General features: G+C 47.8%; 162 protein-coding genes and 4 pseudogenes. 85 read left to right on the forward strand and 81 right to left on the reverse strand.

Annotated elements, in window-relative coordinates; genetic code table 11:
* Positions 1–224 precede the first annotated feature (224 nt).
* The 15 genes from BZG76_RS10675 to tssB all read right to left on the reverse strand — a co-directional run bounded on the left by BZG76_RS10675 (position 225) and on the right by tssB (position 20,729).
* The gene (locus BZG76_RS10675) at positions 225–1,496 is read right to left on the reverse strand and encodes a type VI secretion system ImpA family N-terminal domain-containing protein (protein WP_077461332.1); all 1,272 of its coding nucleotides are present in this window, start codon (positions 1,494–1,496) and stop codon (positions 225–227) included.
* A gap of 48 nt (positions 1,497–1,544) precedes the next feature.
* Positions 1,545–5,045, reverse strand: a complete 3,501-nt coding sequence (tssM, locus tag BZG76_RS10680; protein ID WP_198532343.1) for a type VI secretion system membrane subunit TssM — start codon at positions 5,043–5,045, stop codon at positions 1,545–1,547.
* Between the two features lie 61 nt (positions 5,046–5,106).
* Positions 5,107–6,519 (reverse strand): type VI secretion system protein TssA, encoded by a 1,413-nt coding sequence (gene tssA, locus BZG76_RS10685; RefSeq protein ID WP_077461334.1) that lies wholly within the window; start codon positions 6,517–6,519, stop codon positions 5,107–5,109.
* 2 nt (positions 6,520–6,521) lie between these two features.
* Positions 6,522–7,196: a type VI secretion system-associated protein VasI gene (vasI, locus tag BZG76_RS10690; RefSeq protein ID WP_241824084.1), complete on the reverse strand. Its 675-nt coding sequence runs from the start codon at positions 7,194–7,196 to the stop codon at positions 6,522–6,524.
* On the reverse strand, positions 7,193–8,773 hold the full coding sequence (locus tag BZG76_RS10695; protein WP_077461335.1) for a sigma-54 interaction domain-containing protein: 1,581 nt from the start codon (positions 8,771–8,773) through the stop codon (positions 7,193–7,195). Before BZG76_RS10695 ends, vasI begins: the two co-directional genes overlap by 4 nt.
* A 2-nt stretch (positions 8,774–8,775) precedes the next feature.
* A complete protein-coding gene (tssH, locus tag BZG76_RS10700) occupies positions 8,776–11,421 on the reverse strand; it encodes a type VI secretion system ATPase TssH (RefSeq protein ID WP_077461336.1) in 2,646 nt (881 codons plus the stop codon).
* 38 nt (positions 11,422–11,459) lie between these two features.
* Entirely contained in the window at positions 11,460–12,227 is a 768-nt protein-coding gene (gene icmH, locus BZG76_RS10705) for a type IVB secretion system protein IcmH/DotU (protein ID WP_077461337.1), read from the reverse strand.
* A gap of 2 nt (positions 12,228–12,229) precedes the next feature.
* The gene (gene tssK, locus BZG76_RS10710; protein ID WP_077461338.1) at positions 12,230–13,564 is read right to left on the reverse strand and encodes a type VI secretion system baseplate subunit TssK; all 1,335 of its coding nucleotides are present in this window, start codon (positions 13,562–13,564) and stop codon (positions 12,230–12,232) included.
* Positions 13,565–13,569: 5 nt separating this feature from the next.
* Positions 13,570–14,046 carry a type VI secretion system lipoprotein TssJ gene (tssJ, locus tag BZG76_RS10715; RefSeq protein WP_077461339.1) on the reverse strand — a complete coding sequence of 159 codons (477 nt, stop codon included), beginning with the start codon at positions 14,044–14,046 and terminating at the stop codon, positions 13,570–13,572.
* Positions 14,047–14,048: 2 nt separating this feature from the next.
* Positions 14,049–15,521 carry a type VI secretion system-associated FHA domain protein TagH gene (gene tagH / locus BZG76_RS10720; protein ID WP_077461340.1) on the reverse strand — a complete coding sequence of 491 codons (1,473 nt, stop codon included), beginning with the start codon at positions 15,519–15,521 and terminating at the stop codon, positions 14,049–14,051.
* 2 nt (positions 15,522–15,523) lie between these two features.
* The gene (tssG, locus tag BZG76_RS10725) at positions 15,524–16,477 is read right to left on the reverse strand and encodes a type VI secretion system baseplate subunit TssG (protein WP_236719535.1); all 954 of its coding nucleotides are present in this window, start codon (positions 16,475–16,477) and stop codon (positions 15,524–15,526) included.
* 11 nt (positions 16,478–16,488) lie between these two features.
* The gene (gene tssF, locus BZG76_RS10730) at positions 16,489–18,258 is read right to left on the reverse strand and encodes a type VI secretion system baseplate subunit TssF (protein WP_077461342.1); all 1,770 of its coding nucleotides are present in this window, start codon (positions 18,256–18,258) and stop codon (positions 16,489–16,491) included.
* A 5-nt stretch (positions 18,259–18,263) separates the two neighbouring features.
* Entirely contained in the window at positions 18,264–18,701 is a 438-nt protein-coding gene (tssE, locus tag BZG76_RS10735; RefSeq protein WP_025740375.1) for a type VI secretion system baseplate subunit TssE, read from the reverse strand.
* A gap of 2 nt (positions 18,702–18,703) precedes the next feature.
* A complete protein-coding gene (gene tssC, locus BZG76_RS10740; protein ID WP_077461343.1) occupies positions 18,704–20,176 on the reverse strand; it encodes a type VI secretion system contractile sheath large subunit in 1,473 nt (490 codons plus the stop codon).
* A 43-nt stretch (positions 20,177–20,219) separates the two neighbouring features.
* Entirely contained in the window at positions 20,220–20,729 is a 510-nt protein-coding gene (gene tssB / locus BZG76_RS10745; protein WP_077461344.1) for a type VI secretion system contractile sheath small subunit, read from the reverse strand.
* Between the two features lie 793 nt (positions 20,730–21,522).
* Between tssB and BZG76_RS10750 the strand changes: the two genes are divergently transcribed.
* Positions 21,523–23,610 carry a methyl-accepting chemotaxis protein gene (locus tag BZG76_RS10750; RefSeq protein WP_077461345.1) on the forward strand — a complete coding sequence of 696 codons (2,088 nt, stop codon included), beginning with the start codon at positions 21,523–21,525 and terminating at the stop codon, positions 23,608–23,610.
* A gap of 102 nt (positions 23,611–23,712) precedes the next feature.
* On the opposite strand, the gene BZG76_RS10755 is transcribed toward BZG76_RS10750, so the two are convergent.
* Both BZG76_RS10755 and lamB read right to left on the reverse strand, forming a co-directional pair.
* Positions 23,713–24,540, reverse strand: a complete 828-nt coding sequence (locus BZG76_RS10755) for a MalM family protein (protein WP_077461346.1) — start codon at positions 24,538–24,540, stop codon at positions 23,713–23,715.
* A 64-nt stretch (positions 24,541–24,604) separates the two neighbouring features.
* The gene (gene lamB, locus BZG76_RS10760; RefSeq protein ID WP_077461347.1) at positions 24,605–25,780 is read right to left on the reverse strand and encodes a maltoporin LamB; all 1,176 of its coding nucleotides are present in this window, start codon (positions 25,778–25,780) and stop codon (positions 24,605–24,607) included.
* 364 nt (positions 25,781–26,144) lie between these two features.
* On the opposite strand from lamB, the gene glgX reads away from it, so the two are divergent.
* Positions 26,145–28,157 (forward strand): glycogen debranching protein GlgX, encoded by a 2,013-nt coding sequence (gene glgX / locus BZG76_RS10765; RefSeq protein ID WP_077461348.1) that lies wholly within the window; start codon positions 26,145–26,147, stop codon positions 28,155–28,157.
* 81 nt (positions 28,158–28,238) lie between these two features.
* Here glgX and malG read toward each other — a convergent pair whose 3' ends face one another.
* The 3 genes from malG to malE all read right to left on the reverse strand — a co-directional run bounded on the left by malG (position 28,239) and on the right by malE (position 31,961).
* On the reverse strand, positions 28,239–29,129 hold the full coding sequence (gene malG, locus BZG76_RS10770; protein WP_077461349.1) for a maltose ABC transporter permease MalG: 891 nt from the start codon (positions 29,127–29,129) through the stop codon (positions 28,239–28,241).
* Positions 29,130–29,140: 11 nt separating this feature from the next.
* Entirely contained in the window at positions 29,141–30,715 is a 1,575-nt protein-coding gene (malF, locus tag BZG76_RS10775) for a maltose ABC transporter permease MalF (protein ID WP_021023900.1), read from the reverse strand.
* A 64-nt stretch (positions 30,716–30,779) separates the two neighbouring features.
* The gene (gene malE, locus BZG76_RS10780) at positions 30,780–31,961 is read right to left on the reverse strand and encodes a maltose/maltodextrin ABC transporter substrate-binding protein MalE (RefSeq protein ID WP_021023899.1); all 1,182 of its coding nucleotides are present in this window, start codon (positions 31,959–31,961) and stop codon (positions 30,780–30,782) included.
* 500 nt (positions 31,962–32,461) lie between these two features.
* Here malE and malK point away from each other — a divergent pair, with 500 nt between their 5' ends.
* Positions 32,462–33,601 carry a maltose/maltodextrin ABC transporter ATP-binding protein MalK gene (gene malK / locus BZG76_RS10785; RefSeq protein WP_077461350.1) on the forward strand — a complete coding sequence of 380 codons (1,140 nt, stop codon included), beginning with the start codon at positions 32,462–32,464 and terminating at the stop codon, positions 33,599–33,601.
* Between the two features lie 186 nt (positions 33,602–33,787).
* Here the strand turns inward: malK and glgB are convergent, their stop codons facing one another.
* The 3 genes from glgB to BZG76_RS10800 form a co-directional block, all read right to left on the reverse strand.
* Positions 33,788–35,857: a 1,4-alpha-glucan branching protein GlgB gene (glgB, locus tag BZG76_RS10790; RefSeq protein ID WP_443216265.1), complete on the reverse strand. Its 2,070-nt coding sequence runs from the start codon at positions 35,855–35,857 to the stop codon at positions 33,788–33,790.
* The gene (malQ, locus tag BZG76_RS10795; protein ID WP_077461352.1) at positions 35,799–37,985 is read right to left on the reverse strand and encodes a 4-alpha-glucanotransferase; all 2,187 of its coding nucleotides are present in this window, start codon (positions 37,983–37,985) and stop codon (positions 35,799–35,801) included. Before malQ ends, glgB begins: the two co-directional genes overlap by 59 nt.
* Before the next feature lie 123 nt (positions 37,986–38,108).
* The gene (locus BZG76_RS10800; protein WP_077461353.1) at positions 38,109–40,559 is read right to left on the reverse strand and encodes a glycogen/starch/alpha-glucan phosphorylase; all 2,451 of its coding nucleotides are present in this window, start codon (positions 40,557–40,559) and stop codon (positions 38,109–38,111) included.
* A gap of 508 nt (positions 40,560–41,067) precedes the next feature.
* Between BZG76_RS10800 and malT the strand changes: the two genes are divergently transcribed.
* The 8 genes and pseudogenes from malT to BZG76_RS10835 all read left to right on the forward strand — a co-directional run bounded on the left by malT (position 41,068) and on the right by BZG76_RS10835 (position 49,004).
* Positions 41,068–43,776 carry an HTH-type transcriptional regulator MalT gene (gene malT / locus BZG76_RS10805; RefSeq protein ID WP_077461354.1) on the forward strand — a complete coding sequence of 903 codons (2,709 nt, stop codon included), beginning with the start codon at positions 41,068–41,070 and terminating at the stop codon, positions 43,774–43,776.
* 447 nt (positions 43,777–44,223) lie between these two features.
* Positions 44,224–45,327, forward strand: a pseudogene (locus tag BZG76_RS15565) (PAS domain S-box protein); the annotation flags it as partial.
* 408 nt (positions 45,328–45,735) lie between these two features.
* Positions 45,736–45,910 (forward strand): annotated as a pseudogene (locus tag BZG76_RS15675) (methyl-accepting chemotaxis protein); the annotation flags it as partial.
* A gap of 162 nt (positions 45,911–46,072) precedes the next feature.
* Entirely contained in the window at positions 46,073–47,002 is a 930-nt protein-coding gene (locus BZG76_RS10815) for a DUF368 domain-containing protein (protein WP_077461355.1), read from the forward strand.
* A 3-nt stretch (positions 47,003–47,005) separates the two neighbouring features.
* Positions 47,006–47,500, forward strand: coding sequence for a hypothetical protein (locus BZG76_RS10820; protein ID WP_077461356.1), 495 nt, complete (start codon positions 47,006–47,008; stop codon positions 47,498–47,500).
* Positions 47,500–48,087 carry an SCO family protein gene (locus tag BZG76_RS10825; protein WP_077461357.1) on the forward strand — a complete coding sequence of 196 codons (588 nt, stop codon included), beginning with the start codon at positions 47,500–47,502 and terminating at the stop codon, positions 48,085–48,087. Before BZG76_RS10820 ends, BZG76_RS10825 begins: the two co-directional genes overlap by 1 nt.
* A 2-nt stretch (positions 48,088–48,089) precedes the next feature.
* Positions 48,090–48,551, forward strand: coding sequence for a copper chaperone PCu(A)C (locus BZG76_RS10830; protein WP_077461358.1), 462 nt, complete (start codon positions 48,090–48,092; stop codon positions 48,549–48,551).
* Between the two features lie 207 nt (positions 48,552–48,758).
* On the forward strand, positions 48,759–49,004 hold the full coding sequence (locus tag BZG76_RS10835; RefSeq protein ID WP_021023886.1) for an Lpp/OprI family alanine-zipper lipoprotein: 246 nt from the start codon (positions 48,759–48,761) through the stop codon (positions 49,002–49,004).
* An 87-nt stretch (positions 49,005–49,091) separates the two neighbouring features.
* Here the strand turns inward: BZG76_RS10835 and BZG76_RS10840 are convergent, their stop codons facing one another.
* Positions 49,092–50,162, reverse strand: a complete 1,071-nt coding sequence (locus tag BZG76_RS10840) for a L,D-transpeptidase family protein (RefSeq protein ID WP_077461454.1) — start codon at positions 50,160–50,162, stop codon at positions 49,092–49,094.
* Positions 50,163–50,524: 362 nt separating this feature from the next.
* Here BZG76_RS10840 and BZG76_RS10845 point away from each other — a divergent pair, with 362 nt between their 5' ends.
* The gene (locus BZG76_RS10845) at positions 50,525–51,175 is read left to right on the forward strand and encodes a hypothetical protein (protein ID WP_077461359.1); all 651 of its coding nucleotides are present in this window, start codon (positions 50,525–50,527) and stop codon (positions 51,173–51,175) included.
* Here BZG76_RS10845 and BZG76_RS10850 read toward each other — a convergent pair.
* Positions 51,172–52,869 (reverse strand): SgrR family transcriptional regulator, encoded by a 1,698-nt coding sequence (locus BZG76_RS10850; protein WP_021022531.1) that lies wholly within the window; start codon positions 52,867–52,869, stop codon positions 51,172–51,174. The genes BZG76_RS10845 and BZG76_RS10850 overlap by 4 nt on opposite strands.
* A 209-nt stretch (positions 52,870–53,078) precedes the next feature.
* Here BZG76_RS10850 and BZG76_RS10855 point away from each other — a divergent pair, with 209 nt between their 5' ends.
* A complete protein-coding gene (locus BZG76_RS10855; RefSeq protein WP_077461360.1) occupies positions 53,079–53,594 on the forward strand; it encodes a hypothetical protein in 516 nt (171 codons plus the stop codon).
* 78 nt (positions 53,595–53,672) lie between these two features.
* Here BZG76_RS10855 and BZG76_RS10860 read toward each other — a convergent pair whose 3' ends face one another.
* Both BZG76_RS10860 and BZG76_RS10865 read right to left on the reverse strand, forming a co-directional pair.
* Positions 53,673–53,903, reverse strand: a complete 231-nt coding sequence (locus BZG76_RS10860) for a DUF3820 family protein (RefSeq protein ID WP_077461361.1) — start codon at positions 53,901–53,903, stop codon at positions 53,673–53,675.
* Positions 53,904–53,920: 17 nt separating this feature from the next.
* Positions 53,921–54,460 (reverse strand): NUDIX hydrolase, encoded by a 540-nt coding sequence (locus BZG76_RS10865; RefSeq protein ID WP_077461362.1) that lies wholly within the window; start codon positions 54,458–54,460, stop codon positions 53,921–53,923.
* Between the two features lie 124 nt (positions 54,461–54,584).
* Here BZG76_RS10865 and BZG76_RS10870 point away from each other — a divergent pair, with 124 nt between their 5' ends.
* The 3 genes from BZG76_RS10870 (at position 54,585) to BZG76_RS10880 (ending at position 56,911) form a co-directional block, all read left to right on the forward strand.
* On the forward strand, positions 54,585–55,796 hold the full coding sequence (locus BZG76_RS10870) for an HD-GYP domain-containing protein (RefSeq protein ID WP_241824085.1): 1,212 nt from the start codon (positions 54,585–54,587) through the stop codon (positions 55,794–55,796).
* A gap of 133 nt (positions 55,797–55,929) precedes the next feature.
* Positions 55,930–56,361: a DUF3010 family protein gene (locus BZG76_RS10875; protein WP_077461364.1), complete on the forward strand. Its 432-nt coding sequence runs from the start codon at positions 55,930–55,932 to the stop codon at positions 56,359–56,361.
* Between the two features lie 22 nt (positions 56,362–56,383).
* Positions 56,384–56,911, forward strand: coding sequence for a methylated-DNA--[protein]-cysteine S-methyltransferase (locus BZG76_RS10880; protein WP_077461365.1), 528 nt, complete (start codon positions 56,384–56,386; stop codon positions 56,909–56,911).
* On the opposite strand, the gene BZG76_RS10885 is transcribed toward BZG76_RS10880, so the two are convergent.
* Both BZG76_RS10885 and pdsO read right to left on the reverse strand, forming a co-directional pair.
* Positions 56,912–57,340, reverse strand: a complete 429-nt coding sequence (locus tag BZG76_RS10885) for a GNAT family N-acetyltransferase (protein ID WP_021022999.1) — start codon at positions 57,338–57,340, stop codon at positions 56,912–56,914. It lies immediately after the preceding gene.
* 94 nt (positions 57,341–57,434) lie between these two features.
* Positions 57,435–58,154 carry a sortase-associated OmpA-like protein PdsO gene (pdsO, locus tag BZG76_RS10890; RefSeq protein ID WP_158011339.1) on the reverse strand — a complete coding sequence of 240 codons (720 nt, stop codon included), beginning with the start codon at positions 58,152–58,154 and terminating at the stop codon, positions 57,435–57,437.
* A 211-nt stretch (positions 58,155–58,365) separates the two neighbouring features.
* Between pdsO and pdsR the strand changes: the two genes are divergently transcribed.
* The 4 genes from pdsR (at position 58,366) to BZG76_RS10910 (ending at position 62,370) form a co-directional block, all read left to right on the forward strand.
* Entirely contained in the window at positions 58,366–59,064 is a 699-nt protein-coding gene (gene pdsR, locus BZG76_RS10895; RefSeq protein WP_077461367.1) for a proteobacterial dedicated sortase system response regulator, read from the forward strand.
* Positions 59,064–61,286 carry a proteobacterial dedicated sortase system histidine kinase gene (gene pdsS, locus BZG76_RS10900; protein ID WP_077461368.1) on the forward strand — a complete coding sequence of 741 codons (2,223 nt, stop codon included), beginning with the start codon at positions 59,064–59,066 and terminating at the stop codon, positions 61,284–61,286. The genes pdsR and pdsS overlap by 1 nt, the downstream gene beginning before the upstream one ends.
* Before the next feature lie 113 nt (positions 61,287–61,399).
* Entirely contained in the window at positions 61,400–62,068 is a 669-nt protein-coding gene (locus tag BZG76_RS10905) for a glutathione S-transferase family protein (protein WP_021022995.1), read from the forward strand.
* 95 nt (positions 62,069–62,163) lie between these two features.
* A complete protein-coding gene (locus tag BZG76_RS10910) occupies positions 62,164–62,370 on the forward strand; it encodes a DUF1289 domain-containing protein (RefSeq protein WP_021023966.1) in 207 nt (68 codons plus the stop codon).
* Here the strand turns inward: BZG76_RS10910 and BZG76_RS10915 are convergent.
* Complete coding sequence (locus BZG76_RS10915; RefSeq protein ID WP_077461369.1) at positions 62,338–62,715, reverse strand: hypothetical protein; 378 nt, start codon at positions 62,713–62,715, stop codon at positions 62,338–62,340. The two genes, BZG76_RS10910 and BZG76_RS10915, sit on opposite strands and share 33 nt — an antisense overlap.
* Before the next feature lie 151 nt (positions 62,716–62,866).
* Between BZG76_RS10915 and BZG76_RS10920 the strand changes: the two genes are divergently transcribed.
* The 3 genes from BZG76_RS10920 to BZG76_RS10930 all read left to right on the forward strand — a co-directional run bounded on the left by BZG76_RS10920 (position 62,867) and on the right by BZG76_RS10930 (position 67,251).
* Complete coding sequence (locus BZG76_RS10920; RefSeq protein WP_021022993.1) at positions 62,867–63,109, forward strand: DUF3283 family protein; 243 nt, start codon at positions 62,867–62,869, stop codon at positions 63,107–63,109.
* Between the two features lie 467 nt (positions 63,110–63,576).
* Positions 63,577–65,487 carry a methyl-accepting chemotaxis protein gene (locus BZG76_RS10925; protein ID WP_077461370.1) on the forward strand — a complete coding sequence of 637 codons (1,911 nt, stop codon included), beginning with the start codon at positions 63,577–63,579 and terminating at the stop codon, positions 65,485–65,487.
* Positions 65,488–65,583: 96 nt separating this feature from the next.
* Positions 65,584–67,251, forward strand: coding sequence for a pyridoxal phosphate-dependent decarboxylase family protein (locus BZG76_RS10930; RefSeq protein WP_077461371.1), 1,668 nt, complete (start codon positions 65,584–65,586; stop codon positions 67,249–67,251).
* 9 nt (positions 67,252–67,260) lie between these two features.
* Here the strand turns inward: BZG76_RS10930 and BZG76_RS10935 are convergent, their stop codons facing one another.
* Complete coding sequence (locus BZG76_RS10935; protein ID WP_077461372.1) at positions 67,261–68,721, reverse strand: TrkH family potassium uptake protein; 1,461 nt, start codon at positions 68,719–68,721, stop codon at positions 67,261–67,263.
* A gap of 231 nt (positions 68,722–68,952) precedes the next feature.
* Positions 68,953–70,764: a DEAD/DEAH box helicase gene (locus tag BZG76_RS10940; protein WP_077461373.1), complete on the reverse strand. Its 1,812-nt coding sequence runs from the start codon at positions 70,762–70,764 to the stop codon at positions 68,953–68,955.
* Between the two features lie 360 nt (positions 70,765–71,124).
* On the opposite strand from BZG76_RS10940, the gene BZG76_RS10945 reads away from it, so the two are divergent.
* Both BZG76_RS10945 and BZG76_RS10950 read left to right on the forward strand, forming a co-directional pair.
* A complete protein-coding gene (locus BZG76_RS10945) occupies positions 71,125–73,104 on the forward strand; it encodes an exoribonuclease II (RefSeq protein WP_077461374.1) in 1,980 nt (659 codons plus the stop codon).
* A 184-nt stretch (positions 73,105–73,288) separates the two neighbouring features.
* The gene (locus BZG76_RS10950) at positions 73,289–74,518 is read left to right on the forward strand and encodes a GGDEF domain-containing protein (protein WP_077461375.1); all 1,230 of its coding nucleotides are present in this window, start codon (positions 73,289–73,291) and stop codon (positions 74,516–74,518) included.
* A 65-nt stretch (positions 74,519–74,583) separates the two neighbouring features.
* On the opposite strand, the gene BZG76_RS10955 is transcribed toward BZG76_RS10950, so the two are convergent.
* From BZG76_RS10955 to BZG76_RS10970, 4 genes are all read right to left on the reverse strand, one after another.
* Positions 74,584–75,336, reverse strand: a complete 753-nt coding sequence (locus BZG76_RS10955; protein WP_077461376.1) for an amino acid ABC transporter ATP-binding protein — start codon at positions 75,334–75,336, stop codon at positions 74,584–74,586.
* 27 nt (positions 75,337–75,363) lie between these two features.
* The gene (locus BZG76_RS10960; protein WP_077461377.1) at positions 75,364–76,455 is read right to left on the reverse strand and encodes an amino acid ABC transporter permease; all 1,092 of its coding nucleotides are present in this window, start codon (positions 76,453–76,455) and stop codon (positions 75,364–75,366) included.
* 10 nt (positions 76,456–76,465) lie between these two features.
* Positions 76,466–77,656 (reverse strand): amino acid ABC transporter permease, encoded by a 1,191-nt coding sequence (locus tag BZG76_RS10965; RefSeq protein ID WP_077461378.1) that lies wholly within the window; start codon positions 77,654–77,656, stop codon positions 76,466–76,468.
* Positions 77,657–77,741: 85 nt separating this feature from the next.
* Complete coding sequence (locus BZG76_RS10970) at positions 77,742–78,773, reverse strand: amino acid ABC transporter substrate-binding protein (RefSeq protein ID WP_077461379.1); 1,032 nt, start codon at positions 78,771–78,773, stop codon at positions 77,742–77,744.
* 452 nt (positions 78,774–79,225) lie between these two features.
* Here BZG76_RS10970 and BZG76_RS10975 point away from each other — a divergent pair, with 452 nt between their 5' ends.
* Positions 79,226–79,735 carry a C40 family peptidase gene (locus BZG76_RS10975; RefSeq protein WP_025744890.1) on the forward strand — a complete coding sequence of 170 codons (510 nt, stop codon included), beginning with the start codon at positions 79,226–79,228 and terminating at the stop codon, positions 79,733–79,735.
* On the opposite strand, the gene BZG76_RS10980 is transcribed toward BZG76_RS10975, so the two are convergent.
* Positions 79,726–80,322: a DNA-3-methyladenine glycosylase I gene (locus tag BZG76_RS10980; RefSeq protein ID WP_077461380.1), complete on the reverse strand. Its 597-nt coding sequence runs from the start codon at positions 80,320–80,322 to the stop codon at positions 79,726–79,728. The two genes, BZG76_RS10975 and BZG76_RS10980, sit on opposite strands and share 10 nt — an antisense overlap.
* 196 nt (positions 80,323–80,518) lie before the next feature.
* On the opposite strand from BZG76_RS10980, the gene folM reads away from it, so the two are divergent.
* The 12 genes from folM (at position 80,519) to BZG76_RS11040 (ending at position 89,056) form a co-directional block, all read left to right on the forward strand.
* Positions 80,519–81,217, forward strand: coding sequence for a dihydromonapterin reductase (gene folM, locus BZG76_RS10985; RefSeq protein ID WP_077461381.1), 699 nt, complete (start codon positions 80,519–80,521; stop codon positions 81,215–81,217).
* 22 nt (positions 81,218–81,239) lie between these two features.
* A complete protein-coding gene (gene folX, locus BZG76_RS10990; protein WP_021024263.1) occupies positions 81,240–81,605 on the forward strand; it encodes a dihydroneopterin triphosphate 2'-epimerase in 366 nt (121 codons plus the stop codon).
* A 112-nt stretch (positions 81,606–81,717) separates the two neighbouring features.
* Positions 81,718–82,257, forward strand: a complete 540-nt coding sequence (locus BZG76_RS10995; protein ID WP_077461382.1) for a cytochrome b — start codon at positions 81,718–81,720, stop codon at positions 82,255–82,257.
* Positions 82,254–82,823, forward strand: coding sequence for a YceI family protein (locus BZG76_RS11000; RefSeq protein ID WP_077461383.1), 570 nt, complete (start codon positions 82,254–82,256; stop codon positions 82,821–82,823). Before BZG76_RS10995 ends, BZG76_RS11000 begins: the two co-directional genes overlap by 4 nt.
* A gap of 131 nt (positions 82,824–82,954) precedes the next feature.
* Positions 82,955–83,638 carry an HAD family hydrolase gene (locus BZG76_RS11005; protein ID WP_077461384.1) on the forward strand — a complete coding sequence of 228 codons (684 nt, stop codon included), beginning with the start codon at positions 82,955–82,957 and terminating at the stop codon, positions 83,636–83,638.
* A gap of 154 nt (positions 83,639–83,792) precedes the next feature.
* On the forward strand, positions 83,793–84,695 hold the full coding sequence (locus BZG76_RS11010) for a metal ABC transporter substrate-binding protein (RefSeq protein WP_077461385.1): 903 nt from the start codon (positions 83,793–83,795) through the stop codon (positions 84,693–84,695).
* Positions 84,682–85,563, forward strand: a complete 882-nt coding sequence (locus tag BZG76_RS11015) for an ATP-binding cassette domain-containing protein (protein ID WP_077461386.1) — start codon at positions 84,682–84,684, stop codon at positions 85,561–85,563. The genes BZG76_RS11010 and BZG76_RS11015 overlap by 14 nt, the downstream gene beginning before the upstream one ends.
* Positions 85,560–86,405, forward strand: coding sequence for a metal ABC transporter permease (locus BZG76_RS11020; protein WP_077461387.1), 846 nt, complete (start codon positions 85,560–85,562; stop codon positions 86,403–86,405). Before BZG76_RS11015 ends, BZG76_RS11020 begins: the two co-directional genes overlap by 4 nt.
* Positions 86,402–87,283 carry a metal ABC transporter permease gene (locus BZG76_RS11025; protein ID WP_077461388.1) on the forward strand — a complete coding sequence of 294 codons (882 nt, stop codon included), beginning with the start codon at positions 86,402–86,404 and terminating at the stop codon, positions 87,281–87,283. Before BZG76_RS11020 ends, BZG76_RS11025 begins: the two co-directional genes overlap by 4 nt.
* A gap of 164 nt (positions 87,284–87,447) precedes the next feature.
* Positions 87,448–87,690, forward strand: a complete 243-nt coding sequence (locus BZG76_RS11030) for a type II toxin-antitoxin system ParD family antitoxin (protein WP_077461389.1) — start codon at positions 87,448–87,450, stop codon at positions 87,688–87,690.
* Between the two features lie 797 nt (positions 87,691–88,487).
* On the forward strand, positions 88,488–88,769 hold the full coding sequence (locus BZG76_RS11035; protein ID WP_021024253.1) for a type II toxin-antitoxin system Phd/YefM family antitoxin: 282 nt from the start codon (positions 88,488–88,490) through the stop codon (positions 88,767–88,769).
* Positions 88,766–89,056: a type II toxin-antitoxin system RelE/ParE family toxin gene (locus BZG76_RS11040; protein WP_077461390.1), complete on the forward strand. Its 291-nt coding sequence runs from the start codon at positions 88,766–88,768 to the stop codon at positions 89,054–89,056. Before BZG76_RS11035 ends, BZG76_RS11040 begins: the two co-directional genes overlap by 4 nt.
* Positions 89,057–89,196: 140 nt before the next feature.
* Here BZG76_RS11040 and BZG76_RS11045 read toward each other — a convergent pair whose 3' ends face one another.
* A complete protein-coding gene (locus BZG76_RS11045; protein WP_077461391.1) occupies positions 89,197–90,096 on the reverse strand; it encodes a LysR family transcriptional regulator in 900 nt (299 codons plus the stop codon).
* 129 nt (positions 90,097–90,225) lie between these two features.
* Here BZG76_RS11045 and BZG76_RS11050 point away from each other — a divergent pair, with 129 nt between their 5' ends.
* From BZG76_RS11050 to pcp, 4 genes are all read left to right on the forward strand, one after another.
* Entirely contained in the window at positions 90,226–90,654 is a 429-nt protein-coding gene (locus tag BZG76_RS11050; RefSeq protein ID WP_077461392.1) for a CidA/LrgA family protein, read from the forward strand.
* A 6-nt stretch (positions 90,655–90,660) separates the two neighbouring features.
* Entirely contained in the window at positions 90,661–91,371 is a 711-nt protein-coding gene (locus BZG76_RS11055) for an LrgB family protein (protein WP_028569767.1), read from the forward strand.
* 133 nt (positions 91,372–91,504) lie between these two features.
* The gene (gene msrB, locus BZG76_RS11060) at positions 91,505–92,644 is read left to right on the forward strand and encodes a peptide-methionine (R)-S-oxide reductase MsrB (RefSeq protein ID WP_077461393.1); all 1,140 of its coding nucleotides are present in this window, start codon (positions 91,505–91,507) and stop codon (positions 92,642–92,644) included.
* A gap of 87 nt (positions 92,645–92,731) precedes the next feature.
* Positions 92,732–93,376: a pyroglutamyl-peptidase I gene (gene pcp, locus BZG76_RS11065; RefSeq protein ID WP_077461394.1), complete on the forward strand. Its 645-nt coding sequence runs from the start codon at positions 92,732–92,734 to the stop codon at positions 93,374–93,376.
* 92 nt (positions 93,377–93,468) lie between these two features.
* Here pcp and BZG76_RS11070 read toward each other — a convergent pair whose 3' ends face one another.
* From BZG76_RS11070 to BZG76_RS11080, 3 genes are all read right to left on the reverse strand, one after another.
* A complete protein-coding gene (locus tag BZG76_RS11070; RefSeq protein WP_077461395.1) occupies positions 93,469–94,200 on the reverse strand; it encodes a glutamine amidotransferase-related protein in 732 nt (243 codons plus the stop codon).
* A gap of 65 nt (positions 94,201–94,265) precedes the next feature.
* Positions 94,266–95,009 (reverse strand): lipoate--protein ligase family protein, encoded by a 744-nt coding sequence (locus tag BZG76_RS11075; RefSeq protein ID WP_077461455.1) that lies wholly within the window; start codon positions 95,007–95,009, stop codon positions 94,266–94,268.
* 38 nt (positions 95,010–95,047) lie between these two features.
* A complete protein-coding gene (locus BZG76_RS11080) occupies positions 95,048–95,431 on the reverse strand; it encodes a cytochrome b562 (RefSeq protein ID WP_021024242.1) in 384 nt (127 codons plus the stop codon).
* A gap of 166 nt (positions 95,432–95,597) precedes the next feature.
* On the opposite strand from BZG76_RS11080, the gene BZG76_RS11085 reads away from it, so the two are divergent.
* Positions 95,598–96,365, forward strand: a complete 768-nt coding sequence (locus BZG76_RS11085; protein WP_077461396.1) for a siderophore-interacting protein — start codon at positions 95,598–95,600, stop codon at positions 96,363–96,365.
* 108 nt (positions 96,366–96,473) lie between these two features.
* Here the strand turns inward: BZG76_RS11085 and BZG76_RS11090 are convergent, their stop codons facing one another.
* The 4 genes from BZG76_RS11090 to ppiC all read right to left on the reverse strand — a co-directional run bounded on the left by BZG76_RS11090 (position 96,474) and on the right by ppiC (position 102,062).
* Positions 96,474–98,633 (reverse strand): S9 family peptidase, encoded by a 2,160-nt coding sequence (locus tag BZG76_RS11090; protein WP_077461397.1) that lies wholly within the window; start codon positions 98,631–98,633, stop codon positions 96,474–96,476.
* A gap of 254 nt (positions 98,634–98,887) precedes the next feature.
* Complete coding sequence (locus tag BZG76_RS11095) at positions 98,888–100,237, reverse strand: alpha-amylase family protein (RefSeq protein ID WP_077461398.1); 1,350 nt, start codon at positions 100,235–100,237, stop codon at positions 98,888–98,890.
* Between the two features lie 222 nt (positions 100,238–100,459).
* A complete protein-coding gene (locus BZG76_RS11100) occupies positions 100,460–101,623 on the reverse strand; it encodes a GGDEF domain-containing protein (protein ID WP_077461399.1) in 1,164 nt (387 codons plus the stop codon).
* 157 nt (positions 101,624–101,780) lie between these two features.
* Positions 101,781–102,062: a peptidylprolyl isomerase PpiC gene (gene ppiC, locus BZG76_RS11105; protein WP_021024501.1), complete on the reverse strand. Its 282-nt coding sequence runs from the start codon at positions 102,060–102,062 to the stop codon at positions 101,781–101,783.
* A gap of 588 nt (positions 102,063–102,650) precedes the next feature.
* Between ppiC and BZG76_RS11115 the strand changes: the two genes are divergently transcribed.
* From BZG76_RS11115 to BZG76_RS11130, 4 genes are read left to right on the forward strand one after another with little or no spacing between them, the layout of a single operon-like run.
* Positions 102,651–103,676, forward strand: a complete 1,026-nt coding sequence (locus BZG76_RS11115; RefSeq protein WP_198532339.1) for a TRAP transporter substrate-binding protein — start codon at positions 102,651–102,653, stop codon at positions 103,674–103,676.
* A 56-nt stretch (positions 103,677–103,732) separates the two neighbouring features.
* On the forward strand, positions 103,733–104,308 hold the full coding sequence (locus tag BZG76_RS11120; RefSeq protein ID WP_021024504.1) for a TRAP transporter small permease: 576 nt from the start codon (positions 103,733–103,735) through the stop codon (positions 104,306–104,308).
* A 16-nt stretch (positions 104,309–104,324) separates the two neighbouring features.
* Positions 104,325–105,608, forward strand: a complete 1,284-nt coding sequence (locus BZG76_RS11125; protein WP_077461401.1) for a TRAP transporter large permease — start codon at positions 104,325–104,327, stop codon at positions 105,606–105,608.
* 20 nt (positions 105,609–105,628) lie between these two features.
* On the forward strand, positions 105,629–106,069 hold the full coding sequence (locus BZG76_RS11130; protein WP_077461402.1) for a universal stress protein: 441 nt from the start codon (positions 105,629–105,631) through the stop codon (positions 106,067–106,069).
* 159 nt (positions 106,070–106,228) lie between these two features.
* Here BZG76_RS11130 and nhaD read toward each other — a convergent pair whose 3' ends face one another.
* A complete protein-coding gene (gene nhaD, locus BZG76_RS11135; protein ID WP_021024507.1) occupies positions 106,229–107,659 on the reverse strand; it encodes a sodium:proton antiporter NhaD in 1,431 nt (476 codons plus the stop codon).
* A 387-nt stretch (positions 107,660–108,046) separates the two neighbouring features.
* On the opposite strand from nhaD, the gene BZG76_RS11140 reads away from it, so the two are divergent.
* The 3 genes from BZG76_RS11140 to BZG76_RS11150 are packed head-to-tail and all read left to right on the forward strand — an operon-like array spanning position 108,047 to position 110,742.
* Positions 108,047–109,015, forward strand: a complete 969-nt coding sequence (locus BZG76_RS11140) for an ABC transporter substrate binding protein (RefSeq protein WP_077461403.1) — start codon at positions 108,047–108,049, stop codon at positions 109,013–109,015.
* A gap of 24 nt (positions 109,016–109,039) precedes the next feature.
* Entirely contained in the window at positions 109,040–109,951 is a 912-nt protein-coding gene (locus tag BZG76_RS11145) for an ABC transporter permease (RefSeq protein WP_077461404.1), read from the forward strand.
* Positions 109,948–110,742, forward strand: coding sequence for an ABC transporter ATP-binding protein (locus tag BZG76_RS11150; protein ID WP_077461405.1), 795 nt, complete (start codon positions 109,948–109,950; stop codon positions 110,740–110,742). Before BZG76_RS11145 ends, BZG76_RS11150 begins: the two co-directional genes overlap by 4 nt.
* Positions 110,743–110,870: 128 nt before the next feature.
* Here the strand turns inward: BZG76_RS11150 and viaA are convergent.
* The 3 genes and pseudogenes from viaA to BZG76_RS11165 all read right to left on the reverse strand — a co-directional run.
* Positions 110,871–112,256: pseudogene (gene viaA / locus BZG76_RS11155) on the reverse strand (ATPase RavA stimulator ViaA); the annotation flags it as partial.
* On the reverse strand, positions 112,243–113,910 hold the full coding sequence (locus tag BZG76_RS11160) for an ATPase RavA domain-containing protein (protein WP_077461407.1): 1,668 nt from the start codon (positions 113,908–113,910) through the stop codon (positions 112,243–112,245). The gene BZG76_RS11160 and the pseudogene viaA, both read right to left, overlap by 14 nt.
* Before the next feature lie 259 nt (positions 113,911–114,169).
* The gene (locus BZG76_RS11165; RefSeq protein WP_077461408.1) at positions 114,170–115,000 is read right to left on the reverse strand and encodes a sulfurtransferase; all 831 of its coding nucleotides are present in this window, start codon (positions 114,998–115,000) and stop codon (positions 114,170–114,172) included.
* Positions 115,001–115,138: 138 nt separating this feature from the next.
* Between BZG76_RS11165 and BZG76_RS11170 the strand changes: the two genes are divergently transcribed.
* Positions 115,139–116,122 carry a lipid A deacylase LpxR family protein gene (locus tag BZG76_RS11170; protein ID WP_077461409.1) on the forward strand — a complete coding sequence of 328 codons (984 nt, stop codon included), beginning with the start codon at positions 115,139–115,141 and terminating at the stop codon, positions 116,120–116,122.
* A 32-nt stretch (positions 116,123–116,154) separates the two neighbouring features.
* Here the strand turns inward: BZG76_RS11170 and BZG76_RS11175 are convergent, their stop codons facing one another.
* Positions 116,155–117,024: a DMT family transporter gene (locus BZG76_RS11175; protein WP_077461410.1), complete on the reverse strand. Its 870-nt coding sequence runs from the start codon at positions 117,022–117,024 to the stop codon at positions 116,155–116,157.
* A gap of 160 nt (positions 117,025–117,184) precedes the next feature.
* Here BZG76_RS11175 and BZG76_RS11180 point away from each other — a divergent pair, with 160 nt between their 5' ends.
* The 5 genes from BZG76_RS11180 to BZG76_RS11200 all read left to right on the forward strand — a co-directional run bounded on the left by BZG76_RS11180 (position 117,185) and on the right by BZG76_RS11200 (position 122,834).
* Positions 117,185–117,724, forward strand: coding sequence for an isochorismatase family protein (locus BZG76_RS11180; protein ID WP_077461456.1), 540 nt, complete (start codon positions 117,185–117,187; stop codon positions 117,722–117,724).
* A 167-nt stretch (positions 117,725–117,891) separates the two neighbouring features.
* Positions 117,892–118,887, forward strand: coding sequence for an ABC transporter substrate-binding protein (locus BZG76_RS11185; protein WP_025744836.1), 996 nt, complete (start codon positions 117,892–117,894; stop codon positions 118,885–118,887).
* Positions 118,888–118,951: 64 nt separating this feature from the next.
* Positions 118,952–119,848 (forward strand): ABC transporter permease, encoded by an 897-nt coding sequence (locus tag BZG76_RS11190; RefSeq protein WP_025744837.1) that lies wholly within the window; start codon positions 118,952–118,954, stop codon positions 119,846–119,848.
* On the forward strand, positions 119,841–121,076 hold the full coding sequence (locus BZG76_RS11195) for a quaternary amine ABC transporter ATP-binding protein (RefSeq protein WP_077461411.1): 1,236 nt from the start codon (positions 119,841–119,843) through the stop codon (positions 121,074–121,076). Before BZG76_RS11190 ends, BZG76_RS11195 begins: the two co-directional genes overlap by 8 nt.
* 159 nt (positions 121,077–121,235) lie before the next feature.
* Positions 121,236–122,834, forward strand: a complete 1,599-nt coding sequence (locus BZG76_RS11200) for a methyl-accepting chemotaxis protein (RefSeq protein ID WP_077461412.1) — start codon at positions 121,236–121,238, stop codon at positions 122,832–122,834.
* A 72-nt stretch (positions 122,835–122,906) separates the two neighbouring features.
* Here BZG76_RS11200 and metC read toward each other — a convergent pair whose 3' ends face one another.
* Positions 122,907–124,100, reverse strand: coding sequence for a cystathionine beta-lyase (gene metC, locus BZG76_RS11205; protein WP_077461413.1), 1,194 nt, complete (start codon positions 124,098–124,100; stop codon positions 122,907–122,909).
* Between the two features lie 280 nt (positions 124,101–124,380).
* Between metC and BZG76_RS15450 the strand changes: the two genes are divergently transcribed.
* Positions 124,381–124,554, forward strand: coding sequence for a hypothetical protein (locus BZG76_RS15450; protein ID WP_198532340.1), 174 nt, complete (start codon positions 124,381–124,383; stop codon positions 124,552–124,554).
* 333 nt (positions 124,555–124,887) lie between these two features.
* Here the strand turns inward: BZG76_RS15450 and BZG76_RS11210 are convergent, their stop codons facing one another.
* Together BZG76_RS11210 and BZG76_RS11215 are read right to left on the reverse strand one after the other, a co-directional pair.
* On the reverse strand, positions 124,888–125,379 hold the full coding sequence (locus BZG76_RS11210; protein ID WP_077461414.1) for an NfeD family protein: 492 nt from the start codon (positions 125,377–125,379) through the stop codon (positions 124,888–124,890).
* Between the two features lie 9 nt (positions 125,380–125,388).
* Positions 125,389–126,342, reverse strand: coding sequence for a slipin family protein (locus tag BZG76_RS11215; protein ID WP_021024036.1), 954 nt, complete (start codon positions 126,340–126,342; stop codon positions 125,389–125,391).
* A 584-nt stretch (positions 126,343–126,926) separates the two neighbouring features.
* Between BZG76_RS11215 and cspE the strand changes: the two genes are divergently transcribed.
* The 9 genes from cspE (at position 126,927) to BZG76_RS11260 (ending at position 135,741) form a co-directional block, all read left to right on the forward strand.
* Positions 126,927–127,133 carry a transcription antiterminator/RNA stability regulator CspE gene (gene cspE, locus BZG76_RS11220; protein ID WP_025744354.1) on the forward strand — a complete coding sequence of 69 codons (207 nt, stop codon included), beginning with the start codon at positions 126,927–126,929 and terminating at the stop codon, positions 127,131–127,133.
* 169 nt (positions 127,134–127,302) lie between these two features.
* A complete protein-coding gene (locus tag BZG76_RS11225; protein WP_077461415.1) occupies positions 127,303–128,304 on the forward strand; it encodes a bacteriohemerythrin in 1,002 nt (333 codons plus the stop codon).
* Positions 128,305–128,613: 309 nt separating this feature from the next.
* Positions 128,614–129,171 carry a diaminobutyrate acetyltransferase gene (gene ectA / locus BZG76_RS11230; RefSeq protein ID WP_077461416.1) on the forward strand — a complete coding sequence of 186 codons (558 nt, stop codon included), beginning with the start codon at positions 128,614–128,616 and terminating at the stop codon, positions 129,169–129,171.
* Between the two features lie 11 nt (positions 129,172–129,182).
* Entirely contained in the window at positions 129,183–130,460 is a 1,278-nt protein-coding gene (gene ectB / locus BZG76_RS11235; RefSeq protein ID WP_021024032.1) for a diaminobutyrate--2-oxoglutarate transaminase, read from the forward strand.
* A gap of 35 nt (positions 130,461–130,495) precedes the next feature.
* Positions 130,496–130,885 (forward strand): ectoine synthase, encoded by a 390-nt coding sequence (locus BZG76_RS11240; protein ID WP_021024031.1) that lies wholly within the window; start codon positions 130,496–130,498, stop codon positions 130,883–130,885.
* 76 nt (positions 130,886–130,961) lie between these two features.
* Positions 130,962–132,389, forward strand: coding sequence for an aspartate kinase (locus BZG76_RS11245; protein ID WP_021024030.1), 1,428 nt, complete (start codon positions 130,962–130,964; stop codon positions 132,387–132,389).
* A 182-nt stretch (positions 132,390–132,571) separates the two neighbouring features.
* The gene (locus tag BZG76_RS11250; RefSeq protein ID WP_021024029.1) at positions 132,572–133,207 is read left to right on the forward strand and encodes a LysE family translocator; all 636 of its coding nucleotides are present in this window, start codon (positions 132,572–132,574) and stop codon (positions 133,205–133,207) included.
* 118 nt (positions 133,208–133,325) lie between these two features.
* A complete protein-coding gene (locus BZG76_RS11255; RefSeq protein ID WP_021024028.1) occupies positions 133,326–134,855 on the forward strand; it encodes a bifunctional GNAT family N-acetyltransferase/carbon-nitrogen hydrolase family protein in 1,530 nt (509 codons plus the stop codon).
* 166 nt (positions 134,856–135,021) lie between these two features.
* Positions 135,022–135,741, forward strand: a complete 720-nt coding sequence (locus BZG76_RS11260; protein WP_021024027.1) for a YebC/PmpR family DNA-binding transcriptional regulator — start codon at positions 135,022–135,024, stop codon at positions 135,739–135,741.
* 45 nt (positions 135,742–135,786) lie between these two features.
* Here BZG76_RS11260 and BZG76_RS11265 read toward each other — a convergent pair whose 3' ends face one another.
* A complete protein-coding gene (locus tag BZG76_RS11265) occupies positions 135,787–136,377 on the reverse strand; it encodes a TetR/AcrR family transcriptional regulator (protein WP_158011340.1) in 591 nt (196 codons plus the stop codon).
* Positions 136,378–136,613: 236 nt separating this feature from the next.
* Here BZG76_RS11265 and BZG76_RS11270 point away from each other — a divergent pair, with 236 nt between their 5' ends.
* The 5 genes from BZG76_RS11270 (at position 136,614) to BZG76_RS11290 (ending at position 142,147) form a co-directional block, all read left to right on the forward strand.
* On the forward strand, positions 136,614–137,348 hold the full coding sequence (locus BZG76_RS11270) for a transporter substrate-binding domain-containing protein (protein ID WP_077461418.1): 735 nt from the start codon (positions 136,614–136,616) through the stop codon (positions 137,346–137,348).
* Positions 137,349–137,493: 145 nt separating this feature from the next.
* Positions 137,494–137,994 carry a hypothetical protein gene (locus tag BZG76_RS11275; protein WP_025744358.1) on the forward strand — a complete coding sequence of 167 codons (501 nt, stop codon included), beginning with the start codon at positions 137,494–137,496 and terminating at the stop codon, positions 137,992–137,994.
* A gap of 94 nt (positions 137,995–138,088) precedes the next feature.
* Positions 138,089–138,940: a lipase family protein gene (locus tag BZG76_RS11280; RefSeq protein ID WP_077461419.1), complete on the forward strand. Its 852-nt coding sequence runs from the start codon at positions 138,089–138,091 to the stop codon at positions 138,938–138,940.
* 193 nt (positions 138,941–139,133) lie between these two features.
* Complete coding sequence (locus BZG76_RS11285) at positions 139,134–141,005, forward strand: PhoX family protein (RefSeq protein WP_077461420.1); 1,872 nt, start codon at positions 139,134–139,136, stop codon at positions 141,003–141,005.
* Positions 141,006–141,238: 233 nt separating this feature from the next.
* A complete protein-coding gene (locus BZG76_RS11290) occupies positions 141,239–142,147 on the forward strand; it encodes a mechanosensitive ion channel family protein (RefSeq protein ID WP_025744772.1) in 909 nt (302 codons plus the stop codon).
* A gap of 101 nt (positions 142,148–142,248) precedes the next feature.
* Here BZG76_RS11290 and BZG76_RS11295 read toward each other — a convergent pair whose 3' ends face one another.
* Positions 142,249–143,589: a magnesium transporter gene (locus BZG76_RS11295; protein WP_077461421.1), complete on the reverse strand. Its 1,341-nt coding sequence runs from the start codon at positions 143,587–143,589 to the stop codon at positions 142,249–142,251.
* A 211-nt stretch (positions 143,590–143,800) separates the two neighbouring features.
* On the opposite strand from BZG76_RS11295, the gene BZG76_RS11300 reads away from it, so the two are divergent.
* The 4 genes from BZG76_RS11300 to msrB (BZG76_RS11315) all read left to right on the forward strand — a co-directional run bounded on the left by BZG76_RS11300 (position 143,801) and on the right by msrB (BZG76_RS11315) (position 146,766).
* Positions 143,801–144,241 (forward strand): ATP-dependent zinc protease family protein, encoded by a 441-nt coding sequence (locus BZG76_RS11300; RefSeq protein ID WP_198532344.1) that lies wholly within the window; start codon positions 143,801–143,803, stop codon positions 144,239–144,241.
* Positions 144,242–144,256: 15 nt separating this feature from the next.
* Positions 144,257–145,162 (forward strand): 30S ribosomal protein S6--L-glutamate ligase, encoded by a 906-nt coding sequence (rimK, locus tag BZG76_RS11305; RefSeq protein WP_025744775.1) that lies wholly within the window; start codon positions 144,257–144,259, stop codon positions 145,160–145,162.
* Positions 145,149–146,216 carry a succinylglutamate desuccinylase/aspartoacylase family protein gene (locus tag BZG76_RS11310; protein ID WP_077461422.1) on the forward strand — a complete coding sequence of 356 codons (1,068 nt, stop codon included), beginning with the start codon at positions 145,149–145,151 and terminating at the stop codon, positions 146,214–146,216. Before rimK ends, BZG76_RS11310 begins: the two co-directional genes overlap by 14 nt.
* 106 nt (positions 146,217–146,322) lie before the next feature.
* Positions 146,323–146,766 (forward strand): peptide-methionine (R)-S-oxide reductase MsrB, encoded by a 444-nt coding sequence (msrB, locus tag BZG76_RS11315; RefSeq protein WP_025744776.1) that lies wholly within the window; start codon positions 146,323–146,325, stop codon positions 146,764–146,766.
* 34 nt (positions 146,767–146,800) lie between these two features.
* On the opposite strand, the gene BZG76_RS11320 is transcribed toward msrB (BZG76_RS11315), so the two are convergent.
* The gene (locus tag BZG76_RS11320; protein WP_077461423.1) at positions 146,801–148,189 is read right to left on the reverse strand and encodes a class II fumarate hydratase; all 1,389 of its coding nucleotides are present in this window, start codon (positions 148,187–148,189) and stop codon (positions 146,801–146,803) included.
* Positions 148,190–148,345: 156 nt separating this feature from the next.
* Here BZG76_RS11320 and BZG76_RS11325 point away from each other — a divergent pair, with 156 nt between their 5' ends.
* Complete coding sequence (locus BZG76_RS11325; RefSeq protein ID WP_077461424.1) at positions 148,346–148,630, forward strand: hypothetical protein; 285 nt, start codon at positions 148,346–148,348, stop codon at positions 148,628–148,630.
* 62 nt (positions 148,631–148,692) lie between these two features.
* On the opposite strand, the gene BZG76_RS11330 is transcribed toward BZG76_RS11325, so the two are convergent.
* The 3 genes from BZG76_RS11330 to BZG76_RS11340 all read right to left on the reverse strand — a co-directional run bounded on the left by BZG76_RS11330 (position 148,693) and on the right by BZG76_RS11340 (position 151,271).
* The gene (locus tag BZG76_RS11330; RefSeq protein WP_077461425.1) at positions 148,693–149,160 is read right to left on the reverse strand and encodes an ASCH domain-containing protein; all 468 of its coding nucleotides are present in this window, start codon (positions 149,158–149,160) and stop codon (positions 148,693–148,695) included.
* A 225-nt stretch (positions 149,161–149,385) separates the two neighbouring features.
* Positions 149,386–150,633, reverse strand: a complete 1,248-nt coding sequence (locus tag BZG76_RS11335) for a cysteine desulfurase-like protein (RefSeq protein WP_077461426.1) — start codon at positions 150,631–150,633, stop codon at positions 149,386–149,388.
* Between the two features lie 2 nt (positions 150,634–150,635).
* A complete protein-coding gene (locus BZG76_RS11340; protein WP_021024275.1) occupies positions 150,636–151,271 on the reverse strand; it encodes a 2OG-Fe dioxygenase family protein in 636 nt (211 codons plus the stop codon).
* A 596-nt stretch (positions 151,272–151,867) separates the two neighbouring features.
* Here BZG76_RS11340 and acnA point away from each other — a divergent pair.
* Positions 151,868–154,612 carry an aconitate hydratase AcnA gene (gene acnA, locus BZG76_RS11345; RefSeq protein ID WP_241824086.1) on the forward strand — a complete coding sequence of 915 codons (2,745 nt, stop codon included), beginning with the start codon at positions 151,868–151,870 and terminating at the stop codon, positions 154,610–154,612.
* Positions 154,613–154,652: 40 nt separating this feature from the next.
* Here acnA and BZG76_RS11350 read toward each other — a convergent pair whose 3' ends face one another.
* The gene (locus BZG76_RS11350) at positions 154,653–155,696 is read right to left on the reverse strand and encodes a glycosyltransferase family 9 protein (RefSeq protein WP_077461427.1); all 1,044 of its coding nucleotides are present in this window, start codon (positions 155,694–155,696) and stop codon (positions 154,653–154,655) included.
* A gap of 96 nt (positions 155,697–155,792) precedes the next feature.
* On the opposite strand from BZG76_RS11350, the gene BZG76_RS11355 reads away from it, so the two are divergent.
* Together BZG76_RS11355 and BZG76_RS11360 are read left to right on the forward strand one after the other, a co-directional pair.
* Positions 155,793–156,194, forward strand: a complete 402-nt coding sequence (locus BZG76_RS11355) for a diacylglycerol kinase (protein WP_077461428.1) — start codon at positions 155,793–155,795, stop codon at positions 156,192–156,194.
* Between the two features lie 73 nt (positions 156,195–156,267).
* Positions 156,268–158,097: a DUF3413 domain-containing protein gene (locus BZG76_RS11360; protein WP_077461429.1), complete on the forward strand. Its 1,830-nt coding sequence runs from the start codon at positions 156,268–156,270 to the stop codon at positions 158,095–158,097.
* A 71-nt stretch (positions 158,098–158,168) separates the two neighbouring features.
* Here BZG76_RS11360 and BZG76_RS11365 read toward each other — a convergent pair whose 3' ends face one another.
* From BZG76_RS11365 to BZG76_RS11375, 3 genes are read right to left on the reverse strand one after another with little or no spacing between them, the layout of a single operon-like run.
* Positions 158,169–159,116, reverse strand: coding sequence for a biotin-dependent carboxyltransferase family protein (locus tag BZG76_RS11365; RefSeq protein ID WP_108743674.1), 948 nt, complete (start codon positions 159,114–159,116; stop codon positions 158,169–158,171).
* On the reverse strand, positions 159,104–159,799 hold the full coding sequence (pxpB, locus tag BZG76_RS11370; RefSeq protein ID WP_077461430.1) for a 5-oxoprolinase subunit PxpB: 696 nt from the start codon (positions 159,797–159,799) through the stop codon (positions 159,104–159,106). Before pxpB ends, BZG76_RS11365 begins: the two co-directional genes overlap by 13 nt.
* Positions 159,796–160,527 carry a 5-oxoprolinase subunit PxpA gene (locus BZG76_RS11375; RefSeq protein WP_077461431.1) on the reverse strand — a complete coding sequence of 244 codons (732 nt, stop codon included), beginning with the start codon at positions 160,525–160,527 and terminating at the stop codon, positions 159,796–159,798. Before BZG76_RS11375 ends, pxpB begins: the two co-directional genes overlap by 4 nt.
* 232 nt (positions 160,528–160,759) lie before the next feature.
* Here BZG76_RS11375 and BZG76_RS11380 point away from each other — a divergent pair, with 232 nt between their 5' ends.
* Complete coding sequence (locus BZG76_RS11380; RefSeq protein ID WP_077461432.1) at positions 160,760–162,430, forward strand: methyl-accepting chemotaxis protein; 1,671 nt, start codon at positions 160,760–160,762, stop codon at positions 162,428–162,430.
* Positions 162,431–162,505: 75 nt separating this feature from the next.
* Here BZG76_RS11380 and BZG76_RS11385 read toward each other — a convergent pair whose 3' ends face one another.
* Genes BZG76_RS11385 through BZG76_RS11395 form a run of 3 tightly spaced genes read right to left on the reverse strand, consistent with a single transcriptional unit; the run spans position 162,506 to position 164,663 of the window.
* A complete protein-coding gene (locus BZG76_RS11385) occupies positions 162,506–163,810 on the reverse strand; it encodes an MFS transporter (protein WP_077461433.1) in 1,305 nt (434 codons plus the stop codon).
* Between the two features lie 51 nt (positions 163,811–163,861).
* Positions 163,862–164,218, reverse strand: coding sequence for an NADH:ubiquinone oxidoreductase (locus tag BZG76_RS11390; RefSeq protein WP_077461434.1), 357 nt, complete (start codon positions 164,216–164,218; stop codon positions 163,862–163,864).
* A 58-nt stretch (positions 164,219–164,276) separates the two neighbouring features.
* Complete coding sequence (locus BZG76_RS11395; RefSeq protein ID WP_077461435.1) at positions 164,277–164,663, reverse strand: hypothetical protein; 387 nt, start codon at positions 164,661–164,663, stop codon at positions 164,277–164,279.
* 70 nt (positions 164,664–164,733) lie between these two features.
* Between BZG76_RS11395 and BZG76_RS11400 the strand changes: the two genes are divergently transcribed.
* The 3 genes from BZG76_RS11400 (at position 164,734) to BZG76_RS11410 (ending at position 168,351) form a co-directional block, all read left to right on the forward strand.
* Entirely contained in the window at positions 164,734–165,801 is a 1,068-nt protein-coding gene (locus tag BZG76_RS11400; RefSeq protein WP_077461436.1) for an ABC transporter substrate-binding protein, read from the forward strand.
* A complete protein-coding gene (locus tag BZG76_RS11405; RefSeq protein ID WP_077461437.1) occupies positions 165,802–167,637 on the forward strand; it encodes a GGDEF domain-containing protein in 1,836 nt (611 codons plus the stop codon). It abuts the gene before it with no gap.
* Positions 167,638–167,811: 174 nt separating this feature from the next.
* Positions 167,812–168,351 carry a histidine phosphatase family protein gene (locus tag BZG76_RS11410; RefSeq protein ID WP_021024289.1) on the forward strand — a complete coding sequence of 180 codons (540 nt, stop codon included), beginning with the start codon at positions 167,812–167,814 and terminating at the stop codon, positions 168,349–168,351.
* Positions 168,352–168,428: 77 nt separating this feature from the next.
* Here BZG76_RS11410 and BZG76_RS11415 read toward each other — a convergent pair whose 3' ends face one another.
* Positions 168,429–169,859 carry a 6-phospho-beta-glucosidase gene (locus BZG76_RS11415; protein ID WP_077461438.1) on the reverse strand — a complete coding sequence of 477 codons (1,431 nt, stop codon included), beginning with the start codon at positions 169,857–169,859 and terminating at the stop codon, positions 168,429–168,431.
* Between the two features lie 216 nt (positions 169,860–170,075).
* Between BZG76_RS11415 and BZG76_RS11420 the strand changes: the two genes are divergently transcribed.
* Positions 170,076–170,960, forward strand: coding sequence for an aspartoacylase (locus BZG76_RS11420; RefSeq protein ID WP_077461439.1), 885 nt, complete (start codon positions 170,076–170,078; stop codon positions 170,958–170,960).
* A 109-nt stretch (positions 170,961–171,069) separates the two neighbouring features.
* Here BZG76_RS11420 and BZG76_RS11425 read toward each other — a convergent pair whose 3' ends face one another.
* The 4 genes from BZG76_RS11425 to hcp-2 all read right to left on the reverse strand — a co-directional run bounded on the left by BZG76_RS11425 (position 171,070) and on the right by hcp-2 (position 175,072).
* On the reverse strand, positions 171,070–172,179 hold the full coding sequence (locus BZG76_RS11425; RefSeq protein WP_131825326.1) for a sel1 repeat family protein: 1,110 nt from the start codon (positions 172,177–172,179) through the stop codon (positions 171,070–171,072).
* Complete coding sequence (locus tag BZG76_RS11430; RefSeq protein ID WP_021024293.1) at positions 172,163–172,447, reverse strand: type VI secretion system PAAR protein; 285 nt, start codon at positions 172,445–172,447, stop codon at positions 172,163–172,165. Before BZG76_RS11430 ends, BZG76_RS11425 begins: the two co-directional genes overlap by 17 nt.
* A 35-nt stretch (positions 172,448–172,482) precedes the next feature.
* Positions 172,483–174,429 (reverse strand): type VI secretion system Vgr family protein, encoded by a 1,947-nt coding sequence (locus tag BZG76_RS11435; RefSeq protein ID WP_077461441.1) that lies wholly within the window; start codon positions 174,427–174,429, stop codon positions 172,483–172,485.
* Positions 174,430–174,553: 124 nt separating this feature from the next.
* On the reverse strand, positions 174,554–175,072 hold the full coding sequence (gene hcp-2, locus BZG76_RS11440) for a type VI secretion system effector Hcp-2 (protein ID WP_077461442.1): 519 nt from the start codon (positions 175,070–175,072) through the stop codon (positions 174,554–174,556).
* 371 nt (positions 175,073–175,443) lie between these two features.
* On the opposite strand from hcp-2, the pseudogene BZG76_RS11445 reads away from it, so the two are divergent.
* Positions 175,444–175,791: pseudogene (locus BZG76_RS11445) on the forward strand (transposase); the annotation flags it as partial.
* An 86-nt stretch (positions 175,792–175,877) separates the two neighbouring features.
* Here BZG76_RS11445 and BZG76_RS11450 read toward each other — a convergent pair.
* The 10 genes from BZG76_RS11450 to BZG76_RS11495 form a co-directional block, all read right to left on the reverse strand.
* The gene (locus tag BZG76_RS11450) at positions 175,878–176,921 is read right to left on the reverse strand and encodes a hypothetical protein (RefSeq protein WP_077461443.1); all 1,044 of its coding nucleotides are present in this window, start codon (positions 176,919–176,921) and stop codon (positions 175,878–175,880) included.
* Entirely contained in the window at positions 176,914–178,758 is a 1,845-nt protein-coding gene (locus BZG76_RS11455) for a hypothetical protein (RefSeq protein ID WP_198532342.1), read from the reverse strand. The genes BZG76_RS11450 and BZG76_RS11455 overlap by 8 nt, the downstream gene beginning before the upstream one ends.
* A 158-nt stretch (positions 178,759–178,916) precedes the next feature.
* Positions 178,917–179,099, reverse strand: coding sequence for a hypothetical protein (locus BZG76_RS11460; RefSeq protein ID WP_131825148.1), 183 nt, complete (start codon positions 179,097–179,099; stop codon positions 178,917–178,919).
* 214 nt (positions 179,100–179,313) lie between these two features.
* Positions 179,314–180,219, reverse strand: a complete 906-nt coding sequence (locus tag BZG76_RS11465) for a sel1 repeat family protein (RefSeq protein ID WP_131825328.1) — start codon at positions 180,217–180,219, stop codon at positions 179,314–179,316.
* Between the two features lie 62 nt (positions 180,220–180,281).
* Positions 180,282–180,608, reverse strand: coding sequence for a hypothetical protein (locus BZG76_RS11470; protein ID WP_077461447.1), 327 nt, complete (start codon positions 180,606–180,608; stop codon positions 180,282–180,284).
* A 172-nt stretch (positions 180,609–180,780) separates the two neighbouring features.
* Complete coding sequence (locus BZG76_RS11475; protein ID WP_131825329.1) at positions 180,781–181,689, reverse strand: hypothetical protein; 909 nt, start codon at positions 181,687–181,689, stop codon at positions 180,781–180,783.
* Positions 181,690–181,751: 62 nt separating this feature from the next.
* Positions 181,752–182,084, reverse strand: coding sequence for a hypothetical protein (locus tag BZG76_RS11480; RefSeq protein WP_077461449.1), 333 nt, complete (start codon positions 182,082–182,084; stop codon positions 181,752–181,754).
* On the reverse strand, positions 182,071–185,679 hold the full coding sequence (locus tag BZG76_RS11485; protein ID WP_158011341.1) for a LysM peptidoglycan-binding domain-containing protein: 3,609 nt from the start codon (positions 185,677–185,679) through the stop codon (positions 182,071–182,073). Before BZG76_RS11485 ends, BZG76_RS11480 begins: the two co-directional genes overlap by 14 nt.
* Position 185,680: 1 nt before the next feature.
* Positions 185,681–186,190, reverse strand: coding sequence for a DUF4123 domain-containing protein (locus BZG76_RS11490; protein WP_158009997.1), 510 nt, complete (start codon positions 186,188–186,190; stop codon positions 185,681–185,683).
* Positions 186,191–186,194: 4 nt separating this feature from the next.
* On the reverse strand, positions 186,195–187,045 hold an 851-nt coding region (locus tag BZG76_RS11495), incomplete at its 5' end, for a type VI secretion system Vgr family protein (RefSeq protein ID WP_241824087.1).

The following is a 187,045-nucleotide window of genomic DNA, read 5'->3' on the forward strand; positions in this document are numbered from 1 at the left end:
AATCGAATCGAGATATAACATGGCGTTGGCATAATCGCTCCTTTGTATGTCATGGAAGACACATCGCCACCGTGGCGGTGTGCCTGTTCGCTCTCTTATCCTGCGAAATGCATGCCAAGTTTTTTTACCATTATAAATCAGTATATTAGAATATTCCTGACCAATTTTTTGCACGTGCCAAGCAACTTCTTGCCAAGCCAAGCAAAAAGTTGCTCAGCATAAGGCTACCGGGTAGCTTGATGGACATTAATTTTTTCTTGAAGCTGGGCGACTTTCCAACTTAGGTGGTTTAAGCGTTCGGTAAGTACGGCTAGCTCGGCGTTGGCTTTATCGATATCACCCTGTTCCACAAGTGTTTCGACATAATCGGCTCGTCCATAAATAGGCGATAAGCTGATGGCGAAATCTTCCAAAGATCGAGTTTGCTTTTGCAACGCCCACCAGCGGTTTTGCTCTGCAAGTAGAGCCATATTCGCCATCTTGGTTCGAACCGCGCGAAACTTATCGATGTATTTAGCGGTATTTCCCAGTGCCTCTTTGCGCTCCATGTCATAACGCGTCAATAATTCACGAGTTTGTTTATTGTCGGCATAGAGTGTGGCCAGTGCATTAAGATGCGCCTTGGCCAGTACTTTGCTCGATTCAATCGACTGCTCCAATTCTTGAGTTGTCGATTGCGCGTATAACGGGACGAATTGTGATTCCCAGCGCGCTAAGGTGCTTGACTGATGCGTTTTTGCAAAAGCCGCCGTGGCGTCAGCATGATTTAAGCTCGGCGCCGGCGCATCGACTTGAAAGGGGGTTTGAAAGTAAGGGATATATGGGTAACCCAGCCATATGACCGCGGTTAAACAGGCCCCTACGACACCGGCCAATAGAGTGCGAATACGACTTACCCTGATACTAATGGTTAGGTTAACGTTTTCATCGCGTTGTTGCTGTTTTAGTGCACTATGAAATCGCGTTTCTATTCGGTCGATATGTTCAAACAACACATACGCGATCCCCTCATAGTCAACCACATACTTGGGTTGGTGCTGTTCGAGCACATGATATAGGGTGTCGCAGAGCTTTTCACAACGGTACAACTCGCGTAATGCTTGTTGGTCTGGCTTAATCTGGTTTAGCTCTCCTTGTACTCGAGCATTCACCCACTCCAGCGCCTCTTTTCGCGCCCGGGCACGCTTTTCAGAGACCGCGTCTTCGTTATTCAAACAAGCAAGGATCAATTCCAACCCGTTTGCCAATCCTGCTAGGCCGCCAATTTTTAATGCCGCGACGGTATAGTAGCCACTGAGCAGCAAATCAATACCTTGCTCACTGGCGAGTGCTTGACAGTTATCTTTTACAAATTGCCAATCGGTCCCCCCGGATAATGGCGAGTGTCGTTTATTGATTTGGGCTCTAATTGCTTGATAACGCTCGTCATCACGCAAGGGTTGAACATCTTGGATAACACGAAACGGCTGGTTATCAATCGAGAGTATAAAAGACATTTAGCATTCCTGATAAAGCAGGGGCGAGTATACTCACCCCATGATCAGTTAGTAGAGATTGCGTGAGAGCTTGAACGATTTGAACAAGCGCTGCGTGAATGGATTAGTGGCAGCCTGAGCATTAACACGGTAGATCATTCCACCGCCATCAACATTGAATTGATAGTCAACCGAGGTAGTACTAGCCGAGACCACTGCTCCTTGATCAAGGAGACGGAACAACGCCCATGGACCACGAATCACTACACTACGCGGTGACAGGTTGGTTTTCGTGGGCACCAATGTCAGTTTTGAGGTAGCCGAGTCACGAAGCGTGTTTGGCCAAATGAGCTCAATACTGTCTCTAGGCCCATGGCTGTAGGTCACATACTGGCCATCAACATTCAAAACACTGCGTCGTTTATTGCTGCTTAAACGCAAGGGCTCAACAGAGAAGCTCACATCCAAGATACCTTTACGATTAAAGAAAGCTTCTCGAATTTTTTGTGCTTTTTGGATCTGTGCTAACAAGTCTGGGCGAATTAACGAACCATTTGTCCCTTTATCCCCAACTGATATGTTTTCATCTATAAACATTTTCAGCTGACTATTGTAGAAATTATCCAGGGTTCCTTCCGGCGCAAAGAAGCTTTCAAAGTCGCTAAGTGATGCATCTTTACTGGCATTCGGATTAAACGGATATCGGTTCGCCAACTTTTGTTGATAAGGGCGATAGACATCTTGATACCAACGGACTTCAAGGTGTTTGATGGCCGCTTGTTTAACGACATGCCAGCTTTCATCGGCGAGTTTATCAACCATACCATCAAGCGGCTCAGGTAAACCGGTAGCAATCCGTTTAAGTGTATAAATGGGGTCGGTATTCACCAACTTAACACGTGCTTTGGTCGCATCCAGTGCCGCTGTACCTATGTCAGGCGCATCTTGGATAGATTTAAGGTAGCTTTTTAGCTCCTGTACCGACGCCAACACTTCACTCAGGTAGGCCGGTTTGTCATTCACCGCTTTAACAAGACGGTTCAAATCTGAAAATGGTGCCTGTATTTGTGACGCCACCTCATATTTTGGATTTTCTGAGATCGCTTCTTGRGCGTCTTCATCCAAACCGAGGCCTGATGCAAGCTGGGTATTGGTTTCGAGGGTGCGTAATAAACGCTGCAAGGGTCCTACGTGCCCAGTAAAATTATCCAGAACCGTTACGGCATCGTTAATATCACTGAAAAACTTCACATCAATTTCGTTCAGCGCTGTACGCCACGTATTTGTATAATCAGCAACATACAAATCACGTATTTTGTTTCTAAGTGCCTTTTTATCCGCGTCACTAAACTGCGCCGTTTCTGCTTCACCTAATACCCAGCTATCAATCAACGCCAAGTCAGAAACTGACTGGAGCTTCGGAACAAAGTAATCTTCAAAACCAGTTTTGGTCAGCATTTGCGGAATATGTAAGTTTTCGCTATCGACTTCTCGCTCATCAAAAACAACATCAAAGACAGGACCTACCGCGTTCCGCAGGTTCATTCCCGAGCCCAGAACGGTCTCTGCGTCTAACTTCAAGTTCCGATATACACGTTGGTCGGTCGGCATTGTCCGCAAATCGGCTTGAGCACGTGCAATGGTCATATCATAGGGCCGCATCACACGCTCTGCCACGTCGTCACCTTGACGACGTGCAGCCGTCAAATCCGTATGCCGCATGGCATAATCCAAATGGCCGAGTAAACGTTCTTGAATGACCTTTTGCCCGGCAAATTCTTGTTGCCATCGTTGACTAAAATAATCCATCACATAGTCATGATAGCGGCCGCTTTTATCCACCATCATCCGATAAACACGTAACGCCACCAGCTGCTCTTGATCTGTTGTTGCCTGATTAAGATCAACAACCGTATCCGCCATCAAAAGAGGCAAGAATCGACTTTTTAATAGGTTGAGGTACGTTTGTTCGACTTTAGGTCCAATCACATGACCCTGATATAGACCAAAGTCAGAGACATATTTAGGCTTTTCGCGGAAAAAGCCAAATTCCAGCGTCGCTTGACGGATCTGGTTGAGCGGTTTGAGCACCTCACGTTGCGATGCACCGGCTGCACTGTTTGAGAACTGGGTTTTATATTGATCAACTTTTGTCAATACCGCATCTGCATGTGCGACGTTGGCCAGATAATAGCGATGCCACGTCCCCACTAATAAGACAGTGGCGATAGAGCATGCCAGTACAGACATTCCCATCAGGCGCCGTTTATGTTTTGCCACGCGGAAGTTATCCGACGCGAGTCCCGCTTCGGGATAGATAATATTGCTAAATAGTTTTTGCGTGAAAAAAATCGTTGAATTCTTGGCCTTTTGAGCATGATTGACCGCATGTGACAATCCATAACGACGAGAGGCTGCATCATCGAATGCGTTCGTTGGTACCCCTTGCTGATAGACAGAGGTAAAATACGCGCCTCTAACCAGCGCCGAAGTAGAGAATTGGTCACTCGCCAGTGCTTCATTAAAAAAAGTAGCAAGAATATCTTTCAGCCCAGCGATCTGACGCGAGAAGCTATAAATCGCTTTACGATCCTCAAAATCAATCGGAGCGGCCAGTGCATGCGGAACTATCGCATTAATGCGATCAATAAATGCAGAATAGTCTTCATCAAACTCTTTAAGCCATGAGTCCAAGTCATCCACAGAGTTTAAAGAAAAAGTGAAACCAAGCACCTCATCGCGTTGCTGCTTAGAATAATGTTTAAAAAACGGTTCGAAGCCATACAACAAATCGAGTTTTGTTAGTGCAATATAAACAGGAAGCCGCGTCGATAGCGTCTCCATCAACTCCCGCAACCTGGCACGTAATAGGTTGGCATACGCCTTGCGTTCTGATGCCGTGGCCGTGGCAAGGTGTGACGCATCAAGGGTTAATACAATCCCATTCAGCGGACGGCGGCTACGGGTCTGCTCCAGCCACTGAACAAAGTGCGACCACAAACGACGCTCAAGCTCACCATCATTATTTTCGTCCTTATGTCCTTGTGTCAGCAACTCACCATCTGGGTCGATAACAACCGATTCGTCACCGATCCACCAGTCAAATGAGTATGGATTCTCACTCTTTTTGCCCGATGCGCGCATAACTGAAGAGAAAACAAAGTTCTGCCCCGAACGATTAATTAGGCTAGTTTTCCCCGCATTTTCAAGCCCGAGAACAAGATACCAAGGGAGTGCATAGAGATGATTCCGCTTGTTCAAGTTTTGCTTCATATTTGCAACAACCTGATTCAGCTCTTTCTCTTGGCGCTCTTCGTATATCTGAATGGGGTCTTCACGCAATCGTTCAGTGTGCGCTTGCTCTGCTTGGAAGCTTTGTAGCTTTCGCCATTGCCATACGCCCCAAATCGCTAAAGCGCCAAGCGTTATAAAACCACTACAAACAGCGCGTGCCATCACGGATGCTAATGGTTTTTTCTCGCCCATCGTCAACCAAGGGCCTGCCCACCAAATGGCGACATTAACAAGAATAAAAATCGCTGCTAATAAAATAGGAAAGGCTGCGACCATGCCAGGCTTAAGCTTTTTCGCTATTTTAAAAATGTTTTTCCACATGAATTTTCGCCCTTAATCACTCTGACGTTGTACTGCGTTCAAGTTGTTCCACCAAGCTGGGTTCCCAGTCGATGACGCTCATGGTTTTAATTTCTTGATTTAGCGTTTGATACTGCTCTTGAGCCATACTGTTAAGTTGATTCGCTCGCATGAGATCGGCCGATATCATTCGCCAATAGAAATGATCGCGTGGTTCTCGTGCCGCTTGTAGCCCATCGTTTAGCATGGAGAGTGCTACCGCAATACCTCCCTCTTTGGCCAACGACAGCGCTTCTTTTCTCTTTTCTTGCCAGTCACCGTTTACGGTCTTTCCACTTGCTTGTCCCGTACTGCCATGAGCTAGCCAATCTTTAACCGCATCAGACACAAACGGCTCTCCACCCTTGAACTTCAGCTCTGCCAGCCCAGGAAGCCGCTCTAGAAACTGACTGACTTCTGACTGAATCGCGTCACACCAACTTTGGTGACCCAATTTTTTAGCAATGGAGTAACTCATTAAGTGCCCTTCAAACCAGTAAGGTGCCATAGTGAGGCTTTGCTCAACTTGCCGCCATAATGCCAAATCGGGGTGCCGCATTTTATCTTGATAGTCTTTCACTCGATCTTGTTGCATCCCTCGCAATTGCGTCTCGCCGCCGGTTTTATGATCGGGTAAGGCGGTAATGCTGTACCAAACCGCGTAGCGACGAAGGCGGATCGCGAGTGCCATACCGTCATCTTGTTCCGCCAAAAAAGAGGCGACTTTTAGTAACGTTTGCTTGGTTGCTTTGTCGCTGGAGTGATCAACATCTAAGCCAGAGGATGTCACTGTTGTCGTTGCGGTTCGCGCCGAGGCTTGCGGTGTTTCTTTCGCGGTTTGGTTAGCACGCTGACGCTCTTCCGCCTTTCGCAGTTCGGCTCGCACATTCACGACGACACTACTGACGACGTCATTGGTCAGGCCTTTCTCTTCAACTGCCTTTTCCCATTCGGCGATCGCCTTCGTCAATGACTCACGATCTTGCGCATCAAACTGGCCAAAGTCCGTTTTATCTATCGCCATCGAAAATCGCTGTGCCATTTGACTAAAGAACTTTCGACGAGGCAGATTTCCACGCTTACCCGGTGCTGGGAAGCTGTCTTCCCAATACTGAGACATAAATGATGCCATCAACTCAAACGAGAGGATAAAGCGAGCCGGAGACGCTTGGTGATGTAGACACTGCAGCAGGTAAGTCAGCAATTTAATGTCTTTGCTCTTTTCTGCTAACAACTTAACAACGCTGTGCTCCACCTCGTCCCACTGAACATCAGCATGGGAGAGAGAGCCAACTTTCATCATCTGATCTTCAACGAAATCAAACAAAGGATCATCGACTAAACGCTCACCGACTGCGCTATTTCCCGGGATTGGCTGTGAAATGCTGCGTTTATATTCTTTCAGTTCCATATTTACCAACCACAACGAGAACGAAGAGCGCCCAGTGCATTACTTAATGGCTGGGTATCAAATGTCAGCCCATCAACGTACTGAGAATTAGAGCGAATGGTTAAGCTTTCATCCTGCGCTAATGTCTTCATTAGACGGATTGCAGGTAGACCACGAGAGGACGAGAGCACAACACCTGAGTCATCATTTCGCCAATACTGGGTCTGAGTATTTGGGAACGTTAGTTTGACCCGACCATCATCAATCGGCTCCGGTAGCATCAACTCCACTCGGCTTAAGTTATCGATACAGCTAAGCATCAATAACGGCTGTTCGCTGCCTCGAAAAGCGGTGTTAATGTTACTCGCCTGTAACGTAATCCATGCGCTACTTCCTCGTCCCTCACCCTTTTGATTCAATGACCATGTTTTTGGCGCACTGTCTTGTGCCGCTTGTGTTGCTCTACGCCACTGTAACGGCATTTCTAAGTGATTATCTGCAGGTTCAGACGATGAAACTTGGGTATTAAATACACGATCAAAACAGGCGAGACGATCTAATCGTGACGTCACCGCGCGGCATTGTTTGGCTTGCTCAACTTGCTTTTGAGCGGAAGCAGGTGCGCCAGTCACCGTGGACGGTGCCAAGATTGACACCAGCATGACCCCGGCTAGTGCACAATAGTTTGGGTTATTCATGGGGCTTTTATCTCTAGTTTTCGGCACTTATAGGTTAGGGTTCGACGAGGAATGCCCAAACTATCGGCAGCTTTACTTTTATCGCCATCAAATTGAGACAAGCGATCAGTGATGATCCGTTGCTCAAAGTCGTGCAACGCTTGTTTTAGATCGGCGATGGAAGCTGCATCAATATTTAACACGCTATCAGCCGTCGACGCGCCATTGGTATAGCCTATAGGCATCGACTGAACGTTTGAGGAGCCTGATACAGGTTGCCCGTTACTGATACGCCCACTAAAGGTCGCAATGCTGATAGATTCACGATCAGGCGTTTGAGCACATGCGTATTCAATAAGGTGTTTTAATTCTCGTACATTACCTGGAAAGCTATAACTCAGAAGCATATCGAGCGCGTCAGGCTGCAGCTCTCCTACACGGGTGCCGTGTTGATGATTGAACCTATCAAGAAAGTGATAACTCAGCTGACGCACATCTTCTTTGCGCTGAGCAAGCGATGGCACATGAATCGGATATTGGAGCAAACGATAGTATAGATCTTGACGGAAAGAGCCTGTTTTTACATTGTCCAGCAGGTGCACATGTGTCGCGGACACCAACCGAAAGTCAGATTGACGCTCTCGACTTCCTCCTACGGGGCGGAACGTCCCTAATTCAAGCACACGCAGTAATTTAGCTTGCAAACTCATCGGCATATCACCAATTTCATCAAGAAACAGTGTTCCGCCATTTGCTTGAGCAATCAGGCCCTCTTTATCTATGTTCGCACCTGAGAATGCACCCTTTTCATAACCAAATAGCTCACTTTCTAGCAAATGTTCAGGAATAGCAGCACAGTTGATCGGAATAAATGGCTGGTGTCGACGCGGTGATAAATCATGCACGGCACGCGCGACAAGTTCTTTACCACTTCCTGTCTCGCCTTGAACCAGTACAGATAATTGTGAGGAAGCCGCATTAGCAATTTGCTCACGCAGTCTTCTCATTAAAGTACTGTCTCCAATCAGGGTGGAGGATAGGCTCGCCGCCCTTTCTTGCTGCCGTGTTTGCTTTTCAATGTCAGTCAAAGAGGCTTTTAACGCACGACGATTGCTTTCCTCTCCTTCCATTTCATTGAGCAGTGACCATTGATGTTCAAACACATCCAACACCTGTAAAAACGACGCATCATTCCAAAGGCTAGATAGCGTTTGGTCATCGCCGATAAGACAAAGCAAGAGTTTTACATGTCTATCATGGCGAATTAACGGTCGAATAGAGACGGCTTCAAATAAGCCAAGATCGCCAATAGCCTTTGAAAAGGCTCGATTAGACTGCCAATAAACAATGTCTTCTGCCACTAAATGCTTAGTCGTCGCATTTTGCAACACGTGTGCAAATGGCGTGTCAAAGTCGGTGACAGACCAAGACTCCCCGCTGGAATGGCAGACAAGCTGCCTGCCATCACAACTCGGGACCAGCAGCATTCCTTTGCGCAGCTTGAGCTCGCTGACCAAAATCTGGATAAAGCGAGACTGCAAGTCAGTTGTTCGCCTTTCCCGAGCTAAGTCAGTAACATAAGCTAGCCAGTTATGCATTCTTATTCTACCTCACCCTTAAACTCGCCATTATCTGCCAGTAGACGAACGTGCGTGATCGCCGCTTTGTCGGCCAGCTTGTTTAATAATTCGAGTGAGACGGATGGCAATAACTGTCCTTCAATAATCGCCTCAAGCATACGAGCGCCATTTTCGCTCCGCGTCGCGCGCTTCAAAATCTCGTCAATTAGGCTGTCGTCAATATCAACGGTTGCGCCATAGCGCTGAGCAAAAGTCGCTTCCAGGTGCGCTAATTTGCCGCGTACGATCTCCGCCAACACGTCACGTTCTAGTGGGACATAAGGCACCACCTCCATCCGTGCCAGCAAGGCAGGTTTAAAGAATGCGGCAAGCTCAGGATATAACGCATCATCAATGTTGGCTTTGTCGTGTGCATAGTCAACAATCGTTTGATAGCCCAAGTTAGACGTCAGGAAAAAAACGGTGTTCTGACAGTCAATCATGCGCCCTTCACCGTCCGCTAGCTCCCCTTTGTCGAAAGCTTGATAGAAGATATTGAGAACTTCTGGATGGGCTTTTTCAACCTCGTCAAGAAGCACCACAGAATATGGCATCTTGCGGATTGCTTCGGTTAGTACGCCGCCTTCACCATACCCAACATAACCTGGGGGAGAACCAATAAGACGTGAGACCGTGTGTTTTTCTTGGTACTCAGACATGTTGATAGTGGTTAAAAATTGTTTACCACCATAGAGTTGCTGGGCTAATTGCACCACGGTTTCCGTTTTACCGACGCCGCTTGGCCCTACCAATAAAAATGCCCCTTTAGGTCGACCAGAACGCCGCAAATCAGCACGCGCAGTCAGTAAGTGCCGATGTATGCGTTCGATAGCAATGTCTTGCCCTTTAATCGCATTTCCCAGTAACGTTGTCAGGTTTGTGATTTTGTAGAGCTCGTCGCTGTTCATTTGATCGATAGGCACGCCTGTCCAATCAGAAATCACTTCTGCCACCTGCTCAGCATCAACGTGTGGATGCATCAACCGCTGATCATGAGGAATCGCGTTAAGCGCGTCATATTTCTCAGCTAACGTCTTGGCCTGTTCTGCGCGATCTTCTTCTGTGATAACCGGTTGCGCGTCATTGAATTCATCTGCTTGGTCATCGTCAGACGGTGAATACAGTAGCGCTGCTCGCAGTTCGATTATCTCTTCGACTAACGCGCGTTGTTCACTCCAACGCACCTGTAACGATTGTTTTTCAGCCTCGTCAGCTTGCTCTTGTGTCTCTAGTTCATCTAAACGAGCTTGATCAACGACTTGGCCAATATATTGGGCTCGCTTCAGCATCTCTATTTCTTGCTGGCGTTGATGACAGAGCGTCTCAAGTAACGCGAGACGTTTAGGGGGAGTCGTTAAGTTAATGGCAATCCGTGCACAGGCAGTGTCGAGTACATCGATCGCTTTATCAGGCAACTGACGCCCAGATAAATAGCGAGCAGACAGTTCCGCCGCCGCTTTTAAGGCATCATCGGCAATCAATACACCATGGGCTTTTTCATACACACTGCCAAGCCCTCGCATAATATCAACGGCTTGGTTTACGGAAGGCTCTTCAAGCTTCACCAACTGAAAACGACGCGTCAAAGCAGGATCTTTTTCGAAATACTTTTTGTATTCTTTCCAGGTGGTTGCGGCGATCGTGCTCAGCTCGCCACGCGCTAAGGCGGGTTTGAGCAAGTTGGCAGCATCACTGCCCCCTTCCTGGTTTCCTGAGCCAATGAGAGTATGAGCCTCATCAATAAACAGAATAATGGGGTTCGGCGCGTTCTTAATGCCATCAATGACACCTTTCAATCGCTTCTCAAACTCACCTTTGACGGAAGCACCCGCTTGAAGCAAACCAAGATCAAGGCAGAATAGCTCAACGTTTTGTAGGCGCTCTGGGACATTACCGGCCGCAATGCGCAAAGCTAACCCTTCCACCATGGCGCTTTTGCCTACTCCCGCATCACCGACAACAATTGGGTTGTTTTTACGACGGCGACAAAGAATATCAACCATTAAGTTGAGCTCTTCTTCGCGACAAAGCACTGGATCCAATTCACTATTTTTGGCTTGTGCGGTGATGTTGGAGCAATACTTATAAAGCGGTGACTCGCTGCCTTCCATTGATGGCGCTTTTGGCCCTTTTTTCTGGTCACTTTCCACGGCAGTTTCAGCAGAGTCCGCGACAATAGCGTCAAAATGCGTTTTCAAGCTCTCGCGATTAATGCCTGCTAATAACTTGGATGCCGAACGCGACAAGTAGCGGTCGGCGCGATTTAATACCGCAAAAAAGACGCTTCCCGAACGCAATTCTGATTGGTTTAGCTCTGTGGTTGATAGCAACCATGCTTCTTGCAGTACTTCAACCAACAGCGGCGAGAACGCTGGGTAGGTATCAAGCGTGTTATCTCGCTCGTAATTACCTGCGAGCGCTTGCTTAAGCGACTCAGTGTCGATATTTGCTTGCTTGGTAATGAGTCGAACGTCAGACAAAGGATTATCTAGCAAGACCTCTAGGAAGTGCTCAACTAAGACTTCAGGATGATGACGCTCAATACATAATGAGGCGGCTTGCTCTAGCGCTAATTTGCTTGGCGCATTCAATTTAGCGATGAGCGTGGACAATTCAATTCGAATCACAGGGACACCTAATTCTAATCAATATAATGTTGTTCGGGTCACAGCAACTGATTCAGTTGACTGAGTACATTTTCAGACTTTTCATGTAGAAAGTATGAATAGCCAGCGAAGATACCCGCCCACAAGACGAGAAATCCGACAAAAATAGACCAAAGCGGCACCTGGCGGCTGAGTGCATACCGAGTGTTAACAACATGGTTACTCCCCTCACTCAGTTGTTTGGGTTGCTTTTCATCATCTAATAGTTGGTCATGTAGCCTTTTAATGACTTTTTCTCGCTGCGCATACCCCCCATCAATCACTCGATATTTCCCTTCAAAGCCCAAGCACAAGCAGTGATAAATAAACACGAGTAATGGTCGATACCTCTCGGGCTCGTTTTCCAAACGACCTAGAACAGTAAATACTTTCTCACCTCCCCATGTTTCATTGTGGAAACGAGATAACATTGAATGCTCAGCCCAGCAGGTGTTAGCTCCCCATGGGGTACCCATGACCGCTTCATCAAGAAACGTACACAATATATAGCGATATGCCATCAGCATTGCATGTTCATAACCTTGCTCTGATAGCTCTATTTCGATCGCTTTTATTTCCTCGATCGTTTGGTGGTAGATTTGCTCAATATTCTCGCAACTGGATAATGAACGTACTCGCAACGCTAACCCGAATAGAGGGGTTGCCGCATCCACCAACGCATTAGCATTGTGGCCACGTAGTTGAAACCAGTAATCTTGGTCACTGTCTATTTTTTCAACGTTATCATGTAGGAGGTCTTTAAAGACACTTTCGTCAGTGGCTGCCATAATCAATCTCTTATTGCCCAGAATTGAATATCAAGATCATCAAATGCGGCGGCGACATGGAACGCAAAGCCACTAGAGTTCGTGAGCATCGACCACGCCGCACTCTCTTTGTCCAATTGGTAGTAGGTATAGCCGGCATGGTAAGGCAACTGGCGAGGCGCAACAGGTAGCGAAATCAGCGGAATACCAGGCAGTTGAAGTGAAATAAGCTCGCGAATTTTCTCAACCGAAGAGACTTTGGTTTGCTGAGTGAACAATCGCCGTAACTCATCCAATGGCATACGTGCTTTAACTGCAACGATAAACTCTGCCGACTCCATCAATTGCGGGTCTTGAACCGGCGCAACCATCAGGCCGTAGTTGCGCTTATCTAGCTGAATAGAGACGGCTCGAGGCTCCAGCACCACACTGAGGCTCTGGCGCAAATAGCGGATAACAGGCCAAAATGCATCACCCGGCATATCGTGGTTATAAGCTGGCATTGACGGTGCCAGACGGCTTTCATCCGTGAACGTTGCTAACTCACCACAAATTGACGACAAGCATTCATACAAACGTTCTGGGTGCAGACTGCCTAAAGAGGCAAGGTGCTTCATCTGCGGATACAGACGGTTCAACGAATGTAAAAGCATAAAATCAGAGACATCAGCCACACCGCCCTGAGAAGGAGAACTAATACGTTGAGCGATATTTTTTGCGCGCTCTTGCATCAAACCAGACATTTCATTGATAAAACGGTGCAAGGTCGCATTACCAGCAACATTGAAATGGCACGGAATAAAATTAGCATCAAGGACAACACTACCGTCAGGTCGCTTTTCTGAAATCCGCGCAATAGGAATAGAGGCATAGGCACTGCGATCCTCTTTTTCTAGCATCAATTGCAACTGAACCGGTGATACATCAAGCGTGGTTGTGTCACCTTGCACACTCTGTACATCTCGCACATCGATACGACGGCTTTCATAGCGCCCTGACCCTTTTTCATCAGGCCAGTTCACTTCCATAATCGATTCACTGCGTAACGGTATAGCAAGGTAAATCAACTGATTTGAAAGCGATCCGTCTTCGATTTCTAACGCTTCAGGCATTACGTCTTCTTGTGGGATACGAAACGCCGTTCCATCTGGCATGACACCGACTGCTCGCTCGATGGCAATACGTCCAAACGCTAGATATTCCGGATTTAGTGACAGCTCAGCAATGCCATATAAATATTTACTGACGGACGTTAACCGCTCTTCCAATAAATACTCACTGTAGCGCTGATGCTGCTGGAAATGCTGAGGCTTAATAAAGAGCCCTTCGCTCCATATCACGCGATTACGTGCAAACATTACCTTTATTCTACCTTTTCTAATTTCACGTCATAATCTTGAAATAGCATCAACAAATGATACTTGCGGCCTTTGTTCAGCACTTTGACAGCTTTTTTCCATTCCCCGAGATTAGGTTCGGCAAAATGTGCCATCACACCGATATAATTTGTGTCTTCGTCGATCTCAAACGCATTGACAAATTTGAATTGCCCTGGGGTCAGAACATAGTCGTAGTTATTAATAAAGTTACTACTCAATGCACCTTCATAGTCAGTACGCAATTGATCAAATCCCGCAGACATGAACATCGAATCATCTTCGAGTTCAAAGACTTGTACCTCGATAGGTGCTGGGTCTCCTGCTATATTCGGATTTACACCACTGTCACTGACTAAACTAAACGTCGCAGTCGTGGGTTGTTCTTCAGGCTTGTATTCATCTGAAGAACTACAGGCTGTCAATAGTATGATTGCGCAAAGCACACCTAACTTTTTAAGCATGATTAGCCCTCCTGTTGTTTTTCGCGAATACGTTTGTCATAGACCTGCTCAAATATTTCCCAAAAGAGTTTAGCGAAGCCTTGTTGACGGTTAGATGTAAGCTCTTTGTAATAATTACAATACATTTCCCACGCCCAAGCCGACTCACCATCTTCATGTGCGTCCGTATTGCGTCGACAATGTTGAAAACGACGTAACAGCACTTCCGGTGAAAACGCGTTTAATATTTGATCTAATGCTTCTGAAATCGCATCCTGCGTTGCTTCATTATGATCTCTTACATTTTTTAAGCTCTCAGCAATGGCTGCAGGCGCAGACAAATGAACTAAGCTTTTATCCGCGTCATACATAGTGCGAACCGTATCTTGGTAAGAAAGACCAAGACGTAACGGGTTGTCTTCAATAGGTTGAAGATTACGGTTCATCGTTCCAAATCGTCCTTCTGCAGCTTGTTCGTGCAGTGCTAGCAAGCCTTTTAAACACGCTTGTAACGATTGACCCATTTCTTGTGACAGGAAATGCATCCGTTGAACATCTTGTTCATTCGTTATACGAACACCAAGCCCTTCTAGCATTGGACCCGTTAATAAGTGTTGCCCGTGTTCACCATGGTTATTTGACGGCGTAGGCGATGATTCATTTTGCAAACTCTTGGCCACTTCTTGCTCGAGAAGTCCTAGCTCTTTTTCGTCCATTGGCTTCATCTCATTTTCTATCGGCTTGGAAGGAGTATGTGATGCCATATTCGCTGGCTGTGCATCCAATACTTGTTGATCTGACTTGTTACTGGTGGCCTGGTTTTTTTTCTGACCGAATCCAAAAATACGCTTCAATCGCACAGAGGCAGACATGACATCTTCGCTGTCGGCCTGAGGCGTAAACGAAGGTTGCTTTTCAACCAAGTTTTTCTTTGAAATCAGATGACCCGTTTCACTGATCTGCTCGGCTGGTTCACCATCCAATAACCAGTTTGATCCTTGGATATGTGTCGATGCCTCTAGCTCGGCCAAGGGATCAATAGGCGCTGATACATCTTCAAGCTCGGGCTCGTCATCGACTGGTTCATGACCATTCGCTAACAAATCTGTGTGGTTAGAATCAAAAAGCGTATCAATATGTCCAGCGTCAACCTCTTCGTTTTTTCCGGTTAACACGCGTATCTCATATGGGCCAATTTGCATTTCATCTTTATGTGCTAAACGTGCTAATTGCCCTTTACCAAGCGGCATATCGGTACCGTTAACAAAGGTCTGTCCACACTCATCACGCACACAAAAAGCACCATCCACCATTAAGATCTCACAATGCAAATCATGTACGCGTCCTAAACGATCTTTTAATCGCCAATGCACGGCGGGCGATGCGCCAATGGTGCCACCAGATTCCACAAAACGAATCTGTGCCGACAAACCAGATTCTAAGGTTTGCGCGTTTGCGACTACGAGTGTTATGCCGTTTTGATGTTGTGAGACCATCGTTATTGCCTTACCTGAATTAATACACGCTTATCTTGCAGCTCTTCGCCAAGGAAAGATGTCCATCCCAGCGCTATGTGTTGCCCCAGCTGAAGAGCAGGTGTTTCTTCATCTGTCATCGACAACTCCAAATCAAATGCCATCTGCTCACGCAGAATAAATTCAACTAACTTACACAAAGGCTGATACTCTTTACCGACCGGTAAAAAATCATTAAAACGCTCTCGTGTCAGATCTTTGATACAAATAACGAACTTTCCATTGCAATCAAAAACCGACTCTCCAATCACAGTGTCTTCACCAAGGCGACCATTCATACAGCCAAGAGACATCTGTTGCTCTTTCGCAATCTTTACCTTGCGCGTTACCCATTGGCGGATCTCTACATGTTCAAGATCAAAACAGTGCGCGATGATGCCAGCAACCACTGTCGGTGATCGGCTTCGCCCCGCTAACGTCCCGGCATAAGCCAACATTTTGCACCAGTTTATCGGGGTGTCCCCTCTTAACTGGGGATCACCCAGCCCAACAAGCGCGAATAACTGTGCCGAAAACTGATCTTCCGCACCTGGCTGAAACCTGACGTAATAGCGGTATTTGCGCCATATGCGATAGACCAATGCGATCAATCGGTTATTAAAAAAGTCCAAGAAGGGTCTTTTAATTCCTCCTGGCTCTTCATGTAGCAGTTGCTCTGTAATGAATGCCGGCAGTGGCGATTGTGAGCCCGCAAGTCCTAAAAAGTTCGTTAGCATCACTGTGTGATCATTCACTTGATCCAGCGATGCTATATCTGATGCAGCAAACCCAAGACTCGGATTTGCACTAAACACTAACTGGCACTCGCGTTCCCATTCTTCTTCCTCTGGGTTAAGCCCTTTATGCTTTTGCAAAAGCTCAACTAATTGGAAGAAGCTATACACTCGCGCATCTTTTACGAGATCAGCGGTACTCATTTCTGTTTCTTCTAAATGAGTGGTTGCTTCCCGACTCTCGTCTGCCATGTATAGCTCTCATTATTCGTTGTGTTGATGACGGTGAGCTCATGAAAAGAATTAATGCTCGCATACAACGAGAAAAAGTGGCTGAGTACCGTTCCAAATAAATATAAATCGCCTTCAGAACCAAACCCGTCTTGATTAAGATAAATCGTCGACTGTAAGCCACGGACAGGCATTCCTCTCAATAGCTTATCCATTGGCTTTGATTGAATGTCTTCAATCGCGTTTAGCCGCTTCTTACCTACTCGCTCTGCTTGACGATCGACAAGCGCACGGAAGTCATACGCTGTTAATACACAGCTAAGTGCATCTTTGGATAACAATGACAAATAATTGAGCGATAAATTAGAAATCAACATCCATAATAAACTGCCATCTAACACAGGACGAAGTGCTTGAGTTGGAATGGTGATATTCTCGAATTCTGCAAATGGTGGTGAGCTATCCGTTGGACACGATATATCACCGACGCCTAACTCCAAAGGTAACTGTCTATTCGTACAAGTCAGCTTAATCGAAACAGCTTCATCGACGTCCACGGATGTCGATTCGTCCCCTCGAATGAAAGAGATAAAAGAATCGAATCCATCACCACGAATACTGTCTTTGACACGCGCTCGGTAATAGAGTGTCTCGCGGTTACGCACGCGCTCAACTTCATGCTGGAAGCTTTCAAATGGCGTATAAGTCCGCTTTTGACCGCGAACAGGCTGGCCATCAATAATCTTGTCTTGTCGCCCAGTGACACTATCAATACTAAACACTTCATAGTGAGCCGGTTTATTACTCGACGGGATCACCTTGTACTCAGTGTTTTTTCCCGTTAAATCAATAGGGTCTGCATCATGATTGAATAAGTTAATAATGGGTGTACAGTAAAGCTGAAAACTTTCAGGTCTGACTCTGACATCCGATGGCAAGGTTTTAGAGAGATGCAGCTGCACCGTAAACTGTCCATATACATTACTCGGTATGGCTTTATCTAATCCCCCGATGTCAACAAAGTGAAACGCCTCTGGAAATGACAAATACTCCTGCAGCACACGATAACCATCATAAACATTTTGCGGATATGGCAATAAAGCATCGCCGGCGTTAAATCCAACAGATGAAAACGCATCACGTGGTAACGAAAATGCTGTTCCATCAACATGCACAGTTACCTTCTCTAGATGATGACTCAACCACAGATAGAGCATTTGCGCGCTATATTTGTCTCCGCCAATATAAAAGCGCAGTTTATTAATGTTGGCATCTCGTACCGACATATCACCACTGAGCGTCATCTGTAGCTGTATTATCGTCGCCTCGCGCGTATGTTCAGCATGAACGCTGGAGCAAGAAAGCGGGTAAAGATCAACGTCACGGCAAGTTTGAAAGCGACACTGAGTTTCCATGGCAGACTTACTATCAAGCTCAGTCCCTTTCACCACAGTTTGCTTTTCACTGAGACTTTCTTCTGGTTTGAATTGCGCAATACACATGCTAGGGACTGGCCGTAAATAATTGGGCCAAAGCATATTAATGATTGAGTGAGTTAACTCTGGAAAGTCATCATCCACTTTTTCGCGCAACTTGCCCGTTAAGAACGCAAATCCCTCTAGTAACCGCTCTACATCAGGATCGGTGTGTCGACCGTGTAAGAAGCGAGCCAGTTGGGGATGCAGTTCAGTAAAAGCTTTACCTTGCTCTTTCAAGAACGCGAGTTCTTCTCGAAAATACTTGTCTTTCGTCATGCGATTTACAACACCCGATATTGGCGGTTCTGGTCTAAAAACAAGCTAAGTTGAACTTTCTCGTGCAGCGCTTCACTGTTGACGGTAGCAACAATATTGAACCGCAACATTAACGGTGAATGCGGATCAAAGTCTGATGTCACCAGGATATTTGTTAGCCGCGGTTCATATCTCTCTAAACAGTCTTTGATCGCGAGTTTCACTCTGAGCGATAAGTCTAAGCTTTCGAGTGTCGCATCGTTGAAATCAATCAGACCGAGTTCAGGAGAGCTTTGCGCCCCGCCAATACGTGTATTCAGCACATTGGCAATATTGCGTTTGATCGATCTCACCACGTCTGGGCTACTCGGCCCCTGAGTGACAGATACAGGTTTAGCGCCGGCTTCAAGACGCTCCAAGAAGCCGACACCAAATGCACTGTCTTCTAGCGCAACGTATGCCATGATTACTGATCAAGCCTACCAACAAGAGACAGTTCAAAGTTCGCGCCCATATATTTGAAATGAGGACGAACGGCCAAAGACACCTGATACCAGCCAGGGTTACCCTCAACGTCAGTCACTTCAATCTTGGCAGCGCGAAGTGGTCGACGACTACGTACATCTGCTGGTGGGTTTTCTTGGTCAGCGACATATTGTTTGAGCCAAGTATTCAACTCTCGCTCCAGATCTTGACGCTCTTTCCAAGAACCAATTTGCTCTCGTTGCAGCACTTTGATGTAATGCGCCAAGCGATTAATAATCATCATGTAAGGTAGCTGTGTACCGAGCTTATAATTGGTTTCCGCTTCTTTACCTTCTTTGGTGTTTGGGAACACCTTCGGTTTTTGGATTGAGTTGGCAGAGAAGAAAGCAGCGTTGTCGCTACCTTTACGCATGGTCAAGCCAATAAATCCCTCTTCGGCAAGCTCAAATTCTTTGCGGTCAGTGATCAACACTTCCGTCGGGATTTTAGATTGTAGTGCGCCCATCGATTCATAAACATGAACCGGAAGGTCTTCTACTGCACCACCGCTTTGTGGCCCAATAATATTTGGACACCAACGATATTTAGCAAAGCTATCCGTTAGACGCGTTGCAAATGCAAATGCGGTGTTCCCCCAAAGGTAGTGTTCATGAGCTTGGCTAACGTTCTCGTGATACACGAAAGATTTGATCGGATTTTCGGTTGGATCGTACGGAACACGCAACAAGAAGCGCGGTGCAGTCAGACCCAAATAGCGTGCATCTTCAGATTCACGAATTGAGCGCCACTTTGTATATTTAGGGCTTTCAAAAATAGACTTGACATCTTTAATGTTTGGCAGCTCTTCGAACGACTCAATACCAAAAAATTCAGGTCCAACACTTGAGATGAATGGCGCATGGGCCATCGCACCTAGCGCACCCATGTATTGAAGCAACTTCATATCTGGCGTAGATGGGGTGAAGGCATAGTTACCAATAATGGCACCCGTTGGCTCACCACCGAATTGACCGTAACCTGATGAGTAGACGTGCTTATAGAGACCTGATTGCGTTGTTTCAGGCGCAAACTCAAAGTCATCTAGCAACTCATCTTTGGTCACATGCAAGATGTCAACTTTGTTGTTCTCGCGAAAATCCGTCCGATCGACAAATAATTTAAGTCCACGCCATGCCGATTCCATTTCTTGGAAAGACGTGTCGTGCAATATTTCGTCCATTTGAGCACTGATCTTTTTGTCAAGCTCAACAAGCATTTGATCAACAAGTGCTTTGTTAACAGGCTCTTGGGTTTGATCGTTGCCAACGAGGTTTTCGATGAAGGCGGCGACACCTTTCTTTGCGACATCATAGCCTTCTTCGCTAGGCTCAATACGCGTTTGCGCCATTATCTCGTCAAGTAAGCCACCTTCCTTGACTTCAGGAGACTCTACGACTGATTCACTTGTAGACATGTTTCTATTTCCTAAGGCTTAAGTTACTACTGGTTTGAATCAATTACTCTTTCGGAGCGTCATCATCGCTACTGACAATACTTAGCTCAGCAAGCAACTTCTCACGGGACTCTTCAGAGTTAAGCAGCTCCTGTAAGCGATCACGGAATGCTGGAATATTGCCAAGAGGACCTTTTAATGCAACCAAGGCTTCACGAAGCTCTATTAGTTTTTTGAGCTCGGGAACTTGAGCTGCAACAGAGTCAGGCGCAAAATCATTCATTGATTTAAAAGACAGCTCAACAGGCAGTTCAGCGTCTTTATCATCAGTAAGTTGATTTTTTACAGTGGTGGAAAGATGTAAATTACTTTCACGCATTACATCTTCAAAATTGTTTTTGTCGACTGACACTGTCGCACGCTCTTCAACCGGCGTATCTTCAGTGTGACCTTTAAAATCACCAACAACCAAGGTTTTAAGTGGCAGCTCTACTTCCGCTTGCTGGTCACCCGTTGCAGGTACGTACTTGATATTTATGCGCTCTTTTGGCGCAACGCTTCCTTCTTTGGACACTTTGAACCCTCGATACCTTCACCAAAATGGCAGCACAGCCAGGAATGATCCTGCCACGCTGGACTGCGTTAACATCTTACAAACATCAATGACCTGTTGTGCTGCAATCACTGACGGTGCGCCAGCATACATAACGAAAAATTAGACATTAATTAAAAATGCATAATTTTGGAGTAATGCCTCATTTTTATTTTTTATGATCAAAAACACACGCAACGCTGACACCTTGACATTGTCATGACAATTTATATGTAAACATCATGTTAGCGAGTAAAAACTCTAAAAAACAAATAAAAAGATGTTTTCTTTATTGCGTTTAAATCATTAAAAAAACCACATATAAATAATTAAAATATAGAATTATTTTTAATGATTGTGGATCAGTGAAAGCTTCGTACCGTTAGCACATGCGCTAACATGCAACCTCATCCATCTGCCTACGCCCTCCTCCGTTAGTAACAAAATTGTGAATAAGCGCAGTTTCGCTTGCTGTTTTAACCCAAGCAGTGTGATCGTCGCAACGTGACAACGTCGGTCAAGGCAATGTGATGTGCGCTGGATCGGCTTAAGCTGATCGTTCAAATTAGCTCTCTCCCCCTCCTGATCTCCTCCTTATTGCAAGCGTTACAAGCACAAGTAAGGAGGATGTGCCTGTTGTCTATTTGAGCAACACTAGACACTCTGATCGTCACCGTCGGCGCGCGTTATCTGTTGTGCCATTGCTCGCTAGCACGACGCCCATCGTCACGCCGCTCGACGACCTCCGAATTTTTTCTTTGTGCGGAAAGTGATTATGAAAAAATTGCGTCACCTCTCTATCAGCCAACGAATCAGCCTAACGGCCTCTGCAATCGTGTTAGTCGGTCTGGGTTTGGTCAGCACCATCTCTCTTTCAACTCTGAATACCAGTCAATCAGAAATGTCATCTCAGGTGACAGAGAATGTGAAGCGGGATCAGGTGATAAAAATGCAGAACCGGGCAACGGCACTCAGTGAAGAGATTCATGCCTACATCGCTTCTCCGCTCGATACGGTGCGAACCATTGCTCAGATATATACGTCAGAAGCGGAGAAGAATAAGTCATCAAGGATCCTCGATCGTGATGATATTCCTAGGATCATGTATTCGATTTTGAAACGTCAGCCTGAGTGGCACAACATCTATACCGAGTGGCAAAAAAACGTCTTAGGGGCCGATGCCTTTTATTATGGCGACCCGACCAGTGCAGCGGATGGACGCTATGTACCGTCTGTATCGGTGGATGAAAACGGAGAAATGCGTCTTCAAGCCGCTCAAAACTTTTCAGAATCCAACCCTTGGTATCAGTGCCCGGTGAACACACAAAAAGATTGTATTACTGATCCAAGAACGGCTCAGATTAATGGTAAGACGCAAACGGTGTTCGATGTGACAACTCCCGTTTTTCGCTTTGATAAAACGGTTGCTATGGTGGGAAGTACGCTCAAGACCTCGCAAATCCAATCACTCTTGGCCAAACGTGCCGATAATGACGGGGAACTATTTGTTATCAGTCAAGATGGTCGGATTGTGGCTAGTACCGATCAGCACGTTCAACATGGCGCTGCGGTCTCAGGACTTTCCTCTCCTGCTTACCAACCACTTTCTAACCTTCTAAGCCAGAACGCAACAAACCAGTTCAAGCAAACCGATTCGCACTTTTACGTCTCGCAACCCATTGAGTTTGGCAATATGACCAAGACCTGGTCGGTGATGATTGTGACCCCTATATCTGCTGCTATGGCACCGGTGACGCAACTCAATCAAATGATGACCGAGGCCGAGACGCATATCCAAAACACCATCTATCTGGTAAGTGGTATCGTGCTGATTTTGGCGTTTATCATCATTCAAGTCGTCATCAAACGCCAATTGGCGCCGTTAACCAGTGTTGATCACTCCATTCAGGCGATTGCGCAAGGCGGTGGGGATTTAACTCAGCGTTTATCCGTCACGGGTAAAACCGAGATTGATAGTATCAAACAGTCAGTCAATCAGATGCTGGATGCGCTACAGTCGATGGTTGGCCAAATTCAGCAAGCAGGTGGACGCTTATCGGATACCTCAACGACGGCTAACCATGCGATCACCGATGCGCATCAAGCGCTGTCTGAAAATACGGAGACCTTGCATCAAGCGGCGACGGCCATGGAACAACTAACAGCAACGTCCAAAGATGTGGCAACCAACTCTGAAGCCTCCAAAGAGAAAAATGCCGCGGTGGTGTCGTCACTGAATCAATGTATGGATAATGTGACCAACAACGTAGCGCGCAATCAAACAGCGAACAATGATCTACAAAAAGCCAACAGTTTTGTCAGCGAAGTCAAAGCCAGTGGTAGCGATATTGCCGCACTACTCGATGATATTCGTGGCATTTCGGATCAAACGAACTTATTGGCACTCAATGCCGCGATTGAGTCTGCACGCGCCGGTGAAGCAGGCCGAGGATTTGCAGTGGTGGCGGATGAGGTGCGTGCCTTAGCTCAGCACTCACAAAAGTCTGTCGATCAAATCGTATCGACGCTTGAAACATTCAACCAACTATTGACGGATATTGAAGCGGTTATCCAGCAAGGTGAGCGCGGTGCCGCAGAGGGTTATCAAGCGAGTGTCTCCGTTCAGCAGACCTTAAACGAGATTGTTGATTTGGTACACCAGCTCGGCGATATCAATTATCAAACCGCAGGGGCAGCCGAGGAGCAAAGTGCCGTTTCTCAGCAAGTGGCCGAAAATATCCAAGCCCTTTCACAACGTATAGAGCAAACCTTATCGCTCAGTGAGCAAGCACAAGGCGCAAACCATACGCTGAACCAAGAAGCCACCACCATCCGTCAGCTGGTCGAGACGTTCAAAGTCTAATCCGGCGCACTCTCTTGATCGCAAAAAGGGCACCATTTGCAGGTGCCCTTTTTATTTGCTGTCTAGAATCGCTATGTGATGAAACGTCACTGCAAAGCTCGATTACTGCCGATCTAACTGTGCTTTCATCGCTTCACGAAAGACTTGATCAGCGTCGGCAATACCCAATTGCTCAGCATCACGCAGCAATCCCATTGCTTTGTCGACATCGTTGTCTGCAATCGCGGTTCGAATAGCCTGATGATAAAAATTCACGCTTTCTTGTTGCGGACGTTCAGTGTTGGAGAGCACTGGCAGCACAGTAGACGGATCATCAGTACGTGCTCCCAAGGCGGTTGCCTCAATTGAAAGCTTCCCGGTTAAAGCGCGCGGAACTTGAATATCGCCTACCTCTGGAAAGTAATTCCCTCTTCCCTCTGCGTCTAGTTTCGCTGGATGACTGACCGCCACCGTTTCATTAAGTTTATCTTTATCAGTAAAAACAACCAAGTAGAGCGCACTGTCACCTATTTGTGGATGGACTTTAATATTACCTTGCAAACGGTTTCCATCAGCTAGACGGGGCTTTAGATAAACCAAACCTTGATCATCAAGCTCAGCACGAATATCGCCAGACTGATTAATCACTTTGGCACTTGGGACAAAAACACTATCGTTTATTTCTGTCTCGATATTGACATCCAATCCATTTTTTACCATGGGTAATTCAAAAATAACGCCAGGGCTATCAATGCTATGGATATCGAGCGTTTGTGTTTGCGCGGTCACCGCTAACTTGATCTCTTGATCCATTTCTAACGGCAGTTTTTTCGCTTGTTGAATCTGCGTCACTGCCTTTCCTTTAGGTGCAACCTGATATTGGTCATCAACGCTCGTCGAGCACCCATTAAGTAATAATAACCCAGAAATAAGTAACACTTTCTTATTCATATAAAACACCTAAAAAAATAGCCGACAATTGTCGGCTATGAAAAAAAGACAGTTTAAAAAAGGCTTACCACCAAGCTTCCAATTGCACACCAGTTACGAACTCTGAGTCACCTTTGTCACCAAACGTATCTCCCTCTTCATCCGTTATATACGTACCGTAGAAGCGAATCTCAGGACGCGACCAGAAGCTGTCACCCATTGCCCATGCTTGAGCTAAAGTAAACTTGTGGCCTCCTTGGTCTGCTCCTTGATTTTCGCCATCAAAGAAGCCGACCTCACCGATGGTGCGCATCGTATCGTTCCACTTATAAACAGGGCGCACGACTGCAGTGAACATATCAGAGTCACCCTCACCATCGGTCAAATCCGAGCCATTATGATAAGAAAGCTGATGTCCGAGTTCCATTGACGACCCAATATTCATCACACCCCAGTTGATAATACGATAGCCTTGCGCATCGTTTTTATCGTCTGAACCACGGTTGTACCACGCACCAGAGCCAAAACCAGCAATCTGATCACCGTATCCTGCAGAGCCATATTGCAGTATTGTTTGGTTGAAGCCGTTATCCATATTCTGATGCACAATACCGGTTAGCATAATGCCATCATCAGCTACTTCCGTTTGATCATCTTTTTCTGTCGCAAAGTTATAGGCAGTAGCGAGCTCAAGGCTAGCGTCTTCCCACAAGCCAATATTGGCTAAACGTGCATCAAAAATATAGCCTGAAGACTGATCATTTTCTCCATCTTGAACAAAAGCTAAGGAAAGTTTTTGGTCGCCCAATGAAATATTTTCGATACCACCACCGGTACCTGACGTATTCAAGAAATAGAAGTCAGTAATGTGGATGTCTTTACGTTGATAATAACGCTTACCCGCCCAGATAACGGCTTCAGGGTCAGATGCAATCACCCCTTTGGCTTGGACATTAAATTGCGCGACATTAATCTCGCTATCTTCCCAACCACTTTGACCTTTATCACTAGAGGCAATCATCGATTCCAGCTTCCATGATTGCTCTCCGGTTTGAAGCTCCTCTGAAAAGCCGAACTCGTAATAGTTGTCGTCTTCATTACCCAAACGACCAACTTTATTCTTTTCAAAAGCACTATCACCCGCGCCATTGCCACCGATAGCAGCACCAGCACGTGCATAGCCATTAAAGTCGACAGCGAATGCTGAGGTGGCAGTGACAGCAGTCGCGACAGCTGCGGCAATTAAACTTACTTTTCTCATACCTTACTCCATAATGGGCCTTTTTTACGTGTCTCTTCACACCGGCAGTGGATAGTGGAAAAAGACAAAGTGTCCAAGGCTTAGCTTTCTTCGTTATCCTGGAATTATCCTATCCCTGAGCGGTCATTTTGGCGTCATCCGGCCGTGCGATTTTAGGGGGAGGAGGAGAAAGGATGAGTGAGAGCCAATTATCTAAACTTGTCGAGCTGAGTCACTGAAAGAGGGCGTAATTGGTAATTATTTTTCGCTAAACAGGCCTACAAAACGTCGACATGATCACTATTAATAGATTTATTTTTAAAGGCATGAAACTTAATTACATACTGGGCAATCATCATAAATGTGACATCAGATTGAATTGTTTATGATTAAAAGCTCTAATGGCAGCGAGTCTAATTTAATGGTGTTATTTATGTCGATTTGTTTTCCTGCTCCTTATTCATTAGGGGCTCAGTTATACGGGTCAGGTTGTCGATTTACTTTGTACGCACCAGACCAGGACTGCGTGCATTTATTGTTGTGGCATCAAGGGCACCAACCTCAGCGGCTCGCCATGCGCGAATACAAGCGTGGTTATTGGACAAAAGATGTCGCTGATGTGGTTGCAGGACAAGATTACAGTTTTGAAATCTCACATAATGGCCAAACATGGTGCGTAGCCGATCCGTATGCGCAAGCGGTGACTGGCCCTTTAAGCTATCAGCCTCCTTATACATCATCGCAAAGTACATTACTGGCGCGCTGCCAAGTTGTGGATCATGCGCCATTTGATTGGCAAGGCGTGTCATCCCCTCAGCGTCCAATGTGCGACACTGTGATTTTTGAAACTCACGTTAAAGGGCTGACTCAGCAGCACCCGGATGTGGAGCCGACGGAAAAAGGGCGTTACTTGGGTTTAATCTCACCAGCGATGTTGGCGTTTTACCAACAACATCACATTAATTGCCTGCAACTGCTTCCTATCACCGCCTGCTTACCCGAGCCGCATTTACTCAGCCAGCAAAAAACCAATTATTGGGGCTACAACCCTTATGTTTGGATGGCCCCGGATCCGCGTTATGCCGAAAAGGACGCGGTTAATGAGTTGAAAACAGCAATACGCGAGCTACATCGTCACGATATTGAGGTGATTTTAGACGTGGTATTTAATCATACCGCGGAAGGTGGCGACGGTGGACCCATACTGCATTTTAAAGCGATCGACCAGGCAATGTATCTCCAGGATAACCAACAGCTGCGCAATTATACCGGTTGTGGCAATACCCTTGATTTACACCACCCTGCCTCGCTAAAACTGGTGCTCGACACCTTGCGTATGTGGGTCACCCACTATCACGTGGATGGGTTTCGATTCGATCTCGCCGCCACTATGGGGCGAGACGGCGAGGCTTTTCATCCACACAGTGCCTTTTTCCACGCTATTGCCCAAGACCCCATCCTTTCTACCGTCAAACTGATTGCTGAACCTTGGGATATTGGCCCCAATGGTTACCAGTTAGGCCAGTTCCCAGCAAATTGGGCCGAGTGTAACGATAAAATCCGCGATACCACCCGCAGTGTATGGCGTGGCGATCCAGGCAAGTTACAAGATTTTGCTACTCGCCTTATGGGATCGCGTGACTTTTTTAGTGCCAGCCACTGGCCCGATCATTTGCCGATTAACTATGTCACCTATCATGACGGTTTTACCCTGCAAGATATGGTCAGTTACGCCAAACGACATAACCACGCGAACGGTGAGAATAACCGAGATGGTCACGGTGACAACCGCTCTGCGAACTATGGCATCGAAGGATCGACAGACGATCCCACCATCATGGCTGTTAGGGAGCAGCAAAAGCGTAATATGATCGCGAGTATTTTGTTCTCATTGGGCACCCCGCATATTCTGACCGCGGATCTCATCAGTCACTCGCAACAAGGCAATAACAATGCTTACTGCCAAGATAACCCCACGAGTTGGCTAAACTGGCAAACGCAGGATCACGCTTGGTCAAATTGGTTTGCTACCATGATTGCGCGTCGCAATGCTATTGTGCCGCGCTTTATTGATGCATTGAGTGGCACACAGCGCCATTTAAATCAGATTGCGTGGCGACATTCGAATGGCGATCCGATTCAAGATCACCAATGGCCAAACCTGCAAGCGCTCAGCTGTCAGATCACGCTCGGCGCGCATCACTCTAACGCGGGTCAATCCATGCTTATAGCCATTAATAGCAGCGACACCGCACACACTCTGCGGCTACCCAACCATAATCCGTGGCTTATAGTCTGTGATACGGCGACCGATGAAACGACTGTCACTGCGCCAGAAGCATTCCAACGCTTGGCAGCAAAGAGCTTTTTAGTCTGTATTGACGGTGATTGGCTGTAGCACAATATCCTCGACAGTAAAAAGGCAGCTGTTATCAGCTGCCTTTTACGTGGTTCTTAACAATCAATGGTGGGTTGAGGGTTACCCTTTCACGCCACCTGCGGTCAAACCACCCACTAACCAACGTTGCGCTAGCAAGAAGACACCGGTAATCGGTACAGCTGACAGCACGGCTGCCGCCGCGAAGTCGCCCCACAGGTAATTTTGCGGATACAAGTACTGCTGCATCCCTACCGCCAAGGTATAAGAGTCGACATCCGATAACAGAATCGAAGCCACCGGTACCTCACCCACGGCCATAATAAATGCCAGAATAAAGACCACCGCCAAGATTGGTACTGAGAGCGGAAGTAGTACCAGCCTAAAGGCTTGCCATGGCGTGGCCCCATCCAAAGCCGCAGCCTCTTCGAGGGAGCCGTCAATGCTTTCAAAGTACCCTTTAATGGTCCAGACGTGCAACGCAATCCCGCCTAAATAGGCAAAGATCAAGCCGCCATGAGTGTTGAGCCCTAAAAATGGAATGTACTGACCTAACTTATCAAACAAGGCGTAGATAGCCACCAATGCCAGCACTGCCGGGAACATTTGGAAGATCATCATTGCATCGAGGATAGTCTGCTTACCTTTAAACCGCATACGGGCAAAGGCGTATGCCGAGGTGGTAGACAGCACTACAATAAATAACGAAGTAATGCCTGCAACCTTCACCGAGTTCCATAGCCACAATAGGACGGGGAATGGTGGAGGAGTGACTGTGCCATCCGGGTTAGTCACCGAGAAACCCAGTGCTAACTTCCAGTGCTCCAGTGACGGATTTTTCGGGATCAAACTCCCGGTAGCGAAATTACCCTCACGGAAGGAAATCGCAATAATCATTAACAGCGGGAATAAAATCAGCGCCAAAAATAAGCACAGGCCAATATGGGTTGCCCAGACGCGATATTTTAAGGATTTACCTTGTACCATTGCCATATTAAATATCCTTACTGCGTGTTTTTATGTGCCAAGCGCAGATTCACTAGAGCTAAAGCGCCAACTAAAATGAAAATCAGCGTCGCAATCGCACTCGCCAAACCAAAATCCTGACCGCCACTGCCTTCAAACGCAATTCGGTAGGTGTAACTGACCAGCAAGTCGGTATAACCGGCCGGTTCAGATGTACCAATTCGACTCGGTCCACCCTCTGTCAGCAACATAATCATCACAAAGTTATTGAAGTTAAACGCAAAGGCTGCAATCAGCAGAGGCGTGAGAGGCTTGATCATCATCGGCAATGTGATGCGGGTAAAGTTTTGGATGAAATTCGCACCGTCAATGGCTGATGCCTCATAGAGATCATCCGGAATGGCCTTAAGCAAGCCCATACAAAGAATCATCATATAAGGAAAGCCCAGCCAAGTATTGACCGTTACCACCATACTTCTGGCCATTACAGGGTCTGAGAACCAATTAGGACTGATCCCAAACAGAGCCTCTAATACCATATTTATTTCACCGAAGCTTTGATTATATAAACCGCGGAAAATCAAAATCGAAATGAACGCTGGCACCGCATAAGGCAGAATAAGGAGTAGACGATAAATAGACTTACCCTTCAACTCTTCCCACTGAACAAGGCTGGCAAGAATCAAACCAATAAATAGGGAAAAAGCGACAGATAATACCGAAAAGACAATCGTCCAAATAAAGATGCCAATAAAGGGCTCTTTAATTCCATCATCCGTCCATACGCGTTCGAAATTATCGGTACCAATTTGAACAACATATCCAGGTGAAACAGTATCGCCAACAAATTCGCCGGCATCGTTAACCGCTTGGTAATAACCGATCTCATCATTTGGCTTGAGTGTTTCACCGGTTTGGTTATTGATCAGTGTACGACCATCATCTTGCAGGCTGTAAAGCGGTTGAATGGCAGCAAACTTCCTTAAACCGCTCATCCGAATGATTTGATCATCGCTGCGTTTAAGTTCGAGAGCGCTGAGTGCGTCTCGATTTTGGATCACCGCTCGTAATGTCGCTTTTTCGCCCGAGATACTGTCGACTGGCGTTAACGCCAGTGTTTGGGCTGGAAGGGCTGCAAAGTCAAACGGTTTGGTGGCGTAGCGAGCCTCCGGCATCTCCACCACAAGACGCGCGCCTTTATCCGTTTGGTAAAGAGAAAACGGATAGCTATCACCACCTTGGAAGGTTCGCTCTAGCAATACCGACTGAGCGCGTTCGAAAGATAACTGGTTGGAGGCACTATAATTGGTAAGTGAAAGCCCCACGGTGTATACCAATGGGAAAATGATGAAAAGAATCATTCCCGCGATACCTGGATAAATGTATCGGTGGGCATATGTCTTTTTACTACCAAAAATGTACAGAGCTAACGCGGTTAACACCACGGTTAACAGGGCAAAAGCAGTTTCACCACGCGAATACATTAAAACGGTGGCATAACCGTTAATAATAGCCACAGAGGCCAACAGCGCCCATTTGATGAACGCTTTTGTGCTGCTGGGCAAAGAAGAGCCTGACGTTGTCATAGCTTGAGAACCTTGGACTGACTGCATAAGGAACGCTACTCACTTAATTCTGAAGTGTGCAGGGAGGACGCATCCCCCCTGCAGATAGAGCTTATTTAACCATCTGTTTTTCTGCGTCGTTAAGAGCAGCTTCAACGCTTTGACGGTCATCAACCACGTTGATAATTGCGTTTTTGGCTGCCGCCCAGAACGCGTTCATTTGCGGAATGTTTGGCATTACCTCGCCATGCTTAGCGTTTTCCATCGTTGCCGCAATGCGCGGATCTTTAGCAAGTTCAGCTTGATAAGCATTTAACGCCACCGCACCCAGAGGCTTATCCGCATTCACGGTTGATAGGCCTTCATTGGTCAGCAAATAGTTTTCAAGAAACTCGACGGCGAGTGCCTTGTTTGGCGACGCGGTGCTAATACCGGCACTTAACACGCCAACAAAGGGCTTAGAGGCTTCACCTTGGAAAGTTGGTAAGGTAGCCACACCATAATTAATGCCTGACTTCTCAACGTTCCCCCACGACCATGGGCCATTGATGGTCATCGCTGTGTCACCCTTGTTAAACGCAGCTTCAGAAACGGAATAATCCATATCAGAAGAAATCACGCCATCTTTGACCATCTGCTTCATGAAGTTCAGTGCATCGTGAACCCCTTTATTATTGATGCCCGCATCTTTGACATCATAACCCGTTGCGGTTTGTTTAAACGCATAGCCGCCATCAGCCGCCATTAGTGGCCAAGTAAAGTAGGGTTCTTTTAAGTTCCACATGATGGCCGATTTGCCTTGCTCTTTGAGCTTGGCATCTATCGCAACCACGTCTTGCCACGTTTCTGGCGGGTTAGGGACGAGATCTTTGTTGTAGATAAGAGACAGTGACTCCACGGCCACCGGATAACCGACGTATTTGCCTTTGTATTTGACCGCATCCCAAGCAAAATCGACCATGCCGTCTTTTAAACGATCCGACGGACGGATTTCTGTCAATAAGCCTGACTCGGCATAGCCACCGAAACGGTCATGCGCCCAAAAAACGATATCTGGGCCATCACCCGTTGATGCGGTTTGCGGGAACTTGTCTTGCAGGCCATCAGGGTGAACCACGGTTACAGGAATGCCCGTGTCTTGTTCAAAACGGTCACCCACTTCGGCAAGGCCGTTATAACCTTTGTCACCATTAATCCAAATGGTCAGCTGGCCTTCTTCGATATTCGCATTTGCACCAAATGAGCCAAGTGCAATCAGGGTACCGAGGGCAACAGCGCTAAGTGATTTATTCATCTTTCTATCCTTCTTCTACTGAGGTGTAGCACGATTCCATGGAGGATGAGCTGTGTTTCAGGCTCTATCATGGGTAATTCCTCTTCATTCCTCATCATCCTGGTCTCTACGCCCTACACCGCTGCGAGCGAATTCGTGATCCATATCGCTCGTCACTAATGATGCGGCTCACAAAAATAAACTGAACGTGATCAAGTTCAACTAATTAGCTCAGATTTTTGTGAAGTACGCCCTCAAATTATTTTAGGTAGGAGAAAATCCTCCTCCCCGCCTACTCCCCCTGTAATAATTGATGATAGGAGGATGCAGGGCTAGCGCAGATAAGACACACTGAGTCTCATCAAAAAAAGCATGAGTGGTATTTTTCCCTAGTGTGGTTAATTAATCATCAACGAACGTTAAACAAAAGCGGTAACGCTTATAACGACCCACATTGATAACATAACCACGTATCATGCAAATTGAGCCGAATTAATGAAAAGCGATTGAGGGCGAGCGACATGGCAAGTGTCACGTTTAAAAACGTTTGTAAAGCGTATGACAACGATGTAATGATTTCTAAAAACGTTGACCTAGAGATTAAAGATGGCGAATTTGTCGTCTTTGTCGGTCCTTCTGGTTGCGGTAAATCCACCTTATTGCGCTGCGTTGCCGGGTTGGAAGATATTACGTCGGGCGACCTTTACATTGATGATCAGCGAGTAAATGATATTGAGCCATCTAAGCGTGGCGTCGGCATGGTGTTCCAATCCTATGCCCTTTATCCCCACTTAAACCTCTACGATAATATGTCATTTGGTTTAAAGCTGGCAAAAGCCAATAAGGCTGAGGTAGATAAACGCGTGCATCAAGCGGCGGAGATTTTGCAACTTGGTCACTTATTAGATAGACAACCAAAATCCCTGTCGGGCGGCCAACGTCAGCGCGTCGCCATTGGCCGTACCCTGGTGTCTCAACCACAGGTTTTTCTACTTGATGAACCCTTATCGAATCTCGATGCGGGGTTACGGGTGCAGATGCGTGCACAAATCACCAAGTTACAACGTCAGCTTGGCTGTACCATGATTTATGTCACACACGATCAGATCGAAGCGATGACCATGGCCGATAAAATTGTGGTGCTAGATGAGGGCCGTGTCGCGCAAGTGGGCAAACCGCTTGAGCTATACCACTACCCACAAAATCGCTTTGTGGCCTCGTTTATTGGCTCACCAAAAATGAATTTCATGAGCGTATTCATCGCAGATGTTGAGCCGACTCGGGTCAAAGTGCAGCTAAGTGAGGGGGCTAGTTTCTGGATACCGGTCGATGGCAAAACCGTCACCCGCGGTGATCGTATGTCGCTAGGGATTCGCCCAGAGCATTTAATCGCCGCCAAAGACGGTGATGCCAAAATCGAAGGGGAAGCGACCATCGTTGAGAAGTTGGGTAACGAGACGCAAATTTATCTCAACCTAGAAAGTGCCGATGCGGATGTGATCTATCGCCAACTCGATACCGTTGAGATTGAGCCCGGCGAGAAGTATGCGATTGGTATTCCCGCTCACCGCTGTCACTTATTCCACAGCGACGGCCGCGCGTGCAAGCGTCTACACCGTGAAAACGGCGTGACCTTCATTGACGAAGAAGATGCGGCATAAAATGGCGCCTTAAAGATAATGATTAGGCCGCATACGCGGCCTTTTTTGATGGTTTCAACCTAGAACAAGGCGGTAAGCGGTACAGTAAACATAGCGTTGCGGTCTGCGCGAGGCGACAAATAAAAACGCACCAAGAATTAACTTGGTGCGTTCCTCGTTGGGTCGTCTAGCGTGGTTTGAAGTTGCTCACCCTTGCCAGCGATAAAAAACCGTGGCTAACGGTGGCAAATTGAGCGTCAGTGATTGGGGTTGCTCATGTGCTGATATTTTATCCGTACTCACTACTTGGTAAACCGGATAGCCACTGCCCCAAAATGCCTCATCATCGGAGTTTAATACCAGTTGGTAGTCGCCACTCATCGGTACACCTAGCTGAAGGCCATCACGTGGTACAGGCGTGAAATTACTCACCACCAGCACTCGCGAGCCATCGTCGCCCAAGCGCTCATGGGCCATGATACTGATATCTGCCGCATCTTTGACTCGCCATTCAAACCCTGTCGGATCACAATCGAGTCGATACAATGCTGGCGTCGACACATAAAGAGCATTGAGGGCTTTCACCAGAGCTTGAACACCTTGGTGGCGTTCATACTGCAACCAGTGCCACTCAAGTTGACTATCGTGATCCCACTCTGCTGTTTGACCAATTTCCGCCCCCATAAAATTCAGTTTTTTTCCGGGTTGACCATACATATAGCTCAAATAGGCGCGTAAATTAGCCGTTTGTTGCCACTCATCGCCAGGCATTTTGCCCATCAGAGAGCCTTTACCATAGACCACTTCGTCATGCGATAGCGGTAACACATAGTTCTCACTAAACGCATAAACCAATGGGAAGGTCAGCGTATCGTGATGATAGCGTCGATGCACAGGTTCTTCACGGATATAACTTAAGCTGTCATGCATCCAGCCCATATTCCATTTGAATCCGAACCCAAGCCCTCCCATATACGTGGGCGCAGACACGCCAGGAAATGTGGTGGACTCTTCGGCAATCGTCATCGCATTGGGAAAATAGTGATAAACCGACTCGTTCATCCATTTTAGTGTCGCGATCGCGTCGTAATTCTCGTTGCCACCGTCAGCGTTGGGGAGCCATTGGTCATGCTCACGCGAATAATCGAGATAGAGCATCGACGCGACGGCATCCACGCGTAGACCATCAATGTGAAATTGATCGAGCCAATACAGCGCATTATTCACCAGAAAGCGGCGCACATGATCTTTACCCATATCGTAGAGATGGCAGTGCCAATCATTATGCCAACCACGACGCGGATCAGGATCGTGATATAAAGGCGTGCCATCAAAGTACGCAAGCCCATGATCATCGGTGGGAAAATGCCCCGGCACCCAATCAAGGATCACGCCAATCCCTGCCTGATGGCATTGGTCGACAAAATACTTAAAATCATCCGGCGATCCGTAGCGGCTGGTCGGTGCAAAAAGCCCTATGGGTTGATATCCCCACGACCCATAAAAAGGGTGCTCACTGACCGGCATTAGCTCCACATGGGTATAGCCCATATCAACCAGATACGGCACTAAGCGCGCAGCAAGGTCGCGATAGCCCAGCATTTGGCCATTTTCATCATGTTGCCACGAGCCAAGATGTAACTCATAAAACGACAAGGCTTGTTGATGCTTTGCGGTTATGGGTCGTTGCTGCCACTGATGATCGTTCCATTGATAAACAGACTGATCATAAGTCAGTGACGCAAACGAGGGATAAGGCTCAGCGTACGCCCCGTAAGGATCGGCTTTATGGGGTAAACCCTGTCCATCAGGACCGGTTAAGGCGTATTTATAGCGTTGGTGTGTGCCAAGGTTGGCAATAAACCCGACCCAAAAGCCATCTTCAATGGGCGTCATCAAGGCGGTATCAGCGTGCCATTGGTTCCAATCGCCAATCACGCTGACCGATTGCGCATGAGGGGCAAAGACAATAAAACGCACGCCTTCAATAGGCTCACCCTTAACCGGCAAGGTCATAGGATGCGCACCCATGAGCTGATGCGCATAGCGAGGATTGTGCAAGGCCGCGAGATCGATGTCGTAGTGATCGGGGTGCGTATAGTATGGTGTCATCGAGGAAGAGGAATGTGACACAGAAGGCTCCTTATAGAAAAACGCTCCATCCCATGTGTGTTGGCTAGCACTAAGGATAGAGCGTGGTCGCGTGGTGATCAGGCGATCAAACGGATAGATGACTCGCGTGTAAGCGTACCCGCGAAAGATCCTTCGCCAGTTGATTTAACTCTTCGCGGCTAAACAACGTATCTAGGTTCACAGAGAGTTTACGTCGCCAGTTAGGATACTCATCAACCGTACCAGGGATATTAACTGGCTTGTCCATTTCTAACCAATCTTCAAGCTGCACACTCAACAGCGCAGATTGGCCGGCTGCGACATGCAATTGTAGTGCGCGACACAAATAGCCATCCATCGGCACATAACGCGCATCTGCCCCTACACCTTCCGGCAACATGCCATGCCAACGAACACTGTCTAAGATCCCTTGTTTCGCTTTTAAGCGATCATCAAACAACTGCTGAAGCTGTGCTTCGTCCGGATACAAGCCCAGCTCTTGACCCATTTTTAAGTCATCACAATGCCAAAATCCCCGAATGGTTGGCATATCATGAGTGGAAAGTGTTGCCATCGCTTGCTCGGTATAATGGGCCGGTGAAATAAATCCACCATCTTCCTCTGACGTTTCAAAGAAGAACACTTTATAAGAATGCACACCCGCATCGCTCAGCAACGCACCAATTTCGTCAGGCACCGTGCCTAAATCTTCACCAATCACACTGCATTGATGACGGTGTGATTCAAGTGCCAAAATAGCAAGCATGTCTTTTACTGGGTAATATAAATACGCGCCTTCGCTGGCGTTCTTGCCTTTCGGGATCCACCATAAACGCAACAGACCTAGCACATGGTCAATCCTTAATGCACCACAGTGACGCATATTGGCACGCAACAGTTCAATATACGCATGATAACCCGAAGCTTGCAGCGCTTGTGGATCAAACGGTGGTAAGCCCCAATTTTGTCCTCGCGGCCCCAACATATCGGGTGGCGCGCCAACACTGGCGTCAAGCACGAGTGGCGAGTTATCTGACCATGTTTCACTTCCCGCATCTGAAACACCCACCGCCAAGTCGCGATATAAACCGAGCGCCATGCCTTGTTCTTCGGCGATCGCTTGTGCCTCTTCGATTTGGATTTGAGCAATCCACTGTAAATACATATACAGCTGGATGTCATCATGGTGCTGTTCAATAAAAGCTTGCGTCGCCGCATTCTCATAACGACGGTACTTTTCTGGGAACACCGGCCAGCCCCACATATTCTCGTCGTCTGCGCGCAAGTGTTGATGCAATGCATCAAAGGTCGCTTGCTGTTTTAAGCTGTCACCACCTTGCTCAATAAAATCTAAGAAAGCGCGGCCACGATGCGTCTGTTGCAGCAACTCCCGCTGTTTAAACTCCTCAAACAGTAACGGCAATACCGCCATCTTCAATGCGGCAACTTCACTATAATCGACCCAATGGGTATCACGTACGGCCTGTAATCGACGTTGAAACGCGGCACTGCCGACCAGTTGCTGTGCTTTGGCGCTCAATGAAAACTCTCGCACCGCACTGACATCGATATACAAAAGATTAAGCCAGCGACGCGATGACGGGCTATAAGGACTCGCAGCTTCAGGATTGGCAGGGAAAAGCGCATGAATCGGGTTCAGACCAACAAAATCTGCCCCGCGTGACGCCAATTCACTGACCAACTGTTTGAGATCGCCAAAATCACCGATGCCCCAATTATGTGGAGTGCGTAAGGTGTAGAGCTGAATACTCGGCCCCCACATTTTTTTGTGCGCGTTCAGTTCAGGTTGTTTATAGCACTGAGAAGGCGCCATAATTAACGTCATCTGATAGGGAGATTTGCGGCGCTTTCGGTTTACAAAAAGACGGTGGTAGCCCCAAGGTAGAGCGCACGGTAAGCTAAAAACGAGCGGGCCACCCTCACTGCGTTCATCGCGAATAATTTGTGACTGAAGATAACCTTCAAAGCACTCGCCCTGTTCGGTTTCCAAACGCCAACTAAAATCACTGTCTCTGGCACTGGTGCCAAGGTAAAGCGCAATTTCAACCGGTTCGTTGTCTTGCACCACCTGTACGGGGGCAAGCACATCCGTTTTATGTTTTCTCTCCGCTGATGCCAACAACGCATCATCATGACGTGTGTCATAGCCAAGTGACGTTAATAAATCATGTAAGGTACTGTCTGGCACCGCCGCTTCTGTGCCCCAAGCACTGATATAACGGTCGGCAAGGTTCGCCATGTGTGCGACTGTCTTTAATGCAGATTCTTTCATCGCTTTCTCCGAGGGGTCTGCCCCCTTCTTTTATTGGGCAATATTGTTGTCATTATTATCAGGTGGCAAGGCGAATCCCTTGCCACCTATCAGGTTGTTAACCCGTTATATTGCAATTAGCAATTAGCGTTTGATCGCTTTTAGCTGCCAAATATTATTAACATAATCACGGATGGAACGGTCAGAGCTAAACTTACCAACCAGCGCGGTGTTAAGAATGGCTTTGCGTGCCCACTGCGACATGTCTCGATAATCACGATCAATGTCATTGTGTGCGCGGACATAATCAGCAAAGTCAGCCAAACATAAGTACGGGTCACCACTTGTCATCACGCTGTCAAAGACAGGGCGCAGCAAACCAGGCTGCCCTGGCGTGAAGGTTTCATCCAATAGGCTATCTAAAGCGGCTTTTAGAAGCGGTTGATTTTGGTACGCTGTTTCGGGTTGATAGCCTTTTTGGCGTAATTCGGTGACACCATCAACATCTAAGCCAAAGATATAGATATTATCGTCACCCACTTCTTCACGGATCTCGACGTTAGCGCCATCCATGGTCCCAATGGTCAAGGCACCGTTAAGGGCCATTTTCATATTACCCGTGCCCGACGCTTCTTTACCGGCCATTGAGATTTGCTCTGACACATCGGCGGCTGGAATGATAATTTCTGCCATGCTTACGCGGTAGTCTGGAATAAACACCACTTTAAGCTTATCGCCAACGCGTGGATCGTTATTGATCGTTTCGGCCACCTTGTTGATAGCGAAAATGATCGATTTTGCCAGTTCATAACCTGGGGCTGCTTTAGCGGCAAAAAAGACCACTCGTGGCGCCATGTCAAAGTTTGGCTCGTTCAGCAAGCGCTGATAGAGCGAAATTACATGCAATAGATTTAAGTGCTGACGCTTATATTCGTGTAGACGCTTGATCTGAACATCGAAAATCGCATCGGTGTTAAGCGTGATATCGAGGTTGGATTTTACCCAGTCAGCAAGGCGCTGTTTATTGCGCTTCTTGACCGCCATGAAGGTTTTCTGAAAATCAGCGTCGTCAGCATATTGTGCAACCTGCTCGAGTTGCTCAAGCTGTGCTGGCCACTGCTCGCCAATTTTTTCACTGATCAAGTTTGATAAATCAGGATTACAGAATTTCAACCAACGACGCGGTGTAATGCCGTTTGTCACATTTTGAATGCGACCTGGATAAAGCGCATCAAACTCAGGGAATAAATCACGTTTAACCAACTGTGAGTGCAAGGCCGCGACACCGTTGACAGCATAAGAGCCAATCACACACAGATTCGCCATGCGCACCATGCGCTCACCTTGATCATCGATCACGGATAACACTTGCTGTTTGCGCACATCACCAGGCCACTTTTGCTCCACGTCTTGTAAGAAACGATGATTGATCTCGAAAATGATCTCCATATGGCGAGGAAGAAGCTCTGCCATGAGCGATTCACTCCACGTTTCAAGCGCTTCAGGTAATAACGTGTGGTTCGTGTAAGCGAAGGTACGGCTAGCAATGGCCCACGCTTCATCCCAACCTAAGCGATAATCATCTAGCAACACACGCATCAGTTCAGGAATGGCGATCGTTGGGTGAGTATCGTTAAGCTGAATGGTTTCATACTCCGGCAACGCCGCCAACGCATGTCCGGCTTCCAAGTGACGGCGAAGAATGTCACCCACTGAGGCGGCGCTATGGAAGTACTGCTGCATTAAACGCAGCGTCTTGCCCGCATCATGATTATCGTTGGGGTAAAGGACTTTAGTCAGGTTACCCGCATCAATATCAGCTTGCTGCGCATGGGTGTACTCGCCCGCATTAAAAGCATCAAGCGCGAACGGTGTCAGTGCTCGACCTTCCCACAAACGCAATGGATAAACGGTGTTACTTTGGTAACCGACAATGGGTAAGTCCCAAGGCATTGCCTGGATTTTCAAGCTAGGCACCCATTGACGATAGGTATGCCCCGCTTCCTCAACAACCTCAACATGGCCATAAAAACCAATGGTTTGAGTCAGGTCCGGACGGACGACTTCCCAAGGGTAGCCTTCTGGCTCACGCCATGCATCAGGCGCTTCTTGCTGCGCCCCTTGATCGAAAGATTGGCGGAAAAGGCCATATTCGTAGTGTAAGCCATAGCCAACTGCTGGATATTGCTGTGCCGCGAGTGAATCCATAAAGCAAGCGGCGAGACGCCCAAGCCCACCGTTGCCGAGTGACGGGTCACGCTCTTGCTCTAATAAGTCGGTAAGACCCAGACCGAGTTCACCAACGGCCTCAGCAATCACATCGTATAAACCCATGCTAATCAGGTTGTTGCCCGTCAAACGGCCAATGAGAAATTCAAGAGATAAATAGTTAACGCTTTTTGCCTGTTTGATCGCTTGATCGTTTTCAGTCGCCACCAAGTCGCCTGTTGTGTGCTCAGCTAATGCACGCCCTAAGGCAAGGTACCAATCGCGTTGTTGAGCGGTTTCAGGTGCGTGACCTAGCTGGGTCAAGTGTTGGACCATGCTGATTTTAAACGCACTTTTATCAAAGGCATGTTGCTGTTTTGGGGTCATGTCATAACTCTCAATAATGGAATGAAACCTTGATGGCTATTCATCCTGCCCAACTCGAGAGTAACAAACATCCTCCCACTCACAGTGACGGAAAGGAGGAGATAGCAGGGCGTAGAGAGCTGTGTCACACACCAACAGTGAGCCGCCTCTCATCAATCCTAGCATCCACATACAAGCCAGTGATCAACATCACGTTATGGGACAAAAAGCATTCGAAAAGCAGCATGAAAAGTAAGAAATCACTTTTGTTATTTTTGTGCGCCAGCGCAAATTCTATATTTTCCAGGACACATAAATGTACAAAGCTATTTTAAAGGATAGCGAAAACAAAAAACTATTGTGATATAAATCACAAATATAGGGCGTAGATGCACCATTCTAGAGCAATCAACACAAGAGTGGAGAGAGATCATAGTTTGCTATCTAGGAGTCGCATAGACTCCAAGGAGGATAAAGCAGTGTCGCGCTGAGGGGCCGGCACCGTATTTGAGGTTAAGGACAGTGTGTTATGTGGATCCCATCAAAACTTACTCGACCAGGTCGGCTTTATAACGCCATATTGCGCCCTCGGGTGCTCGATATGCTACAACAAGCGCCTCACTATAAATTAGTGATGTTCCGCTCCCCCGCCGGCTATGGCAAAACAACCATGGCCGCACAATGGCTGGCTGATCAGTCCCATGTTGGCTGGTTTAGTATTGATGACAGTGACAATGATAGCTTCCGCTTTATTAACTACTTGTTACAAGCCCTGCATCAAGCCACGCAAGAAGGCTGCGCAAACACCATTAAGCTTGCTGAGAAGCGCCAATTCTCATCGCTTCGTGCACTTTTATCCGATGTGTTTGCCGAGTTAGCGAATTTTCATGCCACCAGCTATCTGGTATTGGATGATTATCAGCTTATTGATAACGAAGAAATCCATGAAGCCATGCGTTTTTTCATCAAGCACATGCCGGATAACCTCACTTTGGTCGTCACTTCACGAGCCAACCCGCCATTGGGCACCGCGAACTTGCGTGTTCGTGACTTAATGATCGAAATCGGGAACGAATTACTCGCCTTTGATAACGAAGAGACCACCCGCTTTTTTAATCAACGCGTGGCCGATGGGGTCGATGAGTCAACCGCCAATGCCTTGTGTACCTACGTTGAAGGTTGGCCGTCAGCATTGCAACTGATTGCGATTCAAGCACAGCACCAAAAGCGTACGCTCATGCAAAGCGCGGCCTCGTGTGCCAGCTTTAACCATGCCCACCTTTGGGACTATTTAGCGGAAGAAGTGTTTGATTTACTTGATACTGAAACCCGTCAGTTTTTGATGAAAGTGTCGGTATTAGAAATGTTCAACGATGAATTAGTCTATGCCTTAACGGAGCGCGGCGACGCGTTGGGGATGCTGGAGTCTCTGAACCGCTACGGTTTATTTATTTATCCACTCGAAGGCGACAACAATTGGTTCCGTTTTCACCATCTATTTGCTGAATTTCTTGCCCATGAGCGCCAGGCTCGGATCCCACAGCAGCAACAAACACTGCATCGGCAAGCGGCCTTAGCTTGGCTCAAGCTTGAATCGCCACATCAAGCATTGCGCCACTCACGTTATGGCGAGGATGATGCCCTGTTGGCAGATATTCTGAATCAATATGGTTGGCGGATGTTTAACCGTGGGGAGCTATCGACCCTCGAAGCGGCTATCAGCAAGCTAAATAACGAGTACTTGTACCAGTATCCGAGTTTAAGCCTACTTCGAGCTTGGCTTGCACAAAGCCAGCATCGCTATCATGAAGTGGGTGAGCTATTAGCAAGTGCAGAAAAAGCCTATCAAGCTCGCGAAATACCGCTCGACATTGATTATCAAGGCAATGCCAATGCGCTACTTGCACAGGTGGCAATTAATGCCAACGACCCAGAGCGGGCCATGCGCCTGGCTGAAAAAGCACTTGAGCAACTAGATAGCGCCAATTACCGTGGCCGTATTGTCGCGACATCTGTCGTTGGCGAGGTGAACCATGTGCTCGGCGAGCTCGATCGTGCCTTATCGATGATGCAACAAACGGAAAAACTCGCTCGCCAGCACCAAGTGTATCACCAGGCACTTTGGGCAATTTTACAACAAAGTGAAATTCTTCTGGCACAAGGCTATGTGCAAGCGGCATTTGAGCTGCTCGACAGTGCCGATCAACTCATTGAAGATCAGCAATTACACCAAGTTCCTTTACATGAATTTGCTTTACGTCTTCGCGCACAAATTCTTTGGTGTTGGAACCGTTTAGACGAAGCCGAAGCCTGTGCCTACAAGGGGCTCCAAGTGCTAGAGAATCAGCCCCCGAGCAAGCATCTGCATAGTTACTCCATGCTCGCACGTGTTGCCGTCAGCCGCGGTGAACTCGACAAAGCTGCCAAGCACATTGAGCATATTGAGCATCTATTACGTGAGTCGGTTTATCATGTCGATTGGACCGCTAACGCGTCTTTATCGTTGTTACTCTATTGGCAAGCCAAACACGAACTTCCTCATATGGAGGAGTGGCTGCATCGCGCCGTTCGCCCCGCATCGGCCTGTAATCACTTTAGCCAGCTGCAATGGCGTAATATCGCCCGGGCGCACCTCCATCTAGGTCAGTATGATCAGGCTCGCCAAGCGATTGATTTTCTCCGTCGCGAGGCGAACCAAGCCAATCTCGTGACAGACAAGAACCGAAATCTTATCGTGGAAGCGGTGCTCGCCAGTAAAGAGCATGAAACGGAGTATGCGAAAACGCAGCTTCAAGAAGCGCTTATACTCACTAATCAGACGGGTATGATGGGTAACTTTTTAATTGAGGGTGACGCTATCTCATCGCTGTTGCATGCGTTGATCGAACAACAAGCGCTTGGCGCGTTAGAACGTCATCGTGCACAACAGTTACTGAAAGAAATCGCCAGCCATCAACGCTCTCGCTCAACCCACTTTGATGAAGCCTTTGTCGAAAAACTGGTGAAGCATCCAAACGTTCCTGAGTTAGTACGAACCAGCTCATTGACCCAGCGGGAGTGGCAGGTACTTGGCTTGATTTATTCAGGATTCAGTAACGAGCAAATTGCTCATGAACTAGATGTCGCCGGGACAACCATTAAAACCCACATCCGTAACCTTTATCAAAAACTCAACATTGCCAATCGCAAAGAAGCGGTCGTCACCGCCGAAAACCTCTTGCAATTGATGGGCAATTAACCTCGCACCACTACGCCCTCAGAGGTTTCTGGGGGCGTAGTTATTATTAAGTCTCAGCCTACATTTTGTGATACTTTGTTGAATTATCAAAAAATTTTCTCATCGATGTACTGAGTTATAACGCGATCACAGTTGGTGCAATTCACTTCTCAGTAAGCTTGACCCCCCTACAACACATTAAAGGTCAACCTGATGAATGATCCTTTCTAGCTCTCAGCTGCAGGCATTCCGGCAATGGTTGAAAATCGAACACTCATGCGCTCACTTTGGCCTTAAATACCCACCATTTTTTGTGTTGATATTAACCCTAAAGTTGATCGGTCTACTCAACATCAGAGTACCGGATGTGGTACGGTATTTCTTACGAGTTGCAATACACATCACGAAATTGACACCACCAGCCACTCACAAGTACACGAGTGTTAATGATCAATAAAGGACAAGCCAATGTTTAAGGACTTAGTCGTTGATGGACGTTACAAAAAAACACTGGATCAGTCGATACACGCTATCGTGACCATCGACGAAAAAAATAACGTTATCTATTTCAACGATGCTGCTGAATCGCTGTGGGGTTATCAACGCAATGAAGTATTAGGTCACAACGTCAAAATGCTGGTTCCAGAAGAAATTCGGGGCAGTCATGACGGGTTCATTAATCATCACCGTACGACCCAAGAAAATCGCATCGTCGGAACATCTCGCGATGTACAGCTAGAAAGAAAAGATAGAACTCGTGTATGGGTGAACATCTCGTTAAATCATATTAAACATGCTGGAAAATCTACTTACACCGCATTTGTTCACGATATCTCTGCACAAAAACAAGCTCAAGAGATTGTTAATCAAACCCTCGAGCAAGCTCTAGATGCAGTCGTGACTATCGATGGCCGTAACTGCATCACCTTTGCTAATAAATCTGCTGAGCAAATGTGGGGATACTCTCGGGACGAAATGCTAGGCCATAACGTAAAAATGTTGGTACCTTAACAACACCGTCATGAGCATGATGAATTAGTCAATCGAAACCGAAGAACCGGTATCAACAAAATTGTGGGCTCCACCCGCGAAGTCCCTTTCGTACGTAAAAATGGTGAAAACCGTTGGGGAAGTTTCTCAATATCTAAAATAGAACTTGATGACGAGATTCAGTACACCGCGTTTGTCAAAGACGTCACAGAGGAAGTTGAGCGTCGGGAAGAATTCAAAATGCTATCGATGGTAGCAGATGAGACAGATAACTCAGTCATTATTACCGATGCTGACGGCTATACCCGTTATGTTAACCAAGGGTTTGAAAAACTCACAGGTTATACAATGTCGGAAATGCGCGGTAAAAAACCAGGTACTATGCTTCAAGGGCCAGGAACTAACACCGAAACAGTCGCGAAAATCTCACAAAAACTAAAAAATCGCGAATCCTTTTACGACGAGCTCCTTAATTATAACAAACACGGTGATGCCTATTGGATATCTGTCTCTATCAATCCAATTTTTGATGATAACGGACAGTTATCTAGCTTTATTTCTATTCAAGCTGATATCACCGAAGCGAAACAACGATCACTTGAGGCAGAACGTCGATTTGATGCGATCAGTGTCAGCAACGGCATTATGCAGTGGAATCTTGACGGTACACCTGATTCGTTTAATTCGTACATGCTTGACCACTTACGCGCAGAAACATCGTCGAACTCAGAAATTCTAAGCAACAACCTCAAGAATAAGCTCGGAGAATCGACATTTAGCGATGTGCTCTCGGGTAAACAAATAAAAGAAGTACTACCGTTTACAGCTGCAGACGGAAGCGAACGCCGTTTCGATACTGTCGTCGCCCCCATTTTTGACTCCGAAGGGAACCCTGTTTACCTCGTCTCCTACGGTATTGATGTGACCAATAGAGCCCAAGCTGTTGATGTAACGGAGAAGGAAATGACAAAAGTCGAAGCATCTAGCAGCGAAATACAACAAATTATTGGTGTAATAAACGGCATCGCCGAACAGACAAACTTACTTGCGCTCAACGCGGCTATTGAAGCAGCTCGGGCCGGTGAGTCGGGCCGAGGTTTTGCCGTGGTCGCCGATGAAGTACGACAATTGGCACAACGCTCTGGAGAGTCTGCAGCCGAAATTCGTCGCCTTGTCGATCAAACGAATGAACGCGTGAGGGCACTAGCTGATGCTCTTCAAAATTTAAATGGCGAAGACGACTAGTCGTCCTAGTATAAGCAGGCCTATCACTGACGATTCATCTCGGTATAATGCAGCCCTTAGCTTTTTATCGATGAATGGTATTATGATCAAGAATCTGGTCTCAACCTATCTGAAAGGGGTAGCAATGGGCGCCGCTGACGTCGTTCCTGGCGTATCTGGCGGCACCATCGCGTTTATTACTGGCATCTATACACTATTGCTGGAAAGTATTCGGCGTATTACCCCGAGCTTGTTCTCGCTTTGGCGGCGCAAGGGCTTAAAGGCCGTATGGCAACACATCAATGGCACCTTTTTGTGTGTGTTATTAGCCGGAATTTTAAGCAGTATCGCAGGTTTAGCGAAGGGCATTAGTTGGATGCTGGCCAACCATCCCATCCCTCTGTGGTCGTTTTTCTTTGGTCTTATCATTGCGTCAGCACTGCATATCGCCAAACAGCTCCCCGCCCCTAAAATCACGCTAAGAACGGTACTCGCCGCGCTTATCGGTATCGGCTTTGCGTATTGGATCACCGTCGCTAATCCGTTGCAATTGACAGCCAGCCCTCTCACCGTCTTTTTATCCGGCGCCATTGCCATATGCGCCATGATTCTACCTGGGATCTCGGGCAGCTTTATACTGTTACTGCTCGGCATGTATAGCCCGATTCTAGACGCGGTACATCAAGGCCAATGGGATATGCTCGGCTTACTCGCCTTGGGGGCCATCGTCGGCTTATTGAGTTTTTCTCATTTACTGTCCTGGTTATTAGAGCGTTTTTATGCAGTAACACTCGCCTTCCTTACCGGTTTAATGTTAGGCACATTGGGTAAAATTTGGCCTTGGAAACATACTCTTACCTGGCGGACTAACTCATCGGGTGAACAAGTCCCTTTGATGCAAGATAACCTTCTACCGGGCGCGTACGAGGCAATCGTGGGACATCCGGCACAAGTTGGCCTCGCGGTGATTGCCATGATTACGGGCTTTGTGCTGGTATTGCTGTTGGAGCGCTTCTCGCCTAAACAGGACTAAACCATGAATGTTTCATCCTCACGCATGCCCGTGAGTCGCCGTTTATTGATCCCCGCCAGTATCATTATGCTGGTGGCGCTTGCGTTTTTTACGCCAACTTGGCTAACCACTTTTGTTGAAAGTGAAAACAGCCCGGCATCCGCATCAACACACTCATCCGTGCTAACAGATGCGTGCGTGCTCAATCAGCAGACTTGCCAGTATAAAGGCTACCAAGCATCACTCGCTGAGCCGACGGTGCGCCCTATGAATGCAAATAGACTGACGGTCATCAGCCCTGAACCACTCGCGCGAGATACCTTACTGGTCAAGCTCAAAGGCGTGGAGATGAACATGGGTGAGTACCGGCTTGCGCTCAAAAAAACTGATGAGCAAACCTACCAAGGAGAATTAATGTTGCCCGTCTGCACAGAAGATAGCATGACATGGGTAGGCACGATTACGCTTGATAACGAAGCAAAAAACCATTTCCCCATTAAAGTACGCATGGAGCGATAATGAGTAAAAAAGCTTGGCTAGTCGCCATTATTGCCGTTTGTGTTGGCTTAGGCGCACGCGCCCTTTATGACAATTACCAACAAACACAACAACAAGCGCAAGCTGGCGCGTTGCAGTCCGATGGGCAGCCTTTCAACCTATATAATGTTGACGATCCCCGACCAAGGATTGTTTATTTCGGCTACACCCATTGCCCTGATGTATGTCCAACATCACTTGCGGTTTTGTCGGCGGCATTAAAGTCGCTGCCAGAGTCGACGCAAAAGGCGGTATCGCCTGTATTTATCACGCTGGATCCAAAACGTGATACCAGCGAAAAAGCCGCCGAGTACGCGCATTTTTTCCATCCTCTAATCACAGGCGTCAGCRGCTCCAAGGCGCAAATTGATCAACTTGCGAAACGCTATGGTGTGTTGTATCGCATTACCGAGCTGGAAGACTCTGCCATGGACTACGCCGTTGACCATAGCTCTTTTTTCTACTTTCTCTCGCCTGATGGCGAGCTTTTGGAAAAAATCCCACACACCTTAAACCCCGACATGCTGGTCGCCGCCGTTCAACGGGTAACTGATAACAATAAGGAATAACAATGAAATTTCTCAAGCCTTTTATTGCCGCTATTGCTTTTATACTGGCTCCCCTAGCGCATGCGCATGGCGAATTTTTTCTTCATGATGCTTATGCGCGCGCGAGTGCTCCTGGTGCGCCCAACAGTGCGGCCTTTATGGTGTTGGATAACCAAAGTAAGGTGCTAAAACGAGTGGTGAGCGCCAGCACACCAGCCGCCAAACGGGTTGAACTGCATGAACACGCCATGGTGGATGGCATGATGGAAATGCGTCAAATCGCGCAAATTTTAGTGCCGAAGGGCGAGCAAGTTATTCTAAAGCCGGGGGGCTTGCATGTGATGCTCTTTGACTTGGTAAAACCTTTAGAGGTTGGGGAACATATTTCACTGACATTAACCACCGCTGATGGCCACACGCTAACCAAGCAAATTCCGGTAAAAACCGTCATGGCTGGCATGAAACATCACAGCGGTAGCGAATAAGAGGCAGTAACGGCGGCCGTAAGGTTGTACAAAAAACAGCCAAAAAAGGCGAAAGCGGTCATCTCGTGTTAACTACGTCAAGGTATGATAGCTAAGTGAAGGGTTGGCAAGCAAAATCTCTTGTTAGCGTCTAAGGTTAGGTGTGGTCACGTCTAAGCGTGATACTTCTAACGTTATGACGATTTTAAACAACAGTCGAGGTTATCTATGAAAATCCGTCCAATGGCTCTAGCTGCGGTCGTATCAAGTGTTTTATTGATGGGCTGTACCAATACCACCGCATTACAACAAAGCGTCAATGATTTATCAGCAAAGGTCGACGCGCTCTCCAATGACGTTTCAATGATGAAAAATGACGTTAGTGAGACGAAAAACACATCAGGCATGGCCTATGATGAAGCCAAACGTGCGAATAAGCGCATTGATAATATGGCGCAGTCATACACAAAATAAACTTTTAACAACGCTTACTCATCGTTGAAATAAATAGACGCTAAATCGGTAAGCTATCTTAATAAACGGCGCACGATGCGCCGTTTGTTATTTTTTGACTCCCGGGCGATTAACTGACGGGACGAACGTATCTGCTTGAGACGTTGATTGTTGTTCTATCTGTCGCCAGATTTCCTGTTGTGCTGACGTGAGAGAAGCTACCTCAATCGGGAGCCCCTCTTGTACCACTAAAGCCGCTCGGTAACGCTGTGTTGACAGGCCAAAGTGCTTAAATAAAGATAAAATCCTTGGATCCGGTGCTCGGGTGATGCGTTTATCCGCCTCATCAGGCGTATCAGAGAGCGGGCGATGCGCCTCAACCATTACACGTCCATCAGGCTCAAGACTCACTTTGGTCGGTGTATCAATAATACGCACAGGCGTACGAACATCCACGGCATCAAATAACCAAGCAATGTCATTCGGCCGCAAGCGAATACAGCCTGCACTGACCCGTAAGCCAATCCCAAACGATTTATTGGTCCCGTGGATTAAATACTCACCATGCCCATAACCCAAGCGTAACGCATGTTTACCCAGGGGGTTATCAGGGCCGGCGGGTACCACATCGGGCAAGCTGATTCCGCGCGTTTGTCGGTATTCATCTTTAATGCTCTGAGGCGGGGTCCATGTCGGATTTTTTCGCTTTTGACTAATGAAGGTATCCATTTTTGGCGTATCTCGCCCAATCCGTCCAATACCAATGGGAAAGATATGAACACGCCGACGGATGTTTTTTTCTGTCGATGAAAGAGGCTCTCCGGTTTCGGTAACCGGGGCATCCTGCGCGGGAAAGTAATAAAGGCGAAGCTCAGCCAAGTTAATCACAATCCCTTCATGGGGCGGTTTCGGCAATAAGTACTGCTGAGGTAAACGTATCAAGGCGCCCGCTTCAGGTAAGTAGGGATCCACACCTGGGTTCAGCGCCAATAGCGCTAAAAAACCGACATTATACTGTTTGGCAATGGCTTCAAGGTGTTCGCCCTCTTCAACCTGATGTGTTTCAAGGGATCCGACTAACCGACTTCCGTCCGTGGGTAACAGGTAACTTGCAGCCTGTCCAGTGGGTATATAAAGTATCCATAGCAGCAACCCTACCCGTGTCGAGAGCCGAATCATTGGCCCACGCATCGATAGGCAGTGACTAAAAATAAACACGCGCCCCAGCTGCTCCTTGATATTCACGCTTGGTTTTCCTCTCAATACCGATGACACCCGTCTATCTATCAATAACTTCAAACCCCTGTTTCTCACCAACCTAACACCAAATAGGCTCGCAACAAAAAGCAAATTCTTGCCGGACCTAGGTGCTGCGAGCCGGTCGTTAGCCGCTGGCGTAAAATGGTATACGATGAGAAAGTGCGCACAAAGTAGCGTTTCTCGCTGATTTTTTGGGTGATTTAAGTGATATACTGCATACTTTGAACAGGGCGATTTGGCCACAAACGCTGTGTCGATATTTTGGTAGGAGTAAAACGTTTTTGTTAGATGATCTGGTCTCGCTGGCACTGCGCCAGTTTCAGCAAGATTGTGTCAAACTGTGCGAACATCACTATCCGACAGTTCACAATCGAGGCATGCGCGATACGCATATGGGTAAAGCGTTAGCGCGTCGTTTGATGCGTGTGCTTGAAGCGCATGATAGACCGGCACAGTTTCATCTTCTCGACGACACTCGCCCTCATAGCCAGACCGTGTACAAACTCCAGTTAGATGACAGCGCGATTTATATCCTTGCGCACCGCTTACTCAGTGGCAATAATGCCTGTCGAGACGCGTTAGTTCGTGATGTAGCTTGGCTACTCAACAACGGTATCACTGACCCTTCTGAGCCTGGACGCGTGATCATTGTGAGCGATCACTGGATTGACCGGACGAACGCGAGTAAAGCCGTTCCCTCATGGTGGTTAGGCCACCAGCCCATTCATGCCGATGCCTATCGAGCGCAAGGTATTCGCCTCGTATCTGCAACCACTAGCCTCTCAGATGCCATTTCTCCCCTCGGGTTAACCGAAGGACGCTATCGTATCTTTCATCCTCTATTTCGGATAAAAGACAGCCTACCACTGCACAAATACTTGCTCATGACAGCGACTTTTTCACTTGGTCTCGAAGAGCACACGACGGTTTAACCGGGCTTGTGCCATATCGATTTAAAGTCAAACCATCCGACGGCATTAGACGCGACATCTTGTAAATCTGGCGTCGCCATGACTCCCATCCAAATATGGAATAACGGGATCATCTGGTGTTCAACCAGGCAACGCGCCAAGGTTTCAGCACAATGATCATCTTGTGTTTCACGCCAACGTCGTGTTTCCGTCTCTATCTTGGTAACAAGCGCATCCGTACAGGCATGTAACACCAAATCATGCGTACCAAGCCAGTTGAATAACCCAACCTGTCCGCGCTCACCGAAACTCATCGCACCCAACCAAATATCAATTTTGCGACTGTAACGACCACTAAAATATTCCGCCGGAGATAGCGCTAAAACATTCACCGTGATGCCCTCTTCAGACAAATGTTTGGTTATGGCTTGCGCAATCAACGGGTATAAGGGGTGGTCTGATAAATACGCGACTGTCAAAGAGGTCGGGCCCGGTGCGGTCAGCTCACGATCCGCTTGCACATAATGCATCCAGCCTGGCATTAATCCATACGCGTTGAATAATCGATACTCCCCCATGCCGTGCGCGGCTAAGCGTGGTAGCAGTTGCAGCGATGACAACTTGGCGTGTAAGTATTCTCGCCACGCTGGCTGTTTGGCGAGCCCATCGCGACAATTAAGCAACAGATATCCGGCCCCCTGATCCATTTCGAGTTTTTGACTCAACGTCGTCTGATGACTTGCCAGTCGCTCGGGTGTGAGCGTGGTACTTGGTGTGAGATAACACATGGCTGCTTCGTCGAATACCATAATTTGGATCTCATCGGTCAGTGCGCGATAGCCAAAGTAATCGTCAAACGCTTCCAGCACCAAACGATGCGCTTGCCGTTCAGCCACGCGATACGGGCCTGTCCCCACAGGCTGATAGGCAAATTGCTTATCATGATCACAATCAGCAGGGAGAATTAAAGCTTCAGGGAGGGTGAGCGCATGATCGAAAAGAGGATCCGGGCAAGAGAGGTGAATATCAATCATTCTTGGCCCAGGTGATGTCACACTTGCCACATGGGCGAAAAAGCGCCGAGTCGCGAGGTTGGAAAGACTAGCAATGACATCATGCTCCGTCATCAAGCGCCCATCATGGAACCGAACACCCGGTCGTAAGTAAAAGCGCCATTGGCTTGCGGATATGGCATCCCAATGATGCGCTAAATCGGCAACGACAATGCGATCATTGCCCCGATAGCGCACTAGGCCGTTAAATATTTGCCCCACCAAGTGCTGTTCTGAGCGACGCAATGGACCACGTGGATCAAGTTCTTCTAATTGACGGTAATAAGGCAAACGCACAATTTGACGGCCATTTTGCGTACTCGGCCCCATTTGCTTTTGAATCAAGGTGACCAGCTTGGTGGAATCGTGATCCAAGCAGGCTAAAGCCTGATCGATTTTACCTTGTGTAAGCCATTGCGCCGCCTGCTCTTCGCGCAATGCCGATTCACTGCGTAAAAAGGTTAAACGTGACAACTTGCCTCGCCCAACAGAGGGTTGCCATGTTAACCAACCATGCTCCTCTAACTTACTCAAGACCATCCGCGCATTGCGCCGCGTGCACACGAGGATATCGGCGATCGCTTGTAACGCTGTATCTGTATCTTCGCCGTTAAAGTGGTGATAAAGGCGGGTAAATTGTGCACGCAGTCGCTGACCAGACATAAAAGAGGAACTCAATCATCGCAATAAATGGGATTTCTATTTCCTATTTTACGCAACTCAGCACATGACGTCTGCTCATATTTAAATCACTCACACTTAAGCTGTGATCTCTAGCAGGCTATATTGGCGGGCATTGGCGAGGGGCGGTTTGTTCTAAACGCCGACTCGGTTATGATACGTTTCCTTTGTAGGCAATGAAAAGGGTGTTTATGAACGCGCCGGCAATTATTTCCCATTTTGATATCAAACAACGTTGGATGGCTTGTCATGTCAAACAAGCTCAGTTTCCAACCCAAGAAAGCCTCACCGGCTATGATATCTATCACGCCGCCACTCAGTCACCTGAACCCTTCGTTATGCCTGCGGCCCCAGCCACTCATCCATTAACGCTTTACTGGGTTGATAGCCATCCACTAATGATCCAATACGCCAAGCTTCAAGCCAAACAGTGGCCAGAATCAGATCATGCAAACATGCTGGCATACTTCGCACAATTAGCGCTTCAAGATGGCGTAGAAGTCGCTGAGGCCGGCGTTTCTTTATGCATTGGCACCCAAAATGGTGAAACCTGCGCCGCCGCCATGCGGGTCGACACCCAAGAAAACGGCCAGCCGATAAGCGGTATTTATGATCTGATTGCACCCACTGACGACGCCCGCGCACAACTTCTACGCGCAATGATGGATAAGACAGATGACAACCGCCAATGGGTGATTGCGCGTTAAGCAATCATGACACATTGAGCGTTACTTTCGTCGCGATTGTACCTACTTGCGTCAACGACTCGACGTTTTGATTGATGCTCATCTTGGTGTTTTATCATGGCGAATCAAAGGCTTAACGACGCTTTCTAAGCCTTCGACCTTGAGTGCCAAGCACAATTGCATCAAGTCACCGAGCTCGCCGTCGGGGAATTCCGCTTTGTTTTGAAACCACAGCAAGTATTCTTCAGGCAGATCAATCAATACACGGCCGGCGTATTTGCCAAACGGCATGGGCATATTGGCCAATTTAATCAGTTGCGCTTTGTCCATGAAGGGATCCTACCCGATTACGCTGTGGCTTGCTGGGTGCTATCACGTTGCTGAGCAATCATCTCAAGGAGCATGGTTTCTCGTACCAACGATTGACCCGCTTTGTCGCTGTTTGCCATCACCGCTTTGTTATGCGCAATCGCGTGATCCAAACGTACCCATACCGGGCGCATCCCATTATGTCGCTCATAATGTTCAAATGTCGGCGTTCCAAGCTCACGATCCACCTGGCAATAAAAACAGTAAGAGAGCATGTGCATCACATCGGCGCCGTCGCGATGCCAAGGACGATATTCCTCAAAACAGCCAAACGGTTCAATATCTCGGATACCTCGGGCACCCGTCTCTTCTTGCAGTTCGCGGATCATGCCTTGCTCTTGGGTTTCCCCTTGGTCAATTCCGCCACCGGGTAACGAATAATCATCATAGCGTGCGGTATACATCAGTAAGATCTCATCACCCTGCAAAACAATCGCGCGCGCTGCATCACGCTTGATAACGGTTTTACTCTCTAGCGGTAGCACCCGCTCATCTGTATGTTTGGCAATAATCTGCATAAAACGCTCAGAAAGATAGATATTAAGCGCGAGAGTATATCACACATAGCGCATCACAGAGCTACTGGACTTGTCCGCACAGAAACTTAATTTTCTCCGCATTTAAATAGCGTGGGTACGCCCTTTGAGCAATACTGTTTCCGATATTCATATCGGGATGATGATGCAGGAAGGGCAATCTAGGATGTTGCAAAAAATTAGTATACAGCAGCTAACCCTTGGCATGTATGTTGAACACATCGAAACTGAACACTCCCGCACACGCATGGCAAAGCCTGGCTATGTGCGTCGACCTGAAACGATTGAAAAGCTGCGTCAAAGTGGGGTGCAGCATATTTGGGTTGATGCGGACCAACTTTTAAACCTGGATGAGATCCACTACAAAGGCCCTTTGGTCAGAGGGAAGTATGCCGCGACAGGCGCGGATATGGATAAAGCCCGAGAATTAATCGATGCCTCAAAACAACAGCTTTGTCGGTTATTAAAAGATATCTACGCCAATAAGCCTATCGATATGACGCCTATCGAGGATTTAGGGCTCAGTATTGTTGATAATATTTTTGAACGACAGCACGCCGTTGCCTGGATCAGTGGTATTCGAGATAAAAGTGCCTACTTGATGGAGCACTCGCTTAACGTCGCGTTTTTGCTGGTTAATTTTGGTAAGCATTTAGGATTCGATCACCATACTTTACAAGAGTTGGCTGTGGGTGGAATTGTGCACGATATTGGTAAAGTATTAGTTGCCGATGAGGTTTTGAATAAGCCTGGCAAACTGACCGCTGAAGAATTCGATCACATGAAGCTCCATCAGGTCTTTTCTCAACCGGTGTTAGACAGTATTCCCGACTTATCGCAAGTGGCACGTGATGTCAGTTTGATGCATCATGAAAAGCTTGATGGCAATGGCTACCCTAACGGATTACAAGGTGAAGAAATACATACGATTGGCCGCATGAGTGGCATTGTCGATATCTATGATGCGCTCACCGCCGATCGTTGCTATAAGCGAGCCATGTCACCGTCAGAAGCGTTTAAAATCATGATGGGACTGACTCCGTTTCATTTGGATCCCACTTTGTTGCGTGCGTTTATTCAGTGTATTGGCTTTTATCCGATTGGTTCGTTAGTGGAACTTGTCGATGGGCGTATTGGTTTAGTGTGGCAAGAGAACCTTGATGACATCACGCGTCCAGTTGTGAAAACCTTCTACTCCGTGCGCAGTAACCATTTTCGCGAGGTGGAGTATATCGACTTGGGTAGGCGCCACGATCTGCGCATCGCACGCGCTACCAGTGAAGGGACACTAGATATCTGTGTCGACGCATTTCGTTAATCCTGTGACGTCGCAGGCGCTTTTGCGTATACTGCCCCGCTTCAGTGACCATTTTGGCCAAAGGTTGTTTTGGCCAAAGGCTGTGTTTCACCAAAGACTGTGGCTTTGCTAAATAAACGATAGAGAGAAAACAATGAGAGTATGCGCGGTTGATCTAAAAGGCAACGAAGCCAACCTGGTATTGCTAGATAGCGAGAATGACCTTTTTTCGGTACCTGATTGTCGAGCAAAGAAAATCAATGTGCCATCACCCGAATCACAAGAAAGCATTCAACATTTCCACCGCACCATGAGCAAGCTGGTCGAAGACTATCAAGTAGAAACGATTGTGATCCGCGAGCGTCAAACTAAAGGTAAATTCGCCGGAAGCAGTGCGGGCTTTAAAATGGAAGCGGTCTTGCAGCTTATCGATGGGGTTGAAGCAGAAGTGCTGCCTAATAACATCATGAAGCAAACACTCAAACGCCACCCGATCGATGTCAATCTAAAAGAATTGGGCTTAAAGCAGTTTCAAGAGCATGCGTTCTTAACAGCCTGCGCCTATTGCAATCAAGATAAGAAGTAATCATCGACCACAGGGATGTGTCATGCCAGTTATCCGATATCCATCGCCATTAGGCATGCTGACATTAGAAGCGGATACCAATGGGCTCACGGGGCTATACTTGCCTCGCCGAGCACCGTCATCCTCAGCGGCAAGCATCGCGCCCGACGGTGACCCCATACTGGATGAAGCATGCCGTCAACTAGATCAATATTTTGCAGGAAAGCGGCAGGCATTTTCTCTGCCACTTGCCCCGCATGGTACATCGTTTCAACGCCGCGTGTGGGCCGCTTTGCAAACCATTCCGTATGGGCACACTGCCAGCTATCAGACCATTTCCAATGCCATCGGCAATCCAAAAGCCAACCAAGCGGTGGGCGGCGCGAATGGCAAAAACCCGATTTCTATCATCATTCCTTGCCACCGTATCATTGGCCGCCAAGGGCAATTAATTGGCTACGGGGGCGGCCTCGCGGCCAAACAAGCCTTGTTAATCTGGGAAGCGATTGGCGAATGGCCAACCAAGCTCCCCAGTCCGCAAAGTGGTAAAGATAAAGCCTTTGGCGCGTGACTACGCCGCTAACGCTTTAATCAGTCGCTCTGGCGTGAGTTGAAAACCGCAGTGCAGGTAAAAGCTTTGCGCATCGGCTTTGTGATAACTTGGGACCACTTCAATCTGATCACACCCTCTTGCCAATAAATAGGTCTCCGCGGCACTGAGCAACTGTCGGCCGAGGGTCATGTCCCGAAAATGCTCATCCACCATAATGGTGCTGATACGCCCTAAATGGTTAGATTTATCCAGTTGTAAGATCACGTTGAATGCCACCACGCCTGCCACCAATCCACACAGTTCTGCGACTAAGACATTAGCATCCTCTGCGTGAATCAAGTCGGTGAGCGTTTTCTTCATTTGACTCAACGAAAGGGGATCAGGCTGACAGCGCACACACAAGGCGCAAATAGCATCGATATCGTGAAGGGTTGCCGGTCTAATCATGGTGTCTTCCTTGGTTGCCGAAGATAAGTCTCTAACATTTGCTATGGGCTAGGCCGTTGCATGGTAGCCCAGCCCCAAAACGATAAAGCGACGATTACTGTGCCTGTGCCATTTGCCCGCCTTTGACACGTGAAAGGGTGACACGACGGTCAAAGAAAAAGCCCTCATTGTTGGCTTGATCGGCCAGTGGCTGACTGTCGCCATAGGCAATCGTCTCTAACTGATTCGCGCTAACCCCGACTGACACCAAGTAATCTCTTACCGCCTGTACACGGCGCTCAGACAGATCTTGATTGTAAGATTGACGACCGCGCGGGTCTGCATAACCGGCTAATTGCCACTGTGCCTCGGGCATTTGTTGGATAAAATTCGCTAATTCATCCAGCTGAATCATAAAGTGAGGTTCAATCTCGGCCGAGCTGGTTCGAAACTGAATATTCATCGCCAAGTCTATGTCCTCAATAGAATGTTGCTCTGCACGCAGGCGGGCAAGCTCTAACTGCGCCTCATTATATTTTTGCGTGACAAGGCTCAGTTGCGTATTTTTCGCATTCATGGTTTCAATCGTATCTTGCTGCTCAGTCGCAAGGGTTTCAAAACTCGCATTTTGCCCCATCACTGTGCCTATGATGGCGCCAGCCACCGCACCGACCGGTCCTGCGACCACTGCACCAGCAATAGCGCCGCTGCCCATACCGATCAATTCTGGCTTTTTGTCTCGCTCGACTTGCGTGGCGGCCATGCCTTGTGGTGTTGCAACAACAAACATAGAAACCGCAAATACAGAATGTGTGAGTGCTTTTTTAATATCCATAGTGTTCTCGTCCTCGAAAGAGTGGTTGTTGTGCCTTGCTGGCAATGAGGACATTAAAACAAGTAGATCAGGCAATTTACGGCTATAAAAATGGCAATGTGACGATCAATAATGGCAAAAATATGGCAATTGCGCGGAATCCGGCAAAAGGGGTTTTCTCTGCGCTGAGTTTGGGTATAGTCACTGCAACACTCGTGACCTATCCCGTACCATGAAGCAGATAGCAATTGTTGAAGATGAAGCCGCCATTCGCGATAACTATGCCGATGTGATTCGTCGCCAAGGCTATCAGGTTAATACCTACGCCGATCGTCCATCCGCCCAAACCGCTTTTGAGCAGCGGCTACCTGATTTAGCCATTATTGATATTGGCTTAGGCAATGAAATTGATGGCGGCTTTGCGCTATGCCAAGCATTACGCGCACTATCAGCGACCGTGCCCATTATTTTTCTGACCGCGCGTGATAGTGATATCGATACCGTGGTGGGACTGCGAATGGGAGCCGATGATTACTTGACCAAAGACGTCTCACTGCCTCACCTGATGGCGCGCATTGCCGCTTTGTTTCGCCGTAGCGATCTCTTAGCACAAGCACCGTCGACAGAAGATAAACGCTTGCAATCTGGGCCACTCTATCTCGATCTTGATCGTATGCGTGTGTACTGGCATGACCAGCTGATTGATCTTACCGTGACTGAATTTTGGATGGTCCATGCCCTGGTTAAACGCCCGGGACACGTGAAGAGCCGACAGGCTTTAATGGATGAGGCACATGCTGTTGTGGATGACAGTACCATTACCTCGCACATTAAGCGGATTCGGAAGAAGTTTATGGCCATTGATAACCAGTTTGACTGTATTCGGACGGTCTATGGCATGGGGTATCGCTGGGATGAGGCACCAATATAATGGCAAGATGGCGTCGGCTGACTCAAGGTTTATGGCCCTATTTGGTCGGGATCCGGACTAAAATTGTCGTGCTCTCTAGCTTTTTATTGCTCTTGCCTTACCTGGGTTATCAATATGTCTGGGAGATGGAAAGCGTCTTACGTCAGGGCCAAGAACAAACTCTGATGGGCACAGCTCGCGCATTTGCAATGGGGATGAACGACCGACCGGCACTTTTCACTCATCGTCACTCACCAACGCGCCTCGATCCAGGTAAAGATTTGCATGCTTTTCGGCTTACCCACCCCATTACTCTGGATGGTGATCTACACGAGTGGCAACGCTATCAGCAGCATCAGCGCAACTATCAGCGTGACGGGTTAATTTTCAATCAACGCCCCTATCACAGCGAGCAGCTATCCCTGTCGGTACTGACAGCAAGCAATGATCACGCCGTCTACTTAGCGCTCGATATTGTCGATGCGACCCCCACCCCTTCGCAAGATCAGAGCGATCTCACCAGTCAGGATCATCTTATTGTTGCCCTAACCTCTCCTCAAGGCGCGTTTTACCGCGTGGCCCTCAGCCAAGATCCGCGCTCACGCGATGCCCATGTGACACATTTAGCCAGTGGGTTGCCTGTAAAGTCCAATCAACATGAAACTGAGGGGCCGACGCAACCTTTACCCATTGCCGCCAAATGGCGTACGACAGACACTGGCTATCAGGTTGAGATAAAACTTCCATCAGATTGGGTGGGTCAACAACTCGGGCTGGCCTACTACGATCTGGACGATAGTTTCGAGCGCCCATTACGTGCCATTATTGGCACAGCCTCCACACGCACACCGACGTCACTTGGCAGTTTTATGACCCCCTCTGCCGCGATTCAAACCCTTATTGAACGCATGAATAATGACGCGTCGCGCGTTTGGGTCGTAGATACACATAGCCGAGTGCTTGCTAAAGATGGCGATATCCAAACCTCAAACGGTGTCTGGCAGTCATCATCAGCGCCACAAACGCGCCACGGATTGATTGCTTGGCTTACCGATACACTGCTCCGCCCTTGGTACGATCGCTTGCTAGTGACACCACCTGATCATTTTATCGATGCGATGCAACAAGCTTCTATTTACAAAGGTGTACAGGCACAGCAGGCACTACAAGGGCGCCCTTATGCAGGGTGGCGCAGTTCGGATGATGGCCAAGCCATGATTCTCTCCGCCGCCTATCCCATTTGGCTCAACAATGACGTCGCGGGCGCGGTGATCGTTGAAGAAACCACCAATGGCATTCGCAGTTTACGTAATGACGCTCTCGAAACGCTTTTCTCGGTGATGCTCGCGGTGATCTGCACGGGCGTTTTATTGCTGTTGTTATTTGGCTCGCACATTGCTAAGCGTTTACGTCGCTTACAACATGAAGCGGATCACGCCATTGACAGCCAAGGACGCGTCACAGGCGCCATCACAACCGCAGACAGCCAAGATGAAATTGGTCGCCTGTCACGCACCATGGCCGATATGGTCGGACGCATTGCTGGCTATAATCAGTATCTAGAAAAAATGGCCTCGCGCCTGTCCCATGAGTTACGCACGCCCATTGCCGTCGTACGATCCTCGCTTGAAAATATGGCGTACACCCAAACCGATCCCAGCCAGCTTACTTATATCAATCGCGCTCAAGATGGGGTTCAACGCCTTGCCGGCATTTTATCAACGCTAACCGAAGCGACGCGTCTAGAACAAAGCTTTGACAACGCCGATAAAGAGCGTGTTAACCTCAATGCACTGCTAGATGGATGCACTCAAGGGTATCGACTGGCGTATCCAGAAAAGACGTTCGCGCTGACGCTCCCTGAACAGATCATCACGCTTGAAGGTGTCCCCGATTATTTGGCGCAGTTGCTCGACAAATTGATCGCCAACGCGGTGGAGTTTGACGACGGTGCGGCGCCCATTACGCTTGCGCTTAGCGTGCATGCTGACAAAGTGACCATGACCGTCACTAATACCGGGCCACTGCTCCCGAGTGATATGCGCACACAGCTCTTTCACTCTATGGTGAGTGTTCGGCCCGCTCATCACGGCGCCGATAAACCTCATCTCGGTTTAGGCCTCTATATCGCGCGTCTTATTGCCGATTTTCATCAAGCTCAACTCACCGCGGCTCACCGTCCGCAACAAGACGGCGTGACACTGTCACTCACATGGTCAATCACACAGATAACAATCCATTGATTGATCTAAAACGCATTGGCCCCAATACTGAACCGAACAACCTCATCGCGATCAGAGCCAATTCATTAGCCTGGTGGCGAATAAATCTCCTACCGATAAAGCAAGGAGCAACGATGATTGAATTTTACTCTGCTGCGACCCCGAACGGTCAAAAGGTCGCAATTGCACTGGAAGAAATGGGATTGGCCTATCAGCTCCATCCCATTGATTTAATGGCTAACGAACAAAAACAACCTGACTTTCTCGCCATTAATCCCAATGGGCGTATTCCTGCGATTGTCGATAAAAGTCATGGCGATTTTCCAGTCTTTGAGTCTGGGGCAATTTTGCTTTATCTCGCGGAAAAAACAGGGCAGTTTTTACCTGAAGATCCTAAGGCGCGCTCACAAGCGATACAGTGGTTGATGTTTCAAATGGGGGGCGTTGGACCCATGATGGGGCAAGCGAATGTCTTCTATCGTTATTTCCCAGAGAACATCCCCGCAGCCATTGAACGCTATCAAAAAGAGGGGCGCCGCCTGCTTGAGGTTGTTGACCATCAGTTGCAACGTCACTCTTACCTTGCCGGTGATAGCTATACGATCGCTGATATGGCCACGTGGCCTTGGGCAAGAATTCATGCATGGAGTGGTATTGATGTCACTGGACTGGACGCGTTAAAAGCCTGGATCGATAAACTGGCTGAACGCCCAGCGTGCCAAACCGCGTTAGTCACCCCAGCGTCCGCCGAAGCCAGTGATGAAGAGCGTGCCCAGCAAGCCAGAGGCATGGTGACACGTTAAACAACGCGATATACTCAAAACAAAGAGCCATAACAAGGTAACGGGTAGCCAACCGGGCTGTCCGTTACCTTCCCGTGATAGGTTAAGGAGCGTCTGTGTTAACCCCGTGTATTGGTCATTGTCGTCGTGAAGACGATGTCTGTGTCGGCTGTAAGCGCACACTCGATGAAATCATCAACTGGGGCAAAATGACTGACGACGAACGTGCGGCAATTATGGCTCAGCTCTCACAAAGGCCTGATCCACAACGGCCAGAACCTGCTCGTCGCTCAAGAAACCCGTTCAAGCGTCGTATCATCTGATGGCGCCAGCGGCTTACGGTATTCGATAATCACCGTATGGCCCTCGTAGTAAACCGCTTCAATATCACCATCAACAACGACTTTGTTGGTAACTAATACGTCTTGGCTAACTTGCTCACGATCACGTAAGCTGGGCAAAATTTTGTTTGGCTCAACGCCCATGACATGACAAAAGGCGAATACAAACCGGCTCTCTAGTACACCATCACCATGGATACTGCGAGAAAACGTTAGGTGGCTCACTTCCAACTTTTTTGCCATTTCGCTTTGTGTGATCCGTGCTTTGGCTTTGTAAGACATCCAAGTTTGGTGCAGAGCTTGTCTGTCTTGCTCGTCAAACGTCATTCTGTTTTCCAGTCGGTATACAATACATGGCGACCAGCGTAACAGACACATAGATTATAATGTCAGTACCTCGTTAATCGCGGGTAAATCTTGCCGAGCACACCCTGCTCGGTTAGGATCGATTCATTCCGATTACCATGAGAACGCACTAATGGATATCAACTTAGCCAACCTTCCAGCTGACGAAAAACAAAAAATAGAGCTTGATAAACAAGCTGCGTATGCCGTCTGGAAAGTGGTGAATAACCAAGCGCCACAAAGCCTTTACGAACAAGAAGCCAATGTTTTGGTGGATTGGCAACGTGATGTCTATTTATCATCTGTTAACAAGTATCGCGCTCAACCTGAGGCCTTTATTATCCCTGAAACGGCGACCGATACGACCGAGCGCTGAAACCGTCCTTCACTCACACTTACCGTGATCAACGTTTTACACACTCAGGCACCAAACACGGTGAGTTGGTGCCGAACCGCACTCAGCCTGCAAATACGATAACGTTTGTCCTCCCTCTCTACCACACGTACCGTTTTAAACCATCTTCTTCTGTCTTATTTTCATGACTCACTCAAGGCTAAAATGACGCTAGATTGTCATACATTTTTTGTTTTTTAAGTTGGCAAAATCGTAGAACCCACTCTAGTGTTATTCTTATCAAGAAATCTTCTTTGTTTATGAAGCAACTTGTACTGACAGTCTTTTAAAAGAAAATGACAATCTTGTAAAAGAAAGTGTTGGCTGGGTGACTCCTTGGTGGTCTTATCATAACCGCATAAAAAAGCGGGCAATAGGTTCCCACCTTGCAAGGGATTCACCCTTACTTTTTAGACAGTTTACTGCACGCTCAGTAAGGGGTAATCGCTATGACCTTAGGGTTCAAATCTCGCATTATTTTGGGAGTGGGTTTGCTCGTGACCCTCTCTCTGGTCGTCCTCGGTTCGCTGAATGCGATGTCATTACGTGACAACATGGTCAGTGCCCTGGTGAAACAAACGCAAAATAAGGTCGATCACCATGTGCTTGAATTAGAGCAATTAGTTCAATCCCAACTCAACGCGGTTGAAAAAGGCGCCGGGCACTTCGCCAGAAATTTGACCGAATCAGAGAATGTTGCCCAAGTACGGATGCTTGCCGATACGGCAGGTATCGCTAATGTGATTATGACTTACGAGAGTGGCCGTTCGTATATGTCAAATCACTCAAGCGACGGGATTACCACCAATGAATACGATTTTCGCGATCGTGATTGGTACCGTGCAGTTAAATCCAGCCAAGACATTCATTTGTCTGAAATTTATACGGACAAAGTAACAGGTGAGAAAGTGATCAGTGCCGTCGCACCCGTGTTTGAGAATGGACGGTTTATTGGTGCCTTACTGGGGGACATTCCGCTACAAAATGTGATCACTCAGGTAAGCCAAATGCGCTTTGCGGGCGGCGCAGCCACACTCACCGATCAAAACGCGGTCTTTTTTGCCAGTGATGATCCGAATGATATTGGTAAAACACCGTCGCAAGTCAGTGCAAACTTCTCTGAAATGGAGAGTATGTTCCGCAGCAATGAAAAAGGTCACCTCACGTTTCCCTATAGCGGCATCCAATTTGATGGCTACTTTCAACGGGTAAATTTGACCGAGGGGAGATACTGGACCTTGATGGTCTTTGTCGATCAAAAAACAGCACTGGCTGAAGTCACCGATGCTCAAATCGAATCGGTAGGCACAGGGATATTACTCTTGATCGTCAGCCTGGGCGCCATTTATGGCATTATTCAGGTCTCTTATCGACCCCTCCTTAAGCTTAAAGAAGCGGTCCTTGATCTCTCTCGCGGCGAGGGCGACCTAACAACACGCCTCGACGTTAACGGTAATGATGACCTAGCCCAGATCAGTGATGGCTTCAACCGGTTCGTCGAAAACTTACAAAATATGATGTTTAGCGTGGCAGAGTCCAGCCAGGCGATTTCGGCCAATATCAGCCAGTTATCACAAACGACCAGTGAAAATGAAGCTGTATTAGATGCTCACTCAGCAGAAACCGAGCAAGTGGTCACCGCAATCACTCAAATGAGCGAGAGCGCACGGAGTATTGCTGAGAACGTATCTCAATCTAACAACATTACTGCAGCGGCCAGCAAAGAAGCCAATCAGTCACTAAAAGTAGTTGATAACGCTGTCGTCACGGTCAGTGCGCTGGTTGATGAAGTGGAAGAAATGTCGGGCCGTATTACCAGCATGAATACAGATGCAAACCGGATTAGTGACGTCTTAACTGTCATTGGCGATATTTCAGAACAGACCAACCTCCTTGCGTTAAACGCGGCGATTGAGGCAGCACGCGCTGGTGAACAGGGCCGTGGTTTTGCGGTTGTCGCCGATGAAGTCCGCGCGTTAGCGGCGCGTACACAAAGCAGCACAACCGAAATCTCTGACATGCTCACTGCATTACTCGATGGCACGTCCAGCGTGGTTGAAGCGATGGAAAAAACCAAAGAGCAATGTCAAACCACAGCTGATAAAACCTCGGAAGTCTCAAATAGCTTGACGATTATGAGCGCGTCGGTCACTGAAATTGACGATGTGAGTACACAGATTGCAACGGCTACCGAGCAGCAAAGTTCAGTTGCTGAAGAGCTCAGTAAGAACATGTTGTCGATCCGCGATATGGTGAGCAAACTCGTGGATAGCGGGAATCAAACCTCTGCCGCCACCAAGTCACTCACCCACTCTAACGAAGAGTTGGATCGGATGGTTAATAACTTTAAATTGCGCTAAGTGTCACTGGCCAAAGGCCATCACTCTCTATTGCTTTAAGCATCGTGATCAGGCGGCACTACCACTGCCTGATCATCATCGTTAAAGGTTGTTGTTATGTCCCATTCACTGATATCCCACGCGTTAACGCCCGTTTTTTTAAGTCAGTATCAAACAATCCGCCAACATTTTTTTAATCGTGATCCTAAGCGTTGGCCTATTTATCACACACCAGAATTAGCGCACTGGCTTGCGAATGGCATGCAGCCTGCGTTTGAAAGCAGTGATGTGTTACTGAAGCAACAAACCGAGATCCCCACACAAAGTGACTTAGGCGCCACCACCTTTCCCAAGCTTGCATTACAAGCGGCAACCCATTCGAAAGACTGGACGTCACCTCGATCGGTCGAAAATGTGATTACCGCACCGTGCGATCCTGCTATACACGGTGCATTACTGGCCACAATGGCCAATCCTAACCTAGTCTACAGTGAATATGCGGGTTTATCGGTCGAGTTAGAAAAGACGTTAGTCCGGCAAATGGCCAATCTCATTGGCTACGAACCTGATCAATCTACCGGTATATTCACGCAAGGTGGTACCTTTGGTAATTTGTATGGATATTTAATGGGATTGAGAAAACAGTTCCCCCATTCCGGGCAACGCGGGTTGCAAGGGCAAGACTTCCGCATGATTAACTCACTTGCGGGTCACTACTCCAATATGACGAACTTAGGTCTATTGGGCACCGATATCCCCAGACAAGCGCTCCGAATCGAAGTCGATAGCAATAATCGGCTCGATCTGGATGACTTTTCTCGCACCCTCAATCACTGTTTTGCCGAGGGCATTCCCGTCCCTACTGTCTTACTCACCTTTGGTACGACAGATACATTTGCGATTGACGATGTTGAGCGTGTCTGTCGCATTAATGAGCAAGCTTGCCAACGCTTTAATGTCACGGTGAAACCACATATTCATGTTGATGCCGCCGTCGGCTGGCCACTGATCATGTTTAATGATTACGCGTTCGACACCAACCCTATTGGTTTTAACAACAATCTATTAGAGAAGCTTCACGCATTAGCGCCAAAAATTCGTGGACTCCGTTTTGCGGATTCTGTGACCATCGACTTTCAAAAGTGGGGATATGTCCCCTATACCGCAAGCTTGGTGATGTTTAAGCACCAAGCCGATATGGAGTACCTAAAACAAGATCCGCACTACTTCTCTTATTTCGAGTCAAACAAAACAGCGCAAACGCATTTGCAGTCGACCATAGAATGTTCTCGTGGTGCCGCGGGTGTCTATGGGAGTTATTGCGCGTTGAATATGCTTGGCAAGCGCGGCTATCAAACAATGGTAGGACACGGCTTACAAAATGCCGAATACCTGAAAGCACACTTATCGTCACTTCCTCACTGCAAAGTTGTTGCGAAAGATAATCTCGGGCCAACAGTCGCCTTTCGTCTATATCAACCTTCAGCAACCCTAAACGTCGATGCCGTTTTTCAACAAGAGCAGTCACTTCACCACGTTGGTGATAAAGTGGATAGCATCACTCAACATAGCTTGTTTCACCGTCAACACTTCCTCAACCGCAAAGGCAAACAGCTACAAACAAATTGGGTAGAATCCATTGCCCATACAGAGTTTGATCATCACGGGCAATGTTTGTTTATTCCTGGAGAAAAAGCTGTATTTTTAAACCCCTATACACGCTATCACCATATCGAGCAATTTGTTGCTTCATTGCAACCCGAACCCTCGACACAGCTWGTTTAAACGCCAGGTTCACCAACGCCAAAAGTGAGGCATAAACAGTGCAAGGACGGTGAAATACTCCAAGCGCCCAAGGATCATGGCAACATTGAGTATCCAAATCCCGGTGTCTGTGACCGGCTGGAAGTTGCTGCCCACTTCGCCAAACCCAGGGCCAAGGACATTAATACATGCCACAACAGCGGTAAAAGAGGACCAAAAATCGAGACCGGTTGTCATCATTAATAGCGTGAAGACACCGGTCGTCAGCGAGGCAAGCGACATAAACGCCATGACCGCTTGGGTCACATCGTTCGACACCACTTTATCTTGATACCGAATCGGTAATACTGCCGACGGATGAACCAATTGATGAAGTTGGCGACGGATAATTTTAAACGTAATGATGTCACGAATAATTTTATTCCCGCCCGCGGTTGAGCCAGAACAGCCACCGAGATAGGCACAAAACACCAAAAACAACGCCGTGGCCGCCGGCCAAGTACTTAAGTCAGCAGCACCGAAGCCGGTACTGGTAATAAACGACACCACGTGAAATGCAGCAAAGCTAAGAGAGGCCCACAGCGAGTCGTAGCGTGCTTCACTATAAAGATATAAGCCAAGTATTGCCGACATGCACGTCACGACAATAAGAAACACACGTGATTCCTCATCGTCGATGTAGAGCCTCAAACCACGCCAACCGATGCGAAAAATACGAAAATGTAGCGCAAAGTTAATCGCGCCCAATAGCATAAAGACATTCGCAATCATAAGCAGCGTATGACTTTGAAAATACCACATACTCGCGTCATGGGTTGAAAATCCACCCGTTGATACCGTGGAAAAGCTATGTGCAATCGCATCATATGCGCTCATTCCCGCAAGATAATACGCCAGTGCGCAGGCCAAGGTAATCACCAGATAAACCCCCCACAAATAGTGCGCGGTCTTAGCGATACGTGGCGATAGCTTTTCATCTTTGATCGGGCCTGGCGTTTCTGCTTTAAGCAACCGCATGCCCCCCACGTTGAGCATGGGTAACACCGCAACCACAAAGATAACAACGCCTAAACCTCCCATCCACTGGAGAAATTGGCGATACAGCAGAAATGCCGCTGGCATGTCATCGAGACCACTGAGAATAGTTGCTCCGGCGGTGCTCAGTGCGCTAATAGATTCAAACGTTGCATCGGCAAAGTTAACGCCTGTCACTAGCTTTATTGGTATTCCGCCAAGTAGCCCCACCAACACCCAAGTCAGCGTTGAAAACAACAAGGCATCGCGAAAGGTGACCTGATTGAGCTTACTTTTACGAAATAACCAAGAAATCACTAATGATGCCAGCATCATGAGTAAGGAGGGATAGAAAAAGAGTGTCGAGACACCGTCGCGAAAAATAAACAACGACAAAAGCCCGAAAACAAATTGCACGATGCCCATCCATAAAACAGGCATGCCAAGAAGACGCAGTGTATTTTGAAAGTTAATCATGACAGGGGCAACTCATCATTAACACGCCGTGGTGTGTAGGCTCCATTACCTACCACGCGTAACAACAGTGGCATGGCGAGTCCACCTCGCCGTCTAACTCTATCGGCCTTGTTTCATCATAGCAATATCAATGAAAAGCCCTATATCCACGTCGTTAATACCCTGCGAACAAGGCATTACATCGCAGACACAAACAAAAAAGCCGAGCATCACTGCTCGGCTTTAAACTATTTATTGTGCTTGACGACGCTCACCGCGTGCAGGCGCGCGACGCTCATTACCACGATCGCGGTTAAAGCGACGTTCACCACGGCCACCGCGGCTATCACGGTCACTACGGCCTCGGCCACCGCCGTTACGGTCACCACCACGACGTTCACGCATGATCTGACCTTCAACACGTTGTGCATTGGTCTCTTTTTGGCGAATACGCAGTTTTTGCAATTGCGCAAAGACTTCTTTCGGCATGGTTTTTGGCAGCTGCACAAACGTATGAGCAGGTGCGAGTTTGATTGCACCAATATTCTGCTTGTTCAAGCCAAGTTCGTTAGCAATCGCACCTACGATGTCTTTTACTTGTACGCCTTGCTCTCGGCCAACATCTAACTGATACGTATCCCAGTCAGCTGGGTTGGTATCACGGCGATCAGTACCACTTGGACGTTCATCACGGCGACGTTCACGACGCTGCTTTTCACGATCCATTGCCGCGATCATTGGGTCTGGGCCTTTATAGAACAAAGGACGTTTACCTTGCTGGCGCTGGAGTAACATAGCAGCCAGTGTGGTTGCATCAACGTCAATATCGTTTTGTAGTTGCTCAATCAGTTCAACGAATGGACCCATCGCATCGCCATCTTTCTTCTCAGCCAGTTCACTGGCCAGTTGAGCGACACGTGCCTCAGCGACCTTATCGCGATTCGGCAGTTGGATTTCTTCCATTTTAGTCTGAGTAACACGCTCGACGGTACGCAGCATCCGCATTTGGTTGGTGCGGACCAACAAAATTGCTTTACCCGCACGACCGGCACGGCCAGTACGACCAATACGGTGAATATACGATTCAGCATCAAACGGGATATCATAGTTAAATACGTGGGTGATGCGGGCTACATCGAGACCACGCGCAACCACGTCGGTTGCCACTAAAATATCAATCACACCACGTTTCAAATGATCGACCGTGCGTTCGCGCAATGATTGCGGAATATCACCATGCAAGGCTGCCGCTTTAAAGCCGCGAGCTGATAGCCAGTCGGCCAGGCGCTCAGTGTCTTGGCGAGTACGTACAAAGACGATCGATGCATCCGTGTCTTGGGTTTCGAGTAGACGGCTCATCGCTTCGTCTTTTTCGACACCTTTAACCACCCAGAATTGTTGCTCTACTTTTTCAACAGTGCGGTTGCTACCGGCCACGTCAACACGAGCGGGATCACGCAAAAAGCGATCAACAATTTGTTTTACGATTGGCGGCATGGTCGCAGAGAAAAGAACACGCTGTGCGCTTTCTGGTGCCTGCTCCATGATCCAAGTGACGTCGTCGACAAAGCCCATTTTGAGCATTTCGTCGGCTTCATCAAGAATAAAGGTATGAACTTCGTCAAGCTTAAGACGGTCACGGTTAATCAAATCTTTTACACGACCCGGTGTTCCCACCACGATGTGCGCGCCGCTTTTTAGCGCTTTCATTTGATCAACAATCGACGCACCACCATAGATCTCAAGAATTTTGAGGCCTTTGATGTTTTGTGCCAGCGTTTTCATCTCTGCAGCAACCTGAATCGCCAACTCACGCGTTGGTGCCATCACAATCGCTTGTGGTTTGTGTTGGTTTAGGTCAACTTTGTTCAACAACGGTAGTGAAAAAGCAGCGGTTTTACCGGTACCGGTTTGCGCTTTACCGAGTGCGTCACGACCTTCGAGGAGTGCAGGAATGGAGGCGGCTTGGATAGGTGTTGGTGTTTCAAAGCCCATTGAGTCAAGCGCAGACAAAAGGGTGTCGGCCAGATCTAACTGGCGAAATTTGGTTACAGATTCTTGCATTGGGATCCCAATCTATGAGTGTAGCGAAACGGGGCCCCTTCAGCGTTCTGCTCAACCATGAAACACTGTCTTTTATACAGTGTTAGTCACCAGCGCTACGGGCCTCAGTCATTAAGGGTGAATATACTGCGCTATTTACACCAAAAAAGCCAGAAAAAGTTGAACAAGTTCACAAAAAACAGACCTCATGGACATATATCTCGCAGCTTGTCGATGAAGCCAACAAATAGTGGACAAAAAAAATACAAACAAAACAGAGCACGAGGAGCCTGGTGTGGTTCACAGGATTTTATTGCCACGGGTTGGTTTTGAAACAGTGAATACGTATAGTGTGGCGATCCGTTAATCGAGACCCAAGTTATGTTTCAAGACAATCCCCTGCTCGCGCAGTTAAAGCAACAGATCCAAGAAACCCTGCCCAAAAAAGAAGGACAGGTAAAAGCCACCGAGAAAGGCTTCGGCTTTCTCGAAGTTGACGACAAAACCAGCTTTTTTATCCCACCACCGTATATGAAAAAGGTACTACATGGCGACCGCGTAGAAGCCATTGTTCGTACTGAAAAAGATCGGGAAGTGGCAGAGCCAGAAACACTGGTTGAACCAAGTTTGGATCGCTTTATCGGTCGCGTGCAGTGGGTTCGTAACCGTCTGAATGTCGTGCCTGATAATCCACAAATGAAAGACGCCTTACGCGCGAAAACAAAGCGCGGCCTGTCACAAGACGGCTTAAAAGAAGGTGATTGGGTCGTTGCATCGCTGACGCGTCATCCTCTTAAAGGAGATGACCACTTTTTGTGCGAAATCAGTGAAAAGATCACCGACGCAGAAGACAAAATTGTCCCTTGGTGGGTCACCTTAGCCAAGCACAACCTACCTAACCAAGAGCCTGCGCCTAAAGACGCATGGCCAATGTTAGAGCAGGGGCTTACGCGTCGTGACCTCACCGATCTTCCCTTTGTGACCATTGATGGTGAATCGACCAAAGATATGGACGATGCTCTGTATGTGGAAGCCAACCCACAAGGTGGCTTTAGCATGACAGTGGCAATTGCCGATCCTACCGCCTATRTTGATGCGGATGATGAACTCGACCAGGTTGCACGTAATCGCGGATTCACCATTTATCTACCTGGGCGCAATATCCCGATGCTACCGCGTGATCTCAGTGATGATTTGTGCTCCCTCCGTGAAAACGAACAGCGCCCTGCACTTTGTTGTACCTTCAATATTGCCGCGGATGGCACCATTGCCGATGACGCAGAGTTTTTCTCCGCATGGATCCAATCACATGGCCAGCTAGCCTACGACAAGGTGTCGGATTACATCGAGCAAGGCGAGCAAGCTCAGTGGCAACCGCAAACACCGGCGATCGCTGACCAGATTCATCAGCTTCACCAATTTGCGTTAGCACGCATTCAATGGCGTGAAACTCATGCAGTGACCTTCCCAGATCGCCCTGATTATCGTTTTGAACTCAGTGAAGATAACGATGTGATTGCTATTCACACGGATCAGCGTCGTATTGCTAATCGCATTGTGGAAGAGTCGATGATCAGCGCTAACATTTGCGCGGGTCGTAAGCTAAGCGAATCGTTTGGGTTCGGTATTTTTAATACCCATGCTGGCTTTAACAGTGAAAAGCTCGACGATGTGGTCGAGCTGGTAAAAGCGCACGACGGCGAGGCGGACAGCGAAAGCCTAGCAACCGTCGAAGGCTTCAGTGCACTCCGTCGCTGGTTAAACAGCCTAGACACCACCTATCTTGATAACCGCTTGCGCCGCTTCCAAGCATACAGTGAGATTGGTCATGAGCCAGCGCCACACTACGCAATGGGCTTAGATGTCTATGCCACGTGGACATCACCTATCCGTAAATACGGTGATATGATCAACCACCGCTTGCTTAAAGCAATTATTCGCGGCGAAACCGAAGCCAATGCCCCGGCCGATACCGTGGGTGAAGAGCTTGCCGGCCACCGTAAACATCACCGTATGGCCGAGCGTGACGTGGCTGATTGGCTTTATACCCGTTTGCTCAAACCAGAAGTTGAAGCACAGACTCGGTATACCGCAGAGATCTTTGATATTAACCGCGCGGGTATGCGTGTCCGCCTACTCGAAAATGGTGCACCGGCGTTTATCCCTGGCTCACTGATCTTGGACAACAAAACCCGGATTGCCTGTGATAAAGAGACAGGCACAGTGACTATCGACGGTAACGTTGAGTTCAAGCTTGGCGATAGCCTAGAAGTGGTTATTGCTGATATTAAAGAGACCACCCGTTCGATTGTTGCCAAACCAACACAGGTATTCACGCTCTCGGACACGACTGAAAGCTAATTACTGTTGGTGACTTGATAGAAAGCCGAGCCATTGCTTGGCTTTCTTTTTTCCTGGAGAATGATAATCTAATCATTAAATAACGTTTATCATTAAACCATTGCAATTATCACAGCCTACGTGCCTAGCGAGTCGTTAAAAAGTGATAGCTAATGGTGTTACCTCAACCCGTTGAAGAGGTTTCATGGGGCTTTTACGTTCATCTGCGGTCCGAATGGGGACCCCGATTGCTTTATTGCTACTCCTCGCGGCAGGTTATCACCCTTTGGTCACCTCACTCGCCCCCTATTACAACCTCATCTATGCTGCCCCCTATTTTCTTTTGCTCACTGCGCTGCTTTTAAGCCATCTGTTCAAAAGCGCACGCGTGGGTATGATGGTCATTATCTTATTAGTGGGATACACGATTATCCTAACGCGACTTCAATCCCCGCTTGAGCAAGGGACGACTTATCTTGAGTACTTGCTTTTAGCAGTCGCGCTGCCCATTAATTTGCTCTATATGATCATCGTACGCGACCAAAAGCTCACCTCTCGGTTTGGGGTGTTCTTTTTTCTCGCTATAGGTATGGAAATCGGGTGGTGTGCGCTACTGGTGCAGCAATTCGGCGAGTTATCTTCCTATTTTCAGCAGCATCCTATTTTAGTCAGGGCGGCATCGGTTAGCCCCATGCCCGTGCTGCTGATTGTGCTGCTCTCTATTTTAATTTGTATCAGTACTCTTCGCCTTTTGCGCAAAAATAGTATTGAAGATCATGCGGCTTTCATTAGCGTATTATGCAGCACGATTACCTTGGTGTTTTTTAATGTGCCGTTTATATCGTCACTCGTATTTTCGCTCGCAGGCCTGCTGTTGGTTGCCAACCAAGTATCATTCAGCCATCAATTAGCGTTCGTCGACGGGCTCACCGAAATTGCGGGACGACGCGCACTCGAAGATGAACTAAAACACCTTGGTCGTCGCTACACTTTAGCCATGCTCGATGTTGACCACTTCAAGCAATTTAACGACACCTATGGCCACGAAATCGGTGACGATGTACTTAAGCTTGTGGCTAAGCAAATGGCGTGCTGTGAGGGAGGCGCCAGTGCTTTTCGTTATGGCGGCGAAGAATTCACCTTATTGTTCAAAGGCAAAACCACTGAGCACTGTTTACCTTTTCTCGACGCATTACGCGAAGATATTGCTCACTATCCGTTAGTGCTACGCGATCAATCTCGCCCTCATGATGACAAACAAGGCCGACAAAAACGCGGGCGAGCGAGCGATAAAAAGCCCGTTAACATTACCGTGAGTATCGGATATGCCGATGCCTCGCAGGCAGATACGCCCGAAGACGTTTTACAATTAGCGGATAAGGCGTTATATAAAGCCAAAGAGGCAGGGCGGAATTGTATTAAGGGCAGTGCGTGAAAATGGGTTTTATAAAAAATGTTGCTTAAACAGCTTGGCCCGCCATAGGCGGGCCAAGCTGTTCATTAGTGACTTAAAATCTGATCTAAAAATTGCTTAGTCCGATCGAACTGGGGTGTATTAAAAAACTCAGCGGGCGTGTTTTGTTCAATGATTTCTCCAGCATCCATAAAAATCACTCTATCAGCTACCTCCTTAGCGAACCCCATTTCATGCGTAACACACAGCATAGTCATTCCGCCTTCCGCTAATTCTACCATCACATCTAACACTTCTCGTACCATCTCTGGATCAAGGGCTGATGTGGGCTCATCAAACAACATAACATTTGGGTTCATACACAGTGAGCGTGCAATGGCAACACGTTGCTGCTGGCCACCAGATAGCTGTCCCGGGAATTTTAAGGCTTGATGCGGAATTTTCACCCGCTCTAGGTACTGCATAGCGATCTCTTCAGCCTCGGATTTTGGCATTTTTTTCACCCAAATCGGGGCAAGCGTACAGTTATCTAGAACGGTCAGATGGGGAAATAAATTAAAATGCTGAAAACACATGCCCACTTCATCCCGTATCGCTTGGATGTTCTTGATATTGTCATTTAGAGGCACACCCGCAACGGTTATCTGACCTTTTTGGTGCTCCTCCAGATGATTAATACATCGGATCATGGTCGATTTTCCCGATCCCGACGGCCCACAGATAACGATCTTCTCGCCCTTTTCCACTTTAAGGTTAATGTCTTTCAACGCATGGAATTCACCATACCACTTGTTCATTTTCTTTATTTCAATGACATAGTCTTTGTTCATAACATCCATATTTTTATATCCTTACTGCCGCTACGCTTAAAGGCCCGTATGTAGGCGCTTCTCAAGCCAAATTGAATACCGAGACATACCAGAGCAAAAAATCCAGAAAACAAAAGCCACAAAAACATAACTTTCAGTGGCAAACCCCAGCCATTCTGGATCAGTGTTTGCAGTTTGCCCAATCCCTAGCACATCAAACATCCCAATAATTAAGACAAGGCTGGTGTCTTTAAAGAGACTAATAAAGGTATTAACAATCGATGGAATAGAAATCTTTAACGCCTGAGGAAGGATAACCAGGATGGTCTTTTTCCAATAGGTTAATCCCAGCGCATCTGCTGCTTCATATTGTCCTTTGGGGATCGCCTGCAGTCCACCTCGCACCACTTCAGCCATATAGGCAGAGGCAAACATCACCACTCCAATCAGCGCTCTCACCAACTTGTCGATGTTTGTGCCCTCGGCAAGAAACAAAGGCAGCATAACCGATGCCATGAATAGCACAGTGATAAGCGGGACACCGCGCCAGATTTCGATATAAATCGTGCTGAACGATCGTATAACTGGCATGGTAGATCGGCGGCCAAGCGCCAACAGAGTACCAATAGGCAAAGAAGCAATAATGCCAACCAAGGCAATGATAAGGGTAATTAATAGTCCCCCCCACATATGGGTTTCGACTTTTTCTAAGCCAAAAACACCGCCATACAATAGCGTTGCAATTGAGATCGGGTAAGCACTAATCGCAAATGCGCCTATCCAACGTTTATAAGGAGTTTTATCGTATATAAGCAGCGCGACCAATATCGCCAGCGTGCCGTAAAAGAGCTGCGGTCGCCATAACTCCTCAGTGGGATAAAACCCATACATAAATTGGTCCCAACGCACACCAATAAAAGCCCAACAAGCACCACTGCTGCTGCAGGCTTCGGGGCTTTGGCCAACCCAATCGGCATTGACAATCACCCAGCTGACAGCAGGGGGGATCACCGCAAACAGTGCCGTCAAAACAACAATGGTTAGCACCACATTTAAAGGACTGTTAAAGAGGTTTTCCTTCGCCCAATAAAAAACACCATGATTATCGATAGGTGGCGCTTCATCTTCCTTAAAATGATATTTTTTCATCCTGATACCACTACCTTTCCGTCAACATAACTTTCTTGTTGTACACATTCATGACCAGCGATGTGGCAAGGCTGAGTGTGAGATAAACGGCCATTGTCATTGCAATGATCTCTATCGCTTGCCCAGTTTGGTTTAAAGTTGTTCCGGCAAATACAGACACCAAATCTGGATACCCGATTGCCATCGCCAGTGAAGAGTTTTTCGTCAGGTTTAAATATTGACTGGTTAATGGAGGAACAATGACCCGCATCGCCTGAGGGATCACAATAAGCTTTAAGGTCTTCACAGGGCCAATACCTAAAGACAGCGCCGCTTCCTTTTGCCCATCGCTCACTGAGTTAATGCCAGAGCGTACGATCTCTGCAATAAACGCTGCGGTATAAATACTCAAAGCGAGTAACAAGGCCACTAATTCGGGGATCACTGTGATACCACCAGAAAAGTTAAACCCCTTTAACACCGGCATATTCACCGTGACCGGGCTACTACTAAAAAGGAATACAACAGCGGGAACGGCGATACAAAACATCAACGCGACGCGCCCCATTGACACTTGCTTCCCTGTATGTGCTTGATAGGTTTTCCCCCACAAATGCGCAACAAAGGTAAAGCACACACCTAGAATAAGGGTACCAAGCAAAAAATACCCTTCGGAGTTAAAACCAATAGAGGGAACATACAAACCTCGTACATTGAGAAAAATGGCTTCTCCCAGACTCAAGCTATTACGAGGAGATGGCAAGGTTTGTAGCACCGCGAAATACCAGAAAAATATTTGCAGTAGTAAAGGAATATTCCTAAATATCTCGATATAGGCAGACGCGATCTTCTTTATTAGCCAGTTGGAAGACAAGCGGGCCACACCAATAATGAACCCAAGTACTGAAGCCAGTACAATACCGAGAAAAGAAACTAAGACGGTATTTAGCAAACCGACAAAAAACGTTCTACCATAGGTGTCACTGCCACTGTATTCAATCAATGACATCGAGATATTAAAGCCCGCTTTTTCTGATAAAAAGTCGAACCCTGTGGTGATCCCTCTCGCCTCCAAGTTGGCTTGCGTATTACTAACAATTGAATAGAGAAATGCCACGATAGCGATCAGGGATAGGACTTGAAAAAGTATTGATCGGAAAGCGGGGCTATAGATTATGCTCGTCTTCTGAGCGTTCTGTTCTGAAATAAATGGCGTGCTCATGTTTCGATAACCTACCAACTTACTTAAACATCGCTAAAAAGAGCGATAGTACATCGCTCTTTCGCATCCAGTATTAGGTTTCTACTTAACGAATCGGTGGCGCATACATGAAGCCACCATCACTCCACAGTGCGTTCACGCCACGTGAAATGTTTAATGGTGAACCGGAACCCACTTGCGACTCAAACAACTCTCCATAGTTGCCCACCTGTTTAACAACGTTGTAACCCCACATGTCCGGTAAACCGAGCGACTTTCCTTTAGGGCCATCAACACCGAGAATCCGCTGAATGTTCGGGTCATTCGATTTCAACATGTCATCGGCGTTCTCAGAGGTTATCCCATACTCTTCCGCATTGATCAGCGAGAACAATACCCACTTAGCGACATTAAACCAGGCATCATCACCCTGCCTGACCACAGGCCCAAGTGGCTCTTTTGAAATAATGTCCGGCAGTACAACCGCAGACGAGGGATCTTTCAAATTCAAGCGCAGCGCATAAAGCTGTGACGTGTCTGATGTAAGAACATCACAACGCCCGGAATCAAAACCAGCAGCCGTTTGCGACGCGGTATCAAAAACAACAGGGTTAAAAGACATACCATTTTTGCGGAAATAGTCAGCAATGTTTAATTCCGTAGTGGTACCGGATTGAATACAAATCGATGCACCGTCTAACTGACTGGCATTTTCCACTCCCAGCTCTTTCGAAACCATAAAGCCCTGACCATCGTAAAACGTGGTACCGACAAAATTTAGGCCAAGCGCCGTATCACGATGCAATGTCCACGTGGTATTGCGCGATAAGACATCCACTTCGCCCGATTGCAATGCCGTGAACCGTTCTTTGGCCGTTAAAGGCACAAACTTCACTTTTTCCTTGTCTTCCAATACAGCTGCCGCTACGGCTTGACAATACGCCACATCAATCCCTTTCCACTCACCGTCAGAGTCAGGGTTTGAAAAACCTGGCAACCCCGTGCTCACACCACAGGTCAAATAGCCTTGTGATTTAACCTTATCCAAGGTTGAACCGGATTCAGCAGCAAAGACATTTGTCGACAGCGCTGCCGCTGTCAGCATTACTGCACTGATCGTCTGAAGTTTTCCTTTCATGTATCCTCCATGAGGTTTTTTAAACCAATGACATTCATCCTATGATCGCTGTCTCATCACGTGTCGCCCTATACCAAGCAAGACAATCGTCGTTACAGAAAACAAAAAACAATTGATTTATCTGCATTGATGACTTAAACAACGTGAAAACAGCATGGGTAATAATGATAAAAGAGTAAATAGTGCAAGAGCGCACCAAAAAAGGGACGCTTCTCTTTATTTTGTTCAAGAGAAGAATTCAGAGAAAAAAACGCTTTAAGTACTTAAAAGGCGAAGAAACCAAAGGCATCGTGATGAAAAAAAGAATAAAAAACATCTAGCAAAATTGTACTTGCACTTTTCTAGTGCAAACTCAAGGATGAGGTATAACGTGTGATTAGTCTTTACATCAGCGGATGATAATGGCGATATACTAGCTCTAACTTTGCGGTATGATTAGGTGAGCCGTATTTATGAAAACGCTGACGCTTACTCAATTCACTAGACAAGTAATGATATTGGGGCTTATTGCCCTATTGCAGGCAGGCTGTGCAACGCAGCGTGACGCCGCAACGACAGCTGGCATGCCTAGTTCGGACAAAACGATTAGCGATCAAGCGCTAGACCAAGTACTTACCCAACTTTATCGTCAGTGGCAAGGCACCCCTTATCGGTGGGGAGGCACCTCACGCCAAGGCATCGATTGCTCAGCGTATACGCAACGCGTCTATCAAGAAGCGCTCGCCACGCCACTACCGCGCACCACCCACGGCCAAGCAAAAACCGGCTATGCCATTGACTATCAATCCGCACGACAAGGCGACCTGGTGTTCTTTCATATCCGCCCAGGCTTGCGTCATGTTGGTGTTTACCTTGGCGAGCAGCGATTTATGCATGCGTCAGCTTCCAAGGGCGTGACAGTGTCACGAATTGATAATCCTTACTGGCAAGCGCGATTCTGGCAATTCCGCCGTTACTTCTGAGTGTGCGCTTTCACCGAATCGGCCAGTTCGCAACAGGGTTGATACCGCGGACACGTGACGACATGATCATTGACCATGCCCAGCGCTTGCATCAACGAATAACAAATGGTTTCTCCCACAAATTTAAAGCCGCGCTTTTTCAAAAAACGGCTCATGGCGCGTGACTCGTCCGTCGCCGTGGCGACATCGGCATCCGATTGGTGATGGTTTACAATGGGCACACCGTCGGTAAACTGCCAAATCGCTCTAGCCAATGATCCGTACTGTTCCACCAGCGTTACTGCAGCCTTGGCATTGGTAAACACAGAGGCCACCTTCAGTCGATTACGGACAATCTCATGGTTGGCCATGATCTCAGCAATATTTGGTTCAGCCACCGCGGCAAGCTGATAAAAATCGAAGTGAGAGAAAGCGTCACGATAAGCCTGCCGTTTTTCCAGTATTAGCCGCCAATTTAATCCTGCTTGCGCGCCCTCTAAACAAATGAACTCAAAGATCGCTTGATCATCAAATGTCGGTACGCCCCACTCGGTATCGTGATACACACGTTCAGATTCACTGTACTGCGCCCATTGGCAAATTTTCATCTTTTTTCCCTTCTTCAAACACGACATCGGGTGTCAATTTTGTTGCTTATGGCACGAAATCAGCGAGTTAACTGGGTAAATGCTATCGTTATGTGCAATATAACGCTATCTTTGATCGCGATAAGTGCATGAAACGTAATAGAACCGTTAATCCTTGTTATTGATGCCATTCATACATAAATGCAAAGGGACACGCGTGACAAAAAAGCATATATTGATTACTGGCGCCGGACAGCGCATTGGCTACGCACTCGCCTGCCACTTTCTCAATCAGGGTCACCAGGTAACGTTATCTTATCGTTCCGAGCGCCCTCAAGTGGCCGATTTAAGGGCGCGGGGCGCGCGTTGTTTGCACGCAGACTTCTCAACGGATGAGGGCGTTTATTCCTTCATTGACCACATTGATGCTTTAAATCCCACTTTCGATACATTGATCCACAATGCGTCATCTTGGGACAGTGAGAAACACAGCCAAGATATTGCATCGCTGTTTGATAACATGATGCAAATCCATGCAAAAACACCTTATCTCATCAATATGGCCGCGCCTCGCTGGATGCAACAGGGTGATATTATCCATCTCACCGATTATGTCGCGCAAAAAGGCAGTGCCAAACACACCGCTTATGCTACCAGCAAAGCTGCGCTCGAAAATCTTACCCTCTCGTTTGCACAGAAAATGGCACCATCAATCAAAGTGAACAGTATTTCACCAGCATTAATCATGTTTAATGATGGCGATGATGAAGCCTATCGAGAAAAAGCACGCCGTAAGTCACTATTAAGATCGGTCCCCGGTGAGCAAGAAGTGGTGAATGCATGCGAATTTATCCTTGCGAGTCAACATATGACTGGCCAATCCATCAAACTTGATGGCGGCCGCCATCTTATCTAACTTTCGTGACCAGGAAACGACTATGAACGACGCTGTGATTAAAATAACCAACCTGCGCCTACGTACTTACATTGGGTTTAATCCTGACGAGCAGGAGAAAAAACAAGACGTAGTCATCAATGTCGAGATTCATTATCCAGGCCACAAGGCGTGTGAAGAAGACAACGTTGATGATGCACTCAATTACAAAGATATAACCAAAGCGATTATTGACTATGTTGAGAACGGACGTTTTCTCTTACTCGAAAAGCTGGTTGCGGGTGTTTTAGAGATTACACGTGATCATCACTGGGTGCGCTACGCACAAGTGACCATTGATAAGCCGCATGCACTCAGATTTGCCGACTCTGTCTCATTAAGCCTAAGCTGGACCGCTAGCGAGTCGTAACACCGCACAGAGTTCGTTAGAATTATTCGAACATCATGTTCAAGGTGAACAGCTTCTATATTGCCGTTCACCTTATATACTGTGTTGGATTAGTAATTGGGAGCGGGAACAAATGACACCGAAAAATAGCTACGATCGCGTTATGCGTACGCTACACTGGCTATCGAGTCTCGTTATCGTTGGCCTTTTCGCTGTCGGATTGTGGATGGTCGACTTGAGCTACTACAGTAGTTGGTATCAAACTGCGCCACACTGGCACAAATCGATAGGCATATTACTGGCGATAACGACTGTTGGTCGACTTGTGTGGAAAGCAACACACACTATGCCCACCGTTGAAGGTAAGGCTTGGGAACGTAAAGCGGCAACAGCAGGCCATCATACTATTTACCTGCTCCTTGCCACACTGTTTGTCTCTGGATACTTGATCTCAACCTCAGACGGACGTGGGATTGAAGTATTCACCTGGTTTACCGTGCCGAGCGCAGGGGAGCTGTTTCCCAATCAATCAGACATTGCTGGCGATATACACTACTACGTCGCCATCACCTTGATTGTGTTAGCAGCAGGCCATGCCATTATGGCACTTAAACACCATTTTAAAGATAAAGACAATACGTTACGGAAGATGATCGGAGGAAACCCGAAATGAAAAAACTCATGTTAGCCATGGGAATGAGCGCCGCGACACTCTTATCTGGGCCTGCACTGGCAGACACTTATATGATTGACACCAAAGGCGCACATGCCTCGGTCAACTTCAAAGTGCCACACCTAGGTTACAGCTTTACCAAAGGTCGTTTTAATACGTTTGACGGCCAGTTTGAATTCGACCCAGATAACATTGGCGCATCAAGTGTGTCGGTGACGATTGATACAACCAGTATTGATTCTAACCACGCTGAGCGTGATAAGCACATTCGTAGCGGTGACTTCTTGGATGTAGGCGAATATGGCCAAGCGTCCTTTGAAAGCACCAACGTAACCGACAACGGCGACGGCTCAATGACCATTGCAGGCGATCTCACTTTGCATGGCCAAACCAAGCCAATTGAAATCGACGCTGAACTCGTCGGTCACGGTGAAGATCCTTGGGGCAACTACCGCGCTGGCTTTATGGGTAACACCCGCCTGGAGCTAGAAGACTTTGGTATTCCCACTATGGGCCCTGCCACATACGTTGATATGGAGCTGCACGTAGAAGGCATTCGCCAGTAACTTGCTAGACTCAGTAAACTAAAAAAGCCTTGGCCACATGCCAAGGCTTTTTTGTCGCATCAACACTGAAACCTTTTCGTCATAGTCTCTAGTTACGATGGCGGCAATAATACAGAAAAATTAGTTTAGCTATGACATTACCTATTAACATTGCATTCTTCGACTTAGACGAAACCCTGGTCGCTACCGACACCAAACAAGCGTGGCTGGAATACCTTTGCCAGTGCAATCTCGCCCCGCAAAACGTGGTCGAGCAAGAGAAGCGGGCGTATTTGGATTTTAAAAAAGGCCGCATCAACCTTGAGCAATATATGCAAGTGCAGCTGATCCCGGTAAAAGGAAAATCGATTCAAACCGTGGCTGCTTGGGCCACCGACTTTATCGATCAGCACGTCGCTCCCGTGGTGGTACCACAAGCATTAGCGCGTATCGAGTGGCATCGCAACCGCGGCGATCACTGTGTGTTAGTTTCCAACACCGCCGCCCACCTAGCGCGTCCGATTGGCAAACTGCTCAAACTCGATACCGTGATTGCGATTGAGCTTGAAACATTAAATGGCGTATATACGGGCAGCATATCGCATTGCGTGCGTGATTATCGTGGCAAGCACGACTACATGCAGGCATGGCTATCTGACCGTCATGACACTGTCGGCCACACATATGGTTACAGTGACTCGCACTGGGATGTCCCCTTGCTTGAGCAAGTCGACAGCGCCTTTGCCGTCAATCCCGACCCGCACTTAAGCCTGCACGCGCAGAAGAAAGATTGGACCATTATGGAATGGGCGCGCTACGACACCATTCGTGATTAGTAAAAGATCACAGGAAACGTGACGACAGGGCGCCTCGTGTGCCCTTTTTACCAACACCCACTTGAGAATGATTATCATAACCGTTATCTTTAAAGTATGATCGGCTGGCGATATCGCGCCGTAGTCACATGCATAATGAACGAGATTAACGCTTATGAGAAAACACCTGCTAATTATTGCGGCGCTCTTGCTCTCTCCGATGGCGCACGCCGACCAATTAAAACACGCGGACAAGTTAAAAGTGGTGACCAGCTTTACCATTCTCGCGGATATGGCTGGCAACGTAGCGGGCGAGCATGCCGAGGTAGTGTCGCTCACTAAACCCGGCGCGGAGATCCACAATTACCAACCCACTCCAGGAGATATTCTGCGCGCGCAAGATGCGGATGTGGTGATGTGGAACGGATTAGGCTTAGAGCGCTGGTTCGAACGTTTTTTCCAGCACATTGATAAGGTACCGAATGTGATCTTATCTGAGGGAGTGGCGCCAATTGTGATTGCCTCGGGCCCGTATCGTGGCAAACCCAACCCGCACGCGTGGATGTCTCCTTCTGATGCAATGCAATACGTTGATAACATTGCGCAAGCTCTGATTAAATACGACCCTGCCAATCAAGCTCATTATCAAGCCAATGCCAAGGCCTATAAGGCAAAAATTCAAGCTGTGTTCGCGCGTGCGCAAGACGCGCTATCCGCTGTCCCTGAATCCCAGCGTTGGCTAGTAAGCAGTGAAGGCGCTTTTTCCTATCTGGCGCGAGATTTGAACCTCAACGAAGCCTATTTATGGCCTATTAACGCTGAGCGTCAGGGCACACCACAACAAGTTCGCGCGCTGATTGATACCGTGCGAGAACACCAAGTGCGTGCTGTGTTCTCCGAAAGTACCGTGTCTGATGCGCCTGCCAAACAAGTCGCCGTGGAAACCGACGCGCGCTATGGCGGCATTTTATATGTCGATTCGCTCAGTCAAGCTGACGGACCGGTGCCTGATTATCTATCCTTACTGACAGTGACCACAGAAACCGTGTTAGCGGGGTTGCGCCATGACGCACTATGATTTAACCGATGGCACGCCCAGTGTGTTAGATGTCAACGAGGTGCGTGTCGTCTATCGAAACGGCCTGTGTGCCCTTGAGCACGCCAGCTTCTCGCTGCCAGCGCAAACCATCACTGCCTTGGTGGGTGCCAATGGCAGCGGCAAATCCACCTTATTTAAAGCGATCATGGGGTTTGTGAATCCCGGCAGTGGCAGCATTGCGGTGAACGGCACTCCCATTAAGCAAGCGCAAAAAGCAGGCTTGGTCGCTTATGTGCCTCAATCCGAAGAAATCGATTGGTCATTCCCCGTGTTAGTAAAAGATGTAGTGATGATGGGCCGCTACGGCAAGATGTCATTTATGCGTCGCCCCAAAGCGGCGGATCATCAAGCGGTGGATGAGGCCTTGGCCCGGGTGGATATGACAGCCTTTCGCCAGCGCCAAATTGGCGAACTGTCCGGCGGACAGAAAAAGCGCGTCTTTCTCGCCCGCGCGCTGGCTCAGCACAGCCCGCTGATTTTACTGGATGAGCCCTTTACTGGCGTAGATGTCACCAGTGAAGAGTCGATTATGCGTTTGCTGCTCGAGCTCAAAGACGAAGGCAAAACCATTTTAATTGCCACCCATAACCTTGGCACCGTGCCCGACTTTTGCGATCGCACCGTGCTGGTCAATCGCGCGGTGGTGGCAGGCGGGCACACCGAGCATGTGTTTACCACCGAGAACCTGAGTGCCATTTTTGGCGGCAAACTGCGCCAGTATGTGATGCCCAGTGAGAAACTCCACCAAGATGCCGATCCGCGCGAGCTATCGGTCATTTCCGACGATGAACGACCTTTGGTGGTGTACGGCAAGCGCGAACAAAGCGCGCAGGAGCGGCGCGAATGAGCTTACTCGATCCCCTCGCCTATCAATACATGCAAAAAGCATTGCTGGTCACCACCTTGATTGGCGGCGTGTGCGGCTTGCTCTCGGCTTTTTTGATGCTCAAAGGTTGGTCGCTGATGGGCGATGCCCTCTCCCATGCGATTGTACCGGGCGTTGCCGGCGCTTATATGCTGGGCTTGCCCTTTTCACTCGGCGCCTTTGTTGCCGGCGGCATGGCCGCGAGCGTGATGCTGTTTTTGCACCAACGTAGCCAGATAAAACAAGATGCGATCATCGGTTTAATCTTCTCGAGCTTTTTCGCCTTCGGCCTCTTTTTGGTCTCGATTTCGCCCGTCGCGGTCGATATTCAACAAATTATGCTGGGCAACTTGCTCGCCATTGCCCCGCTCGATGCGATGCAAATGCTGATCATTGCCTTGGTGAGCCTCACCGTGCTGGCAGTGAAATGGCGTGATTTTATGCTGACCTTTTTCGATGAAAGCCACGCCCGCTGCATTGGTTTACCTGTGGTGGGGCTTAAAGTGCTGTTTTTTGCGCTGCTCAGTGCTTGCACCATGGCGGCTCTTAAAAGTGTCGGTGCCTTTTTGGTGATTTGCTTAGTGATCGCCCCCGGCGCCACCGCCTATTTACTGAGCGATCGCTTCGGGCCCGTGTTGGTACTGAGCGGTGTCATTGGCACACTCACCTCGCTATTTGGGGTGTACATCAGCTATTTCGCTAACCTTAACGCCGGCGCACTGATTGTGTTGGCCCAAGTGGGACTCTTCTTAGCTGCCTTTGTGTTCGGCCCCAAACACGGGATCCTCGCGCGGCGCGCCAAACGTCAGGAGGCACTGCAATGAATCCGTATCAACTGACTTTTATGCAAGATGCTCTGCTAATGGCCGTCTTGGTGGCACTACCCTGCGCGCTGCTTTCATGCTATTTGGTGTTAAAAGGCTGGTCATTGATTGGCGATGCCGTGGCACACGCGGTGCTGCCGGGATTGGTGCTAGCAAACTTGTTTGGCCTGCCGCTGATTGTCGGCGCTTTTGCCGCGGGCTCCGCATGCGCCACCAGTGTGCATTGGCTCAAACAAAATAGCCGTGTGAAAGAAGACACCTTACTGGGGATTGTGTTTTCTGGCTTTTTCGCGCTGGGGCTGATTTTGCAAGGCCAATTCCCGTCTGATTTGCACCTTGATCATATTCTATTTGGCAACCTGTTGGGGATTAACCACCAACAGCTGCTCACCGCCGCCATCACTGGCTTAGTCGTGCTTGCGCTGGTGCTGCTTAAAGGGCGAGATTTAATGCTGCTCTCGTTCGACCCTGCACAAGCCAGCGTGCTCGGACTCCCCGTACAAAAGCTTCACTGGCTCCTGCTCTCGGTGATGATTGCCACCATTGTGGCGGGCTTACATGCCGTGGGGATTATCTTAGTGGTAGCGATGTTGATTGCACCGGGCGTCACCGCCTTTATGCTCAGCAAACAATTTAGCCGCATGTTATGGATTGCCTGTGCAATTGCCTTGGTCACCGCCGTAGGCGGCGTCACCCTCTCGTTTTACCTCGACAGCGCGCCAGGCCCGACCATTGTATTGCTACTCACAGGCTGTTTTGTGGTGACCTTTGCATGGCAACAATATCAAATCCACCGCAACCAAAAGCGCCCGCAACCGACGCGCCAAACCACAAAAGCAACGCGCTCTGCCACCACCCATTCAGCGCAATCGCACTAATCGGCTTCGCGACGGATACAGCAACACCCCATCCTCAGCAGTGCGCGAGAAGAGCTCGCGCACATTGCTCGTCGCATAGGTTTTATCGCCCATGGCCGTCATCTTGCCTTCACGCACGCCAAATACCATTATTAGGTATACATTGGTATCAACGAGCTCTAACCATGGCAAAGAATACAAGTATTACCCTAGGTGAACACTTCGATGGCTTTATCGCTAGCCAAATCGAAACGGGGCGTTACAGCTCGACAAGTGAAGTCGTTCGCGCCGCACTGCGTTTACTCGAAAACCAAGAGACAAAACTGCATACACTGCGTCAACTTCTCGTGGAGGGCGAACAGAGTGGCGATGCGGAGTATGACATCGATAACTTTATCCACGAAATCGATGCCGAAGACACACAATGAAGCCATTTACGCTGACTATCGCCGCCAAAACGGACATACTAAAGTCGTTCTAATCGCGCACTTCACCCCACCAACCCAATTCGCTCCTTGTGTTCTAACCAACTTCTTGCACCCACCTCACAAAATATGGCTTACCTAACACTTTGGACAATAGCGCACGAAAAACAAAACAGCCCTTGATAGACTAATCCCAAATCTACCCACTCAATAGCGTGTTAGGTGCCGACAACTAACTGGCGGTAGCATGGAAAAACACAGGATGGTTAACCTGTGTATCGGCCAGATAAACGCAAAGCGGTCGTTTTTATCCGTGACAGGTGCACACTTTCCCAGAATGGATGATTAAAAGCGTCGATTAGTTAATCGGTTACATATTAACGCTTGGGGATAGTGTGAATACTGGAGCAGAGATACGCGGCGGGCACACTTTCGCGGAAGAGCAGTATCCATTAGAGGTGATAAATTCTCCTGGTAACAGACAGTTAGGTAGAAAACAGTGCGTATAACGGTTTTGGGAGATCGCCAATGCGCGCTAATACAATGTCAAGGGGGAGGAGCGAGTAAGTGGCTGCAGAAGATAAAGAAAGCTTCATTCGGTGGCAAAGTATTACGCGAGACTACTTTTCGTCCGCACCTAACCTTGTGCTTGTTATCTGCAGGTCTTCTGGCATTTTTATATCGTACAGATGTGGTCATAGCCAATGCCCATTAACACAGAATCAACTCCAACTCCTTGCTCAAAACGGTTAACTGAACTATAATTTGTACGTTATTTTGTACTATTTTTGGAGTTCAATATGAGTCGTATTCATTTCGATCAAGATATTCAGCCGTTATCTGAATTTCGTGCAGGTGTAGCTTCTTACATCAAACAAATCAATGAGACTCGCCGTCCATTGGTCATCACACAGCATGGCAAAGGTGTAGCTGTTGTTCTCGATGTTGCAGAGTATGAAGCAATGCAAGAGAAGATCGAGTTACTGGAAGAAATGCGTACAGCTGAAGCTCAATTAGCTTCAGGCCTTGGTGTTTCAAATGATGATGCTCGTGCTCAAGTACTGGGGCGCATTAAGAAATGAAAGTAGTTTGGTCTCCATTAGCGCTTCAGAAATTAGGCGATGCAGCGGAATTTATTTCTTTGGATAATCCACCTGCGGCGGAAAAGTGGGTAAACGAAGTTTTTGACAAAACTGAACTACTTGGAAGTATGCCTGAAATGGGGCGCTTTGTTCCTGAAATGCCCAATACTAATAACTATCGTGAAATAATTTTTGGTCACTATCGTATTATCTATAGCTTAAGCCATGAGATCCGCGTACTAACAGTTCGTAATTGTCGTCAAATGTTGTCGGAAGATGACGTGTAAAACTGTGTTATAACGAGTATGTCGTCAATCACTAAATTTTAGCGAGTTTCTTCGTCCCACATCACGCTGTCTCTATGCATCGAATTTAAGATCCCCACCATATTGCGTACTAAAAGGCGTTGTAGATCAAAGCGCTGAGTCTATCGATGCACCTCTGTCGACTGACACAACTGCATCCAAGCCTCGGCGGTGCGTGAGACATAGCGCTCGCCGTGCCAGACTAACCCCAGTTGCCATTCAATCGCCGGGCTTATCGGTTTCACTAGTAATAACTCACTGTCTTCCAAGCTGGCGCTGAGGCGCTGGCACAAGGGCGCGGGTAAAAACGCTACCCCAGCACCACTTTTCACTAAGGCGGCTAAAAAGTCCCACTGACTGCTACGCGCGGCAATGGTGGGCTGATAACAGTGCTCTTCACAACGGGCAATAATCCGATCGCTTAGAGTAAATTCAGCGCTATATAGATAAAACGGCTCGTCTTTGACTGCCTGCCACGTCAGGCTTTTTTGCGCACGCCACGCGGCTTGATTAGGCAGCACTGCATAGATGGGGTGAGTTTGTAAGGGTAAGCTTTGCAAGCACTCAGGCTGGGTGTCGGTGAGCATGGTGATTGCCACATCAATCTCACCATTGATCAGCGCTTGTTCGGTGCGCCGCCCTCCGTATTCGACAATACTGAGCGCGACATTTGGGTAGCGTTGGCGGTACTCACGCAGCACATTGGCATACAGCGGCCCTATCATCGGTGGCATCCCTAATCTAAGCTGGCCGCGCGCCAGTTGGTTGAGATCGTCGAGCTCGGTATTTAGCTGCTCGAACTCAGCAATAATGCTCTGCGCACGCTGATACACCACCTCTCCAGCATCGGTTAACCAAAACCGCCTTCCCTCTCGGTGCAACAATGGCTGACCCACATCTTGCTCAAGGTTACGCACCATTTTACTGATTGTCGGTTGCGTCACATGCAATGACGCCGATGCGGCAGTAAAGCTCTGCTTTTCCACCAAAGCAATAAAATAGCGCAACGCACGAATATCCATAAACGGCCCTTAAAAGCTAATCGTCAACCATGCCATTTTGGCATAGTTTAAATAAAAAAAAGTCACTTTATTCACTCTCTGCTAAGACGTAAACTATGAGCCATCTCACAGATTCTTGGCACGCCTTCGATGCAATTGATTAAAAACGCCTTACTTACCCTACTACAAGTCTTTGTCCTTGCTGGCATTTGGTTCTTGTCTGATTGGTTGGTCACCACCTTTGCTATTCCACTACCGGCCAACCTCACCGGTATGTTGCTGTTATTAGGCGCATTAATGTTGAAAATTGTCCGTGCCGATTGGTTGCGTCGCGGGGCAGCCTGGCTGTTAGCCGAGATGTTACTGTTTTTTGTGCCGGCGGTGGTGGCGGTGGTCAACTACCAAGATTTATTGCTGCAAGAAGGCGGTAAGATCATGGTTGTCCTGATTCTAAGTACCGCGATGGTGATTGCGTCAACCGCTTGGGTGGTCGATAAAGTGTATCGTTTTGAGGTTAAAATGGCACGCCGCCGCAGTAACCACCACGCGCACCACCCTGATCTAAAACCGGAGTGCTAAGCCATGATGTCTGCTTTACCGACTTGGCTTCATGCCTCGCTATTGAGCGTTACCTGCTTTTTAATGACCCTTGGCTTTTATTACATGAGCAAATGGCTGTATCGCCGCCACCCCTCCATTCTGGTGATGCCATTGTTGCTCGCGCCCTTGCTGATTGTCGCGGTGGTGGTTGGGTTTAAGATCCCGTATCAAGACTACATGGCGCAATCTTACTGGCTGCTGTGGCTGCTGGGCCCGGCGACTGTGGCGTTTGCGATCCCTGTGTATGATAACCGCGCGCTCATCCGCCGCCATTGGTTGTCACTGTCAATCGGTGTGACTGTATCGGTGCTGGTCGCGATTACCAGTACTGTGGTGTTAGCGCGGGTGTTTGAGCTGTCTGAACTGCTGCAACGCAGTTTGGCGATGCGCTCAATTACTACCCCTTTTGCCGTGGAAGCCACCAAAGCGATTGGCGGGCAAAGCGATCTCACCGCGCTGTTTGTGGTTCTCACTGGCGTAATTGGGATGGCAATCGGTGAAAGTATTTTGACCGTGATTGCGATTCGATCACGCTTGGGACGCGGCGCCAGTTTGGGTGCATCGGCCCACGGTGCCGGTACCGCTAAAGCGTATCAAATTGGTCACGAAGAAGGAGTAGTATCTAGCGTGGTGATGATGATTGCCGGCATGGTCACTGTGTTACTTGCACCTGTGTTAGGCCAGTTGCTTTGGTGATCCTAACCGCCTTATTGATCCTTGTATGACTTTGTACGCTATCTATTGCTATCAATAAAAAATGAGTGAGTTGATGAAAGTTTCTGCGCAGTAAGCAGGTCTTACACGGACAAACTCTGATAACGAGGCAATAATGAAACAGCGTAAGTCAATTTGGCGAGTCATCGCGTTCACAGTATTCAGTTTGCTATCGATAGCAAGTTATGCGGCGGTGAAAGATACCGCCACTACAGACCAAGGCTACCAAAAAGCGACCCTTGCCGGCGGTTGCTTTTGGTGTACAGAATCTGATCTTGAAAAGCTCGACGGCGTGATTGATGTGGTGTCTGGCTACTCAGGCGGTGAGCTTGAAAATCCAACCTATAAAGAGGTCTCGTCCGGCACCAGCGGGCATATCGAGGTAATTGATGTCACCTACGATCCCAACTTGGTGAGTTATGAGCAGGTGTTAGACCAGTTCTTCCGTCATATTGACCCCACCGATGACCAAGGCTCGTTCGTTGACCGCGGCCCGCAGTATCGCCCCGCGATCTTTTATCGATCTGAAACGCAAAAACAAATTGCTGCCGATTTTATGGCGGAAATTGGCGCGTTAGGCGTGTTCATAAAGCCGCTCAAAACCGAGTTGATCCCATTCGAGAAATTCTGGCCAGCAGAAAGTTATCATCAGGATTATTATAAAAACCACAGCGTACGTTACAGCTATTATCGCTACGCATCGGGTCGCGATCAGTATCTGGACGAGATTTTTGGTGACGATCGCAAAGACAACCCGGTCACCTTGCGAGAAATGATCGATGCGCAAAAAGCGGAGGATAAGACATCAACGAATAACCGCTACTCGCGCCCCTCGGATGAAAAAATCCGCGCGATGTTGTCAGACATAGAGTACGAAGTCACCCAAGAAGATGGCACTGAACCCGCGTTCCAAAACCCGTATTGGGACAACAAGCAAGTCGGTATTTATGTCGATATCGTTTCGGGCGAGCCGCTGTTCTCCTCCACCCATAAATACAAATCCGGTACCGGCTGGCCAAGCTTTACGCAGCCCATCGATAAGCAGTATGTGGTTACCAAACCGGACAACTCGCTGTTTTTCAGTCGCACCGAGGTGCGTAGTAAGGTGGCGGATTCGCACCTTGGCCATGTGTTTGAGGATGGTCCCGCACCCACCGGCTTACGTTATTGCATGAACTCAGCCGCAATGCGCTTTGTGCCCGTCGATAAAATGGCCGAGGCAGGTTATGAGAATTACCTCTACCTGTTTGAATAAATCTTCCTTTGCGTACGTCCTTTGCGTGATTGGCTTGGAAACCTGCGGTAGAGTAAAGCTCTACCGCTTTTTTACGCGAGGCATTGGATGCACACGATATTGATAACCGGATTTGAACCGTTCGGCGGCGAGAGTGAAAACCCATCTTGGCAAGTGGCACAAGCATTAGAAGGCTGGCAGCCCAATGAGGAGTGCATCGTTAAAGCCGTGCGCCTGCCCTGCACCTTTGACGATAGCTTACCGACGTTACACAGCGCGCTAGAATCACTCAGTCCGGTGATGGTGATCGCCCTTGGCCAAGCCGGTGGCCGCGCCGACATAAGCTTAGAGAAGGTAGCGATCAATTATCAGAACGCGCCCATCCCGGACAACGCCGGTAAGCAGCCGCATGGCACGCCGGTGGTGCCATCTGGGCCCAACGCCTATTTTTCTACCTTACCCCTCAACCGTTTAGTGAACGCATTAAACGAAGCCCATCATCCTGCCAGTATGTCTTACACCGCGGGCACCTTTGTGTGTAACCACGTGTTTTATGGCTTGATGCATGCGCTGGCTCATCACACCGAGGTACGCGCCGGCTTTATTCATATTCCCTACAGCCCAGCACAAGCGTGCAAACACCGCGCCCCGAGCATGCCGGTGGGTGATGTGGTAGCAGCGATGAAGATAGCTATTGAGTTGAGTTTATTGGATGATGATGCCACTACCGTGTGTGAAGGCATGTTGCACTAACACGCGTTAGATGGCGCTCAGACGATGAAGCTCAAACAATGACGCCTAGCAGCGGAGCACAGTTACGGTTACCGTGCTCCTAACCTAATCGCTTAAAACAGCCACTCAGTGACGAGATCGTTGTCGGTCAGCACGCTATCGAGAAAGGCAAACAAATGCGCATTCATCGGTGCCGTATCAAAGGCGCGAATGGAGGCAGGGTCTTGAATAAAGCGCTTGTTAGCGACCTCGCCCTCTGGATAGGCGGCGTGCAATAAGCCTTCAACCGCCAGAGGTGTCAATTCAAGGTGGCATTGAAAGCCATATACCCGTGGTCCGTACTTCACGATCTGGCGCGGACAGCCTTCGCTGCTAGCCAGTACACGACTATTGGGTGTCAGCCCCGGCATATCATGGTGCCAATGGCCCACAATTTCTTGCGGCGCGAAGTGCGGAATGTGCTCGTCGATGTGGCCATCTTCGGTTAACTGGATGGGGAAATAACCAATCTCTGGCTCGGGGCTTTTCTGATACGACGCGCCCAATGCCTCACCAATCAGTTGCGCGCCGAGGCAAATCCCTAATACTGCACTGCCTTGTTCAATGCACTGGTTTATAAGTGCTTGCTCGCGCGGGCTATCAAAATGTGGGTATTCAGACTGTGGCGTATCTGGACTTTGCGGCCCGCCGAGTACCACCAGCAGATCAATGCCTTCACCGGTTTCCGGCAACGGCTCGCCCCGATACAAATGACTGGTGGTCACATGATAGGCACGCTCGTCACACCAATCTAAAATGGCTCCCGGGCCTTCAAACGCCTCGTGAATAACAAGATGGACGCGCATTCCTCACTCCTTGGGATTTGTTTTAGGCATGACTGTGCTAAAGCATACTATATTGAGCCGCGGCCTCAAGCCTTGCCCACCACGAGTGGCGGGCGCGCCATAAACGCTTGAGTCAACAACTGAAACAGCTGCTCGGTTGCCGGCAGTTCATCTAAGTGCGCAGCTAAAGGGGTATGCACCTCGGCCTCAATGCGATCGGAGTGACCACAAAGCCGATTACACAGCGATACAGGGGCAACAATATGTTGGCAATCGGCATCAATCAGCAGGCAAGCCTGCGCCAGCATCACCGTTTGTTTGGCTGCGCCCATGCCTGCACCCGCGCCTAAACGCAGAATACGTTGAGCGGTTCCCACCACTTTTTTGCCGGCAATATTGAGGTTGTAGTCACCATCACAATACGATCTGGGCGTATCACCCACCGTGGTCGAAATGCCTAACTGATGGAAAAAATACTGTAAAATGGTACAAAAATACTGGTAAGCCGTCTGGATATGATACGGCGTGTTAGCCGGCCACACCGTCAGATAAGACACGTTAATCACGCCGGGCAGTTGTGGCACCGGCGCACCGCCAGTTCGGCGGCTCTGTACTTGCCACCCTAACGACGATAATGCGCGGCGTAATTCAGGGGTTTGTGGCCATTTTTGGCCCGCCGGCAGCACCAAGGTTTGGGCGTCTGGCTGCCAAAGCAGTAATGCCTCGTTGAACTCGCCCTGCTCTATCCGACGGATCAGCGCCTGCTCTTTATCGAACGCAGACGCCACCGACAGCGAGGGATAACGCAAAATCGTTTTTTGAGTCGCCATCATGCACCTGCTGTCGTTATATTCCTATTATTCGGCTGTTAACCGAACAAACGCTGCCAAATGCTTGGGTTGCGTTTGTCGTGATACTCTTCACGCAAGGCATCGATTTGGCGCATGCCCTGTTGTGCCTTATCGAGGTCGCCTTCGCTCAGCGCGGCATCAATTCCCTCTACCGTCACCGCCAGTTTATCGAACCCTTCCATGAAGGTCTCTGCTTTTTCCGGTGGATAGCTGCCCGCTTTGGCTTGCGCGATCAGGGTTTCCAGTTTGGCGACCGGTGCTTGCATCGCTTCGATGCTTTGTGCGCTCGCCGCCTCTTTGAAGGTCATTTTCATTTCTTTCATGATCGGCTTGAGCTCAGAGGCTGAGACATTCAGCGACAGCAACACCGCCACCGCGCCCATAAGTATGACTTTCTTCATTTTTGCTCCATGTGATTGTTTTTTAGTAATAATAATGCGCCATTATATTACTCACTTCTCACGGCATTGCCTAGCTAAGAAGCGTAAAACAATGTAAAGCACTTACACATCTCGCATCCAGATGGTATGATTAATTGTAAATGATAATGATTTTAAGTCAGAAAACATGAAACAGCCGAACTATCACCTCACGCACGTTATTGATACCCAAACCGTCACACCCAATATGCAACGTTTGACCTTACAAAGCGACGCTTTCGCGGCGTTCCCCGCTGACTGTGAAGGCGGCTACATCAAGTTACTGTTTGATAAAGCGGGCAGCACGGATCTGAGCGGAGTAGCTGAAGGCGAGCGCCCCGTGATGCGCACCTACACCATTCGCCGCTTTATGCCTGGCCAGCAGCAAATTGAAGTGGATATGGTTCGCCACCAAATCGAACGAACCGACTGTGGCTTTGCCGCGCGCTGGGCACTGAATGCCCAAGTGGGTGATACCATTAACATTGCCGGCCCTGGAACGATTGCGCCGATTAATCGCGACGCGGATTGGTTCTTTATGGTTGCCGACATGACCGCGTTACCGGCACTATCAGCCAAGATCAAAACCCTACCTCGCGATGCCAAAGGCTATGCGGTGATCCAGCTCGATACCGCGGAAGATGCCCAACCACTCGACGCCCCCGCAGGCATGGAGATTATTTGGCTAACCACCCCGACATTGGCCGAAACGGTAAAAGCACAGCCTTGGTTAGCCGGGCAAGTGTCCGTGTGGTGTGCCTGTGAATTTGAAAGCATGCGCGCAATGCGCCAATATTTCCGCAATGACCATGACGTCGAGCGTGAATTTATCTACATCAGCAGCTATTGGAAAAATGGCGTGACTGAAGAAGGCCACAAAGTGATCAAGCGCGAAGATGCGGAGAATAATCAGTAGGCCTAAACACCTTTTTTCACCTGCAGTGAGCGTGCTTATCGCGTCTCTACCCGCATAAAAAAAGCGCCGATATCGGCGCTTTTCTCGTTTAAGGGGGTTACCCTTTGATTATTTTGCTTGCTTATCGAGCAAGTCGAAGAAGAAGGCATATTCCAATGCATCTTCTTTAATCCGCTTAAAGCGCCCCGATGCGCCGCCGTGGCCGGCTTCCATGTCGGTTTTAAACACCAGCGTATGGTTGTCGGTTTTCAGCTCACGCAGTTTCGCGACCCATTTCATCGGCTCAAAGTACTGCACTTGTGAGTCATGCAAGCCTGTGGTGACCAACAAGTTGGGGTAGTCTTGCGCGGTGACATTGTCGTACGGTGAATAGCTAAGCATGTACTCGTAGTAGGTTTTGTCGTTGGGGTTGCCCCACTCGTCATACTCGTTGGTGGTCAGTGGAATTGACTCATCCAACATGGTGGTGACAATATCCACAAACGGCACATGCGCGGCCACTCCTAAATACAACTCTGGCGCTTGGTTGATGATTGCCCCCATTAGCAAGCCACCTGCTGAGCCGCCGACGGCAAACACCTTGTCTTTATCGCCATAGCCTTGCGCGGTGAGCGCTTGGGTCACATCAATAAAGTCGTTAAAAGTGTTCTTTTTGGTCAGCTTTTTACCGTCGTCATACCAAGGGCGTCCTAGCATTTCAGAACCGCGAATATGCGCAATCGCAAACACAAAGCCGCGATCCAACAGGCTTAAACGCGTGGTGGAGAACGTGGGCTCCATGGTGGCGCCGTATGAGCCGTAACCGTATTGATAAATCGGGTTGGTACCATCTTTTTTGAAGCGGTCTTTACGATACACCAAAGACACAGGCACCTGCGCACCATCACGCGCGGTGATCATCACCCGCTCTGACTGGTAGTTGTCCGGATTAAACTCACCCAGCACTTGGTTTTGTTTGAGCATTTCACGCTCGCCCGACGCCAAATCAAACTCGTAGTAGGTGCCCGGTGTGGTCAAGCTGGTGTAGTACACGCGCACCGCAGAATTGTCCATTTCCGCATTGCCGGTCAGGTAAGACGCATAGGCCGAGTCGTCGAACGTGAGCTGATATTCCTCTCCAGTGGTGAGGTTACGCACCGTGGTACGCGGCAAGCCATTTTCGCGCTGCTCGTAGACCAAGTGGTTGTCGAACAAGGTGAAATCAACCAGCTGCACTTTATCATTTGGCGCGATCACATCTTGCCATTGGCTGCGATCGTCACGCTCGCTTTGGTGTACCTTCATCAAGCGGAAGTTGACCGCTTGGTAGTTGGTATAGATGTAATACCACTCGCCACGCTTCGCCACTTCATATTCGATGCCGGTTTCTCGCGGATAAAACGCTTGGGCAGTAGCATTCGGATCATTGGCATCCACGAGCGATACGCCGCTGGTTTCGGTGCTGGCGTGCCAAATAAAGATTTGCTCACCGTCTTTGCTTTTGCTCAAGCCGGTGTAGTAGCTGGTATCCGTTTCTTCGTATATTAACGTATCAGCGGATTGTGGGGTGCCCAAACGGTGGCGATACACCTGATATCCCAGCAAGGTTTGCGGATCTTTTTTGATGTAGTAGAAGGCTTGGTTGTCGTTCTGCCACACAATACTGCTCGAGGCGCCTTCGACCTTATCATCGAGGTACTCACCGGTGGTGAGGTCTTTGACTTGAATGCTATAAACGCGGCGGCTGAGGGTATCTTCCCCATAAGCTAATAGGTTTTCGTTTGGACTGACGCTCAGTTGGCCAATGCTGTAAAACTCATGCCCTTTCGCGAGCGCGTTGACATCCAAAATCACCGTTTTGTCGGTGCCCGCAAAGTCTTTCGCACGCACATAGGTGCGATATTCATCGTCGCCTTCCACTTCACTGGAATAGAAATAACTGCCTTTTTTGACGGGAACCGAGGCATCGTCTTTGACGATACGCCCTTTGATTTCATCGAATAGCTTGTCCTGCATTGGCTCAGTGTGTGCGAGCACCTGATCGGCGTAGGCGTTTTCTTGATTAAGATGGGCGATCACATCAGGATCTTGGCGTGCATCATCACGCATCCAATAGTAGTTATCCACGCGCGTGTCGCCGTGAATGATCATTTCATGAGGGATTTTTTTCGCGACAGGCGCACTCAGTTCGCCTGGGCTGGAAGCTTTCACGTGTGACTCTCCTTGAAAACTGCACCCTGAGAGCAAAGACACCGCCAGTGCTCCGGTGAGTAAAATGTGTCGGGACATACTTTTCCTTCAGGTTTATTTAGCCATAACAGTAATTTAACAAACAAGCATCCTATTAATGACCTGAGGGCATCAAGCAAGTTCCAATCAATAATGTTCTTTTTATCGTCCGCCAAACGACTCACAGTCTAATGCGTCCTGAGTGCAAACATCATTGTTTTTAGCTTTAAACAGCAAATTACCGCGTTTTAGCCGTGTGGGGTTTAATCATCGACACCCACCGTAGGTGCAAAGAACGGCAGCTCGCAACAGCATTACGCCGGCACAAGCATCATCGCCGATTGGGCTGCAACATCAATATGTTGCTCGCTCGAGACCGTGACGCCCGTCAGCAGATCAGTCCAATCATTTTCCAGCGTCACTGAGAGTGATTGAGGATTGAGTGATTTATTTAACACCAATATTCCTGCGTCTCCCCGCTTTATCACCAACCGATCATCGGTCGCTTCCAAGACACGCATGGGCTCACCATGGGTCAAATTATGGAAGGCGATCATTTGCACCATCTTTGGATCTTTCCACGCATTTTGCCAACGTGGTTGGCCGTCTCCCCCTTTGATACCACTGGTATCAAGATCGGTATAAATCAGTGGCACGCCACCATCGCGCCCCAAGATATATGCATAAGCCAACCACTCGCTCGCTTCGTCCATCACCAAATCCAAGAAAACATCATTGTTGGGAATGTCATGGGTAATGGCAAAAGTAATTGCACGCCCTCGTGATAACGCTTGGCCAAAGCAGTAAGGGTCAATCAAAGATTTGAGGCTGCCTGCGTTGGAAAAAGCCTGATAAAGCGTTGAGAACAGCGGAAAGTCGTAGGCACCTAAACATGTTTCTTGTAAATAGGGAGCCAGAAAGAGTTCATACTCTTCTTTGCTTGCGCCACCGTCTGTGATGATTTCGCCAAAAATATGCGCATCATGGGTAATATCATCGGTCCACACGCGTTTGAGGTGCTCTAAGGTCATGTGCTTGGCCGCATCAATCCGAAAACCTTTCACGCCAATTGCTTTTAACGCCTTAAGATAGGCACGTTGCTGCGCGATCACATGATCACACACCCGCAGTGTCGGCAACCCCGGATCGCTAGGTCCGCCACTAATGCGCCCGTTTTGTACTTGCCAGGTGTCTTTCCAATCTTGTATGCCAAACGCATCGACGAAGTCCTGCTCAGTAAACAGTGGCTGAGATAAGTCGCCAAATAATGTCAGTTCGCGATAGCGTTCTTCATGGGTTTGATAGGTTACCATCACCGTTTGGCTTGGATAATTCAAGTCAGTGCGAGCATGCGCCTCATTGGCCATATGATTGAAAACCACATCGACGTACGTAAACACACCAACACGGTTTAACGCTGCAACCATCGCTTTAAAGTCCGTGGTGTTTCCGAGCGCATTTTCAATTACACGATAATCTTGCGGCTGGTACCTTAGCCACCAGCGTTCATCTTGCTCGCTTTTCATCGGAGGGGACACCAGCACCGAGCCATATCCTAGCGCGCTGATCTCTGCCGCGCGTTGGGCAATATCTGCGTACTTCCAATCAAAAGCATGCAAGATAACATTGGCTCCTGATGATTGGGAGCCTTGTAAGCCATTCATGTTTCTCTTTTCATCGCGTTTAGGCATCGACCGTGACCCTGTTGTTGATGGGCGAATTCAATAGTCAAAATTATAAACGCTATACACACGCCGCCCTCCTCCTTTGGCCGCATCTATGAGGATGATAAGCGAGGCGTAGTCAGTGTTTAGCTAAGGATTAAGCAACCCTCGTTAGTCTATATACGGATGTCATCGCAGTGAGGAGAGAAATTGGATGGTTCTTCAAGCCGGTTCGCAACCGACATTTGCCAAACGATAAACCGTGGAATTATAGACTTTATCGGTGTTTTTACCTTCATACTTGGCACGATAAAGCGCATCATCGGCTTGCGCCAACAAGCTATCAATATCAAGCGCCTCATCGGTGGTGGTGACGCCTATGCTCGCCGAAAGGGCTATCTCAAGCGCCAAACGATTACTTCGAATCGTTTGCAGTAATTCATCAGACAGCTGCTGCGCTCTAGCACTGTCACAGTAAGGCAGCACGACCGCGAACTCCTCTCCCCCCAAACGCCCAACCACACCTTGCTCATCAATCACTTGCTCGAAAACATCTGCGCAGTGCATCAGTACTTTGTCTCCCACCGAGTGGCCGAATGAGTCATTAATCGCTTTAAAATCGTCCAGATCAATCATCAGCACACTAATGGGAAACGCGCTGTCATCCACGCGCTTTTTTGCTTTAGTCAGAAAAGCACGGCGATTTAACAGTCCCGTTAAACTGTCTCGGGTCGCTTCGCGGTGGAGTTTCTCGTGCACGCGCTCCAGCTTATAAAGAAAGATAATCAGGGTATTGATCACGCTATAGGCGATGCCCGACAAAATCAGCCCTGCTTGTAATAGCGAGGTGCCCAGTAGTTGCGTAAATAGATCAGGATAGAGATGTGCAAATGTCGCCCTGCCTACATAGGCAACACTGAATCCACCCATCACCATGATGAGCCAACGCTTTAAACGCTGGCCCCCTATGTTCGTACTACTCACGATGGTGTGTGTCATCAGCCCTAACTGCATACTGACGATCAAACTCGCGTAAACCACACGACTCCCGATGTCATCAAGGTATGACGACATCGATACAACAGACAGAATAACAGGTAGCACCAACTGCCAACGCGGTACGTCGCGCGCAAAAATTTGCCCCAACGCCCAGTGGCTGAACGAAAATGACACCATCACACAGGCATTGTAAAAAACGATCCCTAAATAAGGGTGAAGGTGAGGACGGGTAAACAAGAATAGGTTGCTAAAGCCATGAATAAAAAGCGAGAGTGCCCTTCCGTTAATCCCTGGTTCTTTGCGGTTTTGTACCAATAGAAAACCCGCTAGCAGCCATTGGATTGCAGTCAGAGTAATGAGCAGTGTCGGAGCATCAAGTTTGAACATCAGAGATACGTTAATTAGGGCGTGCTTTAACTTTACCACTTAATCCGTGGCCGTTTACCGGCAATCAATGTGCGCGGCTTCAATTTCTGGCGGTTAATCTTTATGACAGTTYCAGCGTCTTCGCGCCGATGCTATCCATAGATCGTGAGCGATAGGATTAGTTGCGATACAAGACTTTGATAATGTGCCAGCCGAATTTGGTTTTTATCGGCCCAAGCGGACGCAATAACTCACCACTGAATACGGCTTTATCAAAAGGTGGTGCCATGTCACCGCGACGAAATTCGCCTAGATCACCGCCTCGCTTACCCGAGGGGCATTGCGAGTACTTCTTCGCGAGCGTTTGGAAGTTTGCACCTTTTCTAAGCTGGTCTAGCAAAGAAGTTGCTTGCGATTTGTCTTTCACCAATATATGAAGGGCTGCTGCTTTTTTGGCCATCAGGACGTCTCGTAAAATTAAAGCCGCTTAGTATATCGGATTTCTTCCGCTGGATAACAAAAATTGTAAGGCGACCAGAGCCGACTTACACGGAGGGAACCCAGGCAATGATATCGGCGAAGATGAGGATTAGCACAAAAATCAGCACATATTCATTAGAGGTGGAAACATAAACTAGAAAAAAACTCCCTCCCCCGGCCTTTTTAATGCCAGCTCTATCCAATTTCGTCATTCCCGACTGCTTTTGATTGCTATCTATCGCTATCGCACTAACACCCCTTAAAACGCTGATTTGATCGCATTTTGGTGGAAAAAACACATTAGAGAAAGCAGCGTTTATCGTCATAAAAAGCATAAAAAAGAGATCTGTGTCACACTGCTGACACGTTGATATTCATCTGACTTTAATAATTATACCTCTGATGGTTAAGCTGTTTGTATTGTCTGTTATTTGTGTAAAAACATTGGCAGATGCTTTTACGGGTATAGGAGAGAGAGGCGAGAACTGCCACCTCACTCACTGAGAAAAGGATCTTAATCACACTCTCGTTCACCACGATTGAAAGCTAATCCACATATCGGAGGGACATGATGTCCATTTATAGCCACCTTAAGCAATTGACTGCAATTTCATGCGTTGCCGCCGCATTAGGCTTCTCAGCCATGGCCAATGCCGACACTTGGCGTTATGCCCACGAGGAGTACGAAGGTGACGTGCAGGACGTCTATGCACACAAATTTAAGGAGTACATTGAAGATAACTCAGAACATTCATTGCAAATTTATCGCTTTGGCGAGCTCGGCGAGTCTGACGATATCATGGAGCAAACCCAAGCGGGCATCTTGCAATTTGTTAACCAATCACCCGGCTTTACTGGTTCGTTAATCCCTGAAGCACAAATCTTCTTTATCCCTTATCTGATGCCAACTGAAATGGACACTGTGGTAGAGTTCTTCCGCCAGAGTAAAGCGGTCAATGAAAACTTCCCTGAGCTGTACGAAGAGCAAGGCCTAGAACTGCTCAAGATGTATCCAGAGGGTGAAATGGTGATGACGGCAGACGAGCCTGTCACCGAACCTGCAGACCTGGAAGGGAAGAAAATTCGTGTGATGACTAATCCACTGCTGTCATCTACCTACGAAGCGTTTGGTGCAACGCCAACGCCATTACCGTGGGGTGAGGTATACGGCGCGCTACAAACCAACATGATTCAAGGCCAAGAAAACCCGATTTTCTGGATTGAATCAGGCGGTTTGTACGAAGTATCACCTAACTTAATCTTCACACACCATGGTTGGTTCACCACTGCATCAATGGCGAACAAAGAGTTCTTTGATGGTTTGTCTTCTGATGATCAAGCAATGATCCGTGATGCCGCTGATTATGCGTTTAACGAAACGGTTCAACACATCCGTGGTCTTGCAGAGAAATCGCTCGATAAAATTCAGTCGGCAAGTGACGAGGTGACCGTGACACGCTTGACCGATGCACAGATCGAGAAATTTAAAGCACGTGCACCACAAGTGGAAGAAACCTTCTATGAAATGACCGGTGAAAGCGGTAAAGCACTTCTTAACCAGTTTAAGAAAGACTTGGAAGCCGTTACTAACTAGTTGTCAGTCGTACAGGCACCGCCCCACGCGGTGCCTGTTTATTTGAGGAATACGCAATGACCGATTCCGACTCTCTCAAGTATCACTCCGAGCTACCTGGCCTCCTTGGCAAACTGGATACCCTGATTTGTAAAATCGAATCCTTTATGTTGGCTGCCGGTGTGCTCTTAATGGCCCTAAATACCTGTGTCAACGTCATTGCACGCTTTGGCTTTGGACAAGGGTTATTTTTTTCAGGCGAAATTAATCGCATTTTAATTATATTGATCACCTTTGCAGGGATCGGTTATGCCGCTCGTCATGGCCGCCATATACGGATGTCTGCCCTTTATGACACCTTGCCATTCACAGGCAGAAAAATTCTAATGACTACGATCGCGCTCGTGACCGGCCTGATCATGCTGGTATTGGCCTATTTTTCTTATCAATACATTGCCTCTGTCTATGATCGTGGTCGTATTTTACCTGCCCTCGGCTTTGAAATTTGGTGGATCTATATTTGGGTGCCGCTTGGGTTTGCTATCACCGGTATTCAATACGGACTCACCGTTTATAAAAATCTCACATCACCCGATGTTTATCTCTCCGCTGGCGTGCTTGACGGTTACGCTGAGACTGAAAGTGAAGTTTAAATAGGCACCAACCACTATGGCCATGACTTTAATGCTCATCATGATTGTCTTGCTCGTGCTCGGCTTTCCGATGATGATTCCACTTACGGCTGCCGCCTTAACCGGTTTTTACATGATGTTTGGCGGTGTCGGTCAAATGGATACCTTTATTCAGCAAGTGTTAGGCGGCATTCGGCCTGCCTCGTTAATTGCTGTCCCCATGTTTATTCTTGCTGCTGATATCATGACTCGGGGGCAATCAGCGAATCGCTTAATTGATATGGTCATGACCTTTATCGGCCATATTCGTGGTGGCTTAGCGATCAGCACCGCGACCTCTTGTACCTTATTTGGTGCGGTATCAGGTTCTACCCAAGCCACCGTTGTCGCAGTAGGCTCAGCCCTACGCCCTAAATTGCTTCGCGCTGGCTACAGTGATTCGTTTTCGCTTGCCTTAATCATCAATGCCAGTGATATCGCCTTTTTGATCCCACCCAGTATCGGCATGATTATTTATGGCGTGATCTCGGAAACATCGATTGCTGAACTCTTTATCGCCGGGATAGGCCCAGGCCTAATGATCCTCACCTTTTTCTCGCTTTATTGTTTGTATTACGCCACTGTCAATAAAGTACCAACGGAACCCAAAGCCAGTTGGAGCGAACGTCTCACGGCGACACGCAAAGCATTATGGCCACTGATGTTCCCACTCATCATTGTTGGGGGTATTTATGGCGGCGTCTTTAGTCCAACCGAAGCAGCGGCCGTATGTGTGCTTTATGCCATGATTCTTGAGTTTGGCGTATTCCGATCATTGAGCCGTAAAGACGTGTTTATCATTGCACGGTCAACGGGCTTAATCACCGCGGTGGTCTTTATTCTTGTCGGCGTCGGTAATGGATTTTCTTGGATTATTTCATTCGCGCAAATTCCGCAGACCATTCTCGAGGCCGTGGGGATCAGCCAAATGGGGCCGATGGGTGTCTTGGCATCTATCTCTATYGCCTTTTTCGTTGCTTGTATGTTCGTTGATCCGATTGTAGTGATTTTGGTATTAACGCCCATATTTGCACCTGCGATAGAAGCGACTAGTCTTGATCCTGTCCATGTTGGGATTGTGATCACCTTGCAAGTAGCGATTGGCTCAGCCACTCCGCCATTTGGTTGTGATATTTTCACGGCCATTGCCATTTTCAAAAAACCCTATTGGGAAGTTATCCGCGGAACGGGGCCTTTTATCGCGATGCTGCTTCTATCAGCCGCGCTGTTGGTGATGTTCCCGCAGATTGCGTTATTCCTACGTGATATCGCGTTTGGGTAACTAAACAACAGGAGTAATTGATGTTTAAACGAATACTGGTAGCCGTCGATGGCTCATATTCTGCATTAAATGCGTTAGATAAAGCGATTGAGCTGCAGCAACTCACCCATGCTGAACTCTACTTATTGTGCGTGTTTAAACATCACAGCTTGTTCGAGGCGTCATTGTCGATGGTTCGCCCCGATCGATTACAAATCCCAGATCAAACCTTAAGCGAATACGCCCGCAACATTGTCGAGCAAGCCAAGCAACACGCACTTGAAAATGGCGGCGAAGGTGTGCGCGGGTTTGTCAAAGGCGGGCGTCCTTCCAAAACCATTATCAAGTTTGCGAAAAGCAAAGAAGTGGATTTGATTGTCATGGGCGCACATGGCACGCACTCCGATAAAGACGGGATGTTTCTTGGCAGTGTGTCTCACCGTGTGGCAGGGCGGGCACATTGCCCCACGATGGTGGTTTAACTCTGTATTGATGGCCTGGTACCTGTATTAACGGCGTCCCTGTATTGACGGCGTAGTATCGGCCATTCAATCAACCATGCTACCGACGATAAAAACGCCGGTCGTTTAAGACCGGCGTTTTTTGCTTACAACGAGGTTTTTCTAGAACAGAACGCGGGCTTATTGAATATGGAAATAGTGGCTATTGAGCACTAAATGCACACCAATCGCTGCGATATAGCCCAACATGATCACCGGCGCCCATTTTAAGTGCCCAAAGAAGGTATATTTACCGTGCGCTTGCCCCATCAGCGCGACACCGGCCGCAGAGCCAAGAGACAACAAGCTCCCCCCCACACCCGCTGTTAACGTAACTAACAGCCAGTTACCGTGTGACATCTCAGGGCTCATGGTTAATACCGCAAACATAACAGGAATGTTGTCCACCACCGCCGATAGCACACCGACAAGTGTATTGGCCCAGATCGGATCCCATTCTAAATACATCACATTCGACACCAGCGACAGATAACCAATCAAACTCAAGCCACCCACGCACATCACGACACCATAAAAGAACAGCAATGTGTCCCACTCTGCATGGGAAATACGGCGAAAGACATCAAACGGGACCACTGAACCGAGACGACTCAGCGCGGCTTCATCATTTTTGGCTTCAGCAATCGCCCGTTTCCGCGCCAAAGAACGTGGTAACGTTCGGCGCAGGTAAAAACCAAAGAACTGCAAATACGCGAGGCCCATCATCATGCCCATGACCGGCGGGAAATGAATCAAGCCGTGGAAGGCAACTGCCGTTGCAATCGTGAGCAAAAACAGCACCATAATTCGTCGAGCGCCACGCTTTAACTCAACATATTCTTGCATCACGTCCGGCTGAGTGCGTGGAATAAAGCGTGACATGATAAAAGCTGGGATCACGTAGTTCACAACAGATGGAATAAACAAAGCACCAAACTCGGTGAAAGTAACCTTGCCCGCCTGCCAAACCATTAAAGTGGTGATATCACCAAAGGGACTAAACGCTCCGCCGGCGTTCGCTGCAACCACAATATTGATACACGCGAGGTTTACAAAACGTGGATTGTCGCCCCCAATTTTCAACACAATGGTACACATCAGCAGTGCGGTTGTGAGGTTATCAGCAATCGGCGAGATGAAGAAAGAAAGTACCCCAGTAATCCAAAACAAGGTTCTTAGGTCATAGCCTTTACTTAAGATCCATGCCTTTAATCCATCGAACAGGCGCCTCTCTTCCATCGCCGAGATATAGGTCATTGCCACCAGCAAGAAAAGCAACAACTCTGCGTACTCCAGCAAGTTGTGCTCAAGCGCGGCATGCGCCGGTGCCATATTTCCCCATTGTGAATATGCAAACCCGATCAGTAACCAAATCAGCCCCGCGGCTAACAACACAGGCTTTGATTTTCTTAAGTGGAGCTTTTCTTCCAACATGACTAGGCTGTAAGCAACCGCAAAGATTGCCAAAGACACATACCCTACCCATGACTGGGTGAGATCCAGTCCTTCGCCTGTTGTAGCGGCAAAAGCCGTTGGCGACACTACCGCCAACGCCGCAACCAAACGCTTCATCCTTGAGCCTCCAAATTTTATTTCCTTATTTTTGATATAACAAACAGCGCGCTCTGTGGCATTCACTCCGAACGATAATTGTTTATTTTGTCGTCTTAGGTCACCACAGAACAAAAACGAACATAATATTAACAAATATGGCGATAACGTCTATTGATAACCATGATGAAATCACAAAAAAGAAGTGACATTCTCTACTGTCAAGATTAATAATATCAATTTACTAGTCGATGTTCGCTGTTATCTCTGGCAAAAATCGACTAGGTTTAAAAAAGTGTACGAAATGTGCCATCGCACGCTGTTCGACTAACAATAACAAATAGACAACATCGCAACTGCATCGTCGCGGTTGCGCAAGGATGTGTGAGTAACAAGAAGGGAGTCACCATGAAAACACTGAAAATTGCTGCCGTTGTATGTGCAGCGGTCCTATCACTGGGGCATGCACCATTCGCATTTGCCGAGACCGCTCGCGTCGCCGTATCCCAAATCGTTGAGCACCCCGCTCTTGACGCGACCCGCAACGGTCTGCTTGATGGCTTGGAGAAGAAAGGATATATCCAAGGTGACAACTTGTCGTTTAAATATCAAACTGCGCAAGGTAATCCAGCAATTGCGGTGCAGATTGCGCGTCAATATGTTGGAGAACAACCTGACGTCTTAGTCGGTATCGCGACACCATCAGCGCAAGCGCTCGCGGCTGCAACACGCGACGTACCCGTCATTTTTACGGCGGTAACAGATCCTATCGGCGCCAAATTAGTGAAAGATATGGCTGCGCCAACGGGTAACGTCACCGGCTTATCTGATCTTTCTCCTGTTGCCCAGCATGTGGCGCTGGCCAAAGAGCTGCTTCCCAACCTGTCGACGATTGGAGTGGTTTATAACCCCGGTGAAGCGAATGCAGTGACATTGGTTGATCTGTTAAAAGACGCGGCAGCAGAGCACGGGATAAAAGTGATCGAAGGCACGGCATTGAAAAGCGCAGATGTGCAATCTGCTGCGCAAGTTGTTGCCACCCAATCCGATATTATCTATGCGCCAACAGACAATACTGTTGCCAGTGCGATTGATGGTTTAGTGGCCGCTGCAAACTCAGCAGATACCCCTGTCCTAGGTGGATCGACGTCCTATATCCCCAATGGCGCGGTCGTTGCACTTGGCTTTGATTATTACTCCGTCGGGGTGCAAACAGCGGACTATGTTGCGGCCATCTTAGACGGCGAGCCGATTTCATCTCTGCCTGCCAAAGTTGCGGAAGGGTCTGACTTAGCCGTGAACCGTTCGGCTGCAGACAAGTTGGGGATCGACGTGCCAGCTTCTATCTTGGATCGCGCCTCACGAATCGTAGAGTAGTTAGGCTCAATCTAGGAGTAGTAAATGACGGCAATTGCGTTTTTCGGCACCCTAGAAGTCGGCCTAGTTTATGGCTTGGTTGCGCTAGGTGTCTATCTCACTTTTCGTGTACTCGATTTTCCTGATTTAACGGTTGACGGCAGTTTCCCGATGGGCGCCGCCGTTGCCGCTACTATGATCGTGGCGGGTTACAACCCATGGTTTGCGACCGCAATGGCGATTTTGGCTGGCGGCATCACCGGATTAGTCACTGCTTTTCTCACTGTAAAGTGCGGCATCCTCAACTTGCTCGCCAGTATTTTGACCATGATTGCCGCATTTTCGGTAAACATTCGTATTATGGGGCGACCCAATATTGCCTTACTCGGCGAGGAAACTATTCTAACGCCATTTGAATCACTCGGTATTGCCCCCGTCTATTTACGTCCCTTAGTCGTGGGCGTATTAGTGATTATCAGTGGGCTACTCGTGGTCCGCTTATTAGCCAGCGATTTTGGCTTGGGGTTACGCGCAACGGGCGTTAATGCGCGAATGGTTCAAGCACAAGGCGGCAGCACGGCGATGTACACCTATATTGGTCTCGCCCTTTCAAATGCCTTTGTTGGCTTTGCCGGTGCATTATTTGCGCAAACCAATAGTTTTGCCGATGTGACCTCTGGCGTAGGGACCATTGTCGTCGGTCTCGCCGCCGTGATCCTCGGACAAACATTACTGCCTGGACGTAAAGTCTGGGTCGCCGTTGTGGCGGTGATTCTGGGTTCTATTTTATATCGCCTCGCCGTCGGCTTTGCACTATCGAGTGGCATGTTTGGTCTTCAAGCCTCTGATCTCAACTTGGTTACCGCGGTGCTGGTTGCCGTGGCATTGATCGCTCCCAAAATGCGCCAACAGTATCAAAAGTCCAAACGCGCAAAACAGGCGGAGGTGTCAGGATGATCTCGCTGAACAATATTCAGGTCACGTTTAATCCAGGGACCGTCCTCGAAAACCGTGCTCTGCGCGGCGTAAGCTTAACCATTCCCGAAAACGAGTTTGTCACCATCATTGGTTCCAATGGCGCAGGCAAATCAACCTTACTGGGCGCCGTCACCGGTGAAACGCCGATGATTGGCGGCCAAGTTATGATTGACGATATTAATGTGACCAAGAAGGCTGTGCATCAGCGCGCCACCCTTGCCGCACGCGTATTTCAAGATCCACTTGCGGGTACCTGCGCGTCGTTAACCATCGAAGAAAACTTGGCGCTGGCTTATCGGCGAGGTAAAGGGCGCGGTTGGTCACGTGCGCTTGGGAGTAAACGTCGTAAATTGTTCCAAGAGCGCATTGCCATTTTGGGGTTAGGTTTGGAAGATAGACTAGGGGATAGCATTGGTCTGCTGTCTGGAGGTCAGCGTCAGGCCGTAAGTTTGGTGATGGCCACCCTGTCAGACAGCAAGCTTTTATTGCTCGATGAACACACCGCCGCTCTGGATCCACGCATGGCCGCGTTCGTGATTGATTTAACCAAAACCATCGTCAATGAGTTTAACCTCACTGCCATGATGGTCACGCACTCGATGAAAGACGCACTGGCATGCGGTGATCGAACCGTAATGCTACACCAAGGTAACATTGTGCTAGATGTCCATGGTGATGAGCGCAAAAATATGGACGTGCCACATCTTTTAGACATGTTCAACAAAGTGCGCGGCGAAACCCTCGCCGACGACAGCTTGCTGCTCGGTTAACTTGCTACGGCGCTTGCTGTCATGCAAGCGCCTAGCCATCTATTCTATGGCTTATTTTTGCTCGGCCACCACTGATTAATCAGGCGCCCTCCTAATGAGGGCTGGTAACGCCAACAGTGATCGAACATGGCCATTAATTCAGGGTTGCCATATTTGGATAAGCTTACCGCATGGAAACGGTTTTGCTTTAACTTCAATGCATCAATCTTTTCGATCATCGTCTCGGACTGCTTAGGAGCAATAAAGTCCGACACCACCACTAGATCGGCGTTTTGATAGCGTTCACCGGCCATCAGATTAAGCGCTTTTTCGATCACAGGTGCCATATCTGTCCCGCCGTGGAAGCGATACGAAAGAAAGCTCATCGCCTCTTGCAGACCGCGCTCACCGGTCAGCTCATAGCTGATATGGTCAGTGGAAAAAAGCATCACGTAACAATCACGATGCTCGGTCGCGGCAATCCGCATTAATACATACGCTAGCGCTTTAGCGCATTGCTCTGGAAAACCACTCATCGAGCCTGAAGCATCGATGGCTATGATAAAAGGTCCCTTTTTTTGCTCTGGCTTGGATTGACTGGGTGCGTACGTCTCTACTTTTTTCCGGCGATGGGCTTGGCCCGTCATTTGATAATTCAGCAGTTGTTTATCGACAAGCTGTTTATAAAAAACAACCTCGAGCGCAGGATCAGCCAGCAATACCGCCTCATTGGGTAAGAGACGGTCAACACGATCACTTTGGCAGATGCCGGTGATGTCATCAGGGACATCAACTTGCTTTTCCGGCACGGTTTTTAGCGTTTCCGTCGGCTGCTCGCTGGGCCCTTGCGCATCAACATGGTTTGCCATTCGCCCTAACTGTTCGGCAATCGCCTGAAGCTCTGGGTTTTTCTCTAAAAAAGTAATAAACCGTTTAAGTAAGGTGACGTCTTGCTGGGAAAGCGAGCTGGCCGCCATATCCCATAGCCGCCCCACTTTGCTGATATCACCCGATTGATCCACGCCATTCATTTTTTGATAGGTCGAGATACGGCGATAGAGATCGTCGAGTAATTTTTGTTTTTGTGCTTCAACACTGTCGGACTGGTTTTTTTGTATTTCCGCTTTTAAATGCGCGTGCCATTTATTGCAAAAGTACGACTGAAACATAGGATCAGCATGTTGAGCTTGATGGGCTGCGAGCCTTTCTGCCTGCGGATAGAAAGAAGAAACAGATTTTAAGTGGCTTAGTAAAGTATCAATGTCTTTTTCAAACGCGCGCGCGGTTTTTTCGGTGGCCTGCTCGTAGTATTGAATTTCTTGCTTCAGAGAGGCTGACAACCCTTGTTGAACCAGTTTGCGCTTTGTTTGCCCACGCCAGCGGTGAAGCTGTTTTTTTACTGCTCGCTTAATCGCTGGGCTTCGTTCTGTCAACACAAGTAACTGGGGATGAGACATCAACTCTGTCATCGCCGCATCCAGTAACCCAGACTCGGCGAGCATCAACCCCATGTTCAGGCTCTCAGCGCTCAGCATCACTGGCTCCTGAGAAGAACTCACCTAAGCGCGCTAAACGATTAACTTGGCGCTCTAGGTTATTAATCTGCGTTTTGACCTCATGTTCGACGTCGACCAAACTCGCTGACGCGGTTTCAAGCAGATCCGGTTGCGCAAATAAATGGGGCAACCCAGCATTGAGCTGACTGCGCGCGCGACGAATTAAAAATTGCGCATGCTGCAATTGTTCAAGCGCATGATCTGTTTGTTGTGTCCATGTGGCCAGCTGTTCCTCGCTCGGATCGTTCACGCCCACCAGGGCCATAGGCACCGGCCGATTAGCAATGTCTTTGATTACTAAGGCGTGCTGCGCATCCCACTCCAAAGTGAGCCGGCACAGGTGATTATTTTTATTCACATAGCCATACAAGTCTGTACTGCCTGTTTTCAACTTTTTCTCAATGTCAGCCGCATCAAGATACACCCAACGACTGTCACCTTTTTCTTGCTCTGAAACCGATGGGTTGGCTCGAAGTAGAACAAAACGAACCAAATCTCGACTTTGGTTGACCGTGAAGCGAGGCGACTGGCTCAAGTCAATCATCGCTTTGCGCGTGAGCCCAGCGTTGGCCGTGTCTTGTCGATAGGTCAGCGCCTCAGCTGTGTCTTGCTCAATATCTTCTAACGCCACTTTGACGTCATCGAGCAAGGCAAGCACTTCTTGTTGATCGAACAGCACTTCTTTGGCAAATGCCTGCATCACGGTTTTCACCACATCACGCGATTCTGGGCTATGCCATAGGCAGTCTTCCAGTAACAATAAGTCCAGTGGGGCGACTTCATCACGACCATTGAAAAAAGCGGCCGCTTTTAGCAAACGCACCGCCTTTTTCCACCGGCGATCGGACACATAAAGTTCACTTGGGTCGAATTGTGATTGTTCACTACCGGCATTTTCTACCCGCTGTTTTAGTGTGTAGAGTTTTTCGAATATCGCATCCGGCAGACCCAAGGTGGGAATAATGGTCTGCCAATCCTGATATTCTTGATAGCTAATTTTCAACTTATCGGCCACCGCCACTTCGTCCTGGCTGGGCTCGGTAAGCATCAGTTTGAAGTTTTTCTTCTCTTGGATACGATTGACGAAAACGCGGAGTAACATGCGATCATAGAGCGCATCAAGGCCACTATCGGGATCAGGCAGTTCATTGGACGCGGTCACTAACAACCGCATAGGGACAGGATAAACATGCTCACCGTTTTTAAAGGTGCGTTCATTCACAACGGTTAAAAGAGTGTTAAGAATGGCAGGTCCAGCTTTCCATATTTCATCCAAAAATACCACATCAGCATTGGGTAGGTAGCCGTCGGTTAGGCGTACGTATTTGCCTTCATCTTTTAGCGCTTGAATCGAAAGCGGGCCAAACACTTCTTCCGGGGTCGAAAAGCGCGTCATTAAATATTCAAAAAATTGGCTGTTATCAAACGCCTCTATCAAACGTTTCGCAATATAGCTTTTGGCAATGCCTGGCGGGCCGAGTAAAAACACACTTTCACCCGCGAGTGCGGCCAATAGACACATTTTGATAGTGTGCTCGCGTTCGTATACCCCACTAGATAGAGCATCAATAAGGCTTGCAATACGCTCGGGTAATAGCGCGCGACGGCTGACGGTGGCAAGATTTTGAGACAAGTGGCACTCCGCTATTTGTGGCTAGGTGTCATCGTTAACGCATTTGATTAAAATCGGTAAAAAGCTTCACTGCTCTTTAACCATGGCAAGATTCCAATACTTTGCCATTCGCTAGCGGTTTTTGTGCGCAAAAAACCGCCTAATGTGTAACTTAATATTACTATATGTACCGATATATCATTAGCGCTTCGGCTAGATAGTGACATAGATCACTATCAAGTCAATCTTGCCACTTACCGCCTTCGCGTTTGCATAGATTTTAATCTTCCCGGACAACAGGCCAAGATTGATGGCCACCCCACTCCGTCCAAGAGCCGTCATACACCGCAAGCGGATAAGCAAAATAGTGCTCGGCCACCGCGGCTAAGATACAAGCCGTCACGCCTGAACCACAGCTTGCTACGTTCAAACGTGTATCACTGAGGTGAGGTAAAACGATGTTACGTGCGATGTCTGAACTGATCACAAAACCGCGCGGATCCGTCAATTCGCTAAAAGGTAGGTTAATAGCGCCGGGCATATGACCACTTCGTATACCTTCTCGAGGCTCTGGCACCTGTGCATAAAATCGTGTTTCAGGACGGACATCAATCACATTGATTGCGGCCAGCTTTTCGGCCAGCGTGTCGCCATCAATGTAACGATACGCTTTAAAATCGGCGTGGTAAGTTGCCTCGACACGCGGCTGAGGCGGTGTATTATCTATCAGCCCCTCTGATGCCATCCAAGCAGGTAGTCCGCCATCAAGAATAAATACATCCCGATGGCCCATCACTTTACACATCCACCACACGCGAGCGGCAGAGAATAAGCCTTGCGTGTCATAGACCACTAACGTGTCTTGCGAGGCAATACCTAGCGTTCCCATATGTCGCGCAAAACTCGTTTCATCCGGTAACATATGAGGTAAAGAGGAAGATTGATCTTTGACTGTATTATCGAAATCAAAGTAAACGGCACCCGGAATACGCCGTTGGCGCCACTCTTGGAAGCTATCTCGGGATACATCTGGCATAAACCAGCTAGCATCGACAGGAACGACGGTATCGAGGCGCTGAGCGAGCCATTCAGGGGTTACAAACACTGACATCTTGACGGTTCCTTTTCATCGTTGATTGGCGGATGACAACACTTTCACAAGATATTGACTTATCTTATCTAGTATCAGCCTAATTTTTTACTCATACTGAAAGCCTCGCATTAAAGATGCAACTCAATGAGGATATGAATGACACCATCTCGCGTGATCTCAGGCGCTATTTTATTGTTTCCCACACTACTGCTGGCACCCACAGCGGCTTTTAGCGCGGGGGTCGGTGTAACAATTGAAAACGACAGTCCGTTAGGCGTTGATAATCAATACACCAGTGGTGTTTATGCGCACTGGCATGCGGATTGGTCCGATGATGTCACCACCACCGCTGTCACGCCCATTCGTTGGTTTGCTCAACAGCTACCGCTTAACGAACAAGCACGCCAAAGCTGGAGCATCGATGTTGGACAAATGATGTGGACGCCCAACGATATTGAATGGGAAACGCCCCATCCCAATGAACGTCCCTATGCCGGTTTGATTTTTATCGAGCCTGGCATTTATCAGCAGACATCAGAGCGGGTCGATAAGTGGTCATTTATGCTCGGAATGGTTGGCCCCGCATCGCAAACTGAAGAAGGACAATCTTACGTTCATGACCTCATCGACTCGCCCGACCCAAAAGGATGGGACTACCAAGTGGAAAACACGCCAGTGGCGCAGTTTGCTTATGAACGCCACCAGCTCCTGCACCGTAGCGAGAACCAAGAATGGGGAGTGACTGGACGTGCCGATATCGGTAACTTCCGCAGCGAACTCTCTACAGGATTGAGTTATCGTATTGGTCTTGATCTGGCTAATACCTTTGGCGGCATTAGCTTCGAGCCAGGCCGCCATTTAGACAGCCGTTTGTTCGACGCAAGCGAACAGGGCGCATTCTTTTATGCCGCGATGCAAGGCCGATATCGGGCCAATGACGTCACCATCAATGGCGATAAACCGCCAGAGAATGCCGACATCGATATGACCCACTGGCAAGCAAGTGCCGCTACCGGGCTAGCATTTTACCAGCCTCGCTGGGGCACAGATATCAGTGTTGTTGTACACACGAAAGACTATAAGCAAGCTCCCGATGACACCTATAGCTACGTATCTTGGACCGTGCATTATCGGTATTAACATCCATACTCTCGTTTCGCTTTCCGTCGCCACTATCGAGGTGTGGCAGCAACGGCTTGTTTAGGCGACTGACTCTTTCGTTTATCCGTGAGTTTCATCAACACCAATGACGCTAAAATCATCGCAATACCTAACCACTGTAACGGCTGTAACGTTTCATTGATCCACAGTACACCAAGGGTTACCGCCGTAAGCGGATTAAGAAACATAATGATAGATTGACGATTTGGGCCAAGTACAGTGATCGAGCGAATATAGGCCCAGTAACCGACAGCAGTATTGAGTAAAATAACCCAAGCAAGTCCTGGTACGGCCTCCATGGTTATCGCCTGTGGCGGTCCCGCAAAGAGCCAAGCAAAAGGAATAAGCATGATGCCACCAAGGACTAACTGCCAAGCGGTTAATCCAAAAATATCTTTCGCTTCCCAGCGCTTCATCCATAATGTCGACTGAGCAACAAAAAATGTGGCAAGTAACATGGCACCGGCCCCTATCCAATCGATATTGGAAGATGGATTCAATAATAATACCACGCCGAAAAGCCCTAAAATCGCCAGCCCAAGTAGTTTAGGCTGAGGTCGTTTCCCTTCTGTTAACCACTGAAGCAGCATCAGTACCAAAGGTAAGGTCGCGCCTAAAGTCCCAGCGATAGCACCGGGTAGCCGATAAGCGGCAATAAAAAGCAGTAAAAAGAAAGCCGCGATATTAAAAAAGCTTACAGCAAGCATTCTCGGCAAACTTAAAGGTAAACCACGTCGACTGATCATCAGCATTAACAGGCCTGCTGGCAATGCTCGCCATACTGCCATCCAATAAGGGGAAAGATCTCCCAGAAACAGAGCAACCGCTGAATAAGTACTGCCCCAAAAAATCGGGGCAAGAATAGCGATAAAATAATGCATAACCTTTCTCTATGTATCTTCACGTAAAGATACAGTAGCTGTTATGTTAGTTGACATCAAGTATCTTAATAGTAAGAAAAATGTATTAGCGCTCAAAAAGACAACGCCATAGCGAGAAGGTGCTATGCTTATTTGCGTGATAAAACAGGGGGATAAAACAATGATCAATACTGAGAATGCGGTCGTTTTGTTGATTGATGTACAAGGCAAACTGGCACAAAAGGTAACAGGCAGCGAAGCACTACACCAAAAGGTGGCCCAACTAATGCGTGCCTGTCAGTACTTTGATGTGCCCGTGGTGTGGGTCGAGCAACTGCCCGATAAGCTCGGCGCGACCACTGAGAGTTTGGCTGAGTTAATCCCAACGGATACGCCCATTGCCAAGCAGACATTTAGTGCTTACGCAAACCCCGATGTTAAAAAACGACTCGATGATCTTAACCGTAAACAAGTCATCCTATGTGGCATCGAAACCCATATTTGTGTTTATCAAACAGCCTGCGATCTACTCAGAGCCCACTATCACGTTCACCTAGTCACGGATGCAACCTCATCCTGTGACGCGTCTCATTACCACACCGGAATTGCAATGATGCAGCAACATGGCGCCTGGATCACTTTGGTCGAAGCCTTGTTGTTTGAGTGGCAACAAGCAGCCGGCGGTTCAGACTTTCGATCTTTTTTAACGTTAATAAAGTAGAAAGAAAATAGATCTCTAAGTAATGGGCGTGAAGATCTAGGGGTTGAATACGTATACTCCTAAAATATCCAGTATTTATGAGATATAGATCGCACAGTAGGCGCTAACATTTTCATTAGTGGTCTAATATTATTCATGACGAATGTATAAAAGAGAAAGGAAGCACTATGTACAAACGACTACTCTCTGCAGCCCTATTAACGCTGTCTGCAGTCCCGGCCAGTGCCGATGATCATGGGTGTGGCAACGTCACGATTGCCGATATGAACTGGAATTCAGCGAGCCTGATTGCCAACATTGATCAGTTTATTTTAGAGCATGGCTACGGCTGTGATGCTGAACTCGTACCTGGTGATACCATGCCAACCGGCACATCCATGATAGAAAAAGGCGAGCCCGATATTGCACCGGAGTTTTGGAGTAACTCCATGCGTGAAGGCCTTCAGCGAGGTATTGACGAAGGACGTATACGCTATGCAGGACAAGCCTTTGTTGAAGGCGGCGAAGAGGGATTTTGGGTCCCTAAATACATGGTCGATCAGCACCCCGAACTTAAAACCATTTCGGGCGTTAAAGCCAATGCCGATCTTTTCCCTCATCCCGAAGATCCGTCAAAAGCAGCCTTTTACGGATGTCCCGCGGGATGGAGCTGCCAAATTACCTCGGAAAATAATTTTAAAGCGTTGGATCTCGCCGACAGTGGCTTTGAAATTGTCGACCCTGGCTCCGGTGCTGGCTTAGCCGGCTCCATTGCCAAAGCTTATGAACGCGAAGAAGCTTGGTTTGGTTACTACTGGGCACCGACGGCCGTGTTAGGCAAATATGAAATGGTTAAAGTCGATTTCGAAACGGGTACGGATGTCGAGCACTATAAGTCATGTATTACATCTGACGAGTGCATAACGTCGAAAGCAACAATGTATCCAGCCGCTGATGTTGAGACTGTCGTGACAGAACGCTTTGCTAAACGAGCTCCCGAGGCCATGGCCTATATAGAAAATCGTGGTTTTACCAACGACCAGATGAATGGATTACTGGCATGGATGGAAGATAACCAGGCTGACGGTGAATACGCGATGATCAATTTCTTAATTAATCATGAAGACATTTGGACCCAGTGGGTGCCAAATGATGTGGCGAGCAAGGTAAAAGACGCGTTGTAACTCAATAACCCGCACAGTATTGCCACTGTGCGGAATTTCTTTTAGCAGTATAGGAATAATAACAATGGCGACTTCATGGCTAACGGATGTGCCAGAAATGAGCAGGCGCGATCTGCTCACCATCCGACAAACACTGGATGGTGCCTATCGGAATTTTTCTCGCGAATATGGCGAAGGTATCGAAGCCTTTTTTGACCCCCTCCTCCACTTTCTTGTTTGGTTCGAAGACTTACTCCTTGCCACACCTTGGTGGCTGGTGATTGCCGTACTTGCCGGTATCGCGTATCTCGCCAGTCGCTCTTGGAAGCTCCCTGCGGCTGTGGTTGTTTCTTTCACTCTGATTGCTTACTTAGGGATGTGGGAAGATACCATGAGCACCATGAGTATCATTTTGGTCTGTACGCTTGTCGCGATAGGTGTCGGTGTACCTATCGGGATTGCGATGGCGAAGTCCAATCGGACCCAAGCGGTGGTTACACCACTCCTTGATATCATGCAGACCATGCCCGCTTTCGTCTATTTAATTCCTGTCGTGATGTTACTGGGCATTGGTAAAATTCCGGGGGTCATTGCCGTCGTGATATACGCCATTCCACCGGTCATCCGCTTAACGAACCTTGGGATTAGACTGGTCGATAAAGATGTGCTTGAAGCAGCGACTGCGTATGGCGCCAATGGCGTTCAGCGCCTTTTTCAGATTCAGCTACCACTGGCAATGCCCACCATTATGGCCGGCATTAATCAAACGATTATGATGGCACTCGCCATGGTCGTGATCGCCTCGATGATCGGTGTTTCTGGCTTGGGTCAACCCGTTCTTAAATCGATCACTAACCAATATTTCACCTTGGGCCTGCTCAATGGCCTCGCGATTGTCGTGATTGCTATTATTTTCGATCGCGTCTCGCAAAGCTATGCCAAGCGATCACAGCAGCACTTAAAGGGAGGTGATCATGACTGATTCCGAGCAGAACACCTTGATCGAAATTCACGGTCTTTACAAAGTGTTTGGCAACCATCCGCGTAAGCTCATGCCCGATGTTAAAGCAGGTAAAAGCAAAGACGCATTGCTACAAGAAACAGGACATACTATCGGACTTAGTGACATCAATCTGTCTATTCGGCGCGGTGAAGTGTTCGTCATCATGGGCTTATCTGGCTCAGGAAAATCAACACTGATTCGCCATTTCAATCGTTTGATCGATCCGACAGAAGGTGAAATTCGCATTGATGGCACGGATATAATGCAGTACTCACAAAAAGAGTTGCAGCAATTTCGTCGTCATAAAATGTCGATGGTTTTCCAGCGATTCGGCTTGCTTCCTCACCGTACTGTCAAAGAAAACGTCGGTTTTGGTCTTCGCATTCAAGGAGAAGCCAAAGCACTGCGAGATGAAAAGGCTCAACAGTGGCTCTCTACGGTTGGCTTAGAGGGCTATGCTGACCAATACCCTGCCCAGTTATCCGGTGGGCAACAGCAACGCGTCGGTTTAGCACGGGCCTTGTGTACGGATGCGGAGATCCTATTGATGGACGAAGCGTTTTCTGCACTGGATCCGCTCATTCGCAGTGAGATGCAAGACCAACTCATTGAGCTACAAGAAAAGCTGCATAAAACGATTATCTTTATTACCCATGATCTCGACGAAGCGTTACGTCTTGGTGATCGTATTGCCATTTTACGGGACGGTAAGCTGGTACAAGTGGGTGAGCCGGTTGATATTCTACTTCAACCAGCAGACGACTATGTCGAAGCATTTGTTAAAGACGTCAACCGTGCTCGAGCCCTAACCGTTGAAACCGTGATGCAGCCACAAATCTGTCGTATCAGTGCGACCACAATTGGTGATGCCATTCAGCAGATGCGCCATCAAAAAGTTAATTATGGCTACTACATTACCGAGGAGGGTTACCAAGGTACCTTGAGCCAAAAAACGCTGAGTGACAAAGATCCAAGTGGCCATATCGAGGCTAGCTTACTTGAGGATGTTCCCGCGATTGATCAAGATTCTTTGCTCGAGAGTGTGATTCCAGACACCTTGGAGTCGAAATGGCCACTGCCCGTCTTCGACGATCATGGAGAGCTTATCGGGCATCTCTCACGACAGACTGTTGCCAACATTCTCAGCGAAACAGGAAAAAGCGCGACCGAAACGTTATCCACAAACCCGCCCCAAAAAGCGAGCTAATTATATCAATGCGCCCTACCTATTGGGGCGCATTATTTTCACTCCAATGAAAAGGTATCTCTTCTCGTCATCATAACAGTGAGACAAGTGTCATTTTATTGAAACACTTTCTCCCTAACCTGCTGCGCATATCAGGACTCGCAGTTGGTAGGAAGTTATATGAGTGTACGTCAGCGATTATTGATCGCCTTTACCCTCTTCATCGCGTCGACCTTAGGATTAGGTAGTCTCGMGCTTTGGATATCATCTCGCTCAGCGGATGCTTCAGCCGAATATGTGAATCAACAACTCCCCGAAGTCTGGGCATTACTCGCGCTTGAGCGTGATCACCGAGACTTAGTGAATCTGTCACAAAAGATCAAAGCCCAAGTGTTGTTTTGGAATGAAATTACGCCTGAGTTTGAAAAGCTCCATAAACGCTATCAGCAAAGCTGGCAGGCGTTGTCCCAGTATCCTTCTCTCTCAAACTGGCGTTCTGAACAAAAAGATAAAAAAAAGAAGTTTGATCAATACCTTAATAAGCTCGCTAAAACGGTCGAAAGTAAAAGTTTTTATGACGCAGGCCGCCTTGTGGATTTCGATCTCTACCCAGCCGTTGATCCTATGCTATCAGTGATTAGCGAAAAACTAATAGAGCGTCAGGATAATGCTAAGGCATCTGCTTCAGGATTGATCCTCTTCTTGCATCAGCAGTCCAATTTTGTGTATGCCGGTAGCGGTGCCACTTTGATCCTTGCACTTATTTTAATGACCTGGCTTCGCAAAACCGTCATTGTACGCTTGGACGATATCGCGACCTCGCTGACGGATATTGATAATCGCTCCGATCTTTCAATACGTCTGTCTGACAAGTATCACGACGAAGTCAGTGCCGTCGCTCGCGCATCAAATAACTTGCTCGATAAGTTCAGTCACTTTGTTACCGATATACAATCGCGAACATCAGCGCTTGATCAACAGTCAGATACCTTAGACCAACAAAGCACGCAAGTGGCGACGATTAATCAGCAAACACGGCAAAACGTTAACGATGTCGCGCAATCGCTTACCGTTATGGAAAGCGCAACCACGGAAATCGCGAGTGCTATTCATGATACCCGCGAGTATATCGGCAAAGTATCCCAAGACAACGATGAGATTCAGACCCAAATGCGTGCTACTGAAGCCTCAATAACGCACAGCGTCAAGGTGGTTGAAAATGTATCAAATACCATGGCAACGCTAAAACAAACGAGCAACCAAATTGCCGGTGTTATGGATGTGATTGAAGGTATAGCAGAGCAAACTAACCTTCTCGCGCTCAACGCTGCCATAGAAGCGGCACGTGCAGGGGAGCATGGCCGTGGATTTGCGGTTGTCGCGGATGAAGTGAGAAATCTATCTCAGCGCACAGCACAATCGACAGGAGATATTCGAGAATGGATCAATGACTTACTTGGTCAAGTCGATACCGCCAGTCATCTATTATCAGAAACACAATCGGCCAGTGCAGATAACCAGCAAGCAAGCATCCGACTACAAAGTTATCTTGGTGAAATGCACACTACTTTCCAAGGGCTGGAGCAACTCAGCGCTGAAGTTGAAGCAGCCCTCGATTCTCAACACAAAGAAATTGCACACCTTACTGAGCAACGTCGCGCTCTCAAACATGGCAGTCAGTCACTGACCGATGCTATCGATACAACCAGTGATGTAAGCGGTCAGCTTAGCCATCAATCGAGCGCATTAACCCAGCTGACCGATCAGTTTCAGACGTGACGGCGAAATAGCGAATCGTGATCACCTAGCGCCCTGTTGTCCGGGAGCTAGGTGTTTCGAAAATAGATATGATTACGTCTTATTCACTCGTTCAAAACCAGCGGCAAGATCAGCGATTAAATCCTCCACCTGTTCGAGACCAATATGCAGTCTAACGAGTGTCCCACTGAAACTTACTTTAGCCACGGGCCGGATCCGATTAAGCTGTTCGGGTTGATTGGCAAGTAACAAAGACTCGTAACCTCCCCATGAATAAGCCATGCTAAAATACTTCATAGAGTCGCAGAATGCTTCTAATTGCGTATCGGACAAACGTTCCTTAAAAACGAATGAGAACAGTCCGTTACTGCCACTAAAATCACGGGCAAAATAGCGATGCCCCGGACAATCAGTGAATGCGGGATGAAGCACTTTCGCCACTTCAGCCTGCTCATTCAGCCAGTTGGCAACATGTAACGCATTTTCTTGATGTTGCGCTAGCCGTACATCGAGCGTTCTCAGTCCTCGCGCCGCCTGGTAGGCAGTGTCAGGATCAACGGTTTGTCCCATCAAGTAGGCACGCTCTCTCAGCGTTGGCCAACAGCGCGCATTGGCGACGGCGGTGCCTAGCATATTATCTGAATGACCAATAATGTACTTGGTGCCAGACTGAATAGAAATATCGACACCCTGTGTTAACGGCTGGTATAAGCGACCTGCCGCCCACGTATTATCCATCATGATCACAGCATCTGGGGCGCGATTGCGAACCGCTCGCACAATGGCTGGCGTATCGTGCACTTCCATGGTGTACGATCCGGGTGACTCTAAGAACACGATACGTGTATTCGGCTTGATACGATGACTAATCTCGTCACCTTCAAGTGGGTCAAAATACTCGGTCTCGATCTGCATGTCGGCCAGTATTTTCTCACAAAAGTCCTGAGTAGGCTCATACGCCGAACCCGATACCAGTATGTGATCGCCCGTTTTAACAAATGCGAGAATACTGTTAGCAATCGCCGCCGCGCCACACGGAAATAACGCACAACCTGTTCCCTGCTCAAGCTCTGTCATTGCGTCTTGCAGCGAGAAGTGAGTAGTCGTACCTCGTCGGCCATAAAACAGCGTTTGTTGGTGACGATTTGCAACCGCGTGTTTCTTTTCTGCTRATGAATCAAAAATGATTGAAGAAGCGCGCTGTACGACTGGATTAACCCCGCCTAAGGTATAGCCTTTTTGGCGTCCAGCATGGATTAGCTGCGTACGATTCTGTTTCTTTTCCATGGCTCACTCATCCTATGTTACCCACATCTCTAGCCTAAGCGTTTCGCCGCAAGCAGTAAAGACATTTAGACGTCCATACTGTAATTTTCTACCTATCGATTCAACGATATGTCATCGCGCTAAACGCTAAGCCAGCGCGGTTAGCGAAGCGTGTTTAGGTTGATGACTATCCACTCCGCATTTTGGTTCGAACACTAAACAGATCACATTTTTATCTATTTGACTGGAAACACAATGTAAGTGTATATACATTGTATATCTGATCGATAGGCTAAAAGACATGGCAAAAAAAGAAAAAGTCAAAAAAGACAGTCAATTACTGATACGAATCAATAGTGATCAACGTGATGCGTTTCTGCAAACATGTGACGAGCTTGATACCTCAGCGGCTCGAGAAGTCAGACGGTTTATCAAACAATTTTTAAAAGACCACGAAACAAAAAAAGAATCATAACATCCAGTTTACGGTGCAACTTGCCGGCACCCGACCACAGCATTGAAGCTGTATTGCAGTGGCAAACGCTTCGGCAATCTATACTTAAGGAGAGAAAATCATGGCGAAAGTATCAAAGAAAGATCTGAAAAAATCGATCAAGAAAACCAAAGCAAAAGTTGCGAAACAAGAAGGCAAGCTGAAAAAATTGAAAAAGCAACTAAAGCAAGCCTAAGCCACGTTTAGTTAAGCAATAAGCATAAAAAGGCTCGGGAGATTTCCCGAGCTTTTTGTTTGTTATGGTCACGCTTTATTGACGCTGCGCTTACGTTTCAGCGCGTCCGATTTTAATCCTCAATTTTCTGCTTCACCCTCAGTTGATGATAAAACGGGCTCAACAGTAAACCGGCCCACATCCACACCGATCACTTTCACTTGCTCACCAGGCTGCAGGACAATATCCCCTGCGTTAGCACTAAGTTGCAATTGCCATGTCACTCCAGAGTACTTGGCCGACGACAGTTGTTCGCGACTTAATGGTGAAGTCAGGACGAAGGTCAGTCCAATAAAGTCGCTATGACGATTGTCCGGACTACGTTCTTTATGCTGTAACCGTTTAAGCGGTCGCCACAGCGCTAAGGTAAGTAATCCTGCGCCGATGCCAGTACCACTAAACAATGCGGTCACGGTTTCGGGCAAGACCCCGATCATGGCCAGTAACCCAACTAAAACCGCAGCACAACCGGTAGCTAATAAGACAATTGTTGACAAACCGAGCAGCCAAACTTCAGCGGCTAACAACAGTAAACCAATGATAATAGTTAACTCTGCAAGATAGTGACTCACGTATTTACCCTAACTACTTTTTGTTTTGTTAAGCGATTCAATGATGGTCATCGCTTCTGCAACCACGTTCGCAGCTCCCGTACCCGAATCAGGCAACAAGACGACCGATGACTCTTTGGCAATTGCTTGTTTAGCGCGAATTGCTTTCTCTGCTAAATCAAGCTGAATCGCTTTTTGACCTTCTTCGGTGATAGCTCGTGTCCCGACAATTTCAAGCGCTTCGGCTTGAGCTTGAGCGACGGCTAGAATGGCTTGCGCTTCACCCTCCGCATTCAGAATTTGTTCCGCTTTTTCCGCTTCTGCCGCTAAAACCCGTGACTGCTTCTGACCCTCTGCCACGTTAATATCTGATTGACGAGCCCCTTCAGACTCAAGGATCACGGCACGTTTCTCACGTTCGGCCTTCATCTGACGCTCCATTGCTTCGAGCACCGACCGTGGAGGATCAATATCTTTTATCTCGTAACGAAGCACTTGTACACCCCAAGGCTGAGCCGCTTCGTTGATGGCCGAGACAATGGCAATGTTCAAGCTTTCACGTTCTTCAAACGTTTTATCCAGCTCCATTTTACCTACTTCACTACGCATGGTGGTTTGCGCAAGTTGCGTGACGGAATAGACATAATCATTCACGCCATAGCAGGCTTTAAAGGGATCAAGCACTTTGATATAAAGTACACCGTCCACACCCAACGAAATGTTGTCACGCGTAATCGCAGACTGACTAGGCACATCATACGCTTGTTCTTTCAAAGTCCGTGTATACGCCACACGGTCGATAAAGGGAACAATGACGTTGAGCCCCGCTTCCATCGTTTTATAGTACTTACCAAACCTTTCAACCACATAGGCAGTATTTTGTGGCACAAACGTAATGGCACTGCGCAGTACGACAATCACTAAGATCGCCAGTACTATCCATACGCCAATAAAACTCGATATTTCAAAAAAAACGTTATCCATTAAGGGATCCTATGACTGTCGCTAACACGACGCTGATAGAGGGTGACAATGGCTCAGACATGACGACAACGCTTGCATGCCTGAAGTTTAAGCATACGCCAATGTCAGTGTAGAAAGACAGATAACGATGGTAAATTTGACACTCGTCTCACTCAGATCGCTTTTTCCCCTCTTTTTATCTCGATTGAACGACATGACTCTCTGAGCGTGATCCCACTTTTGTAAAAGCCTGTCGCAACGATGGCCATATCATTGGAAAAAGGATTTTACCTTATCTTTTTTTGGGTGTACTCTTAGACCTGTTCAACCGTGTTGGTTGGCGGTGCTCATTACCGTTGACACCTTGACATAGAGTGTCAGAAAATGAGCAAACTAACGCGCAAACAACGCGTAGTCCTGTTGAAGCTGTTTTTAAGCTTTAATAATCGGAAATTTATGCAGCAATTGAATATAGATACATCGAAACACCCCACCGTTAGGCTGGAAAGTTAGTTGTCCTGAAGATATTCGCTACATTTGCCCATAGAGTCGATTAACGGCACTCGCGTCACTGCAACACCTAGTTAATATATTCAGGAGACACCATGTCCAAAGCTAATGGTTCCGTTAAGTGGTTTAACGAAGAAAAAGGTTTCGGTTTTATCCAGCAAGAGAACGGTCCAGACGTATTCGTTCACTTCCGTGCTATCGTTGGTGAAGGCTTCCGCACACTAGCAGAAGGCCAGCAGGTTGAGTTCGATATCGAGCAAGGTCAAAAAGGCCCACAGGCTGCGAACGTCGTTCGCCTGTAAGCCAAACCAAATTTAAGAAGAAAGGCGCTCATCAGAGCGCCTTTTTTTATACCTGTCATTTAAAGTTATTACACTAAGCTACATTGATATCGCATTCAGCCCCTATGCGAGTAGACGCTCTTGTTGCTATCCACTAGGCTGTGAGTACATCATATTGTCAGGAGGACGTATGCTATCTCCGTGCTTGATTGTCGACGATCATGAGATGATCCGAGACACGATTGGATTAATGGCACAGGCACTCGGTATTAAATCAGTGATCACCGCAGCAGACGGCGCCGAGGCGATATCTCGCGCCTATCATGACGAGCCGAGCCTTATCATTACCGATTTACAAATGGATCCTATCGATGGTTTAGAAATGTTGCGTCTCATGCGAAGTGGCCGCTATCATCTACGCCACGACACACCCATCATTATTCTGACCGCAAACGCTTCTAAAGCCGTGATCAGCGAGTGTATCCGCTTTGATGTTGACGCGTTCATGATAAAACCTGTTAAAAAGCAAGACCTTGAAAATCGTGTCAAGCAACTGTCCAAACATACCAAGGCGAAAAAACCCCCACAGTTCTATTTCGAGATGTACCAGTCTGACCCGGCCAAATCGACAGAGTTCGAGCACAATGGTGCGGTTGTGTTTACGGAAGAAGAACAACAGCAAATCGAATGCATCACCGAACCTGTAGAAGAGACGCCGATAGCGCCTGATACACTAGGAGATGTAAAGGCATCACCGCAACCCTCTAGTGAGCCCAAAGATCGCAAATTTATACGCTGGCAAGAGAAGTACACAGTCGGTCATCAAGAATTGGATAACAGCAATAAGCAATTGTTGGCTATTATCAACGATACCTACGAGGCCATTGCTTACCATCACGATGATGATGACAAAGCTGACTTCGATGCCTTAGCTCAACGTTTCCGTGACTACATCGCTTCGCACTTTCTGCTAGAAGAAGACATTCTTGAAGCACGCGCCTACCCCAAATACAAAGAGCATGCAGCCATCCATCAACGCCTAGCGCGACAGGCTCAATATGTACTGCTTCAGTGCCAGGCCGATCCCACGCTCTATCGCTCCGAGTTTTTTAAATTTCTACGCTATTGGTGGATTCATCACGTGGTTCACGAAGACACGAAATATCGCGACTTCCTGGTACAAGGTCTTTAATACTTGCGTCCCGACTCACAGCCTTGCTCAGCGCTGTGAGTCTGCCCTACTTCCGCAACTTACCATCCACTAGACAGCCAAAGCAGTCTGTTTAGCATGCCATCGTATCGATTGGGAACCTGCCCACACCTTTAGGCCAGTAAATGTTACGCCTCGAAACACTTACTTTAATAAAAAATTTAACAATATAAATATTATTATAAATCAACATCTTAATTATTATTGACAGGCCAAACACAAAAAATCGGGGTTGATAAACCAAATCAATCGCCTATTATATAAAACGAATTCGTTAGAGCACAAAACATTATGTGGCGATCAAAAACGACAGATACGGCAGTGCTGGATTCTGAAGTACTCGACCGTAAACAGACAAAATCTAACACGCAGTTCGTGTTTCGTAAGCCTGCCATCAGCGATGGTGGCAACATTTATCGACTAATCACGCAATGCCCGCCGCTGGACGTGAACTCCGCTTACTGTAATTTTTTACAGGCGACGCATTTTAAAGAAACGTGTGTTGTTGCAGAGCGAGAAGGCGATGTGCAGGGCTTCATCTCCGGTTATATCCGCCCTGAGCAGCCAGATACCTTTTTCGTCTGGCAAGTTGCGGTGTCGCCAAAAGCACGTGGTGAGGGGCTTGCCCTATCGATGATTGAGGCGCTACTGGCTCGCAAAGTCGCGCAAAACGTTCACTTCATCGAAACCACAATCACAGAAGACAACGCCGGTTCTTGGGCGCTGTTTAAAAAGGTAGACCGCCTCTATGGCTCTGGTGGTCAACGCTCGGTGTTCCTTGATGAACAAGAGCATTTCAACGGTGAGCACGACACCGAATACCTTTTCCGAATTCCACTCAAAAAATAACAGGATGAGTTATGGATATCTTTAAGTCGCAGGAATCAAATGTTCAATGTTATGCCAACAACTTTCCCGTTGTATTTGAGAGCGCAAAAGGCTGTTGGATGACTGACGTAGACGGTAAGCGCTACCTTGATTTTCTAGCCGGCGCTGGTTCACTGAACTATGGACACAATAATCCGACGCTGAAAAAAGCGCTGATCGAGTATATCGAGAAAGACGGCATTACACACGGCCTAGACATGTATACAGAGGCGAAAGCACGCTTTCTCGAAGTATTTAAAAATCACATCTTGGCCCCACGTGGTTTGGACTACAAGTTCCAATTCACAGGCCCTACTGGTACCAACGCTGTGGAAGCGGCAATGAAGCTAGCTCGCAAAGTAACTGGGCGTTCAAACATTGTTTCTTTTACTAATGGCTTCCACGGTTGTACTTATGGTGCACTCGCGGTGACAGGTAACCATCACCATCGTGGTGGCGGCGGTATTCCAGTCAATAATTCAGTCACGCGTATTCCGTATGACGGCTATGCGAACGTTGATGGTCTCACCTTGTTTGAGACGATGCTTAATGACGCTTCAAGCGGTTTAACCGGTGGTGATAAACCTGCCGCTGTATTACTTGAGGTCGTTCAAGGTGAAGGTGGCTTAAATGCCGCATCTAATGAATGGTTACAACGCTTACAAACTATCTGTAAAGCACACGATATCCTGGTGATTGTCGATGATATTCAAGCAGGTTGTGGGCGTACGGGGACTTTCTTTAGCTTTGAGCCTTCAGGCATCAACCCTGATATTGTGACCTTGTCCAAATCAATTGGTGGTTACGGCTTACCTATGGCAGTCGTTCTACTCAAACCTGAGCTAGATCAATGGGCACCGGGTGAGCATAACGGTACATTCCGTGGTAACAACCATGCCTTTGTGACCGCTGCCGAAGCCATCGAAACCTATTGGCTAGATGATCAGTTCCAAACCCATATTCAAGCGCGTGCGGATCAGCTCAACAAAGTCCTGCAAGATATGCTTGCTAAAAATAGCGACTTATTTGAGATCATCAAAGGACGAGGATTGATGCAGGGTATTGCCTGTAAGAACGGTGATATTGCCGACGACATAACCAGCTTGTGCTTTGATAATGGCATGATCATCGAAACAGCCGGCCCAGAAGACGAAGTGATTAAATTCTTCTCTCCGCTGACCGTCAGTGAAGCTGAAATGGAGAAAGGCTTACAAATTTTCGTTAAGTCCGTTGAGCAGTACAAGAAAGAGAAGCTCAAAAAAGCATCATAAAGACATAACGAATAGACAAATAATAAGGAACAATCATGATTGTCCGCACATTAGAAGAATGTCAAAACAGTGATCGCCGCGTGGTCGCAGAAAATTGGGAAAGCGTACGCATGTTGCTACGTGATGATAACATGGGATTTTCATTCCATATCACCACCATTTATGCGAACACAGACACGCATATCCATTATCAAAATCATCTAGAATCAGTCTATTGCATGTCTGGTGAGGGTGAGATTGAAACAACTGACGATGGCAAGGTTTATCCAATCAAGCCCGGCACGCTGTATATTCTAGATAAACATGACGAGCACCAGCTACGCGCAAATAAAGGTGTTGATATGGTCATGGCCTGTGTGTTCAACCCGCCCATCACAGGGAAAGAGACACACGATGAAAACGGTGTTTATCCATTAGTCGATTAACCGTCAAGGGGCAGCGGGATGCTGCCCCTGTAAACCCAATCGACCTTTTTGTTCATAAAGCCCACAAGGAGCTCACATGAATCATACCGTTGAAAAGATCGGCGGTACGTCGATGTCAGCCTATGACGCTGTCATGGATAACATCTTTTTGTACCCGTCAAACCCATATAACCGAATTTTTGTTGTTTCTGCTTACGCTGGCATCACGGATGCATTGCTGGAGTGTAAGCGTTCGGGTAAACCAGGCATTTATCGCTTACTCGCCGCGAACAACCCAAAATGGCGCGATGCGATGGATGAGCTAGAACAGCGTATGCTATTGATTAATAGCAACATGTTCCCTGACCCTGTTTTTCGTGAGCGTGCCGATAATTTTATTCGCCAGCGAATGGAAAAAGCGCATAGCTGTATCGAAGGCATACTCGAAACCTGTAACTATGGGCAGTTTTCTCTGGAAAGCTATTTGCCGCAAGTCCGTGAGTTCCTGTCATCAATTGGTGAAGCACATAGTGCACACAACTCGACGCTGCTCCTCGAAAGTGTTGGCATCAACTCACGATTTGTCGACCTGTCTGGCTGGGACAATCCGGATGAAGGTAAAGGTGATCTCAATACAGTCATCGCCAATGCGATGGACGACATTGATTTCAGCAATGAGCTGCCCATCGTTACCGGCTACGTCTACTGTGATGAAGGTCTGATGAAGACCTACGACCGCGGCTACAGTGAAATGACCTTTAGCCGAATTGCAGTGCTGACCAAAGCAAGCAGCGCCGTGATTCATAAAGAATACCATTTGAGCAGTGCAGACCCCCGTATTGTCGGCCCTGAACGTGTACAGCCAATGGGCCTCAGCAACTACGATGTGGCTGACCAACTGGCAAACCTTGGTATGGAAGCGATTCATCCTAACGCGGCCTCTGGCATGCGCGCTGTAGGTATTGAACTGGTCGTTAAAAATACCTTTGAACCTGAGCATGCTGGTACGGTGATCTCTCACAAATACCGTCCAAAGGACAATGAGATCGAAATCATTGCTGGCCGTGACAAAGTGCTTGCGCTACACATTTTTGACCAATCAATGGTCGGACATTGTGATCAAGTCAGTTACGACGTGATGGAAATCATTCGTGAAGAGAACGTTCAGCTAATCAGTAAAGAGATGAACGCTAACTCCATTACTTACTACTTAGATGGTAAGACCGCGAGCCAAGATAAGGTCATCAATCGGGTTGAAAAGCTATATCCAAAAGCGAAGATTACCGGTGAAATGGTCGCACTGATTTCTGTTATCGGCAGCCGTATCGACTCAAACCAAACAATGAGTAAAGGGATGCTTGCGCTACTTGATGCGGAGATCAACCCTAAAGCGGCTCACTCTTCAATGCGCGATGTGGATGTGCAATACGTTGTCCTTGATAAGTATTACCATGCCGCTATCTGTGCATTACACGCTTGCTTTATTGAAAAGCCCGCACCAAAACCGACAGTGCGTGCTGCATAACCTAGCAGCAACACATTGTGAGTTTGAAAATGCCTCCTACCTGGGGGCATTTTTATGCGTATTTTTCGCGTAGCTGACCAAGCTTATCCTTATAAACCACCAGCCTAATGTTTAATCATTATTGATAATGCCTAGATAGAAGGTAAAATGCCGCACTTTATTTGGTTAAGTGTTCTTCGTTTATGATCGATCCTAATTTGCTTCCTGTTTACTTAACAGCCGTTGCCGCGTTGTTATTCGTCCCCGGGCCAGATATGTTATTGATTATTAGCGCGAGTCTTAGCTATGGTCGACGGGTCGGTGTTGCCGCGAGTTTAGGCAACGCTACCTCTGGACTGATTCTTACCGTATTAGCGGCCACTGGCGTTTCAGCCGTGATTGCAATGTCCCCGATTGCGTTAACGGTTCTCCAGTATGTTGGTGCAGCGTATCTACTCAAAATGAGTATTGATACGTGGAGAGCATCACCTGCTGAAAGCGAAGCGGTACAGTATCAACAAAAAATGGGGCGCTATCTCTATAAGCGTGCCGTGATGACGAACCTGCTCAACCCTAAAGCGTTACTCTTTTTTGTTTTATTCTTGCCGCAGTTTATCTCACAGCAGATACAAGCATCATCGAGCACTCAGCTATTAACGCTCGGCCTTCTACTTAATGCACTCGGCCTTGCGTTTAATATCATACTGGTCGCGATCGTAGGTAAACTTGGTAAGCAGATGCTGACCAACACCCACATTCAAAGCTATCAACACAAAATTATGGCCATCGTCTTTGCATTATTGGCTATTTGGCTTTTTACTCAGCAGTTATCTGTATAGCGAGCTCCGCAGCGAAGCGGTAAGCCTGCAAAGATGAAAATCCAGCAATCAACAAACGTGAACTTAGACATCAAACTTTGTCATAATGGTCGCTCAGCTATCAATAGGAGAACGTGTAATGGATGAAAACACCGCCACGCTACTTAACTTGCGTGTTATAGAAGTTAGCGATTATCAACCCTTAGCAGAGTTGATGGACCTTGTCTTTCCGGATGTCGGCGGTGCTTGGCCAAAAAGCACGATCATGCAACTGGTAACGGCCTTTCCTGATGGCCAGATATGCATTGAAGATAACGGTAAAATCGTCGCCGCTGCCCTCACACTCAAAGTCTCTTACAACCGTTTTTCTCTCCCTCATACTTATAGCGATATCATTACCGACGACGGCGTAGTGTTTCATGATGCGAAAGGTGATGCGCTTTACGGGTTAGATGTGTTCGTGCATCCGGACTACCGCGGGCACCGCTTGGGACGTCGTCTCTATGAGGCGCGCAAAGATCTTTGCCAAGCATTAAATCTAAAGGCAATTCTAGCGGGTGGGCGCATTCCTGGTTATCACAAACATACCGATGTGTCAGTGACTGACTACATTAACAAGGTAAGACGTAAAGAGATTCACGATCCTATCCTCTCGTTTCAGCTGTCTAATGACTTTGACGTCAAACGGCTAATGAATCGTTATTTGCCCGAAGATGATAAATCCGCAGGTTACGCAACATTATTGGAGTGGGATAACTTCTTTTATGAGGAAGACGCATCATCGGTGCACGATATTGATAAAACCATTGTGCGCCTCGGGGTTGTGCAATGGCAGATGCGCCACGTGTTATCCGTTGACGATCTGCTCAACCAAGCCGAGTTTTTTGTTTCTTCTTTAGCCAATTATCAATCGGACTTTGCCCTATTCCCGGAGTTTTTCTGTGCACCGTTAATGGGGCTTGCACCAGATAAACGCTCGGTGGAGGCGATACGTTTTCTTAGTGAGTTTACCCAAGCCATTAAACAACGCTTTTCTCAGCTTGCGGTGACTTACAACATCAATATTATCGCAGGGAGTATGCCAGTCCTCGAAGATGGCAAGCTCTACAATGTGTCTTACCTGATGCATCGAGACGGCAGCATTGACGAACAGTACAAAATCCATATCACGCCACATGAGCAACGAGACTGGGTGATCGATGGCGGTGATACAGTAAAAGTTATCGAAACCGACGCAGGCCGCGTTGGCATTCTTACTTGTTATGATGCGGAATTCCCAGAGTTAGGGCGGATCCTTGCCGAGCAAGGGGTACAGATTTTATTTGTTCCTTTCTGGACAGATACCAAAAATGGTTATCTTCGAGTCCGTTTGTGCGCTCAAGCTCGCGCAATTGAAAACGAATGTTATGTTGCTATTGGTGGTAGTGTCGGCAACTTGCCCCGTGTCGATAACGTTGATATTCAATATGCCCAGTCGGCGGTCTTTTCACCGTCTGATGTGTATTTCCCTCACGATGCGACACTCGCAGAGGCGAACGCAAACACGGAGATGATGATCTTCGCGGATGTTGACCTTGATAAGCTCAAAATGCTGCATGAACGAGGCTCAGTCACCAACTTGAAGCACCGCAGACCTAAGCTCTATGCCAGTCATTTAAGCCAAGAATAAGCCAAAGCCCGGTGACTCAGGCAAGGGCCATTTAGACGCCAAGAGAGTGTGATTCGTGTCTATCGCACTGACTTTGTCCAAGGTCAGTGCATTTACTGGTGCAAAGGAACACTCTCTTGATAGAATTACCCCGTATCTGCGAAAGCGTTATTAAGAGAGATTCCCAATGGGACGAAGTTTTGAAGTTCGTAAAGCGTCAATGGCCAAAACCCAAGGCGCAAAAATTAAGGTTTACTCAAAATACGGTAAAGAGATTTACGTATGTGCTAAAAATGGTGGCTCAGATCCAGAGAGTAATCTATCACTGCGCCGCTTGATGGAAAAAGCCAAAAAGGATCAAGTGCCTGGGCATGTCATTGACAAGGCACTTGATAAAGCTAATGGCTCTGGTGGTGAGAACTATGAAGTAGCTCGATACGAAGGATTCGGCCCTGGTAGCTGTGCGGTGATTGTTGATTGTTTAACCGACAACAACAGCCGTACCTACATGGATGTTCGCCAATGCTTTGTCAAAAATGATGCCAAAATTGGTACACCGGGCGCGGTGTCTCATATGTTTGAACATCAAGCGGTGTTTCAATTTCAAGGTACAGATGAAGAAGGCACGCTGGAAGCCCTGGTCATGGCTGATGTGGATGTCTCCGACATCGAAGCAGACGAAGGGGTGATTACGGTTTTCGCGCCTCATACAGAGTTTTTCAAAGTGAAAAATGCGCTGAGCGACTTTCTTGGCGACACGCCGATTGATCTTGAGGAGATCACCTTTGTCCCTCAAATCGATACTGAGGTCAGTGGCGATGATGTTGAACGTTTTGAAAAGTTCCTCGACATGCTTAATGATTGCGACGACGTACAAAACGTCTATCACAACGCTGAGCTAGTATAGTTCCGTGCTTGACACACTAGAGCGCCTCACCTCAGAGATGGCGCTCTATTTTTCATCAAGTTGGGTTAATAACATTTGTGAGAACAACGCCCAACTCTGACGAAACCGATCCTCGCCTTGCGATAAATAGCTTTGTAAGCCCGCCCCGAGAAAGAAAGCGTCCACTACCCGAATTGCCGTATCTATCTGATACTGCGGAATCTTCCCTTGATAAAAGTACTCAATTGCTCGGGTATATTCAGTTAAGCCGTGCTGAGAAAAACGTTGTATTGCCGCACGAAATTGCCCATCAAATAATGCTTGAGTCGTGAAGCTATACATCGCCTTCATCGCATAAGGCTCGCATTGCATGGTCAGGTATAAGGTATCGCCTGTCACCGCTAAATAACTTTCAAAGTCCTCGAAATTAGCCGGTTCAGCCACGGCTAAAAACATCGAAATGAGCTCATCCACAGCCGCATATTTTACTGCATCAAGATTATCAAAGTGATGATAGAGCGCGCCTYTGCTGATCCCCGCTTTTTTACCCAACTTTGTTGCTGTGAGTGCCGCAAGCCCTTCATTACCAACGATTTCCAATGTGGTTGAAAGAATATGTTGCCGCATCGCCCGCGACGCAATTTCATGCTTATTCATCGTTATTTGATCAAATTTGAAAGTCCAAGTGAAAAAATAAAACATACCGAATGTTCATTCAAATATTTACGCGCAAAATGTGACCGATAACCGAATGATTTATCGACAGCTATGCGTGCCAAAAAAAGGATAAGTGAAAGTCGATGTTGTAAAATAACAGCCGAGTACGCAAAGACAGGTGCGGTCTCTGTGTCTACAATAACAAGAGGAAAATCAACGAAAGTCGGATAGGAACGATGAAAAGATTATGGGCTTTATTACTGATTATGAGTGTCTCGGTATCCGTGAATGCCAAAACGACTTATGTGGTAGGCGTACAGAGCTTTTCTCAGTATTATCCCTTTTCAGCTTATTCTAATCGCAGTTATTCAGGGTTTAATCGCGAGTTACTCGATATGTTCGCCAACACGCATCACTATCGCTTTGTGTACAAAGCTTTACCACTCACAAGCCTTCCTTCCCGTTTTGTCGATGGTGTCGTTGATCTTAAATATCCAGATAGTCCCGATTGGGATCGCGACATCAAAAAAGGCGTCAATGTCATTTATAGTGAGCCTGTGGTTGATTATATCGACGGCGTCATGGTTATCGACCAAAACTATGGCCAACCTATTGACCAATTACAGCGACTAGGAACCGTCGTAGGGTTTACCCCTGAACTTTATCAATCACGTATCCGTTCGGGCCAAACACGCTTAAATGAGAGCTACAAATATGATTCTTTGATGATGAAGCTTGTCAGCGGTCGTATTGATGGCGGCTATGCCAATATCGCTGTTGCACAGTTTTATCTTGACCAAATGGGCTTTAAAAAAGGATCGGTACGCTTTGATGATACCTTGCCCCATGAAAAAGGGACTCGACGGCTTTCCACCATCCATCATCCCAAGCTCATCGACGAATTCAATCAGTTTCTATCCGATAAGCAAGAGGCGATATCTGCACTAAAAGCGCGCTATGGCATAGAGTAAGTGAGAATTATCAGAGCAACGCTGTCAACGCCTTCCTTTGAGGGAGCGAATCAGTTAATGCTTTAATTCAGTATACGATATTGTATACTCGAGCCGCCCATTCAGGCAGGATAAGTGTGTTGTGCCAATATAGTGAAGAGTACTCTTGAATAATCAGCTTATCAGTTTGGATTTATTTTACGCGATAGAGCATCTGATGCCCGGTAAGCGCACGGCGGCATTGTTTCGTCGTTCGATCAAACATCTCCCTGTCACGACCTTGTCTCTCCCTCACTATGATTCTGCAGCTGGACTTCAGCTCGCGCTCTTTCGCCACTGTCGAAACTATGTCGCGTTTACGCAAGGCAAACCTATCTCACCCGATTTTGACTTTTCTGGTACCGCTGAACAGATCCTAGCGGCAGAGTCGGTAATGAAGGCATTTATTCGCGGCGCCTATTGGTGGGTTGAGTATCATATGGGGCTATATCGTGAAGACTGGAGTCAAGAGCAGACGCAACGTTGGTTAAGAGATTTACGGCTGTTGGTACAAGTTATTATTGGGATTGGTAATTGCACGAATGCTGCCTTTTTAATCACCCACCGCGGCCCGATTCAAGCGCTCACTTATGATACGCATTTAGAACCCTTCCTAAACAATTATTAGCGCGGTGATCGAGCGCGCTATTCATTGATGGTTTCGCTGTTTCGTCATGTTTTTTCGATAGCCTGAGTCCAATACTCATGAAATAGGCTCTTGTATGAAGCGATTAAAACGCTATCAATATGAGCGATACGCCATACTCTGTCGTGCCTCTTACCCTACCTATTTTGATCACACCCAGTATGGATTCAGTCCCCATGGTCGGCGTGATATTTATGACCGATGGGGACGATGTATTATCCGGGTGCTGTGGCGGGAAAACGATGACGCGGTCGTGGTCTTTCGTGGTTCGCAAACCGCCTGGGATTGGTTGGTCAACTGTGCGTGCACACCTAAAACGATCACTATCGATGGTAAGAAGTGTCACGTCCATTGGGGGTTTCACTATCTTCTCACACAAAAAAGTTTGTCATGGCAACCGCACAAACGCCAATACCGACACATGACAGACAGCCAGTTTGCGGATATTGCCCAAGCGGCCGATCACACCGTGCTTGAAGGAGAGACAGTACTCACTAAATTAATCTCTGCGTTAACCCCTTTTTTACACGCAGGTAAACATATTTCTTTTATCGGCCATTCATCAGGGGGCGCCATGGCGATTATCGCTGCAGCAAAGCTAAATCATCAATTTGGCGGAGCGATAAAGCGCATCGTGACGTTTGGACAGCCGGCTGCCGGAATGTGGCGTTTTAAGCAATTATATCCTTTCTCAACACGTACCTATCGTATCTGTTGTGATGTCGATATGGTCACATTCTTACCTGCCATTCCCTTCGTGTACTGGCATGTAGGACGATTACTTTGGTTACACGAGAATAAAATTTATACCAATACACCCTCTTTATTTCGAATCTTGCGCGTCCTCTATAGTTGGTTAACGCGCCCGATTGCCTACCATTACATGGATAAATATATCCGGCGCAAGGATTACTTTGACCAGCACTAGCCCTCACATCAGTCAGGCGGTGAAGTGTGAACTATGTTGAAGCGTGATCCTGTGCGCACGGATCCCGGCTGACTCAAGAAGTTAACCAATGATTCATGAGGTTTTAACAGTGGCTCACCATCCTTTTGATCGCGCCCACAATTTATGATGGGTCAGTATAACTATTTAATCACGATCAGAAAGGAACCATGCCGTGAGCAAGCATATTGATCAACGTCCATTAGATACAGAGCCTGAGTTCAACCGCTTTATTGATGCAGCATTAAGTCGTCGCCGTTTTTTACAAGGCACCGGAGCGGCCAGTGCTGTCGCTTTTTTTGCTGCCAATCCAGTTGCGAAAGCAGTAGCAGATACAATGAGCCACAGTGAACTGCTCGGCTTTGAGGCGATCCCAACATCAACAACTGATACAGTGAACGTACCTTCAGGATATAAAGCTGACGTACTGGTCTCTTGGGGCGATCCTCTTTTCGCTAACGCACCTGCTTTTTCCCAACAAAATGGCGCCGATGCCCAAGCACTCCAATTTGGTGATAACAATGATGGCATGACGTTTTTCCCTCTCGCCAATGATCGTGCTTTATTAGCGGTAAATAATGAATACATCAATGATGAATATTTATTTGAGCACGGCGGTAAAAATATTTCGGCTGATGATGCACGTAAGTCACAAGCGGCGCATGGCGTCTCTTTGGTTGAGTTGAAAAAAATGGATGGCCGCTGGCACGTCAACCAAGAGGGCCGCTTGAATCGTCGTATTACGGCCTACACTGAAATGGCCATGACGGGCCCCGCAGCCGGGCATTCGTTACTCAAAACCGCCGCCGATCCTTCAGGAAAAACGATTCTGGGCACCTTTAACAATTGTGCTAATGGCGAAACACCCTGGGGCACGTACCTGACCTGCGAAGAGAACTTTAACGGCTATTTTGCCAGCGCAAAAAACGTTACCTTGGGCAAAACGTATCAGCGCTACGGTATCAGCGATTCTGATTGGGGCTATGATTGGTACAAACATGACGAACGCTTCGATGTGGCTAAACATCCCAACGAGCCACATCGCTTTGGTTGGGTGGTTGAAATTGATCCTATGGATCCGAACTCAACGCCGAAAAAGCGCAGTGCACTAGGGCGCTTTAAACACGAGAATGCCGCACTCACTGTTAATGACGATGGTCATGTTGTGGTTTACATGGGTGACGACGAGCGTGGCGAACACCTTTATAAGTTTGTCTCTGAGGGAAAATACGATCCGAGTAAAGGTAGCGCTAATCGTGATTTGCTCGAAAATGGCACCTTGTATGTCGCCAAATTTACTGGCAGCGACGACGAGCTAAACGGCCAAGGTGAATGGTTAGCGCTGACCTTTGGCAAAAACGGTCTCACGCCAGAAAACGGCTTTCCTGATGAGGCCAGCGTGCTCATTTTTGCCCGAGAAGCAGCAACACAAGTGGGGGCCACTACCATGGACCGCCCAGAATGGGTGGCCGTGCATGCCGACAAAAAACACGTTTTCTGCACGTTAACCAATAATAAGTACCGCGGCGTTAAAGACAATCAACCCCTCAATGCCGCTAACCCCCGCACGGAGAATCCTTATGGCCATATTATTCGTTGGGCTCCTACTCAAGGCGATCATACCCGTGACACCTTTGAGTGGGATATTTTTGTGATGGCAGGCCATCCTGAAAAGCAATCTGGCTTAATGGCAGGCACAGACAACATCAACAAAGACAATATGTTTAATAGCCCGGACGGCATCGGCTTTGATCGCGCCGGACGTCTTTGGATCCAAACCGACGGCAATTATTCCAACGAAGGCGATTTTGCCGGCATGGGCAATAACCAAATGTTATGCGCGGATACTCAAACAGGCGAAATTCGTCGCTTCCTCACGGGGCCTACCTCATGTGAGATCACAGGGCTGACGTTTACCCCTGATTCACGCACTATGTTTGTCGGCGTCCAACACCCTGGTGCTCACTTTCCTGCTGGTGGCAACGCTATACCGCGCTCTTCGGTCATCATGATCACCAAAGAAGACGGCGGAGTCATTGGCAGTTAAGCCGTTTAACTCACAAACCCCCGTCAAAGCCCTTGTTTTTATGAGGGCTTTTATATGTCCTTCAAACCACCACACCCGACGCTCAAACACGCACGACCCATAAGCTTATATCTTGGTGACGGACAGCGGAATGAACACTATTTGCAAAGTATGCGTTTTATTTTTGTTCACTTGGGGGCAGAATAGCGCCATCACTCGGGTAGGCGTTAACGGAAACCATGGAGATAGATTTTTTGTCTGAGTTAAGCAATATTGTCCAACTACTGTTAGAAAACAAGTTATTAACCACCGTCGGAGTGGTTGTCGTAGTCAGTCTCGTTCGCCGACTGATCCTACGCCACATTCGTGGTGACAGTAATTTTCTTAGCGAAGATCAGCGTAAATGGATGTCTCGCACGAAAAACGGGGCGTTTACTACCCTGTTACTCTTTCTATTCCTGTTTTGGAACACCGAAATCAATGAATTTGCGTTATCATTGACCGCCATCGCCGTTGCTGTTGTCGTCGCCTCAAAAGAGATCATTTTATGTTTTACCGGTTCAATTCAACGCGCGAGCTCTCGCTCGTTTCGTATTGGCGATTGGATTGAAGTCGGTAATACACGCGGTGAAGTGATCGAACACAATTTAATGGCGACGAAAATTCAAGAAATTGATACCCATAATGGCCATTATTGCTATACCGGAAAAACCGCGACCCTCCCAAATAGCTTGTTCTTTGCCACCACGGTGAAAAATCTTAACTTTATGAAGCGGTATGTGTATCACCATTTTCATCTGGTGATCCGCGGCGATATTAATTTATATCCGCATATTCCCGCGTTATTGGCACGTATTGACGATCATAGTGAAGATTTTATGGATATCGCTCGGCGATACAATCATGTGATAGAGCGTCATGCGGGCGTCGATTTACCCGGCCCTGAGCCACATTTATATTTATCGCACACCGAAACAGGCGAACAGCTTGTTCACGTTCGACTCTTTTGCCCAACAGAGCGCGCAGCGGAACTGGAGCAGCTGATCCGTGAAGATATTATGACATTGTATTGCGAGAAGCTGCTTCCCATCGCAGACGGTAAACAACTGGAAGCGGAAGAGCCACAGACAACAGATACCTCTGTGCCGTTGGCCAACGCGTAACAACTAGAAGCGCTCATTCCCCTCATGAGCGCTTTTTTGATCGAAAGCACTTTTTTCGAAAGATTTTGGGGTCGAAAAAAGCAAATTATCGTCGAAAAAAATTATAGCAGAAACAGTGTCCCTAAACCCAAAAAGGCGACAAAGCCGACAATGTCCGTCACTGTGGTTAAGATCACTGAGCCGGAGAGTGCTGGGTCAATTTTCAGTTTATTTAATAGCACTGGAATAAATATTCCTGCCAAGGCGGCACTGATAATATTAGCGACTATTGCACTCCCAATCACCGCACCTAAGCCCCAACTATCAAACCAATATCCTGCAATAACACCAATCACCACAGCCCATAAAATCCCATTAAATAAGCCGACTTTAAACTCTTTCGTAAGCAGGGGTTTTAAGTTGGCCTTAGAAATTTGTCCAAGTGCTAAACCACGTACGATCAAGGTGAGCGTTTGGCTGCCGGCAATTCCTCCCATGGATGCAACAACTGGCATTAATACCGCCAGCGCCACCACTTGTTGTAGCGTAGCTTCAAACAAACCGATAAACCAGGAGGCGAGAAAGGCCGTCATTAAGTTGATACCCAGCCATAGTGCGCGATTTCGAGCACTTTTCATCACCGGCGAGAATAAGTCCTCGTCTTCATCTAGACCCGCAGAGGCCATAATTTGCGCTTCGGCACGCTCGGCCTGCATCTCATAGGCGGTGCCCAAATCGAAACGACCAATCAAGAGACCGCCCTCGTCGAGTACGGGTAGGGCAATCTCTTCACTGTTTGCCACTTTGTCAGCACTGGCGTAGATGTCATCGCGCGCATTCAAGCTGGGAAATTGGTCTCGAACCAGCTCACTAATTTTTAATCGTCCATCCGCGCCAAATAACTGATGGATTGGCACCGCACCCACCCAAAAACCTCGACTATCGACCACAAATACGTGATCACAATACTTTGGCATGACACGCCGCAACCATCGTAATACCACGTTAATTTTCGTTTTTGCAGGAACGACCAAAGGCTGATGATCACACCAATGCCCAACCTGATTATCTGCATACTGCTGGGCGGAGGCATAACGTTGCTTTTGCTCTGAATCCATCCGACCTAGCGCTTCTTCCAGTAATGGCTCGGTCAGCACATCTTGCAGCTCAAGTAAGGTATCAGCATCCAAGTTGGCGAATAGTGCATGCAACTGATCATCATCCACCGCACGGATAATCGCTTCACTGGCATCATCTCGCATTTCAGCCAGCACAGGCAGCTGCAATGACGACGACAGTTGTTCCCAGAATCCCACACGATCGGTCAACGGTAAGGCTTCTAACAATAACGCAAGGCTATCTAAACTATGTGCTTGCTCAATATCTTGCACGACATCAAGCGAACCTTGATCGACTTTTGACAGCAGATCATCAATCACTTCTTGTCTCTCACTGGTTTGCATGGTATTTCCTTTATAACGAAACCATGGGCGGAAAACGCATTGGCTAGGCCCGATGAGGATCATCCGTCGCCCCCAAAATGCCATGACATCGCCGCAATTGGTATGCGATGGTTATCACATATCATCGCTGATTTTTCTGATTCTTACCACGCATAATCATTATCGCTTCTATGGTGAGACAAGGGCTAAATAACAACGAGTAATGATGACAATGCCTGTAAAATCGAACGATAAAGTCTGTGTCGGTTGGCGCGAATGGGTGAGCCTTCCTGAGCTCGATATAGCCCGCATCAAAGCGAAAATCGATACGGGTGCACGCACCTCCTGTTTACACACGTTTAAAATTGAAGAGTTCGAGAAAAGCGGCCAGGCGTGGGTAAGATTCTGGGTCCATCCGAACCAAGGCGATGACGAAACCGCCGTTCAAGCCGAAGCACCGGTTCTCGCACGACGCCTCGTACGTGATTCCGGAGGACACGAGCAACTACGATATGTGATACAAACAACGATAAAAGCGGGAACCTTGTGTTATCCCATCGAAATGACACTCACCGCACGCGATAACATGCGATTTCGTATGTTACTGGGACGCACCGCAATGGCAGGTAAGATCATTGTCGATCCCATGTCTTCATTCCTCCTCGGTAAATAAGGAGCCCCAAGCGCAATGAAAATCGGTATTCTTTCGCGTAACAAAAATCTTTACTCTACGCGCCGCCTCATCGAAGCCTGCGAACAACGTGGCCATGATTACAAGATCATCGACGCATTACGCTGCTATATGAGTATCAACTCAACCCAACCGTCTATTCATTTGGCAGGGGAAGATCTCGGTGGGTTCGATGCGATTATTCCACGGATTGGCGCGTCCGTTACCTACTATGGCTGTGCTGTTTTACGCCAGTTTGAAATGATGGGCGTCTTTCCGATGAACGAGTCTGTCGCCATCACACGTTCGCGGGATAAGCTGCGTTCTATGCAGCTGCTATCACGCAAAGGCATCGGTATGCCGCACACTGGTTTTGCCAGTAAACCGGGTGATATTGCCGATTTGCTGACGATGGTCGGAGGTACGCCAGTGGTGGTGAAACTGCTTGAGGGAACCCAAGGTATTGGCGTTGTGCTCGCCGAGACCAAAAAGGCCGCAGAAAGTGTGATCGAAGCATTTATGGGCCTTAAAGCCGATATCTTAGTGCAAGAATATATTCGAGAATCAAGCGGTGCTGATATTCGCTGCTTTGTTATCGGCGATAAGGTGATTGCGTCGATGAAACGCCAAGCACAACCTGGCGAGTTTCGATCGAATCTTCATCGTGGCGGGACCGCGACCCTCGTTCGGATCACACCTACAGAGCGCAGAACCGCAGTGGCGGCAGCCAAAGCCATGGGACTGAATGTCGCGGGCGTCGATCTGTTACGTTCAGAACGTGGCCCGTTGGTCATGGAAGTCAATTCATCACCAGGTTTAGAAGGCATCGAGCGCGCAACAGGAAAAGATGTTGCCGGACTAGTGATTGATTATATAGAAAAAAATGCCAAACCTCAGAGGACGCGCACACGTGGGAAGGGCTAAACAAAGCGACGCCATCGAGATCGGTGGACAACATATTCAAGCCGGTCAGCGAGCAAGTCTCGAACTTGAAATTGCTCGTTTGTATACACATTCACCGCTTAACGTCAGTGTTGAAGTGCTGCATGGTAAGTTAAATGGCCCTGTGCTGCTTGTTTGTGCCGCCATCCACGGAGATGAGCTCAACGGTATTGAAGTGGTTCGTCAAGTCATGGCCAAAATCGATCCGAAAAAGTTACATGGCACCTTAATCGCGATTCCTGTTGTGAATGTGTTTGGGTTTATTCACAAATCACGGTATCTCCCTGACCRCCGAGATTTAAATCGCTCATTCYCCGGCTCAGAGCGAGGATCAATAGCGGGAAGAATGGCGTATCAGCTTTTTGAGCAAGTGATTCGCCAATGTAGCCATGTTATCGATTTACATACCGCGGCCATTCATCGCACCAACCTGCCTCAGATTAGAGCCAATCTGGAGAATCAAGAGGCGGCGGCGATGGCAGCCGCATTTGGCGCGCCTGTGGTGGTCGATGCCGCATTGCGTGAAGGATCGCTACGCGCCGAAGCTGAGCGTATTGATATTCCCGTGATCACCTATGAAGCCGGTGAGGCGCTTCGTTTTGAGCCTTATGCGATTAATGCCGGTGTACGAGGGGTGATTCGTGTGATGCGCTACCTGGGCATGTTACGCCAAACACGTCGAAAAACGCCTTATCAGCCCGTCACAGCCCGATCAACAAAATGGGTGCGTGCAGAAGCCGATGGTTTATTGAGAAGTCACGTGGCGCTCGGACAAAGTGTCAACCGCGATCAAGTCATTGGCATTATCAGTGATCCTGCAGGCACAACAGAAACCGAAATCAAAGCCCAGCAAAGTGGTATCGTCATTGGTCAGCATACTCTCCCTGTAGTGAATGAAGGGGATGCGATTTTCCATATTGCGTTCTTCTCACAGCCCGATGACTTGATTGAGCAACATATGGAAGATTATCGCGATCAAGTGAAAGATGATCTCGATGATGAAATAAAATGGGGGATTGGCACCCTATCAAGTTGATCCCAGCAGTAAAAAGCAACCGTACTACTTGCATCGATCACCAGGATTCATAACACTAGACGCCTGTAGCACGGACTCCTGTCCGGTCAACAAGAGGAATAACATCATGCTGACATGGCAAGACATCGTCGCTCGAAGTGAAAACGGCAATCTCACACCGCCGTCGCGAGTCGAAAAAACCGAACAAGAGTGGCAAGCACAACTCAGTGATGACGCTTTCCGAGTGACACGCCAAAAGGGCACAGAACGCGCGTTTAGCTCGGGCATGTGTACCCTATTTGAGCCAGGCCTCTACGGCTGCGTGTGCTGCGGCACCTTGCTGTTTGATGCCGGCGAAAAGTTCGATTCAGGCACAGGTTGGCCCTCGTTTACCCAGCCAGCGCAAGACAATGCCATTGCCTATCACAAAGATACAACCCATGGCATGACGCGTATTGAAACCACCTGTGCCAGCTGTGATGCTCACCTGGGTCACGTCTTCCCTGATGGTCCCGAGCCATCCGGCTTACGTTTTTGTATGAATGCCATTGCACTTAAAAAAATGGATTAATGCTTTAAAGGGCGAGTCTGCCTCGCCCCGTATTTTACTCAGCAATACCGCCTTGTGTCAGTTTGGTTGGATCAAGCAACTCAGCCAGCTTTTCTCGGTCTAGATCAGTTTCTTCTTCTGCAACATCCAAAATAGGGCGGCCTTGTTGATACGCTTTTTTCGCGATGTCAGCCGCTTTCAAATATCCAACCACAGGATTAAGCGCCGTCACTAAAATCGGATTGCGAGACAGTGCAGCTTGCAAATTGTCCTCTCTGACCTTAAAACTACGAATGGCTTTATCTGCCAGCAGTCGGCTAGAGCCTGCGAGTAAATGAATACTTTGCAGTAAGTTTGAGGCAATCACAGGTAACATCACATTCAATTCAAAATTACCCGACTGACCGGCTACAGTGACAGTGGTGTCGTTGCCCATGACTTGTGCCGCGACCATAGCAGCGGATTCTGGAATAACAGGATTCACTTTCCCCGGCATAATAGACGATCCCGGCTGTAACCCCTCTAGCTCAATTTCTCCTAGCCCGGCAAGTGGGCCCGAGTTCATCCAACGTAAATCGTTACTCAGTTTCATGGTTGCCACTGCGGTGGTCTTTAACTGACCATGCAGTGCCACCAGCGCATCCTGACTACCAATGGCGAAAAAGGGATTCTCGCTCGCCGTGAATGAGGAGTGGCTACACGCACAGATTGCTTTGGCAAAACGCTCGGCAAATAATGGATGAGCATTGATTCCTGTCCCTACTGCCGTGCCACCCTGTGCCAGTGCGCGCACCGGCGATAAAGTTTGTGTCACTTGAGCCATCGCATGTTCTATTTGCTGCGACCAAGCCTCCAGCTCCTGTCCAAGCGTCACAGGCATCGCATCCATCAAATGGGTACGACCCGTTTTCACAATATGGCCGACTTTGCTTTTTTTTTCCTGTAACGCGTCACGTAAATGCGCTAACGCAGGAAGTAAGGCTTTTTCACAGCCCAAAGTGGCACTGATTTGGATAGCCGTAGGAACAGAGTCGTTACTGCTTTGGCTCATATTGACATGATCGTTGGGGCTGACCGTTTCATCACACTTTTCAGAAGCCAAGGTTGCCAGCACTTCATTCATATTCATGTTTGAGCTAGTGCCTGAGCCGGTCTGAAATACATCCACCGGAAACTGCGCTAAATGCTCACCATCCATGATGGCTTCGGCACTTTGGCGAATCGCGTGGGCGATGTTGCCATCCAGTAAGCCTAGTTCTTCGTTAGCCGTTGCCGCTGCATGTTTCACCATAGCTAACGCGCGAATAAAGTCCGCTGGCATGGTCAGTTCGCTGACCGAGAAATTGTTTACCGCTCGTTGGGTCTGCGCTTGATACAAGGCATCCGCCGGCACCTCAATATCGCCCATACTGTCTTTTTCGATACGAGTTTTTGTCATGGTCATATCCTTTTGTTTCACTATACTTTTCGATAATAGTTATCATTAACATATTAACCACGGTTATTGAAACGTATACGCCTTACGCATTTCAAAAATGTCGTGCTAGGGCTTGTTTGATGTCCTAAGATGGCGCCACGATTAAAAACAACGAGTAAAACCATGCAAGAAGAAGCCAGTACGCGTATCGAAGATCTGATTACGGTCGTCGAGAATCAAATTACTGACCAAGAGCCTAAAAAAGTCGCCGAGACAGTTATGCGTCTGCGTATGACCGGCTATTCCCGCGAAGAAGCTATTGAATATATCGCGTGCGCATTGATGGTTGAGATTTACGACGTTAGCCAAAATAACGGGCAGTTCACACTATCACGTTACGAAGCCAACTTAGACACCTTGCCAGACATGCCATGGGCCGATGAGATGAATTTGGACTTGAGTGAGTAAACAAAAACGTTCCTGTCCATAACTCGCAATCACAAAAAAGCCGCTCAGCGCGGCTTTTATGTTCAGAGCGGATAGACTTTCTCAAACTCTTCAAGCACCACATCCGAGTGCTTATCAAAATGCAGGCCGTGTGTTTTGGCGTACTGGGAGAAGTAACCCCAATGCGCATCGTGCCAACACTGATAAGAGCCATCTCCCTCGCCTTCACGTGCCGCAAATTCGGCGCTAACTTGGTTAAACGGACAATAGCTCACCTGTGTGGTTTTGACGATACACACGGGTCGCTGGTGACCATTAAGAACAATCTTATAATGTCCTTTTTGCGGGATCACCGCACTTTTCTCTTCCAAAGAGCTGCGCAACCGGCAATGCGCTTTCTTTTTGTTTAGGCTCACTAATGTCGCGACTTCATTCGCTCTCACCGTGTGATGACTTAAGGTGTCCACCACTACTTGATCATCGGCTGGCCGTTGGTCAGAGGGAAGAGTCGCAAGATATTGATGCCAAAAGGCGTTTTGTTCTTCAGTCATGGGTCTCGCCTTAATTATTATTGGTTTCTTTTTAAATGATTTCTTTCTGAACAGCTTCTTGGGCAGTGCTAACAGTGGTGATCATAACGTACGGATAGGCATTCGCCTATGAGCGAGCTAACGTTTCAAGGTTGCATTGTGAATAAATTCACACTTAAATCTCAATCGAGGCCAATTTTAACTAAAAAAAGCGGCTCTTTTGGCCGCTTGAGAGGTTGATTAACCTTAATCGCTAATAAATGGCAATAAGGCTTGGTGTAGCCGGTCAATTTCATCAACGGTGTTGTAATGCATCATACCGATACGGATCACACCGCCTTTGTCCAAAATATCAAGCTGCTCACACAACCCTTGGGCATAAAAGTGGCCATTCCACACGCAAAAATGTTGTTTCCCTAGCGCTTGCGCCACATCCGCGGGCGTGACGCCTTCAATCCGGATCGCAAAGGTTGGGGTTCTATAAGCCAACTGGTCATCATCCGTGATCCCATAAATGTGAACATTGGGATAGGCCTGCATCAGGTCAATAAAATGGGCGGATAACTGCTGTTCATGCGCCTGATACTGGCGATAGCTTTGTGCCAATTTTTCTCTTAGTGAACAATCAGGATCGCCCCACTGCGCGAGATATTCCACCACCGCAATAAATCCGGCAATCGCCTCAAAACTCTGAGTACCTGTTTCAAATCGACCGGGACCTTGGTTTGTGGCTGGCTCGACTTTGTACGGTTTTAACGTCTGTACCCACTCAGGCGCCACATATACAAAACCCAGATGTGGACCAAAAAACTTGTACGCCGAACAGGCAAGAAAGTCACAGCCTAATGCTTGTACATCGACCAAATAATGCGGAGCGTAATGGACAGCGTCGACATAGACTTTGGCACCAACCTTTCTTGCCATCTCTACCACGTTTGCTACATCCACCAAACTACCAGTGGTATTTGAGGCCAGCGTCACCGCAATCAGTTTGGTTTTATCCGTAATAAGACTGGCAAGGTGCGTCATATCGATCGAATAATTGGATTCATCCACTCGCACCTGCTTAACAGTCGCTCCTTTATCGTGTGCGGCCTGCTGCCAGCTAGAGACATTAGAATAATGATCGAGTGCCGAGACAATCACCTCATCACCAGCTTGCCAATCACGGCTGATTGCGCGACTTAACGAAAACGTCAACGTTGTCATATTTGGGCCAAAGACCATACAGTCCGATGATGGCGCATTGACAAAAGCAGCGGCGCTATCACGTGCCTGTTGCATCATTGCAGTGGTGTGATGCCCAGAAAAAAATTGTCCCCCCAAGTTCGCATTATAGTGCCCCAGATAAGTCACCATGGCATCCAGTACAGATTGCGGTACTTGCGCCCCCCCTGGCCCATCAAAAAAAGCAACGGATTGGCCGTCAATAGTTTGCGTCAATGCAGGAAAATGGCCTCGTACTGCATGGGGAGAAAAAACTGCCGGTATCATCGTTACTTCCTTGTTGCTGTGAGTACAAATACATCCATCGTGCCTGATTGCGCATGATTAACGGGAGTAATCGGTTCAGCATAATGCCAAAGGGCACGATCATCGAGGGCCGCCATTTCACCCGGCATCAATGGGAGACTAAAGAGTGGTGCGCTAGTTTTGTGACGAAACACCTGAAAATCACCGCCATCAATATTATCGCGGCCAATGCTCACAATGGCGATATGATCAAAGCCGTCTTGGTGAACGCCTTCTGGGGCGACCTGCACAGATTGATTATCCGCCTGAATACGAATCTGGTGGATTTCGATATCATTATCATCACTAAGTTGATAGAGGTCGCGAAAGGTTCGGCACATCGCATGAAACCCTGGCGTTTGTACTGTCTCGGGCTCGATATCTTCAAACGTCCGTGCCACATCACCTTGGAATTCATTGATATCAGAAGTTTGCATAAATGGTCGTGGCGGCAGCTTTTCAACCCCGCCGTCAAAGACATGAACGATCGAGTAACGACGCAGGCGAAATCCACCATCCGCATGCGAAGTGCCAGGTAACCGGTTAAATGAAGGTTGCAGTTGCTTGATATGATGATCATCTAACTGATTAAGCTGCATGAGTAGGGTTGAGGTATTCATGGCTGTCTCCTTTTGTCATGCCGAAGCACACAGTGATGCAATGCAATTGTCAGACAAAAAATTTAACAAATGCGCTACATGGAATAATCAATTAAATCCCCTACTATTTCCAGTTTTACCCCTAGATTTATCGACCAAAAAAGCCCTAAATAGCATTTTAGACTAGTTAAAAACGTTAAGCGATTGAAACGCTCCAGATGCATGATTAACATTTCCAAAACATTAGCATTAATGGCTAACAAAGATGAAAATAGCGATATTTTCCATAGGCAGAATGACTAATTACTGTCAAGAAAAGTTGCCATTTAGAATAAATCAGTATGGTTCATTGATACCAAATAAGCCCTTTTTAGCGGAAGCGCCCGCTGATGCAGAGCCTTCTATACTCTCATTGAGTGCGCTATTTGCGCACGTTGTGAAACAAAAGGATTGATCAATGAGAACCATCGACCGTATCGTAATAACGAACCTTTAACTTCAACAAAACCCCATTTACAATAATGAAGGTAAAATAAGCAATCCCCAAGAGAGACTGTTGCCTGCAACGCATGATGACCGTTTCTTTTACTCACAATAACCGACCAGGGGAGGCACCCGTGAGCAATACACCTGATTCCAAAAGCCAAGACAGCTTCAACACCCGGCGTACCCTACACGTCAACGGTGAGAGCTATGATTATTATCGACTTGATGCATTGCCCGAGCCATTCGATATCAGTCGCTTACCCTACTGTTTAAAAGTGCTGTTAGAAAACTTACTACGTAAAGAAGACGGTAAGAATGTCTCTGCGGATGACATTCGTACGCTTTGTCAGTGGCAAGCCGACCACGCCGGACAAGATCAGGTCAATTTCACTCCGGCGCGCGTTGTCCTTCAAGATTTCACCGGCGTGCCTGCCGTGGTTGACTTAGCCGCTATGCGTGCTGCCATGCGCGACTTAAACGGTGATCCGGCCAAAATCAACCCACTCGGCGCGGTTGACCTGGTCATTGACCACTCCGTTATGGTGGATGACTACGGCCACGTTGATTCTCTACAGAAAAATACCGAGATTGAGTTCCAGCGTAACGGGGAGCGTTACCAATTTTTACGTTGGGGCCAACAAGCATTCTCTAACTTCCGTGTCGTGCCTCCAGGTACTGGAATCGTGCACCAAGTCAATCTCGAATATCTCGCTCCCGGCGTACTCGTCGAAGAAAAAGGTGGCAACAAGTTAGCCATGCCAGACACACTGGTTGGTACAGATTCTCACACCACCATGATTAACGGGCTCGGTGTGCTTGGCTGGGGGGTTGGCGGTATTGAGGCCGAAGCCGCAATGCTTGGGCAGCCTATTACTATGTTGATCCCTGAAGTGGTCGGCTTTGAGCTAAAAGGCGAATTGCCCGCGTCAGCTACTGCCACTGACCTAGTACTCACCGTCACCCAAATGCTGCGTGAACGTGGTGTGGTGGGTAAGTTTGTTGAATTTTATGGCCCGGGCCTCGCGAAACTGCCGTTGGCTGATCGCGCGACCATTGCCAATATGGCACCAGAGTATGGCGCAACATGCGGCATTTTCCCGATTGATGAAGAAACGCTCAGTTATATGCGCCTGACAGGCCGTACCGAGGATCAAATTACCTTGGTCGAAACCTATGCCAAAGCACAGGGCTTGTGGCGCGACGATGATGCACCGGTGGCAGATTACAGCGATACCTTGCAACTTGACCTTGGCGATGTGGTGCCAAGTCTTGCCGGTCCGAAACGGCCACAAGATCGCATCGCCTTAACCGAGGCAAAAAGTCAGTTTGATCAGCTGTTAGAAAAAGAGCAAGCAGCGGCGAATAATGTGATTGCAAGCTTTGCCAGCGAAGGCGGGCAAACAGCCGTGGACAACCCAAGCCTACGCGAACAGGGCAAAGTGGCGGTCGAATACAAAGGAGAAACATTCAACCTTGAGCACGGCGCGGTTGTGATTGCTGCGATCACCTCTTGCACCAATACCTCGAATCCTGCCGTACTGGTGGCAGCCGGATTAGTGGCACAAAAAGCGCGAGATTTAGGCTTAAATACTAAGCCTTGGGTTAAGACATCATTCGCCCCTGGCTCACAAGTAGTGCCGGCTTATTTAGAAAACGTCGGGCTGCTCGAGCCGCTTGCAGCGCTTGGCTTTAATATCGTTGGCTTTGGCTGTACCACCTGTATTGGTAACTCAGGACCATTGCCTGAGCCAATTGCAGAAGCCATTCGTTCCGCGGATTTATTAGCCACTAGCGTGCTATCGGGCAACCGGAATTTCGAAGGCCGTATTCATCAAGATGTGAAAGCTAACTATCTAGCCTCACCACCACTAGTCGTTGCCTACGCACTGGCGGGCAATATGAATATTGATGTTCTCAAAGAGCCGCTAGGAAACGATCAACAAGGCAAGCCCGTCTATCTTAATGATATATGGCCAACGCCAAAAGAAGTGGCAGACACCATTCAAGCAGCAATGACCGACGGGCTTTATAAAAACAAATACGCAGATGTGTTTGCAGGGACCGAGGCATGGCAACAATTACCAGTGCCACAAGATGAGATCTATTCATGGCCCGATTCAACCTACGTTAAAAAGCCAACGTACTTTGACGGCATGACCATGGCACTTCCTGAGATAAAACCTATCAAGGGGGCGCGCTGTGTGGTCAAAGTAGGTGACTCTATTACTACTGACCATATCTCACCCGCCGGCGCAATTAAGCCAGATAGCCCCGCGGGCGAATACTTGAAATCTAAAGGTGTAGAGCCGAAAGATTTCAACAGCTATGGCTCGCGCCGCGGTAACCACGAAGTCATGGTGCGCGGTACCTTTGCCAACGTACGTTTAAAAAACCAAATGGCGCCGGGCACCGAAGGCGGTATGACTACCTATTTGCCCACCAATGAGCAAATGAGTATCTATGAAGCGGCTCAGCGCTATCAAGCCGAGGGGACACCACTTGTGGTGCTTGCGGGTAAAGAGTACGGCACGGGATCAAGTCGTGACTGGGCTGCAAAAGGCACTAACCTATTAGGCATTAAAGCCGTCATTGCTGAAAGTTTTGAACGTATTCACCGTTCTAACTTGGTTGGCTTTGGTGTGCTTCCGTTGCAGTTTAAAGACGGTGACTCCGTCGAATCGCTTGGCTTAAATGGTACGGAAGCATTCGACTTTGACGAGGTTAGCGGCGAACCGTCCACCCTCAAAGTGCGTGCCGTGYGGGATGATAAAACCATTGAGTTTAACGTCAATGTCCGCATCGATACCGCGGTTGAGTGGGATTACTACCGCCATGGCGGCATTCTTCACTACGTGCTCCGCCAGCTCGCCAGCTAATACTGGCATTGATACACAAAAGGCCCTACGGGGCCTTTTTTTATTGCTTCGCCATCATGGTTTCAAATGCGTCGATCACCTGCTGTGCATCAATGGCAGCCATCACGTGATCGCCTTTCACCCGCGTGCTCCATGCTAGCTGTTCAACGGGCTTGCCATGTTGCTGTTCAGCAAAGGTTTCATAAACACTGACCACATCCGCGAGATTGTTATAAGGGCCGGTCCGCTTCGGGTTGCTATGGCCGTAAAGACCTAAGACGGGCGTGCCTTGCGTGGTTGCCATGTGCGCGGGGCCGGAATCGGGGGCTAGCACCGCATCGGCACGTGCGAGCACCGCGGCTAATTGCTTAAGGCTTGTTTGTCCCACTAAATTAACCAGTGGCGCGTTAGCAGCGGCAATAATGCGGGCGGCCAGCGTTTTTTCACGCGCCGCCGGTGAACCACAGAGTACCACCTGATACCCTTTACCGACCGCGTAGTCGGCAAATTGGGCGTAGCGCTCTGGCAGCCAGTTACGCTCATCTTTACTCGCGGCAGGACTGATCACGACAGTGGGCTTGTCACCCAGTTGCGCGTTGGCAAAGGCATGATCGTCTTCAGAAAGTGGTAGTTGCCACTGCGGCGACATAACCGGCACACCCAAATATTGAGTGAAGGCGAAAAAGCTATCTAACACATGGCAAGATTGGGTGTCGGGTATCCGTTTATTGGTAAACAGCCACTGTCCCTCTTTCGCTCGGTGGCGGTGAAATCCCACACGATGGCGCGCACCGATCCCCACAGTCAATAAGCTCGCGCGTAAAGCAAGCTGCATATGCACTAACGCATCAAACCGGCGTCCTTTCAGCTGCCGCCAGACGTGACGCATGCCTGCTAATCCCGCTTTTTTATCAAACACCACCAGCTCCACTCCATCAAGCCCAGCTAAAAGCTGTGCTTCAACTTTACCAACCACCCAAGTGATCTGCGTCTGCGGCCAATGGCGCTGCACGGCTTGAATCGCCGCGACCGCATGACAAACATCGCCAATCGCAGAGAGGCGTAAAAAACACAGGGAGCCTGGGGCGTGAGTAAACAGAGGCATAACAAATTCCAATTAAGTTATCGCGCCGATTATGCAGTTGGCTCGGTTAAATGTAAAATGCCAGTCTATCGATCAAATTGTTACGAGAATGTATTTATGGGCGCTAATACATCCCCCTCAGAAAAGCCACGAGGACTGATACGTATCATTAAAGCCACTGGCTATTCTTGGGCTGGATTAAAAGCGGCATATCACCATGAAGCCGCGATCCGTCAAGAAGTTGTATTATTGGCTGCGGCGCTAGTCGTATTGCTCTGGCTGCAATTACCACTGACGGAATCCTTGATGATGTTCAGCGTCATTGTGTTAGTGATTATCGTCGAACTACTTAACTCCGCCATTGAAGCCGTGGTCGACAGAGTGGGTGTAGAGCGCCATGAACTCAGTGGTAGAGCCAAGGACATCGGCTCTGCGGCGGTGTTTGTCAGTTTACTTTTAGCAGGTGTGGTCTGGCTTACCATTTTATGGCATCACTTTGGTGTCCCACTTATTCGATAAAACACGTCGTCATACAACCTGGCAACGCGCCCGTTACGTTGCCAATTGATTAACTCAACTGTGATAAGAAACCATGTCTTTTAAATCGCGACTTCAAACCCATAGCTGGTTTATTGCCATTAACGCCCTTGTATTGATGGCAATAGCCAGCCGCTACTTTGCGTTTCTACCTAGTTTTCCCACTGAGCCACTTGGTATCACCTTTATCGTGGTCAGTACCTTTAGCCAGATGGCCTTACTTGCCGCTATTGTTGGCTTGGTGACACTCCCGCTGTTACTGCTGCCAATCAAGGTGCGTCAGCCGTTACTTGCCTTGATAGCCTCAGTGGGTGTGATCACCCTTTTCATTGATACCATCGTCTTTGCCCAATACCGATTCCATATCAATGCCATGGTGCTGGATCTGATCCTTGCCGGACAGATTGTCAGCTTCCCGCTCATCACCTGGCTGATGGTGACCGGTGGCGTGGTTGCCTGCGTCGCCGCGCAATGGGCGCTACTGACTGTGCTGTCACGGACACGCTTTTCCTTCCAGCACAAGGTCGGCAAAAAATTTGCGCTGCTCACGTTTATTACCTTGCTCGCCACCCACGGGATTCATATTTGGGCCGCAGCCTATGCGTATCAGCCCGTGACAACGGTGAAACGTTATTTGCCGCTTTTTTATCCGGCCACCGCTAACAGTATGATGCGTAAAAACGGCTGGATTGATGAACAAGCTCTAGCGCGCCAAAAGGCGATGGATGTGGATCGCGAAGCCGACCTTAACTATCCCCTTTCGCCGCTAAGTACGACTGAGGTTGCGCAGCCGGTGAATATCATGTTTTTGGTGGTTGACTCATGGCGTGCGGATACCTTCAATGCTGACAACACCCCTAACCTTTGGGCGTTGGCACAAAATGGCCGTACCTATTCACATCACCTTGCGACGGGGAACGCCACCCGTACCGGCATTTTTGGTCTGTTTTATGGCATGCCCGGCACCTATTGGCACAGCTTTCTTGCCAATCAACAATCACCGGTACTGATGGACCGCCTGCAGGGTCTCGATTATCAACTGGGTATATTTACCGCCGCGCAATTGGAAAAACCAGAATTCAACCAAACCGTGTTTACCAAGGTGTCCGATTTACGTAATGGCTCTGATGGCGACTCTCCCGCCGAGCTAGACGCAGATCTCACTCAAGATTGGATCCGTTGGCACCAGCAGCGTGAGGCCAACCGTCCCACCTTCTCGTTTTTATTTTACGATGCGCCACATGGCTATGATTTCCCTGCAGACTTTACCCCCAAATATCAACCGATGTTGGACGAAATTAACTATCTCAAGCTAAATAACGAGACCGATCCGACACCGTTTTTCAATCGCTATAAGACCAGCGTACGCTACGTTGATAGTTTGGTTGCCAAGGTCATTGAGGAGCTAAAACAAAGCGGGGAGTTCGATAATACCTTGATTGTGCTCACTGGCGATCACGGCCAAGAAATGAATGACAACCAACTGAATTTTTGGGGGCATAACAGTAACTTTACTGACCCACAAATTCATGTGCCTTTCGCGATGATAGGCCCCGGCATCGATGTAAAACAGATCGATACCGGCAAGCAGCTAACCAGCCACCAAGATGTTGCGCCCACCCTGATGAAGCATTATTTGGGCGTAACGTCCGATCCGGCCAGCTACGCGATTGGTCATGACTTACTTGCACCCAACCCCGGGCAAGATTGGGTGTTATCATCAAATTATAGTGGCTATGCGCTAGTGACCGACGACACCATTTTAGAAGTCGGTGCGGGAGGGCAATATCAATACATGGATAATACCAACCGACCGATAGAAAACGCGTCACCTGACTTTGCGCAAATGGAAAAAGCCCTCGAGCAAATTAGTCGTTTCCGCTAGTCCGTTGTTTGCGTGACTCCCCTTCATGCGCCTCTGTCTTCCAGAGGCTCATCTATCCATTTTTCTGCAGGTTAGAACCAGTCAAAAAACTGCACAAACGTCTGCCATTGCGCTGATGCATCCGCCAGCCGCGCCGGATAAAAACGCACGGCCTGACCGGGTCGCGTTTGCGCCAACATGCTCAAGCTGGCACGGGTTAAACAGCCAAGCTTAGGATAGCCACCGAGTGTTTGCCGATCATTGAGTAGTACAATTGGCTGACCGTCTGGGGGCACTTGCACGGCCCCGAGCGCAATGCCTTCGGAAACAATTCCCGGTTGCTTGCTGACAACGCTCGGTCCATTGAGCCGCACACCCATACGATCACTGTGCTGATCGACCGTGTATTCGCCATCAAAAAATGCCGTTTGCGCCTCGGCGCTGAAGCTATCAAACTGATACCCCGGCACAAGCGCCAGTGGAGTCAGGGCATTGTAGTCAGGAATAAAACGTGTCGGTACACCGCGCACCCTCGGCAACAGCGCATGCGATCGGCAAGGCAACACATCTCCTTTGGTGAGCGCCATGCCTCCCGCCTGTTCACTTAATCCGGAATGGAGACCGCCGAGTTGATTGCGCATCACCGTCGCGGCACTGCCAAATGCGCCATCGACCGCCCAGCCGCCACGCACCGCGAGATAGGCCCGCAAACCACGGCGCGCGTAGCGTAAACGCAATTCATCACCCGCATTTAGCGTCAACGTCTGCCACATACCCACGCGCTGACCATTAATACAAGGTTGCATGTCTGCGCCGGTGATGGCGATCGACATCACGTGATCAGCACGAAAACGTGCCTGACCCATGGTTATCTCGACAACCGGTGTATTCACGGGGTTATCGAGTAAATAATTCGCCCAAGCAAATGCGTGGCAATCGACCGGTCCGCCTTGGCTTAAGCCAAGCTGGCCCACCCCGTAGCGCCCTGAGTCTTGCACCAAGCTCAATACGCCGGGATCGAGCACCGTTAATCCTGCCACCGTTGACCTCCTGCCGCGCGGTAATCAGACTCTGACATCGGCTCAAAACAGACGGTATCACCTACATCAAACGGCATCATGGGCGATTGACGGGGATTAAATAGTACCTTGGGACAATTGCCAATAATTTGCCAGCCTGCGGGCGATGCTGCCGGGTACACCGCGGTTTGCTGTTGTGCAATGCCCACACTGCCGGCGGGGATCTGATGACGAGGCGTGGTATGACGGGGCATGGCTATGGTCTCATCTACCGACGCAAGAAAGGCAAAGCCGGGCGCGAAACCAATCGCACAGACGGTGTAAGTTCGTTGGCTGTGTCGCGCAATCACCTCTTGCTCACTCACGCCGGCAAACTCGGCGACCGCAGCCAGATCGGGTCCGACCGAGGGGTGATAATACACCGGCAATGACACGTGTTTTCCGCTCCCAGCGTCACGGGTGACTCGCAATGAGTCGCCTTGGTTCATCACCCACGTTTTCACCCTTTCTGGCGACAGTAAGCGAACATTCACTTCCACCAAAACACTGGTGTAGGCAGGAATTAACTCAACCACACCACGGCCAAAGTGTTGGCGGATTCGCTCACACAGCGCGAATAACTGTGGGACTAAGGCAAGATCGATCTCATTACCCAACCGGATCATCACCGTGGTTTCACTGACCTGCTCAACCTTGAGTGTCATGGTGTTAAGGCCTTTCTGAGTTGTTTTATCGCCTCGACCGATTGTGGGTTATCTCCATGCACACACACCGTATCCGGCGACAGAGAGAGCGTTTGTCCCTCAAGGGTTGTCACCGTGCCATGTTGAGATAGCTGCAACACCTGCGCAATCATCGCGTCGGCGTCATCTAACACAGCGCCCGGTTGATCGCGCGGCGCTAATTGCCCTGACGCTAGATAGGCTCTATCGGCAAAGGCCTCAAAAATCAGCGGTACACCGGCTTTTTGAGCAAGCTGGCGATGCGGACGGTTATCAGGCAGTGCCAGTACCATTAATGGCGTATTGGGCAGCGTATCAGCCACCGCAGCCAACACCCCCTCAAAGCAATCATTATCCACCATCATGGTGTTATACAGCGCACCATGAGGCTTCACATAATCAAGGCTCGCATTAAAGCGTGCACAGATCCCTTGTAACGCGCCAATTTGATAGCGAACGAGGTGACTAATTTGTGCAGGGGTATGATCAATATGACGGCGACCAAAGCCCTGCTTATCGGCGTAGCCAGGATGAGCACCAATACTCACATTGTGCTTCACTGCGAGTGCTACCGTGGCCGACATTACATCAGGATCAGAGGCATGAAAGCCACACGCAATATTGGCCATATCAATCCACGGCATCAGCGCGCTATCCATTCCCATCGTCCACGCACCAAAGCTTTCACCCATGTCTGCGTTTAGTTTCATCACTCCCTCGATTTCACTGACTTTGCTTTACCTTACGGCTTTTATAGTATAAATTTTATTAAATTCATATGGTTAGTCAAAACAAGCTTGAACAAGTAAGTTAGGCAACCATTAAGTATTACAAGATATTTCCCAACCCATATCAAATAAAGGGCTTTTAGTGCGGCAAATGAGCAGGATGTCTCCCATACTTTAGCAAAATCGAAACCATCATCAACACAAGGTATCTGGTATGTTGAAGTTAATGCTGCGCGGGAAGCTTTTAGTGCTTGCCATTGTACCTTTGGTATTATCCATTCTCATCACGCTGTTTATTACCACCTATTACGAGCGCGAGCTGGTCGAAGAGAACATTATCACTTTTCGAACCAAGCTGATTGATGAGCGAAAAATGCAACTTCGCGAAGCCACTGAAATTGCCGCGACTGTGGTAAAAAACGCGCAGCAAGCGAGCGGCGATGCCACACAAAATGTCAAAGACGCACTTCGCGAAGTGACCTTTGGTAAGGCGGGCTACTTTTATATTTACGATCGTCAGGGAACCAATATCTTTCACGCGCTGAAACCTGAAGTCGAAGGACAATCGTTAATTAACCTTACTGATCCCAAAGGCAACAAAATTATTGTGGGTCTACTCGAAGCAGCGCAAAGTGGCGATGGCACCTTCACCTACCTCTATCAAAAGCCGGGAACCGATGAACTGATTGAAAAGATTGGCTATGCCGATATGGTCAATAACGGCCAATGGATGTTGGGCACAGGGGCGTATATTGACGACATTGAGGCACGCGTTGCCGATTTCCGTGAAAACGCAGAGGAAGCATTAGCAGCACAAACTGCACGAATGATCATTGCCGGGATTATTATTCTGATTGTTACCTTTGGTGCAGTTGCGTTTGTTGCCCAACGGATGTCAACGCCAGTGAAAGATATGCTGGACAACCTCAATGATATTGCCGACGGTGATGGCGACCTGACCCAACGTTTAAAGGTTAAAGGGCACGACGAAATAGCTTTGCTGGGCAATGCATTTAACCGCTTTATTGACAAGCTACAAACCACTATCCGCAGCGTCGTCGAGGTCACTGAAAAAGTAAGCCAATCTGCCAATGATATAGATAGCCAAGCCGCACAGTTTGCTAGCCAATTACAAACGCATGATAACGAAACCGAGCAAGTAGTGACTGCGGTGACCGAAATGAGTTCTGCCGCACAAGAAGTCTCTCAAAATGCCACACAAGTTGCAGATGCCACCAGTGCCGCCACCGGTGATGCACGTCAGGCACAAGACAAAGTCGAGTTTTCCATTAACTCCATGAAAACACTTGTGGAGCAAATGAATACATCGAGTAACAACGTTGATTCGCTCAACGAGCAGTCGCATAAAATCACCGGTGTGCTGTCTGTGATTGGTGATATTGCCGAACAAACCAATCTATTGGCCTTGAATGCGGCGATTGAGGCGGCACGGGCCGGTGAACAAGGGCGAGGCTTCGCAGTGGTAGCCGATGAGGTGAGAACCCTCGCGAGTCGCACGCAAAAGAGCACTCACGAAATTCGAGAGATGTTAGACGAGCTGCAGTCTTATGTGAATCAGGCCGTCGAGGGCATGAAACAAAGCAATGACACCTGCCAGCAAACCTCAGAAGCATCCAACGAAATTGGCAGCGGCATTGATTCGGTGAGTAATGCGATCACCCAAATCAATGACATGACCACCCACATTGCGTCTGCGGCCGCGGAGCAAACCACAGTCACCGAGGATATCCACCGCAATTTGATTTCTATCCGAGATATTGTGAGCCAATTACTCAGTGCCAGCAATGACTCTGCGCACACAGCATCAGACTTGAACCACTCCGGTGACGAGCTCAAACGCCTAATTAGCCAATTTAAAATCTAAGGATTAGAGCCAATCAAAAAAGGCGCTGACGGATTCAGCGCCTTTTTTCTGTTCCTTTTCTGTTCCGCCGTCGGCTTAGCGTTCTACTTCAGGCAGCGCGCGCGCCATTAATGCGCCGAGTAAACCAAAAACGGACAACACCGAAATGACGACCATGATCCCCCATTGACTAAGCCACGCAGTAGCCGCGCCCATCAATAACAAAACGAGACCAATGAGTGTATTGCTAACTGAAACATAATCAGTGCGCTGATTACCTTCGGCCATATTCACAATGTAGGTTTTACGCCCAAGACGCACGCCCTCGTGAGCAATGGTCAGGACAAAATAGACGCCAGGTAACACCCACGCCAATGAGAACAGCGTCGGGTACCACTGACTAATACTGACCACCACCAGCCCCAGTACCGCCGTGACCACGGCGGCGATCATCATCACTTGGCGGCTAGAATGATCGGCAAAAAGTCCCCAAAAAGGTGCAGAAATGAGGCTCGCAACGCCGCTAATTGCGACAAAACTTGCGGTGGTGATCGCCAACGCTTGGCTATGCTGACTGGCTAACAACACATAATAGGGCGCGGATAAGGCCGAACACAGTAACAGGGAGCGCGTGATCACAAAATGGCGCAGCCGTCTATCATCCACCAGTAAGCGTAGTTTAGAAAGCGCATGCGTCAGCGCATTGGCACCGCCTTCAGTGGCCCCTTCGTATTCATCCACCTGGCTGTAGAGCGCCGCTGCCACCCACCAGAGCGCAGCACCGAATGCTAGTAGCGCACAGTAAACCCAAACATGTTGCTGATCAGAAACACTAAATAAACCCACACCGGCAGCAATCGTCACCGCACCCGCCAAGCTTGACGACCAGCCATTCAAGCGTCCCCGCTGGGGTTTAGGAATCGTTTTACCCAAAACATCTTTCGATGCCACCGAGCAAAGGCCTCGCGCCAAACTAAAGATCACCAGCAAGCCAACAATGCTCCAGCCAGCCACTTGACCGGTTAAAAGCAACGCTGCGATGGCCATTGCCAGGATACAAGCCCCTTGAATAACAGAGCCGGCCACCCATGCCCACTTACGTACCGCAAACTGGCGGACATAACCGGCAATACCTAACTGAGGCACTAACGACCCCGCCTCTCGAATCGGCACCAGCAGCCCAACCAAGGCCAAGGGGGCACCCACAGCGGTTAACAACGCTGGTAATACGATTTTCGGGTTAGATACCGCGTCACCGATTTTAGTTAGCCCTTGGCTGAGGATAATACGAAAAAAATTCCCCGGTACTTCGCGACACGCACTGCCATCAATGTCTTTACACGCCCGCGCGTCTTCCTCGTTAAATAGCTTTTGATGAAGATCATCCGCCAGTTTATCCACACATTCCCCCAACTCTATGATTTATTTGCTTGATAGCGGCACGAGAGTCAATCATTGTAAATCTTTATGTCGAAAACGTGTTAACCAATATTCGCGGTAACGAAAGTAGCAATAGGTCGACGCAAACAAAAAGAAAAGATAAGACAAAGAAAACACAAACGGGGAGGTAATAAGCGAGTGCTTTAACCCGAGGAGTACACCCGCCGCAGTCACTACCATTTTGGCCGCCACACCAAGCAACAACAAAAATAGAGCAAACTGCGGATAATGCGTGCTACGAAAGGTGATCCAATAACAAACTCCCACGGCTGTACTAGCGACGCCAAAGCCTAAAAGATAGGAATGAAAGTGTTCACCTGCCAGCACGCCACCTAAAACGGTAAGTGCTGTTATGACGAGAAAAACCATACGCTGCCGCCTTTTCTTTTCAGTATGACACTGGATAGCCTTATCGAGCAGCGGGAGACTAAGAGATTGCGATCTTGTTAGCAGGCTTGATACATACCGATGAAATAGACGCCTCGCGGTGGGTCCACAAAGCACCATACCGTTTGTTCAATGCATCGACCGTAACCACTTGCCCCTGACGCCGAATACGCATGTTTGTCCCCAACTCAATACCAGTCAATCCTGCCGCGTCAAACACACCATCCACATAATTAAAGCTATCGACAGCTAAATCAACAATACGAAAGGCTCGACGGCGAACACTCAAACAAGCAACCCAGCATTTAGCCGCTAAAACTTGGTCAGGAGATTCGGCACGCACAGCAAAACGCCATCCTTCACCGTCGCCATAAAAATCCATTGGGAAATGGCGCTTAAACGTCTTTTTATTGTTGTAAGATTTCATCGCAATCAATCCTATACAGATGCGCTATCATATCTAAAAGGGAAAAAACATACGAGGATTGGTAATAAGAATGAAAAACACACTGTTGGTATGGATGATTGCGTCTGTGGCAATGCTCTTCAATACGCTTGCCTACGCGACGACGCAACAACAGGCGAGAGTACTTTTTATCAATCCAGGCTTTGCCAATGAGAGCTTTTGGCAGGATGTAGACGATTACGCCAAGGCTGCTGCCAAGGCGTTGAATCTTGACCTTACCATTCGACATGCAGATCGTAATCACTTTGCAATGCGCCAAATTCTCTCTGCCACTTTAAATAAACCGACTCGTCCCGATTATGTCATCATCGTTAATGAGAAATTAGCCGCGGATGATCTGCTACCGATGTTACGCGATTATCCCATTTACGTTCAGGTCATCTTAAACGATATAGATGAACAGACAAAAATGTCCATAGAAAAAGATACGCATTGGCAAGAATATCTCCTAGCTAGCATCATTCCGGATAACGAGGCCATTGGTCATACGATCGCGAAGGCAATGATAAACGCAGGTAACAATGAGTCTGGCGACGCTGTTATGATTTCGGGCGATCTCACCACGCCAGCCTCCGTTCAACGCGAAGCGGGGGGTCAACGTTTTTTTGATGAGCAACCAAATATTACTTTGCGTCAGATTGTCCATGGTCAATGGGACGAGTCCATTAGCCAAGAGCAGATGCACACCTTGTTGCAACGCTACCCGGATGTACGTTACGTGTGGACGGCCAATGACCACATGGCATTTGGCGCAATGAAAGCCGCGAAGCAAGCAGGAAAGACACCAGGCGAGGATATCTTCTTTGCCACAGTCAACACATCAGAAAAGGTGCTCGCTTTACGTGAGGCTGGTACTATTTCAGCACTGGGAGGTGGGCATTTCACCGCAGCCGGTCTTGCATTAAGCCATATTTATGCGCACGATAGCGGCTTACCAACACCAAAAAGATGCAATAATGCACTTTTTCGTTTAATTACACCCGATTCACGCTTTTTTACACAGTTGCGCAAACAAGCTTGGCACGAGATTCCATTTTTAAAAATGGCTCGACGGACCGAAAGCCGATGTACGCCTCATTCAACGGATATGGATAACTAAGTGACAAAACGCGCTATAAATTTACGTGGTCTTCAAACTCGCGTCGCCTTTATCGTGCTCGCCATTAGTTTGCTCTTTGCTATTGGGACGACCCTGACGCAAATGTATATCAACTATCAGCGAGCACTAACAACCACAACGCAACTGGTGGAAAGCCGCAGCCAAAATTCAGCTCGGGTCATTAGCCATGCATTATGGATTGTTGATTTAGAACTCGTACGCCGCAGTGTCAAAGGGTTAGCGATGACGCCCACCGTCTGTCGGGTCGACGTCACAGGTTTTGATGGCACGACGGTTACCGAAGTTAATCACACCAGTCGTCATTGTGACGCCAACCACCAAGCACTGCTGAGTGTTCAAGGTAATAATATTGGCACTCTGAATATCGTTCTTGATCACAGCGAGGTAAAGCGTGAAGCATTGAGTAGTATCGTGCCTATTGCTGCCGTCCATTTTACCGAAACATTGATGATTTCATTGCTGATTCTCTGGGTGCTAAATCGGCTTTGCTCTCGGCCACTCAAGCAACTTGCAACGACTTTAGACTATTACCAAGCCGATAGAATCAGCCAAAGTAGTGTGCCGATTCAATTAATTCAACGTAATGATGAGATTGGTAAAGTTTCTCGTTCAATCAATTCGCTCCAGTCCCGAATCAAAGACGATTTATTACAAAAACGCATCACAGAACGCGAGCTACGCCAACATCAAACGTTGCTCGAAGAACAAGTAGAACAACGCACAAAAGCACTGAATTGGCAGTCGAATGCGAGCTCATTATTGGCTGATATCTCGATTCAATTTCTACGCGCTGACTCTCAACATATCACCGAGGACGTTGAGCTTATTTTCCCGCAAATGGCGTCACTATTAGGAGTAGAGGCCATCGGCTGGTATGCCTTTGATTCGAACCGCGCTGAACGTCGCTGTTATTGGCCAGAAGAGGCCGACTTTGCACCAAAAACAGTGGATTTAAGTGACATGCACATGATCAAACGCTGGCTTGCAGATACCGATACATTGGTGGTCCCTCACGTTGGCCAGCTGGGCGATGATGCCATGAATGAACGATCGTGGTTGCGTCAACGACATATTCTCTCTTTTGCCGCTTTTCCACTAACCGACGGCCGCAAGAGCTTTGGGATGATCACGGTGGCGAATCGTCAATTACCGTTTATCTGGGATAACAACAAAACGTTACTATTGAAGCGCTTTGCGACGGCGATTAGTGAAGTCATGATTCGAGAGCGCAACCACTTTGCTATGGAACAGTTGCAAGAAGAACTGATCGCAGCCAACGAAAAACTGAAAGTACAGGCAGAGACAGATGACCTCACCCGCCTGAGCACACGCCGCCCCTTTAAACGTGAGCTAAAGAGCCATATCCGTCATGGTATTGAGAATGACTTACCTGTTGCGGTAATGATGATCGATGTCGATCACTTCAAAGCGTACAACGATGAGTATGGGCATCTAAAAGGCGATGATGTACTCACTAAGATTGCGCGGGTACTGCTCAAGCAAACCCAAGCCTTTCAAGGCTCGGTTGCAAGGTTTGGAGGAGAAGAGTTTGCTATCACGCTTTCAACCCACTACGCCTCTCAGCTTCATGCATTAGCTGATGCGATTCATGATGACATTGCGGCACTTGGCCTCACCCATGCGAAAAACCCAGATGGCAAGACGATTACAGTGAGCATTGGCGGGATCATTTTGCAACCGACCGATGAAACCACTGACTCTTATCTGCTAGAAATGGCAGACCAACGTCTGTATCAAGCGAAAGAGGAAGGACGGAATCGTATTAATATACTTGACCGCCATCATCAAAAATAGCGAGCTCGCTCACGTCATGTCCTTTATCCTTCTGGCGTTTCATGACAGCATCATGACGGTATGCTACAACCCAATGTCAAATGAGGTTGTAGCAACCGTTGGTCCAAATGGATGTCACTTGCTAAACATGTCCGCAAGCTGATGGCCATGATCGACGCTAGAGAAGGAAGTCCGATGAAAGTCGTCTTTGTCCGCCATGGAAAAACCGATTACGCTTTGGCAGATGCTCGTCAGATGAGTCAGTTAGAAAAAGATTATGCGCCACTACAACGTGCGTGTATTCCAGACATCCAGGCCTTGGCCAATCACACTGCCTTACAACAAGCGGATATTATATTGTCGTCGCCCTATACGCGCGCCCTGCAAACAGCAGAAATTCTCAACCGACAGCTGCAAAAAGATCTGTTTGTTGAGCACGATTTACGCGAATGGCAAGCGGATATAAAGGGGAGCTATATTCCTCTTTCTGAACGCGATCGTCGCTGGATTGAGTATAGAGAGCTGTTTGCCAACGGTAATGAGGTTACTAACGCCGGTTATGAATCCGCAACAGCTTTGCACCGTCGCGTGAGCGCTGTGCTCGACATGTATCACGAGTATTCAACCATTGCCGTCGTCGCACATTTTAATGTGATAGAAGCGATCGTGGGTTATCGTGAACAAGGCATTGAATACGGCGAAGTGATTGAATTTGATTATCAACCTAATGTGTAAACCGTCATCTTCATCCTAGCGCTCGTATAGCGATAAAAGCAAAAGGGACGCCGAACGCGTCCCTTTTAGCCTATCCTCTAGCCCGTCAAGCCATTGTTGGCAATGACCTGTTTATACCAGTCAAAGCTTTTTTTACGGGAGCGAGAAAAGTCACCACTGCCATCGTCATGACGATCAACATAAATGAACCCATACCGCTTGCGGTATTCTCCGGTGGTGAAAGATACACAATCAATACATCCCCAAGGCGTGTATCCCATCACATCCACACCATCGAGTGAAATCGCCTCTTCAAGCGCTTCAATGTGTTGCGACAAATAGTCGATACGATAATCATCGTTGATTGCGCCGGTTTGATCGGGAATATCCACCGCCCCTAGACCATTTTCAACCACAAAAATGGGCAATTCATAGCGTTCGTACAACTCTGAAAGTGCATAACGTAGCCCTTTCGGATCGATCTGCCAGCCCCAATCCGACGCCGGCAAATGTGGATTCAATCGACTAGCGCTGAACAAGGCATTTTCATCTTGTTCTGGCGGATTAGCATCGACAATATTGGTCATGTAGTAACTGATTGCCAAAAAATCCGCCTGACCATTTTTTAAGATCTGCGCATCATCATCGTGCATCACCACCTTAATCCCTTTGCTTGCCCATTGAGGCCAAATATAGTGAGGGTAATGACCCCTTATCTGTACATCACTGCACAGGTATTTATCTCGCATCGCTTGCTGTGATGCTAACATGTCATCCGGATGGCACGACGCAGGATATAAAGGCATCATGTGGATCATGCTGCCAATGCTAAATTCAGAGTTAATCACATGCCCCAGTGCGACCACTTTGGCACTGGCCACAAATTGGTGATGTAGCACTTGATACAAGGTTTGCTCAGGGTGGTCGTGCTCGGTAAACACCACCCCCGAATTACAATAACCAAATAACGGATAATCCCAGTTAAGCTGGTTATTGATCTCGTTGAAGGTAATCCAATAGGTGACTTTGTCACGGTAGCGCGTTAATACGGCTTCACAAAAACGAACGAAGTGATCCACGACCGCTCGATTTGCCCAGCCACCATATTCACTGACAAGGTGGTGCGGCATCTCAAAGTGCGACAATGTAATGACAGGCTCGATATCATGCTCTAACAAGCAATCAATCAATCCATCATAAAACGCCAGCCCCGCTTCGTTAGGGGTCGCTTCATCCCCATTTGGGTAAATACGGGACCACGCTATCGACGTCCGAAAGCATTTAAATCCCATCTCTGCGAACATCGCAATGTCGTCGCGGTAACGATGGTAAAAATCAACCGCTTGATGGTTGGGATACGTTTCTTCAGCCTGGACTTGCTCGGTAATCTTACGCGGCACGCCGTGCTCACCTTTGGTAAGCACATCAACGATGCTCACGCCTTTACCATCACAGTTCCATCCACCCTCTACCTGATGCGCGGCAACCGCGCCACCCCATAAGAAATTGTCAGGAAACTTATTACTCATGCCTTACCTCTCCTTTGTTTTTATCTCAGCCTAACCGGTTCAATGCTGCTGAAGTGTGAACTGACGCAAAGATTGCCTGAACACTTTTCCTCTCTTAACCTTTGAATAAAAAACCAATATAAAAGAAAAATTATTCTATTAATCTCTACCAGTATCGATGCTAAGCTAGCACCACGACATAAGCGGATGTTTTTCCATTCAACACAAGGAGTTCTCATGAGTCGCTTCAGTCAAGTGGCCATCGTCGGTGGCACCCATGGCAATGAGTTTAGCGGGATTTACGCACTAAAACAGTGGCAAACCAATACATCTGTTACGACTCGGGATAGTTTTTCAACGGAGCATGTTTTCGCGAATCCGTCGGCTTATCATGCAAACAAACGTTATCTCGATTGTGACTTAAATCGACAATTCGATCCTCAAGGGCTCGCCGATCTTACCTTAACAAACTACGAGCAAAGTCGCGCAAAAGTCCTCAATCAACAGCTAGGTCCTAAAGGCGATCCTCGCGTCGATTTCATCATCGATTTACACAACACCACCAGCAACATGGGGCCTACGCTCATTTTGCTCGCATTAGACACATTCAATAAACAGCTTGCTGCCTATATCAGTGAGCGTATGCCCGATGCCATTATTTTAGTAGAAGATCATCTCGAGCCGCTTCAACACGCTTTTTTATGCTCAGTGGCGAAGCAAGGCGTCATTGTTGAGGTTGGTCCTCAACCGCAATCCGTATTACGCCATGATGTAATGGAATCCATGCAAGAAATGACGACGCATATTCTCGATTTTGTGCATCTCTTTAATATCGACAAGGTGCCAGAGCTACCCGCGCAAGTAACGGCTTATCGCTATAAAGAAACCTTACATCTACCCCAAAATGGACAAGGAGAGCGCATCGGTATGGTGCACCAAAACGTGCAAGACAAAGACTTTGAGCCGATAGTACCTGGCGATCCTTTATTCATGTGCTTTGACGGTCGCGAAGTCGCTTGGGAAGGAAAGTACACTGCGTATCCGCACTTTATTAACGAGGCGGCGTATTACGATAACAATATTGCGATGTCGATGGCAGAAATGTTTAGTCTAACGGTATAATTGAGAGGTACAACTGAGAGACGTATAAAGAAACGACCAACATCGAACCGATGTATCAATGACTCGGTGATGTGGCCGCTCAGAAAGTAGAAACAACGCTCGCTCGCAATTAACTCACTGGCTTAGTTGCGGGTTCTTTCTTTAAAGCCGTTTTTTGCCAGTAGCGATCATAATGAAAGAAAATGTGTGTCCTACGCAATTCAGCTGCTCTTTGTTCTACCTTTTCAATGACGTCATTTGATACTCGCGAAGACGCGAGCTCAAACTGCTCCATTGCCTGCTCTCTCAAAGTCACGAACCGTCCTTGACCAACCACATCCAAGTAGGCAGAAAGATAAACGAGCCCATCAGTATACTCAGCGTCTTCAGGCATGTAGTTTGTGGTGTACAGACGCCCTAGGGCAGCAAGAGACATAAGATCCCCTTGCTCAATCGCTTTTTCGCGCCACGCCACCGCTTTATGGCTTTCCCCTCGACGGATAAAATCACGATATAAACTCTTAGTACCGGGGATCCCACCCGCATTGGCAATCTGTTTTTTTACTTCAGCGGCCGCATCAAGGCGAGAGCTGGGGAAAAGATAAAAGCCGCGCTCAGCCAGTTCTATTTGCGATGCTTTATGTAACAAGGCATCAACATCATTTGCCGCAATCGCCTCTTCTAAATACTGCTCGGCTTTCTTTTTGTCTGTTGGATAAATGTACTGATACAGACTGAATGCTGCGTCTTTAGGTGCTTTTTCATACCAAGCTGCTAGTGCTTCTTCATACTTATAGCGCCAAATAGTACGATGATTTGCCGATAACCAATGGCCTTTTTCAACCAGTAATTTCATGGCTGGAATATAATCCGCCTTTGCGGCCTGCGTGAGATACTGCTGCGCAACCGGCGAATAATCGAGCTTATTACCATCATCACTGACGAGCACAGCGTATAAATAAGCGGCAGGAACAATACCTTGATCCGCCGCTGCACGTAGATATTTTTCAGCTCGTTGGTAATGGAACTGAGCGCGAGACAAACGTCCATGCTCAAATATTGCCTCTGGCGTCATCGCCTGGATATCATAGTCATCCGCGATTTTTTCAACCGGCTCTAGTTGCACAAAAGGTGTGGCTTCAACTTCAACTTGTTCGGCATGTACTTGTCCACTTAGCATGACTAGGCATGCTAACACGCTTGCTTTAAGCATTGACGGGGTATTAACCAATGTTGACACTTGAACCTCCTACAATCACACCGCCACAACTCACTGCATCACCAATACGAGCGGCTGGTTTTCCATCAATCATAACGCTACCGGAACCCGCATTTACCGCTCGCCCATGAGGCGGGTGTTTCGGTTTACTATGCGGTGCCAGGGGATCACCTTTACGAACTACGGGTATCCCGTCAACTTTTACTGTTGACGACCCCGCCACAATCGGTGTAGGTGGAAATCCATCATGCGCGGTTCCCACATGGCCAACAAGTGCTGCTTTGGGCATATCTTTCCTCAAATTTCTTAGTTTGCATTAAACGATCAAGGTTTGTTCACTGAGCGTGGCGATTTCGCTGGCTGTCCTTGGTACCCAGAGCCACTACCAGGACTTCCGCCAGCGTTTAAATTGATCGCTGGACCAATAAGGTGCACCCCGGCCGCATCAACCTTCATTACGCTCCCACCGGCGGTTACCGTAACCTCCGTACCTGCATCAAGCACGACATTTGCGCCTGCTTTTAGATGCACCTCACGTCCCGCCGTTGCGGCGAAGCGGTTATCGATTTTTTCATGTATCCCTCCAGAAACGGCAATTGTGGCATCTTTTTTCACTCGTGTTCGTGATTGCTTATCGACCGTCACATGCTGGTTACTCATAACAGCCGACAAAGAATCATGGTCCACTTTTTGATGCTCATTATGCCGCACCTGCGTAACGACATCATTTTCCACATCGGATTGCCAATCACGCTGAGCATGCAAATACACTTGCTCACTGCCCGATTGATCTTCAAACGTGAGCTCGTTGTAGCCCTCGCCTTGGTGGCTTTCACTGCGCCAGACCGTCTTGGTTTTATGGGCCGGCAATGTATAAGGGGATACATTGGTCGCGTGATAGGTCCGGCCAGTGATGATCGGTTGGTCGGGGTCACCATGTAAAAACGACACAATCACCTCATGGCCAATGCGGGGAATGGCCATCATGCCGTATTGGCTCCCTGCCCAACCTTGAGACACCCGTATCCAGCAGCTACTTTTATCGTTTCCACTCGAGTAACGATCCCAAGGGAAATGAACTTTTACTCGGCCATGTTCGTCACAGAAAATTTCTTCGCCTTCAGGCCCAACCACAATCCCTATTAAAGGGCCGTCCACCTGTGGCTTAGGGTGTGGAGTGGCCCGCCAAGGGATAGAGGCCGGGATCACCGTAAACCGATTATGATAGGTAGTGGCGCCAGTGCCGCCTTCTTCTTCAACTGCTTGAGGTTGGGTGCCGTAATGCTGAGCGCGCACTACTTGCCACTTTTGATTCATGGTACGGTCGAGATGATCTTGCATTTCAAATGCATGACCCGCCTGCACAAGAAAATGATTACTTTCCCCAGTCGCCGTGACTTTGTCACGTGCCAGAAATTCTTGGCGTATCTGGGTTAAATGTTTACCTTGCGTATCGTCTTTATATCGACCTGGAAAATCATAAACATCGTAGTCTTGGCGCTGATGGTCAATGCCGGACATATTCACTTGCTGTAAGAAGCTATAATTCGGCTTTTTAAAGCTATAATCCTTCATCTCCAGTGATGACGGGATTATCCGAGTGTGCTTTTCGATGGCACGAATATAAGGCTCATCGACGACACCTGCAGCCTGAGCGTTATGCACAATCGGCTGTTTAAGGGCGGGAAGCGAAAAGGGCGAGTCAGTGATATATAAGAGCTGCTTGTCCTCTTTCCAAACAAAGCAATACATCAACCCCTCTTCTGCGGCAATACGATGAAAAAAGGCGAGATCCGTTTCTCGGTATTGAACACAAAATTCACGCTCTGCATATTCTTTTGTCAGCCCAAAACCGACATCCGTAATACGCATTTCTTGCAACAAGATCGAAATAACTTGGGGAACCGTCTGATGTTGGAATACACGACTATTTTGCCGTAGTGATAGACGCTCAATTTCAGCCACTAATTCAACATCATAATAAGTGTGATGATGACCAATATCCCCTTGGGAAAATTGACGAATGATACCGCGAATACGACGCTCACATTGCCCGTTGCGATAGAGAGCAAGCGTGGCTTGGCAATCCACTAATTGGTCAGGGGTTAGGGAATGATCGCGACTTGCCAATGCAATCGAATAACGAAACCCGTTGCAAGCTTGCTGGTCGAACGCCGCAGCAGAGAGGGACTCGTTGCCCTGATATTCTCTGACCACAAACGTGTCTGGCTCTAGGCCTTCGACGCTAAATTCAAAACGTAATTTCGCCATGATGTCTCCCGAATCTTGTTCCCGCAACAGTGAACACTTGTCTAGCAACGCTCTCTGGAAAACGAACGCTGCTAAACAAATGGTGAAGCGCCGGCACAAAGCCGACGCAACCTAGCAATAGCAATTAAGCTTCAACCGGCTTGCGCCAGTCATCAGAGCCTGAAGTACCTGCGTTGACGTGGTCCCAGGTGATTTTGCGATAAGACATCGACACGGTCAGGTTCTGAGTGAAGTCTGACTTCGCCGGATCTTGGCAGTGTGGCATTTCACAATGGATATCCACGATAGAGGCGCTTTCTAATTTGGTGGTAAAGAAGTTTTCTTGCTTACCTTCAATCGACGTGCGGTACCATTTTAGCTCCACAGTAGACATTTTTTCGCCCGAAGACAGTGCGTTATAAAGCAACGGAACAGCTTTATTCAATGCCACGGTAAACTTAAATGGCTTGTGGACACGTTGTCCTGATGGCTGACCAGACTGAGGATCAGTCGGTACCGTCACATTATGGTCAAACTGTTGTACCAGCATTTCGTCTTCGTGGCCTTCGACAAAAGAATCACCGATAGAATCCGCGGTGCAGACACCGGCAGTAATTAAACCCTGGGTTTCGCCTTCAATCGAGATATAACATGGCGTTGGCATAATCGCTCCTTTTTGTATGATTCGAGTTCAAACAGCGACTCTTGCTGTCTATCCCTGCTATTAAGCTAGATTCATGCCAAGTTTTTATGCCCTTATTTTCAAATGCTTATCGATTACGTGACCAATTTTTTGCACGACTCAAGCAACTTTTTGCTTGGCTTGGCAAAAAGTTGCTTGGCATATCGCTGAGCCTTTACGCACTACCTAAACGCTTTAAGAAGTCGCTTAGCCCCAGAAACCATTACTGCTCACTGAGTAATTCGACTGTATTTTTGCTATAAACTTTGCCCACTTTCTCCGTAAGAGGTTAACAAAGGTACTATGGCAAAGCCCGTGTCTTATGGGTATGTGGGGTTTATTAACCGCTTACAGAGAGCGCGCTGGATGACTTAGAAGCTAAGTGGGGTGGCAAATACCCCATCGTTATTAAGTCCTGGCGCAATAAATGGTTCACACTCTCTACTTACTTCAAATATCCGGAATACGTGCGTACCGCCATATATACGACGAACGCCGTTGAGGCCGTGCACCGCCAGTTCCGCAAACTGACCAAAACCAAAGGTGGTTTTGCCAACGAGAACAGCTTGCTCAAGCTACTCTACGCAGGTATGTTAAAGGCGTCTGAGCATTGGTCGCATCCGGTGCAGAGCTGGAGCCTGACGCTATCGCAGCTGACCATTCACTTCGAAGGCCGACTGGATGATCACATAGACCTATGAAAATTGGCTGACACAGAATATTGAACACCCTCACACAGAATATTGAACACCCTCCTATTGAGGTCACATGATAATTTAAAATTGCTCTATAGATTCTTCCTGAAGCCTTTAAAGAATTCTACTGTTGTTTCATCAAGGTAAAGGTTAGCTTTATGCCCCTTAGCTTTCTGTCTAGCCTGAGCTTTTACACTTTCAATATCTTCTTTGCTAACATACTCACCTGTATATTTATCAAAATATTTCAACTCATCATTTTCTTCATCATAAAACTCATCGAAATACCTTGTTAATTTACAGTCATGCTTATTATTCATCGAGTGTGCAATCATGCAATAAAAAAAGGCTTTCTTTTCAGACGTATCTTCCTTCTCCCCAACACCAGCCTCTCTCATAAAAGGGATAAACATAATACTTTTGAATAACAAAGAGTTAAAATCATTATTCCTAACGCCATAATCTATCCAATCTATAGCTTTTTTGATATCCCCTCTTTCCTTGTACATGAACGCAGCTTCATAAACAGCCACCATATTCCCATCTTTAGCCATTTTCTCTAAGTATTCCAATCTTATGTCTTCATTAACCCAAGACCAAAAATGGCTATCGAAGAAAAATGTATAACCCTTACTTTTATATATCTTTTCAGCTAACTCGCCATAGCGATATTCTCGATAAATAGGAATATATTGCCACCAGCTAGGGTCATGATATAAGAGTGCGTACATAGCTTTACCATTACCCTCTTCGGCGAGTTTCTTCCAACCTTCAATTGCTTTGTCTACCCATTGCTCTTCACATGGCCAACCCAAATAACCACAAAAAGAACGATCAACTTTCGGCATATATGTACCTGCAAGCGTCGCCATTGCCCAAGGGTTACCTCCCTCAGCGGCCTTTAAAAGGCTAGAACCGGCTTCTACTGTACCTAACGTTTTAAACTGAGTATAAGCTAACCAGTAAAAGGCTTTAGCGTTACCTTTATCAGACAGCGCTCTGAAAACTTCATTTGCCGCTTTATACTTCTCTTCGTTTAGAAGGGACAGTCCCTCTTTTAAGGTCTTTGCTTGAGCAGGAGCAATGAGAAAAAAAACACAAAAAACCAAGAGTTTTATTAAATTCATCTTATCCACCAAGTATATTCCTAAAGCCTTTACTTTCAATATCCTTCTTTCTTTTTTTATCATTCATATGAACAGAAGTATATTCAGCCACTTCTTGATAAGCAGGAAGTATATTTACTCGTTTATAAGGTTTCCAGCAATCAGCTAGACTTTCAAAGCCCTCGACCAAGTCATATTTTATCTCAATGAACTTTCGCTTCCCTTGTTTAAGGTCTACTTTCTCGAGGTTACTATAAGAAGCCTCCCAAAATACTAATATTTTATCAATGTTTTCCGCATAGCGTTGCCATTTCACTTCTTCGGGAAGCTCCATCTCAATCTCTTCTCCGATCCTTTGCATCACGTTCTCGAACTTTTTCTTGGCATTGTCACTTACTGGATGGCTCTCTCCTCTTATCCACTCTAAAAGCTTGGTCATCGCAGCCACTTGATCGAGGTTATCCTTCGCTGCTTCTGCATCGTTAGCCCAAAAACCTAGATCATGATAATGCAATAGAACGGAAAAGAGCTTGGCGTAGGTTTCAGCCGGCATTTTCTTTATCCAGTCTCGCTGACCGGATGTCTCAACGTCACTATTAATGAAGTTCGCCACAAAGGGGGCGTTCGTCACTTCTAACGCTCGCTGCTCCATATCGCGAATAAGATGAAAAGGAAGCAGTGCAATTTGCGTCAGGGTAAGCTGATAAGCAACGGCCACTGTCAATAGCCTGTTAAAAGCATAAAAGGCTTCACTGCCGTCACTTTCATGGAAGAGACCAAAGCGACTGAAGCTAGGGTGCTCCATCACATCTAACAGCCGTGAGATAAATTCATCGTAAGCAAGCGGGTCTAACTCAAACGCCAGCTTGCCAGAGAAACCCGCAATAGACGCGACGCCAAAGTCGAAACGAAAAATTAAGCGACCATTATCTAAGGTACATTGCAAGATAAGTTTCGCTCCAACGCCTAACTGCGCGGTGAGGCGAGTGGCGAGCTTAAACAACTGTTTCATGTCCGAGCTACCCACATTTTTCCATAAGCATGCAAGACTGACTTGTCCACCTACCTCTGCACCAGCAAAGGCCGACACCTCAGTCTTTGCACCCGCCTTAATATTTCGCAGTTTACTATCATACGCGAGCCCTAGGTCTTGCTTGCTTTCCAAACGTGTTGCAATAAAGGTTTGAGATGTCCGTAAGCCTGTAGCCCCTGTGGCAGCATCTTGACCAAGTGCAATCTCATTCGAGTATTTCATGCTTGCCGCTAACATACCGTGCACAACCGCTTCAATGTCGAAGCGAATGTCTCCTAAGCTCACTTCACGACGCTCATTGTCAACGGTGTAATAGGGAACTTTGAGATCGTACATGTTTTCAGCTGGAATGGAGAATTTTGTCGCTAATTGACCGCTGGCAAAGTCAAGCGACGCCCCCAACTGCGTGTTCCCCACTAAGTTTAAGTTGACGCTTTCAGCTGCTGCCTGCGCTGAATACGTAAATCGCATAAATTGTGCGCCGCCGCTAACGTCCATCTTAACGGTGTTACCGAAAATCTCAATTTGCTGGGTTCGCCACGGTAACACATACTCATAGGCCTCATCTAAAGCGACCTCTCCCCCCACGTTAGCCAACGCAAACGTCTTTTTAATTTCCGCATCATTACCCAAGGCGTCTCTTAACGCGTCCTTGAATGCCTTGGGGTTTATCGCTCCTTGCCCTGTTGGTAGCGTGGGTTCATAAACTCGCGCACAGCTTTGTTTATTCCTTGCTGGGTCATTATCTAAAACCGCACACGTTGAACGTATATACATCGCTTCGTTTGGCTTAGAAGTGAGCGCACACTCAACAATCGTCGTATTCAACGCCATGGAGTCCGGCACAATGTGATTGTTCAAATTTTCTGGCGCCCAATCTTTGTGCTCATCCCAAAGCAATATGCGCTTTTTCTCTCGCACTTACCCAATGAGTACCGAATCCTCCTGACCGTCTAGAATAGGGGATTGAACCCTTCTTCTCGGCTGTCACTCTAAGGTATGCCCCGTTGTAGCTTTAACAGCACTTCATACATCTCATTCTCAGGGCGAACTGTGCTTGAAATGTAAGGATCATCGGCAACTTTATCGATGTTCTCCTCAATGAAGTCTTTGAATAAAGGAATGTCACCTTCAGGGTTGATCGCCTTTTCTTTGCAACCAGAGAGGAAACTCATCGATATGCTTAAAAGTATAACTTGGATAATCGTTTTATGACGCATCATAGGGCTGTGTCCAACAGATAGTGATGTTTTGGCCGGCAGATACCATAACGCTTTAAACGTAAGGAATGCTACCGCCCAGCAAGTGTTATATCACTCACTGAACGGGATATAGAAGCAGTATGAAGCTAATGTATAAATGTAATAGAAGTAATAAAATATAAATATATTAGTAACCTCTACCCCAATCATCAATTCTGGTGAAATAATCAATATAAATCATAGGTTCGATACTATTCAACTGTTCACTAACATTACATGTTAGATTACTCATGTCTATTTTACCCTCATAACTCCCACCAAAAAATCGATCACCGAAAATAGCCTTATATAGTTTCGCATCACAATATTGTTCCTTTGGGTTTAAAGATTTTTCCTTATAATACGGTTTAGCCCAAAAATAATGCCATGCTCCAAGCTTTTTTAACCTATTATAAAGGAAATCATCTTTCGGAGTGTTTTTGTCAATCAAAAAAACAAAAGCCGGGATATAGTTATTATTAGCTGCTATTCTTAGCAATTTTTTCACCTGGCGCTCTGATCTAGGTGAGTGAAAGACTGTTTTTCCATTTTCTACTTTAGTTATATTATAGTAGTAATCCATTAGAGGCTTATAATAGTGAGACTTGGAAAATCGAATAACTTCTTTTATGTACTCTTCACGTTTTTCTACAGATTTATCAAGACCTTTATCTTTCAGCAAGAAATATTGGGCATGAAGATCGCCTTCTGCTGCAAGCTTTTTGAAGCCCTCGACTGCTTTTTGGTAAATTTCCTCGGTACAGTATTTATTTTCATAAGAAGTATCTAAGCCAAGTTCTTTTGCTACTTTGTTGCCAAAATGTTCTGATGAAAGATAAGAAAGGCATAAGTTACTTTTGTTAGATAGCCAGTAAGTCGCATAGGGATTTCCTTTTCTCATTAACTCAGTCAGTATAGCTGTGGCTTCACTTCGTTTATAAATTTCATCTATTTTTGTACGTGCATAGATTATTTTGGCATTCTCTACGCCCTTTTTCATCAAAGAGTCCATCTCATCCCAAGTTTTTTGACTCCAATCACCACGCTGCAGCATTAGCATCAAGTCATACATCTCATCATCAGGCTTTACTGTACTCGATATATAGGGATCATTAGCTACTTTATCGATGTTCTCCTCAATGTTGCATAGATTATTTTGGCATTCTCTACGCCCTTTTTCATCAAAGAGTCCATCTCATCCCAAGTTTTTTGACTCCAATCACCACGCTGCAGCATTAGCATCAAGTCATACATCTCATCATCAGGCTTTACTGTACTCGATATATAGGGATCATTAGCTACTTTATCGATGTTCTCCTCAATGAAGTCTTTGAATAAAGGGATGTCATCTTCAGGGTTGATCGCCTTTTCTTTACAACCGGTGAGGATACTCATCGATAAGCTTAAAAATATAACTTGGATAATCGTTGTATTACGCATCATAGGGCTGTGTCCAACAGATAGTGATGTTTGGGCCGAGAAACAGCATAACGTTTTAAAGCTAAGCAAATGCTACCGCCCAGCGATTGTTGTATCACTTACTGGGCGGAATGTTTGGGATGTAAATTTAAGACTAGTAAGAAACCTTTCAATTGGCTAAAGTGTCAGCAGCAATTTAGCCTCGCCCCCAGTTATCGATCCTAGTGAAATAATCGATATAAATCATTGGCTTCATCTCAGCGATTTCTTTTTCTATATTACAGATACTTTCATCGTAATAACTCTTATTTGGCCAATCATCATAATAAACAAAATAACGGTTGTCATTGAACAACTTTTCATACAATAACGCATGACAATATTTTTCTTTATTATTAAGCTCATCAGCTCTGTCTAGTGCCATCGATAAAAAGTAGTAGCTACCTCCTACTTTTTTCATCCTTTCATATAGTTCTCGATTATCTTCGTCATAGTACATTACCGTTCCCATGGCTGGGATGTAGTTGTTATTACTTGCAATCTTAAAAAGATCGAACGCTAATTTTTCTAGTCCTTTTGAGCGAAAGACGAATCCGTTATTTGTCTGCATTTGCAATGAGTCGGTATAATCCATCAATGGCTTATAGTAATGAGCCTCTGCGAATCGAATGACTTCTTTAATATACTCTTCACGTTTTTCTACTGATTTATCAAGGCCTTTTTCTTTCAGCAAGAAGTATTGAGCACGAAGATCACCTTTCGCTGCAAGTTCTTTAAATTCCTCAACTGCTCTTTGGTAGATTCCCTCGGTGCAATATTTATTTTCATAAGAGGTATCTAAACCGAGGTCTTTTGCTACTTTATTGCCAAAATGTTCTGATGAAAGATAAGAAAGGCATAAGTTACTTTTACTAGATAACCAGTAAGTCGCATAGGGGTTCCCTTTTCTCATCAATTCAGTCAGTATCGCAGTGGCTTCACTTCGTTTATAAATCTCATCTATTTTTGTACGTGCATAGATTATTTTGGCATTCTCTACGCCCTTTTTCATCAAAGAGTCCATCTCATCCCAAGTTTTTTGACTCCAATCACCACGCTGCAGCATTAGCATCAAGTCATACATCTCATCATCAGGCTTTACTGTACTCGATATATAGGGATCATTAGCTACTTTATCGATGTTCTCCTCAATGATGCATAGATTATTTTGGCATTCTCTACGCCCTTTTTCATCAAAGAGTCCATCTCATCCCAAGTTTTTTGACTCCAATCACCACGCTGCAGCATTAGCATCAAGTCATACATCTCATCATCAGGCTTTACTGTACTCGATATATAGGGATCATTAGCTACTTTATCGATGTTCTCCTCAATGAAGTCTTTGAATAAAGGAATGTCATCTTCAGGGTTGACCACCTTTTCTTTTTCCTTACAGGCACTAATAGCTATCACTACAAATAGCAAAATAGCTATCTTTCTAATATTTTTATAAACCAACATCTTTCAGGCTCCAATCTATGATTTTTTCGTTTTCTTCGGGCACTAACTTAATGTAGTTATTGTCTTCATCATTTTTAATTTTAATTTTTTCACCTCGGCTACTAGCATTGGCCACCACCGAACGCGCATAAGCACGATAATCTGTATTGGTAACGGGACCGAGTCGTCCCGCTTCTACTGTCTTTGTATAGATGGTTAGTATCATTATTCCACAAAGTATTTTTGAAGCTTGATCGAAGTCATTTCTAACTTTTTTCATTATGTCAATTTGTTGGGCTGTTTCAGTAGTCAAAAAGGCGCTATTAAAAAACCTTGCTATCTGATACCAGCTTTTTCTAAACCCTTCCCACTGTTGGGGTTTATCTGCTCCCGCATGGAGTTCGGCCATTATAATCAATGTTTCTTTCCATTGCCGCTGACTGGCATATGATTCGTCGTCTTCTTGGTTAGTTTTATCTTTGCTTAACCACTCCATAATATTCAAAATAGCTTGAGCCTGTCGACGATTAACAAACTGGGCACTACCCTCAGAAGTTGCCTCAGTCTGAGCCTTCAGTAATGCTGCGATCAAGTTAGCGAGTGTCTCGGGAGGTAGTTTTATGATCCATTTTCTCGCATTAGGGGCATTATCTCCTGTTAGGCTTCTCGATAAGAACGGAGCATATTCTTTGCTTATGACATTCTTTTTGTACGATGCCCACAGGTTCGGTGGCATGAGTAGTACCTTAGAAAAGGATAGACCCAAACCAATAGCTATCGTCGCGATGTCATTAAGGGTATTAAAATCATCATTTATTCCATTTTCATCTACATCACCAAACACAGATAAGCGGCGGAAGTTACTTTGCTTAAGCACACCAAGTAGACAGTCGATAAAGTCATCACTATTGATCGCATTTAATTCGATGCCCAAGGTGCCCTTACACCCACCTCCAACTACTAAGCGCGCAGATGCGATGATCACTAGGACGCCAGCCTGAAAAGCTATACGGAATTCACTGTGAAAGCCTGCGCCGTACGCTGCCGAAAATTCACCCTTAATCGTCCCTAAGGTTTTAGGAACCCGAGCATTAGGTGGTACCCAGAAAACGTCCGCCCCCAAGGCGCCGCCTACTTCTACTCCGACAAAAGCATCTACCGCTACACCTGCCTCCGCTGCAACCTGGCTATTCACTAGGTCATGCTGCGTTGCACCAGTCATATTCTCAACTCGATGGACGTTAGGGTCGAAAAGAGAAACGGTACTACCACGTACCCCTAGCCCATTATCTATGTCACTAGGGCCGACAGTAATACTACTCCCTAACTGACACGTCGCACCAACTAATCCATAGACTGAACCGGTTATACGTGCCATTAACGCGCCAACATCGTAGCTGAACTCTTCACCTTTATCATCGGTATAGAAAAGCATCACCGCATAACCTCTAGCTGATGACGCTGATGCATTTTCACCCAAGGTATTGTTTTGCTCACCCTCTGGTAACCACAGACAAATACTCATTTGTCCTTGCAAAAGCGCCAACTTAGCCGAAATATTGCCACTCGCCCCGACTTGGCGAGGATCTTTGATGAGATCTGAATAGCCTGATAGCGGAAGGTTAAGTGCTGATTCTCCCTTTGCTGTAAAACGAAGAAATTGTGCTCCGGCATCTTCCGCATAAGCAGGCTCGTTTAAACCTTCGATATTGCCTTCTTGAGCGTGATAACTATCTTGCCAAAACACAGTGTCGAATTGAGATTGCGTTTTTAACGGGGCTATGCTCACTTGCACACTTGTTTTTCTTAACGCTTTTAATGCATCAGTGACACTATTTACACCAACGATATTCCCGGCGTCCGTCTGAGGAGATGCAAATGTAATACGATCAGTGATGAAATCAACATGGCAAGCTGCTTTGGTATAGAATGGATCTGACTTATCGCAAGGCATATACCACTCTGGTCCACGCAGGTAAAAAACTTTCCCTGTGGATAAAAAACTGCACTCAACTGGCTGAATATCGCTGAGTCCCGCATCGTTGACAAAGGCGCTTACACCTTTTTTATTGGGCTGGTGATCTTTTCTATCCCACACTAATACAAGATCGGGGGCCAGCTCTTTCCTTTCAGCATCGGCAAAAAAGAATCGAAGCTGGTTAGGGCCTTTTTGAGCCGCTTGTTTAGCCAAGCTTTTTAAATGCTCTATTCTTTTCTGTGCTATCGACTTTATCGTTAATAGTTTATTAAAAAGCTTATCAAGCGGTGTGCCTTGGCTCTGACCCAGTATTTGATTCAAGGCATTTTGATGTTCGGTTATCGTCATGTCGATAAGGTGTATCAGTGCCTTCGCTGGATAATACGACCACGCGGCTTTATTGACATCATTAACAAGGCTTGCAATGTTTAGACTGTCATTTATTTCAGTGCTACCTGTTACCTCTTCGTATAAGCTATCGATCAGCTCAGTCTGCCCGATTGAAATTGGTTCTGGTGATGTCCGCCAGTTGTCACCGAGATTGCGTAATACTTGGGGCCCCGCCGCAACACCGACATCTCCCTCAAGTTGCTCTAATGTCAGGCATTGCTCTTTAAACACAATACCTTCTTGGTTGAGTAGCTTGAAACCGGGTAGAAAACCATCTTCCGCTAGCTCGTTAAGCTCACGTATCGCCGCTTGGTGTAGTCTTTTGGCCAGCTCCAGACCATCGATATAGTCGTAAATGAGGTTACACGCTCTTTTAATCCGCTCTTCTCTTCGTGAAGTGAAGTATTGGTGGTCTTCGCTAAATACAAACTTAGTCCCATCATCTGAATTAATGTCACCAGCATTTCTTTCCGCTTTCTCTTCCAGCTCGGTAATGCGTTCGTCAATGGCATTCAATATAAAAGTACGGACACGCTCTTCGACCAATTTGTCAAAATTTGCGTTGCCACTTCTGTCTTGAGGCGCAAGAGATTGAAACTTACCGCCATAATACAGTGCATTTCTTTCAGCATTTTCTCGTCGAGTCTCTTGCTGAACAATATCATCAAACGCTAAGTCAAGCTCCTCAAGTGCCTGGGTTAGAAACCCCTGAGGATCTGCAGATTTGTAGTAGGCTTTTGTTTGTACCACTAAACGTAGTGGCAGAATGGTGGTATAGAGTTCTTTGTCTTCGTCATCCATGAACGCTTCATGAGGACGTGTAGCAAACTTAGACATAATGCCAAGCTGATTGATATTTGCAAATGTGGTGCTGTAGTCGCCTTCAACAACGGCGTCCTGCATTAGGACTTTTTCTTCTTCGATAAGGTCCTTGGCCTCTTGTGTCACTGCGTACCAGCATTTTTCACCCGTCTTAGGATGCGATGGCACATATAAAATGTCGACAAAATCAGCGATTTGACACTCTTGTTCCGTGGCAGGCGCTTCTGGTGCCTTTTTAAACGATTCGCGAGAGGCCTCCATATTGGCAGGTTCCGGCAGCTCTATCTTTAGCGTATCTCCAGCATAGATAAAGTCGGGATCTTTGATTTGCGTACTGTTCAGCTTGAGAAGCTCCTCTTCGGAGACGTCAAACTTTTCAGCAATCAGACTTAAGCAGTCACCTTTCGTTATTTTGTATTCTTTCATGTCACACCCACTGCTTAAAAACGGAATCTTGTTGTTCGCCCTCCACGGGCGTAAATGGATTTGGCTTATATAGGCACACAGGCACATCGTCTGAGTTAAACCAAAACACCCCTTTGCTAGGCCCTAAGCACTGCGCGATGTCGTCTATATTAGCTTGTGCTAAAACGGCATCCCAAAATCGTTGGCTTTGAAAGCGCAAACATAAAACTTGACCAGCAACTTCTATCTTCAACATCGCTTGTAAGTGCGTAATAAAATCATCTGCACAGATGTTGTCATCCACTGCAAATATTACCGAGCTGGTATCAAAATAAGGCAGTGTGCGCCATGTCTCGACGTTAGCGATATCCGGTCCCATATTCACCAAATAAGGGCTTTGCTCAAGCAAGTAATCAAAGGGGGTGCCTGCATATAAGGGCAGTATTTGCACGACACTAAAGTGTTCTTGAATCAGTTGCGCGGCATCACTGATCCTGACAGCATCAACGAGAAGCCAATAATGCGTTGTCATACACTTATCCCTCTTCCTGCAAACAAGGACAGTCTTGACGAGGGCATGAACCATCGAATTGTCGTTGACACAATTTCAGTACAGGGAGGTTTGACACCGATGCCACTTTTAAGGTCGCAGGCGAAAGCTGCAGGGGTAAAGGATCAGGGCTCTCCGGCGACTCCACCCCAAACGGCAGGGCGGCGACTTTACCGGCATAGCCACTGCCTGCGCCGGGGCTGCCGCCTGAGTTGAGGTTAATCGCAGGGCCCACAAGATGAACACCGCCGCCATCAATGCTGACAAAGCTGCCGCCGGCTTTCACCGTGATGCTACTCCCCGCCTCAATCACCGCTTTTTGACCGGCTTTGATATGAATTTCATTGCTGGCGTCATTCACCCATACTTGGCCAGCTTTAACATGCAGCGAGCCGTCTACAATCAGGGTTTGGTCTTGTTGAGCGTACTGGCGACTCTCTCCCTCAACGGTATGATGCGCATTGCCCATCACACGATGAAATTGGTCGTTATGCACTTGATGGTGATTGTCATGACCAATCTCGGTCACGCGGTCATTTTCTACCTCGGTGTGCCAGTCTTTCTGCGCGTGTAAATACACTTGCTCACTGCCCGATTGGTCTTCGAACGTGAGCTCGTTGTAGCCTTCATCTTGGTGGCTTTCACTGCGCCAAACCGTCTTGGTTTTGTGTGCCGGTAAGGTATAAGGCGGCACATTGGTCGCGTGATACGTGCGGCCGGTGATAATCGGTTGGTCCGGGTCACCGTGTAAGAAGGACACAATCACTTCATGGCCAATGCGGGGAATGGCCATCATGCCGTATTGGCTGCCTGCCCAGCCTTGGGCCACCCGTATCC

Source organism: Salinivibrio sp. AR647 (assembly GCF_001995415.1).
Taxonomy (GTDB): Bacteria; Pseudomonadota; Gammaproteobacteria; order Enterobacterales; family Vibrionaceae; genus Salinivibrio; species Salinivibrio costicola.

Excerpts from the sequence above, each read along its gene's own strand:
- BZG76_RS10950 (WP_077461375.1), top strand. The coding sequence starts at position 73,289 with ATGGGGCTTTTACGTTCATCTGCGGTCCGAATGGGGACCCCGATTGCT.
- BZG76_RS10960 (WP_077461377.1), bottom strand. The coding sequence starts at position 76,455 with ATGAAAAAATATCATTTTAAGGAAGATGAAGCGCCACCTATCGATAAT.
- malF (WP_021023900.1), bottom strand. The coding sequence starts at position 30,715 with ATGCAGTCAGTCCAAGGTTCTCAAGCTATGACAACGTCAGGCTCTTCT.
- BZG76_RS10925 (WP_077461370.1), top strand. The coding sequence starts at position 63,577 with ATGACCTTAGGGTTCAAATCTCGCATTATTTTGGGAGTGGGTTTGCTC.
- BZG76_RS11270 (WP_077461418.1), top strand. The coding sequence starts at position 136,614 with ATGAAAAGATTATGGGCTTTATTACTGATTATGAGTGTCTCGGTATCC.
- BZG76_RS11240 (WP_021024031.1), top strand. The coding sequence starts at position 130,496 with ATGATTGTCCGCACATTAGAAGAATGTCAAAACAGTGATCGCCGCGTG.
- nhaD (WP_021024507.1), bottom strand. The coding sequence starts at position 107,659 with ATGAAGCGTTTGGTTGCGGCGTTGGCGGTAGTGTCGCCAACGGCTTTT.
- tssE (WP_025740375.1), bottom strand. The coding sequence starts at position 18,701 with ATGGCATACGTTGCGCTAGAAGACAGTGCATTTGGTGTCGGCTTCTTG.
- BZG76_RS10885 (WP_021022999.1), bottom strand. The coding sequence starts at position 57,340 with ATGATTAGACCGGCAACCCTTCACGATATCGATGCTATTTGCGCCTTG.
- vasI (WP_241824084.1), bottom strand. The coding sequence starts at position 7,196 with ATGAATAACCCAAACTATTGTGCACTAGCCGGGGTCATGCTGGTGTCA.
- BZG76_RS11430 (WP_021024293.1), bottom strand. The coding sequence starts at position 172,447 with ATGCCCAAAGCAGCACTTGTTGGCCATGTGGGAACCGCGCATGATGGA.
- BZG76_RS11120 (WP_021024504.1), top strand. The coding sequence starts at position 103,733 with ATGACCGATTCCGACTCTCTCAAGTATCACTCCGAGCTACCTGGCCTC.
- BZG76_RS10860 (WP_077461361.1), bottom strand. The coding sequence starts at position 53,903 with ATGGACAAAGCGCAACTGATTAAATTGGCCAATATGCCCATGCCGTTT.
- BZG76_RS11185 (WP_025744836.1), top strand. The coding sequence starts at position 117,892 with ATGTACAAACGACTACTCTCTGCAGCCCTATTAACGCTGTCTGCAGTC.
- BZG76_RS11380 (WP_077461432.1), top strand. The coding sequence starts at position 160,760 with ATGTTGAAGTTAATGCTGCGCGGGAAGCTTTTAGTGCTTGCCATTGTA.
- BZG76_RS11070 (WP_077461395.1), bottom strand. The coding sequence starts at position 94,200 with ATGCGCGTCCATCTTGTTATTCACGAGGCGTTTGAAGGCCCGGGAGCC.
- BZG76_RS11455 (WP_198532342.1), bottom strand. The coding sequence starts at position 178,758 with ATGGCGTTGAATACGACGATTGTTGAGTGTGCGCTCACTTCTAAGCCA.
- BZG76_RS10975 (WP_025744890.1), top strand. The coding sequence starts at position 79,226 with ATGAAAACGCTGACGCTTACTCAATTCACTAGACAAGTAATGATATTG.
- BZG76_RS10970 (WP_077461379.1), bottom strand. The coding sequence starts at position 78,773 with ATGAAAGGAAAACTTCAGACGATCAGTGCAGTAATGCTGACAGCGGCA.
- BZG76_RS11005 (WP_077461384.1), top strand. The coding sequence starts at position 82,955 with ATGACATTACCTATTAACATTGCATTCTTCGACTTAGACGAAACCCTG.
- BZG76_RS11080 (WP_021024242.1), bottom strand. The coding sequence starts at position 95,431 with ATGAAGAAAGTCATACTTATGGGCGCGGTGGCGGTGTTGCTGTCGCTG.
- ectA (WP_077461416.1), top strand. The coding sequence starts at position 128,614 with ATGTGGCGATCAAAAACGACAGATACGGCAGTGCTGGATTCTGAAGTA.
- ectB (WP_021024032.1), top strand. The coding sequence starts at position 129,183 with ATGGATATCTTTAAGTCGCAGGAATCAAATGTTCAATGTTATGCCAAC.
- BZG76_RS11390 (WP_077461434.1), bottom strand. The coding sequence starts at position 164,218 with ATGGTTTTTCTCGTCATAACAGCACTTACCGTTTTAGGTGGCGTGCTG.
- BZG76_RS11100 (WP_077461399.1), bottom strand. The coding sequence starts at position 101,623 with ATGTTCAAACTTGATGCTCCGACACTGCTCATTACTCTGACTGCAATC.
- BZG76_RS10880 (WP_077461365.1), top strand. The coding sequence starts at position 56,384 with ATGCCAGTTATCCGATATCCATCGCCATTAGGCATGCTGACATTAGAA.
- tssC (WP_077461343.1), bottom strand. The coding sequence starts at position 20,176 with ATGTCTACAAGTGAATCAGTCGTAGAGTCTCCTGAAGTCAAGGAAGGT.
- BZG76_RS11395 (WP_077461435.1), bottom strand. The coding sequence starts at position 164,663 with ATGAAATCTTACAACAATAAAAAGACGTTTAAGCGCCATTTCCCAATG.
- BZG76_RS11330 (WP_077461425.1), bottom strand. The coding sequence starts at position 149,160 with ATGACTGAAGAACAAAACGCCTTTTGGCATCAATATCTTGCGACTCTT.
- BZG76_RS11340 (WP_021024275.1), bottom strand. The coding sequence starts at position 151,271 with ATGAATACCTCAACCCTACTCATGCAGCTTAATCAGTTAGATGATCAT.
- BZG76_RS10850 (WP_021022531.1), bottom strand. The coding sequence starts at position 52,869 with ATGTCTGGTCAGCGACTGCGTGCACAATTTACCCGCCTTTATCACCAC.
- BZG76_RS11280 (WP_077461419.1), top strand. The coding sequence starts at position 138,089 with ATGAAGCGATTAAAACGCTATCAATATGAGCGATACGCCATACTCTGT.
- BZG76_RS10965 (WP_077461378.1), bottom strand. The coding sequence starts at position 77,656 with ATGAGCACGCCATTTATTTCAGAACAGAACGCTCAGAAGACGAGCATA.
- BZG76_RS11335 (WP_077461426.1), bottom strand. The coding sequence starts at position 150,633 with ATGATACCGGCAGTTTTTTCTCCCCATGCAGTACGAGGCCATTTTCCT.
- BZG76_RS10840 (WP_077461454.1), bottom strand. The coding sequence starts at position 50,162 with ATGATTCGGCTCTCGACACGGGTAGGGTTGCTGCTATGGATACTTTAT.
- BZG76_RS11350 (WP_077461427.1), bottom strand. The coding sequence starts at position 155,696 with ATGCCTCTGTTTACTCACGCCCCAGGCTCCCTGTGTTTTTTACGCCTC.
- BZG76_RS10875 (WP_077461364.1), top strand. The coding sequence starts at position 55,930 with ATGAGAGTATGCGCGGTTGATCTAAAAGGCAACGAAGCCAACCTGGTA.
- BZG76_RS10935 (WP_077461372.1), bottom strand. The coding sequence starts at position 68,721 with ATGATTAACTTTCAAAATACACTGCGTCTTCTTGGCATGCCTGTTTTA.
- ppiC (WP_021024501.1), bottom strand. The coding sequence starts at position 102,062 with ATGGCCAAAAAAGCAGCAGCCCTTCATATATTGGTGAAAGACAAATCG.
- BZG76_RS11055 (WP_028569767.1), top strand. The coding sequence starts at position 90,661 with ATGTCTGCTTTACCGACTTGGCTTCATGCCTCGCTATTGAGCGTTACC.
- BZG76_RS10695 (WP_077461335.1), bottom strand. The coding sequence starts at position 8,773 with ATGCATAACTGGCTAGCTTATGTTACTGACTTAGCTCGGGAAAGGCGA.
- BZG76_RS11245 (WP_021024030.1), top strand. The coding sequence starts at position 130,962 with ATGAATCATACCGTTGAAAAGATCGGCGGTACGTCGATGTCAGCCTAT.
- BZG76_RS10830 (WP_077461358.1), top strand. The coding sequence starts at position 48,090 with ATGAAATTTCTCAAGCCTTTTATTGCCGCTATTGCTTTTATACTGGCT.
- BZG76_RS11375 (WP_077461431.1), bottom strand. The coding sequence starts at position 160,527 with ATGAAACTAAACGCAGACATGGGTGAAAGCTTTGGTGCGTGGACGATG.
- BZG76_RS11435 (WP_077461441.1), bottom strand. The coding sequence starts at position 174,429 with ATGGCGAAATTACGTTTTGAATTTAGCGTCGAAGGCCTAGAGCCAGAC.
- BZG76_RS11020 (WP_077461387.1), top strand. The coding sequence starts at position 85,560 with ATGAGCTTACTCGATCCCCTCGCCTATCAATACATGCAAAAAGCATTG.
- pdsR (WP_077461367.1), top strand. The coding sequence starts at position 58,366 with ATGAAGCAGATAGCAATTGTTGAAGATGAAGCCGCCATTCGCGATAAC.
- BZG76_RS11075 (WP_077461455.1), bottom strand. The coding sequence starts at position 95,009 with ATGGCGACTCAAAAAACGATTTTGCGTTATCCCTCGCTGTCGGTGGCG.
- tssJ (WP_077461339.1), bottom strand. The coding sequence starts at position 14,046 with ATGCTTAAAAAGTTAGGTGTGCTTTGCGCAATCATACTATTGACAGCC.
- BZG76_RS10955 (WP_077461376.1), bottom strand. The coding sequence starts at position 75,336 with ATGGATGTTATGAACAAAGACTATGTCATTGAAATAAAGAAAATGAAC.
- BZG76_RS11040 (WP_077461390.1), top strand. The coding sequence starts at position 88,766 with ATGAAAGTAGTTTGGTCTCCATTAGCGCTTCAGAAATTAGGCGATGCA.
- BZG76_RS10865 (WP_077461362.1), bottom strand. The coding sequence starts at position 54,460 with ATGCAGATTATTGCCAAACATACAGATGAGCGGGTGCTACCGCTAGAG.
- BZG76_RS11320 (WP_077461423.1), bottom strand. The coding sequence starts at position 148,189 with ATGACCATGACAAAAACTCGTATCGAAAAAGACAGTATGGGCGATATT.
- tssA (WP_077461334.1), bottom strand. The coding sequence starts at position 6,519 with ATGGAACTGAAAGAATATAAACGCAGCATTTCACAGCCAATCCCGGGA.
- glgX (WP_077461348.1), top strand. The coding sequence starts at position 26,145 with ATGATTAAAAGCTCTAATGGCAGCGAGTCTAATTTAATGGTGTTATTT.
- BZG76_RS11250 (WP_021024029.1), top strand. The coding sequence starts at position 132,572 with ATGATCGATCCTAATTTGCTTCCTGTTTACTTAACAGCCGTTGCCGCG.
- BZG76_RS11090 (WP_077461397.1), bottom strand. The coding sequence starts at position 98,633 with ATGTCCCGACACATTTTACTCACCGGAGCACTGGCGGTGTCTTTGCTC.
- BZG76_RS11095 (WP_077461398.1), bottom strand. The coding sequence starts at position 100,237 with ATGAATGGCTTACAAGGCTCCCAATCATCAGGAGCCAATGTTATCTTG.
- tssF (WP_077461342.1), bottom strand. The coding sequence starts at position 18,258 with ATGACGAAAGACAAGTATTTTCGAGAAGAACTCGCGTTCTTGAAAGAG.
- msrB (WP_077461393.1), top strand. The coding sequence starts at position 91,505 with ATGAAACAGCGTAAGTCAATTTGGCGAGTCATCGCGTTCACAGTATTC.
- pcp (WP_077461394.1), top strand. The coding sequence starts at position 92,732 with ATGCACACGATATTGATAACCGGATTTGAACCGTTCGGCGGCGAGAGT.
- BZG76_RS10980 (WP_077461380.1), bottom strand. The coding sequence starts at position 80,322 with ATGAAAATTTGCCAATGGGCGCAGTACAGTGAATCTGAACGTGTGTAT.
- lamB (WP_077461347.1), bottom strand. The coding sequence starts at position 25,780 with ATGAGAAAAGTAAGTTTAATTGCCGCAGCTGTCGCGACTGCTGTCACT.
- BZG76_RS10835 (WP_021023886.1), top strand. The coding sequence starts at position 48,759 with ATGAAAATCCGTCCAATGGCTCTAGCTGCGGTCGTATCAAGTGTTTTA.
- tssK (WP_077461338.1), bottom strand. The coding sequence starts at position 13,564 with ATGTTTGCACGTAATCGCGTGATATGGAGCGAAGGGCTCTTTATTAAG.
- BZG76_RS11115 (WP_198532339.1), top strand. The coding sequence starts at position 102,651 with ATGATGTCCATTTATAGCCACCTTAAGCAATTGACTGCAATTTCATGC.
- malT (WP_077461354.1), top strand. The coding sequence starts at position 41,068 with ATGTGGATCCCATCAAAACTTACTCGACCAGGTCGGCTTTATAACGCC.
- BZG76_RS11010 (WP_077461385.1), top strand. The coding sequence starts at position 83,793 with ATGAGAAAACACCTGCTAATTATTGCGGCGCTCTTGCTCTCTCCGATG.
- BZG76_RS10820 (WP_077461356.1), top strand. The coding sequence starts at position 47,006 with ATGAATGTTTCATCCTCACGCATGCCCGTGAGTCGCCGTTTATTGATC.
- hcp-2 (WP_077461442.1), bottom strand. The coding sequence starts at position 175,072 with ATGCCAACGCCATGTTATATCTCGATTGAAGGCGAAACCCAGGGTTTA.
- BZG76_RS11470 (WP_077461447.1), bottom strand. The coding sequence starts at position 180,608 with ATGATGCGTAATACAACGATTATCCAAGTTATATTTTTAAGCTTATCG.
- BZG76_RS11175 (WP_077461410.1), bottom strand. The coding sequence starts at position 117,024 with ATGCATTATTTTATCGCTATTCTTGCCCCGATTTTTTGGGGCAGTACT.
- BZG76_RS11490 (WP_158009997.1), bottom strand. The coding sequence starts at position 186,190 with ATGACAACGCATTATTGGCTTCTCGTTGATGCTGTCAGGATCAGTGAT.
- BZG76_RS11360 (WP_077461429.1), top strand. The coding sequence starts at position 156,268 with ATGTCTTTTAAATCGCGACTTCAAACCCATAGCTGGTTTATTGCCATT.
- malG (WP_077461349.1), bottom strand. The coding sequence starts at position 29,129 with ATGGCAATGGTACAAGGTAAATCCTTAAAATATCGCGTCTGGGCAACC.
- BZG76_RS15450 (WP_198532340.1), top strand. The coding sequence starts at position 124,381 with ATGGCAAAAAAAGAAAAAGTCAAAAAAGACAGTCAATTACTGATACGA.
- BZG76_RS11410 (WP_021024289.1), top strand. The coding sequence starts at position 167,812 with ATGAAAGTCGTCTTTGTCCGCCATGGAAAAACCGATTACGCTTTGGCA.
- BZG76_RS11475 (WP_131825329.1), bottom strand. The coding sequence starts at position 181,689 with ATGCTGCAGCGTGGTGATTGGAGTCAAAAAACTTGGGATGAGATGGAC.
- malK (WP_077461350.1), top strand. The coding sequence starts at position 32,462 with ATGGCAAGTGTCACGTTTAAAAACGTTTGTAAAGCGTATGACAACGAT.
- malE (WP_021023899.1), bottom strand. The coding sequence starts at position 31,961 with ATGAATAAATCACTTAGCGCTGTTGCCCTCGGTACCCTGATTGCACTT.
- icmH (WP_077461337.1), bottom strand. The coding sequence starts at position 12,227 with ATGGCAGCCACTGACGAAAGTGTCTTTAAAGACCTCCTACATGATAAC.
- BZG76_RS11215 (WP_021024036.1), bottom strand. The coding sequence starts at position 126,342 with ATGGATAACGTTTTTTTTGAAATATCGAGTTTTATTGGCGTATGGATA.
- pdsO (WP_158011339.1), bottom strand. The coding sequence starts at position 58,154 with ATGGATATTAAAAAAGCACTCACACATTCTGTATTTGCGGTTTCTATG.
- rimK (WP_025744775.1), top strand. The coding sequence starts at position 144,257 with ATGAAAATCGGTATTCTTTCGCGTAACAAAAATCTTTACTCTACGCGC.
- BZG76_RS11150 (WP_077461405.1), top strand. The coding sequence starts at position 109,948 with ATGATCTCGCTGAACAATATTCAGGTCACGTTTAATCCAGGGACCGTC.
- BZG76_RS10915 (WP_077461369.1), bottom strand. The coding sequence starts at position 62,715 with ATGACGTTTGACGAGCAAGACAGACAAGCTCTGCACCAAACTTGGATG.
- BZG76_RS10855 (WP_077461360.1), top strand. The coding sequence starts at position 53,079 with ATGAACGCGCCGGCAATTATTTCCCATTTTGATATCAAACAACGTTGG.
- BZG76_RS11000 (WP_077461383.1), top strand. The coding sequence starts at position 82,254 with ATGAAAAAACTCATGTTAGCCATGGGAATGAGCGCCGCGACACTCTTA.
- BZG76_RS11030 (WP_077461389.1), top strand. The coding sequence starts at position 87,448 with ATGGCAAAGAATACAAGTATTACCCTAGGTGAACACTTCGATGGCTTT.
- BZG76_RS10800 (WP_077461353.1), bottom strand. The coding sequence starts at position 40,559 with ATGACCCCAAAACAGCAACATGCCTTTGATAAAAGTGCGTTTAAAATC.
- BZG76_RS11015 (WP_077461386.1), top strand. The coding sequence starts at position 84,682 with ATGACGCACTATGATTTAACCGATGGCACGCCCAGTGTGTTAGATGTC.
- BZG76_RS11180 (WP_077461456.1), top strand. The coding sequence starts at position 117,185 with ATGATCAATACTGAGAATGCGGTCGTTTTGTTGATTGATGTACAAGGC.
- BZG76_RS10815 (WP_077461355.1), top strand. The coding sequence starts at position 46,073 with ATGATCAAGAATCTGGTCTCAACCTATCTGAAAGGGGTAGCAATGGGC.
- BZG76_RS10940 (WP_077461373.1), bottom strand. The coding sequence starts at position 70,764 with ATGCAAGAATCTGTAACCAAATTTCGCCAGTTAGATCTGGCCGACACC.
- BZG76_RS10920 (WP_021022993.1), top strand. The coding sequence starts at position 62,867 with ATGGATATCAACTTAGCCAACCTTCCAGCTGACGAAAAACAAAAAATA.
- BZG76_RS10995 (WP_077461382.1), top strand. The coding sequence starts at position 81,718 with ATGACACCGAAAAATAGCTACGATCGCGTTATGCGTACGCTACACTGG.
- BZG76_RS11130 (WP_077461402.1), top strand. The coding sequence starts at position 105,629 with ATGTTTAAACGAATACTGGTAGCCGTCGATGGCTCATATTCTGCATTA.
- BZG76_RS11225 (WP_077461415.1), top strand. The coding sequence starts at position 127,303 with ATGCTATCTCCGTGCTTGATTGTCGACGATCATGAGATGATCCGAGAC.
- BZG76_RS11300 (WP_198532344.1), top strand. The coding sequence starts at position 143,801 with ATGCCTGTAAAATCGAACGATAAAGTCTGTGTCGGTTGGCGCGAATGG.
- cspE (WP_025744354.1), top strand. The coding sequence starts at position 126,927 with ATGTCCAAAGCTAATGGTTCCGTTAAGTGGTTTAACGAAGAAAAAGGT.
- BZG76_RS11260 (WP_021024027.1), top strand. The coding sequence starts at position 135,022 with ATGGGACGAAGTTTTGAAGTTCGTAAAGCGTCAATGGCCAAAACCCAA.
- malQ (WP_077461352.1), bottom strand. The coding sequence starts at position 37,985 with ATGAAAGAATCTGCATTAAAGACAGTCGCACACATGGCGAACCTTGCC.
- BZG76_RS11085 (WP_077461396.1), top strand. The coding sequence starts at position 95,598 with ATGAAACAGCCGAACTATCACCTCACGCACGTTATTGATACCCAAACC.
- BZG76_RS11400 (WP_077461436.1), top strand. The coding sequence starts at position 164,734 with ATGAAAAACACACTGTTGGTATGGATGATTGCGTCTGTGGCAATGCTC.
- BZG76_RS11045 (WP_077461391.1), bottom strand. The coding sequence starts at position 90,096 with ATGGATATTCGTGCGTTGCGCTATTTTATTGCTTTGGTGGAAAAGCAG.
- BZG76_RS11415 (WP_077461438.1), bottom strand. The coding sequence starts at position 169,859 with ATGAGTAATAAGTTTCCTGACAATTTCTTATGGGGTGGCGCGGTTGCC.
- msrB (WP_025744776.1), top strand. The coding sequence starts at position 146,323 with ATGCTGACATGGCAAGACATCGTCGCTCGAAGTGAAAACGGCAATCTC.
- BZG76_RS11025 (WP_077461388.1), top strand. The coding sequence starts at position 86,402 with ATGAATCCGTATCAACTGACTTTTATGCAAGATGCTCTGCTAATGGCC.
- BZG76_RS11165 (WP_077461408.1), bottom strand. The coding sequence starts at position 115,000 with ATGTCAGTGTTTGTAACCCCTGAATGGCTCGCTCAGCGCCTCGATACC.
- BZG76_RS10750 (WP_077461345.1), top strand. The coding sequence starts at position 21,523 with ATGAAAAAATTGCGTCACCTCTCTATCAGCCAACGAATCAGCCTAACG.
- BZG76_RS11050 (WP_077461392.1), top strand. The coding sequence starts at position 90,226 with ATGCAATTGATTAAAAACGCCTTACTTACCCTACTACAAGTCTTTGTC.
- BZG76_RS10755 (WP_077461346.1), bottom strand. The coding sequence starts at position 24,540 with ATGAATAAGAAAGTGTTACTTATTTCTGGGTTATTATTACTTAATGGG.
- BZG76_RS11295 (WP_077461421.1), bottom strand. The coding sequence starts at position 143,589 with ATGCAAACCAGTGAGAGACAAGAAGTGATTGATGATCTGCTGTCAAAA.
- BZG76_RS11420 (WP_077461439.1), top strand. The coding sequence starts at position 170,076 with ATGAGTCGCTTCAGTCAAGTGGCCATCGTCGGTGGCACCCATGGCAAT.
- pdsS (WP_077461368.1), top strand. The coding sequence starts at position 59,064 with ATGGCAAGATGGCGTCGGCTGACTCAAGGTTTATGGCCCTATTTGGTC.
- BZG76_RS11355 (WP_077461428.1), top strand. The coding sequence starts at position 155,793 with ATGGGCGCTAATACATCCCCCTCAGAAAAGCCACGAGGACTGATACGT.
- BZG76_RS11465 (WP_131825328.1), bottom strand. The coding sequence starts at position 180,219 with ATGCTGCAGCGTGGTGATTGGAGTCAAAAAACTTGGGATGAGATGGAC.
- BZG76_RS11195 (WP_077461411.1), top strand. The coding sequence starts at position 119,841 with ATGACTGATTCCGAGCAGAACACCTTGATCGAAATTCACGGTCTTTAC.
- tagH (WP_077461340.1), bottom strand. The coding sequence starts at position 15,521 with ATGGTCTCACAACATCAAAACGGCATAACACTCGTAGTCGCAAACGCG.
- tssG (WP_236719535.1), bottom strand. The coding sequence starts at position 16,477 with ATGAGTACCGCTGATCTCGTAAAAGATGCGCGAGTGTATAGCTTCTTC.
- BZG76_RS10675 (WP_077461332.1), bottom strand. The coding sequence starts at position 1,496 with ATGTCTTTTATACTCTCGATTGATAACCAGCCGTTTCGTGTTATCCAA.
- BZG76_RS11255 (WP_021024028.1), top strand. The coding sequence starts at position 133,326 with ATGGATGAAAACACCGCCACGCTACTTAACTTGCGTGTTATAGAAGTT.
- BZG76_RS11460 (WP_131825148.1), bottom strand. The coding sequence starts at position 179,099 with ATGAGTTTCCTCTCTGGTTGCAAAGAAAAGGCGATCAACCCTGAAGGT.
- folX (WP_021024263.1), top strand. The coding sequence starts at position 81,240 with ATGAACGACGCTGTGATTAAAATAACCAACCTGCGCCTACGTACTTAC.
- BZG76_RS11325 (WP_077461424.1), top strand. The coding sequence starts at position 148,346 with ATGCAAGAAGAAGCCAGTACGCGTATCGAAGATCTGATTACGGTCGTC.
- BZG76_RS11145 (WP_077461404.1), top strand. The coding sequence starts at position 109,040 with ATGACGGCAATTGCGTTTTTCGGCACCCTAGAAGTCGGCCTAGTTTAT.
- pxpB (WP_077461430.1), bottom strand. The coding sequence starts at position 159,799 with ATGACACTCAAGGTTGAGCAGGTCAGTGAAACCACGGTGATGATCCGG.
- BZG76_RS10905 (WP_021022995.1), top strand. The coding sequence starts at position 61,400 with ATGATTGAATTTTACTCTGCTGCGACCCCGAACGGTCAAAAGGTCGCA.
- BZG76_RS11190 (WP_025744837.1), top strand. The coding sequence starts at position 118,952 with ATGGCGACTTCATGGCTAACGGATGTGCCAGAAATGAGCAGGCGCGAT.
- BZG76_RS11140 (WP_077461403.1), top strand. The coding sequence starts at position 108,047 with ATGAAAACACTGAAAATTGCTGCCGTTGTATGTGCAGCGGTCCTATCA.
- BZG76_RS11170 (WP_077461409.1), top strand. The coding sequence starts at position 115,139 with ATGACACCATCTCGCGTGATCTCAGGCGCTATTTTATTGTTTCCCACA.
- BZG76_RS11485 (WP_158011341.1), bottom strand. The coding sequence starts at position 185,679 with ATGAAAGAATACAAAATAACGAAAGGTGACTGCTTAAGTCTGATTGCT.
- BZG76_RS11480 (WP_077461449.1), bottom strand. The coding sequence starts at position 182,084 with ATGTTGGTTTATAAAAATATTAGAAAGATAGCTATTTTGCTATTTGTA.
- BZG76_RS11035 (WP_021024253.1), top strand. The coding sequence starts at position 88,488 with ATGAGTCGTATTCATTTCGATCAAGATATTCAGCCGTTATCTGAATTT.